Source organism: Pseudomonas sp. PDM03 (assembly GCF_014852385.1).
Classification (GTDB): Bacteria; Pseudomonadota; Gammaproteobacteria; order Pseudomonadales; family Pseudomonadaceae; genus Aquipseudomonas; species Aquipseudomonas migulae.
The window spans coordinates 1-230686 of the sequence record NZ_JACVBM010000006.1 but is presented as its reverse complement, the minus strand read 5'-3'; the positions used below and the strand labels follow the sequence as shown (position 1 = coordinate 230686).

Sequence of the window (230686 nt, the reverse complement as noted above, 5' to 3'; positions counted from 1 at the left end):
AGCTTCAACCGGGTTGAGTGCCGCTGGCGCGAAGACTTTGATCCCCGACGTGGCGATGCGGAACGTGTGCAGTCCCGGCAGCGTCGGCTGGCCACGCATCTTCATGATTTCCATCTTGCGCACCATGGAGTTGCGCTGAACGCTCTGGCGCAGCCAGATCAGGCCATCGGCCACGGTGAAAATCGGGTTGGTGTCGGTTTCGGTGAAATACTCGCCAATCAGGAAGGTGGTGGCCTGCCAGGTGGTCATTAACATGCCCAGTTGTTGAACGAACTGCGGCAGGTTGTTGTTCGGGTTGTCCTGAGTCTGGCTCGCCAGCACCACAGAGCGGAAGGAATCGACGAACACCAGCGCCGGGGAGTGCGCCTCGACTTCGCTGACGATGCGCCGCAGCACTTCGTCCAGATTCCCGGCGAGGGTGTCGTCGGCCAGGTTGATGTAGCGGATCGACTGGTTGATCGCTTCGCTGTCGAAAAAGTCGAATTGCTGCTGATAACGCAGCATCTTCAGCGGCGGCTCACCGAGCACTGTAAAGAACAGCGCCGGACGCTCGGGCGTCGCCAGGGCAAACATCATCTGATGCGCGAGGGTGGTTTTGCCGCAGCCCGGGGGGCCGGCGATCAGGTTGAACGAAAACTCCGGCAAACCTCCGCCCAGCACCTCGTCCAGTCCTGGCACACCGGTGGCCAGGCGGTTGATAGTCACTTTGGTGCTCATGGCGAATTTTCCTGCGAAGGGGTGTCGCTCAAAGAAGGTTCCCACACGCCACGAAGCAAACGTGCGGTGAGCGAGGGCCCGATCAGCGTGGTCAGTAGCTCGTAAAAGGTTGTCAGCAACACTTCACCGAAAAACAACGCATCGGCTTCGCTTTGCTCAACGAGTACGGACTTGAGGGCGGTCATATCCGGGAAGGCCTGCACACTGTCATAAGTGCCGGCCAGATGTGGATGGTTGGAGACGCACAGATGAAGGCTGCGGCGATAAAGTGCGGCAACCCCTTGCTGGCCGATGATGGGCGAGAGGGCCGCATCCATGGCCTGCAATATTGACGCGATTGCTTCTGCGACGGTTGTAATGTCAGCGTTGGGGCCAAAGCGGTGCGTCAGAGAAGATACGATCTGACGGCTCTCTTCGCTAAGCGTGGACATGGCTAACTGATATCTGAAGGACTGGCTTTGATGGTACACCCGACGGGAGTCGGGGAGGGATTTGTGTCGGATGCAGGTTTGCTGGGAAACGGGCAAAAAAAGCCCGCGGGAGGGCGGGCAAACCGTAGTTTCTTGAATGAGCGAGCGCACTGTACCGAGTACTGTCGCGGGTCGGGGTGAAGAAAAATTCATCTGCGCAGTGCACTTTGGTCGCTCGCTCATCGCTCATCGCTCATCGCTCCTGCGCCAGTAGCCGTGGTTGAAACGGGTGACTGGACTCAAGGCAAATGATCGGCCGCAAAGTCCGCCTCCGACCGTGCCCGCAAACGCCCCTTGCGACACGCTTGCTGGAAGCGTTCGAAGTCGCGGTCATTCTGTTCGGTATAGGTTTTCGCATACTTGAACAGCGCATCGGCCAGCGCATCGCTTTTGCCGATATAACCGCTGATCTGCGCGGCATGCCCGGACGATTTGGCGTGCGCACGGGCGAGGGCGCGGCCGCAGATTCGGCCGTAGGCGGCAAAGGCTTCGGCGTCGAAGGTTTCCAGTTCGGCGGAGATTTTCATGTCGCGCAACTGACGCACGTAAAAATGGCGACCGTTGGGGCCGGTGGTCCAGCCGAGGAACAGATCACTGGCGGACTGCATCAGCCGTTGACCATCGACCACGCGCTGACCGTTATGCCGAACGCGAGACTTGGCCTTCACGTAGTCGGCGAGCACCGACCGCCGTGCTTCCTTGAATTGCAGGAACAACGGGAACTCTTGCTCGTCAGTCAGCAGCGCCACCAGGCAGCGCGTGCCGACACTGCCGACACCGCCCACTTTGAACGCCAGGTCCTGAACATTGAAGCGCGACAACAACCCGCGCCGGTCGGCTTGCAGGGTCGTCCGATATTCGCTCATGAACGTCTCGTAGAGCGGTTGCCAGTCCGCGAGTCGCAGCCAGTCATCGTCGGCATCCAGCAGCGTGGTGTTTTTGTGCAGATGAAAAATTTCCGGCAGGTCATCGCGAATGATCAGGCGGCCTGCGGCGTCACGCTCACTGATTTTCGGCAACAGTTCGGCATGGGTACGGCGTTCGGCTTTGGCGATGGCGCGCTCCACATGCTCCAGCGTGGCTTTACTCGCCTGTTGCCGCAGGTCTTCGTAATTGATGGACTCGTACCAGTTCTCCAACGCGCTTTGCTCCGCGCATTCGAGCATCGTTTGCTGATACGCGGCGACCATTTCGCGGCAGACTTTTTCTTCCACGGTTTCGCCATGGCGCAGGTCACGGGCGGCCACCATGAAACTCGCCACCAGACGTTTGACATCCCACTCCCAGGGGCCGGGATGGGCCTCATCGAAGTCATTGACGCTGAACAGCAGGTTGCGCTCTGGGGTGGCGAAACCGCCGAAGTTCATCAAGTGACTGTCACCACAAATCGTCGACACCAGACCCATGTTCGCCGTGCCGGCCAGGTCGTGAGCCTGCAACAGCGCGTTGCCGCGATAAAAGGTGAACGGCGACACCAGCATGCGACCGTAGCGTAACTCGACCAGAGAATTGACCCGTCCCTCACTGGAGCGCTTGATCAACGGCAGCGGGTCACGATTGGTTTTTCCGGTGGCCGCTTGAGCACTGCGAGGGCAGTTTTTTCGAGCGTCCTTGCCTTGCTTCAAGCGGTCTTTGAGGGTGGTCATGGCGACTCTGCGTTGTGGGCTTGTGCGGATTGAGTGTAGGAGGGCCATGAAACTTCGTTCATAGAAAAAAAACGCGGAAAGTGTATGAATCGTGGCCTCACGCAAGCGAAACTCGCCGAACTTGCCCGACTGACGCGTCGCAAAGTCATTGCTGTGGAGAAGGGCGCTCTTTCGGTGAGCATGCTTGCTTACTGAAGGGCGGTAATTCGCCTTGGCCGAGGCTTCTTGGTTACGGGTTCACGCTGTCGTTGCTGGTGTGCGTTGTTGGGGCTGCAACGACTGTCCACGGCGCTGGAAGACCTGGAGTACGACACGTTGATGTAGTCTCGTTGGCGATTCTACTGGCACAAAAAAGGCACTGGGAAAACCACCAGGAACCTTTTTCTGAGCCAGGGCATTACGTCGACTGAGAGTGGTGGGAGCTCAACAAAAAACACGACCAGTATGAGTAGACGTCCGGATCGTGGTACTGTTTTAACAGCCGGCTGATACCGAAATGTTTTAGAAAAACAATAGGTAGAGCGCAGGGCTTTATTGTAAAGTATCGTCTAATTTAATAGTTGTTAAAAAAATAACAGTGGTCGCACTGCAGCAAAGGATGTCGTCATGCTGGTTGTCTTTGTGGAAGAAATGGTGGAAGTTTGTGATTGATTTTAAAGTTAAGCCAGTCATGAATTCGAAGTGCCTGATTTTAGCCGGCTCTTTCGCTCTGGTCACTTGTTTTGTATTATTGCTTTGTTCATTGTTGTATCCGATATGGGAAACAAATGATGATGTTGCAATGTCGATGATCGCTCATGGTTACGGCATAGCATCCAGTGGTTCTCCACCGACCCTTATGTTTTCAAACGTTTTGTGGGGGTACTTTGTACGATTTATTCCGGAAGTTAATGGTGTATTAGGTTATTCCATTGCTACCATGGGGACTCTGGTTGTAGTTGGGGCATTTATTGTTAATGGACTGTTCCGGCTTGGCGTGAGTTACTTGGGTTGTTTGTCTGTCTTGATACTTTTGCTTGCACGCCCAACACTTTTTCCTCAATTCACCATTAACTCTGGTTTTTTGATGGTGGCCGCCTTTGTCTGCTGGCATTTGTATGAGAGGGAACGTGATTTTCGAATGTTGGTGTACGGCTGTGTTCTAGCCTTTTTTAGCTATATGATTAGAAATCATGAATTTTTGCTGGTGCTTCTCGTTGCATGGCCGCTACTTCGCTGGAAAAAAATACTTTTACTAAAACAGGCGAAAATTTCTTTTGTTGTTCTCGCTTTGGCGGTGGCAGTAGCAGCCTTCATCGACCACCGAGCCTATCAGGGCGACGAATGGGGAGCATTCAGTGAGCTTAACCCCGCGCGCGCCCCTTTTACGGATTTTGGTGCTGCAGAAAACCTTAAACAGCGGCAGGATATTCTATCGCACCATGGTTACAGTTCTAATGATGTAAGCCTGATAGAAAACTGGTTTTTTGTGGATTCAGTTGTTGCAAAGCCGCAAGTATTACAGGCAATGCTGGACGAGTTGGGCGCCGTGCCGACTCAGGACATTGCACTGGGTAACGGTTGGCTAGGAATCCAGGTCTTGTGGCATCCTGTGCTCTTGGTTTCTGTATTGGCTGCGTTATCGTTGCTATTAATCAGGCCTAGTTGGCGATTGGCGGTAAGTTGGGGTTTGTGTGTTTCTGCGATGTTTGCATTTGGGTTGTTGGGACGCCCTGGGATCTTGCGGGTATATGTTCCACTTGTCGGCTTGCTGTTAATTGCTCCGTTTTTTACTGTGATGGCTTCGGGGTGGCGCAAGAAGTTGAGTGTCGCTATCCCGCTTGTGGCTGCGTTGATTACGGTGGTAAATTTATATCCGGAAGTTGAAGGCTCAAAAAATAGAATAGTAGCAGCCAGTGAGTCTTTTCACGACTTCCCTGATTATCCAATAGTTGTATGGGGTGTTGGCGTGCCCTTTGAAGCTATTTATCCTGTAATGGGCGCTGCAACGACGGCGATGCAGTATCAGTTTTACGGTCTTGGCGTTTCTACGCTTGCGCCTTTTTCAGTCGCTTTTTCAGAGGCTGCAGGAGGCCGAGGGATGGTTGATAAACTCCTGGATAAGGCTGGAGTGCCCGTGATCTCAAGTGAAAAGATGCTTGAGTATCTTGATATTTATTGCGGTGAGCATCATGGCGGTGTTTTGAAATATTTAAGCACACAACAGTTCGGTCCTTATGTACTGAATAGGGTCCGATGCGAAATCCTGAAGTAGTCGTGGGTCATGTACTCATCAAATCGTTTGCTATGGCGCACCGCGTATGGAGGTGTGGCGTTTTAGGTGGTTGGCCGAATCGAATGGAGAGCGCCCAGGTAAAAAAGCCGTAAAAATTCAATTTTCCGAGGATTTACGGTTTTTTTTCAGCGACAACGCGTGATCAAGGCGTTGCTATAGCCAACCATTGTGACTGATGGCGATGTGGGGGGTAGAGTTGCAGCGAATGCGCGATCCTGAAGAGGCGCTGCTCATTTCGTCAGGCTGCCTGGCGACTGATCAACGAGCGAAGCTCAACCATGCGGACACAAAAAAGGCACTTGCGATAATCGCCAAGTGCCTTTTTTGTCTAGCTTGTTTGGTGGGCCGGGGTAATTTGAAACAAGTCGGTATCTATCTGTTTTTTCTGGTTAATAATTTATTGGTCAACTTGCTTGGAATACCAGTTGGAACGCTGCGTGGTCTGGATTCCGATGGACGGTGCTTTTTGAGCTCCGCCCCATAAATGAATCGGGATCGAATCTATCAAGCAAATGGTCGCGCTGTTGATTGATGCCCCTGCGCGTACGATGTCCCCACTCGCCGCACGTACAGGGGCTCCTAGCAAACGATAGCGTCAATAATTGCTGTGCTGGTTAAGCCGACTCTCGAAGTATTGCGCAGTCTCTTTGTCGGTGCAGTACAGGTAGCAACCCTTCATCCCCCGTGTCATCAGGGTTCGGTATGTATTTTTGATGATCACGTCTGTTTCATTTTTCGCGAGGGTAGGTTGCTCTTTCATCATTTTTTTCCAGCCGCGAATCGATTTATCGTGCTTGTCGCGCTCATCCGGGGATGTCACTACCTTACCGTCACGTACGACTAGGTCTGGCCCGATGATCACCCCGATGTAGTCGACTTCCAAACCCTGGCAGGTATGAATGCAGCCAACCTGCTCGATGGAGTTCTCAGCGATGATCCATAGGCTGCCATCCTGATCCAGGTTCCATTGGCGTTTGTAGTCACCAATGACGATATCAGCTGCGGTGGGGTCTTTCTTGCTCAACCAAGGCCAGCAATAGCCCGCGACCACACGAGCCTTGTTTCCATGGTTTTTCTCGTCAATGGCGTCATGCAGCGCCTGCGGTGAGTCGAATACCTTGAACTCGTACTCCGAGGTGTTGAGCGTCGGATTTGCTGTCGAGCGAATGCCAAGCACGTCATCCAGCCATGCCATGTAACCGTCAGAACCACTGCAGCGAAACTGTGAAGACAGCACATATTCCTCGACCACAGCACCCTTGGCTTTGGCAAAGGCGCGTATTGCCTGCTTGCTGCCAATGTCGCTCAGGGTCACACGCTGGTCTTCATCGATGAAGAAAATTGAGCATTTCGCTGATTCAATCAGCTCCTTGATCTGGTTTTCGCCAAGGTTCCCATAAAGCCCGCTTTTCTCATTCAGCCGGTGAGCTTCGTCCACGATAAGCGCATCGAATGTGTTGGGCTCAGTGTCGATGAACGCCCCAGAGCCTGAAAAGAAATTCGAGAAATGGCTGCGTTTTATGGTGCCAACCAGTTTGCTTTCGTAGACCTTGCGTGGGGCGGCATTCTTCGAGACATATTTGCTTAACAGCCTCAATTCTGTGAGCCTCACCAGTAAATTGATAGCCAGAACAGTTTTCCCGGTGCCCGGGCCCCCCTCAATGATCAGCACCTTTGGTGCCTGGTCCGAGGCTTCGCTTGCTGCCGCAAGCGCTGATTCAAAAATTGCTTTTTGATCGTCAATCAATACGAACTCTGGCTTGCCTGTCATCAGCCCTTCGAGGGCTTCGGCTAGCGCTTTGGACGGACGGATTTTCCCATCGGACAGTTCGTAAAGAACCTCTTTGTTGTCGCCGTGAGCAATATGCTTTTTCAGGAAGCTTCTGAGTTTGGTGAGCTCGTCCGGCCCTTTCAGGAACAGTGGGGCTTTGCTGATGTGGGGCTCGTAGTGCGCTGAGTCGATGATGCCGTCGCTGACGTAGTTATGAAGGTAGGCACACGGACGGATCTCGATGCTTTTGTCATACACCGCTTCGTTGAAGCCCTCCAGCAGCGCGGCGTATGACCATACCTGATAGGACGGGTGAATGGTCTCAACGAGGCCGCCACCCAATGCCGTTTTGACGATGGCATCCTTGGTAGTGGCGGTGGCCTTGCTCCATTGCTTCAATTCGATCAAGACGGCTTTTTTTGCCTGATTTTCGTCGCGACCGGTGAGCAGAAAATCGATTCGCTTCGACGACTGCGGAATGTGCAACTCAATGGCCAGGCCCGCGTCGCTCGGCAGGCCTTCATCCCTAAGGACCTTGGCCATGTACGTTAGCGATCCTTGCCACGACCTGATTTCCGACCTGCCAACGGTCTTGCCGGTGGCTTCCTTGTAATGCCTGAGGATCACGTCCTCGATGTCATCGTTATCGTTGTCTTTTAGAAATTGCTGTTTGGTCGCAGCGTAAACGATCACGGGTTGTCCTTAGATTCGGGTTGATCAGAGTCGGTCGTACTTTTTGCTGTTGCTTCTGGCTTTATCCACGGGATATTTCTGGCCGTTCGAGGCAAGTTTCCGTGTCACCGCTTCGTTGAGGTCAATGCCGAGTACGCTGCTCAGGCGAACCAGGTACATCAATACGTCCGCCAATTCGTCCTCAACGGCCTGGCCCATTTCCGGGTTTTTTGCGGCGGAGAGCGAATCGGCATCGCTCAGCCACTGGAAAATCTCGCACAGCTCTCCTACCTCGCCAGTGAGAGCCAGAATGAGATTTTTGGGGGAGTGGAACTGTTGCCAGTCGCGATCATCTGCGAAACGCTGAAGGGATGCGGCAAGCTTCACTACGTCAACCAGTGGCGCGGATGAGCTGTCTGAGTCACTCACGGGGCTATCTCTTGGGTATCAATGGGGGCAAAAAATGTGTAGGAAATCCGGCCTTGGATTGTAAGAGTTTTCGTTGTTTGCGCGGGGTTTTTTGTGTTTTTCTCTCACGCGCTGTCTGCTGGCCGAATTGCTTGCCAGCGTTCGCTATATCCTTTGAGCATGGCGAAGTGGGCCGGCTACAAACAGGTCTTCCAGTGCCTGTCGGCGGGCGTGCCCCAGCGGTGATCTGAGGCTTTCCATCCGAAGAACCGAAATCTGGTGTGCTTCGCTGTCTGCTTGAGATAGCTTGGGCGAGCAGGTGAATAAATCCAAAGGTCAGCACCTTAAACCGAGGCTCGCAAACCAATCATCCAGAGTCAAAGCCCGTGACGTTGTTAAGTTAGCTAGGCGTTGGGGTGATTCCGCTTGATTTCGCTCCACTTTTAATTCTGCTTGATGGATTTTTAGTGCTTTTTCCTGCTGTGCTTTTTTTGACTTTAGCTTTACCAGCAGCCGTGGTTTTCTTTTGAAGCTTCTTTGTTGCTACCTTCTGAGCAGCCTTAACACGGTATGCTGCAGATTCAGGGATGTGCAGGAGTTTAATCCCGTATCCGTATGAAGTTATAGTTTTGCCGCAATTTTGAAGCGTCACTTTGCTAAAGAATGGGATGTCTAGACTAGAGGAGTTCTCACCATCAATTATTGCGTATACGATATCGTTTCCTTTAGCTTCAAATTTCTCTGGTAGCGCAGGGAAGCCTTGTTTTGCTAGCTGCTTATTTACATCCTTAACGAACTCAGATTCACGAACTAAAAGCGTAGAAGCAACTAAGCCTTGAGCAAACAAGTGACTAAGATTGGAAGAGCCTCGCCCTCTCTTTACGTGGATGAATTCCCCTCTTTCGCCACCGCCTTGCTTCTTATAAATATCACAGACCTCAATTTTGTCATAGCTGCCGCCAAATCTAATTAGCTGCCGATCAAGCATCGCATGAGTGGAAGACGCCTGAGCGCACACGTACTCATTGTATTCTCCTTCACCGGAGTGATCGTACTCCACAAAAGGAACAGCAAAGATTTTCTTGTCAAGATCAGAGTAGTACCTTTCAACAGATGCTTGGAAAGAGTCTTCTACGCCAAACCAGCTGCCGGCATGCAAGATAAATAACTTCGCCTTATGCTTTATCTCAGCATAAATGCACTTGAAGGCACTAAATTTTGCCGGTGCCCGGCCATCAGTGTGAATCATATAGATATCACGACGTTTAACAGTATCTAGCGTCGCGTCACTTCGAAAAGTGTCGAGAAATTTTTCAAGATACAGAATCTCCTGTATATCCGTGCCCTCGGCTTCTGCCCGATAGGAAAACCCAGCCACATTACTCCAGTCGACAATATCGGGGATTGCAAGCCACATATTATGCTTTTCGGAAGATATCAGCGCGCTCCAAAGCTGCGCCTCTAGCTCTTCAATAACATCTTTGTCCTTCACAGGAAGTAAATTTTCGACCCAAGAGAACTCACTATTATGGCCATCGACACTTCGGGTCAAGTAGTCCTTAGAAGCAGACCGATCTAGCACCGTCGTAAAAAACATTTTTAGCCCTGCTAGTTCCGCAGGAACTGAAGCCTTAAATGAGTCAATTCCAGCGATTAATGGCCCAAGAACATCAGAGTATTCAGGCTTTGTAAATCCTACCAATCCCCTCAGCAGATCCTGTTCAGCATTAATCATGTAGTCAGAGACTGAGGACGCCTTTATAGTTTGTGTTCGGCTTATTCTTGGGGATGCATCAAAAGTCTGCCGATCAATTGAGGAAATTCTGTCTGGCGAAACGCTATTTAGCACAACCCTTATGCCAAACCTATCTTCTATCAACCGCGGCTCAATCATGTGCCGCCCATGTCCAAAGGCGACCGCGAACTGTCTTGAATTATGAGTCACTATGAGAAGAGCAGACACGCTTTTATTTGTCCAGCTCTTAGTCTTTACGCTCTCATTTAACCCCTGGGCGATGAATGAGAGCCAATCAGGTGTAGTTTCAAGTATTGGTTTCCGAATGAAGAGAGTACCGTAAATCCCTTCGGGGCCCAGGAGGTGTTTTTCCGTCTGAATTTTCTGGGGTTTACCGCCTGATCCTATTGGGCTTGCAATTACGTCTTTATCGTCCCACAGGACTCCATTGTTTTCTTTCAGCAAATAGACGTTTAGCGGTATCTTTTTCCCGTTCCCTTTTACGCTCATCGCTCCTCCTAAGCGCAGCGATAGTCGCTGCTTGGCTAATACATGCTCAAAGTGGCCCATTGCCATCCACTGCAGAGTACCCCAGGCCTCTACCGTTTGCTAATGAGTCCAAAAGCCGAACAGGACTGCTGAAAGCGTCTTTTCAGCACGGCGCCACGTGAAATCTGAGTCCGGTAACCTCTACCGAGATTAAAGATTTCAATCTCAGGCGCGTACTTTTCTACCGTCAAATCCACGTCCGACTTTTTCAACAGAATCGGCCGTTTTTTGACCTTCGTCTACCGGTTGAACTGCCAGGGTTTTCCTAAGCGATGAGTGAGTAATTGCATGGTCAGCAAATAGTAATAGCGCGTCGATTCAGTGTGCTGGTTTAGGTGGTGATTCAAAAACCACGCAAGATGCTTTCTCTGCCAAGTCCATGGATTGTCGCGTTGCCAACGCTCAGAGATTGCTGTTTGGATCGTCTTCGCCTGACGAAGGTGGCGTTGGCGTGTGGTATGCGACCCGGTCAGGACGCCTGACAGGAACAGTTCCATATCGAATGGCTTGCTCATGCTCGACTACCGATGTAAGCCGATACCACGTCAACACGACCGTGCCCTAGCTCATAGCTGATTTGCATTCGGGCCTCCTGATCGAGGCGTCGCTCGAGTTGATAGCAATGGCCATCGTTGATAGGCGCGGGATGCAGGGTGATTTGCTCATAGCGTTCGCATGCAAAGGCCGCCCGTAATTCATGAAAGCCTTTGAGGTTGTGCTTATGGAGGATCTCCCGTGCGGGGCGGACGATTCCCTGCAAGAAATCGAGGTAGCGTTCGTTCGGTGCAAGTAGGTTGCGGCTACCGTCGGGCGAGACCTTTTCGGCAAACCTCAGGGCGTCACGAATATGATCATCTACCGTAATCCAACGAGGTGCTGACGCGCCTGAACGGCCACCTTTGGTGCCGTCCTGAATGTTGATCCTGCCTAGATCGTTAGCCTCACGGCTTAACCGTGGAAGGTCAGCCAAGATGGCCTCACGTAAGCGCATGCCGGTGGCTCGCGCTAACTGAGCGATGGCCGCGGCGCGTGACTGCTGGTGTTCGCAAAGCACCTCTACGATCCGCTTCACCTGTTCGCGGTCTTGGCCTTGCGGCACTGAATGACGAATACTGGTGCGCCGCATTCCCAGCGCCTTACTTGGACTTGGCACTTTCACATATTGATCACCGCGAAGCGCAGCCATGGTCCGATTCACACTGGACAACCGGTTTTGTGCAGTTGCGATGGCCAACTCACCTCGTTCAACTTGTTGGCGCAGATGTCCGGCGTAGTCCATCAAGGTCTGCCGATTAATCTGCCGCGCATCGTTAAACCCCGGGCCATCCTCCGACCGACACCAGCGCACAAAAGCCTGCCAACGCTCACTGTGCGCCTTGACGGTCCCGTAATGGCCGCCGTCAAACAGATCGCGCAATGCCTGCGGCCCGGCATAGCTCAGTTGTCGGCCATAGCCAAAATTGCGGCCACCTCGTTTGCCCACCAGTGCCATGATCGAACTCCTCTCGAAGCTAAAACTTTTAAAACTTTCCCCACGCCATCCCGCCAAGAATGTTGAGTGTTATCAGGGATCAAGGCCCCTGCGACCAGTGAGGGTTGTCCACTAACGCGGGACTGGCGGCTCTTTACGACCGGGAGCTTGGGCATCTCATGATCTGGCCTCCTGAGCACTCCCGAAGAAGTGGGCGGGTGGAGGCTGCACTGGCTGACGAGACCAAGCGCCGCGAGATCCTGAGTCGGGTGAAGGCAGTGAGGTGATGACCGGGGCATGCCTGACTGTCAGTCAGGTGCAGTCCACTCCTTGGGCTGCGGCACCATCATCTGCATCGCTGTTGCGGGTGACTTCGGTGTTTGTCACGCCGATTGTCACGAGGGGAAATGCCGCAATGCCTTGTACGAGGTGGGCTGCAGCAGTGGTAGGAGCGCCCGTCTCTTTCCAGAAGAAAGAGACGGGCGAAGGTTGGCGCAAGATTCGGCCAAGCGGATAGGTTGCTGCAGGGCAGCGAAGTAGGAAGTGTCTTCTGGCGCACGAGGGCCATGATCTGAAGTAGGCATCCATCACCGGGGAGGTGACCGGGCGAGCTGCCGGACGCTAATCGCCTTATGGGGGGAACCACCGCGGGAGCGGCGTGACCTTCAAGGTTCGGGCCACCTGGGTTGCTGTCATCGACAGCGCTTGCACGGCCAGTTCTACGCCTGTGGATAAACCCGGTCAAGGTTCTAAATTCATCGCCACTTTGGACTTGAAGAACGGTTATCCACCGGTGGAACTCCGTGGTAAATCCTGGACAACGTGGTCGCTTTTAGCTCTTCAAAGTAAGGTCCATCCAAACAGGGCGGCTTTGCAGCCCCGTTTGGATGGACCCGCGCTTAGTAGCGGATAAGCGAGGCTGCTTGCCCCGAATCTTGAACGTTCAGTTGTTGCTGCAGTTCTTGCGCCTGTACAGCGCTAGCGAATCGGCACCACGTTCTTGTCTCTGACTTGGCCGTACGCTGAGGCGAGCAGGCTGCCGGTGGCGGCTTTCTGGATGTACTCACTCCACCAGGCCATCATCGGGCGCCGGCGCTCGATGTAGTCGGCTCGGTTGTAGGCGCTACGCACCTCATCCTTATCGACGTGCGCCAGTGCGACCTCAATGAGTTCCGGGTCCCAGCCATGTTCATTCAAGATAGTACTGGCTATCGAGCGCATGCCGTGGCTGACCAAGCGATCCTGGAAGCCCATGCGTTTCAACGCCATGTTGGCCGTTTGGCTATTGGCGTGGGTACGTGGATTTCTGTCTGCCGGGAAGACGTATTCGCGATGGCCGCTGTGAGTTTTCAGTGACTCCAGCAGTGCGACAGCGTGATCACTCAACGGGATGCTGTGTGGACGGCGCTTCTTCATCCGCTCCGGTGGGATATTCCAGACACGCCTTTCAAAGTCGATGTCCGCCCAGCGGGTAGTCGCCGCCTCGGCGGGGCGAGTCATCGTGTGCAACTGCCATTCGATCAGGCAGCGGGTGGTGCGTTTGATGCTGGCATTCGCGATCTCCAGCATAAGCTCGGGGAGCTCTTCGGGTGGAAGCGCGGCCATGTTCTCTTTCTTGGGCTTCTTGAATACTGCCCTGATACCGCTGAGCGGGTTGGCGAAGATCAAGCCGGAATTTACGCCGTAGGTCATGATCTCGTTTAGCCGCTGGCTAAGACGCTTGACCGTCTCCAGGCTGCCTTTCGCTTCGATAGGGCGAAGTAATCCAATCACCATCGGCGCGGTGATTTTCACCAGTGGTGTCGTTTTCAAGTCGGGGAGCACATGCAGCGTGAGCGACCGCCAGATGTCCTCGGCGTAGGCCGGGGTGACCGAGTCTTTCTTGAGCTCGAACCAGGCGGTGGCCACGTTCTCGAAGGTGTGTTCAGTTTCTGCGCGCTTGGCTTCATTCAGCGTATTGCGCTGCACCTTCGGATCAATGCCCTGTGCGAGCAGCTCGCGCGCATCGACTGCCATCTTTCGTGCATTCGCCAGTGACAGTTCGGGGTAGGTCCCGAAGCCGATGTTGATGCGCTTTTTGGTCACCGGTTCGCGGTAGTTGAAATTCCACAGCAACGAGCCGTTGCTGCGTACGCGGAGTTGCAAACCGTCACCGTCGGTGAGGACGTAATCCTTGGACGCGGGTTTGACTCCCTTGAGCTGTCGATCGGAGAGGCGGAGATTTTGAGCAGGCATGAGATTGTCCTCAGGCGCTGATTCGGTATTCCAAAGATTAGCACCGGATGAGCTGGAATACTGTCTGGAATACCCGAATGGCTGGAACTCAAAAACTCTCAAAAGACCGAAAAAGCGCTGGAGGCCGCGGATTTACTGGATCACAGGCACAAAAAAAGACGTCCGTGGACGTCTTTTTTTGATCATTTGGTGGAGCCGGGGGGATTTGAACCCCCGTCCGCCAGTACTCCGCTGTCGGTACTACATGCGTAGCCGTGTCTATTAAGTTAACCCTCAGCGACCCGACGGGCAGGGTGCTTTGGGCGAGTTGTGTAAGTTTTAGCCGCTTCGTCCACAACGTACTGCACGGCGATTCTGTTCTATATGACAATCACTTTGGGTTTACAGACATCCCCTGATGATTGCTGGACCCGAAGGTACCAGAAGGGAAGGGCTAAGGCTGCTTACGCAGCGAGAGCGTATTCCCCGTAGGTTTCGTCATTGGCAACTATAAGAAGTTGCAACAGTGGATTTACGAGTTCTGTTACCAACTCGGCATGCACCTAAAGTTTCGCGACCGGCGTCGAATCCTAAACGGCCCCGTGCCTGTTGCTCTGTGAATCAAAGTGAGCAGCAAGCCTGCGCAGTGTACGCCAACGTGGCTCAGAAGGCCACCCGATGCTTGGCGCGAGTGATCATGGGTTGGGATCTTTGCTCAGTTTGCCAGCGACAATCCCTGGGTGGCCTCGGTGACGCATTTTTTGTCGTCCCCGGCCGCTTTTGAAGCTTCGGCGCTGGCCAGCAGTCTTTTGATCTCCATTGTGGTGTTGTCGGCGCTCGCCGGCAGTGAATTCACTTTGGCTTTGAGCTGTTGCAGCTTGCTCGTACACAGGTCGTTGTCCGCTGCAAATACGGGAGAAGCCAACAGTGCAGCAGACATGAGCAAACCAGCGATCGCGGTACGTTTCATGGGTATTTCCTTGTACGGGTAGTCTCGGTGCTGCCATAGGGGCGGGGGCTCGGCCGAGGTCGAAAAACAAGCCACGATTGATCGGCCCTACTTAAAAGACTACGACGTTGTGCAGGAATTCGTTTTTCCCCAAGCGCTATGGAAAAAAAGGTTCATGCAGGACCAAACCCCAGAGGCAACAAAACCCGCATTTGGCGGGTTTTGGTTTGTTTCGCATTGGGTGGAGCCATCCTGAGCGCTCCCTGGCCTGTTGCTCTGTGGATCTTGATGAGCAACAAGCCTGCGAGTTGAACGCCAGGAAAGCCCACCCGAAGGTTGGCATTGTGCCGGGTTACTTCCCGCCTTTGTTCGCGTCCTTGATTTGCTTGATCGTTTGTTCTGTCTCGGCGATGCAATCGTCAGTCCCTTCCTTGGTGCCTTTTGCCTGATCGGCTTTGGCTTGCTTGACGCTGTCCATTACCTGGTCAGCGATTTCCGGAGGAGTCTGGGCCTTGGCATTTTCGATGGTTTTAATGTTGACCGCACAGAGGTCTTCGGCGGCAAACGAGGGGGACGCCATCAGCGAGACAGTAACGAACAGACCTAACAGTACAGAACGTTTCATGAGTATCTCCTTGAACTGAGGGCTCAGGTGTTTACCGGCCATCAGAACGGGCTGCCGAGGTTGGGTAAGGCCCGGCAATGTCCGGGCTTAACCAGTGGACTACGACGTTTCGTCAGGGTTCTATTTTTCTTCAGATGCCCCTCGGCTGTGTGACCCGATCCACCAGATAGACCAGCCCGTGGTAGTCAATTCCGCCATGTTGCGTCAGACCGATCTCACAGGTGCGGCTGGTCGAAATCCCCTCGCTGCACTGTTGCACCGCGTCCTTGAGCGTACGCAGCGAATGGGCGTTCAGCTCCGGCGTGGTGAAGCCCTTGTCGCCGGCAAATCCACAGCAGTGAATGCCTTCGGGGATGACCACGTTTTTGCTGCACTTGCGCGCCAGATCAATCAGCGCCTGGCTTTCCCCGAGGTGCTGGGTACTGCACGTGACATGCACGGCGATGGGCGCTTCCTGCGGTGTGAAGTCGAGACGATCCATCAAATGCGTACGGATGAAACGCACCGGGTCGTACAGGTCCAGTCGAACATCCCCCAGGTCCTGAACCAGTCGCAAGGTGCAGGGGCTGGTGTCGCAGTAGATCGGATCGAGCCCGCCACGGCTGGCGTGCAGTAGTGCGCCAATCAGTTCCTGGCGCTTGTGTTCGGCCTGTTCGGCGTAGCCCTTGGAGGCAAACGGCTGGCCGCAGCAGAGGTTGTCCTGGTTGTCCGGAAAGACTACCTGGTAACCGGCTTTTTCCAGCAGACCACGGGTTTTGTCGTACAGCGACATTTGCTCTTTATCACCGGCCGCCGGGCCCATGACCCGTGAGACACAAGCCGCCAGGTACACCACACGAGGGCGCTCGTCCGACACGATCGGGCTGAAGCGAATGGCCTTTTCTGGCTGCGGCATGGCGTTGGTCCATTGTGGGACCTGGCCTTTGGACAACTTCGTCAGCGTTGCCGAAAGCTTCGCCAGGCGTGGCGCCCCCAGCAGCATCCGCGCGCCATTGGCCACATGCAGGGTGAAGCGGGCGCCTTGCAGCGCGGTGGCGAAATTGCCTTCCAGCCAATTGGCGGTTTTCGTATGCGTCGCCTTACGGCTGCGAAGCTTTTTCACCAGCTCGCCTGTGTTGATTCCTACAGGGCAACGCTGTGCGCACAACCCGGTGGCGGCGCAGGTGTCGATGCCCTGGTATTCGTAAGCGGCTTCGAGTTCCGTAGTGTCCACGCCGGCGCGTTTTTTTGCCTGAATGTCTCGCCAGATCACGATGCGCTGGCGCGGGCTCAGGGTCAGGCCTTTCGACGGGCAGACCGGCTCACAAAAACCGCACTCGATGCACTTATCCACAATCTCGTCGGCGGCCGGCAACGGCTTCAGGTGTTTGAGGTGAATCTGCGGATCGTCACTGAGCACCACGTCCGGGTTGAGAATGCCGTTGGGGTCGAGCAGGCGTTTGAGCTGCCACATCAACTGGTAGGCATCGCTGCCCCATTCCAGCTCCACGAACGGCGCCATGTTGCGACCGGTGCCGTGCTCGGCTTTCAGCGAGCCGCCGAATTCCACCGCGACCAGCTGCGCCACGTCGTCCATGAACGCCTGATAGCGTGCGACTTCTTCCGGGTTGTTGAAGCCTTGGGTGAAGACGAAGTGCAGATTACCTTCCAGCGCGTGTCCGAAAAGGATCGCTTCGTCGTAGTGATGCTTGTCGAACAACTCGATCAAACGATTCACGCCGATGGCCAGTTGTTCTACCGGGAAGGTCACGTCTTCGATGATCACCGTGGTGCCGGTTTTGCGCACCGCGCCGACGGCGGGGAAGGTGTCCTTGCGAATGGCCCAGAGGCGGGCGTTCTCGATTGGGTCTTCGGTGAAGTCGACCTGCTTTTCCACTGGAAACGAAGTCAGCGACGCCATGATGTGCGCCAGTTGCTCGTGCAGCAACGTCGACGACGCAGCGCGAGATTCGATCAGCAGCGCGCAGGCGTTATTCGACAGGTGCTGTACGAAATCCGGCATGCCGGGTTTGTTCTGCACTGAACGCAGACTGCGACGGTCGAGCAGTTCCACGGCCGACACCGGTTGGCTTTTCAGCACGGTGACGGCGTTGCAGCAGGTCTCCACATCCGGGAACACGATCAGCGCCGACGCCTTGTTCGGGTGGTCGATCACCGTGTCGTAGGTCACGGCACTGATGAACCCCAGGGTGCCTTCGGAACCCACCAGCAAGTGGCTCAAGATATCTACAGGCTCGTCGTAATCCACCAGGGCGTTGAGTGACAGGCCGGTGGTATTTTTCAGACGGTATTTGTGGCGGATTTTTGCGGCCAATTCGGAATTGGCGCGGGTCTCGCGGCCCAGTGTCGCTAAACGTTCAAGCAACGCTACGTGGCTCTCACGAAACGCCGCGACACTCGCCGCATCTTCGGTGTCGAGACGGCTGCCGTCGGCGAGCACCAGGCGAATCCCGGCCAGCGTGTGATAGGTATTTTGCGCCGTGCCGCAGCACATGCCGCTGGCGTTATTGGCGACGATACCGCCGATTTTGCAGGCGTTGATCGAGGCCGGGTCGGGACCGATCTTGCGTCCGAACGGCGCCAGCCAAGCGTTGGCCTGCGCGCCGATGACGCCCGGTTGCAGACGGATTTGCGTGCCGTGGCCGCGGATCTCGCGCCCATTCCAGTTATCCCCAAGCACGATCAGCACCGAATCGCTGATGGCCTGGCCGGACAGGCTGGTGCCGGCGGCGCGGAAGGTCACCGGAACCTGATCCCGTTGCGCCAGTTTCAGCAGCGCCACCACTTCATCTTCAGACTCGACGCGGATCACCAGTTGCGGAATCAACCGGTAGAAACTGGCATCGGTGCCGAACGCCAATGTCGACAGCGGGTCGTCGAACCGCCGTTCTTGAGGTATCAGTTGCTGCGCATCTCGCAGGAAAGTCGCCGGTAGAGTCATTGGTCCTCCAGGATCAAAACCACCAGGTCTTTCGGGCCGTGGGCACCGTAAGCCAGGACTTGTTCGATGTCGGCCGTTTTCGATGGGCCGGACACTAACAGCGCGTTGGTCGGCATGCCGTGAGCCCAGTTGAACTCCTGCTGCACCTGATAGAAGTTGTCACGGATTTCACTGGCCTTGAGCAGGGCGAAATGTACGGGTGGCACCAGGCTCATCAAGCGCGGTTCTTCCCGCGTCGGCCAGAGAATCAGACTACCTGTGGCGGCGATTGCGCCGAGGGTGGTGGTCAGACTGGCCGGTGTGTCATTGAACAGCTCGGATTTCCATTCTTCCACCGGACGGTCGTAGGCCTGTAGCGTCGGCAAGCCAGGATTTTTCGCCCAGTGCTGAGTGACACGTTGACCGTGCGGCGTCGTCGGCGCGATCAACAGGCTCGGCAACTGACGATCCTGCAGCAACTGAGCAAGCAACGAAGGCCAGGCTTCGCCGGACGTCAGATGGATTTCCGTGTGCACCGCTTCCATCAGTTTGCGCAGCTGCGGAATGCGTTGTTCGGGGGCGTAGGTGTACGGCGCTGTCACCAGTTCGACGTCGAACTCGTCAGGCACGGGCGTGGTGCCGGTCAGACTTTTCCGTAACTTGGCGAGGATGTTTTGCTTGGCGCTCATCAGCGGTCTCCCTGTTTGGCCAGATGCTCGCGGGCCATGTCGTGCAGTGAGCGGGCAGCCGGTTTCGGGGCGCTGTGGTTTTGCGTCCAGGGGCCGACGTTGCTCGGTGCGAGGGCGCGCAGACGCGTGGCGACAAAGCCGAACAGTCGATACAGCGTCGGCGAGCTGTTGAGTTTCGCCCAGGCATTCCAGATAAAACGCTCCTTGCGCGAATACTTGCTGCCCTGGCCGCGCATCACTTGATGCGGGCTGTCCGGGGCTTTGACGTTCTCTTCCCGCAGGCGACGCAGTAGGGAAGGGATAGGAATTTTTACCGGACAGACTTCGCCGCAAGCACCACACAACGACGACGCACTCGGATGATCCGGAACATTCGCCAGGCCGACCATGTGCGGCGTGATGATTTTTCCGATAGGCCCAGGGTAAACCTCCCCATAGGCGTGGCCGCCGATTCGAGTGTAGACCGGGCAATGATTCATACAGGCGCCGCAGCGAATGCAGTTCAGGGTCTGGCGCAATTCACTGTCGGCAAAGGCCTGGCTGCGACCGTTGTCCAGCAGCACAAGGTGCACTTCCTGCGGGCCATCGAGTTCGTCGGCCTTGCGTGGGCCGGAGATCATGTTGACGTAGGTGGTGATCGGCTGGCCGAGGGCCGAGCGGGTCAACAGTGACACCAGCGGCACCACGTCACGCAGGTTTTCCACGACTTTTTCGATGCCGGTGACCGCGATGTGTACCGGCGGCACCGTGGTGGTCATGCGCCCGTTGCCTTCGTTTTCCACCAGCAGCAAGGTGCCGGTTTCGGCCACGGCGAAGTTGACGCCGGAGACGCCGATGTCCGCTTCGAAGAATTTCTGCCGCAAGACTTTGCGACCGATTTGAATGAGTTGGTCAACGTCCTTGGTGTATTCCACGCCAAGTTTGTCATGGAACAAGGACGCGACCTGACCGGCATTCTTGTGGATCGCCGGCATAATAATGTGTGAAGGCTTCTCGTGGTCGAGCTGGACGATGTACTCGCCCATGTCCGATTCCAGGCATTCAATGCCCCGTTCAGCGAGGAAATGGTTCATCTCCATTTCTTCGCTGACCATCGATTTGCCCTTGATCACTTGCCGCCCCTCGTGAGCGCGGATGATCGAGAGGACGATGCCATTGGCTTCGTCCACCGTTTCCGCCCAGTGCACTGTCACACCGTTGCGGGTCAGGTTCTGTTCAAGTTGCTCGAGCAGGTCGGGCAACTTCGATAACGCACGGGCGCGGACAGCATTGCCCAGCGCTCGCAAATGTTCTCTTTCATGGGCATCGCTGAAGGACGCTGCCCGTTTTGTCATCAGAGAATCCATCGCAGTGCGAAAGTTGTTTCGCAGTTGCTTGTCACCCAACGCCTTGTGCGCACGGGTGCGGAAATCTTCTTCTACGGCAACCGTAGGAATAATCGCGGAAGCGTTCATTGAACACCTCCGGTGCGCTGCCAAAGGAAACTGGCCAGGTGTTGGCCGCGCAACGCTTCCTTCTGTTTCTCCAGCGAGCCATTGATGTTCATCAGGCAACCGCAATCGGCACTGAGTACCTTGTGCGCACCGGATTCCTTCAACGACCGGGTCTTGTCAGCCACCATCGCGCCGGAAATGTCTGGCATACGGACGCTGAAAGTCCCACCGAAGCCACAGCATTCACTTTCATGGCTGTGCTCGACTCGCTCCACATTCCCCAACTGCGCCAACAACTCGCGGCCGTGCAAGTGGGTGTTCATCTCACGACGTGCCGAACACGATGTGTGCAACGCCACTTTGACCGGTTCGCCGCTGTCCTTGAGCTGCACCTTGCAGACAAACAACAGAAACTCGGCCAGCTCATACGTCCGGGCCGCCAGGGCCTGAACCTGTTTCAACGTTTGCGGCTCGTCCTTGAACAAGTCGGCATAGTGCTCGCGCAGCATGCCGGCGCACGATCCCGACGGCACCACCACCGGATAATCTCCGGCGAACAGCGCCAGTTGCGCACGCGCCACGGTCCGGGCCTGGTCGGTGTAACCGGAGGTGTAGGCCGGTTGTCCGCAGCAGCTTTGCCCTTGCGGGTACTCGACACGAATGCCTTCGCGTTCCAGCAGGTGAATCGCATCCATCCCGGCTTCCGGGTAGAACAGATCAACCACGCAGGTCCCGAACAGGTAGACCCGTGCCGGTTTTTCGCTGGGATATTGCCGAGGCTTGGGCAGTGGCGGGGCGACGCGGGTCGCGTTCGGCACGGCGTTGTAAAAAAGCTCGCTCATCAGGCGTGTCTCCGGGTGGTCCCGGTTATCCGTCCGCTGAGGCTGCTGAATATAGAGAGAGATTCTTTCAGCAGCCTTACAGACCGGGTTGTGAATAGCTGACGCCGGAATCGTGGTCCGGCGTCGGTTTTTGCGTTTTTTCTTGTAGTACTTAGTGCACCAGCATGCCGGTGAACCAGTAGGCCTGAGCCAAGGTGATCAGGCCGACGATGGTTGCGAAGAACAGGCTGTGCTTGAGGGTGAAACGGAACAGGTCCGATTCCTTGCCGACCAGACCGGTCGCGGCGCAGGCCACGGCGATCGATTGTGGCGAGATCATCTTGCCGGTCACGCCGCCGCTGGTGTTTGCCGCCACCAACAAGGTGTCGTTGACGCCGATCTGGTGCGCGGTGGTCGCTTGCAACGAGCTGAACAGCGCGTTGGACGAGGTGTCGGAACCGGTCAGGAACACACCCAGCCAGCCAAGGAACGGCGAGAAGAACGGGAACGCCGCGCCGGTGCCTGCCAATACCAGCGCCATGGTCGACGACATGCCCGAGTAGTTGGTGACGAAGGCAAACGCCAACACCATGCCGATGGACAGGATCGGCCAGCGCAGCTCGTAGAACGTCTCTCTAAAAGTGGTCAGACCAGTTTTTACGTTGATCTTCAACACCAGCATCGAGATCAGTGCGGAGAAGAAAATCGCCGTGCCGGTCGCGGAAATCGGATCGAGTTTGAACACGGCCGGGATGGCGGTCGGAGCGGTCACGATTGGTGCGACCTTGATCACCATTTGGTCCAGGTGCGGAATGGCGAAGTTGAACACCCAGCTGTACATCGAGCCGCCGGCGGCGAACATCGCCTTGAACGGCTTCAGGGTCCAGATGGTGACCAGCACGGTGAGGATCAGGAATGGCGACCAGGCTTTGAAAATTTCACCGAGGCTGTAAGGCGAGGCCACGGTTGTGCGCGGCTGGCCGAAACCGCCGGCGCTGGCGGTCACAACGGAGGCCGAAACGGCGCCGACGATGTGTTGGCCTGCGGCGCGTTTCGGCTGCCAGACTTTCAGGAACAGCGTCAGGGAAATCAGGCTGGCCAGGGCCGAGGTGATGTCCGGCAGTTCCGGGCCGATGAAGTTCGACGTGAAGTATTGGGTGATGGCGAAGCTCAAACCGGCCACCAGTGCTGCTGGCCAGGTTTCCCGCACGCCGCGCAGGCCGTCCATCATGAACACCAGCCAGAACGGGACGAACAGCGACAGCAGCGGCAGTTGGCGACCGGTCATGGCGCCGATCTTGAACGCGTCGATACCGGTCACTTGCCCGGCCACGATGATCGGAATCCCCAAAGCGCCGAAGGCCACTGGCGCGGTATTGGCGATCAGGCACAGGCCTGCGGCGTACAGCGGGTTGAAGCCGAGTCCTACAAGGAGGGCGGCGGTAATCGCTACCGGTGCGCCGAAACCGGCTGCACCTTCAAGGAATGCACCGAAGCAGAAGCCGATCAGCAGCACCTGCAAACGCTGGTCGTCGGTGATCGACAGGACGGAGCTGCGAATCACCTCGAACTGACCACTCTTGACCGTCAGTTTGTAGAGGAACACGGCGGCGACGATGATCCACGCAATCGGCCACAGGCCGTAGGCGAAGCCATACCCGGCGGCGGCGAATGCCATATCGACCGGCATCTGGAACGCGAAGATGGCCACCGCAATGGACAAGGCCAGCGTGATGCTGCCGGCCACGTGCCCTTTGAGTCGGAACACGGCCAACGCCAGGAAGAAAAACACGATGGGGATAACGGCTGCGAGCGCGGAAAAGCCGAGGCTGCCGAGCGGGGTATAGAGCTGTTGCCAGGTTTGCATATGGGGTGGCCCCTAATTGTTGTTGGTCAGGCACTGATCAGCGTTCTTGGATAATTGGTAATACCAATTTACAATCGCTGTTCGCTAGGGTAAAAGCCTTGTAGGCGGCGTGTCAATTTGCCGCCCTAAAACTTTTGTCGAACAAGCGCTGTGGCGCCTGTTTGAGCCGGTCGTACAAATGCCGTCTGGTAGGTGCTGGCAAAGCGCCGATAGGCCAGAATAGAGAGCCCGGCGAGCCGTCGGGATCGTGGAGAATTGAGTTATGGGGTTTGATCAAATTCGTCAGCGCCGTTTGTCTGACGATATTGTCGAGCAGCTCGAGGGGATGATCCTCGAGGGCACGCTCAAGGCTGGTGAGCGCTTGCCGGCCGAGCGCGCATTGGCCGAGCAGTTCGGCGTGTCACGCCCTTCGTTGCGCGAAGCGATTCAGAAGCTGGCGGCCAAGGGCTTGCTGGTCAGCCGCCAGGGTGGCGGCAACTATGTGGTGGAGTCACTGGGCACGACCTTCAGTGATCCGCTGCTTCATCTGCTTGAAAGCAACCCTGAGGCCCAGCGCGATCTGCTGGAGTTTCGCCATACCCTGGAAGCGTCCTGCGCCTATTACGCAGCAATGCGGGCGACAGATGTCGATCGCGAGCGGCTGACCGCGGCCTTCAATGAATTGCAGGACTGCTACACCCGTCACGATGAAGTGAGTCGGGCGGAAGAGGGGGCGGCGGACGCGAAGTTTCACTTGGCAATCGCCGAAGCCAGTCACAACGCGGTGTTGCTGCACACCATTCGCGGGCTGTTCGATCTGCTCAAACGCAACGTGGTGACCAACATTGGCGGCATGTACAAACAGCGCACGGAAACCCGCGACATGCTGATCACGCAGCATCGGGAGTTGTACATGGCGATTGTCGAGGGAAGGGCGGAGCAGGCGCGGGAAGTTTCCAGTCGACACATTCTGTATGTACAGGAGGTGCTGGAAGAGGTGCGTCAGGAAGTGCAGCGCGTGGCCCGGGCGGAGCGGCGCAAGGGGATGTAGTCATGAAACATTCGCGGGCAAGCCTCGCTCCTACAGGATCGCGTGATCTGTAGGAGCGAGGCTTGCCCGCGAAGAGGGCCTCAAGGCGAAAAATTACTCTTCCTTGCCCTTGTTGCGCACCGCTCGCTGCAACTCGCGACCGGCGTCGCGTTCGCGTTCGGTATCACGCTTGTCGTATTCCTTCTTGCCCTTGCCCAGAGCGATCTCGCACTTGACCATGTGCTTGCTCCAGTACCAGGACAGGCATACGCAGGCGTAACCCTTTTGCTGCACGGCGGCGGCCAGCTTTTCCAGCTCGCGGCGGTTGAGCAGCAATTTGCGGGTGCGCGTCGGATCGGCGATGACGTGCGTGCTGGCGGTCGTCAGGGGCGTAATGTGGCTGCCGAGCAGCCAGGCTTCGCCATCCTTGAGCAGCACGTAACTGTCGACCAGTTGCAGCTTGCTTGCCCGCAGACTTTTTACTTCCCAGCCGGCCAGGACCAGACCAGCCTCGAACCGATGTTCGATGAAGTAATCGTGTCGCGCCTTTTTATTCTGCGCGATGGTCCCTGTTGGGTGTTTCTTCTGTTTAGCCATAGGGGCGGCATTATAGGGAGTTGCACGCGAGTCGGCTACGGTGATGCTGCGTGCTTGAGCAGGTTGATTGAATCCCGGACAATGCGCCCTCTTTTTTCAATGCTTGGACGTGGTAACGATGTCGACTGACAAGGTTTCTGTCCACGGCAGTTGGGCTAGCCGCTGGGTCTTCATACTCGCCGCGACCGGTTCGGCCGTGGGCCTGGGTAGCATCTGGAAGTTCCCGTACATGGTCGGGGTCTACGGCGGCGGTGCCTTTGTATTGATGTTCCTGGCCTGTATCGCACTGATCGGCGTACCGGTCATGCTGGCTGAAACCCTGATCGGCCGGCGCGCCCGGCAAAGTCCGGCCAATGCCTTGAAGGCGCTGGCGCTGGAGGCCGGGCATTCGGGCAAGTGGTCCTGGGGCGCATTCGCCGGGATGATCACGGCGTTGCTGATCCTGTCTTTCTATAGCGTCGTCGGTGGTTGGTCGCTGGATTACATCATCGACATGGGGCGCGGCGACTTTCAGGGGGTAACGCCGGATCAGGTCGGTGCGTACTTTGGCAAGGTGATCGCCGATCCATGGCGCCTGACACTTTGGCATACGATTTTTATGCTGTTGTCCGCCGTCGTCATCGCCAGGGGCGTAGTCGCCGGCCTTGAACGCAGCCTGCGCATCATGATGCCGCTGCTCTTCGTGATGATTCTGGTGCTGCTGGGTTACAGCATGACCACAGGCCATTTCATGGAGGGCGTGCATTTCATGTTCGACTTCCATCCGGAAAAAGTCCTCGACGGCTTGCTGCCGGCCATGGGGCACGCGTTCTTTTCTCTGAGCGTAGGCGTTGGTTCGATCATGATTTATGGCGCCTACATGCCGAAACACTCGTCGATCTCCGGCACCGTGGTTGGTGTCGCGCTGCTCGATACCTTTGTTTCGCTGGTCGCGGGCCTGGCATTGTTTCCGATTGTGTTCGCTGCCGGCCTGAATCCGAGCGAGGGCCCTGGCCTGATGTTCGTCAGCCTGCCATTTGCCTTTGGCAACGTAGCGTTTGGCCAGTTGATGGGGGTAGTGTTCTTCGTCCTGGTCGCGATTGCAGCCTGGAGTTCGGCGATTTCATTGCTCGAACCGATGGTGGCTTACCTGGTTGAGCGCACTAAAGTCAGCCGCGCGTGGGTGACTTTCTGGCTGGCGTTCACCTGCTGGTTCGTCGGTCTGGGCACGGTGTTTTCCTTCAATATCTGGAAGGAAGCCAAGTTTTTCGTGAACGAAGGCGGGATGTTCCATCTCTATCAGTGGGGTGCGGCCGGCGGTCTGGATTTCTTTGGTGTGATCGATTTCTTTACCTCGCGGATCATGTTGCCACTCGGTGGTTTGTGTTTCGTGGTGTTTGCAGGATGGGTGATGGGGCGTGAAGCGGTGCGCGACGAGTTGTCGATCCGCAACCCCATGCTGTTCAATCTGTCCCTGTTTTTGATGCGCTATGTGGCGCCCATCGGCATTCTTGTAGTGTTTGCCGCCCAGCTGTGGAAGTGACGCTGACATGACGACACACATTCAACGTTCGGCTCTGCTGCCGTACCCGGCACAAGCGTTGTATGACCTGGTCAATGACGTGGCACGTTACCCGGAGTTTTTGCCGTGGTGCTCGTCGGCCGAAGTCCTGGAAAACTCCCCCGAGTACATGCGCGCGAGCGTTGGCGTGGCCAAGGGTGGCCTCAGTCAGCATTTCGTGACGCGTAACACTCTGGTCCCCGGGCAATCGATCGAGATGAATCTCGAGGAAGGCCCATTCACGCAGTTGCATGGCATTTGGGTGTTCAAGGCGTTGACCGACAAGGCCTGCAAGATCAGCCTGGACCTGTCGTTCGATTACGCCGGGCCGATTGTTCGCGCGACCCTGGGGCCATTGTTCAATCAGGCGGCCAATACGCTGGTGGATGCGTTCTGCCAGCGCGCCAAACAGATACATGGTTAAGCCCGTGATCGAAATCGAGGTGGTGTATGCCGCCGTTGATCGTCAGGTGCTTCGCTGTGTGACGGTGCCCGCAGACACAACAGTGCGCGCAGCGCTGCTTGATTCGGGAATAGGCGAAGCGTTTCCAGAGCTGGATCTGGGCGAATGCCCTGTCGGGATTTTCGGCAAGGTGATTGCCGATCCGGATACACACCAGGTTCGGGCGGGGGATCGTATCGAGATCTATCGGCCTTTGCTGGCCGATCCGAAAGAGGTTCGCCGGTTGCGCGCAGCCAAGGCTGCCGAGGCAAAAGCCCGAAATCAGTGACCTGGTTAAATGCCAGACAATAAAAAACCCGGACATTCCGGGTTTTTTATTGCGTCGCAAATTATTGCGGCGAAGTTTCCAGCGGTTCTGGCGTCGGGACTGGAACGGTTTCTACGCCGTCCACGTCCTTCTGGATCTGATCCAGCAACGAACCTGGCTTGACCGGTTTTTCCGGTTTCGGCTTCTCGGCGTTTTCAACAGGTGCGGTCACATTAGTGCCACTGTCCTTGCCGAGAATGGCTTCGTCCCGGCTCACGCCTGGCATGAAATCACCAGAGAGGCTGACAAGTTGGTCATTTGGGTTGAAGATAACGCTAATGCGTTCCTGTTGGCGTTCACCGCCACCGGGTTGCAGGCTGTACAGATAATCCCAGCGATCGGCATGGAACGTGTCGGTCAACAGGGGGTTGCCCATGATAAACCGTACTTGCTTACGGGTCATTCCCGGGCGTAACTGGTTTATCATGTCCTGCGTGACGACATTGCCCTGCTGGATGTCGATTTTGTAAACCCCGGGGAATGAACAACCGGCGAGTGCGAGCAGTCCCACAAAGGTGAAACTGGTTAGCAAGAGCTTGGTGTTTTGCATCGGTGGGCGACTTCCACTATCTTGGCTGGGACAACGTAAACGCCGATCATACCCGCATTAAGAGAAGCTGCGAAGCAGCATCGCGAGAAAGCTGACCATGGTTGAAAATAGCGAACTACGCAAAGCCGGTCTCAAAGTGACCCTTCCACGGGTCAAAATTCTGCAAATGCTCGATTCCGCCGCGCAACGCCACATGAGTGCCGAGGATGTTTACAAGGCGCTGATGGAGGCTGGTGAGGACGTCGGTCTGGCCACGGTTTACCGTGTACTGACTCAGTTCGAGGCAGCTGGCCTTGTGGTGCGGCACAACTTCGACGGAGGCCATGCGGTCTTCGAGCTGGATGACGGCAAGCATCACGACCATATGGTCAACGTCGAAACCAGCGAAGTGATCGAATTCTTCGACGAAGAAATCGAGCGCCTGCAGAAAGCCATCGTCGACAAGTACGGTTTCGAGATGGTCGATCACAATCTGGTGCTGTACGTGCGCAAGAAAAAGTAAGCATGTCGCGCGAATTTCACATTCGCGAAACGAACGAAGGCGACCCCAGGGTCGCCTTCGTGCTGTCTGCCGTTCTTAAATCTTTGCGGTAACGACCATTTTTTTCGCGTGCGCCAGGGATTCCTTGGTGAGGTCGATGCCGCCCAGCATCCGCGCGACTTCTTCAACGCGATCATTCTTGCTCAGCTTGGAGACGGCCGTGTGGGTCGCCTCTTCGCCACGCACCTTGTGCACAAATAGATGCTGATGCCCTTGCGCCGCCACTTGCGGCAAGTGAGTCACTGTCAGCACCTGTCCGCGCTCACCGAGGCGACGCAGTAACTGGCCGACAATTTCGGCCGTCGGGCCGCCGATGCCGACGTCCACTTCGTCGAATACCAGGGTTGGCACCCGTGAGGTCTGTGCGGTGATCACCTGAATCGCCAGGCTGATCCGCGACAGCTCACCACCCGAGGCTACTTTGGCCAAAGCTTTCAAGGGCTGGCCGGGGTTGGCGCTGACCAGCAGTTCTACCTGTTCGAGCCCGTTAGGCAGCAGCTCATCGCTGCTGTTGGGGCGCAACTCGATGGTGAAGCGGCCGCCGGGCATGCCCAGTCGCTGGATTTCCTGCTCCACGGCGCTGGCCAGGCTGCTGGAGGCTTGGTGGCGCAAATCGCTCAGTTCGCGAGCCTTCTCCTGATAATGGCGGGCATAAGAGGCCAGTTCATCGCTCAGGCGCTCGATGGATTCATCATTGGCATTGAGGGTTTCAATTTCATCCAGCAAGCGCTGCTGCATCTCGGCGACCTCGGTCGGCTGGATGCGGTGCTTGCGCGCCATGGTGTAGATCGCATCGAGGCGTTCTTCCAGGTACTGCAAGCGCGCCGGGTCGGCATCGAAGTTATCGAGGAAGCGATTCAGTTCGCCCACGGCCTCTTCAACCTGGATCTGCGCACTGGTCAGCAAGCTGCTGGCTTCGCCCAGCGCGCCGATCGAGTTGTTCACGCTCGACAGGCGGTTGAGGCTGGCGGTCAGGGCGTTCAGGACATTGCCTGAATCACTTTCGCTGCATTGTTCGACCACTTGCCGGCAGATGCCCAGCAGGGTTTCGGCGTTGGTCAGGTTCTTGTGTTCCTGCTCCAGCTGCTCCAGCTCGTTGTCACCGAGGCCGAGATTTTCCAGCTCTTCGAGTTGATAGCTGAGCAGTTGATGGCGGGCGCGTTGTTCGTCGCCGGAGTTGGAGAGGCGCTCCAGTTCCTGGCGAGTCTGGCGCCAGCGTTGGGCGGCCAATTGCACCTGGCGGGCAAGGTCGGTGGCGCCGGCGTATTCGTCGAGCAGGCGGCGGTGGGTGTCGGTCTTGAGCAGGGATTGGTGCTCATGCTGGCTGTGGATATCGATCAACAACTCGCCCAAGGCCTTGAGATCGCCGAGCGGGCAGGGCGTGCCATTGATATAGCCGCGGGAGCGCCCTTCAGCGGTGATCACCCGGCGCAAGATGCACGGGCCGTCGCTTTCAAGGTCGCGCTCGGCCAGCCAGGCACTGGCTTCGGGAATATCGACCAGGTCGAAGGTGGCCAGGATGTCGGCCTTGTCGGCGCCCGGGCGGACCACGCCACTGTCGGCGCGATCGCCCAGGGTCAGGCCGAGGGCGTCGAGCATGATCGACTTGCCTGCGCCGGTTTCCCCTGTGATCACACTCATCCCGCGATCGAGTTCGAGATCGAGATGTTCAACGATGGCGTAATTGTGTACGGACAGGTGCACCAGCATAAAGGCCGCTCCCAGGCTTTAGGTCTGGTTATTTATACAGTGTTTTATTTGCGGCTGACAATGCCCTCTCTTAGCTCGATTTGATTGATCCGACGAAATCGTTAGCGCATCGGGAAATGACAATGCAGCTGTTTTTTGTAGGGTTAATCACAACAAACCCCTTGAAGCTGATTTTTGCGGCCCCATATAGCTGGGCAGAAGCGCGAGTTGAGCTCGCGGACGATATTGAAAGGAGAAATCTATGGCTGACGAACAGACAGTGGATACGCAAAATCAAGAAGCCAACCAGGGCTCCGCGGCTTCGGGTGAAGACCTCGCGGCTCGTGTACAAGTGCTCGAAGAGCAACTGGCAGGCGCGCAGGATCAGGCTTTGCGTGTTGCCGCCGATCTGCAGAACGTCCGCCGTCGCGCCGAGCAGGATGTTGAAAAGGCTCACAAATTCGCTCTGGAAAAATTTGCCGGTGATCTGCTGCCGATCATCGACAGCCTTGAGCGTGGTCTCGAGTTGTCCAACCCGGACGATGAAAGCATCCGCCCAATGCGCGAAGGCATCGAGCTGACCTTGAAAATGTTCCAGGACACCCTGAAGCGTTATCAGCTGGAAGCGATCGATCCGCATGGCGAACCGTTCAACGCCGTTCTTCATCAGGCAATGGCCATGCAGGAAAGCGCTGACGTCGAGCCGAACAGCGTGCTCAAGGTGTTCCAGAAGGGCTATCAGCTCAATGGTCGTCTGCTGCGCCCGGCCATGGTCGTGGTCAGCAAGGCACCGGCACCGGTTTCGCCTTCGATTGACGAGCAGGCTTGAAATTAGCCGCAAGGCCCCCATTTAGAAGTCAAGCGTTTAAGTGCTACCGCAGTTAGCCACCACTGCTGCGGCAACCAAATCCAAAGTTTCGGGAGAGTGAACATGGGCAAAATTATCGGTATCGACCTGGGGACTACCAACTCCTGCGTCTCCGTGCTTGAAAACGGCGTAGCCAAAGTTATTGAAAACGCTGAAGGCGCGCGTACCACGCCGTCGATCATCGCTTACGCCAACGACGGCGAAATCCTCGTTGGTCAGTCGGCCAAGCGTCAGGCTGTGACCAATCCGCACAACACCCTGTATGCGGTGAAGCGTCTGATCGGTCGTAAGTTCGACGAAGAAGTCGTACAGAAAGACATCAAGATGGTCCCTTACAAAATCGCCAAGGCTGACAACGGCGACGCTTGGGTTGAAGTGAACGGCCAGAAAATGTCGCCGCCACAGATCTCGGCTGAAATTCTGAAGAAAATGAAGAAGACCGCCGAAGACTACCTCGGCGAGCCAGTGACCGAAGCGGTGATCACCGTTCCGGCCTACTTCAACGACAGCCAGCGCCAGGCGACCAAAGACGCCGGCCGCATCGCGGGTCTGGACGTTAAACGTATCATCAACGAACCAACCGCAGCCGCTCTGGCTTACGGTATGGACAAGGCGAAAGGCGATCACACCGTGATCGTTTACGACTTGGGCGGCGGTACTTTCGACGTTTCCGTGATCGAAATCGCTGAAGTCGATGGCGAGCACCAGTTCGAAGTATTGGCCACCAACGGTGACACGTTCCTGGGCGGTGAAGACTTTGACATTCGTCTGATCGACTACCTCGTCGACGAATTCAAGAAAGAAAGCGGCATGAACCTCAAAGGTGATCCGCTGGCCATGCAGCGCCTGAAAGAAGCCGCTGAGAAAGCCAAGATCGAACTGTCTTCGAGCATGTCGACCGACGTGAACCTGCCGTACATCACTGCAGACGCCACCGGTCCTAAGCACTTGAACGTGAAAATCTCCCGCGCCAAGCTGGAAGCGCTGGTTGAAGACCTGGTTCAACGCACCATCGAACCTTGCCGTATCGCTCTGAAAGACTCCGGCATCGAAGTTGGCTCGATCAACGACGTGATCCTGGTAGGCGGTCAGACCCGTATGCCACTGGTTCAGAAGCTGGTGACCGAGTTCTTCGGTAAAGAAGCACGTAAAGACGTGAACCCGGACGAAGCTGTTGCCATGGGTGCTGCTATCCAGGGCGCCGTATTGGCCGGTGACGTGAAAGACGTTCTGCTGCTGGACGTCAGCCCGCTGACCCTGGGTATCGAAACCATGGGTGGCGTGATGACCGCGCTGATCGAGAAAAACACCACGATTCCTACCAAGAAATCGCAAGTGTTCTCGACTGCCGACGACAACCAGGGCGCCGTGACCATCCACGTGCTGCAAGGCGAGCGTAAGCAAGCCGCCCAGAACAAGTCCCTGGGCAAGTTCGACCTGGCCGAGATTCCACCAGCACCACGTGGCGTGCCACAAATCGAAGTGACCTTCGACATCGACGCCAACGGCATCCTGCACGTAGGCGCCAAAGACAAGGCCACCGGCAAGGCTCAATCGATCGTGATCAAGGCAAACTCCGGTTTGTCCGATGAAGAGATCGAGAAAATGATTCGCGATGCTGAAGCGAACTCCGAGGAAGACCGCAAGTTCGAAGAGCTGGCCACTGCCCGCAACCAGGGCGATGCACTGGTTCACTCGACTCGCAAAATGGTCACTGAGGCAGGCGATAAAGTGACTGCTGAAGAGAAGACTGCAATCGAAGCTGCTGTTGTTGCTCTGGAAGCCGCTGTTAAAGGCGACGACAAAGCTGCAATCGAAGCCAAGGTTGAAGAGCTGTCGAAAGTCTCCGCTCCAGTGGCGCAGAAGATGTACGCCGAACAGGCTCAGCCTGCTGAAGGCGCAGCACCGCACGACGAAAAAGCTGAAAAAGCCGACGACGTTGTCGATGCCGAGTTCGAAGAAGTCAAAGACCACAAGTAAGTTGTTGGTCGCCCGGTTGACTGCCTTTAGGCGGTGACTGGTAGGATGTCGCCGCGCGGGAGCCTGCTCCCGCGTTGGCGTGTCTGGAGTACACGAATTTTTACAGCATGCGACAACGCTCGTGTGCTGGCGGTATGGCCGGGAATGCTCCTGCTTTTCGAGCCGAAAGTACCGCAATGAATCAAAGACCAGGATCGTTGAATTGACGTGAGTTGGGTCCGGGCCTGTATTGGGGCTCAACGAGTTCGGCAGGGCTCAGGAGAGGTTTGCCGAACGTCCTTAAGAGTGCAAAGACTTATGGCAAAGCGTGACTATTACGAAGTATTGGGTGTTGAGCGTGGCACAAGCGAAGCGGACCTGAAAAAGGCCTACCGTCGCTTGGCGATGAAGCACCACCCGGACCGTAATCCCGATGACAAAGCGTCGGAAGAGATGTTCAAGGAGGCCAACGAGGCCTACGAAGTGCTGTCCGATTCCAGCAAGCGCGCGGCGTACGACCAATACGGTCATGCCGGTGTCGACCCAAGCATGGGCGGCGGCGGTGCCGGGTTTGGCGGTCAGAACTTCTCCGACATCTTTGGCGATGTCTTCAGTGACTTCTTCGGCGGCGGTCGCGGCGGTGCTCGTGGCGGCGCTCAGCGCGGCAGCGACCTGCGTTACACCCTGGAACTGAATCTGGAAGAAGCGGTACGCGGTACCACCGTGAATATCCGCGTTCCGACACTGGTCAACTGCAAGCCGTGCGATGGCTCGGGTGCCAAGAAAGGCTCTTCGCCAGTCACTTGCCCGACGTGCGGCGGTATCGGTCAGGTCCGCATGCAGCAAGGTTTCTTCTCGGTGCAGCAGACCTGCCCGCGCTGCCATGGCCAGGGCAAGATCATTTCCGACCCGTGCAACTCCTGCAACGGTGACGGTCGCGTTGAAGAGTACAAAACCCTTTCCGTGAAAGTGCCGGCCGGTGTCGACACCGGTGACCGCATTCGCCTGTCCGGCGAAGGCGAGGCGGGCGCTCAGGGTGGTCCGACGGGCGATCTCTACGTGGTGATCAACGTGCGCGAGCACGCGATCTTCCAGCGTGACGGCAAGCACTTGTTCTGCGAAGTGCCGATCAGTTTCGTCGATGCGGCGCTGGGTGGCGAGCTGGAGATTCCGACCCTTGATGGTCGGGTCAAGCTGAAGATCCCTGAGGGGACTCAGACCGGCAAGCAGTTCCGTGTTCGCGGCAAAGGCGTTGCGCCTGTGCGTGGCGGCGGTGCCGGTGACCTGATGTGCCGTGTTGCGGTGGAAACCCCGGTCAATCTGGGCCGTCGTCAGCGCGAATTGCTGGAAGAGTTCCGCAGCTCCCTGGCAGACGACAACAGCCATTCGCCGAAAACCACCGGTTGGTTCGAAGGCGTGAAGCGCTTCTTCGGCGATCTGTAAGGAGTGAGCATGCGACGTATAGCTGTGATGGGCGCCGCTGGCCGCATGGGCAAGATCCTGGTTGAAGCGGTGCAGCAACGTGCACCGCTGACCGGTCTGACAGCCGCCATCGTGCGCCCCGGCAGCACGCTGATTGGCGTGGATGCGGGCGAGCTGGCTTCGCTGGGGCGTATCGGTGTGCCGCTGTCCGGTAATCTGGATGCGGTCGCGGATGAATTCGATGTGTTGATCGATTTCACGCTGCCGGAAGTCATGCTGAAAAACCTGGCGTTCTGCCGCAAGGCGGGCAAAGCCATGGTCATCGGCACGACGGGGCTCGATGCTGCGCAGAAGCAGTTGCTGGCTGAGGCGGGCAAGGACATTCCTATCGTGTTCGCGGCCAACTTCAGTGTTGGTGTGAACCTGTCGCTGAAGCTGCTCGACATGGCTGCGCGCGTGCTGGGTGATGATGCAGACATCGAAATCATCGAAGCTCATCATCGGCACAAGATCGATGCGCCTTCCGGCACCGCCCTGCGTATGGGGGAGGTGATTGCCGGTGCGCTGGATCGTGACCTGCAGAAGGTCGCGGTCTACGGGCGTGAAGGTCACACCGGTGTGCGCGAGCGTGAAACGATCGGTTTTGCCACTGTGCGCGGCGGTGATGTGGTCGGTGATCACACCGTGCTGTTCGCCTGTGAGGGCGAGCGCCTGGAAATCACGCATAAAGCGTCCAGTCGCATGACCTTCGCCAAGGGCGCTGTACGTGCGGCGTTGTGGCTGGACAGTCGTGAGCCTGGCCTCTACGACATGCAAGACGTGCTCGACCTGCGTTAAGATGCAGCCGAAACCGGGTTCCAACATTACGTTTGGGCCCGGTTTTATTACGCCAAGCGACGTCCTGTCGCATTCTCCGGCCTTTAGGGCTCATTGGCGGTAGACCAAAAAAGCCTTTTTCTGTAAGCTACAGCTTTAGTGTGTCCACTAAAAGCGCGCAGAATAATTCAGTGAAGAAGCGGGGTGACGTGTCCATACGTCACTCCGCTTTTTTACAACCTGCGATCGCCCTTTCAGGCTTTATTTACGGGAGGTCTTCTTGACTAAGCCAGCCATACTCGCCCTTGCTGATGGCAGCATTTTTCGCGGCGAAGCCATTGGAGCCGACGGTCAAACCGTTGGTGAGGTGGTGTTTAACACCGCAATGACCGGCTATCAGGAAATCCTTACCGATCCTTCCTACGCCCAACAGATCGTTACCCTGACTTACCCGCACATCGGCAACACCGGCACCACGCCGGAAGACGCCGAGTCCGACCGCGTCTGGTCCGCTGGCCTGGTCATCCGTGACCTGCCGCTGGTTGCGAGCAACTGGCGTAACACGATGTCCCTGTCCGACTACCTGAAAGCCAACAACGTTGTGGCAATCGCCGGTATCGACACCCGCCGCCTGACGCGCATCCTGCGTGAAAAAGGCGCGCAGAACGGCTGCATCATGGCCGGTGACAACATTTCCGAAGAAGCTGCCATCGCCGCGGCTCAAGGCTTCCCTGGCCTCAAAGGCATGGACCTGGCGAAAGTCGTCAGCACCAAGGAAACCTACGAGTGGCGCTCGACTGTCTGGGAGTTGAAGACCGACAGCCACGCGACCGTCGACGCTTCCGAGCTGCCGTACCACGTGGTTGCCTACGACTACGGCGTCAAGCTCAACATCCTGCGCATGCTGGTCGAGCGCGGTTGCCGTGTGACTGTGGTGCCGGCGCAAACGCCTGCTGCTGACGTGCTGGCGATGAAGCCGGACGGCGTGTTCCTGTCCAACGGCCCTGGCGACCCGGAGCCTTGCGACTACGCGATCCAGGCGATCAAGGACGTGCTGGAAACCGAGATTCCGGTATTCGGCATCTGCCTCGGTCACCAACTGCTGGCCCTGGCCTCCGGCGCCAAGACCCTGAAAATGGGTCACGGCCACCACGGTGCCAACCACCCGGTCCAGGATCTGGACAGCGGCGTGGTGATGATCACCAGCCAGAACCACGGTTTTGCGGTAGACGAAGCGACCCTGCCAGCCAACGTTCGTGCGATTCACAAATCGCTGTTCGACGGCACCCTGCAAGGCATCGAGCGTACCGACAAGAGCGCCTTCAGCTTCCAGGGTCACCCGGAAGCCAGCCCTGGCCCGAACGACGTAGCGCCATTGTTCGATCGCTTCATCAACGAAATGGCCAAGCGACGCTGATCGCTCGCCTTGATGCAGCAAAGCTTGAGGGCGGTCCCGACATCGGCGGCCCCCTCAAGGCTTCAAAGATTGAACAAGACGGCTTGCCGACTGACCTGCGGATTTGAGTGACAAACCCATGCCAAAACGTACAGACATTAAAAGCATCCTGATTCTCGGCGCTGGCCCGATCGTTATCGGCCAGGCCTGCGAATTCGACTACTCCGGCGCCCAGGCCTGCAAAGCCCTGCGCGAAGAGGGTTACCGCGTCATCCTGGTGAACTCCAACCCCGCGACCATCATGACCGACCCGGACATGGCCGACGCCACCTACATCGAACCGATCAAATGGCAGACCGTTGCCAAGATCATCGAGAAAGAGCGTCCGGACGCGCTGCTGCCAACCATGGGCGGCCAGACCGCTCTGAACTGCGCACTGGACCTGGAGCGCGAAGGCGTTCTGGAGAAGTTCGGCGTAGAGATGATCGGCGCCAACGCTGACACCATCGACAAGGCTGAAGACCGTTCGCGCTTCGACAAGGCGATGAAGTCCATCGGCCTGGACTGCCCGCGTTCGGGTATCGCCCACAGCATGGAAGAGGCCAACGCCGTTCTTGAGCGCCTGGGCTTCCCGTGCATCATCCGTCCGTCCTTCACCATGGGCGGCACCGGCGGCGGTATCGCTTACAACCGTGAAGAGTTCGAAGAAATCTGCGCCCGTGGTCTGGACCTGTCTCCGACCAAAGAGCTGCTGATCGACGAATCCCTGATCGGCTGGAAAGAATACGAGATGGAGGTTGTCCGCGATAAGAAGGACAACTGCATCATCGTCTGCTCCATTGAAAACTTTGACCCGATGGGCGTGCACACCGGTGACTCGATCACTGTTGCGCCGGCACAGACCCTGACGGACAAGGAATACCAGATCATGCGTAACGCCTCCCTGGCGGTACTGCGCGAGATCGGCGTGGAAACCGGCGGCTCCAACGTTCAGTTCGGCATCTGCCCGGACACTGGCCGCATGGTCGTCATCGAGATGAACCCGCGGGTATCCCGTTCCTCGGCCCTGGCCTCGAAAGCCACCGGTTTCCCGATTGCGCGTATCGCTGCCAAGTTGGCGATCGGCTATACCCTGGACGAACTGCAGAACGAAATCACCGGGGGCGCTACTCCGGCGTCGTTCGAGCCGTCGATCGACTACGTCGTCACCAAGCTGCCGCGTTTCGCCTTCGAGAAATTCCCGAAAGCCGACGCACGCCTGACCACTCAAATGAAGTCGGTCGGTGAAGTCATGGCCATCGGCCGGACCTTCCAGGAATCCCTGCAGAAAGCCCTGCGCGGCCTGGAAGTGGGCGTTTGCGGCCTGGACGAGAAGCTCGACCTGGGCAACCCGGAAAGCATGAGCATCCTCAAGCGCGAACTGACCGTGCCGGGCGCCGAGCGCATCTGGTACGTGGCTGACGCCTTCCGCGCCGGCCTGTCGGTCGAAGACATCTTCGGCATGAACATGATCGACCCGTGGTTCCTGGTACAGATCGAAGATCTGATCAAGGAAGAAGAGAAGGTCAAGACCCTGGGTCTGGCCAGCATCGACCGCGACTTGATGTTCAAGCTCAAGCGCAAAGGCTTCTCGGACATGCGTCTGGCCAAGCTGCTGGGCGTGACCGAAAAAGCTTTGCGTCGTCACCGTCACAAGCTGGAGATCTTCCCGGTCTACAAGCGCGTTGACACCTGCGCTGCCGAGTTCGCCACCGACACCGCCTACATGTACTCGACTTACGAGGAAGAGTGCGAAGCCGCGCCGTCGGGCCGCGACAAGATCATGATCCTCGGCGGCGGTCCAAACCGTATCGGCCAGGGCATCGAGTTCGACTACTGCTGCGTACACGCGGCACTGGCCCTGCGCGAAGACGGTTACGAGACCATCATGGTCAACTGCAACCCGGAAACCGTTTCCACCGACTACGACACCTCCGATCGCCTGTACTTCGAACCAGTAACCCTGGAAGACGTGCTGGAAATCTGCCGGGTCGAGAAGCCGAAAGGCGTAATCGTCCAGTACGGCGGCCAGACTCCACTGAAACTGGCTCGTGCCCTGGAAGAAGCTGGCGTGCCGATTATCGGCACCAGCCCTGACGCCATCGACCGTGCCGAAGACCGTGAGCGCTTCCAGCAAATGGTTGAGCGTCTGAACCTGCGTCAGCCGCCAAACGCCACCGTGCGCAGCGAAGACGAAGCGATTCGTGCCGCGGCCAAGATCGGCTACCCGCTGGTAGTGCGTCCGTCCTACGTACTGGGCGGCCGTGCGATGGAAATCGTCTACGAAGAAGAAGAACTCAAGCGCTACCTGCGTGACGCAGTGAAAGTGTCCAACGACAGCCCGGTGCTGCTCGACCACTTCCTCAACTGCGCCATCGAAATGGACGTGGATGCGGTCTGCGACGGCACCGACGTGGTGATCGGCGCGATCATGCAGCACATCGAGCAGGCCGGTGTTCACTCCGGTGACTCCGCATGCTCCCTGCCGCCGTACTCGCTGCCTGCGCACATCCAGGACGAGATGCGCGAACAGGTCAAGAAAATGGCCCTGGAGCTGGGCGTTGTCGGTCTGATGAACGTTCAGTTGGCTCTGCAAGGCGAAGACATCTACGTCATCGAAGTCAACCCGCGCGCTTCCCGTACCGTACCGTTCGTGTCGAAGTGCATCGGTGTTTCCCTGGCGATGATCGCGGCACGCGTCATGGCCGGTAAAACCCTGAAAGAAATCGGCTTCACCAAAGAAATCATCCCGAACTTCTACAGTGTGAAAGAGGCAGTCTTCCCGTTCGCCAAATTCCCTGGCGTGGACCCGATCCTGGGCCCAGAGATGAAATCCACCGGTGAAGTGATGGGCGTGGGCGACACCTTCGGCGAAGCGTTCGCCAAGGCTCAGATGGGCGCCAGCGAAGTGCTGCCGACCGGCGGTACTGCGTTCATCAGCGTGCGTGACGACGACAAGCCACTGGTTGCAGGCGTGGCCCGTGATCTGATCAACTTGGGCTTCGAAGTGGTTGCCACTGCCGGTACTGCCAAGCTGATCGAAGCCGCAGGCCTGAAAGTGCGCCGTGTGAACAAGGTGACTGAAGGTCGTCCGCACGTGGTCGACATGATCAAGAATGACGAAGTCACCCTGATCATCAACACCACCGAAGGTCGCCAGTCGATTGCTGACTCGTACTCCATTCGTCGTAATGCCTTGCAGCACAAGATCTACTGCACCACCACCATTGCTGCTGGCGAAGCCATCTGCGAAGCGCTGAAGTTCGGTCCCGAGAAGACCGTACGCCGCTTGCAGGATCTACACGCAGGATTGAAGGCATGATCAAGTACCCTATGACCGTCCAGGGCGCGAAAGCCCTGGAAGAAGAACACGCTCACCTGACCAAGGTCGTCCGTCCGAAGCTCAGCCAGGACATCGGTACGGCCCGGGAATTGGGTGACTTGAAGGAAAACGCCGAATACCACGCTGCTCGCGAGCAGCAAGGTATGGTCGAGGCGCGGATTCGTGACATCGAAGGCCGGATTCAGAATCAGGTCATCATCGACGTCACGAGCATTCCTCATACCGGTAAAGTGATTTTCGGCACCACCGTTGAAATCGCCAACGTCGAGACGGATGAGCGCGTCACTTACCACATCGTGGGTGAGGACGAGGCTGACTTCAAACTCGGCAAGATTTCGGTAGGTTCGCCATTGGCCCGTGCCTTGATTGCCAAGGAAGAGGGTGATGTGGTTGCCGTGAAAACGCCGGGTGGCGTTATCGAGTACGAGATTGTCGAAGTCCGCCACATCTGAAAGAAGGCGCCCGCTGCGTGCGGGCGCCATGCTTTGGCAGTTGACTCAGATGTTGTGGGTCGGCGGCTTGTGGTTGTTACACATCGGTCTGCTGCCGGTGCTGGGCCAAATTGGTCTGGCGCCGCTGCTGATCGAAGAAATTGCAGGCATGCTGAATGCGCTGATGGTGGGTTTCGCCTCGGCGTGTGTAATTTTTCAGGCTTTGGTGCTGGTTCAGGCCGAGGGCCTTGGCAGTCTATGGCGCGATATTCGCGGGCAACTGCTGATGATGGCGCTGTATGCGTGTGCGATGTTTTTCGCGGTGCGTATCGGCTGGCCGGATGCGGTGCGTTGGCAGGTGTTCAGTCATCTTGTTCTGGGCTTTTCCGGGCTGGTGCTGGTCTTGCAGCCGGTACCGGGATGGAGCGGCAGGGTGCGCGAAGCACACCCTTGACCCTTGCCATCACTTGAAGCGATGGACGTTCGACAGCTGCTTGTTGACGCTGAAGTTCTTGCGGTAAATCAGTGCCATCTTGCCGATGACTTGAACCAGATCCGCTTTGCCGACCTTGCAGAGTTCTGCAATGGACGCCAGGCGCGATTCGCGATCGAGGATGTTGAGCTTGATCTTGATCAGCTCGTGATCCGCCAAAGCGCGTTCAAGTTCGGCTAGCACACCTTCAGTCAGACCGTTGTCAGCCACAATCAAAACTGGTTTCAGGTGGTGGCCAATGGATTTGTACTGTTTCTTCTGCTCTTGAGTGAGCGGCATAATCTGACCCTTTCGTCTGGATTCTGTAAAATGGCGGCCATTTTACCCGAGGGTTCGTGGATCCGCCCAACTAATCACGACCCTTATCATCGAGGTGCCCAATGGCGCGTTCCAAGACAAGCCTTGGTTGGCTGAAAAGACATGTCAACGATCCCTATGTGAAGCAGGCGCAGAAGGATGGTTACCGCTCGCGTGCGAGTTACAAGCTTCTGGAGGTCCAGGAGAAATACAAGCTGATCCGTCCGGGTATGAGCGTTGTCGACCTGGGCGCGGCGCCCGGCGGCTGGTCGCAGGTCACCAGTCGGCTGATCGGTGGTCAGGGGCGTCTGATCGCCTCGGACATCCTGGAAATGGACAGCATTCCGGACGTGACTTTCATCCAGGGTGACTTCACCGAGGACAAAGTGCTCGCTCAGATCCTTGAGGCCGTCGGTAATTCGCAGGTGGACCTTGTGATTTCCGATATGGCCCCCAATATGAGTGGTACGCCTGAAGTGGACATGCCAAAAGCCATGTTTCTATGTGAGCTGGCTCTTGATCTGGCTGCCCGGATACTCAAGCCGGGTGGTAATTTCGTGATCAAGGTGTTTCAGGGCGAAGGGTTTGATGCTTACGTGAAGGACGCTCGTCAGAAATTCGACAAGGTCCAGATGATCAAGCCGGACTCTTCCCGTGGCAGTTCCCGCGAGCAATACATGCTGGCTTGGGGCTACCGCGGTCGTAGTGAGTAAATCGAGGTTTTTTTGCGGGGCGATAGGTTTTTCGTATTTCGCCTTGTGGGAATTAGCGAATATTGTGTAGGAAGTGTTTCACAAAGGGTTACAGACGGCGCCTGCCAGTGTTGTAGGTAATGTAGTAAGTTAGGCCGGTGAATATCATGCGAAGCGCGCGCCATTAGCGGCGCTTGCTTCAGAGGGTAGTTAATTGAACGATATGGCAAAGAATCTGATCCTGTGGTTGATCATCGCGGCTGTCCTGGTGACAGTGATGAACAACTTCTCCAGCCCTAACGAGCCGCAGACCCTCAACTATTCCGACTTCATCCAGCAGGTCAAGGATGGCAAGGTCGAGCGCGTAGCCGTTGATGGCTATGTGATTACCGGTAAGCGCAACGATGGCGACAGCTTCAAGACCATTCGTCCTGCAATCCAGGACAACGGTCTGATCGGCGATCTCGTGGACAACCACGTGGTAGTCGAAGGCAAGCAGCCTGAGCAGCAAAGCATCTGGACTCAACTGCTGGTCGCGAGCTTCCCGATCCTGGTGATCATCGCCGTGTTCATGTTCTTCATGCGGCAGATGCAGGGCGGTGCCGGAGGCAAGGGCGGGCCGATGAGCTTCGGCAAGAGCAAGGCGCGCCTGCTCTCCGAAGATCAGGTGAAAACCACCCTGGCTGACGTTGCCGGTTGCGACGAAGCCAAGGAAGAAGTCGGCGAGCTGGTCGAGTTCCTCCGCGATCCGGGCAAGTTCCAGCGTCTGGGCGGCCGCATTCCTCGCGGCGTGCTGATGGTCGGTCCTCCAGGTACCGGTAAAACCTTGCTGGCCAAGGCAATTGCCGGTGAAGCCAAGGTGCCGTTCTTCACCATTTCCGGCTCCGACTTTGTCGAAATGTTCGTCGGTGTCGGTGCCAGCCGTGTTCGCGACATGTTCGAGCAAGCCAAAAAACACGCGCCATGCATCATCTTCATCGATGAAATCGACGCCGTCGGTCGCCACCGTGGCGCCGGCATGGGCGGTGGTCACGATGAGCGTGAGCAGACTCTCAACCAGTTGCTGGTAGAGATGGACGGCTTCGAAATGAATGACGGCATCATCGTCATCGCTGCAACCAACCGTCCGGACGTACTGGACCCTGCGTTGCTGCGTCCGGGCCGTTTTGACCGTCAGGTTGTGGTCGGGCTGCCGGATATCCGCGGTCGCGAGCAAATTCTCAAGGTCCACATGCGCAAAGTGCCAATGGGTGACGACGTCGCTCCGGCCGTGATCGCTCGTGGTACGCCTGGTTTCTCCGGTGCCGACCTTGCCAACCTGGTAAACGAGGCGTCGCTGTTCGCTGCCCGTACCGGCAAGCGCATTGTCGAGATGAAAGAATTCGAACTGGCGAAAGACAAGATCATGATGGGCGCCGAGCGCAAATCCATGGTCATGTCCGAGAAAGAGAAGCAGAACACCGCCTATCACGAAGCAGGCCATGCCATTGTTGGTCGCGTCGTGCCTGAGCATGACCCAGTCTACAAAGTGTCGATCATCCCGCGCGGTCGTGCGCTGGGTGTGACCATGTTCCTGCCGGAAGAAGATCGCTACAGCCTGTCCAAGCGCGCGTTGATCAGCCAGATCTGCTCGCTGTACGGCGGCCGTATCGCTGAAGAGATGACTTTGGGCTTTGACGGTGTCACCACCGGTGCATCCAACGACATCATGCGTGCCAGTCAGATTGCACGGAACATGGTGACCAAGTGGGGTCTGTCGGAGAAACTCGGTCCATTGATGTACGCCGAAGAAGAGGGCGAAGTGTTCCTCGGTCGTGGCGGCGGTGGTCAGAGTGCAAGCTTCTCCGGTGAGACAGCCAAACTGATCGACTCCGAAGTGCGCAGCATCATTGACCAGTGCTACGGCACGGCCAAACAGATCCTCACGGATAACCGTGACAAGCTCGACGCCATGGCTGATGCCCTGATGAAGTACGAAACGATCGATGCCGATCAGATCGACGACATCATGGCGGGTCGTACGCCTCGCGAACCTCGCGACTGGTCGGGCGGCACCGGTACCTCCGGAACGCCTCCGGTGGTACAGGATGAGCGCCCGGAAACACCGATCGGCGGTCCGGCTGCTGACGTTTAAGGTTTGAAATGACTTCTGTTCAGTCCTCGACCCGGTTGCCTTGCGGCAACCGGGTTCTTGATTTGGCCCAGACGCATGTCATGGGCATTCTCAATGTCACCCCTGATTCCTTTTCCGATGGCGGCCAATACAGCCAGCTCGATGCGGCCTTGCGCCACGCCGAGGCCATGGTGCTGGCCGGCGCGACGCTGATTGATGTCGGTGGTGAGTCGACCCGGCCCGGTGCCAGGGCGGTTTCGCCGCTCGAAGAACTGGAGCGTGTAGCGCCGATCGTCGAGCGCATCAATCGCGAGCTGGATGTGATTATCTCGGTCGATACCTCCACGCCAGCGGTCATGCGTGAAGCGGCGCGGCTGGGTGCGGGTTTGATCAATGACGTCCGCTCGTTGCGTCGAGAGGGCGCTCTGGATGCGGCCGCCGCCACTGGCCTGCCGGTCTGTCTGATGCATATGCTCGGTGAGCCGGGCGACATGCAGGACAATCCGCATTATCAGGATGTCACCCGAGAGGTCGGCGAGTTTCTTGTCGAGCGCATGGCGCAGTGTGCGTCAGTCGGAATTCCGGCTGAACGGATCATCCTGGATCCGGGTTTCGGCTTCGCCAAAACCTTGCAGCACAACCTGAGCTTGTTCAAACATATGGAAGTCCTGCATGCCTTGGGGCGGCCCCTGTTGGTCGGGGTTTCGCGAAAGAGCATGATAGGTCAGGCCTTGAATCGCCCCGTCGGTGAACGACTGCATGGCGGTTTGGCACTCGCGGCGCTGGCTTCATTCAAGGGGGCGCGTATATTGCGCGTCCATGATGTGGCCGAAACCGTCGATGTGGTGCGGATGATCGCCGCAGTGGAATCAGCCGAATAAGAATGATGGAGCACTTATGACTAAGAAATATTTTGGCACCGACGGTATTCGTGGTCGGGTCGGCGTGTACCCGATTACCCCTGAATTCATGCTCAAGCTCGGCTGGGCTGCGGGCATGGCGTTCCGCAAAATGGGCGCCTGCAAAGTGTTGGTAGGCAAGGACACCCGGATCTCCGGATACATGTTCGAATCGGCGCTCGAGGCCGGGCTGACTTCGGCGGGTGCCGACGTGATGCTCCTGGGCCCGATGCCGACGCCGGCCATCGCCTACCTGACGCGTACGTTCCATGCCGAAGCTGGCATCGTGATCAGTGCCTCGCACAATCCTCACGATGACAACGGCATCAAGTTTTTCTCCGGCAAGGGCACCAAGCTGCCGGATGAAGTCGAGCATATGATCGAAGAGTTGCTCGACACCCCGATGACCGTGGTTGAGTCGAGCAAGATCGGCAAAGTGTCGCGAATCAACGATGCTTCGGGCCGTTATATCGAATTCTGCAAGAGCAGCGTACCGACCGGCACCAGCTTTACGGGCCTGAAGATCGTGATCGATTGCGCTCACGGTGCGACCTACAAAGTAGCGCCGAGTGTGTTCCGCGAGTTGGGTGCCGAAGTTGTCGTGCTTTCAGCGCAGCCAAACGGCCTGAACATCAATGACAACTGCGGTTCGACCCATATGGGGCAGTTGCAGGCTGCCGTTCTTGCCGAACATGCTGATCTCGGTATCGCGTTCGATGGTGATGGCGACCGGGTCCTGATGGTCGATCACACGGGTGCTGTTGTCGATGGTGACGAGCTGCTGTTCATCATCGCCCGCGACTTGCATGAGCGTGATCTGCTGAAAGGCGGTGTGGTCGGAACATTGATGAGTAACCTGGGGCTGGAGCTGGCCCTGGCAGATCTGTCGATTCCGTTTGTGCGTGCCAACGTCGGTGACCGTTATGTGATCGCGGATCTGCTGGAGCGCAATTGGCTGGTCGGTGGTGAGAACTCGGGTCATATCGTCTGCTTCAATCACACCACCACCGGTGATGCGATCATTGCAGCGTTGCAGGTGCTGATGGCCTTGCAGACTCGCTCCGAAGGACTGGCTCAAGCCCGTCAGTCGCTGCGCAAGTGTCCTCAGGTGCTGATCAACGTGCGTTTCGGTGGCGGTGCGAGCCCGCTGGATCATCCGTCGGTCAAAGAGGCCAGCGAGCGCGTTACCAAGGCCATGGCCGGGCGTGGGCGCGTGCTGTTGCGCAAGTCCGGCACCGAGCCGTTGGTGCGTGTCATGGTCGAAGGCGAGGACGAAACACAGGTTCGCGGCTACGCCGAAGAGCTGGCAAAACTGGTTACTGAAGTTTCTGCCTGAATTCGGCTTGCCAGCCATGATTGTGTTGGGTAACATCTGCGCCCACTTTGACCGACGAGGTACAGCATGCGTCGCCCTATGGTAGCTGGTAACTGGAAGATGCACGGTACCCGCGCCAGCGTCGCTGAGCTGATCAACGGCCTGAGTCATTTGGCCTTGCCGAGCGGTGTTGATGTCGCGGTATTCCCGCCTTTCCTGCATATCAATCAAGTGATTGAGGGTTTGAAAGGCAAGTCGATTTCGGTCGGCGCGCAGAACTCTGCAGTGGAATCCATGCAAGGTGCTTTGACCGGCGAAGTTGCACCGAGTCAGTTGGTGGATGCAGGTTGTACCTTCGTACTTGTCGGGCATTCCGAGCGCCGCCAAATGGGCGAGCAGGACGGAATGCTGATTCGCAAGTTCGCAGCGGCACAGGCATGTGGCTTGATTCCAGTGTTGTGTATAGGGGAGACCCTGGAGCAGCGCGAAGCTGGAAAAACTCTTGAGGTTGTCGGGCATCAGCTTGGCAGTATCATTGAGGAGCTGGGTGTTGGTGCTTTTGCAAATGCAGTCATTGCTTACGAGCCGGTCTGGGCCATTGGCACCGGGCTGACTGCTTCGCCGCAACAGGCGCAGGATGTGCACGCAGCCATTCGCGCTCAGTTGGCGGCAGAGAATTCTGAGGTCGCACAAGGTGTGCGGCTTCTATACGGCGGCAGCGTGAAGGCGGCCAATGCGGTCGAACTGTTCGGCATGCCGGATATCGATGGGGGGCTCATTGGTGGAGCTTCCCTGAATGCAGATGAGTTCGGTGCGATTATTCGCGCCGCGGGAAACTGAAAAAATGCTGGAAACAGTCGTAGTCGTTTTTCATCTGCTGGGTGCATTGGGCGTAGTTGCTCTGGTATTGCTGCAGCAGGGTAAGGGTGCGGATGCTGGCGCGTCTTTCGGAGCAGGTGCTTCAAATACTGTGTTCGGAAGCCAAGGTTCCTCTACCTTTCTTAGTAAGTTTACTGCTATACTTGCCGCCGGTTTCTTCATAACCAGCTTAGGGTTAGGTTACTTTGCTAAAGAGAAGGCTCACCAGCTGACTCAAGTAGGTTTGCCAAATCCAGCAGTGTTGGAAGTTCCAAAGCAACAACCGGCTTCTGATGATGTGCCGGTGCTTCAAGAGCAAAAGTCGGCTACTCCAGCGACTGACGTACCTCCAGCTCAAGAGCAAAAGTAAGAAGGGTTTCAAACGTAGTATTGCCGAGGTGGTGGAATTGGTAGACACGCAACCTTGAGGTGGTTGTGCCCATAGGGTGTAGGGGTTCGAGTCCCCTTCTCGGTACCAATTATCAGGAGAGCCCGCTGTTGCGGGCTTTCTTGTAGGTGGAAGGTTACATTGACCCTGTCAGGGATCGGTCGTATACTTCCGCCCCAGCTTTGTCGCGGGGTGGAGCAGTCTGGTAGCTCGTCGGGCTCATAACCCGAAGGTCGTCGGTTCAAATCCGGCCCCCGCAACCAGTTTAAGGAGCCCCTTTTAAGGGGCTTTTTGTTAGCTGGACACTTTCTACGCCGCTGTTCGACGGCGTTTCAAGGATGGGCGTTTCGCCCATTTTTTTATTTTGCATAGCATGCACATACATGCACGAGGGGGTTCAGGTGTCGAGCAAGCTAGAAGAGTTGCAGGCCTTGCTGGCCCCGGTGGTCGTGGCCCTAGGCTATGAATGCTGGGGTATTGAGTTTTCGGCTCAAGGTCGCCACTCAATGTTGCGCGTTTATATTGATAAGGAAGGCGGCGTGCTGGTGGACGATTGTGCCATCGTCAGCCGTCAGATCAGCGGTGTCCTGGATGTTGAAGATCCAATCGCCGTTGAGTACACCCTTGAAGTTTCCTCGCCTGGCATGGAACGCCCACTGTTCACTATTGAGCAGTTTGCAAAATTTGCCGGTGAACAAGTGAAGATCAGGTTGCGCTCGCCTTTTGAAGGACGACGCAACTTTCAGGGCCTTCTGCGCGGTGTAGAAGAGCAGGACGTCGTGGTGCAGGTAGAAGACCACGAGTTTCTGTTGCCGATCGATATGATCGACAAGGCCAACATTATTCCCAGTTTTGACTGAGACGCGGATCCCGCGGATCCAATGGCTTGCGAAAGGCGAGGCGTACGATGAGCAAAGAAGTACTGCTGGTTGTTGAGTCGGTATCCAATGAAAAGGGCGTACCGGCAAACGTAATTTTTGAAGCGCTGGAGCTGGCTCTGGCCACTGCTACCAAAAAGCGTTTCGAGGACGAAGTCGATCTGCGTGTGGAAATCAATCGCCACACCGGTGCTTACGAGACCTTCCGTCGCTGGACGGTTGTCGAAGAAGCAGACCTGGACGATCCGGCCATCGAAACCTGGCCGAGCAAGGTTGCCGAAACGCATCCTGGTGCCCAGGTTGGTGATGTAGTCGAAGAAAAAATCGAATCCATCGAGTTCGGCCGCATTGCTGCACAGACTGCCAAGCAAGTCATCGTGCAGAAAGTTCGCGAAGCCGAGCGCGCTCAGGTCGTTGACGCCTATCGCGAGCGCCTGGGGGAAATCATCTCCGGCACCGTGAAGAAAGTGACCCGCGACAATGTGATCGTCGACCTGGGCAACAACGCTGAAGCGTTGCTGGCTCGTGAAGACATCATCTCTCGCGAAACCTTCCGGGTTGGCGTGCGTCTGCGTGCGCTGCTCAAGGAAATCCGCACCGAGAACCGCGGCCCGCAGCTGATCCTGTCGCGTACCGCGCCGGAAATGCTGATCGAGTTGTTCCGCATCGAAGTGCCGGAAATCGCTGAAGGCCTGATCGAAGTAATGGCTGCCTCCCGTGACCCGGGTTCGCGCGCCAAGATCGCGGTCCGCTCCAAGGACAAACGCATCGACCCGCAGGGCGCTTGCATCGGTATGCGCGGTTCGCGCGTCCAGGCAGTGTCGGGTGAGTTGGGCGGTGAGCGTGTTGATATCGTCCTGTGGGACGACAACCCGGCTCAGTTCGTAATCAACGCCATGTCCCCGGCTGAGGTTGCGGCAATTATCGTTGACGAAGATGCCCATGCAATGGACATCGCCGTTGGCGCAGACAATCTGGCTCAGGCCATCGGTCGCGGTGGTCAGAACGTGCGTCTGGCTAGCCAGTTGACTGGCTGGACCCTGAACGTGATGACCGAATCGGACATCCAGGCTAAGCAGCAAGCAGAAACCGGCGACATCCTGCGCAACTTCATCGACGAGCTGGAAGTCGACGAAGACCTGGCACAGGTGCTGGTAGATGAAGGCTTCACCAGCCTGGAAGAGATTGCCTACGTACCGTTGGAAGAAATGCTCAACATCGACGGCTTTGACGAAGAAACCGTCAACGAGCTTCGCGCTCGTGCCAAGGATCGTTTGTTGACCAAAGCCATCGCTACTGAGGAAAAGCTGGCAGACGCCCATCCGGCCGAAGACCTGCTCTCGCTTGAGGGTATGGACAAGGATTTGGCGATGGAACTGGCGGTGCGCGGCGTAATTACCCGCGAAGACCTGGCCGAGCAGTCTATTGACGACCTGCTCGACATCGACGGCATTGACGATGATCGTGCCGGCAAGTTGATCATGGCCGCCCGAGCCCACTGGTTCGAGTAATTAGGCGCGGCCTGAGGAGAGAAGTGCATGACGCAAGTCACGGTGAAACAACTGGCCGATGAGGTCAAAACACCGGTAGAGCGCCTGTTGCAGCAGATGCGTGAGGCAGGTCTGCCGCACACCGCCGCCGAAGAACATGTGACTGACAGTGAGAAGCAATCTTTGCTGACTCACTTGAAAAGCAGCCACAAGGCGAAAGTGGAAGAACCACGCAAGATCACACTGCAGCGTAAAACCACCAGCACCCTGCGTGTTGCTGGCAGCAAAAGCATCAGTGTTGAAGTCCGTAAAAAGAAGGTTTTCGTACAACGCAGCCCGGAAGAAATCGAAGCCGAGCGCAAACGCGAACTGGATGAACGTCGCGCAGTAGAAAATGCTGCTCGTCAGAAGGCTGAAGAAGAAGCCAAGCGTCGCGCCGAAGAAGAAGCGCGTCGCCAGCCTGCTGCTGCGCAAACCGCTACCAACGACGCTGTTGCAGCGCCGGTTGCCGTTGCCGAGCCAGTGCGTGAAAGCGCTCCGGTTATTGCAGCTGCTCCAGCTCCGTCTGCTGATGTTCGCAACAAGCAGAACGAACAGCGCCGTCCGGACAAACCACGTGCCGACGATAACAATCGTCGTGGCAGTGGCGATGGCGAGCGCAAAAACGCTCCGCATCGTGCTTCGGTTAAAGAGAAAGCGCCTGCTCCACGTGTTGCGCCACGTACTACCGACGAAGAAAGCGATGGCTTCCGTCGTGGTGGTCGCGGTAAGGCCAAGCTGAAGAAACGCAACGCTCACGGTTTCCAGAGCCCAACCGGCCCTGTAGTGCGCGAAGTGAAGATCGGCGAGACCATCACTGTTGGCGATCTTGCCCAGCAGATGTCGGTCAAGGCTGCTGAAATCATCAAGTTCATGTTCAAACTGGGTACCCCAGCGACCATCAACCAGGTACTGGATCAGGAAACTGCCCAACTGGTTGCCGAAGAGCTGGGCCACAAAGTGACCCTGGTCAGCGACACCGCCCTGGAAGATTCCCTGGCCGAGTCCCTGAAGTTTGAAGGTGAAGCGTTCTCCCGTGCTCCGGTCGTGACCGTAATGGGCCACGTTGACCACGGTAAGACCTCGCTGCTCGACTACATCCGTCGTGCCAAGGTTGCTGCTGGCGAAGCCGGCGGTATCACCCAGCACATCGGCGCGTACCACGTTGAAACCGAACGCGGCATGGTCACCTTCCTCGACACCCCTGGTCACGCCGCGTTTACCGCCATGCGTGCTCGTGGTGCCAAGGCGACCGACATCGTGATCCTGGTGGTTGCAGCGGACGACGGCGTGATGCCGCAGACCGTTGAAGCCGTTCAGCACGCCAAGGCTGCCGGTGTTCCGCTGGTTGTAGCTGTGAACAAAATCGACAAGCCGGGCGCCGATCTCGATCGCATCCGTAGCGAACTGTCGGTTCACGGCGTGACTTCGGAAGAGTGGGGCGGCGACACCCCGTTCGTATCGGTTTCGGCGAAAGTCGGTACTGGCGTGGACGAGTTGCTCGAAGCTGTTCTGCTGCAAGCTGAAGTTCTCGAACTGAAAGCAACTCCGTCGGCTCCGGGTCGTGGCGTTGTGGTTGAATCGCGTCTCGACAAAGGTCGTGGCCCGGTTGCTACCGTTCTGGTTCAAGACGGTACCCTGCGCCAAGGCGACATGGTCCTGGTCGGTTCGAACTATGGCCGTGTACGTGCCATGCTCGACGAGAACGGCAAGCCAATCAAAGAAGCCGGTCCTTCCATCCCTGTCGAGATCCTCGGCCTGGACGGTACGCCGGATGCTGGCGACGAGATGAGCGTGGTTGCCGACGAGAAGAAAGCCCGTGAAGTGGCTCTGTTCCGTCAAGGCAAGTTCCGCGAAGTCAAGCTGGCCCGTGCTCACGCCGGCAAGCTTGAAAACATCTTCGAGAACATGGGTCAGGAAGAGAAGAAGACGCTCAACATCGTCCTCAAATCCGACGTCCGTGGTTCGCTGGAAGCGTTGAACGGTGCCTTGAATGGCCTGGGTAACGACGAAGTGCAAGTGCGTGTTGTCGGTGGCGGTGTCGGTGGTATCACCGAGTCCGACGCCAACCTGGCACTGGCCTCCAACGCTGTACTGTTCGGCTTCAACGTGCGTGCCGATGCCGGCGCTCGCAAGATCGTCGAGCAGGAAGGTCTGGATATGCGTTACTACAACGTGATCTACGACATCATCGAAGACGTCAAGAAAGCCCTGACCGGTATGCTCGGCAGTGATGTTCGCGAGAACATCCTGGGTGTGGCCGAAGTGCGTGACGTGTTCCGTTCGCCGAAGTTTGGCGCGATCGCCGGTTGCATGGTTATCGAAGGTGTTGTTCACCGTAACCGTCCAATCCGTGTACTGCGTGAAGACATCGTTATCTTCGAAGGCGAGCTGGAATCCCTGCGCCGCTTCAAGGATGACGCTTCCGAAGTACGTGCCGGCATGGAATGCGGTATCGGCGTGAAGAGCTACAACGACGTCAAAGTCGGTGACAAGATCGAAGTCTTCGAGAAGGTTCAGGTTGCTCGCAGCCTCTAACTCGCGCACTTCAAGGGCCACGATGGGCCGCTGCATGCAAATGCGCGGCACAGCGTCAGGACTCTAAACGCAACGCCCGGTCTGGCTTTTGTCAGGCCGGGCGTTTGCCGCTTTCAGACCCCACGGGTTTCACCGTGAGGCAGTAACAGGTAACAAGACATGGCAAAAGAATATAGCCGTACCCAGCGTATCGGCGATCAGATGCAGCGTGAGCTGGCACAGCTGATCCGTCGTGAAGTCAAAGATCCGCGCGTAGGCCTGGTCACCATTACCGCTGTTGAAGTCAGTCGTGACGTCGGTCACGCCAAGATTTTCATCACCGTGATGGGCCAGGACAGCGCCGAAGATATCGCGCAAAGCATCAAGGTGCTCAACTCCGCCGCCGGTTTCCTGCGTATGCAGTTGGCCCGCGAAATGAAGTTGCGCAGCGTTCCGCAGTTGCACTTCCACTACGACGAAAGCGTCGTGCGTGGTGCGCATCTGTCGGCCCTGATCGAGCGTGCGGTGGCTGAAGACAATCAGCACCCGGTTGCGGCAGAAGTCGAAGACACCAAGGAGTAATCGGTGGCTCAGGTCAAACGTATCCGTCGTAACGTCAGCGGCATTATCCTGCTCGACAAACCGCTGGGGTTCACCTCCAACGCAGCGTTGCAGAAGGTTCGCTGGTTGCTGAACGCCGAGAAGGCCGGGCACACCGGCAGTCTTGATCCGCTGGCCACCGGCGTGTTGCCGTTGTGCTTCGGTGAGGCCACCAAGTTCTCGCAATACCTGCTCGATTCCGACAAGGGTTATGAAACCCTGGCGCAACTGGGCAAAACCACCACCACGGCGGATGCCGAAGGTGAAGTTTTGCTGGAGCGCCCGGTGACCGTTGGTCGATCCGATGTCGAAGCGGTACTGCCGAAATTTCGTGGGCAAATCAGTCAGATACCGCCGATGTACTCGGCGCTCAAGCGTGATGGCCAGCCGCTGTACAAGCTGGCACGTGCAGGCGAAGTAGTGGAGCGCGAACCGCGTTCTGTTACTATTGCGCGCTTGGAATTGCTGGCCTTTGAAGGTGATACTGCGCGGCTTGCGGTGGATTGCAGCAAAGGCACCTATATCCGCACCCTGGTGGAGGATATCGGTGAGCAACTCGGTTGTGGCGCTTACGTTGCTGAATTGCGACGTACCCAGGCCGGGCCTTTCACGCTGGCGCAGACTGTCACGCTTGAAGAGCTGGAAGCGGTACATGCCGAAGGCGGCAACGAAGCGGTCGACCGCTTCCTGATGCCATCGGACAGCGGCCTGCTGGATTGGCCACTGCTGCAGTTCTCGGAAGCGAGCGCGTTCTACTGGCTCAACGGCCAGCCGGTTCGTGCCCCGGATGCTCCGAAGTTCGGCATGGTACGGGTACAGGATCACAATGGTCGCTTCATCGGTATCGGTGAAGTGAGCGAAGACGGGCGCATCGCGCCGCGTCGACTGATTCGGTCAGAATGACCGGACGAGGGTGGCTGTTAACAGGCACGGTCACTACTCATTTTTAGATACAGGGATTTGTCCCTGGCCTGTTGAAACTGTTTCTTTGAAACAGTTTCCTGATAAAAGGATTGCCTCATGGCTCTCGACGTTCAAGAAAAAGCTCAAATCGTAGCTGACTACCAGCAAGCTGTTGGTGACACTGGTTCGCCAGAAGTGCAAGTTGCACTGCTGACCCACAACATCAACAAGCTGCAAGGTCACTTCAAGGCCAACGGTAAAGATCACCACTCCCGTCGTGGTCTGATCCGCATGGTAAACCAGCGTCGTAAGCTGCTGGACTACCTGAAAGGCAAGGATCTGGGTCGTTATCAGACTCTGATCGGTCGCCTGGGTCTGCGTCGCTAATAAGCGATTGCGCTAGAGGTTGGTTGTCTGCCGTGCATCAGTGGGTTTCCCGCGGGTGCATGGCAGGCTCCCAGCCTCAAGTTTTATCTGGATACACCGTTTTACCCTGGACAGGCGTTGGGCCGATTCCCGGCATTGCCCAAGAATTTCGCAAGAAGACAAGTTCCCCAAGAGCCACAAAAGAAGGTAGGACACCGTGAACCCGGTAATCAAAAAATTCCAGTTCGGTCAGTCGACCGTTACCCTCGAGACTGGCCGTATCGCCCGTCAGGCCTCCGGCGCAGTATTGGTCACCGTTGACGATGACGTCAGCGTATTGGTGACCGTAGTCGGTGCCAAGCAAGCCGATCCAGGCAAGGGCTTCTTCCCTCTGTCCGTTCACTACCAGGAAAAGACTTACGCTGCCGGTAAGATCCCTGGCGGTTTTTTCAAGCGCGAAGGCCGTCCTTCCGAGAAAGAAACCCTGACTTCCCGATTGATCGACCGTCCGATCCGTCCGCTGTTCCCGGAAGGCTTCATGAACGAAGTGCAGGTAGTCTGCACCGTCGTTTCCACCAGCAAGAAGACCGATCCGGACATCGCTGCGATGATCGGTACCTCGGCTGCGCTGGCCATCTCCGGCATTCCTTTCGATGGCCCGATCGGCGCTGCCCGCGTTGCGTTCCACGAAAGCACCGGCTACCTGCTGAACCCGACTTACGAACAACTGAAAGCATCGAGCCTGGACATGGTCGTTGCCGGTACTTCGGAAGCCGTTCTGATGGTTGAATCGGAAGCCAAAGAGCTGACCGAAGACCAGATGCTGGGCGCGGTACTGTTTGCTCACGACGAGTTCCAGGTGGTGATCAACGCCGTCAAGGAACTGGCCGCCGAAGCTGCCAAGCCGACCTGGACCTGGGCTCCACAACCAGAAGCCACTGCTCTGCTGGGCGCTATCCGTGCCGAGTTCGGCGACGCGATCTCCCAGGCTTACACCATCACCATCAAGGCCGACCGTTACGCTCGCCTGGGTGAGCTGAAGGACCAGGTTGTTGCCAAGCTGTCCGGTGAAGAAGGCCAGCCTTCTTCCAGCGAAGTCAAAGCTGCTTTCGGCGAAATCGAATACCGCACCGTTCGCGAAAACATCGTTAACGGCAAGCCACGTATCGACGGCCGCGACACCAAGACCGTACGTCCTTTGAACATCGAAGTCGGTGTTCTGCCAAAGACCCACGGTTCGGCTCTGTTCACCCGTGGCGAAACCCAGGCTCTGGTCGTTGCAACACTGGGCACCGCCCGTGACGCACAACTGCTGGACACCCTGGAAGGCGAGAAAAAAGACCCGTTCATGCTGCACTACAACTTCCCTCCGTTCTCGGTAGGTGAGTGTGGTCGCATGGGTGGCGCTGGTCGTCGCGAAATCGGTCACGGCCGTCTGGCCCGTCGTTCGGTTCAGGCCATGCTGCCTGCTGCTGACGTGTTCCCGTACACCATCCGTGTTGTATCGGAAATCACCGAGTCCAACGGTTCGAGCTCCATGGCTTCGGTCTGCGGCGCTTCCCTGGCCCTGATGGACGCTGGCGTTCCGATGAAGGCACCAGTTGCCGGTATCGCGATGGGTCTGGTTAAAGAAGGCGAGAAATTCGCTGTCCTGACCGACATCCTGGGTGACGAAGACCACCTCGGCGACATGGACTTCAAAGTAGCCGGTACCGCCAAAGGTGTTACCGCGCTGCAGATGGACATCAAGATCAAAGGCATCACCGAAGAAATCATGGAGATCGCTCTGGGCCAAGCCCTGGAAGCGCGCCTGAACATCCTCGGTCAGATGAACCAGATCATTGGCCAGTCGCGTACCGAACTGTCGGAAAACGCTCCGACCATGATCGCGATGAAAATCGACACCGACAAAATCCGTGATGTCATCGGTAAAGGCGGCGCGACCATTCGTGCGATCTGTGAAGAGACCAAGGCTTCGATCGACATCGAAGACGACGGCTCGATCAAGATCTTCGGCGAAACCAAGGAAGCGGCTGAAGCAGCACGTCAGCGCGTTCTGGGCATCACCGCAGAAGCTGAAATCGGCAAGATCTATGTCGGTAAAGTTGAGCGCATCGTCGACTTCGGCGCATTCGTCAACATCCTGCCGGGCAAGGACGGTCTGGTTCACATCTCGATGCTGAGCGATGCTCGCGTTGAGAAAGTGACCGACATCCTGAAAGAAGGCCAGGAAGTGGAAGTGCTGGTACTGGACGTGGACAACCGCGGCCGTATCAAGCTGTCCATCAAAGACGTAGCAGCAGCCAAGGCTTCGGGCGTTTAATCACTCCCCACGCCTGACCGCTTCAACGTTATAAAAAATGCCCCGCAGTGAAAACTGCGGGGCATTTTTTTGCCTGCGAAAACTGGAAACGGTTTGTGGATTTGCCCGCTTCCAATCTCGATGCTAGGTTTAGCTCACCGCCCGTGTAGCTCAGCCGGTAGAGCAGCGCACTCGTAACGCGAAGGTCGCAGGTTCGATTCCTGTCTCGGGCACCATCCCCTGTTATTTCACCTTGCTTCTCAGATCATCCACGGCGCGTTTCAGCTGATCCAGTTGGCTGTCCTGATTGCTGACGTCCCGCTTGAGGCTGGACAGGTCACTGGAACTCGCGCTGGAACTCGACCCGGCGCTACGCTTCAAGTCTTCCACCTGACTGGCGAGCCTTTTCAAGTCGTTGTCCTGTGCGCTGACGGTGCGCTTGAGGTCGCTCACTTCGCTGGAGCTGGAGCTTGAACTGGAGTTCGAGCCGCTGCTGCGCTTGAGATCGTCCATTTGGCTGGCGAGCTTTTTCAGGCCGTTGTCCTGTTCACTGACCGTGCGCTTGAGGTCGCTCACTTCGCTGGAACTGGCGCTTGAGCCGGAATTCGAGCTGCTGCTGCGCTTGAGATCGTCCACCGCTTTGGCGAGGTTTTTCAGGCCGTTGTCCTGTTCACTGACAGAACGCTTGAGGTCGCTCACTTCGCTGGAACTGGCGCTTGAACCGGAGTTCGAGCTGCTGTTGCGCTTGAGTTCGTCCACTGCTTTGGCGAGGTTTCTCAGGCCGGTTTCCTGTTCACTGAGCGTGCGCTTGAGGTTGGCCACTTCGCTGGAACTGGAGCTGGAACTCGAACCACTGTTGCGTTTGAACTCCTCCAATTGCTTGGTGAGTTCTTTCAGGTCCTTGTCCTGTTCGGTGGCTGTGCGTTTGAGGTTGGTTATCTCACTGGCACTCGAACTGGAGCTTGTTCCGTTGTTGCGCTTGAGTTCCTCAATGAGACGAGCCTGCGCTTCGAGGAGATTCTTGAGTTCCTTGATGTCATCCGTGTTGGTTTTAGCGGTGCGTTGCAGTGTTTCCACACCCTCGACACTGAGATTGCTCCTGACCATGACGTCTTTACCATACAGTCTGTGAAAGACGAGGAAGCTGTCGGTGGAGGAAGGGTTGTCTGAGGCGAACTCCAGACCGGCTTGGGCCGTATTGGCCATTGCCATGTTGCCAAGAAAAAGGGCGGCCATGCCTGTTGCCAACAGGGTAGACGGAAGCTTCTTGAAAATGCGCATCACCTGAGTTCCTTGTGAAGTGCCTAGATGGCACATCGCTATGACTTTGCTTTTTGAAGGTTGTTCCTGTGTGGCGAGGGAAAATTTTCAGAAAAACCGCTCGGCATTTTTTTTGTAGATTTGATGTAAAAGTCCATATAAATCGTCTTCCAAACGTCCTATATTCGGACATTGCACGAGCATCACCCTGCAGTTTTCAAATGATCCACGAATGGTTCTGAAGGCCAGACAAACCGGGCTTCACACGGTTTTTTGCGTCAGAGAGATCCTTGATGATCCAGATCCATCTTCCATTCCCCCGATCAGCGAGAACGAAATGACCGTTAAAGAATTGACCCAGGAAGCCAGGCACGAAGAAGCGCTGAAGAAGTACGTGCTTGAGTCGCCCCAGCTAGCCGAAGAGATCAAGGACTTGCCAGCCGACGATCAGAAAGACCAGATTCAATGGGCGTTCGAGGATGAAGCAGAAGCCCAGGGCCTGCAGCCGTGGGAGCTGACGCTCAAGTACACCTCGACCCCGGAAGAGTTTGAAGCGGCGCGACTAGTGCTGCACAAAGAGGCGGCCGAGGTATTGGGCGTCGAGTGGGAAGAGTACTGCGAGATGAATAATCTGGTGGTCTGACCCATGTAGGAGCCGGCTTGCTGGCGAAGGCGGCGTAACGGGTAAACCGCGTCGCCTGGATCGCCAGCAAGCCGGCTCCTACAGTTTCATGTCGTTCAGGAAATTTCAGAGGCTTAAACGCATCGACAGATCGACAGCCTTCACGTCCTTGGTCATCGCACCAATCGAAATGTAATCCACCCCGGTTTCCGCGATCGGCAGCAGCGTGCTTTCGTTGATGCCGCCGCTGGCTTCCAGTTTTGCCTTGCCGCCATTCAGGCGCACGGCCTCGCGCATGTCATCCAGGCTCAACTCGTCGAGCATGATGATGTCGGCACCCGCCGCAAGCGCTTCCTTCAGCTCTGCCAGGCTTTCCACTTCGATCTCCACCGGTTTGCCCGGGGCGATCTTGTGCGCGGCGTTGATCGCTTCAGGGATGCCGCCGCTGGCAGCAATGTGGTTTTCCTTGATCAGGAAGGCGTCGTACAGGCCGATGCGGTGGTTGTGGCAGCCGCCGCAGGTCACGGCATACTTTTGCGCCAGGCGCAGCCCCGGCAGGGTTTTGCGGGTGTCGAGCAGCTTCACCTGCGTCTCGGCGACGAAATCCGCCAGGTATTGCGCACGAGTGGCCACGCCGGAAAGCAATTGCAGGAAGTTCAGCGCACTGCGTTCGCCTGTGAGCAGGGAGCGGGCAGGGCCTTCGAGGTGGAACAGCACTTGATTGGGCTTCACCCGTTCGCCATCGGCCACCTGCCAATGCACGGCAACCCGTGGGTCCAGTTGCCGGAAAACCGCGTCAACCCAAGCGGTGCCGGCGATGACCGCGGCGTCGCGCGTGATGATGGTGGCTTTGGCCAGGCGTTCGGCCGGGATCAGCTGCGCGGTGATGTCGCCGCTGCCGATGTCTTCGCGCAACGCACGGCGTACGTTGGCTTCGATTTCGGCGGTCAGATCGGCGAGACGTAGATTCGGCATAACGGACTCCACAAACAAAGTGGCTCGATTATAGGGCCATGGCGCGGGGCAACCCAAGGCGCGCGAGACCTTCCAGTCGTTCTGAAACCTGCATTTGGTCGAATCTCTTGAGCCTGTGAGGTTCAGCAGCGGTCCTTTGCAGGCGTCTATTTCAAAGAGAAACACAGAGTCTGCTGGCATACGGGACATCTTTTGCAAGATAATGCGCCTTGCATTTGACGTCATGTCTTTGACGTGTCTTTGGTTCGCTGATTATTGAATGACCGCGGGCGGGCATTGTCTTCTGTTGCGCACGGCTGTGAGGCTGGCGTACTCGATCTTTCCAACCGAACCGAAGCATCACCGTTTCAGGAGGCCAGGATGCACAACGACGGGAATGTAGTGCCTTTGCACAAGGCAACTACCGATCAGGCGAGTCACTCGCCGCTCGCCCGCCTGCCTGTGATTCTGCTTCAGGTTCGCGACAAGGCCGCTCAACAGCTCCGGCATGCTCTGCAGGAGCTGTTCGATAACGCCGACGACACGCTGTTCGAAATGGCTGACCGGGCCCGCAATGACGTCGAGCAGAACATCTTTTTTGAAGCCATGCGCGATTTGCGCCTCAAGCGCAAAAATATCGAGCGGGCGTTTCTCGAGCAGTTCTTCGAAGCGTTTGTCGGTCTCGCAGGCAGTATTCAGACGGTCTTGCCGCCGGCATTGACCCTCGATATTCAGGCGCAACAGTCCGGTGATGAGCTGGAACGTCGCGTGGCAGTGGAGGCCATGGTCAATAAAGTGCTGAACCGCGACGGTTTTGCGCTTGATCAATTGACCGCCCGGCTCAGCACGTTGCTGGGCAAGCAGCTGGTGACTACGCGCAATCCCCTGGGCCCGGCGATGCTCTGTGAGTATTTCATGCAGGCCGGGCGCAACCTGGGGGTCGAGATCAAGGTCAAGTTGATCATCCTCAAGCTTTTCGAGCGTTATGTGCTCAGTGATGCCGATCAGCTCTACACCGAAGCCAATCAGATATTGATCGCCACCGGCATATTGCCCGACCTGAAGCCGGCCCCGAATCGGCGTGCCATTGATCGTGCGCAGGCCAGTGTTCGTGCCGAGCCCGACGAGGCTGGCAACCGTTGGGACAGCACGCCAATCGATGACAGCGTGCAGGAAGTGTTCGCGGCATTGCAGGAGTTGCTGCTCCACGTGCGTGGCAGTGTCGCGCCAACGCTGGAAACCAGTGCTCAGACGCAACCGATATCCACCCGCGACCTGCTGCGGCTGCTCTCGCACTTGCAGCAGTACGTGCCGGCTCTGGCGGTCCAGGACGAATTCGACCTGCGAAACCAGCTTGAGCAACTGCTGACCCGGGTCAGCGTCAAAAGCGGCAAGTCGCGTGTGGTCGGCGTCGCTGACGAAGATGTGATCAACCTGATCGCCATGCTCTTCGAATGCATCCTCGATGACCGCAATCTGCCGGATTCTCTCAAGGCGCTGATCGGGCGCTTGCAGATCCCGATGCTGAAAGTGGCGGTGATCGACAAGAGTTTCTTCAGCCGCAGCAGTCACCCGGCCCGCCGTCTGCTCAACGAAATCGCCGCCGCGGCCCTGGGCTGGGGCGAGTGCGATGACCACGAGCGCGACAGCCTGTACCTGCGCATCGAGCAAGTGGTGCAGCGTTTGTTGAACGACTTTGTCGACGATCCGGCGATCTTCTCCGAATTGCTCGCGGATTTTCTGGCGTTCACCAGCGACGAGCGTCGTCGCAGCGATTTGTTGGAGCAGCGTACCCGCGACGCCGAAGAGGGCCGCGCCAAAACCGAACTGGCCCGGCAACGCCTCGAGCTGGCGTTGAATCAGGCGTTGTTGGGCAAAGTGCTGCCGCAACGGGTGGTGGCGTTTGTTCAGGACGCCTGGAGCCAGGTGCTGCTGCTGACCTGCCTCAAGCACGGCGATCAGTCCGCCGAGTGGCATGCGGATGTGCAAACCATGGAGCAATTGATCTGGAGCGTGCAGCGCCATGACGACGCTGACGCAAGCCTGCGCCTGTTGGCACTGGTGCCGGGGTTGCTCAAGTCCTTGCGCGACGGGTTGAGCAGTTCGGCGTTCGATCCGTTCGCCACAGGAGAGTTTTTCAGCGAGCTGGAAGGCTTGCACGTTCAACTGTTCGAACGAGCGGACCTGGCACCGGCCGCCACCCGTCCAGCCGATGCGCCGCTGATGGTTGAAGTGCGCGAAGAAATCGTGCTGCTCACCGCCGACGAAGGGCCAGTCGAAACGGCCTCGGTGCGCTTGCCGGCGGATGATCCGGGCCTGCTTCAAGTCGATCAGTTGCACGCGGGTTGCTGGGTCGAGTTTCAGGAAGACGAGGAAAACACCCTGCGCTGCAAGCTCGCCGCGATCATCGAAGCCACGGGCAAGTACATTTTCGTCAACCGCACCGGCATGAAAGTGCTGGAGCGCAGCCGTACCGGGCTGGCACTGGATTTCCGTCGTGGCGCGGTGCGTACCCTCGACGACACCTTGCTGTTCGATCGGGCCCTGGAGTCGGTGGTCGGCAACCTGCGGCGGCTCAATCGCGGCAAGTGATCGCGCGCCGAGGGTCTATCGCGGCATACTGGGCACCAACACAGTCGTCGTTGAAGGAACCTGTATGCAGTTGGACCCCGCGAGCGGTTGGTGTCAGGGCGTGAACGTTTGCCCTTCACCCAACTTCAATGCGCGCCCCACGGGCGAAATTTCCCTGCTGGTGATCCACAACATCAGTCTGCCGCCGGCGCAGTTTGCCACCGGCAAGGTGCAGGAATTTTTCCAGAACCGGCTGGATGTCACAGAGCATCCCTACTTTGAAGGGATCGCTGACCTACGGGTGTCTGCGCATTTTCTGATTGAGCGTGACGGCACCGTCACTCAGTTTGTCTCTTGTCTTGAACGCGCCTGGCATGCCGGTGTGTCGTGTTTCGACGGCCGGGAAACCTGTAACGATTTTTCCGTGGGCATCGAGCTTGAAGGCACGGATGATCTGCCGTTCACCGATGCTCAATATGACGCGCTGACGGCCCTGACCTTGCAACTGCAAAGCGCTTTTACGGGCATCACCGCGCAGCGCATCTGCGGGCATAGCGACATCGCGCCGGGGCGCAAGACGGATCCCGGACCTGCGTTCGACTGGGCGCGTTATCGCGCGGCCCTGGCTAAAGAGGAACCACAATGAGTTTTCTGGTGTTGCTGTTGGCGGTCTGGATCGAGAAGTTCTCGGCCCTGCGCCATCGGGTTCAACGTGATGGCGGTTGGGTGGCCGAGTTGCACAAGCTTGAAGCCAACCCGCGTCTGGTCAATCGTCCGTGGTTGATTTTGCTGGTTCTGGTGCTGCTGCCGGTGGCATTGCTGGGGTTGCTGCTGGTGGTGCTGGAGCCGGTCGCTTACGGTCTGTTGGCGCTGCCGGTGCATTTGCTGGTGGTGATTTATAGCCTGGGGCGCGGTGATCTGCTGGCCGATCTCGGACCGTTTCGCGATGCCTGGCGCCGGGAAGACCTGCAAGCTGCCGCTCATGTAGCGAAACGTGACCTGGACATTTGTGCCGAAAACGGCGAGCAACTGCTGGAGCGGGTTGAGGGGCATCTGCTCTGGGAGGCGTACCATAGTTTTTTTGCGGTGATTTTCTGGTATTTCCTGCTGGGCCCGGTGGCGGCGCTGAGCTATCGACTGCTGGCCCTCGCCGAAGAACACGGGCAGAACCCGGCCGTCGTCGAGCGCGCCGCACAACTGCGTCACGCCTTCGATTGGGTACCGGTGCGTCTGTTGGCGGCGAGTTTTGCGCTGGTCGGCAATTTTGTCGCCGTCAGTCGGGTGATGCTGAGCGAACTGCTGAACTGGAACATCAGCGCCGCCCAATTGATCGAGAAGATCGGGCTGGTGGCCGGTGAAATTCCTGCGCCAGTGGTCGGGCCCGATGGCATCAACAGCCTCGACCGGATCTGGGAGTTGCTGCTGCGTGCGGCAGTGCTCTGGTACGCCGGTTTCGCGCTGTGGACAGTCTTCCCCTAAACACCACACCCTTGTAGGAGCCGGCTTGCTGGCGATAGCATCGACGCGGTGTTCCTGAGACACCGAGGTGCAACCATCGCCAGCAAGCCGGCTCCTACACGGGCGTTAGCGGCAAGGCGATTTGTGCCGTTAACCTTAAGTTACAAAACCTCCCGTCGATTTAAGCTATACAGAGGTAGCACTCAATAGTGGCTATCTGCTGCTTGTCTGTGCCTGCCAATAAAAATAAGAAACCCAAGGGAGACTTCCAGTGAAGAGCTTGCTCTATCCCGCCGTCGCGCTAATGAATCGCCTGAGCTTCGGCATGAAGTTCAGCCTGATCAGCGTTCTGTTCCTGGTGCCCATGCTGGTGACCAACTTTTATCTGGTGCGTGATTCCTATCGCGAATTCCAGGGCACCCGGGTGGAACTGCAGAGCCTCGACCTGCTGGGCAGCAGCCTGACGCTTAGACGCGACCTGGAAACCCTGAACAACCTGGTACAGATTAACGTCATCCTTGGCCAGTCCGGCAAGGCCGGCAATCTCGAATCCCAGATCACATCCCTGGAGCAAAACGTTCTGGCCCGCCTGCAAGGGCTGACAGCGATGACCACCGATCCGGAACTGATCACCGTTTTCGATGGCAAGCGCGACGAGATGATCAGCGCGTTCAAGGCCCAGCAAACGGAAAACTCCCTGCAAAGTAAAAGTGCGCTGATCAGCAAGTTGCTCGGCAATGCACAGATTTTCAGCCAGATCATCGCCAGTCAGGCGGGTTTGAGCCGTGACAATCAGAGCGACATGCGTCAGCTCACCGAACTCATCACCAATGTCACACCGCCCGTCACCCAGACGTTGGGCGATGGTCGCGCCATGGGCTCTTACTCGTTGGGGCAAGGGTTTCTCAATTCGTCTTCGAGCACCCGTTTCGATGAATTGCTGGTGCAGATTGAAAAGCTGCAGGCCGAGTACGGTCTGAAGTTGCAGGATGCGCTGGGGTCGAGCAAGGCGGCACGTGAAACCCTGGCGGCGCAGGCCGAGAGCAGCAAGGCGTCGCTGAAAAAGGCCAGTGAACTGTTCGAAGAGCAGGTGGTGATGGCTGACACCCTCGATGCGCCGTGGCTGGCCTTCTACGATCAGGTCAGCGGCCTGATGGACCAGACTTACCAACTCAACGAAGCCACCCTGAAATTCCTCGACACCCAATTGCAACAACGACTGAGCCAGAACCGCACGCACATGGTCTTGCAGGCCGTGGCGCTGTCGGTGGTGTTTGTGCTGATTTTTTACCTCTACGGTGGCTTCTACGCCTCGACCCGCACCACCCTCAAGCGCCTTGGTGCGATGATGGACAAGGTTGCGGCCGGCGACATGACCGTGACCTTCAACGCCAACAGCCGTGATGAACTGGGCGAGTTGGGCGAGGTGTTCAACGGCACGGTGAAGAAAATCCATGACTTGATCGAGCGTGTCGGCCAAACGGTCGGGGAAGTCGAGCGTCAGGCCGGTCAGGTCGAGAACGTGTCCGCCCAGAGCAACCAGGCTGTCGCGGGGCAACGCACGCAGATCGAACAGGTCGCCACGGCGATGAACCAAATGTCGGCCACCTCATTGGAGGTGGCCCGCAGTGCCGCCGCGGCGGTCAGCAGCGCTCACAGTGTCAACGACGAAACCATCAGCGGTCGCGGGTTGGTGGAGTCTCAGCAGGGCAGCATCGCTGCGCTGGCCAGCGAGATCGATCAGTCAGTGCTGGTGATCAATCAACTGGCCAGCGACAGCCAGTCCATCAGCCGCGTGCTGGAAGTGATCAAAAGCATCGCCGAACAGACCAACCTGCTGGCGCTCAACGCCGCTATCGAAGCAGCGAGGGCGGGGGAGCAGGGGCGTGGTTTTGCGGTGGTGGCGGACGAGGTCCGGACCCTGGCCAAACGCACCCAGCAATCGACCGAAGAAATCGAACAGATGATCGCCAAGCTGCACAGCGGTGTCGGCGCCGCGGTGAAGGCCATGGGCACCAGTCATCAAATGGCCAACGGCACGGTGGGGCAGTCGGAAAAGGTCCAGCAGGCGCTGGAAAACATCCTTGGCGCTGTCGGCATGATCGTCGATCAGAACCAGCAGATTGCGGCCGCCGTAGAGCAGCAGACCGCCGTGGCCCACGACATTGACCAGAACATCGTCGAGATCAACCGGGCTGGCGAACGCACCGCCGAAGGTGCGCACCAGACCGAGGACGCCAGCCGGGCGTTGTCGGCGCAGGTGGTGGAGCTCAAGCAGTTGATCAGCGCGTTCCGGGTCTGAAGAACCGCATAACCCTGTAGGAGTGAGCCTGCTCGCGATGGCGCAGGTACATTCACCCTTCAGGGTGTCTACCAGACCGCTATCGCGAGCAAGCTTGCTCCTACAGGTTTTCGCGTTGTCTGTAGTACTTGTTCCTTCCACAAGTAGGCGGTGTCCGATTTCCCTACAGAGTCTGGTTTTTGGTCTTCAATGAGGGATGATCCACAACCCTGACCTACTCTGAGGAGGCTCGGTTATGTCCTTCGCTACAACTGGAATCCAGGGCCATTGTGCTCATTGCGGATGCTCACTCCTGCTCGAACCCTGGCAACTCAACGCCATTGCCATCCATGAAGCCTTCGCCTGTTCCCACTGTCACAAAGCCTTGCAACTGAGCGACCCGAAACAGATCAGGCGCATCAAATCCCTCGACTCACTCGCGATGCTACGTGCGAGTACGTTGGTGATGGTCTGCACCGCGTTGCTGGTGGCGTTGGTGATGGAATGGGTGGGGATGCTCAGCGTGGTCGAGCAGCTGAATTTTTCGTTGATCGCGATTCTGGTCTACTTCGCGGTTATCCGGTTCGCCCGTCACCGACAACACATGACGCTGATTCTGGAAGCTGCCAAGGCTCACGCCGACTGATTACCAGTTGAACAACTCACACGCATTGGCCGTGCTCGCGGCGGCCAACTGCTCGGGTTTGATCGCCATGATGTCAGCCAGTGCCGAACAGATCGCCGGCAAATGCGCCGGGCTGTTGCGTTGACCGGGAAACATGGCGGGGGCCATGTCCGGTGAGTCGGTTTCCAGCACCACAGACTCCAACGGCAGCTCGGCGAGCACCCGGTGCATGCGCAAGGCCTGCGGCCAGGTCGCCGCGCCGCCGAGGCCCAGTTTGAAGCCGAGCTTGATGTACTCGCGGGCCTCTTCCTTGCTGCCGGCGAAGGCGTGAATAATCCCTGCGCGTTTCAACTTGAAGCGCTTGAGCGTGGCAATCACCGCCGCATGGCTGCGTCGCACGTGAATCAAAGCCGGCAGATTGAAGTCCGCCGCCAATTGCAGTTGCGCGTCGAACAACGTCTGCTGGCGTTCGCGGTCGAGGGTTTCGATGAAGTAATCCAGGCCGATCTCGCCCACCGCGCACAGCTGTCGGTGACCGGCCAGGCGGGTCAGCCACTCGGCGAGTTCGCGTAGGTCCTCAGGCCGATGCTCGTCCAGATACACCGGGTGCAAACCGAACGCCGCGTGCAGATCGGGATCGCTTTGCACCAGATCCCAGACCCGCTGCCAATTGGCCTGATAAACCCCCAGCACCACCATCCGCCGCACGCCGAGGGCGCGGCTCTCGGCGAGCAGCGCCTGACGATCCTCGTCGAAGTCCGGAAAATCCAGATGAGTGTGGCTGTCGATCAGCTCCACGGTTCAGTCCTGGCGAATACGCTGCTTGAAGGTCCGCGCAATGGCTTGCACACCGGGCTGGTAGTCGGACAGCTCGATGGCGGCGAGGGCCAGTTCCAGCGCTTTGTCGGCGATCAACTGGTGTTGCTGGGCCATGGCGTTGACCGGCAGCGGCAGAAAATCCAGCAACTGCGTGTCGCCGAATGTACCGAGGCGCAGCGGGCGGTTTTTCAACGGGAAGTCGTGCAAGGCGTCGAACACACCCTGGAGCAGCACGTAGGAAGTGGTCACCAGCGCGTCCGGCAAATGCCCCAGGCGCTGAAGCATTTCTTCCATCAGTTGCTTGCCGTACTCACGGCTGAACGATTCGCCGTGTTCGATCAGGATCTCGCCTTTGAACCCGGTCAGCGCTTCCTTGAAACCGGCGGCCCGCTCCTGGCTGATGCTCAGTTCGGGGCGCGCGCCGATCAGGGCGATCTGCTTGGGCAACGGATCGAGCAGGCTGCGCGTCAGTTGCAGGCTGGCTTCACGATCATCACTGATCACCGAGCAGAAGTGCTCGGGCTCCATGACCCGGTCGATGGCGATGATCGGAATGCCTTTGGCTTGCAACTGGCGGTAACTGTCGTCGCCGGACGGCAGGCAACTGGCGACGATCAACGCGTCGCAGCGTCGGGCGCGGAACAGTTGCAGCAGTTGCCGTTCGCTGTCCGGCGCATCGTCGGAACTGGCGATCAGCAACTGATAACCGCGGGCCCGGGCACCTTGCTCCAGCAGCTTGGCGATACGTGCGTAACTGGGGTTTTCCAGGTCCGGCAGAATGAAACCCAGCGTGCGGGTGTGCCGACTGCGCAGCCCGGCCGCTTGCGGATTGGGCGTGAAGCCATGTTCTTCAACAACCGCGCGCACGCGCTCGACGGTGGCACTGCTGATGCGTTGCTGTTCCGCCTTGCCGTTGATGACATAACTGGCGGTGGTCACGGACACACCGGCCAGTTGGGCGATATCACTGAGTTTCAACTCGGGATTTCCTTGTTTTTCGGCCGATACTTTCGCCAATCCTACCCGATTCAGGCAGGGGACTATTGTCGCAACATATCCGACAAGTTGGACTTCAAGGATGGGACATTATCGAGTAACGTGCCAATCATTCTAGATTAAACGTTTCAGCAAGCGTATTTTCTACGCATCAGGTGCACTTGGCCGGTTCTGCCGCGAAACCGCCAAAAGTGATGATTAAGCGCCTAAGCTGACTCATTCAAAACAATACCTGGCACCTCAAGGTGCCAAAAAGGAGAAAGCATGCTCGAGCTCACTCTAGAGCAGATTTCCATGGGCCAGTCGGCCGTGGACAAGTCCGCAGCACTGCATTTGTTGGCGCAGCATCTGGTCAACGACGGCCTGGTCGCCGACGGTTATCTCGCCGGTTTGCAGGCGCGTGAAGCCCAGGGCTCAACCTTTCTCGGTCAAGGTATTGCCATCCCCCACGGTACGCCGGAAACCCGCGACCAGGTGTTTTCCACTGGCGTGCGGCTGATGCAGTTTCCCGAAGGCGTGGATTGGGGCGACGGTCAGATCGTCTACCTGGCGATCGGCATTGCGGCCAAATCCGATGAACATTTGCGCCTGTTGCAATTGCTGACCCGCGCCCTCGGCGAAACCGATCTGGGCCAGGCCCTGCGTCGCGCCAGTTCTGCCGAAGCCTTGCTGAAACTGCTGCAAGGCGCGCCGCAAGAACTGGCGCTGGATGCGCAGATGATCGGCCTCGGGGTGTCGGCCGATGACTTCGAAGAACTGGTCTGGCGCGGTGCCCGTTTGCTGCGTCAGGCGGATTGTGTGAGCAATGGTTTTACTGCGGTTTTGCAGCAAGTCGACGCGTTGCCGCTGGGCGACGGTTTGTGGTGGTTGCACAGCGAGCAAACGGTGAAGCGTCCGGGCCTGGCGTTTGTCACGCCGGACAAACCGATGCGCTACCTCGGCCAGCCGCTCAGCGGTCTGTTCTGTCTGGCCAGCCTGGGCGAGGCGCACCAGGCGTTGCTCGAACGCCTTTGCGCGTTGCTGATCGAAGGCCGTGGCCATGAACTGGGACGCGCCACCAGCAGCCGCAAAGTCCTCGAAGTGCTCGGCGGTGAACTGCCGGCGGACTGGCCGAGCGCACGCATTGCGCTGGCCAATGCCCACGGTTTGCATGCGCGCCCGGCGAAGATCCTCGCGCAACTGGCGAAGAGTTTTGAAGGCGAAATTCGTGTGCGCATCGTCGATGGCCAAGACAGTGCGGTGTCGGTGAAAAGCTTGAGCAAACTGCTCAGCCTCGGTGCCCGTCGCGGTCAGGTGCTGGAATTCATCGCCGAGCCGAGCATCGCCGCCGATGCCTTGCCGGCGTTGTTGGCGGCAATCGAAGAGGGGCTGGGTGAAGAGGTCGAGCCTTTGCCTGCCGTGAGCCCGCAGCGCGAAGTGATCACCGAGGTGGCCGAAGTGCTGTTCGCCCCGGCGTCCGGCAGCCTGGTTCAAGCCATCCCCGCCGCACCGGGCATCGCCATCGGTCCGGCGCATATTCAAGTGCTGCAAACCATCGAATACCCGCTACGCGGTGAGTCCGCCGCCATTGAGCGTGAGCGTCTTAAACAAGCGTTGGCGCACGTGCGTCACGACATCGAAGGCTTGATCGAGCGCAGCAAGTCCAAAGCCATTCGCGAAATCTTCATCACCCATCAGGAAATGCTCGACGACCCGGAACTGACCGATGAAGTCGAGACGCGCCTCAAGCAGGGCGAAAGCGCCGAAGCGGCGTGGATGGCGGTGATCGAAGCGGCGGCGAAACAACAGGAATCGCTGCAGGATGCATTGCTTGCCGAGCGTGCGGCGGACTTGCGCGATATCGGCCGTCGCGTGTTGGCGCAACTGAGCGGCGTCGAAACCCCGAGCGAACCCGATCAACCGTACATTCTGGTGATGGACGAAGTCGGTCCTTCCGACGTGGCACGTCTCGATCCGACCCGAGTCGCCGGCATTCTCACCGCCCGTGGCGGCGCCACCGCGCACAGTGCCATCGTCGCCCGTGCGCTGGGTATTCCGGCATTGGTCGGCGCAGGTGCGGCGGTGTTGCTGCTGGCGCCGGGCACGCCGTTGCTGCTCGATGGCCAGCGCGGTCGCCTGCACGTGGACGCCGATGCGGCGACCTTGCAGCGCGCCACCGAAGAGCGCGACACCCGCGAGCAACGCTTGAAAGCCGCGGCAGAACAACGTCATCAACCGGCGCTGACCACCGACGGCCATGCGGTCGAAGTGTTCGCCAACATCGGCGAAAGCGCGGGCGTCACCAGCGCGGTGGAGCAGGGGGCCGAAGGCATTGGTCTGCTGCGCACCGAACTGATTTTCATGGCCCACTCGCAGGCGCCGGATGAGGCAACTCAGGAAGTCGAATACCGCCGCGTGCTCGATGGCCTCGCCGGTCGACCACTGGTGGTGCGCACCCTCGACGTTGGCGGCGACAAGCCGTTGCCGTATTGGCCGATTGCGAAAGAAGAAAACCCGTTCCTCGGCGTGCGCGGTATTCGCTTGACCTTGCAGCGTCCGCACATCATGGAAGCGCAATTGCGCGCCCTGTTGCGTGCCGCTGACAACCGCCCGCTGCGCATCATGTTCCCTATGGTCGGCAGCGTTGACGAGTGGCGTCAGGCGCGGGACATGACCGAGCGTTTGCGCCTGGAAATCCCCGTGGCGGACCTGCAACTGGGGATCATGATCGAAGTGCCATCGGCCGCACTGCTGGCGCCGGTGCTGGCCAAAGAGGTCGATTTCTTCAGCGTCGGCACCAACGATCTCACGCAATACACCCTGGCCATCGACCGTGGTCATCCGACCTTGTCGGCCCAGGCTGACGGCTTGCACCCGGCGGTGCTGCAACTGATCGACATCACCGTGCGCGCGGCCCATGCCCATGGCAAATGGGTCGGTGTGTGCGGTGAACTGGCGGCCGATCCGCTGGCGGTGCCGGTGCTGGTCGGCCTCGGTGTAGACGAGTTGAGCGTCTCGGGCCGCAGCATTGCCGAGGTCAAGGCGCGCATCCGCGAACTCAGCCTGACCCAGACTCAAACCCTTGCCCAACAGGCGTTGGCCGTGGGCAGCGCCAATGAAGTGCGCGCATTAGTGGAGGCCCTGTAATGGCCAAGATCCTGACCCTGACACTCAACCCGGCGCTGGACCTGACGGTTCAGTTGCCGCGCCTTGAGCCCGGCCAGGTCAATCGCAGCGACAAGATGCACACCCACGCCGCCGGTAAAGGCGTGAACGTGGCGCAGGTGCTGGCAGACCTCGGGCATTCGCTCACCGTCAGCGGCTTTCTCGGCGAGGACAACCTTCAGGCGTTCGAAACCCTGTTCGCCAAGCGCGGTTTTGTCGACGCGTTTATCCGCGTTCCCGGTGAGACCCGCAGCAACCTCAAACTGGCGGAAAGCGACGGGCGCATCACCGACATCAACGGTCCCGGACCCAAGGTCAGTGAAGCGGCGCAGCAGGCGTTGCTCGATCGACTGGATCAGATTGCCCCGGGGCATGACGCGGTGGTCGTGGCCGGCAGCCTGCCGCAAGGCGTCAGTCCTGAATGGTTGCAGGCGTTGGTACAGCGCTTGAAAAACCTCGGCTTGAACGTCGCGCTCGATACCAGTGGCGAAGCATTGCGGGCGGCGCTCAAGGCCGGTCCGTGGCTGATCAAACCGAACACCGAAGAGCTGGCCGAAGTGCTCGGCTGCGAGGTTGTTTCGGTTGCGGCTCAAGCCGAAGCCGCGATCCGTTTGCATGCCCAAGGCATCGAGCACGTGGTGATTTCCCACGGTGCCGACGGTGTGAACTGGTTCAGTGTCGGCTCGGCGCTGCACGCCACTCCGCCCAAGGTCAGCGTTGCCAGCACCGTGGGCGCAGGGGATTCGTTGCTGGCCGGCATGCTTCACGGTTTGCTTAAGCCCGATACGCCGGAACAGACCCTGCGCACCGCCACGGCGATTGCGGCGATGGCGGTCACGCAGATCGGTTTCGGTATCGGCGATGCGGCGCAGTTGGCGCGGCTCGAACAGGGTGTGCGCGTGCGCCCCCTGACAGAACAATAAGAGGGTTTGTCATGAAGTTAGCCATCGTTACGGCTTGCCCCAACGGCATGGTCACCAGCGTGCTGTGCGCCCGTTTGCTCGATGCCGCGGCGCAGCGTCAGGGCTGGAGCACCAGTGTCGAAGTGGTGGATGTGGCGCACCCGGAACGCCAGTTGTCGGCGGCCACGATCGAGGCCGCCGAGTGGGTGTTGCTGGTCACCAGCGCGCCGGTGGATATGTCGCGATTCGTCGGTAAGCGTGTGTTCCAAAGCACCCCGGCACACGCCCTGCAAGATGTTGAAGCGGTGCTGCGACGCGGTGCCGAAGAAGCGCAGGTTTACGCCGCAGCCGAAGCCACCGTCGAACCTGCAGCCGTTACCAAAAGCGCCCCGCGCCTGGTCGCGATCACCGCGTGCCCGACCGGCGTTGCTCATACTTTCATGGCCGCTGAAGCCTTGCAGCAGGCTGCCAAGCGATTGGGCTATGACCTGCAGATCGAAACCCAGGGCTCGGTCGGTGCACGCAATCCGTTGAGCGCCGCCGCGATTGCCGACGCGGACGTGGTGCTGCTGGCCTGCGATATCGAAGTCGCGACCGAGCGTTTTGCCGGCAAGAAAATCTACCGTTGCGGCACGGGCATCGCCTTGAAGCAAGCCGAAGCGACGCTGAACAAAGCGCTGGCAGAAGGCAAGCAGGAAAGCGCCGCGACCGGGGCCAAAGGCCCGGCCAAACAAGAGAAGACCGGCATCTACAAACACCTGCTGACCGGCGTGTCGTTCATGTTGCCGATGGTGGTGGCGGGCGGTCTGATGATTGCCTTGTCGTTCGTGTTCGGCATCACCGCGTTCAAGGAAGAAGGCACGCTCGCCGCCGCGCTGATGCAGATCGGCGGCGAGACCGCGTTCAAGCTGATGGTGCCGCTGCTGGCGGGCTACATCGCCTACTCGATTGCCGACCGTCCGGGCCTGGCGCCGGGGATGATTGGCGGCTTGCTGGCGAGCACGTTGGGTGCCGGTTTCATCGGCGGGATCATTGCCGGTTTCATCGCCGGTTACGCGGCGCAGGCGATCAACCGTTACGCGCGATTGCCGCAAAGCCTTGAAGCGTTGAAACCGATCCTGATCATCCCGTTGCTGGCGAGTCTGTTCACCGGGTTGGTGATGATCTATGTGGTCGGCAAACCGGTGGCCGGGATGCTCACCGGGCTCACGCATTTCCTCGACAGCATGGGCACCACCAACGCGATTCTGCTCGGCGTGTTGTTGGGCGGGATGATGTGCGTCGACTTGGGCGGGCCGATCAACAAGGCCGCTTATGCATTCTCGGTGGGGCTGTTGGCGTCCCAGAGTTACGCGCCGATGGCCGCGACCATGGCCGCCGGGATGGTGCCGCCGATTGGCCTGGGCATTGCCACGTTCATTGCGCGGCGCAAGTTTGCCCAGACTGAACGCGAGGCCGGTAAAGCAGCGTTGGTGCTGGGGCTGTGTTTCATCTCCGAAGGCGCGATTCCGTTTGCCGCCAAGGACCCGCTGCGGGTGATCCCGGCGAGCATTGCCGGTGGTGCGCTGACCGGTGCGCTGTCGATGTACTTCGGCTGCAAACTGATGGCGCCGCACGGTGGATTGTTCGTGTTGGCGATTCCGAATGCGATCAACCATGCGTTGTTGTATTTGCTGGCGATTGTCGCGGGGAGTTTGCTGACGGCGGTGGTTTATGCGGTGGTCAAGCGACCTGAGGTTGTCGAGTTGGCAATAGAACCCGTCAACGCATAATCCACCCTTGTAGGAGCCGGCTTGCTGGCGATATCGGTTTTGAAATCGCCATCGCCGGCAAGCCGGCTCCTACAGGTGTGAGTCGATCACAAAATGGATGAACGACACGGACCTGTAGGAGCAAGCTTGCTCGCGATGGGGCCGGCGGCAACACCGCTAAATCGTGGTTTTGTACTCATTCTCCCGCTGCGACGCCCGCGCCTGAACCACATCCAGCACTGCACAACCTTCACGCATGAGCAGATGCACGGCGCGGGTGACCCGCGTCAGGTCACAGTCGGAAATGTTTTTCAGATTCAGGCTGGTCAGCGTGTCTGCCAAATCGCGAACCACGGTGAAGCGATGCATGGCGCAGGCTGTGAGTTCACTGAGTTCTTTGTGGGTGTTGACGAAGAGCACCGGTGTTTCGGCGTCGTAGGTATCGATGGGGAGGTAACGCGGCATGACTTGGAACATAGGTGTAACTCCAAATAGAGCTACCACCGTTCGCGGCCAAGCGAAAAAGGTGGCAGCTGTGTGCGGGTTGGCCGACCGGCACACCCAACCCCGGCACACCCTGAGGTGTCCCGCGCACAGCTGCCATAACACGACATCCAGACATGAAAATGCCTAAACAATGACGCTGATGCGTTTGGTGTGGTCGACCGGCCAAGGTCGTTCGCGGTGTTTTCCGCGAGCACGAACTATGGAGTCGATCCCGAAACGCGGCAACAAGATACGTTGTAGGAAACGTCTTGAAAAGTTGTGTGCCTCACGACGATCATTTTCACCCGTATGGGAAAACGACGCAGGCCTTGTAGGAGCCGGCTTGCTGGCGATGGCCGTTTTGAAATCGCTATCGCCAGCAAGCCGGCTCCTACAAGGTCGAGTCGATTACAAAATGCGTGAACGACACGGACCTGTAGGAGCAAGCTTGCTCGCGATGGGGCCGGCGGCCACACCGCTAAATCGTGGTTTTGTACTCATTCTCCCGCTGCGACGCCCGCGCCTGAACCACATCCAGCACAACACCGCCCTCACGCATGGCCAAACAAAGAAGGTGGCAGCTGTACGCGGGTTGGCCGACCGGGCACAGGAACCGGCACACCCGAAGGTGTCCCACGTACAACTGCCATAAAATACTCAAGCGGGGGATGCCGAAGGTTCACATATAGCTGCTGAGATACAGCATTAGCTTCCTGCGTAACTGAATCATTGCGAGATGCTCTATTGCCGTGATCTGCCTGGCAGTTAGAAGATGGCTCGCCATGGCATCCTCTTCTTCATGCCAAGCCATTATCGGCATCAGGACATCCGTGGTAACGGTCGGGGGCAAATCGGTTTCGAATACAGCCAGGTCGCTGGCTTCTTCTCTTCCGTAAATCTGAAACTTCAAATCATATTTCATTGTTCAACCTTCCTGGTTCTGTTTGCTGGCTTTGTCTGTGCTCGGTATTCGAGTTGAAACTACTTGGATCGCTCAGATGCTGGCGTTAGGACTATTCCCAATTGCGGTGTTGAAATTTCCTATTCTTTGATAGGACTTGGAGCCGCGATGTTGCCCCCCCACAAGGGGAAGCTGTGGCGTTGATGATTTTTGTGTCATGCCCGGTTCACACGGCCATGCTTTAGTTTTCCTTTTTCAGGGAGAACACCATGAGCGAATTCAACCTCGGTCGCCGTCGTGTCATGCAAGCGGTCGGCGCCGGGATTCTGCTTCCCGGTCTTGCGCCTGCGGTGATTGCCTCGGTCAAGGATCGGCCGCAGCTCACCGACGGCGTGCAGTCCGGCGACGTGCTGGGTGACCGGGCGATGGTCTGGAGCCGCAGCGATCGTGCGGCGCGGATGGTGGTGGAATGGGACACCCGTAGCCTGTTCACCAACCCTCGGCGTTTTGTTTCGCCGCTGGCTGATGCCCGCAGCGATTTCACCGCGCGGGTCGAGCTCACCGGTCTGCCCGCCGACCAGGCGATTTTCTATCGCGTGCATTTCGAAGACGCCCAGAGCGGCGTCACCAGCGAACCCTGGTTTGGCCACTTGCGCAGCGTGCCGCAAACCCGGCGCGACATCCGTTTCGTCTGGAGCGGCGATACCGTTGGCCAGGGCTTCGGCATCAACCCGGACATCGGTGGCATGCGCATCTACGAAGCGATGCGTTTGCGCCTCCCGGACTTCTTTATCCACAGCGGCGACACCATCTACGCCGACGGCCCGGTGCCGGCAAAGCTTGTGACTGAAAGTGGCCGCATGTGGCGCAACATCACCAGCGACGCCAAGAGCAAAGTCGCCGAAACCCTCGACGAGTATCGCGGCAATTACCGCTACAACCTGATGGATGAAAACGTCCGTCGATTCAACGCCGAAGTGCCGCAGATCTGGCAGTGGGACGACCACGAAGTGGTCAATAACTGGTCGCCGGGCAAGCAACTGGATGAGCGTTACCAGAGCAAGGATATCCACAGCCTGGTAGGCCGCGCACGTCAGGCGTGGCTGGAATATGCGCCGATGCGTTTGCAGAGCGCGGATAACGGCGGGCGGATCTATCGCAAGCTCGGTTATGGGCCGATGCTGGATGTGTTTGTGCTCGATATGCGCAGTTATCGCGAGGCCAATGATGACAACCTCGGTGCAGCCAAACCCTTTCTCGGGCGTGAACAGCTGGACTGGCTCAAGCGTGAATTGAAAGCCTCCAGCGCCCAGTGGAAAGTCATTGCCGCCGACATGCCGATCGGCCTCGGCGTGCCCGACGGCGAAGTCAGCCCCGGTGTGGCGCGCTGGGAAGCGGTGGCCAACGGTGATCCGGGCGCGGCCCAGGGGCGTGAGCTGGAAATCGCCGAACTGCTTGGTTTTCTGCGGGCGCAACAGGTGCGCAATTTCGTGTTCCTGACGGCGGATGTGCATTACTGCGCGGCGCATCACTACCATCCGGATCGTGCGGCGTTTCAGGACTTTGAACCGTTTTGGGAGTTTGTTGCCGGACCGTTGAACGCGGGGAGCTTCGGGCCTAATCCGCTGGATAAAACCTTCGGGCCTGAAGTGGTATTCGAGAAGGCGCCGCCGGCGCAGAACATGTCGCCGTTTGCCGGGTTTCAGTTTTTTGGCGAGGTGAATATTGAGGGGGCGACGGGGGAGATGAGTGTGGTACTGCGGGATCTGGATGGGGTCAGTGTGTTTGAGCAGAAGTTGCAGCCGGTGTGAGAAAGAACAGGAATTACTGACTTGAGTACCGTGTCGGCTTATAGCCAATAAATATAGTTATCTGTCATTTCTTACAGGTGTTTTTTGATGGGTTTTATTTAGGCTGAATCAAAACCAATCGAGTAACAGCTGATGAAATATATGAATGGACAACCAGGGTCAGTATGGAAGACCGTTGTATCTTTACTCTTCTGTGCGCTTGCGCTCACAGCTTGCCAAAAAACCAATGAAACTAATGAAACCAATGCAGGTATATGTAATGGGGATTGGGGATTGGGGATTAGTCGCCGGTTATGTCTGTGATATCGGTTTTCCGGGAAATGAAAAGAACTGCTTTATTTTCGCGAAGGATGTAGATCGTGACGGTGCATACAGAAGCGCTACGAGCGACGTCTGTATTCTTGATTTTCAGACGGATCAAGAAGCTATTGACTGCAACAAGATGTGCCGGGATCACGACTGTTCTAAAGTTCGATGCCCAGCGGCTCAGGACGCCGAACGTCTTGATAAGCGGCTCAATATCAAATAACGGTCAACAAGCAGTGACCAATCGACGTCACCTTGAACTTATGTTGAGCGCCTGCCCTGACGCCACATTGTAATGTGACGTCAGGTGATTCATTACCCCGCTCAATAAACGTCGCGGCGGTAGCGGCCTTGCTCGATCAAGCGCTCGACTGCCTCAGCCCCGAGCACTTCGTTGAGCACCTGATCCACCCCTGAAGCCATTCCCTGCAAGCTGCCGCAGATGTAAATGACGGCACCGTCATCCAGCCATTGCTTGAGCAAGCCGGCGGATTCACGCAGGCGATCCTGCACGTAGATTTTCTCGGCCTGATCTCGCGAAAACGCCAGGTCCAGACGCTCGATGTCCCCTGAAATCAACCACTCTTCAAGTTCGTCGCGGCACAGGTAGTCGTGCTCGCGGTTGCGCTCGCCAAACAACAGCCAGTGACGTTGCTGCCCATCGGCGATCCGCGCCTTGAGCAAACTGCGCAGCCCGGCCAGGCCGGTGCCGTTGCCCAGCAGGATCATCGGCAGCGGTTCGACCGGCAGATGGAAACCGCTGTTGCGGCGCACCCGCAGGCTGATGGTGCTGCCTACCGGCGCGTGTTCGGTCAGCCATCCGGAGCCGATACCCAGGCTGCCGTCGGGGTGCAGTTCCTGGCGCACGATCAGTTCCAGCACACCGTCGGCGGCAATCGAGGCGATGGAGTATTCGCGCATGGCCAACGGCACCAAAGCATCCACCAGCGCTTGCGCGTGCAAGCCGACAAGGTGCGTGCGGTTCTCGGGCAATTGGCGAGTCGCGAGTGCTTGTTCCAGCGCTTGCGACAGGCCATCGAGTATCACCGAGGCGCGACCGTCGATCCCAAGGCCATCGAGGAAATGCTCGATCGCCCACGGGCAGTTACGCGGCAACACTTCCACCAGATCACCGGCCAGCCAGCTACTGGTGGTTGGCGCGCTGAGGCCCAGCAGGTACACCGGCGAGCCGCTGCTGTCCGGGTTCATCACGTCGCGGCGGCTCAGCGTCCAGTTGTCGTAGCTCGGCGCTTGCCAGGTGTCCACGGGGGCTTGTCCAGTCAGCAGACCAAGTTGCTGCTGCCAGTGACGCAAGGCGTAAGGGTCGCCGCAGTCGACTTCCACCGGCGCGAACAAATGCTTGCCGCCGTGCTCGCCGAGCCAGGCATGCAAGCGTCGGGCGAAACCGCAGAAGTGTTGATACTGCCGGTCACCCAATCCAAGCACCGCATAATTCAGGCTCTCCAGGCTCAATGCCCGGCCCAGCACTTTGCGTTCGAAACCACGGGCGCTGTCCGGCGCTTCGCCGTCGCCGAAGGTGCTGACGACGAACAGCGCGTTGCCGGAGTTCCGCAGGTCATGCTCGCTGACGCTGGCCAGTGGCTGAACCTTTACCGGCAGGCCTGCTGCCTGCAGTTGGCCAGCGGTCTGCCACGCCAGTTGTTCGGCAAACCCGCTTTGGCTGGCGAAGCCGATCAGCCACGCCGGAGTATCGCTTTCCGGTTGTTCGAGGCCTTTGCGGGCGTCCTTGATCTGCTTTTTCTTGCGTCGACGATCGAGGTACAGCAACCAGCCCGTGACGAAAAACAGCGGCATGGTCAGCGCGCTGAGCGTCAGGACGATCCGCCCGACAATCCCGAAGTAACTGCCGACGTGCAGCGCGTAGATGCTCGTCAGCAATTGCGCCTTGAAGCTTTTGTCGCTGTAGCGGTCATGGCGTTTGACGACGCCGGTGGCCGGATCGAGGGTGATCTGGTTCAGCGCGCGGTCGTGGGGCGAGGTGGTCAACAGGTAGAACACCGTCGCGGGTTGCCCGGCCACGGGCGGCATACGAATGTTGTAGGCACTCAATGCCGGGCCGGCAGCGCTGTAAATGCTGCTCCACATCGATGCGTAATCGGCCGTCGGTGCCGGGCCTTCCGGTGCCGGGCCACGATTGCGAACGCGTTCATTCTGCGGCGCATCGGACAGCAATCGGGTCAGGCCCTTGTTGTACCACTCATAGGACCAGGACAACCCGGTCAGCGCTGCCAACAGATAAAACACCAGGCACCAGGTGCCGGCCACCGAGTGCAAATCCCAGTTGAAGCTGCGGCCTGTTTTCTTCCAGTCGAGGGTCAGCCAGGCGCGCCAGTTTTTCCATTGGCGCGGCCAGCGCAGGTACAGGCCGGACAGGCAGAAGAACAGCAGAATCAGCGTGCACGCGCCGGTGATCTGCCGACCGGTATCGCCCATGGCGAGGAAGCGGTGCAGTTTCAGCATCAGGTCGAAGAAACCCTGGCCGGTGGCGTCGCCCATGAACTCGGCGGTGTACGGGTCGAAGTAGCGCATCTCCCCGCGACGCTCACCCGGTGGCGGGGTGAAGTTCACCCGTGCGGCGTTACCGCTGTCGGTGTCGACCCAGAGCATCGAGACTTTCTTGCCCGATGCACCCTCGATTTTTTCCACCAGTTCAGCGGGCGGCAGCACACCGGCGACCTGTTTCTCGACTTGCAACACCGACGGGTTGAGTGCGCGCAGGATTTCATCCTCAAACGACACTATCGCCCCGGTGATGCCCATGAGGGCCAGGACCAGCCCGGCACTGATACCGAAAAACCAGTGCAACTGGAACAGGGTTTTCTTCAACACGTCACTCGCCTTGTTCGTTCGAAATTGTCATCACGGCGCGCATTATGCCGTGGGTTGTCCGTACACAAACTTTTTACGCACAAAAGCCCCGTTCAATTGCGTGAACGGGGCCTGTCCCTGATTCCAGCCTTCATCTGCACACCTGTAGGAGCACAGCTTGCTGGCGATGGCGGTGTGTCAGACAACATAAATGCTGTCTATGCCGATGCCTTCGCGAGCAAGCTTTGCTCCTACAGGGTTGTGGTGTGGTCAAAAGTGGAAGTTGGCGCTCAGCAGGGCGGTACGGCCGGCCGCTACGTGGGCGTAGTGGGTCTGCAGTATCTGGTCGAAGTAACGCTTGTCGGTCAGGTTCTGCACGTTGAGTTGCAGGTCGACGTTTTTGGTCAGACGGTAGCTGGCCATCGCGTCGTAACGCCAGTAGGACGGGATCTCCACCGAGTTGGCGATGTTGCCGAACTGCGAGTCAACAAAAGTGGCACCCGCACCCACGGTAAGCTTGTCCGGCACCACGTCGTAAGTCGACCACAGGGTGAAGTTGTTCCGCGGGGTGCTCGGCATGTGGTTGCCTTCATCGGCGGCGAGGGTGGTTTTGACCACTTCGCTTTCCATGTAGGTGTAGCCGCCGAAGACTCTCCAGTTGCGGGTCAGCTTACCGGTGTACGTCAGCTCGAGGCCGTTGACGGTTTGCTCGCCGTCCAGCACTTGCGAGGTGGCACCATCCGGATCGTTCATCCGTGCGTTGGTTTTCTCGGTGCGGAACAGTGCAGCGGTTAGCGACAGGTCGTCACCGAAGAAGTCCCATTTGGTGCCGATCTCGTAGTTGCGGTTCTTTTCCGGGTCCAGATCGGTGTTGTTCGCCGCCAGATCCAGGCCACCGTTGCCGCTGGTTTCACCGGACGGGTTGCTGGAGGTGGAGTAGGCCGCGTAGATGCTGCCGTTAGGCAACGGGTTGTAGACCACGCCGATCTGGTAGTTGACCAGGTCGCTGGTGTTCTCGCGGGAGAAGTCGTTCGCCGGCGCTGTGCTGCTGGCGTTGGCGTGGCCGCTGGATTCGACCTGGTAGTTGTCATAACGCAGGCCCAGGTTCAGGGACCATTGATCGTTGAACTTCAGCGTGTCGAACACGTAGGCCGCGGCGGTCTTGGTGTCGGTATCGGTGAACGCGGCGCTGTCGGTGATCTTGCCGTTCCAGGTATCCCCAGGCGTCGGGTTGTACAGACTGGTGCAGTCGCCGGAGCGGAAGAGTGCAGTGTTGCACGTCGTGCCGCTGGCGGCCGAAGTCAGGATGTAAGGGCGGTTGTGGGTGTCTTGATAAGAGAACTCAATACCGGTGACCAGGCTGTGTGCGATGGTGCCAGTGTCGAACTTGGCGCTCAGGTCGGTCTGGTTGATCCAGCCGCTGGACGTCGAATTACGGCTCTTGGCGCCACGGTACACACTGCCCTTGGCGACGTTGCCCTTGCTGTCGTCCGGGTTGGTGACGATGTAGTCCAGCGTCGAACGGGACATGCGGAAGCTGTTGGACACGGTCAGGTCTTCATTCAGATCGTGCTCGATCTTGAAGGTGCCGCTGTCATTGGTGGTTTCGCGGAAGTCGCGGCTGGTGACGCCGTAGAAGTTGTCGCGATCGACATGCACCGGTTTGTCGACGTTGTACTTGCTGCGAGCCGGGTTCAGGGTCAGCGGAATGCCGTAGTCCGGCATGTCGTCGGTTTCAACGTGGTAGTAACCGAGGGTCATGCGGGTATCGGTGCCCAGGCCGAAGGCGAACGTCGGCGCGACACCCCAGCGGCTGACGTCCACGGTGTCACGACCGGCGACATTGGCTTCGTGTTTCATCAGGTTCAGGCGGAAGGCCGAGGTATCGGTCATCTGCTGGTTCAGGTCGAGTGTGGTGCGCTTGGTCTGATCCGAGCCCCAGGTGAAGCCGCCATTGTAGAAACTGCCCAGTTTGGCGGTCTTGCTCACCAGGTTCAGGCTGCCACCGGTGGAGCCGGCGCCGGTGTAGGCCGACCCCGGGCCTTTGCTGACTTCGATCGATTCTACGTTGAAGATTTCGCGGCTCTGGGACGCCGGGTCGCGCATGCCGTCGACGAACGTGTCGCTTTCAGCGCTGAAGCCACGAATGATCGGACGGTCGCCCGCCGGGTTACCGCCTTCGCCAGCACCGAAGGTGATGCCGGGTGTCGTGCGCAAGGCGTCGACCAGGCTGGTAGCGCCTGTGTCGCGGATCACCTGCTGCGGAATCACGGTGACACTTTTCGGTGTTTCACGCAGCGGTGCGGTGTATTTCTTGTTGGCCGAGGTATCGGTCTTGTAGGAGGTATCGTCCTGCGCCTCGCCGTTGATGGCAGTGGCGTCCAGGGAAATCGCATTGTTCGGCGCTTTTTCGGTCTTTTCAGCCGCGAAAACCATATGCCCCGCAGAGCCGGCGGTGATTGCTACGCCAATCGCAGAAGCGAGCAAACGCGGTGAATTGACAGGTAATTGTGGTTGTTGGCGTGACATGTGAATTCCCCTCCCCAAGGATTTGAGGCCGCGGAATATAGGGTAGACGCGTCTATGTATCAATTGCGAAACGTTTCTATTCGCACTGAATTTACATTCTTTACAATTTACCCTTACGGTTTTTGCTGTTTCATTCGTCATGGGGGTTTTACAGTGTCAATAAGAATCAATACCATTGGCGCCCCTTTGCCTTCAGGTGGTCCTCATGCTGCTGCACATACCCGGCTTGTTCACTAAAGAAGAAGTGCAGCGCATCCGCGAGGCTCTGGAACAGGCGGATTGGGCCGACGGCAAGATCACCGCCGGCTACCAGTCGGCCAAGGCCAAACACAACCTGCAACTGCCGGAAGGTCATCCGCTGGCCAAGGAAGTCGGCGCGGCGATGCTGGAACGGTTGTGGAAAAATCCGCAGTTCATGTCAGCGGCGTTACCGCACAAGGTCTTTCCTCCGTTGCTGAACTGTTACACAGCGGGCGGCAGTTTCGACTTTCATATCGACAACGCCGTGCGCCAGCCCAAAGGCAGCATCGAGCGCGTGCGTACGGATTTGTCGGCGACCCTGTTCTTCAGTGAACCGGACGACTACGACGGCGGCGAACTGGAAATCCAGGACACCTACGGCACCCAGCGCGTGAAGTTGCCGGCCGGCGACATGGTCTTGTATCCCGGCACCAGTCTGCACAAGGTCAATGCCGTCACGCGTGGTACACGGTTCGCCTCATTCTTCTGGACCCAAAGCCTGGTCCGCGAAGACAGCCAGCGCGCCTTGCTGTTCGAGATGGACGGTGCGATCCAGCAACTGACGCAGGACATGCCCGACCACCCTTCACTGATCCGCCTGACCGGCACGTATCACAACCTGTTGCGTCGCTGGGTCGAGGTATGAGTTTTCAACTGCGCCGCGAAGAAGTGCTCGACGGCGATCACCTCAAAACCATGCTTGAGGAAAGTCCTGCGCGTGCTGCTCAGGCAATCCTGATCGCTGCCCGCGAAGGCGTGCTAGACGCGCAAGCCTTGCTCGGCCAGATCCTGCTGGACGGACAGGGCATCGCGCTGGATCAACCGCTGGCGCTGCGCTGGTTCGAGATAGCCGCTCAGCGCGGGCACCTGATGGCGCGCAACATGCTCGGTCGCTGTCATGAACATGGCTGGGGTTGTGCGGCAGATGCTTCGGTTGCAGCGCAGCATTATCGCGTCGGCGCTGAAGCCGGACTGGATTGGGCGATGTACAACTACGCCAACCTGCTGGCGACCGGGCGCGGGGTGATCGAGGATCAGCTACAAGCGCTGAACCTATATCGCCGCGCTGCGGAGCTGGGCCATGCGAAGTCGATGAACCTGCTTGGGCGTTACCTGGAGGAAGGACGGATTTGCCCCGCGGATCTGCAAGGCGCACGCGAGTGGTATCGACGCTCGGCCGATGCCGGGGATTTTCGTGGGCAGTTCAGTCATGGCGCGGTTTTGGTGGAGCAGGGCAGGCTTGACGAAGGAATGGCCTGGTTGCGCCAGGCGATGGTCAACGGCAATCAGCGGTTCCTGCGGGTCAGTGTCCAACGCTTGCGCGAAGCGTCCGACCCTGCGCTCAAGTGTTTGGCTGAGGAATATGCCCATCACGAACAAACACTGTTCGGTCGAGCCTGAAAGACGCTTCATATAAACATGAAGTAGGTTGTTTTGCAGGTTTGTATTCTTTTCTTATATATGCCCCTCAGGGTTTCTTTGACAGCACTTTTATAAGTGGATTAGTCTTTTGTTCGGCGCAGTTAAATTGGATTTGACCGTGCGCCGTTACGATCTGCTTTAAATTATTTAAATATATTCATGCCTATAGTTAATAGAGTAGTTATGAGCAATGACACATTGTGGGAGAACTCTTTACGGGGGGCGAACTACGAGAAGATTACCGAGTTTGCAACCGAAGTTCCAAAGATCCTGTCCGATGCGTCCAGCGCGGATGCGGATAATGTGACGCGTGAAGCCGGTTTGTTACTGACAAAAAAACAGATCATTGATCTGCGCAAGTACGAAGCTGCAGGCTTGGCCCTTCCTTATACCTTGAAGGATGTCACCGACTATCTGCGTTTCGGTGCAGGGCAGGATGGCGGTGCCGGTCTCAGGGCCGCCGACTTCCTGAAGACGTTTACCGATACCCGTGATCACGCCAGGCGCTGGTCACCGTTACGCGAACGCATCATGATCACCGGGACCGAACTGAAGCTGTTTGGCGCAAGCATGCAGCGCTACGGTGAAGACATGGAAGAGGTCTACCTCGATCTGAAGTCCGGTCCATTGCTTGAAAAGTACAATGTCAAAACACTGGAGCAACTGAAAAAGTTGCAACTTGAACTGGGCGATAAATTTCCCGGTATAGAACTTGATGCGGATACGATTCCAGACATGAAGTTTTATCTGGGTAAAATATTCGACAGGGTTACATCCAATCTGGTGAGTGTTCGGGGTATAAAAACCGATCTGGACAAGTTTGGTTATGACCTGAGTGAAAAAGTGCTTCCAGGTATCAAGTTACGAGTGGCATTGATTCAAACCAATTCCTATCCAGCGGAAGTCAAGAAACTCGATGGAGTTATCGCCCGTCGTGCCGAAGAGATTCTGGAAAAGAATACCCAATACCAGGCGTTGGTCGACAAAGCGTTGGGTTCGGCAGCCGGGTTGAATCTTTTCGGCTTGGGAATGGCTATTTACTACGGTGTCGAAGCGGAGGCGGTACGAGCCGTACGCAAGGAACTGAACGCGGCGCAGGACAAAGACATTGAAGTCCTGAGAAACATGAACCAGACACTCGGTTCGTTGAAACGTGTCGAACAGGACCTGCAAAACCTGAGGGTCATCGCCGTCGATGCTGAACTGGCCACGCAGAATCTCATGCACGTCTGGAATGTGATGCATCGGTACGTCGATGAATCGTCGACCGCCATGTTGGGCATCACCGATGCGCTGACTTTGAGGCGCTTCATGTCGTCATTCCGAGAGGTCGTCGGCCCTTGGGCGAAAATCCACAATGATGCGGACCTCTTGATCGAAGTGTTCAAGGAAGCGGATCGGGAATACAACCAGGACCAAGGAAGGGCGGTACCCAGAATGACAACTTTTTCCATCAAGCAGAACTACCCGGAGCCGAATCTTCAGGTTCTGAAGGACAGCCATCACGCGATGCGTGACGATGCTGTCGCGGCCGAAGCCCTTTTTATCCGGCTCAATTACTTGCCGGGTGTATTCGATCGCTTCCAAAGATTGCTCGGCGATGTCGGTGCCGCAGCCCGGGATCTGCGTGAATCGAGCCTCAACAGCAAGATGGACCTTGAGTCCAAGGTCCGTAAGTTAGTGGCGCTTGAAAAGGAATTGACCGGTGCTGTTGAGGGTTCTGAGGAGTTCGACGAGATTGAAGAGGATCTCATTGCGGCATTGAAAAAAATGCTCGCCATCACGCGCAGCGAGGCGAGCAAAGTGAGTGTTCGCTTGGCCAACATCAGCGACGGGTATGACCGGCGCACCACATTGGGCTACATCGCTGGCCTGGAAAAAGACCAACTCGATGCCAAAGAGTCCAAACAAGCGTTGGGCGAGACTCAGGTCAAGCTTCAACGTGAGCTCAAGGTTTTGTCCGAGGCAATCAGCGCTATCGAAAAAGCCGGTATCGAGAAAATCGGCAAAGAGATTGCCTTGACCATCGATAAGCTCAAAGAGCTGGGCATGGCACCACCGCAAGCTCAGATCGTGATGTTTGCGATCGACGAACTGAAGAAAGCCATGGCCGATATCAATGCAGGCATCACGTTCGTCAACATGATTCATGAAAGCAACAAGCTTCAGGACAGGGTCAATGAGCTTGGCCGCAAGATTGCGCTCAAAGACCGGGATATTGATCAGTCGGTGGGCAAGATCGAGTTTATCCACTTGATTCATGCGCTGGAGGACCAACGCCAGCGTTACGTGGGCGAGTACAAGCTGGCTGTTGCTGCATTCAAGCAATTCCTGACGGTCATGGAGGGCAACACGGCGGGTGATGTCGCGACGCGCAGTGCCAGGGCCATAAAAGAAGCGAACCAGTTCATTGGTTTTCTGACGCCGGTTTCACTGCCGTAACGCCAGCATTCACTGATGGCAGGGGTGGCTTTCATCGAGCATCGCTACCCCTGCCGGATAGTGATCAGCGACGGTTTCCCACGCTGGCCTTCGTCAGTGTCATCAGGTTATTTGCCATGTATGAATTTTTGCTTGCGAAGACGCATTTCGTTGCGTTGAAAAAATACTTCGATTTCCTCCGCGCACTTCCCGCCACGCTGGATCAACTGAAAGGCCATTCGGACAACTTGCAGCGTCAGGGGCATGTGCCGACGACAGGGCCTGATGCCGAGCGTCTTAAAGTGCTGGCTTCATTCAGCACCGGTTATCTGGAACGGCTTGAGGCTGATATTTCGGCGCTGGGTAAGGTGTGTGATGAGAACTTGCACCACATCGAGGTGTTTGCCGTGGAGTGCCGAATACTGGCCAAACTGTCGCACAAGCAAGGCCGCTCTTTCAGTATCAGCTCCGTGAACTACAAATTATTCAGCCTGTCCCGATCGCAGTGGTGGATCTGGTTTCCTCCCAAGGATGTCGCTGACCTGGCTTTCGAGCTTTCTCTGCGCCTGGGTCGTACCAGGTCTGCACTGTTGGACTTCAAGGCTGTGCCGCAGGAATTGCACAATGATATCCAGAACGTGTTCGAGCGGTTTTTCCGCTCATTGACCTTGAAATCCTGTGAGTGTCACTCGCGCTATTCCCGACTTGAAGCCTGGTACGTGGATGGCGGATCAGGTCTGCCCGGGCTGAGTGGCGCTGCCGGTCCAGGCCTTTCTGTGCAGGCGCGTCAGGCCCGGGCGAACGAGCATCTGCGTGAACTGTTCGCGATCAAGACAGATGCCTGCTCGGCGATTCACAATCTGAGCGACTTCCTCTATGCAATGCAGCACTTTCTGACGGTAGCAGAGCTTGAATTACGTAACGTCAGGCCGACTATTAAACTCTCGCAATTGAACTGCGCTCTGGCGCAGGTCGAGCATGTGCTGGAAGAGGTCAAGTCGATGGCTGAACAAATGCGGTACTGGTCCCGGGCATAAAAAAAGGTCCATGACATGTCATGGACCTTCTGTTGTTACTGCAAGCGGTATTACACGTAGAACGATTTCAGCGGCGGGAAGCCATTGAACTCGACGGCGCTGTAGCTGGTGGTGTACGCGCCGGTCGACAGCCAGTACAAACGATCACCGATCGCCAGGTTCAGCGGCAAACCGTACTTGTAGTTTTCGTACATGATGTCGGCGCTGTCGCAGGTCGGGCCGGCGATAACCACTTCTTCCACTTCGCCTTTCTTTTCGGTCCAGATCGGGAACTTGATGGCTTCGTCCATGGTTTCGATCAGGCCGGAGAACTTGCCCACATCCGTGTACACCCAGCGCTCGACGGCGGTGCGGGATTTGCGTGCAACCAACACCACTTCACTGACCAGGATGCCGGCGTTGGCGATCAACGAACGGCCCGGCTCCAGGATGATTTCCGGCAGATCGTCACCGAAGTCTTCCTTGAGGAAACGGATGATTTCTTCAGCGTAGGTTTCCAGGCTGTTGGTGCGGGTGATGTAGTTGGCCGGGAAGCCGCCGCCCATGTTGATCAGCTTCAGGTGGATGCCGTCTTCTTCTTTCAGGCGCTCGAAGATCACTTTGACCTTGGCGATCGCTGCGTCCCAGACGCTGATGTCGCGCTGTTGCGAACCGACGTGGAACGAGATGCCGTAAGGCACCAGGCCCAGGTCGCGAGCGAGGATCAGCAGGTCCATGGCCATGTCGGTCTGGCAGCCGAATTTGCGCGACAGAGGCCAATCGGCAGTGGTCGAACCTTCGGTGAGGATGCGCACGTAGACTTTCGAACCCGGTGCAGCCTTGGCGATGTTGCGCAGGTCGGCTTCGGAGTCGGTGGCATACAGACGTACGCCCTTCTCGTAGAAGTAGCGGATGTCCTTGGATTTCTTGATGGTGTTGCCGTAGCTGATGCGATCCGGGCCGACACCCTGGTTCATCACTTTATCGAGCTCGTAGATCGAGGCGATGTCGAAGTTCGAGCCTTTCTCTTTGAGCAGGTCGATGATTTCGACGGCCGGGTTGGCCTTGACGGCGTAGTAGACCTTGGCGAATTCGAAACCGGCGCGCAGGTCGTCATAGGCCTGGCTGATCATCGCGGTGTCGATAACCACGAACGGGGTTTCTTGTTTGTCGGCGAAAGCCTTCATTTTCTGAAAGGTATCGCGCGCGAAATAGTCTTCGACGTTGATCGACATGCTGGGAACTCCTACTGGCAAACTAGATTAATCAATGGGTGCAAATGAACGTCCTCCGTATCCCCACTTTGGTTCGCCTACTTCCCAAGGCATGTCGCCGAAAGCAAAAAGGCCATGGGAAGCGGTGCTTTCCCTTGGCCTTGCTGTCTCGTCGTCAGTACTTGAGCCGGATGGATCGTTTCCAGCATGGACGTTCGGCGCGAACTTTAGGGCGTGAGGGGCTTGAGATCAACAAAAAATGTCGCGTTTTTGCACGCTTCCGTCGTGCGGTCCTGGACAGCTACTGATGTAACCGACCTGCATGACAGTGTGATGTTCCCGTTGGAGGTAGATTTGAGGGGGGGCAGGCGGGATTTGTGTTGCCTCAATCGCTAGCAGGCTAGCTCCCACAGGGGATTTGTGTTGTTGCACAGATTGCATGCACACCACGGATCCAATGTGGGAGCTAGCCTGCTAGCGATGGCGTCGGTCAGGCCAGCGCCGTCTCTGCGGGCGAAACGATGCTGGTCTTGCCCCCACGGGACTTGCCAGAGCTCAAGTACTCGGCAATCGATTCCTGCGTCACTTCCCCAAGGAACACCCGTTCGGCATCCATCACCGGCAACCACGAACGATTGAACTCGTACATCCGCGACAACAGGATGCGCAAATGCTCGTCGTACGCTGCCGTGGCATTGAACTCACGCAGGTACTGCGCGCAAGCCCCGGTCTGACGGTGCAGGTCGCGACGTCGTACATAGCCGAGCGCCTTGTTCTCACCGTCCGTGACCACGACATAACGCCGGTCATGTTCATCCATCAACTCCAGGGCCTCGGCCACTGGCGTTTCCGGGCTCACCGACGGCGCGTTGTCCGCCGCGTCTTCGGCCTTCACCAGCAACAGACGCTTGAGCGTGCTGTCCTGGCCGACGAAGTTGCTGACAAAGTCGTCCGCCGGGTGCGCCAGCAACGTGTCGGGGTGATCGATCTGCAACAGCTTGCCGGCGCGGAAGATCGCAATCTTGTCGCCGAGCTTGATCGCTTCGTCGATGTCGTGGCTGACCATGATCACGGTCTTGTTCAGCGCCCGTTGCATCTCGAAGAACTCGTTCTGGATCATCTCGCGGTTGATCGGGTCGACCGCGCCGAACGGTTCATCCATCAACAGCAACGGTGCATCCGCCGCCAGTGCGCGAATCACGCCGATCCGTTGCTGCTGACCACCGGACAATTCTCGCGGATAACGATTCAAATACTGCTTGGGCTCAAGTTTGATCATGCTCATCAACTCGCGGGCGCGGTCGTGGCACTTCTGTTTGTCCCAGCCCAGCAGGCGCGGAACGATGGTGATGTTTTCCTCGATGGTCATGTTCGGGAACAGGCCGATCTGCTGGATCACGTAACCGATGTTGCGACGCAGGGTCACTTCGTCGAGACCGGTGGTGTCTTCACCGTTGATCAGGATCTTGCCCGAGGTTGGCTTGATCAGGCGGTTGATCATCTTCAGCGTGGTGCTTTTGCCGCAGCCCGATGGCCCGAGGAACACACAGATTTCGCCTTCATTGACGGTCAGGCTGACCGAGTCCACGGCTTTCACGTCTTTGCCGTTGCTTTGGAAGGTCTTGCTGAGGTTTTGAAGTTCGATCATTTGAGCAGTCCTTTTGGAGTCAGCGTGCGTTGCAGCCATTGCAGAAGCAGGTCGGCGAAGATGGCCAGGAGACTGACCAACACGGCGCCGACGATCAGCATCGACATGTCGCTGCGGCTGATGGAAGCGAGAATGAGGACACCGAGGCCACCGGCGCCAATGGTCGCGGCGATGGTCATGACACCGATGTTCATGACCACCGCGGTGCGTACGCCGGCCAGAATCACCGGCACGGCGATGGGCAGTTCGACCATGCGCAGGCGCTGGCCGAAGGTCATGCCGATGCCGCGTGCGGCTTCGCGAATGCCCGGTTCGACGTTGGTCAGGGCGAGGTAGGTGTTACGCATGATCGGCAGCAACGAGTACAGAAACACTGCCGTAATCGCCGGCATCGGCCCCAGGCCCTGGCCGAATTTGGAGTAGAACGGCAGCAGCAGACCGAACAGTGCAATTGACGGTACGGTCAGCAGCACCGTGGCGCTGGCTTGCAAGGGGCCGGCGAGCGTCGGGAAACGCGTCATCAGAATGCCCAGCGGCACGCCGACCAGAATCGCCAGGGTCACCGCAATGCCGACCAACGTTATGTGCTGCCAGGTCAGATGCAGCACCTGCGGCCAGTCAAGATGGGAAAAGGCGTTGAGAAATTCCATGACTTTTCCTCCTTAGTTGATGGGGTGTTGGCGCAGGAAATCGGCGGCAACGGATGAAGGGCTTTCGTGATCGACATCGACCCGCGCGTTGAGCTGGCGCATGGTTTCGTCATCGAACAGTTCGGCCAGCGGCTTGATCTCGTCCGCCAGTTTCGGATGGGCATCGAGGTAAACCTGACGCACCACCGGCGCGGCGGTGTAGTCCGGGAAGTAATGCTTGTCGTCTTCAAGCAGTTTCAACTTGAAGGCGTTCAAGCGACCGTCGGTGGTGTAGACCAGACCGGCAAACACCTGGCCATTGCGCAGGGCGGTGTAGACCAGGCCTGCATCCATCTGGCGGATGTTTTTGCGCGTCAGGTTCATGCTGTAGAGGTCGACCATGCCGTCCAGACCGTCGGAGCGGTTGGCGAACTCGGTGTCCAGCGCGACCAGGTGACTGGTCTTCGCCTCAGCCTGCATCACCGTGTTCAGCTCGCTGATGGTGTTGATCTGCGGGTAGGCCTTCGCGGTTTTTTCCGGCAGGGCCAGGGCGTAGGTGTTGCTGAACTTCGACGGGGTCAGCCAGACCAGGCCTTTTTTCGCGTCGAGTTCTTTCACCTTGGCGTAGGACTGGGCGCTGTCGAGTTTTTCAGTGACATGGTTGTAGGCCACCAGCGACACGCCGGTGTATTCCCACATCAGGTCCAGTTGGCCACTTTCGTGGGCGCTGCGAGCTAGGTTGCTGCCCAGACCGCCAGTCACCTGGGTGTCGTAACCCTTGGTGCGCAGGTACTGGGAGGTGATTTCCGCGAGCAGGGTTTGTTCGGTGAACACCCGGGCGCCGATGCGGATCACCGGTTTTTCAGCGGCTTGGGCGATTCCCGAGAACAGCAGAACGCAGCCTAGTAAAAAGCTTGATGTCTTCATGATTATTCCTTTGCCGAGGCTTAAGACGGGCGCAAGCCGCGTTCGAGCCAGAGGCGGCTGGCGAGTGTCACCAGGCCGTCGAGCAGCAAGGCCAGCAGGGCGGTGCAGGCCGCGCCCAGCAGCAGTTGCGGCTGATTGTTCAGGGCGATGCCGGGGAAAATCAGGCTGCCCAGACTGTTGGCGCCAATCAGGAACGCCAGCGGTGCGGTACCGACGTTGATCGCCAGCGCTACGCGCACACCGCCGATGATGATCGGCACGGCGTTCGGCAATTCGACTCGCCACAGCACTTGAGTCGGCGTCATGCCGATGCCGACGGCCGCTTCCTTGAGGGAACCCTGGACATTTTTCAGGCCTTCATAGGTGTTGCGCACGATCGGCAACAGCGAGGCGAGGAACAGGGCGAAGATCGCGGGGCCGCTGCCGATGCCCAGAATCCCCAGGGCAATGGCCAGTACGGCAAGTGGCGGCACGGTGTTGCCGATGTTGAAGATCTGCATGAAGCGTTCGGCGCGTCCCACCATGGTCGGACGGCTGAGGAAGATACCGGCGGGTATGCCCACAACAAGGGCGGCCAGCATGGAGACGAGGACGAGAATCAGATGAGCTTGCAGGTAAAACAACAAATCGTCGCGGTACTGTTCGATCGTGTTGATGCCAATCCAGTGGACCAGCAGGGCCAGAAGGGCGACGACAACCGCACCTCCTGTCAGCCCTTTGCCATAGCGAATAGCCACAGGCGGACTCCTTTTTTCTTTGTCGGCGAACGCAGCTTCGTGTGGCAATGCCAGTCCTGGCTGCCGAAGTAAGCGTTCGCGAGAAGCAGCGCGTTCTATGCCCGCGGAGGGACATGAATCGAGCCATAAGCGCAGCCTCGTCAGGCTAACTTGCTGATTTTTCAGCCCCTGGGACGAGTGCCGTAACAGGGGAGTGGACGCCTCCACCTTTTAAAAGGTTCCATAATTAGCAGCAGATAGCCACCCTTGATGACCGAACACGCCCCCGCTCGATGCCATAACGCAACCCTGTAGGAGCCGGCTTGCCGGCGATGGAATCACCTCGGTGTATCTGACAGACCGAGGTGTGGCCATCGCCAGCAAGCCGGCTCCTACAGGTTGCATTTTTGCTGCTCCTCTCCGGGCGGGCGGTGGTCCGTGGCGGTCGGTTTGCGCTATACTCGCCGCCCTTTTTTGAATCACCGCCAGGCGATTTCCCATGACCAAACAGGCCGCCGAAGTCGCGAAACGCCGCACTTTCGCCATTATTTCCCACCCCGATGCCGGTAAAACCACCATCACCGAGAAGCTCTTGCTGATGGGCAAGGCGATTGCGGTTGCCGGCACGGTGAAGTCTCGCAAGTCCGACCGCCATGCCACCTCCGACTGGATGGAAATGGAAAAGCAGCGGGGTATCTCGATTACCACGTCGGTCATGCAGTTCCCGTATCGCGATCACATGATCAACCTGCTCGATACCCCGGGCCACGAAGACTTCTCCGAAGATACCTACCGCACCCTGACGGCGGTGGACTCGGCATTGATGGTCCTCGACGGCGGTAAGGGTGTAGAGCCACGGACCATCGCGTTGATGGACGTCTGCCGTCTGCGTGACACGCCGATTGTCAGCTTCATCAACAAACTCGACCGTGACATCCGCGACCCGATCGAACTGCTCGACGAAATCGAAGCGGTCCTGAAGATCAAGGCCGCGCCGATCACCTGGCCGATCGGTTGCTACCGCGATTTCAAAGGCGTTTATCACCTCGCCGACGACTACATCATCGTGTACACCGCCGGTCACGGCCACGAGCGCACCGATGTGAAAATCATCGAAAAGCTCGACTCCGATGAAGCCCGCGCGCACTTGGGCGACGAGTACGATCGCTTCGTTGATCAACTGGAACTGGTTCAGGGCGCCTGCCACGAATTCAACCAGCAGGAATTCCTCGACGGCCAACTGACCCCGGTGTTCTTCGGTACCGCACTGGGCAACTTCGGTGTCGATCACGTGCTCGACGCCGTGGTCAACTGGGCACCGAAACCGCTGGCCCGTGTCGCCAACGAGCGCACCGTGGAGCCGGTCGAAGAGAAATTCAGCGGCTTCGTGTTCAAGATCCAGGCGAACATGGACCCGAAACACCGCGACCGTATCGCCTTCATGCGCATTTGCTCCGGCAAGTACGAAAAAGGCATGAAGATGCGCCACGTGCGCACTGGCAAGGACGTGCGGATCGGCGATGCCCTGACGTTCTTCTCCTCCGAGCGTGAGCAACTGGAAGAAGCGTTTGCCGGCGACATCATCGGCCTGCACAACCACGGCACCATCCAGATCGGCGACACCTTCACCGAAGGCGAAGTCCTGGGCTTCACCGGTATCCCGCACTTCGCCCCGGAACTGTTCCGTCGCGTGCGTCTGCGTGATCCGCTGAAATCCAAGCAACTGCGCCAAGGCTTGCAGCAGTTGGCGGAAGAAGGCGCGACCCAGGTGTTCTTCCCTGAGCGCAGCAACGACATCATCCTCGGCGCCGTCGGTGTGCTGCAGTTCGACGTGGTCGCCAGCCGCTTGAAAGAGGAATACAAGGTTGAGTGCTCCTACGAGCCGATCACCGTGTACTCCGCGCGCTGGATCGATTGCGACGATAAGAAGAAGTTCGAGGAGTTCCGGGTCAAGGCCGTGGAAAACCTCGCGGTCGACGGCGGTGGTCACCTGACCTACCTGGCGCCGACCCGCGTCAACCTGGCGTTGATGGAAGAGCGCTGGCCGGACGTGAAATTCCGTGCGACGCGTGAGCACCACTAAGCGCTGAGCTGCAAAACCAAAAGCCCCGGTTGCGAAAGCACCGGGGTTTTTTAATGCCCGACACAAATCCCCCCCTGTAGGAACCAGCTTGCTGGCGATGGACCAGAGAACGCCGCGTTAATCCTGACAGCGCGCGTTATCGTTAACGACCATCGCCAGCAAGCTGGCTCCTACAGTGAGTGATTACGATTCGAGATAGCGGTTATTTCAAACCAATCTCCCCACCCACGGCATTTCCGGTCCTTCATTAGGGTCCTATTCAGGTGAACGCGGCCAATCGGAACTAAATTTCAATGAGGGCCGTCAGGCTCCCACGCATTACCCGCGAAGGATGGAATCAGCCATGAACATTTTTCAACGCATTGTGTTGTTGCTGAAGGTTTTGGTAATGCTGTCGGTCGGCATGTCGGCGGCAGCGTGGGCTGAATGCCCGGATCATGATGAGCAGGCGTCGAGCGGGCAGTTGACGCACACTGGCATGATGATCGCCAAGTCCGAATCAGAGCCCGGTGATCAGGGGCAGGGTGGCAGCGAGGGTGATGATGACTCGACCACTGACGAGCCTGACAGTGATGAGGAAGAAGGGACGTAACCAAGAGGCAAAATAAAACCCCTTCGACCCGATTGACGCGCAATCGAACCAGAAGAGGTTTTTGAACAGAACACCTATCCCTTGTAGGAGCGAGCCTGCTCGCGATGGAGTATCAGTAACAGCCGTGTTGGCTGACACTCCATCGCGGGCAGGCTCCCTCCTACAGGTTTTTCAGCCCACTGTTACGCCGCGCCGTCGAGGAATTGCTCGGCGTAGTGGCAAGCCACCTGGCGGTTATCGAGAGGGCGCAGGGCTGGCTCTTCGGTTTTGCAACGGTCGGTCGCGTACGGGCAACGCTTGTGGAAAGCGCAGCCCGACGGCGGGTTCAACGGGTTGGGCAACTCGCCGACGATCTTGATCTTCGGCTTGTTCGGGTCCGGGTGAATGGTCGGTGTGGCCGACAGCAACGCCTGGGTGTACGGGTGCAGCGGACGCTCGTAGATGTCGTTCTTCGGGCCCATTTCCACCGGGCGACCGAGGTACATCACCATCACGTCATCGGCAACGTGTTGAACCACGGCCAGGTTGTGCGAGATGAACACGTAGGCGGTGTTGAACTCTTGCTGCAGGTCCATGAACAGGTTCAACACCTGCGCCTGGATCGACACGTCCAGCGCCGAGGTCGGTTCGTCCGCCACCAGCACTTTAGGCTGCAGCATCATGGCGCGAGCGAGGGCGATCCGCTGGCGCTGACCGCCGGAGAACATGTGCGGATAGCGCTGGTAATGCTCAGGGCGCAAACCCACCTGCTTCATCATCGCCTGCACTTTCTCGCGACGCTCGGCTGCGCTGAGGCTGGTGTTGATCAGCAGCGGCTCGGCGAGTTGATCACCGACTTTCTGCCGAGGGTTCAACGAGGCGTACGGGCTCTGGAACACCATCTGCACGTCTTTGCGCAGTTGTTTGCGTTGAGCCTTGTCAGCCCCGGCGACTTCCTGCCCGGCGATTTTCAAGGAGCCGGAAGACGGCTCTTCGATCAGCGTCAGGGCGCGGGCCAGGGTGGATTTGCCGCAACCGGATTCGCCCACGACAGCGAGGGTCTTGCCGGCTTCCAGTTCGAACGACACACCGTTCAGGGCGCGTACGGTCGCATGGCCCTTGAACAGGCCGCGGGACACTTCGTAGTGACGGGTGAGGTCGCGGGCGGTAAGTACGACGGCCATTACGCCACCTCCTGGTTCAGCGGGTAGAAGCAGCGGGCGAGGCTGTTGCTTTTCGGGTCAAGGGCCGGACGCTGCGCACGGCAGGTGTCCTGCACATACGGGCAGCGCGGCGACAGCAGGCAGCCTTGCGGACGGTCGTAACGACCGGGAACGATGCCCGGCAATGTCGACAGGCGTGAGGCGCCGAGGCTGTGTTCCGGAATCGCCTTGAGCAGCGCTTCGCTGTACGGGTGCGCCGGAATGTCGAACAGTTGTGGCACATGACCGACTTCTACGGCCTGGCCGGCGTACATCACGCACACACGCTGGGCGGTTTCGGCCACGACCGCGAGGTCGTGAGTGATCAGTACCAGGCCCATGTTCTGCTCTTTCTGCAACGCCAGCAGCAGGTCCATGATCTGCGCCTGAATCGTCACGTCCAGTGCGGTGGTCGGCTCGTCGGCGATCAGCAGTTTCGGCTCGCCGGCAATCGCCATGGCGATCGCAACACGCTGGCTCATACCGCCCGACAGTTGATGCGGGTAGGCGTCCATACGGCTGGCGGCGCCCGGGATTTCCACTTTTTCCAACAGTTCGATGGCGCGTTTGCGCGCTTGCTTGCCGGACATTTTCAGGTGCAGGCGCAGCACTTCTTCGATCTGGAAACCGACGGTGTAGCTCGGGTTCAGCGCGGTCATCGGGTCCTGGAAGACCATGGCCAGGTCTTTGCCGACGATTTGTCGACGTTGACGGTTGCTGAGCTTGAGCATGTTCTTGCCGTCGAAATTCAGGGCGTCGGCGGTGACGATCCCCGGATGTTCGATCAGGCCCATCAGCGCCATCATGGTCACGGACTTACCCGAACCCGACTCGCCAACGATGGCCAGCACTTCGCCCTTGTCCACGGAAATGTCGAGCCCGTCGACCACCGGAACGGCGTTCTTGTCGCCGAAGCGAACGTTGAGATTCTTGATTTCTAACAGTGACATTTGAATCTCCTCAGGCGGCGTTCTTGAGTTTCGGGTCCAGCGCATCGCGCAGGCCGTCGCCCATCAAGTTGATTGCCAGCACGCTGAGCAAAATGGTCAAACCAGGCAGGCTTACTACCCACCAGGCGCGTTCGATGTAGTCGCGAGCCGAAGCCAGCATGGTGCCCCACTCAGGGGTTGGCGGTTGTACGCCAAGGCCGAGGAAGCCAAGGGCTGCGGCATCGAGAATCGCCGAGGAGAAACTCAGAGTGGCCTGAACGATCAGCGGCGCCATGCAGTTGGGCAGCACGGTGACGAACATCAGGCGCGGCAGACCGGCACCGGCCAGGCGCGCGGCGGTCACGTAGTCGCGGTTCAGCTCGCCCATCACCGCAGCACGGGTCAGACGAACATAGGACGGCAACGAAACCACGGCGATGGCAATGATGGTGTTGATCAGGCCAGGGCCGAGGATGGCGACAATCGCCACGGCCAGCAGCAGCGAGGGCAGGGCCAGCATGATGTCCATCAGACGCATGATGGTCGGGCCAAGGATGCGCGGGAAGAAGCCGGCGAACAGACCGAGCAGGATGCCCGGGATCAGCGACATCACCACCGACGACAAGCCGATCAGCAGGGACAGGCGCGAACCGTTGATCAGACGCGACAGCAGGTCGCGGCCCAGTTCATCGGTGCCGAGCAGGAACTGGATTTGCCCACCTTCCAGCCAGGACGGCGGGGTCAGCAGGAAGTCACGGTATTGCTCGCTCGGGTTATGTGGCGAGACCCACGGCGCGAAGATCGCGCAGAAGATCACCAGCAACATGAACATCAGGCCGGCGACGGCGCCTTTGTTCTTGGAGAACGCTTGCCAGAACTCTTTGTACGGGGACGGGTACAGCAGGCTTTGATCGACTGTTACCGCTTGATTTGCAGTTGAAGCTGGAGTGGTCATGGTCATGATCTCAGCGCTGGTGACGGATGCGTGGGTTGGCGAAGCCGTAGAGGATGTCCACGATGAAGTTCACCAGAATCACCAGGCAGGCGATTAACAGGATGCCGTTTTGCACCACGGGATAATCCCGTGCGCCAATGGCTTCGATCAGCCATTTGCCGATGCCGGGCCACGAGAAAATGGTTTCGGTCAGGACCGCACCGGCCAGCAATGTGCCGACTTGCAGGCCGACCACGGTCAGTACCGGAATCAGTGCGTTGCGCAGGCCGTGCACGAACACTACGCGCGACGGCGACAGGCCTTTGGCCTTGGCGGTCCGGATGTAGTCTTCGCGCAGCACTTCGAGCATCGAAGAACGGGTCATCCGCGCAATCACCGCCAGCGGGATAGTGCCGAGCACGATGGCCGGCAGGATCAGGTGATGCAGGGCATCGAGGAACGCACCGACGTCATCGGCCAGCAGCGTGTCGATGAGCATGAAGCCGGTGCGCGGCTCGATGTCATAGAGCAGGTCGATCCGCCCGGACACCGGGGTCCAGCCCAGGGACACCGAGAAGAACATGATCAGGATCAGGCCCCACCAGAAGATCGGCATCGAATATCCCGCCAGGGAGATGCCCATCACCCCATGGTCGAACAGGGATCCTCGCTTGAGTGCCGCGATCACCCCGGCCAGAAGGCCCAGGATGCCGGCGAACAACAGGGCGGCCATGGACAGTTCCAGGGTCGCGGGGAATAGAGAGCTGAACTCGCTCCACACGCTTTCACGGGTACGCAGGGATTCGCCGAGATCGCCGTGAGCCAGTTTGCCGATGTAATCCAGGTATTGGGCATACAGCGGTTTGTTCAGACCTAGGCGTTCCATTGCCTGAGCATGCATTTCGGGGTCGACTCGTCGTTCGCCCATCATTACTTCCACGGGGTCGCCTGGAATCATGCGAATCAACGCGAAAGTCAGCAAGGTGATGCCGAAGAACGTGGGGATCAATAACCCCAATCGGCGGGCAATAAAACTAAACATCTTCTGGTGTACCTCATCAGCCGGTTAGGCGTGCCTGGTGTCCCTGGAGTCAGGGACACCGGGAGTTTTCTTATCTACTTCACCTGGGTGGTGGCGAAGTTATTAGTGGTGAGGGGGCTAATGTGATAACCCTCTACGTTGTTGCGCATTGCGGTGAACATTCTAGTGTGCGCCATGCTGATCCATGGCTGGTCCTGGTTAAAAATAACCTGGGCCTGCTCGTACAGCGCTGCCCGCTCGGCCGGATCGGTTTTTTCGCGAGCCTGGTCGATCAGCGCCTGGAACTTGTCATTGCACCAACGTGCGTAGTTTTCGCCGTTCTTCGCGGCTTCGCAACTGAGCATAGGCGTCAGGAAGTTATCCGGGTCGCCGTTATCGCCCGCCCATCCGGCGGAAACCATGTCGTGTTCGCCGTTTTTCGCGCGTTTGAGCATTTCGCCCCATTCCATCACGCGAATGTCGATCTTGATCCCGACCTTGGCCAGGTCAGCCTGCATCATCTGCGCGCCGAGCATCGGGTTCGGGTTGGTCGGGCCGCCACCGTTGCGGGTGAACAGGGTGAACGTGGTGCCTTCCGGTACGCCGGCTTCCTTGAGCAGGGCGCGGGCCTTGTCCAGGTCACGGGCCGGGTTTTTCAGGCTGTGGTTGTAGCCCAGCAGCGTGTCCGGGAACGGGTTGACCGCCACTGTCGCATTGCCTTTACCAAACAGCGCGTTGACATAAGCCTCTTTGTCGAAGGCAATGTCGATGGCTTTGCGCACACGCACGTCGCTCATGTACTTGTGCGTGGTGTTCATGGCGATGTACGAAACGGTCATCGCGTTCAGTTCATCGACGCTCAGTTTGGCGTCTTTCTTGATGCTCGGGATGTCATCCGGCTTCGGGTACAGCGCGACCTGGCACTCGTTGGCCTTGAGCTTTTGCAGACGCACGTTGTTGTCAGTGGCGATGGCCAGGATCAACGAGTCAGCCGGCGGCTTGCCACGGAAGTAGTCCGGGTTGGCCTTGAAGCGAACCTGAGCGTCCTTGGCGTAACGCTGGAAAACGAACGGGCCGGTGCCGACCGGTTTGTTATTGAGTTCGCCGGTCTTGTTCGTCTTGAGCAGCTGGTCGGCGTACTCGGCAGGGTAAATCGAGGAGAACGCCATGGCGATGTCGGCCAGGAACGGCGCTTCGCGACGGGTCAGGGTGAATTTGACCGTGTTGTCGTCAACTTTCTCGACGCTTTTCAGCAGTTCCTTGAAGCCCATGCTTTCAAAGTACGGGAAGCCCACGCTCGACAGTTTGTGCCACGGGTGATTCGGGTCCAGCTGCCGCTGGAAGCTCCAGACCACGTCGTCGGCGTTCATGTCGCGGGTCGGTTTGAAGTATTCGGTGGTGTGAAACTTGACGCCTTTGCGCAGGTGGAACGTGTAGGTCAGGCCGTCTTCGCTGATGTCCCAGGACTCGGCCAGTGCCGGAATCACTTCGGTGGTACCGGGCTTGAAGTCCGCCAGGCGGTTGAAGATGGTTTCGGCCACCGCATCGGCTGTGACTGCAGTCGTGTATTGAACCATGTCGAAGCCTTCCGGACTGGCTTCGGTGCAAACCACCAAGGGTTTGGCCGAGACGCCAACGGCAACACTCAGCAACGCGGCAGCGATGGCCGCACGTAGGGGAAGCATTTTCATCAAGAGCCCTCTGCAATCAGTTAAGGACAAAAGCCGAACGGTAGATTCGTCACTGAATCAGCCGTTCGGCGGGTGCATTACAGAACGTTGAACGGGATGGTGGTCACGAGACGGAACTCGTTGATGTTGCCGTCAGCCTGGTTTTCGCTGGCGCGATGCGTGGTGTAAGTCGCACGAATAGCGGTGGCTTTGAGCGGGCCGCTTTGTACGGCGTACGACGCACCGATACCGTATTCATAGTGGTGTTCGCCATCCTGGGCCTGGATGCCGTCGTAGCCTTTGTCTACAACACCGCCGTTGCCGTTGTAGTGAGTGCCATCAATGCCCCAGCCGCGGGCCTGGTAGATGTTGAACTTCAGGCCTGGCACGCCGTATTCAGCCATGTTCAGGCCGTAGGCGATCTGGAAGGATTTCTCGTTCGGGCCGTTGAAGTCCGACAGCAGGGAGTTGGCCAGGTAGATGCCGTTGGTTTCGTGCAGGTAGTCGAAGTACTCGTTACCGTTCACTTCCTGGTAGGAGAAGGTCAGGGAGTGAGCCTGGTGAGTCAGGCCGAACGACAGGGAATAGGTGTCGTTGTCGATGTCGCCGATCAGGGCTTTACCTTCGTCCTGGGTTTTGTAGTAGTTCAGGCCGGTGGTCAGGCTCAGCACCGAGCTGTCGCCCAGTACGTGGGACGCGCCGACGTAGTACTGGTTCCAGATGTCTTCGGCCTGGGTTGCCCAGAGGCTGGTGGTCAGGCTGGCGAACGGCGTGTAGGTGATACCGCCGGTGTAGATGTGATCGGATTCAACGATACCGTTGGCGTATTCGGTGCGGAATTTACGCTGGCTTTGTTCGGTACGCGGGGAGTTGCGGTCGAAGGTGCCGAGGTCGAAGGTCAGGTTTTCCAGCTCTTCGCTGTGCAGCGTCACGCCTTCGAAGCTCGAAGGCAGTGGGCGGTTACCGATGACATCCACTTGCGGGCTGCTGAAGTTCTGGCGACCGGCCGTCAGCGTGGTGTTGGAGAAACGGGCCTTGACGTTGGCCAGGCCCAGTTTGCTCCACTGGTCTACGGCATCGCCACCTTCTTCGGTCAGCGTACGGTTATACCCCGCCTTTGCACGATCACCCGGTGCACCACCGAAGCGAGAGGCCAGGTCTTCGCGATCACGATTCAAGGCGATGGCATTGTAGGCCGCGACCTCAGTGCTGAAACCGACAGTGCCTTCGGTAAAGCCCGAGTTGTACTTGATGATGGTGCCCTGGACCCAGTTGATACGGCGGTCTGTGTCGGTCAACACGCCACTTTTGTTGTACTGGAACTTGGCGCCGCGCTTCAGTTGCTCATTCGCATACCAGTTACGCGTGGAACCGGTGACCGATTGCCCTTCGACAAAGCCGGTGGCTTCGCTTTGGGCGCTCTTTTCCTTGACGGTGACCGGTGTGAAAGCCTGGCTCTGGGACTCAGCGTAGGCCGTGGCGGTAACGCTGCTGATGGCCAGGGCCAATAACGCGGTGCTGCTCAGTTTCATGGGTGAAGCTCCTTTCTTTCTTTCTTTTTTTTTAATGCCGGTCTTTTTTGGTGATCCGGCTATTGGTTTTGGAACTCATACAAGGCTTCGCAAACGTTTGCTGTCGGCCTGATCGGCAAATAACGGCAATACGCTTGCGTGAGGGCGGAATCCGCCCCCAGCGTTTTTTTGGCTAATCGGTTATTTGTCGATACTGACGCCCGAGAACACGTTGCGGCCGAAAGGACTTACCTTGAATCCTTCGACTTTGGCGCTTAACGGCTGGTTGACCGTCGAGTGGGCGACAGGCGTGATCGGCACTTGCTGCTTGAGCAACTGCTGAGCCTGTTTGTAAAGCACGGTGCGCTGGTCACGGTCGGTGACGACCTTGGCCTGCTTGATCAGCTTGTCGTAAGCCGGATCACACCATTGGGAGTAGTTGTTGCCGCCAATGGCGTCGCAGCTGTAAAGCGTGCCCAGCCAGTTGTCCGGGTCCCCATTGTCACCGGTCCAGCCAATCAGGCTGATGTCGTGCTCGCCATTCTTGGTGCGCTTGATGTACTCGCCCCATTCGTAGCTGACGATCTTCACTTTGAGACCGATCTTCGCCCAGTCAGCCTGGAGCATCTCGGCCATCAACTTGGCGTTGGGGTTGTAGGGACGCTGAACCGGCATCGCCCACAGGGTAATTTCGGTGCCTTCTTTCACGCCGGCAGCCTTGAGCAATTCCTTGGCTTTGTCCGGGTTGTAGGCGGCGTCTTTAATGGTCTCGTCGTAGGACCATTGGGTCGGCGGCATGGCGTTTTGCGCCAGTTGACCGGCGCCTTGGTAAACGGCGTTGAGAATGCTTTGTTTGTTCACCGCCATGTCCAGCGCCTGGCGCACTTCGAGCTGGTCGAATGGCTTGTGGCGCACGTTGTAGGCGATGTAACCAAGGTTGAAGCCAGGCTTTTCGATGAGCTTGAGATTCGCGTCGTTCTTCAGCGCTTCGACATCGGCAGGGCGTGGGTGCAGGGTGATCTGGCACTCGTTGGCCTTGAGTTTCTGCACCCGTACCGACGCGTCGGTGTTGATGGCGAAAATCAGGTTGTCGAGCTTGACCCGGCTCGGGTCCCAGTACTGCTTGTTGCCGCTGTAACGGATGTTGGAGTCTTTCTGGTAGCTCTTGAACACGAACGGCCCGGTGCCGATCGGCTTCTGGTTGATGTCGCTCGGCTTGCCTTCGGCCAGCAGCTTGTCGGCGTATTCGGCGGACAGGATGGCAGCGAAGCTCATGGCGATGTTCTGGATGAACGCGGCGTCCACGCTGTTGAGCGTCATGACCACGGTCAGCGGCCCGGTCTTTTCGACCTTGGCGATGTTCTTGTTCAGGCTCATCCCGTTGAAATACGGGAACTCGGTTGGATAAGCCTTACGGAAAGGTTGCTGCGGATCGAGCATGCGATTGAAGGTGAACAGCACGTCATCGGCGTTGAAATCACGGCTCGGTGTGAAGTACTTGGTCGTATGAAATTTCACCCCTTCGCGCAAGTGAAAGGTGTACTTGAGGCCGTCTTCGGAAATATCCCAGCTCTTTGCCAGGCCTGGTACGACGTTGGTGGCGCCTTTTTCGAATTCTGCCAATCGGTTGTACAACGGCTCGGCGGCGTCGTTATCGGTCGCGGTCGTGTACTGCGCGGTGTCGAAGCCAGCCGGGCTGCCTTCGGAGCAGAACACCAGGCTGTTGTTGGCGGCCTGGCTGATGGAAGTGGCGGCCAGCAGGCCGGTGCCCAGCAATGCGGATAAAACCAAGGTATGGCGCATGACGCTCCCTTTTCTCTTTCGCTAAGTGTTTTCAATGCGCCGCTGTCCCGTCCGGGGACGTGGAGGCGTCACTGATCTCAAGCCATGATGTGCAGCAAAAACCGAGAACCCACGCGTGCACTGGTCAGAACCCGACGGTAAGAGCCGCGAGTCTGGCAGTAAATGCGTAGAGTCCTAAAGACTCGTAGGAAAGGGCAACGCGTCCGACGCCGCAGCTGTAATGCTCAGCGGAATAGGATGTAGGTTGTTTCCTGCTTTCTCGGTAGAAAAAGCAACGGCGACGTCAAAAACGTCGCCGTTGCCAAATCTTATTTGCTGACGCTAACGCCGTAGAAGGAGTTCAAGCCGAATGGGCTGATCTTGAAATCCTGCACTTCGTTGCGCATGGGTTGGAACACCGTCGAGTGAGCGATAGGTGTCATCGGAACAGCGTCTTTGAGGACGTGTTGCGCCTGCTTGTACAGTTCGGTGCGCTTGCCCTGGTCGGTCGTGCGCTTGGCTTCTTTGACGATGCCGTCGAACTTCTTGTCGCACCACTTGGAGAAGTTGTTGCCTTGCAGCGAGTCGCAGCCGAACAGCACGTTCAGCCAGTTGTCCGGGTCACCGTTGTCGCCGCTCCAGCCAATCAGCATCGCGCCGTTTTCGCCACCTTTGGAGCGCTTGATGTACTCGCCCCACTCGTAGCTCTGGATTTTGGCCTTGATACCGATCTTCGCCCAGTCGGACTGCAGCATTTCTGCCATCAGCTTGGCGTTCGGGTTGTACGGACGCTGCACCGGCATTGCCCATAGAACGATTTCGGTGCCTTCCTTCACACCGGCTTCCTTGAGCAGCTCCTTGGCTTTCTCAGGGTTGTACGGAGCATCCACGATGGTGGTGTCGTAAGACCACTGGGTCGGCGGCATGGCGTTGACGGCCTTTTGACCTGCACCCTGGTAAACCGAGTCGATGATCTGTTGTTTGTTGACGGCCATGTCCAGTGCCTGACGCACTTTCAGTTGGGCCATCGGGTTCGGCTTGTCGTCACCCTTGATCTTGTCCATCACGTTGTAGGCGATGTAACCCAGGTTGAAACCAGCCTGGTCAGGCACCTTCAGGGTTTTGTCTTCTTTCAGCGCCTTCAGGTCGGCCGGACGCGGGAACAGAGTGATCTGGCACTCGCCCTTTTTCAGCTTCTGGATACGCACCGACGGGTCGGTGGTGATGGCGAAGATCAGGTTATCGATCTTGACGTCGTCAGGCTTCCAGTAGTCCTTGTTCCCGGTGTAGCGGATGTTGGAGTCTTTCTGGTAGCTCTTGAACACGAACGGACCAGTGCCGACCGGCTTCTGGTTGATGTCGGCGGCTTTGCCTTCCTTGAGCAGCTGGGCTGCGTACTCGGCGGACTGCACCGAGGCGAAGCTCATGGCCATGTTCTGGATGAACGCGGCATCTACTTCTTTGAGGGTGAACTTGACGGTGTGGTCGTCGACTTTATCGATCTTGGTGATGTTGGTGTCCATCCCCATGTCGGTGAAGTACGGGAATTCGGTCGGGTACGCCTTACGGAACGGATCATCCTTGTTAATCATGCGATTAAAGGTGAACAGCACGTCGTCGGCGTTGAACTCGCGAGTCGGCTTGAAGTACGGGGTAGTGTGGAACTTGACGCCTTCACGCAGGTGGAAGGTGTAAGTCAGGCCATCATCGGAGATGTCCCACTTGGTCGCCAGACCAGGAATAACGGCGGTGCCGCCGCGCTCGAACTGAGTCAGACGGTTGAACATGGTTTCGGCAGAGGCGTCGAAGTCGGTTCCGGTGGTGTACTGACCAGGATCAAAACCGGCCGGGCTCCCTTCGGAGCAGAACACCAGGTTAGTCGCCGCTTGGGCGAAAGGTGCGGCAGCTAACAAGCTGGCGCCGACTAAAAACGGAATGACCGCGTGTTTAAGCATGGTGGCCTCATGATTTGTTGTCATTTTTGAATTTGAGGACGACCTCGTGAGTCGTGCCTGCGGATACTTATGCAGGGGCCATACCCAATGCAAGATGTTGAATGGCCACAAGCCTTAAACAGTGGCACGAACGTACCTTAATGTCGCATATGTATAAATTGACGCGCATTTGACCGTTTGCGTGTAGTTTTTTCGGTGCAAACCACGCACTGACGGAGGGCAACCGGGGCGCTGGGCGCACCCGGTTGGCGCGCGGTGTTACTTATTTATACCCACACCATAGAAGGGTGTGAGGCCGAACGGGCTGATCTTGAAGTCGGTGACTTCCTTGCGCAGCGGCTGGAACACCGTCGAGTTGGCGATAGGTGTGATAGGCACCTGTTGCTTAAGGATTTGTTGGGCCTGTTGATACAGTTTCACCCGCTGCTGTTTGTCCGTGGACACCTTGGCTTGCTGGACGAGTTTGTCGTAGGCCGGGTCGCACCACTTGGCGTAGTTGCTGCCCTTCACGGCCGCGCAGCTGTAGAGCACGCCGAGCCAGTTGTCCGGGTCGCCGTTGTCGCCGGTCCAGCCGTAGATCATCGCGTCGTGTTCGCCGTTCTTCGCGCGCTTGATGTACTCGCCCCATTCATAGCTGACGATGTTGGCCTTGATGCCGACCTTCTCCCAATCCTGCTGGATCATCTGTGCCGACATCCGCGCATTGGGGTTGGAGGCACGCTGCACGGTCATGGCCCACAAATTAATGGTGGTACCGGGTGCAACCCCTGCTTCTTTCAGTAGCGCCCGGGCTTTTGTCGGGTCGTAGGAAGCGTCCTTGATGCTCGGGTCGTAAGACCATTGCGCCGGTGGCAAGGCGTTTTGCGCCAGTTGCCCGGCACTCTGGTAGACAGCCTTGATGATCGCCGGTTTGTCGATCGCCATGTCCAGGGCCTGACGCACCTTGAGCTGGTCCAGTGGCGGGTGTGTCACGTTGTAGGCCAGGAAGCCGAGGTTGAACCCGGCCTGCTTGAGCACGCGCAGGTTCGGGTCTTTCTCCATCACCTCGATGTCGGCCGGGCGCGGGTAACCGCTGACCTGGCACTCGCCGGTCTTGAGTTTCTGCAAGCGCACAGCGGCGTCCGGGGTGATCGAGAACACCAGGTTGTCGATTTTCACATCCTCGGGTTTCCAGTACGCCTTGTTGGCGACGTAGCGGATCTGCGAGTCCTTTTGATAGCGCTTGAACACGAACGGGCCGGTGCCGACGGGTTTCTGGTTGATGTCGGCTGCCTTGCCTTCCTTTAACAATTGCGCGCCGTACTCGGCGGATTGCACCGAAGCGAAACTCATCGCCAGGTTCTGGATGAAGGCGGCGTCGATGTTGTTCAGGCTGAAGCGCACGGTGTGCTCGTCGATTTTGTCGACGCTCTTGATCGTTTTGTTCAGGTCCATATCGGTGAAGTACGGGGACTCGGCGGGATAGGCCTTGCGGAACGCATTTTCCGGGTCGAGCAGGCGCTGGAAGGTGAACAGCACGTCGTCGGCGTTGAAGTCGCGGGTCGGGGTGAAATAGTCGGTGGTGTGGAATTTCACGCCGTCGCGCAGGTGGAAGGTGTAGGTGAGGCCGTCTTTTGACACGTCCCAGTTTGTCGCCAGCCCGGGTTCGACTTCGGTGCCGCCGCGTTTGAATTGGGTGAGGCGGTTGAAGACGGTTTCGGCGGAGGCGTCGAAGTCGGTGCCGCTGGTGTATTGGCTGGGGTCGAAGCCGGCGGGGCTGGCTTCGGAGCAGTAGACCAGGGTGGTGGTGGCTTGGGCCAGTGGGGCTGTGGTGATCAGGGCTAGGGCGAGCAGGAGTGGTTTGACGGTGGTTCTTTCCATGGAGTCCCCGGGGGATTGGGTCGCTGTGTTTTCCTCAGGGTAGCGTTGGAGGCGGGGTTGGCGGAAATATCCGTTTGTGAGGGGGACCCCTCTATCTCGGTATATTCAGGCTGGTTGCCTGTTGTGTGCACATTCAAAATGTAGGAGCCGGCTTGCTGGCGATGGCGGCCTGGTAGCCGACCATTTTTTTGGGGTGTACATATCCATTCCTGTGGTAACGGCCACTTACGGTTTCGCCCTTACGGCGACTCACTTTTGCAGACGCCCAAAAGTAAGCAAAACGCTTCGCCCCAGCGTCCGGCCCCTCGCTTAGGCTCGGCGTTCCCTCGCTCCGGTCCTGCTCCGTGGGCCCGCCGCCATCGGCCATCCATGGCCGGGGGCGGCTAGCCCGGCATCCATGCCGGGCTGCCCACTGCGCAGAACCTCCACTCGGCCTCCCGAAGGGGCGGGCAGATCAAAATCAAAAGCTGCAGGCGAGCTAACGCTCGGCCTGATGAGTGGTGAGAAGCGGGTGTACGCCGACCTGCTTTTGTAGGAGCCGGCTTGCCGGCGATGGCGGCCTGTCAGCCGACCCGATTTCGCGGATGTAATACGCCCTTTGTAGGAGCCGGCTTGCCGGCGATAGCGTCCTGTCAGCCGATCTGATTTCGCGGATGTACCACGCCCTTTGTAGGAGCCGGCTTGCTGGCGATGGCGGCCTGTCAGCCGACTTGCTTTCGCGGATGTACCCGAACTTTTGTAGGAGCCGGCTTGCCGGCGATGGCGGCCTGTCAGCCGACCTGATTTTGCGGATGTAATACGCCCTTTGTAGGAGCCGGCTTGCTGGCGAAAGATTCCGGATTTTACGGTGCTGCTACGGCCGCCATCGTCGGAACGCCGCCCGCAGCAAGCCGGCTCCTACAGGATCGGGTGGCGTCGATTTTCCCGGGCCATAAAAAAACGGCGATCACTCCGGTGATCGCCGTTTCTGTGTACGGGTTATCGAATCAAGGCATCAACACTTCAATCGACCCGTCCGCCGTCATGCTGACCTGGCTGGTGCCGGCTTCAACTTCCGGCGTAACCGGCGCGGCATCCATGCTGGCCGCTTTCATCATCATCGGCCCACGCATGTACGGTTGTGGATAACCGTTGCTGTTCAGGTTCAGGTTGACGATTTTGTAACCCTTGCCGCCCAGCGCGTCGGTGGCCAGTTGTGCACGGGCCTTGAAGGCGGTCACGGCGTCTTTGAGCAGGGCGTCTTCACTGGCCTTGCGGGTTGGTGTGGCGATGGCGAAGTCCATGCCGCCCATTTTCAGGTCGGTGAGCAGTTCGCCGGTCAGTTTCGACAGGGCGGCGAAGTCGGAGCTTTCCAGGCGCAGTTCGGCGCGCTCGCGCCAGCCAGTGATTTTCTGGCCCTTGGTGTCGTAGATCGGGTAGCTGTTGCGGCTGCCCTGGCGCAGGGTGATGTCTTTGACTTGCTTGGCCTGGGCCAGCGCTTTGTTCATGGTGGTGCTGACGTCGGCCGCGAGTTTGGCCGGGTCGGTGTTTTGTTCTTCGGTGTAGAGGGTCACGATCATCAGGTCGCGGGCAACTTCCTGACTGACTTCGGCGCGCAGGGAAATCTGGTTGTAATGCAGCTCGTCGGCGGCCAGGGCCGGGAGGCTGGCGACGGTGCCAACGCTGAGGGCGAGTAGGGCGGCGCTGCGGCGGAAAGTGTGCATGAAAACTCCTTGGACGATGCGCAGGGGTTAGGTCCGAGCCTGCGTGAAACCATCAGACTCTAGCTTCAATGATCCGGTTCGCACAGTTACAACTTCTATACAGATGGTTGCCCGCGAAGGCGGCCTTATAGACGCAGCTGATATTCCTGCCATGTGGCCGTTTGCCGCACTTTTGCCTGTCAGCCCCCGTGCTTGGTTATACTCCGTGCGATCCGCCTGGAGCGCTCATCAGGAGAGCTCATGCTCGCCCCCGTTCAAATCACTTCCGCAACTCGTCAGAATCTCTGGCGGCTGACGTTCATCCGCACATTGGTGTTGGCCGCTCAGGCCGGTTCCGTGGGCCTGGCCTACTGGCTCGACTTACTGCCGCTGCCTTGGTTCCAACTGGCCGCGACCCTCGGTTGCTCCATGTTGCTGTGCGCATTCACGGCGATTCGGCTGCGCACCTCATGGCCCGTCACCGAGCTCGAATACGCCGTGCAACTGGCCTGCGACCTGTTTATCCACAGCGCCTTGCTGTATTTCTCCGGCGGCTCGACCAACCCCTTCGTCTCTTATTACCTGGTGCCGCTGACCATCGCCGCCGTGACGCTGCCATGGCGTTATTCGGTGATTCTGTCGGGCATCGCCCTGGCGATGTACACCTTGTTGCTGGCGGGTTTCTATCCGCTGCAAACCTTCCCGATTGCCCGGGAAAACCTGCAGGTCTACGGGATGTGGCTGAGCTTCGCCCTGGCTGCTGCGGTGATTACCTTCTTCGCCGCGCGCATGGCCGAAGAGCTGCGCCGGCAGGAGGAGCTGCGGGCCATCCGTCGCGAAGAAGGCTTGCGTGATCAGCAATTGCTGGCCGTCGCGACCGAGGCCGCCGGTGCCGCCCATGAACTGGGCACGCCGCTGGCGACCATGAGCGTGCTGCTCAAGGAAATGCGTCAGGACCATCACGATCCGATGTTGCAGGACGACCTCAGCGTGCTGCAGGATCAGGTCAAACTCTGCAAAGAAACCTTGCAGCAACTGGTGCGCGCCGCCGAGGCCAATCGCCGCTTGGCGGTGGAGATGCAGGACGTCACTGATTGGCTCGACGAAGCGCTGAACCGCTGGCACCTGATGCGCCCGGAAGCCAGTTACCGCTTCCAGCGCCTGGGCCAAGGCACCGTGCCGCGCATGGCGCCGCCGCCAGACTTGACCCAGGCGCTGCTGAATTTGTTGAACAACGCCGCTGATGCGTGCCCCGAAGGGCTGCAAGTGACGCTGGACTGGAATGCCGAGGACTTGACCATCAGCATTCGCGACCACGGCGCCGGTGTGCCGCTGGCCATTGCCGAACAGATCGGCAAACCGTTTTTTACCACCAAGGGCAAAGGTTTCGGCCTGGGCCTGTTTTTGAGCAAGGCCAGCGTGACACGCGCCGGCGGCTCAGTGAAACTCTACAGTCATGAGGAAGGCGGTACGCTCACCGAGCTGCGCCTGCCCCGTGTCGCCCGAGGAGACGAACATGAGTGAAGAGATCCAAGTCGAAGGCGAAGAACTGCCGCATTTGCTGCTGGTAGATGACGACGCCACGTTCACCCGCGTGATGGCGCGCGCCATGGCTCGCCGTGGTTTTCGCGTCAGCACCGCCGGCTCCGCCGAAGAAGGCCTGACCATCGCCCAGGCCGATATCCCGGATTACGCCGCGCTGGACCTGAAAATGGACGGCGATTCCGGCCTGGTGTTGCTGCCAAAACTGCTCGAACTCGACCCGGAGATGCGCGTGGTGATCCTCACCGGTTACTCGAGCATTGCCACCGCTGTCGAAGCGATCAAGCGCGGTGCCTGCAACTACCTGTGCAAACCGGCGGATGCCGATGATGTCCTTGCTGCGCTGCTCTCCGAGCACGCCGACCTCGACTCCCTGGTGCCGGAAAACCCGATGTCGGTGGACCGCTTGCAGTGGGAACACATCCAGCGCGTGTTGACCGAACACGAAGGCAACATCTCCGCCACTGCCCGCGCCCTGGGCATGCACCGCCGTACGCTGCAGCGCAAACTGCAAAAGCGTCCCGTTCGTCGCTGAACCTGCGCTGAACGAATGCCGGCCGCGCCTCGCGACAAACCGAGCCGATCATCTATGATCGGTTCGTGCGTGTTCTTTTCTTTATCGAGCCTTTTCCATGAATCAGAACGCTGAATATTCCGCGGTCAACGATGCCGTGCGCGGGCAGTTTTTTCGCAAAGTCTGGGCGATGATCACGCCTTATTGGCAAAGCGAAGAGAAGGTCAAGGCCTGGACACTACTGATCGCGGTGATCGCGTTGTCGTTGATCAGCGTGGGGCTCTCGGTGTGGTTCAACACCTGGTACAAGGATTTTTACAACGCTCTGCAGAAGAAGGACGAAGCCGCGTTCTGGCAGCTGATTCTGTACTTCTGCGGGATTGCGGCGGTGGCGATCATCGGTGCTGTGTACCGACTCTATCTGACCCAGATGCTGACCATTCGCTGGCGTGCCTGGCTTACGGAAAAGCATTTCGCCCGCTGGCTCGGCAACAAGAATTACTACCAGCTGGAGCAGGGCGGTTACACCGATAACCCGGACCAGCGGATTTCCGAAGACCTCAACAACTTCACCTCCAATACCCTGGAACTGGGCATCGGTTTGCTGCGCAACATTGTCAGCCTGGTGTCGTTCTCGATCATTCTGTGGGGCGTGTCGGGCAGTATCGAAGTGTTCGGTTTCACCATCCCCGGCTACATGTTCTGGTGTGTGCTGGTGTATGCCGTGATCGGTAGCTGGCTGACGCATCTGATCGGTCGTCGCTTGATCGGCCTGAACAACCAACAACAACGCTTTGAAGCCGACCTGCGTTTCTCCATGGTACGGATTCGCGAAAATGCCGAGAGCATCGCGCTGTACAACGGCGAACCCAATGAAAACCGTCGCTTGAGCAACCGCTTCGGGCTGGTCTGGCACAACTTCTGGGACATCATGAAGGTGTCCAAGCGTCTGACGTTCTTTACCGCAGGTTATCAACAGGCCGCCATCATCTTTCCGTTCATGGTCGCTGCCCCACGTTATTTCGCTGGCAAGATCGAACTCGGTGATCTGATGCAAATCAGTTCGGCGTTCGGCAATGTGCAGGAGAGCTTCAGCTGGTTTATCAGCGCGTACCAGAACCTCGCCGCATGGCGCGCCACCTGTGATCGTCTGCTGAGTTTCCGTCAGGCCATGACCGACAACGAAGAGCGCGCGCCGGCCATCGACGTACAGAATCAGGGTAATGGGTTGAAGATTCACAACCTGGGCCTCGATCTGGCGGACGGTCGACATTTGTTGACCAATGCCGACATGACCGTGGAGGAGGGCGAGCGCGTGATGCTCAGCGGCCGTTCCGGCAGCGGCAAGTCCACGTTGCTGCGAGCAATGGGGCATTTGTGGCCAACAGGCCATGGCAGCATTCGTCTGCCGACGGCGCGCTATTTGTTCCTGCCGCAAAAGCCTTATCTGCCGATTGGCACACTGCGCGAGGTGTTGAGTTATCCACAGCCTGGCGAGACCTATTCGCAGGAACGCTACGTTCACGTGCTGGAAACCTGTCGTTTGCCGCACCTGGTTTCGCGCCTGGATGAAGCGAATCACTGGCAACGCATGCTTTCGCCGGGCGAACAGCAACGTCTGGCCTTTGCCCGTGCGTTGCTTTATGCGCCGCAATGGCTGTACATGGACGAAGCGACTTCGGCGATGGATGAAGAGGATGAAGCTTCGCTGTATCAGGCGTTGATCGATGAGATTCCGGGGCTCAGCATTGTCAGCGTCGGGCATCGCAGCAGCCTGAAACGCTTCCATCCACGGCATGTGCGCATCGACAATGGCTATCTGGTGGACCAGACCGTAACCGCATAATCACCACAATCCCTGTAGGAGCAAGCTTGCTCGCGATGGCCCTGATGTGGTTTTCCTGAAGAACCGCGTTATCGTTCTTCGCGGGCAAGCCTCGCTCCTACAGGGGTGGTGGTGATCGTACAACCGCGTTGAGCTATGATGCGGTTTCAGCCGAATTTTTCGAGACAGACGTTCACCATGGAAAACCCGATCGACGCACCACGCCTCCCTCGCAAGCGCCGCAGCCTCGCACAGGAATTGGTGACGGTGCTGTCCGAGCAGATCCGCGATGGTCACCTCAAGCGCGGCGACAAATTGCCCACCGAGTCGGCGATCATGGATGCCCATGGCGTCAGCCGCACCGTGGTGCGCGAGGCGATTTCCCGTTTGCAGGCGGCCGGGCAGGTGGAAACCCGCCACGGCATCGGCACCTTCGTGCTCGATACGCCGAGCCCGAGCGGTTTCCGTATCGACCCGGCGACGGTGGTGACGCTGCGTGATGTGCTGGCGATTCTGGAGCTGCGTATCAGCCTCGAAGTGGAATCCGCGGGGCTTGCTGCGCAACGCCGCAGCCCTGAACAGTTGGCGTTGATGCGCGCCGCCCTGGACGCCTTGAACGAAAGCGCGGCCCACGCCAGCGATGCGGTGGCCTCGGACTTCCAGTTCCACCTGCAAATCGCGCTGTCGACCGGCAACCGCTACTTCACCGACATCATGACCCACCTGGGCACCAGCATCATTCCGCGTACGCGCCTGAACTCGGCACGCCTGGCCCATGACGACCAACAGCACTACATGAGTCGCCTGAGCCGTGAGCACGAAGAGATTTACGATGCGATCGCACGCCAGGATTCCGATGCGGCGCGGGCGGCGATGCGCTTGCATCTGACGAACAGCCGCGAGCGGTTGCGTCATGCGCATGAAGAGGCTGAGGCGCAGCGGGGATAATATTTCAACCCGGGTTCCGGGTTGCCCGAGAGACCGCTATCGCCAGCAAGCCGGCTCCTACAGGAACGGTGTCGTACGCAAATTTTGTGTACGACGAAGAACCTGTAGGAGCCGGCTTGCTGGCGATGGGGTCAGTGGCCGTTACACCACAGCGTCAGCCAGCACGAAGAATCGAACGATCCACCCTCACCGCCAACCGACCTGCACCGGGCTTGGCATCGAACACCACATCCCCATGCTTACCCACCACCGCTTTGGCAATGGCCTTGCCATCAGCCAGCAATTCCAGTGGCGCACCCTTCAGCGAATCGCCCGAAGCCAATTCCAGTTTCAGTTTGATAGTCATCATCGATCTCCTTATCAGGCCACGTTGCCAGTCGGGTTGTAGTCCTTGAGCAGCAGGTAAGTGCTCCAGCCCCACCAGTCATCGACGGTGGCGGTGTCATTCAGGTTATTGACGTCCTTGCGCCGCAACACCTTGTTGCCCTCGACCTTGAAAAGCGGCGAGAAATTGCCCGTCGGGTTCAGTACCGCTTGCAGATCAGGCAGTTTTTTCAATGCCGCGAAACTGCCGGGCGACGGGGCGATGCCGCTGAGGTACGTCGCGAAAATTTCATCCGCCGACACCTGGACCGCTAGATTGACCTGGACGCGATTGGCGCTGTCGATTGCATCGAAGTAGCGCTTGTCGCCATAAGCGTGCCATTGAACGCCGTCACCGTTGCGCACATTGAGGCCGAACTTGCTGTCTTCGTCGTGCATGAAGCGGGTAATCAACGAGCCCAGATCACTCGGCGTGACCACCGCTGCCAACTGTTTGCGCGGCACCCGCAGGTGACCGGCGGAAAACAGGTCCGTCAGGTAGTGATCGGCGAAAGCGTTCATCGCGTAAGCCAGTTCCAGCGACGCGTCATCGCCACTGTTGTGGGCGATTACCGCTTGTTGCAATGCCGCCGTATGCCCGGCGATGTAGGCCAGCAGTGCCCACTCGGCGAAGTGGTCAGCGTTGTTGGCGGCCAGTTTCAGGTAGCGGCCCAATGGATACAGGGCCGAGACGAAACTGCCGCCGCCGGTGATTTTGTTCCACTCTTCCGACAACGTATCACCCAGTGCGTCATACGCCTCGTGGGGCTGTTTGCCGTCCTTTATCGCCTGTTTAACCGCAGCGATTTCCTTCTGCATGACGCCGAGGATCAGCTTCGCTTCGGCATTTGACGCCGGCAGCACCGCCAGGGAATTGAAGGCCTCGTTAAAGCGCTGGATCCGGTCTGCAGCGGTTGCGCCTTCGCTGACCGGTTTGTCCGGGATTCCATAGAAATCACCGCCCAGTGCAACAACCTGCCCATACGTCAGGGCCAGGCCGTTAGGCAGATGCAACTCGACCTGCGAGGCCGTTATCGCCGGTGCATCCTTGACGAAACGCAGCAGCGTGTTATCGCCGATGGCGGTGTGTTCACCACCCTCGAACCTCAGCTGTGGCTTGCCTTTCAAGGCGTTGCCGGATGCAGGGGCGGATGGCTGGTGGGAGTCGGTTCGGTGCTCGTCGAGGCGCAGGACCAGATGGTCATTACCCTTGATGGCGATGCCGTTCTCGGTGAACAGATCATCCAGGCCAGCAATGACCTGTTTTGGTTTTTCCTGAGTTTTTGTGTGTAGACCTGACATTTCTATCTCCTTGATATGTCGTTGGTATGTTTCAAAATAACTGTATGCATATACAGTTGTTCAGAGCATAGAGGAGATCTTTCCTACGTCAAGAAAATACTTTTCCGACGCATAAATTTTGGGTGCGGCGATGAAATGCAGTTGACGGTTGTTTTTTAAGTTGTACGATGACCTACAACTTCGGCGCAGGCTGAACGGTTTTCTCACACACACACAAACAAACGTTGCTACCCAGGGTGTTCGAATAATGAATCCACAAGAACTGAAGTCCATCCTCTCTTCCGGTCTGTTGTCTTTCCCGGTTACCGATTTCAATGCTCAGGGCGACTTCAATCGCGCGGGCTACATCAAGCGTCTCGAATGGCTGGCCCCGTACGGCGCCTCGGCTTTGTTCGCCGCAGGCGGCACCGGTGAGTTCTTCTCCCTGGCGGCCAGCGAATATTCGGAAATCATCAAGACTGCCGTCGACACCTGCGAAACCAGCGTGCCGATTCTCGCCGGCGTTGGCGGTTCGACCCGTCAAGCCATCGAATACGCACAGGAAGCCGAGCGTCTGGGCGCCAAAGGCCTGTTGCTGCTGCCTCACTACCTGACCGAAGCCAGCCAGGACGGCGTTGCCGCCCACGTTGAAGCCGTGTGCAAATCGGTGAAGATCGGCGTGGTGGTTTACAACCGTAACGTCTGCCGCCTGACCGCGCCGCTGCTGGAACGCCTGGCCGAGCGCTGCCCGAACCTGATCGGCTACAAGGATGGCCTGGGCGATATCGAGCTGATGGTGTCGATCCGTCGCCGCCTCGGCGATCGCTTCAGCTACCTGGGTGGTTTGCCGACCGCCGAAGTCTACGCCGCTGCCTACAAGGCCTTGGGCGTACCGGTTTACTCCTCGGCGGTGTTCAACTTCATCCCGAAAACCGCGATGGATTTCTACCACGCCATCGCTCGCGAAGATCACGCCACCGTCGGCAAGATCATCGACGACTTCTTCCTGCCGTACCTGGACATCCGTAACCGCAAATCCGGTTACGCGGTGAGCATCGTCAAGGCGGGTGCGAAAATTGCCGGCTATGACGCAGGTCCTGTGCGTGCGCCGCTGACCGATCTGCTGCCAGAAGAGTACGAAGCTCTGGCCGCGCTGATCGACAAGCAAGGTGCGCAGTAACACACCCGATTAAACAAGGCCGCTGAGCAATCAGCGGCCTTTTGCGTGAGGAGATTGTTGTGGCTGATACAAAGCGTTTCGATAACTACATCAACGGTGAATGGGTTGCCGGCAGTGAATACTGCGCCAACATCAACCCGTCCGAACTGACCGACACCATCGGTGAATACGCCAAGGCTGATCTGGCCCAGGTCCACGCCGCCATCGACGCCGCTCGCGCTGCGTTCCCGGCCTGGTCGACCTCGGGCATTCAAGCCCGCCACGACTCGCTGGATAAAGTCGGTACTGAAATCCTCGCTCGCCGCGAAGAGCTCGGCACCTTGCTGGCTCGGGAAGAGGGCAAGACCCTGCCTGAAGCCATCGGCGAAGTGACCCGCGCCGGTAACATCTTCAAGTTCTTCGCCGGTGAAACCCTGCGTCTGTCCGGCGACTACTTGCCGTCGGTACGTCCGGGCGTCAATGTCGAAGTCACTCGCGAAGCCTTGGGCGTGGTTGGCCTGATCACCCCGTGGAACTTCCCGATCGCCATCCCTGCGTGGAAAATCGCCCCGGCCCTGGCCTACGGCAACTGCGTCGTGCTGAAACCGGCGGATCTGGTGCCGGGTTGCGCCTGGGCGCTGGCTGAAATCATCTCCCGCGCAGGCTTCCCGGCCGGCGTGTTCAACCTGGTGATGGGCAGCGGTCGCGTGGTTGGCGATGCAATGGTTCAGAGCCCGAAAGTCGATGGCATCAGCTTCACCGGTTCCGTCGGTGTCGGTCGTCAGATCGCCGTCAGCTGCGTGTCGCGCCAGGCCAAGGTTCAGCTGGAAATGGGCGGCAAGAACCCGCAGATCATTCTCGACGACGCTGACCTCAAGCAAGCGGTCGAACTGTCGGTACAGAGCGCGTTCTACTCCACCGGCCAGCGTTGCACCGCTTCCAGCCGCTTCATCGTCACTGCCGGCATCCACGACAAGTTCGTCGAAGCGATGGCCGAGCGCATGAAGTCGATCAAGGTTGGCCACGCGCTGAAAACCGGCACCGACATCGGTCCGGTGGTCTCGCAAGCTCAGCTTGAACAGGACATGAAGTACATCGACATCGGCCAGTCCGAAGGTGCACGTCTGGTCAGCGGCGGCGGTCTGGTGACCTGTGACACCGAAGGTTACTACCTCGCGCCTACGCTGTTTGCCGACAGCGAAGCTGCGATGCGCATCAGCCGCGAAGAGATCTTCGGCCCGGTGGCCAACATCGTTCGCGTGGCGGATTACGACGCAGCACTGGCCATGGCCAACGACACCGAATTCGGTCTGTCGGCGGGCATCGCCACCACGTCGCTGAAGTACGCCAACCACTTCAAACGCCACTCCCAGGCCGGGATGGTGATGGTCAACCTGCCGACGGCGGGCGTGGATTACCACGTTCCATTCGGTGGGCGTAAAGGTTCATCCTATGGTTCCCGCGAGCAAGGTCGCTACGCGCAAGAGTTCTACACGGTTGTGAAGACCAGCTACATCGGTTCCTGATTTACGCAATACCTGTAGGAGCCGGCTTGCTGGCGATCGCATCACCACGGTGTAAATGACACACCGAGGTGCCTGCATCGCCAGCAATCGAGCGTCGACCGGCCGTTCCTACAGAACATCGTTATTACCCGCATAAAAATAATCAGTGGGAGTACATCTACATGCAAGCGACCAAGCCGACCCACGTCCGCTATTTGATTTTGCTCATGCTTTTTCTGGTGACCACGATCAACTACGCCGACCGGGCAACCATCGCAATCGCGGGCTCCAGCCTGCAAAAAGACCTCGGCATCGACGCGGTCACCCTCGGTTACATCTTCTCCGCATTCGGTTGGGCCTACGTGGCCGGGCAAATTCCCGGTGGCTGGCTGCTGGACCGTTTCGGCTCGAAAAAAATCTATGCGCTGAGCATTTTCACCTGGTCATTGTTCACCGTGCTCCAGGGCTATGTCGGCGAGTTCGGCATGTCCACGGCGGTGGTTGCGCTGTTCATGCTGCGCTTCCTGGTGGGCCTGGCCGAAGCGCCATCCTTCCCCGGTAACGCACGCATCGTGGCCGCCTGGTTCCCGACCGCAGAACGCGGCACCGCCTCGGCGATCTTCAACTCGGCGCAATACTTTGCCACCGTGTTGTTCGCGCCGCTGATGGGCTGGATCGTCTACAGCTTCGGCTGGCAGCACGTGTTTATCGTGATGGGCGTGATCGGCATCATCTTCTCGGGCATCTGGCTGAAGGTGATCTACAGCCCGCGCCAGCACCCGATGATCAACGACGCCGAGTTCAAGCACATCGCCGACAACGGCGGCATGGTCGATATGGACCAGGACAAAGGCAAAGGCAAAAAAAGCGACGGTCCGAAGTGGGACTACATCCGCCAGTTGCTGACCAACCGCATGATGCTCGGCGTGTACCTGGGCCAATACTGCATCAACGGCATCACCTACTTCTTCCTGACCTGGTTCCCGGTGTACCTGGTGCAAGAACGCGGCATGACCATCCTCAAGGCTGGTTTCATCGCCTCGTTGCCGGCGATCTGCGGTTTCATCGGTGGTGTGCTCGGCGGGGTGATTTCCGACTACCTGCTGCGCAAGGGCCATTCCCTGACCTTCGCTCGCAAGGCGCCGATCATCGCGGGCTTGCTGGTTTCCAGCAGCATCGTGGCTTGCAACTATGTCGATGTTGAATGGATGGTCGTCGGCTTCATGGCCTTGGCTTTCTTCGGCAAAGGCGTGGGTGCGCTGGGTTGGGCCGTGGTGTCCGACACCTCGCCAAAACAGATCGCCGGTCTCAGCGGTGGCCTGTTCAACACCTTCGGCAACATCGCGTCGATTACCACGCCGATCGTCATCGGCTACATCATCAGCTCCACCGGTTCGTTCAAATGGGCGCTGGTGTTTGTCGGTTGCAACGCACTGGTTGCAGTGTTCAGCTACCTGGTGATCGTTGGCCCGATCAAACGTGTAGTGCTCAAAGAGCCACCGGTCAGCGGCCCTGAAACAAACAACAAATTGTCACAAGCGCATTCCTGAGGAGCGGCGTCATGCAGTTGATTGAACATTCCGACTCGCCGCGCTACATCCGCCTGCACGAGCGAGACAACGTCGTGATCGTGGTCAACGATCAGGGCGTGCCGGCGGGCACCGAGTTTCCCGATGGCCTGGTCACCGTGGACTTCGTGCCGCAGAGCCACAAGGTCACCCTGGAGGACATTCCCGAGGGTGGCCAGGTGATTCGTTACGGCCAGACCATTGGCTACGCGTTGCAGCCGATTCCGCGCGGCAGTTGGGTCAAGGAAGATCAACTGCGCATGCCCACCGCGCCACCGCTGGACAGCTTGCCGCTGTCCACCGAAGTGCCGGCGGCGCAGGCACCGCTGGAAGGCTTTACGTTCGAGGGGTATCGCAACGCCGACGGCACCGTCGGCACGCGCAACATTCTCGGGATTACCACCACGGTGCAGTGTGTGACCGGCGTTCTGGATCATGCGGTCAAGCGCATCAAGGACGAGTTGCTGCCCAAGTATCAGAACGTCGATGACGTGGTCGCGTTGACTCACAGCTACGGCTGCGGCGTGGCAATCACCGCGACGGATGCGTACATCCCGATCCGCACCGTGCGCAACCTGGCGCGCAACCCGAACCTGGGTGGCGAAGCGCTGGTGATCAGTCTGGGCTGCGAGAAATTGCAGGCCGGGCAGGTGATGCACGAGAACGACAGCTCGGTGGATTTGAGCGATCCGTGGCTGTATCGCTTGCAGGATTCGAGTCACGGTTTCACCGAAATGATCGAGCAGATCATGGCCCTGGCCGAGACCCGTTTGAAGAAGCTCGATCAACGTCGCCGGGAAACCGTGCCGGCGTCCGAGCTGATTCTCGGCATGCAGTGTGGTGGCAGCGATGCGTTCTCCGGCATCACCGCCAACCCGGCGCTGGGTTACGCCTCTGACCTGTTGCTGCGCGCCGGTGCGACGGTGATGTTTTCCGAAGTCACCGAAGTGCGCGACGCGATTTACCTGCTGACGTCCCGCGCCGAAACCGAGGAAGTCGCTCAGGAACTGGTGCGGGAAATGGACTGGTACGACCGTTACCTGGCCAAGGGCGAAGCGGATCGCAGCGCCAACACCACGCCGGGCAACAAGAAGGGCGGGTTGTCGAACATTGTCGAGAAATCCCTTGGGTCGATCGTCAAATCCGGCAGCAGTGCGATCAATGGCGTGCTGGGCCCTGGCGAGCGCTTCAAGCGCAAAGGTCTGATTTTTTGCGCGACTCCGGCCAGTGACTTTGTCTGCGGGACGTTGCAACTGGCGGCCGGGATGAACCTGCACGTGTTCACCACCGGGCGTGGCACGCCGTATGGCCTGGCGATGGCGCCGGTGGTGAAGGTATCGACCCGGACCGAACTGGCGCAGCGCTGGCCGGACCTGATCGACATCGATGCCGGACGGATTGCGACCGGACGAGCGTCGATCGAAGATCTCGGGTGGGAGTTGTTTCACTACTACCTGGACGTGGCCAGCGGGAAGAAACAGACGTGGTCGGAGCGGCACAAGCTGCATAACGACATTACCCTGTTCAACCCGGCGCCGATCACGTAAGACCGCGTCATCGTTCTTCGCGGGCAGCCTCGCTCCTACAGGTCCGGTGATCTTCTGTAGGAGCGAGGCTTGCCCGCGAAGGCTTTCTACCAGACGCCAACGCCCTGGGTGGCTTATCATTAGCCCCCTAACGACGCCCACCCAAGGTGACCCCCGGCATGCTGGCTATCTTCCTCGAAACCCTGAACATCACCGCGCCGGTGTTTGCCATGCTGTTTCTGGGCGTGCTGCTCAAGCGCATCAACTGGATCAACGACAACTTCATCCACACTGCGTCGGCTCTGGTGTTCAACGTCACCATGCCGGCGTTGCTGTTTCTGGGCATCCTGCATGCCGACTTGCACGCCGCGCTGCAACCGTCGCTGCTGATCTATTTTTCGATTGCCACGCTGGTCAGCTTCGCCATCGCCTGGGGCTGGGCGATCTGGAAGTGCCCGCGTGAAGACCGCGGGATTTACACCCAGGGTGCGTTTCGCGGCAACAACGGCGTTATCGGCCTCGCGCTGGCAGCGAGCATGTACGGCGATTACGGCATTTCCCTCGGCGCGATTCTCGCGGCACTGGTGATCCTGTTTTACAACACGCTGTCGACCATTGTGCTGGCGGTGTACAGCCCGGTGATCAAGTCCGACCCGTGGAGTATCTGCAAAAGCGTGATGAACAACCCGCTGATCATCAGCGTGTTTGCGGCGGCGCCGTTTGCGTATTTCAATATTGCCTTGCCGGGCTGGCTGGAGAAGTCCGGGCAGTACCTGGCGCAAACCACGTTGCCCTTGGCGTTGATCTGCATCGGCGGCACGCTGTCGCTGGCGGCGATGCGCAAAAGCGGCAACATGGCACTCAGCTCCAGCCTGGTGAAGATGATCGGCCTGCCGGTGCTGGCGACGCTGGGCGCATGGCTCTGGGGTTTTCGCGGGGCGGAGTTGGGGATTCTGTTCCTGTACTTCGGCAGCCCGACCGCGGCGGCCAGTTTTGTCATGGCGCGTCAGGCCGATGGCAATCATGAACTGGCGGCGGCGATCATTGTGATCACCACGCTGATGGCGGCGGTGACCACCAATATCGGGATCTTTTTGTTGCAGTGGGGTGGGTGGATCTAGCTTCAGGATTTAGAGTGTTTTACAGGGCCTCATCGCGAGCAGGCTCGCTCCTACATTTGGAATGCGTTCCCCTGTGGGAGTGAGCCTGCTCGCGATGGCGGTAGATGAGCCACTACAGCATTCGAAGACTTACTCCGGCTTCTGATAGCTATCGATCACTTCCTGCGCCGCCCGAAACGCATCGATCGCCGCCGGCACACCGGCATACACCGCGCAATGCAGCAGTGCTTCGCGAATCTCCTCCACGGTGCAACCGTTGTTCAGCGCGCCGCGCACGTGGCCTTTCAATTCCTGCGGGCACTTCAACGCGGTCAGCGCGGCGAGGGTGATCAGGCTGCGGGTTTTCAGTGGCAACCCTTCGCGACTCCACACGCTGCCCCAGGCGTGTTCATTGACGAAATCCTGCAACGGCTGGGTGAACTCGGTGGCATTGCCCAATGCGCGATCGACGAACGCGTCGCCCATCACTTGGCGGCGGACTTCAACGCCGGTTTTTTTATTGTCGGTCATGGCAATTCCTTCTTGTGGTGTTGGCGACGCCAGGCGCGCAGCGACGTGAACAGCAAAAACGCCAACAGCGCCGGCAGGACGAAAAACAGCATCAGATGTTCAAGCTTGCCGGCCAGCGGCATGCCGGTGGTGAACGACACCACGTGCAGACCGTAAGCCAGGTACAAACCCAAAAACAGCAGACCTTCGGCGCGGGTCACCCGGTAGCCGGAATAGAACACCGGCAGGCACAGCGCTGCGACGCCGAGCATCACCGGCAAGTCGAAATCCAGCGCGTTGGGCGAGACCGACAGCGGCGACGGCGCGATCAGTGCGGTAACACCCAGCACGCCCAACAGGTTGAACAGGTTGCTGCCGATCACGTTGCCTACGGCGATGTCGCGCTGGCCACGCAATGCCGCGATCAACGAGGTCGCCAGTTCCGGCAACGAAGTGCTGACGGCGACGATGGTCAGGCCGATGATCCGTTCCGACAGCCCCAGATCCGTGGCGACCGACACCGCGGCGCCCAGCAGCAAATGCCCGGCGTAGATCAGCATCGCCAGGCCGGCGACGATCATCAGCAGGCTGCTGAACCACGGAACTTCAGGGCCTTCATGCGGGCTCGTTTGTGGGCGCGCCGAATGCCGCGACTGGCGCAGCAGCAGGCCCAGATACACCATCAGCGCCGCCAATAGCAGGACGCCGTCGACCCGGGTCAGTTCTTCATTCCATGCCAGGACGAACACCAGCAGGCTGGCGCCGATCATCAATGGAATATCCAGGCGCACCAGTTGCCGTGAGACCCGCAGCGGGATGATCAGCGCCGAAAGCCCGAGGGTGACGAGGATGTTGAAGATGCTGCTGCCGATCACGCTGCCGACGGCGATGTCGGCGTTCTGCGCCAGCGTGGCTTGCAGGCTGACGGCCATCTGCGGTGCGCTGCTGCCGAGGGCGACGATGGTCAGGCCGATGATCAACGGTCGAACGTGCAGTCGCGCGGCCACGCGCACGGCGGCGCGCACCATCAGTTCGGCACCGGCGATCAGTAGAACCAGGCCGCTGAGCAGTTCAATCACGCTGAGCAGGGGTAAGTCGGCAAGTCCGAAAATGGTCGGGGCTCCGTGAGTCAGTCGAGGGCTTGCACGCGAACCCGTGCGGTGCCGCTTTTGATCATGCCCAGTTGCTCGGCGGCTTCGTGAGACAAGTCGATCAGGCGCCCGCGAGTGTGCGGCCCGCGATCATTGATGCGGACCACACAGGATTTGTCGTTTTTCAGATTGGTGACCTTCACCCGCGTACCAAAGGGTAGTTGGCGGTGGGCAGCGGTCATGGAATTTTTGTCGAAACGTTCACCGCTGGCGGTGCGTTTGCCCTGGTGTTTGGCGCCGTAGTAGGACGCCACGCCTGTCTGGTCGTAACCGTGAGGATCGACGGCATCGGTGCTGGCGCAACCGGCCAGTAAAGACAACAGGGCGCAGGCCCCCAGTAGACGTTTCATAAACGGTTTCCCAAAAGCAAATGTGGGAGCGAGACCGGCTTGCCGGCGATGGTGTGTCAGCTGCATTGATGCCGACTGATACACCATCGCCGGCAAGCCGGTCTCGCTCCCACAGGGGGTAGAGCCAGGCTTGAATACTGGCTCCATGCTCATCAGCCTTCGAGCTTGCTTTTCAGCAGTTCGTTGACCTGTTGCGGGTTGGCCTTGCCTTTGGAGGCTTTCATGGCCTGGCCGACGAAGAAGCCGAACATCTTGCCGCGTTTGGCTTCGTCTGCCGCGCGGTATTGTTCGACTTGCTCGGCGTTGGCCGCGAGCATTTCGTCCAGCACTGCCGAGATCGCGCCGGTGTCGGTCACTTGCTTCAAGCCGCGCTTGTCGATGATCTCGTCCGCGCTGCCTTCGCCATTGGCCATCGCTTCAAACACCACTTTGGCGATCTTGCCGGAGATGGTGTTGTCCTTGATGCGCAGCAGCATGCCGCCCAGTTGCTCGGCCGAAACCGGCGACTGATCGATGTCCAGGCCTTGTTTGTTCAACAGGCTGCCCAGTTCAACCATGACCCAGTTGGCCGCCAGTTTGGCGTCGCCGCCAATGCTCGCGACTTTCTCGAAGTAATCGGCTTGCTCGCGGCTGGTGGCCAGGACGCTGGCGTCGTAGACCGACAGACCGAACTGCTCCTGGAAACGCTCGCGTTTCTGCGGTGGCAATTCCGGCAGGGTGGCGCGCACGTCGTCGAGGAACGAGTTCTCGATGACCACCGGCAGCAGGTCCGGATCGGGGAAGTAACGGTAGTCGTTGGCTTCCTCTTTGCTGCGCATCGGACGGGTTTCGTCCTTGTTCGGGTCGTACAGGCGAGTCTGCTGGATCACCTTGCCGCCGTCTTCGATCAGTTCGATCTGACGCTGCACTTCGGTGTTGATCGCCTTCTCGATGAAGCGGAACGAGTTGACGTTCTTGATCTCGCAACGCGTGCCGAACTCGGCCTGGCCTTTCGGACGGATCGACACGTTGCAGTCGCAACGCAGCGAACCTTCGGCCATGTTGCCGTCGCAGATGCCCAGGTAGCGCACCAGCGCGTGGACAGCCTTGACGTAAGCCACGGCTTCCTTGGCGCTGCGCATGTCCGGCTCGGAAACGATTTCCAGCAGCGGCGTGCCGGCGCGGTTCAGGTCGATGCCGGTGGCACCGTTGAACTCTTCGTGCAGGCTTTTACCGGCGTCTTCTTCCAGGTGCGCGCGGGTGATGCCAACGCGTTTGACCGTACCGTCTTCAAGGGCGATGTCCAGGTGGCCCTTGCCGACAATCGGCAATTCCATCTGGCTGATCTGGTAGCCCTTGGGCAGGTCCGGGTAGAAATAGTTTTTGCGGGCGAACACGTTGTGCTGGCCGATCTCGGCATCGATAGCGAGGCCGAACATCACCGCCATGCGCACCGCTTCCTGGTTCAGCACCGGCAAGACGCCAGGCATGCCGAGGTCAACCAGGCTGGCCTGGGTGTTCGGCTCGGAACCGAAAGTGGTGGAGCTACCGGAAAAGATTTTCGACCGGGTGGTGAGCTGGGTATGAATCTCCAGCCCGATCACGACTTCCCATTGCATGTGTTTCTCCTCAGAAGCCGGTTGGGGTGCGGGTGTGCCAGTCAGTGTTCAACTGATACTGATGGGCAACGTTCAACAGGCGACCTTCCTGGAAATACGGGGCGAGCAGTTGCACGCCGACCGGCAGGCCATCGACGAAACCGGCGGGCATGGACAAGCCCGGCAGGCCGGCGAGGTTGGCGGTGATGGTGTAGACGTCTTCCAGATAGGCAGCGACCGGGTCGCTGCTCTTGGCGCCAAGCTTCCAGGCCGGGTTCGGCGTGGTTGGGCCGAGGATGATGTCGACTTCATTGAAAGCCGCCATGAAGTCGTTCTTCACCAGGCGACGAATCTTCTGCGCCTTCAGGTAGTAGGCGTCGTAGTAACCGGCCGACAGCGCGTAGGCGCCGACCATGATCCGGCGCTGCACTTCTGCACCGAAACCTTCGCCACGGGAACGCTTGTACAGGTCTTCCAGGTTTTTCGGGTCTTCGCAGCGATAGCCGAAACGCACGCCGTCGAAACGCGACAGGTTGGAAGACGCTTCTGCCGGGGCGATCACGTAGTACGCAGGAATCGCGTGCTGCATGTTCGGCAGGCTGATTTCCTTGATCACGGCACCGAGCTTTTCCAGCTCCTTGATGCTGTTCTGGATCAGCTCGGCGATACGCGGGTCGAGACCGGCGCTGAAGTATTCCTTCGGCACACCGATGCGCAGGCCTTTCAGCGAATCGTTGAGGCTGGCGCTGTAATCCGGCACGGGCTCGTCGATGCTGGTGGAGTCATTGCTGTCGAAACCGGCCATGCCTTGCAGCAGGATCGCGCAGTCTTCGGCGGTGCGCGCCAACGGGCCGCCCTGATCGAGGCTGGACGCGTAAGCGATCATGCCCCAGCGCGAAACGCGACCGTAGGTCGGTTTCAGGCCGGTGAGGTTGGTGAACGCGGCCGGCTGGCGGATCGAGCCGCCGGTGTCGGTGGCGGTCGCGGCTGGCAACAGACGAGCGGCAACGGCCGCCGCCGAACCACCGGACGAACCGCCCGGCACGTGTTCCAGGTTCCACGGGTTTTTCACCGCGCCGTAGTAGCTCGACTCGTTGGCCGAACCCATGGCGAATTCGTCCATGTTGGTCTTGCCCAGGGTCACCGCGCCGGCGGCTGCCAGTTTGGCGACGACGGTGGCGTCATACGGTGCCTTGAAGTTGTCGAGCATCTTCGAGCCGCAGCTGGTGCGCACGCCCTGGGTGCAGAACAGGTCTTTATGGGCGATCGGCGCGCCGAGCAGGGCGCCGCTCTCACCATTGGCGCGGCGTGCGTCAGCAGCTTTCGCCTGCTGGAGCGCCAGGTCTTCGGTGAGGCTGATGAAACTGTTGAGCTGTGGATCGAGCTGGGCGATGCGCGCCAGCAGGACTTTGGTCAGCTCTTCGGAAGAAAACTTTTTATCGGCGAGTCCGCGGGCGATCTCGGCCAGAGTCAATTGATGCATTGCAGGCTCTTTCCCTTTAGTCGATGACTTTCGGAACCAGGTACAGGCCGTTTTCGACCGCTGGTGCGATGGACTGATAGGCCTCGCGATGATTGGTCTCGGTCACGACGTCTGCACGCAGGCGCTGGCTGGCTTCCAGTGGGTGGGCGAGCGGTTCGATACCGTCGGTATTGACCGCCTGCATTTCGTCGACCAGTCCCAGAATGCTGTTCAGGGCCGAAGTGATGTGTGGAAGATCGGCATCATTGAGGCCCAGACAGGCCAGATGAGCGATTTTTTCCACGTCGGAGCGTTCAAGCGTCATGGGATTCTCCAGTGGAAGGAAAACAGAACGGATGCTATCCGTGTGTTAGATTGTCGGAACACTACCGCATTTCTACGGTCATAAGGCCGCGATTGTGGGGGTTGGTGCACAGAAAAGCGGCCAATTTAACATATTGGCGCCTTGCCCAAAATCCCTGTCGTTGTTAGAGTTTGCCGCACTTTTTTACCCACGCGTTGCCTAGGGTCCCTTTCCCATGTTCAAGAAACTGCGTGGCATGTTTTCCAGCGATCTTTCCATTGACCTGGGCACTGCCAACACCCTTATTTACGTGCGCGAGCGCGGAATCGTCCTGAATGAGCCATCGGTTGTGGCTATTCGGACACACGGTAACCAGAAAAGTGTCGTTGCTGTCGGCACCGAGGCCAAGCGCATGCTCGGCCGTACGCCGGGCAACATTGCCGCCATTCGTCCGATGAAGGATGGCGTCATTGCCGACTTCAGCGTCTGCGAAAAGATGCTGCAATACTTTATCAACAAGGTTCACGAAAACAGCTTCCTGCAGCCTAGCCCTCGTGTGCTGATCTGCGTTCCGTGCAAATCCACTCAGGTTGAGCGTCGTGCCATCCGTGAATCGGCCCTTGGTGCCGGCGCACGTGAAGTGTTCCTGATCGAAGAGCCGATGGCGGCTGCGATCGGTGCCGGCCTGCCGGTTGAAGAAGCACGCGGTTCCATGGTGGTCGATATCGGTGGTGGTACCACTGAAATCGCACTGATCTCCCTGAACGGTGTGGTTTACGCCGAATCCGTACGGGTTGGCGGCGACCGCTTCGACGAAGCGATCATCACCTACGTGCGTCGCAACTACGGCAGCCTGATCGGCGAATCCACCGCCGAGCGCATCAAACAGGAAATCGGTACTGCCTACCCGGGCGGCGAAGTTCGCGAAGTCGACGTTCGCGGCCGTAACCTGGCCGAAGGCGTTCCACGCGCATTCACCCTGAACTCCAATGAAGTGCTGGAAGCTCTGCAAGAGTCCCTGGCCACTATCGTTCAGGCTGTTAAAAGCGCACTGGAGCAATCGCCTCCGGAGCTGGCTTCCGACATCGCCGAGCGTGGCCTGGTACTGACCGGTGGTGGCGCCTTGCTGCGTGACCTCGACAAGTTGCTGGCCCAGGAAACCGGTCTGCCGGTGATCGTTGCCGAAGACCCGCTGACCTGCGTTGCTCGCGGCGGTGGCCGCGCATTGGAAATGATGGATAAACACACCATGGATCTGCTGTCGAGCGAGTGATCGCCCGATGCAACTATGCTGTTGAGCGCGCAGGCGGCACTTTGCAGTGCTGCCTGTTTGCGTTTACCTTCTGTCAGTCTGTATCCAGGCCGGTCTGCCGTATGAATAAAGAAAACATTTGCCTGGGAGGAGCGGCTTATTAAACCGCTTTTCACCAAAGGGCCTTCACTGGGCGTGCGCTTGTTGGTGCTGGTCGTGCTATCGGTCGCGCTGATGGTGGTCGATGCCCGCTTCACACTGCTCAAGCCAGTGCGTAGCCAGATGTCGCTGGTGCTGATGCAGTCTTACTGGATCACCGACCTGCCGCAGCGGCTATGGCAAGGTGTGGCCAGCCAGTTTGGCAGCCGTACCGAGCTGGTCGCCGAAAACGAAAAACTCAAGACCGAAAACCTGCTGCTGCAGGGGCGCATGCAAAAGCTTGCCGCCCTCACCGAGCAGAACGTTCGGCTGCGCGAGTTGCTCAATTCCTCCGCGCTGGTCAACGAGAAGGTCGAAGTGGCCGAGTTGATCGGCATGGACCCCAACCCCTTCACCCATCGCATCATCATCAATAAAGGTGAGCGCGACGGTGTGGTCCTCGGTCAGCCGGTGCTCGATGCCCGTGGCCTGATGGGCCAGGTGGTCGAGTTGATGCCGTACACCTCCCGTGTGCTGTTGCTCACCGACACCACCCACAGCATCCCGGTGCAAGTGAACCGTAACGGACTGCGAGCGATTGCCAGCGGCACCGGCAACCCGGAGCGTCTGGAACTGCGTCACGTGGCCGACACGGCGGATATCAAGGAAGGCGACTTGCTGGTCAGCTCCGGTCTCGGCCAGCGATTCCCGGCGGGTTACCCGGTGGCGACGGTCAAGGAAGTGATTCACGATTCCGGCCAGCCATTTGCCATTGTCCGCGCCGTGCCGACCGCTGCCTTGAACCGTAGCCGTTACCTGTTGCTGGTGTTCAGCGATACGCGTACACCGGAAGAGCGTGCAAACGACGCCGCTCAGGCTCAGGAAAACCTCGATGCGCAAGGCGGCGGGCCAATCATTCCCGCCACCGTGCCGAAACCTGCTGCGGTGATTGCACCTGCTGCCGCCGCCGCCGTTCCAGCGCCTGCACCTGCTGCGACCCCGGCCAAGCCTGCTGCCACAACCCCGGTCAAACCCGCTGCCGCACATCCTGCCGCCGCCAAGCCGCCCGCGACTGCACCCGCCGCCAAACCACCGGCGACGCAACCCGCTGTCGTGAAGCCCGCTGCCAAACCGCCTGTCTCTGCACCGGCTACCACTGGGGGAAGAGAATAATGGTCGGTGCTACCGCCTCCCGAAACGGCTGGATGATCTGGCTGACGTTCGCCATCGGCATGTTGCTCAGCGTTTCGCCACTGCCGCAATTCATGGAAATCCTTCGCCCGCTGTGGCTCGCCTTGCTGCTGGCGTTCTGGGCATTGGCCCTGCCGCAGAAAGTCGGCATGGTCACCGCGTGGTGCCTGGGCCTGGCCGAAGATGTGCTTTACGGCACGCTGCTGGGCCAGAACGCGTTGATCCTGACGCTCATCACGTTCCTGGTGCTGTCGCTGCAACAGCGGCTGCGGATGTTCCCGATGTGGCAACAGAGCCTGGTGATCCTGGTGATCTTCGGCCTCGCGCAGCTTGTTCAGCTGTGGCTCAGCGCCCTGACCGGCAATCGTCAGCCAACGCTGGCGCTGGTCTTGCCGGCACTGGTCAGCGCGTTGCTCTGGCCGTGGATCAGCTTCGGTTTGCGCGGTCTGCGTCGACGTTACAAAATTAACTGATTCGGTCAGGCATTTGCCCACACCATGACAAGGGAGATGTCTTGATGAAACAGCTATTCCTCGCCTCAGGCTCGCCGCGTCGGCGTGAGCTGCTTACGCAGATCGGCGTGCCGTTCTCCGCCATCAGCGCGGACATCGATGAAACCCCTTTGAATCATGAATCGCCGTCGGCCTATGTCGAGCGCCTTGCGCGCGGCAAGGCTGAAGCCGGGCGTGGCGCGGTCGTGTCCGACGCCGATTTTTGCGTGTTGGGCGCTGATACTGCCGTAGTGCTCAACGGCAAAATTCTCGGCAAACCGGTGGACGAAGCCGACGCGTGCGCCATGCTTATGATGTTGGCAGGACAAGAACATGAAGTGCTGACCGCCATTGCCGTGCTTGACGGTGAGCGCTGCGAGTCTCGTGTTGTGCGCAGCCTGGTGCGTTTTCGCCCCATCGATCTCGATGAAGCGAAGGCCTACTGGGCTAGCGGCGAACCTCGGGACAAGGCGGGTGGCTATGGCATTCAAGGACTGGGCGCGGTGTTTGTCGCCGGGCTCAATGGCAGCTACTCGGCGGTGGTCGGACTGCCGCTGTGCGAAACCGCTGAGCTGCTTGGCCATTTCGGCATACCCTGTTGGCAAACCCTTAACGCGCGCTGAGCGTCGTACTGACAAGATGCGGCCATTATCGTGAACATGCCTGAACGAGACCCTGCCATGAGTGAAGAGATCCTGATCAACATCACGCCGATGGAATCGCGCGTGGCGGTGGTTGAAAACGGTGTCCTGCAAGAGGTCCACGTCGAACGCACGCAAAAACGCGGTATCGTCGGCAACATCTATAAAGGCAAAGTCGTGCGGGTGTTGCCGGGCATGCAGGCGGCGTTCGTCGACATCGGTCTGGACCGCGCTGCGTTCATTCATGCCTCGGAAATTTCCCTGCGCGAAGGCCCTGCGGTCGAAAGCATCAGCGCGCTGGTTCATGAAGGCCAAAGCCTGGTCGTGCAAGTCACCAAGGACCCGATCGGTTCCAAAGGCGCACGCCTGACCACACAACTTTCAATACCTTCGCGTTATCTGGTGTACATGCCGCGTACCGCGCATGTCGGCATTTCCCTGAAGATCGAAGACGAAGCCGAGCGCGAGCGCCTCAAGCAAGTGGTCACCGATTGCGTGGCCACGGAAGGTATCAAGGAAGCCGGTGGTTTCATCCTGCGTACCGCCGCCGAAGGCGCCGGGGCCGATGAGATCCTCATGGACATCCGCTACCTGCGCCGGCTCTGGGATCAGATCAACGAGCAGATCAAAACCATCAGCGCGCCGAGCGTGATCTACGAAGACCTTGGCCTGGCACTGCGCACCTTGCGCGACCTGGTCAGCCCGAAGATCGAGAAGATCCGCATCGACTCCCGGGAAACCTTCCAGAAAACCACGCAGTTCGTGGCCGAACTGATGCCGGAAATCGCTGATCGCCTGGAGCATTATCCGGGCGAGCGGCCGATCTTCGACCTGTACGGCGTCGAAGACGAAATCCAGAAAGCCCTCGAACGCAAAGTTCCGCTGAAGTCCGGCGGTTACCTGGTGGTGGATCCGGCGGAAGCCATGAGTACCATCGACGTCAACACCGGGGCGTTCGTCGGTCATCGCAACCTTGAAGAAACCATCTTCAAGACCAACCTCGAAGCCGCGACTGCCATCGCTCGCCAGCTACGTCTGCGCAACCTGGGCGGGATCATCATCATCGACTTCATCGACATGGAAGACGAAGAGCATCAGCGTCAGGTGCTGCGCACGCTGGAGAAACAACTGGAGCGCGACCACGCCAAGACCAACATTATCGGCATCACCGAGTTGGGCCTGGTGCAGATGACCCGCAAGCGCACCCGCGAAAGTCTCGAACAAGTACTGTGCGAGCCGTGCAACAGTTGCCAGGGGCGCGGCAAGCTCAAGACACCGGAAACGGTCTGCTACGAAATTTTCCGCGAAATCCTCCGTGAGGCTCGCGCCTATCAAGCGGAAGGCTATCGTGTATTGGCGAATCAGAAAGTCGTCGACCGCTTGCTCGATGAAGAGTCGGGCAACGTCGCCGAGCTGGAAGGATTTATCGGACGCACCATTCGGTTCCAGGTGGAAACCATGTATTCCCAGGAACAATACGACGTGGTGCTGCTCTGAATCGCTGTGTTTCAACCCAACTAGAACAGCTGGCCTCAGCTTTTTGCAGTAATTTTGCCATGGGAGCCAACTGACATGGACCGTCTGACACGCATTTTGGCCGCACTGACCCGCTGGGGTCTGGGCCTGTGCGCGTTGGCTTTGGTGATGATGGCGCTTTACGTCAGTCTCGGTCGCGAGCTGGCGCCGCTGGTGGCCGAGTATCGGGCCGAAGTCGAAACCAAAGCCGGCGCAGCCCTGGGCATGCCGCTGCATATCGGTGAGCTGGAAGGTAACTGGAGCGGCTTCGCGCCGATTCTGCTGGCTCACGACGTGATGGTCGGCGAGGGCGCCAATGCCCTGCGTCTGGATCAGGTGCGCGCGGTGCCGGACCTCTGGGCCAGCCTGGCGGCCCGTGAACTGCGCATCGCTCATCTGGAACTCAACGGTCTGAAGATCAGCCTCAAGGAAGGCGAGGATGGTCATTGGGCGCTGGAAGGCTTGCCAGTGCAGCAGGATCAGCCGCTGGATCCGGAACAACTGCTCAATCGCATGCAGATGGTCCAGCAGTTGTCGGTGCTCGACAGCCAAGTGACCTTGCAGCCACTGGATCACCCGCCGCTGACCTTGACCTACGTTGGCCTGAATCTGAAAACCGGCGTCTCCCGGCAACGACTCGATGCACGGCTGACCCTGCCCGACGGCCAGCCGGTCGCCATGAGCGTGCGCACCCGCATTCACGCCAGCCAGTGGCAGGACGGTGCAGCGGATGCGTACCTGAGCCTGCCGCAAAGCGACTGGTCGAAATGGCTGCCCGAGCGTGTGACCCAGCAATGGAACTTCTCCGAAATCAAGGCCGGTGGCGAACTCTGGGTCAACTGGGACAAGGGCGCTCTGCAAAGCGCCGCGATCCGCTTGAACGCGCCGCAACTCAAGGGCGCCTACGCCGAGCGCAAGCCGATCCAGATCAACAACCTGGCGCTCAACAGTTATTTCCAGCGCAGTGCCGAAGGCTTTCTGGTGACGGTGGACTCGCTGTCCATGAACTTCGGTGAGACCCGCTGGGAATCGCACCTGCAACTCAAACAGAGCCTGGCCACCGACACGACCGAAGAGCTCTGGCATCTGCAAGCCGACCGCCTCGACCTCACCCCGCTGACTCCGCTGCTGAATGCCTTGGGGCCATTGCCCGAAGGCCTCGCCACCGCCGTCGAACGGCTCAAGGTGACGGGTGGTTTGCGTAACGTGCTGGTCGACATCCGGCCCAACGCCACCGACGACGGCAAGGTCAGTTTTGCCGCCAACCTCGACCGGGTCGGCTTTGATGCCTATCACGGCGCCCCGGCAGCAAGGAATGTCAGCGGCAGCATCAGTGGTGATCTGGGTCACGGCGAACTGCGCATGGACAGCAAGGATTTTTCCCTGCACCTGGACCCGATTTTCGCCAAGCCATGGCAATACATTCAGGCCAACGCCCGTTTGACCTGGAAGCTCGACAAAGAAGGTTTCACCCTGATCGCGCCGTACCTGAAGGTGCTGGGCGAAGAGGGCAAGATTGCCGGCGACTTCCTGATCCGCCTGCATTTCGATCACACCCAGGAAGACTACATGGACCTGCGGGTCGGCCTGGTGGAGGGCGATGGCAAGTACACCGCCAAGTACCTGCCCGAAGTGCTCAGCCCGGCGCTGGACGAATGGTTGCGTACCGCAATTCTCAAGGGCGCGGTGGACCAGGGCTTCTTCCAGTATCAGGGCTCGCTGAACCATGGCGCCGCCGACACCGCGCGCAGCATCAGCCTGTTCTTCAAGGTTCACGATGCCGAGCTGGCGTTCCAGCCGGGCTGGCCGCATGTCAGCAAGGTCACTGGCGACGTGTTCATCGAAGACAGTGGCGTGCGGATTCTGGCCAGCAAAGGCCAGTTGCTCGACACACAAGTCAGCGATATTTACGTCAATATTCCCCACGCGCCCGCCGGGCAAAACCCTCACCTGTTGCTCGATGGCGCTTTCGCTGGCGGGTTGGGCGATGGCCTGAAAATTCTCCAGGAAGCGCCGATCGGCACCGCCGCCACCTTCGCCGGATGGGAAGGCGAGGGCGAGCTGAAGGGCAAGCTGAAACTGGATATTCCGCTGGCCAAAGGTGAACAGCCGAATATCCTCGTCGACTTCAAGACAGCCAAGGCGCGCTTGAAACTGGCCGAGCCAGTCCTTGAACTGACTCAGTTGAAGGGCGATTTCCGCTTTGACAGCACCAAAGGCTTGAGTGGGCAGAACATCACCGCTCGTGCCTTTGACAAACCCGTCACCGCACAGATTTTCGCCGATGGCAGTCCAGGCGACATCAAGACGCGCGTCACTGCTTCCGGCCAGGTCGAGGTCAAAAAGCTGACTGACTGGCTGAGTGTCACGCAGCCGTTGCCGGTCTCTGGTTTGATCCCGTATCAGTTGCAACTGAACCTGGATGGCGCAGACAGCCAGTTGATGGTCAATTCCAGCCTCAAAGGCGTGGCCGTCGATTTGCCGGCGCCGTTCGGCATGGCGGCCGATGTGGGGCGCGACACGACGTTCCGCATGACCCTGCAAGGGCCGGAACGGCGTTACTGGGTCAAGTACGGCGAATTGGCCAGCTTCACGTTTGCAGCGCCGGCCGGCAGTTTTGCCGACGGTCGCGGTGAATTGTTCCTCGGTGGTGGCGATGCCGTATTGCCAGGCGGCAAAGGCCTGCGGGTGCGCGGCGTGCTGTCGGAGCTGGATGTCGGCCCGTGGAAGGATCTGGTGGACAAGTATGCTGGCCAGGATCCGGGCGGCAGCGCCAAGCAGTTGCTCAGCGGCGCGGATTTCAAGGTCGGCAAGCTCAGCGGCATCGGTACCACGCTTGATCAGGCCTCGGTGCAGTTGAACCGCAAGCCGAGTGCATGGGCCCTGCAACTCGACAGCCAACAGGTCAAGGGCACCGCCGGTATCCCCGATGCGAAAGGCGCACCGATTGCGATCAATCTGCAATACGTGCGTTTGCCGGCACCGGACCCAACGGTTTTGGCCGATGAAAATTCGCCGGATCCATTAGCCTCCGTGGATCCGACGAAGATCCCGGCGCTGGATATCACCATCAATCAGCTGTTCCAGGGGCAGGATCTGGTCGGGGGCTGGTCGCTGAAAGTGCGTCCGACCGCCAAAGGTATCGCGCTCAATACGTTGGATCTGGGCCTCAAGGGCCTTCTGTTGCAGGGCAGCGGCGGTTGGGAAGGCGCGCCTGGTGCTTCCACCAGTTGGTACAAGGGCCGGGTCAGCGGCAAGAATCTGGCGGATGTGCTGAAAGGCTGGGGCTTTGCGCCCAGTGTCACCAGCGAAGAGTTTCATATGGATGTCGACGGTCGCTGGCCCGGTTCACCGGCCTGGCTGGCCACCAAGCGTTTCTCCGGGACGCTTGATGCGTCGCTGAATAAAGGCCAGTTCGTTGAGGTCGAGGGTGGCGCTCAGGCGTTGCGGGTATTTGGCCTGCTCAACTTCAACTCCATCGGCCGGCGCTTGCGGCTGGACTTCTCCGATCTGTTTGGCAAAGGCTTGAGTTACGACCGGGTCAAAGGCTTGCTGGTCGGGACCAATGGCGTTTACGTGACCCGTGAGCCGATTCTGCTGACCGGTCCGTCGAGCAATGTCGAGCTCAATGGCACGCTGGACCTGGTGGGTGATCAGATCGATGCGAAACTGCTGGTGACCTTGCCGGTTACCAACAACCTGCCGATTGCCGCGCTGATTGTCGGTGCACCGGCCATCGGTGGGGCACTGTTCCTGATCGACAAGCTGATCGGTGACCGCGTGGCACGTTTCGCCAGCGTGAAGTACACCGTCAAAGGCCCGTGGAAAGAGCCGAAAATCACCTTCGACAAACCTTTTTGACGCGCTTTTTCAGAACCCACACGCCGGGCCTATGGAGTAGCATGGACGCCTGTCTATTCAGGAGCGCGCCATGTCTGTAGCGGTGATTCAAATGGTCAGCCAGAGCGACGTGCTGGCCAATCTGGCCCAGGCCCGTCGGCTGCTCGAACAAGCGGCCGGCGGGGGCGCAAAGCTTGCCGTGCTGCCGGAAAACTTCGCCGCCATGGGCCGACGCGACATCGCTGATATCGGTCGCGCCGAAGCGTTGGGCGAAGGTCCGATCCTGCCCTGGTTGAAACAGACCGCCCGCGACCTCAAGTTATGGATAGTGGCCGGCACATTGCCGTTGCCGCCGGCGGATCAGCCGACGGCGAAAGTGCATGCCTGCTCGCTGCTGGTCAATGATCAGGGCGAAACGGTGGCACGCTACGACAAGCTGCACTTGTTCGACGTGGACGTGGCGGACAACCGTGGGCGTTATCGTGAGTCCGATGACTATGCTTATGGCAGTGGCGTGGTGGTCGTGGACACGCCCGTCGGTCGAGTCGGCCTGACGGTGTGTTACGACCTGCGCTTCCCGGAGCTGTACAGCGAGTTACGCGCTGCCGGGGCGGAGTTGATTACCGCGCCGTCGGCCTTTACTGCGGTGACCGGCGCGGCGCATTGGGATGTACTGATTCGTGCGCGGGCCATTGAGACCCAGTGTTACGTGCTCGCGGCTGCCCAGGGTGGAACGCATCCGGGGCCGCGAGAAACCTGGGGCCATGCCGCAATTGTCGACCCGTGGGGTCGAGTGCTGGCGCAACAGGATCAAGGCGAGGCCGTGCTGCTGGCCGAACGCGATAGCAGCGAACAGGCGTCCATCCGGGCGCGGATGCCGGTGTCCAGTCACCGGCGCTTTTTCTCGCAGGGCGCCCGGCGACCTGCCTCAGAACGATGAATTTAAGGCGTAAAGCATATGAGCGAGTTGTTGTCCTCAGTCAGTGAACACCTCCTGGCGCCCGGCGGCGTTACCATCGAAAGCCTGCAAGGTGTGCTCGGCGATCTGGCCGGCCCGGGCATCGATGCCGCCGACCTGTATTTCCAGGGGCAGATTTCCGAGTCCTGGGCGCTGGAAGACGGCATCGTCAAGGAAGGTAGTTTCAACCTTGACCAGGGCGTTGGTGTGCGCGCGCAATCGGGTGAGAAAACCGGTTTTGCCTACAGCAATGCCATTACCCTCGAAGCCCTTGGCGCTGCGGCCCGTGCTGCGCGCTCGATCTCCCGCGCCGGGCAGAACGGCACGGTGCAGGCCTTCACCACTCAGGACGTCGCCCAGTTGTACGGGCCGGACAACCCGCTGGAAGTGATGACCCGCGCCGAGAAAGTCGAATTGCTCAAGCGTATCGACGTCGCCACCCGCGCTCTCGACCCGCGTATCCAGCAAGTCACGGTGAGCATGGCCGGCGTCTGGGAGCGCATTCTTGTCGCTTCGACCGATGGCAGCCTGGCGGCGGATGTACGGCCGTTGGTGCGCTTCAACGTCAGTGTAATCGTTGAGCAGAACGGTCGCCGCGAGCGCGGCGGCCATGGCGGCGGCGGGCGTACCGATTACCGTTATTTCCTCAGCGACGACCGCGCCATGGGCTACGCCCGTGAAGCGTTGCGTCAGGCGCTGGTCAACCTCGAAGCCATTCCGGCGCCGGCCGGTACGTTGCCGGTGGTGTTGGGTTCGGGCTGGTCCGGCGTGTTGCTGCACGAAGCGGTCGGTCACGGTCTGGAAGGCGATTTCAACCGCAAGGGCAGCTCCGCTTACAGTGGTCGTATGGGCGAGATGGTTGCGTCCAAGCTCTGCACCATCGTCGATGACGGCACGCTGGCCGGTCGTCGCGGTTCGTTGAGCGTCGACGACGAAGGCACCCCGACCGAGTGCACCACGCTGATCGAAAACGGCGTACTCAAAGGCTACATGCAGGACAAGCTCAACGCGCGCCTGATGGGCGTCGCCCGCACCGGCAACGGTCGCCGTGAGTCCTACGCGCACCTGCCAATGCCACGCATGACCAATACCTACATGCTGGCGGGCGAAAGTGATCCGGCGGAAATCATCGCCTCGGTGAAGCGCGGCATCTACTGCGCCAACCTTGGCGGCGGTCAGGTGGACATCACCAGCGGCAAGTTTGTGTTCTCCACCAGCGAGGCGTACCTGATCGAAGACGGCAAGATTACGGCGCCGGTCAAAGGCGCAACGTTGATCGGCAACGGGCCTGAAGCGATGAGCAAGGTGTCGATGGTCGGTAATGACCTGGCGCTGGACAGCGGCGTGGGCACGTGCGGCAAGGATGGGCAGTCGGTGCCGGTGGGTGTCGGCCAGCCAACGCTGAAAATCGATGCGATCACTGTGGGTGGTACAGGATCGTAAGGGATGGAGCTTCGGGTGAGCCGCGTGGCGACTCACCCGAGAAGAGATTCAACGCAGACCGCGTTGAGTCTCGTCCAGCTCACGGATGTACTTGAAGATTTTACGGCTCGATGCCGGTGGCTTGTTGGTCGCCAGTTCGTGCTGGGCCTGACGGATCAGGGAGCGCAACTGCTGACGATCAGCCTCCGGGTAGTCGAGCACGAACTTCTCCAGGACTGCATCGTCGCCCGCGATCAAGCGATCGCGCCAGCGTTCCAGGCCATGGAAACGTTCGTTGTACTGCCGGGTGGAGGCATCGAGTTGATCGAGCAAAGTCAGAATGGCGTCAGTGTCCTGATCGCGCATCAATTTGCCGATGAACATAAGGTGCCGTTTACGCGCGATATTCGCGGTGTGCTTGGGCGCATCGCCCAGAGCCCGGCGCAGAGCGTCGGTCAACGGGAGTTTTGCCAGCAAGTCAGGCTTGAGCGTTGTAAGGCGTTCGCCGAGGTCAACCAGAGCATTCAGCTCGCGTTTAACCTGGGATTTGCTTTTTTCTCCCGTATCGAGGGAGTCGTCGTAAGAATCAACCATGGTGGCCGTCCGCAAAGAAACGCCGCCATGATAACCAGTCGGGGGCCGCTTGTCCGGCCCGGTCGCTCGAAGGCCTTTACCGAAAGCAGAATTTGAGTGGAGAACAGCATGAGTGCAGTTGAAAGCGTCGGCCCACAAGCGTTGCCGGCACTGCAAGAACAAGTCGAGCAGATCATCGCTGAAGCCAAGCGTCAGGGCGCCAGTGCCTGTGAAGTGGCGGTGTCCCTGGAGCAGGGCCTGTCCACATCAGTGCGTCAGCGCGAGGTCGAAACCGTCGAATTCAACCGCGATCAGGGCTTTGGCATCACCTTGTACGTCGGGCAGCGCAAGGGCTCGGCCAGCACGTCGGCCAGCGGTCCTGAAGCGATTCGTGAAACCGTCGCTGCGGCGCTGGCCATCGCTAAACACACCTCCGAAGACGAAGCTGCCGGCCTGGCGGATGCCGCGCTGATGGCCAAGGATCTGCAGGATTTCGACCTGTTCCATCAGTGGGACATCACACCGGAACAAGCCATCGAGATGGCCCTGAGCTGTGAAGCTGCGGCATTTGCCACCGACAGCCGGATCAAGAACGCCGACGGCACCACCCTCAGCACGCATCAGGGCTGCCGCGTTTACGGCAACAGCCACGGTTTTGTCGGCGGATATGCATCGACTCGTCATAGCTTGAGCTGCGTCATGATCGCCGAAGCCGACGGCCAGATGCAGCGTGATTACTGGTACGACGTCAATCGCCAGGGCAACTTGCTGGCCGACCCGGCGAGCATCGGCCAGCGTGCCGCACAGCGGGCGGCGAGCCGACTGGGCGCGCGTCCGGTGCCGACCTGTGAAGTACCGGTATTGTTTTCCGCTGAGCTGGCCGGTGGCTTGTTCGGCAGTTTCCTTTCGGCGATTTCCGGCGGCAGTCTGTATCGCAAATCGTCGTTCCTTGAAGGGACCTTGGGTCAGAAGCTGTTCCCGGAATGGCTGACCATCGATGAGCGTCCGCATTTGATGCGTGCAATGGGCAGCTCGGCGTTTGACGGCGATGGCCTGGCGACCTACGCCAAACCGTTCGTCGAAAAAGGCGAGTTGGTGTCCTACATCCTCGGCACCTATTCCGGTCGTAAACTCGGCATGCCGAGCACGGCCAACGCCGGCGGCGTGCACAACCTGTTCGTCACCCATGGCGATGAAGATCAGGCGGCGTTGCTGCGCCGCATGGGCCGTGGCTTGCTGGTCACCGAGCTGATGGGCCAGGGCCTGAACATGGTCACGGGCGATTACTCCCGTGGCGCGGCGGGTTACTGGGTCGAGAACGGCGAAATCCAGTTTGCCGTCCAGGAAGTGACCATCGCCGGCAACATGCGCGACATGTTCAAGCAGATCGTTGCGGTGGGTAACGACCTGGAATTGCGCAGCAACATTCGCACAGGTTCGGTGCTGATCGAGCGAATGACAGTCGCAGGCAGCTAACCCGCGACCGCTACACAAAAGGCGCGCCACCCAATGGGTGGCGCGCCTTTTTTTGTGCCCGCATAACACACCTGTAGGAGCCGGCTTGCTGGCGATTGCGGTCAATCAGTCGACATCGATGTTGAATGCCAGGTCGCAATCGCCAGCAAGCCGGCTCCTACAAGGGACCATGCTCGGGCTTGTGTTGGTTCTCATTATCATCTAATAATAAATCTCATTACCGAATGAGCCCCGGATCATGAGTTCTGCCTTGCACGAGCAGCCTTACCTCGAAAGCTGGCGCTGGATGAGTCGCCAGATCCGTTGCGGGATGGACCCTGACGAGCCGCGCCTGATCGAACACTACCTGGCCGAAGGCCGGTATCTGGCGTGTTGCACGGCGACTTCACCCTGGACCATCGCCGAAACCTCTTTCCGTCTGCTGCTCGACACCGCCGCCGACGTCGCGCTGCCCTGGCACTGGCGAACCTATTGCCTGGACCAGGCGTGGCGCCCGCTGCGCGAACTCGAACGCCTCTCTCTGTGCAAGTGCCGCCTCAAGCGCTGGCAAAGCTACACCTGGCAACTGGCGACCTGCGAGTTGCAGCCTTCGATTCCTCTCATAGAACTGGTGCAAGGATTTTCTGATGACCAAGACACGTATTGAGCGCGACAGCATGGGCGAGCTCCAAGTCCCGGTGGACGCCCTCTACGGCGCACAGACCCAGCGTGCGGTGAATAACTTCCCGATCAGCGGCAAGCCGATGCCCGTGCAGTTCATCCGTGCGCTGATCCTGGCCAAGGCCGCCGCCGCCCGCGCCAACGTCGAACTCAAGCAGATCAGCGAATCCCAGGGCAATGCCATCGTCGAAGCGGCGTTGGGTTTGCTCAAGGACGACTTCATGCAGCACTTCCCGGTGGATATCTTCCAGACCGGTTCAGGCACCAGTTCCAACATGAACGCCAACGAAGTGATTGCCACGCTGGCGAGCCGACTGCTTGGCGAGCCGGTGAACCCCAACGATCACGTCAACTGCGGGCAGAGCAGCAACGACATCATCCCGACCACCATCCACGTCAGCGCTGCGCTGGCATTGCATGAGCAATTGCTGCCGGCATTGGTGCGCTTGGTGCAGGTGATCGAGCAAAAGGCTGAAGAGGTTCACCACCACGTCAAAACCGGTCGCACTCACTTGATGGATGCGATGCCGGTGCGCATGAGCCAGGTGCTCAACGGTTGGGCGCAACAGCTGAAAGCCAACATCGGCCATCTGCAGGATCTGCTGCCGAGCCTGCAATCCCTGGCTCAGGGGGGCACGGCAGTGGGCACCGGTATCAATGCGCACCCTGAATTTGCCGGACTTTTCAGCCAGCAGCTGAGCAAGTTGACTCAGGTGCAATTCACGCCGGGCACCGATCTGTTTGCACTGATCGGCTCTCAGGACACCGCCGTTGCGGTCTCCGGGCAGCTGAAAACCACCGCTGTCTCGCTGATGAAAATCGCCAACGACCTGCGCTGGATGAACTCCGGCCCGCTGGCCGGCCTCGGTGAAATCGAACTCGAAGCCTTGCAACCGGGCTCGTCGATCATGCCCGGCAAGGTCAACCCGGTGATCCCGGAAGCCACCGCGATGGTCGCCGCCCAGGTGATCGGCAATGACACGGTGATCACCATCGCCGGGCAGTCGGGCAATTTCGAGCTGAACGTGATGCTGCCGATCATCGCTCAGAACCTGTTGAGCAGCATCGAATTGCTGGCCAACTCCAGCCATCTCTTGGGTGAAAAGGCTATCGCCAGTTTCAAGGTCAACGAAGCCAGGCTCAAGGAAGCGCTGTCGCGCAACCCGATTCTGGTCACGGCACTGAACCCGATCATTGGTTACCAAAAAGCTGCGGAGATCGCCAAGAAGGCTTATCAGCAAGGCCGGCCGGTGATCGATGTCGCTCTGGAGCACACCGAACTGTCGCGCAGCCAACTGGAAGAGTTGCTCAATCCGGAAAAGCTCACCGCAGGCGGCGTGTAATCACCGCAACCGCTTTGGAGGCTCACCATGGAGCACTGGAAACGCACGATCGAAAGGGCAAACCGTTGTTTCATGCTGGGCGAATACGTCGATGCCCGCGAGGCTTACTTGCAGGCATTGGCCCTGGCCCAGGTGTTGTTCGAGCGCTGGGCGGATGCCGACGAAGCGGTGGCGGCCTGTGTCATTTCCCATCACAACCTCGCGGACCTGCATTTGCGTCTGAACCAGCCGGAGGAGAGCGCCGAATACCTGTGCGCCATCCACCAGCGCTTGTTGAAGACCATGCAGGACCCGCGACTGGCGCCGGCATTGCGTGAAGCCGCACTGCGTCAGAGCAGCAAAACCTACGTCGAACTGCTGAATTTCATCAGCGAGCATGGCGAATACCCACGCACTCATCGTTTGCTGCACATCGATGCCGCGTCGCCTCCTGCGTCTCTACATCACGGAGTCCACTGAAATGGCTTTTAGCTTGCCTGCCTTGCCGTACGCCTACGATGCCCTGGAACCGCACATCGATGCGCAGACCATGGAAATCCACTACACCAAGCATCACCAGACTTACATCAATAACCTCAACGCCGCTGTCGAAGGCACCGAGTTCGCCGAGTGGCCGGTGGAAAAACTGGTGGCAGCTGTCCAGCAACTACCGGAAAAGCTCCGCGCAGCGGTGATCAATCAGGGCGGGGGTCACGCCAACCACTCGCTGTTCTGGGAAGTGATGGTGCCCAACGGCGGCGGTCAGCCAGACGGTGAATTGGCCAAGGCCATCGAAGACCAGTTGGGCGGCCTCGACCGTTTCAAGGAGGCCTTCACCAAAGCCGCGCTGACCCGTTTCGGCAGTGGCTGGGCCTGGCTGAGTGTGACGCCGCAAAAGACGCTGGTCGTTGAAAGCAGCGGCAATCAGGACAGTCCCTTGATGAACGGCAATACGCCGATTCTGGGGCTGGATGTCTGGGAGCATGCTTATTACCTGCGGTATCAAAACCGCCGCCCGGAATACATCAACGCTTTTTACAACGTGATCAATTGGCCCGAAGTCGCTGCGCGCTATCAGGCTGTACTGGTTTAAGTCTTCTATAAAAACAATCCTGGGCGGACTATGGGCACTGAAACGCTGGCGACCGGAAGTGGACGAATGTTTCGTTACGCGTTTGGGTCGCTGTTACTGCTGGCGGGCATGAGCCTGTTGGTTGCGCATGGGCTCGCGTGGCTGGACCTTGAGCCGAAACTGCTGCGTGCGTTGCAGGGCGGGGCCATTTGCGCCTTGGGCACGGCTTTGGGCGCGGTGCCGGTGCTGGTGATTCGACGCATGCCCCAGGCGGTCAGCGATACGTTGCTCGGCTTCGGTGCCGGGGTGATGCTCGCGGCGACGGCGTTTTCGCTGATCGTGCCAGGCATTGCCGCCGCTGAAAGCCTGGGGCTGACACCTTGGGCGGCCAGCGGTCTGATCAGTTTCGGCATCATGCTTGGCGCGTTCGGGCTGTATCTGGTGGATCGAAAGGTCTCAGGTGCTTCGCCGGAAATGCTCGTCGGCACACTGGAGCGGCCGGTCATTCCGCCACGGATCTGGTTGTTCGTGTTTGCCATCATTGCCCACAACATTCCCGAAGGCATGGCGGTCGGTGTCTCGGCGGGTGGCGGCATGCCTGACGCCGACAGCCTGGCCATGGGCATCGCCTTACAGGATGTGCCGGAAGGATTGGTCATTGCGTTGGTGTTGGCCGGGGCAGGGATGTCGCGGGTCAAGGCGTTCCTGATCGGGGCGGCATCAGGCTTGGTGGAGCCGGTCTTCGCACTGTTGTGCGCCTGGCTGGTGAGTCTGGCCGAATTGCTGTTGCCGTTGGGCCTGGCGCTCGCGGCCGGGGCCATGTTGCTGGTGGTCACGCACGAAGTCATCCCCGAGTCGCGCCGCCATGGTCACGACAAGCTGGCCAGCCTTGGGCTGCTGATCGGGTTTTGTTTGATGATGGTGATGGATACAGCGCTCGCCTAGGCGAGCGTTATTCGCCTTCGTCGAAGAAGTTGTTGATCAACGCCACCAACGCATCCAGCGCTTCCTGTTCCTGCTCGCCTTCCGTGCTCAGGTGGATTGTGGTGCCCTTGCCGGCCGCGAGCATCATCATTGCCATGATGCTTTTGCCGTCGACCGTGGATTCCGGCGTGCGTCCAACCCTGATCGTGCAATCCTTGAACTGACCAGCGACACCAACGAATTTGGCGGAAGCACGGGCATGCAGACCCAGCTTGTTGATGATTTCGATTTCCAGAGCAGGCATCGCGATGTGAATCCTTTAGCTGAGGTCGCGGTGGCGGACCTGGACGTTCTTCAGGGTTTTTTGCAGGGCCTGACCCAGACGTTCGGTCAGATAGACGGAGCGGTGATGCCCGCCGGTGCAGCCGATGGCAATGGTGACATAAGCGCGGTTGCTGGCGGCAAAGCGGGGCAGCCATTTGAGCAGGTACGTGGAAATGTCCTGGAACATCTCTTCGACGTCCGGCTGGGCGGCCAGGTACGTGGCAACCGGCTCATCAAGCCCGGACTGATCGCGTAGCTCGGGTTTCCAATAGGGGTTCGGCAGGCAGCGCACGTCGAACACCAGGTCGGCGTCCACCGGCATGCCGCGCTTGAATCCGAACGACTCCACCAAAAACGCAGTACCGGGTTCCGGCTGGTTCAGCAGGCGTAACTTGATGGTGTCGCGCAGCTGGTACAGGTTCAGGTTGGTGGTGATGACCTTGAGATCGGCGAGGTCGGCAATCGGCCCGAGCAGGCTGGTTTCGTCGTTGATCGCCTCGGCCAGCGAGCGGTTGGCGCTGCTCAGCGGGTGACGACGGCGAGTTTCCGAAAAACGCTTCAGCAAGGTTTCTTCGTCGGCGTCCAGGTACAGGACGTCGCACTGGATATGCCGGCTGCGAACTTCTTCGAGCAGTTCCGGAAACCGGCTCAGGTGACTCGGCAGGTTGCGCGCATCAATAGAGACGGCAACCAGCGGCTGTGGCAGTTCGGTGTGGACCAGCGCGCGTTCGGCCAGTTCCGGCAACAACCCGGCGGGCAGGTTGTCGATGCAGTAATAGCCGTTGTCCTCGAGAACATCGAGCGCGGTGCTTTTACCTGAGCCGGAACGGCCACTGACGATGATCAAGCGCATGATTAGTGCCCGTTTTGCTCGTCCAGGACAACCTGATACAAGGCTTCATTGCTCGGGGCGCTACGCAGGCGATCGCGGACTTCCTTGCGATCGAGCATGCTGGCGATCTGGCGGAGCAATTCAAGGTGCGCATCGGTAGCGGCTTCGGGGACCAGCAAGACGAACAGCAGGTCAACCGGAGCACCGTCGATGGCGTCGAAATCGATGGGGGCGTCCAGGTGCATCAAGGCGCTGATGGGCGAGGTGCAACCTTTCAGCCGGCAGTGAGGGATAGCGATGCCGTTGCCAAAACCGGTCGAGCCGAGTTTTTCACGGGCAATCAACGCCTCGAAGACATCTTGCATCTCCAGATCCGGCACTTCCCGGGCGATCAGGTTGGCAATTTGCTCGAGGGCTTTCTTTTTGCTGCCGCCCGGCACGTTCACGAGGGAACGGCCGGGGGTCAGGATGCTTTCAAGTCGGATCATGGGTTGGGAGTGTTAACGACCGGTCGCGCCCTGGAGGAGGCTCTGGGTCTTTTCCTTATGCTTTTTGAGTTGTTTATCCAGCTTGTCGGTCAATGCGTCGATCGCCGCGTACATATCGGTATGTTCCGCGTTGGCGACCACTTCATTGCCGGGAATATGCAGCGTGGCTTCGATTTTCTGCTTCAGCTTTTCGACCGTCATCGTGACCTGCACGTTGGTGATCTTGTCGAAATGCCTCTCTAACCGTTCGAGTTTTTCGCCGATGTAGGTGCGAAGAGGTTCGGTCACTTCCAGTTGGTGTCCACTGATGTTGACTTGCATACAGCTTCTCCTTCGTTGCCAGTGCATAAAGCGGTAGACCAGATGATCTACCACTGGAACGCTGTGGCGTGGCTCTACATCAACCGCTTGCGTTCGCTCGAAGGCGCGATCCCGAGGGATTCGCGGTACTTGGCGACGGTGCGGCGAGCCACCTGAATGCCTTGTGCCTCCAGTAAACCAGCGATCTTGCTGTCACTCAACGGCTTTTTCTGATTTTCCGCGGCAACCAGTTTTTTGATGATCGCGCGGATCGCCGTGGACGAGCATTCACCGCCTTCGGAGGTGCTGACGTGACTGGAGAAAAAGTATTTCAGCTCATATATGCCCCGGGGGGTATGCATGAATTTTTGTGTGGTTACGCGGGAAATCGTCGACTCATGCATGCCCACCGCTTCGGCGATGTCATGCAGCACCAGCGGTTTCATCGCTTCGTCGCCGTATTCCAGAAAACCGCGCTGATGCTCGACGATCTGGGTGGCAACTTTCATCAGGGTTTCGTTGCGGCTTTGCAGGCTCTTGATGAACCAGCGGGCCTCTTGCAACTGATTGCGCATGAAGGTGTTGTCGGCACTGGTATCGGCGCGGCGCACAAAACCGGCGTATTGGGCGTTGACCCGCAGCCGTGGCACCGATTCCTGGTTCAGCTCGACCAGCCAGCGCTCGTTGTCCTTGCGCACGATCACGTCGGGGACGACGTACTCGGCTTCGCTGGATTCGATCTGCGAGCCAGGGCGCGGGTTGAGGCTCTGAACCAGTTCGATCACCTGGCGCAGTTCATCTTCCTTGAGCTTCATGCGGCGCATCAGCTGGCTGTAGTCGCGGCTGCCGAGCAGGTCGATGTAATCGGTGACCAGGCGCTTGGCCTCGGCCAGCCAAGGTGTCTTGGCAGGGAGTTGGCGCAATTGCAGCAGCAGGCATTCACCCAGGTTGCGGGCGCCGATGCCGGCGGGTTCGAATTGCTGGATGCGATGCAGGACGGCTTCGATCTCGTCCAGTTCGATGTCGAGTTCCGGATCGAAGGCTTCGAGGATTTCCTCAAGGGTTTCGTCCAGGTAGCCCTGATTGTTGATGCAATCGATCAGGGTCACGGCGATCAGGCGATCGGTGTCGGACATCGGCGCCAGGTTCAGTTGCCACAGCAGGTGGCTTTGCAGGCTCTCACCGGCGGATGTACGGGTCGTGAAATCCCACTCGTCGTCATCGTTGCTCGGCAGGCTGCTGGCGCTGGTCTGGTAGACGTCTTCCCAGGCGGTGTCGACGGGCAGTTCGTTGGGAATGCGCTCGTTCCAGTCACCTTCCTCGAGGTTGTCCACCGTCGGGGCGGTTTCCTGATAGGAGGGTTCTGAAACGTCGGCGTTGGGTTGCTGTTCGGCTTTGTCGGCCAAGGGGTCGGCGTTATCGAAGTCGTCGCCTTCTTCCTGGCGTTCGAGCATCGGATTGGACTCCAGGGCCTCCTGGATTTCCTGTTGCAGGTCCAGGGTCGACAATTGGAGCAGGCGGATGGCCTGTTGCAGCTGCGGTGTCATCGTCAGCTGCTGGCCCATTCTCAAGACTAGCGATGGTTTCATGGCAGGGGCTAAACACCTTATTCGCCGGCGCACATGCGCCATCCACTACAGGGCGCCGAAGCGCCAAACATAAGCAAATTATATGCCCGAAACCGTAGCGTTTGCCTAGAGCGCTGTAACAATAAAAAAGTATTGATTTTTTATCGAGACAAGCGCTCGGGCAGCCAGCCAGACACCTCTGTGCTTACAGGCGGAACTCATGGCCCAGATAGACTTCTTTCACGAGGTCGTTGGCCAGGATGGTGGCCGAATCACCTTCGGCGATCAGTTGGCCATCGTTGACGATGTAGGCGGTTTCGCAGATATCCAGCGTCTCACGGACGTTGTGGTCGGTGATCAGCACGCCAATGCCCTTGGCCTTGAGGTGGTAGATGATCTGCTTGATGTCGCCCACCGAAATCGGGTCCACGCCGGCGAACGGTTCGTCGAGGAGGATGAATTTCGGGTTGGTGGCCAGTGCCCGGGCGATTTCCACGCGGCGGCGCTCGCCACCGGACAGGCTCATGCCGAGGCTGTCGCGGATGTGGCTGATGTGGAATTCCTGCAGCAGGCTTTCCAGTTCCTTGCGGCGATCGGCCTTGTCGAGTTCCTTGCGGGTCTCGAGGATCGCCATGATGTTGTCGGCGACCGAGAGTTTGCGGAAGATCGACGCTTCTTGCGGAAGATAGCCGATACCTGCCTTTGCACGACCGTGCATCGGCTGGTGGCTGACGTCCAGATCATCGATCAGTACGCGACCCTGATCCGCCTGAACCAGGCCGACAATCATGTAGAAACAGGTGGTTTTACCGGCGCCGTTAGGGCCAAGCAGGCCGACGATCTGACCGCTGTCGATAGACAGGCTGACGTCGCGCACGACCTGACGGCTCTTGTAGCTCTTGGCCAAATGCTGAGCTTTCAGAGTTGCCATTACTGGGCCTTTTGCTCGTCGGTTTTCTTTTTCGGCTGGATAACCATGTCGATACGCGGACGCGACTCGGTCACATTGGTGCCCGTGGCACGGCCTGCGCTGGCAAGCTTTTTGTTGGTGTCGTAGACGATTTTCTCGCCTTGGGTGACGTTGCCGTCTTTATCGACAACTTTGGCGCGATCGATCAGCACGACGCGGTCTTGCGAGGCGTGGTACTGGATGGTGACGCCCCAGCCCTGAACCGGCTTGGTGTCGCCCGCCGTTTGCAGTTGTTCGAAATAGGCAAGGTTGCCCACCGAAGTCACCACGTCGATGTCGCCCGCAGGGGTGCGGGTCATGGTTACAGTATTGCCTTTAACGATCATCGAACCTTGGGTGATGATCACGTCGCCTTTATAGGTGGCAATACCGTTCTTGTCGTCCAGTTGGGCGTCGTCGGCCTGGATGCGGATCGGCTGCTGTTGATCGTTCGGCAGAGCCCAGGCGCTCACGCTTCCCAGTGCTGCGCTCAGACCGAGCAAAATAGGGAGAGTTTTAACGAGCCTCATACTGTCCTCTTACGTTCGATAGCAGGTGTATCCTGCTTTCTTTCAAATACGCTTTCATTCCCTTGCCAGTCGATACACCGCCAGCGCCGTCGATTCTAACGGGTTGCTCGGTCTGCGCATATTGCTGTTGCGGGAACACGGTCATACGGGTGGTGGTAATCAGGGTCTTGCGGTTTTTCTCGTCGAAACGCGTGATGCGCACCGAGTCGATCAGTTCGACCTGGGTGCCGTCCGGGTTGACCTCGCCGTGTTCGCTCTGGACGTGCCAAGGGAACTGGGTGCCGCGGAACAGGTTCAGGTCCGGGTTGGTCAGCAGCGTCACTTCGGTCGCCTTCAGGTGTTCAACCTTGTCGGACGTCATTTCGTATTGCAGTTTGCCATCCGGCAGGAACTGGACGCTGTGCGCGTTGATCGCGTAGTAGTCGATTTCGCTTTCATCGACCTTTGCCACAGGCTTGTCGAGGAAGCGCTCCGGGCTGATGTTCCAGTAGCCGACCGCAGCAAATATCGCTGCGATGCAACCGAACATCAGGATGTTGCGAAATTTCTTGCTCAGCATAGTTGGCTCACAGGTACGCGGCGTTGGCCGCATCGAGGCGGCCCTGGGCGCGCAGGATCAATTCGCAGAATTCGCGAGCGGCACCCTCGCCACCACGGGCCTGGGTGATGCCGTGGGCGTGTTCACGCACGAAGCTGGCGGCATTGGCCACCGCCATGCCCAGGCCAACGCGGCGGATCACCGGCAGGTCTGGCAGGTCGTCGCCGAGGTAGGCGACTTGTTCATAGCTTAGATTGAGCTGTGCGAGAAGCTCGTCAAGCACCACCAGTTTATCTTCACGGCCCTGATAAAGGTGGGGAATACCGAGGTTCTTCGCCCGTCGCTCGACCACCGGGGTCTTGCGGCCGCTGATGATAGCCGTCTGCACGCCCGCTGCCATCAACATCTTGATGCCATGGCCGTCGAGTGTATTGAATGTCTTGAATTCGCTGCCGTCTTCAAGGAAGTACAGGCGTCCGTCGGTCAGGACGCCGTCAACGTCGAATACCGCCAGTTTGATCTGTTTGCCGCGTTGCAGCAGGTCCGTGCTCATTACATTACTCCCGCGCGCAGCAAGTCGTGCATGTTCAAGGCGCCGACCGGGCGGTCTTCGCTATCGACCACGACCAGCGCGTTGATTTTATGGTCTTCCATGATTTTCAGGGCCTCGGCCGCGAGCATCTCGGCGCGGGCGGTCTTGCCGTGAGCGGTCATGACCTGGTCGATCGTCGCGCTGTGGATGTCGATGCTGCGATCCAGGGTGCGGCGCAAATCGCCGTCGGTGAAGATCCCGGCGAGTTTGCCGTCGGCTTCCAGGATCACGGTCATACCCAGACCCTTGCGGGTCATTTCCATCAGCGCGTCCTTGAGCAGGGTGCCGCGCTGGACTTGCGGCAGCTCCTGCCCGGCGTGCATGACGTTTTCCACTTTCAACAGCAGGCGTCGGCCCAGCGCGCCACCAGGGTGGGAAAAGGCGAAGTCTTCAGCAGTAAAGCCGCGGGCTTCCAGCAGCGCAACGGCCAGGGCGTCGCCCATGACCAGCGCCGCAGTGGTCGACGATGTCGGCGCCAGGTTCAACGGGCAGGCTTCATGCTCGACGTGCGCGTTGAGGTTGACCTCGGCGGCCTTGGCCAGCGGTGAGTCGGGGTTGCCGGTCACGCTGATCAGTTTGATGCCCAGGCGCTTGATCAGCGGCAGCAGGGTCACGATTTCGTTGGTGGAACCGGAGTTCGACAGGGCCAGGATGATGTCGTCGCGGGTGATCATGCCCATGTCGCCGTGACTGGCTTCGGCCGGGTGCACGAAGAATGCCGTGGTGCCGGTGCTGGCCAGGGTGGCCGCGATCTTGTTGCCGATGTGCCCTGATTTGCCCATGCCGACCACGACTACGCGGCCTTTGCTGGCCAGAATCATCTCGCAAGCGCGTACGAAATCTGCGTCGATGTGGGGCAGCAAGCCTTCTACGGCTTCCAGTTCGAGGCGGATGGTGCGTTGTGCTGATTGAATCAGGTCGCTGGATTGGCTCATGTCAGAAATCGTATAGCCTGATGAAAAGGCGGCGATTATAGCGGTAATGATCGAAACCCTCACGCAAGTTCGTCGCGCTTTGTCATTCCCTGTTACCGAAACCCTCCGAGTGAATGCTTTTTGCCTGTCATGTTGCTGAACATGGCCCGGCTTGGCGCTTGGGCGCTTGGCCTTTGCAGTGATATAGTTCGCCGCCAGTTCGGCCTGCCCGGGAGGTATGTGCTTTCGTCAGAAAGTCAGGCGTCCGAGTGAGAGGCTGCATCGCAAGGAGTTTAGATGAGTGCCGATAACGCCTACGCGGTCGAGCTGAAGGGACTGACCTTCAAGCGCGGTTCGCGCAGCATTTTCAATAACGTCGATATCCGTATTCCACGCGGCAAGGTCACCGGCATCATGGGGCCTTCCGGGTGTGGCAAGACCACATTGCTGCGTTTGATGGGCGCACAGCTGCGTCCCACCAAGGGCGAAGTCTGGGTCAACGGTCAAAACCTGCCGAAGCTGTCGCGCAGCGATTTGTTCGACGCTCGCAAGCACATGGGCGTGCTGTTTCAGAGCGGCGCACTGTTTACCGATCTCGATGTGTTCGAGAACGTCGCCTTTCCGCTTCGCGTTCATACCGAGCTTCCGGAAGAAATGATCCGGGACATCGTCCTGCTCAAATTGCAGGCCGTGGGCCTGCGTGGCGCCATCGACCTGATGCCCGAGGAACTGTCCGGCGGCATGAAGCGTCGTGTGGCGCTGGCCCGGGCAATTGCTCTCGATCCGCAGATTCTCATGTATGACGAACCCTTCGTCGGTCAGGACCCGATCGCCATGGGCGTCCTGGTGCGCTTGATCCGCCTGCTCAACGACGCGCTGGGCATCACCAGTATCGTGGTCTCCCACGATCTGGCCGAGACGGCGAGCATCGCCGACTACATCTATGTGGTGGGCGAAGGTCAGGTGTTGGGGCAGGGCACGCCCGAGGAGCTGATGAACTCGCAGGAGCCGCGAATTCGCCAATTCATGACCGGCGAACCCGACGGCCCGGTGGCGTACCACTTTCCAGCGACGGATTACCGCGCAGATCTTCTGGGGAAGCGTTGATGCGCAAGATTTCACTATTGGAGCGCGTGCGCCGGTTCGGCCACTCAGGCATCGATGTGCTGGCGGTGTTCGGTCGTTCGACGATCTTCCTGTTTCATGCCTTGCTCGGCCGTGGCGGTATCGGCGGCGGGTTCGGGCTGCTGATCAAGCAATTGCATTCGGTGGGCGTGATGTCCCTGGTGATCATCGTGGTCTCCGGGGTGTTCATCGGCATGGTGCTGGCGCTGCAGGGGTTCAACATCCTGTCCAGCTATGGTTCGGAGCAGGCGGTCGGGCAGATGGTTGCGCTGACGTTGCTGCGTGAACTGGGCCCCGTGGTCACGGCGTTGTTGTTCGCCGGGCGCGCCGGTTCGGCCCTGACGGCTGAAATCGGCAACATGAAGTCCACCGAGCAGTTGTCCAGTCTGGAAATGATTGGTGTCGACCCGCTCAAGTACATCATTGCCCCGCGCCTGTGGGCCGGCTTCATTTCCCTGCCGGTGCTGGCGATGATTTTCAGCGTGGTGGGTATCTGGGGCGGTTCGTGGGTGGCCGTCGACTGGCTGGGTGTCTATGAAGGTTCCTACTGGTCGAACATGCAAAACAGCGTGACCTTTGCCGACGATGTGCTGAACGGCATCATCAAAAGCATTGTCTTCGCTTTTGTCGTGACCTGGATCGCCGTATTCCAAGGCTATGACTGCGAGCCCACATCCGAGGGGATCAGTCGTGCCACTACCAAGACCGTTGTGTACGCCTCGTTGGCGGTACTCGGCCTGGACTTTATTCTGACCGCCTTGATGTTTGGAGATTTCTGATGCAAAACCGCACCCTGGAAATCGGTGTCGGCCTTTTCTTGCTGGCTGGCATCCTGGCTTTGCTGTTGCTGGCGTTGCGGGTGAGTGGCCTGTCCCCGAGCGCAACCAACGATACTTATAAACTTTATGCGTATTTCGACAATATCGCCGGTTTGACGGTCAGAGCTAAAGTGACCATGGCCGGTGTGACCATCGGCAAGGTCACGGCGATCGATCTGGACCGCGACAGTTTCACCGGTCGAGTGACGATGCAGCTGGAAAAGCGCGTAGATAACCTGCCGAATGACTCCACTGCATCTATCCTGACTGCTGGCCTGTTGGGCGAGAAGTACATCGGTATCAGCGTGGGCGGCGAAGAAGCCCTGCTCAAGGATGGTGGAACCATCCATGACACCCAGTCATCGCTGGTGCTCGAGGACCTGATCGGTAAATTCCTGCTCAATACCGTTAGCAAAGACGCCAAATGAGGAGCTTTTGAATGATCTCTACCTTGCGACGTGGCCTGTTGGTATTACTCGCGGCCCTGCCGTTGATGGCTAACGCCGTGGCGGCGCCTTCCGCGCACGAACTGGTACAAGACACCACGACCCGGTTGCTGGCGGATCTGTCGGCCAACAAAGAGAAGTACAAACAGGACCCGCAGGACTTTTACACGGCGCTGAACACCATCGTCGGGCCTGTGGTGGATGCCGAGGGCATCTCCAAGAGCATCATGACGGTCAAATATTCGCGCAAGGCCACGCCGGCGCAAATGAAGACCTTTGAAGAGAACTTCAAGAAAGGCCTGTTCCAGTTCTATGGCAACGCCTTGCTCGAGTACAACAACCAGGGCATCGTCGTCGACCCTGCCAAGGATGAGTCGGGAGACCGCACCAGCGTTGGCATGACGGTCAAAGGCAGCAACGGCGCGATCTATCCTGTGTCCTACACGCTCGAGAAGATCAACGGCGAGTGGAAGCTGCGTAACGTGATCATCAACGGTATCAACATCGGCAAGCTGTTCCGCGACCAATTCGCCGATGCGATGCAGCGCAATGGCAACGACCTGGACAAGACCATCAATGGTTGGGCCGGTGAAGTCGCCAAGGCCAAGGAAGCCAGCCAGAAGCAATCCACCGAGCAGCAGACCCAATGAGTGTATCGGCCATTCGCATGAACGAATCCGGTGAACTGATGCTCAGCGGCATGCTGGACTACCTCACCGGCCCGGGCCTGCGCAAGCAGGGCCAGGCGCTGATCAAGGCCAGCAAGTCCCCGGCACTGGTGGTGGACTGTTCGGCGGTGTTGAAATCCAGCAGCGTCGGCTTGTCGTTGCTGCTGTGTTTCATGCGGGATGCGCACGAGGCCGGCAAGACGCTGAGCATCCGCGCGATGCCCGAAGACATGCGCGAAATCGCTCAGGTCAGCGAAATGACCGAGCTGTTGGCGCATCCCTAACCGCATCGACAGAGAAGCCCCCCGTCAGAGTCCTGCTTCGCGGGGTTCGCAGGCGCGGGGCTTTTTTGTATGATGTCCGACCCGCGCGCACAGGGCGCCGATTGAGGTTGAGCATGCAGGCCGTAGAAGTGAAGAGCTTCCTTGAAGGAAAGCTGCCAAACACGCAGGTGGAAGTTGAAGGTGAAGGCTGCAATTTTCAGCTGAATGTGATTAGCGATGAACTGGCGGCGTTGAGCCCGGTGAAGCGTCAGCAGCAGGTCTATGCCCATTTGAACCCATGGATCACCGATGGCAGCATCCATGCGGTCACTATGAAATTTTTCAGCAGCGCGGCCTGGGCCGAGCGCACCTGAGCCCAAGGGCGTCGAGATTCTTATGGATAAATTGATTATTACCGGTGGCGCTCGTCTTGATGGCGAGATCCGCATTTCCGGGGCAAAGAACTCTGCCCTGCCGATCCTGGCTGCAACTTTGCTGTGCGATGGCCCGGTTACCGTTGCCAACTTGCCGCACCTGCACGACATCACCACCATGATCGAGCTGTTCGGTCGCATGGGTATCGAGCCGGTGATCGACGAGAAACTCAGCGTCGAAATCGACCCGCGCACCATCAAGACCCTGATCGCTCCGTACGAACTGGTTAAAACCATGCGTGCGTCGATCCTGGTACTGGGCCCGATGGTTGCCCGTTTCGGTGAAGCCGAAGTCGCACTGCCTGGCGGTTGCGCCATCGGCTCGCGTCCGGTGGACCTGCACATCCGTGGTCTTGAAGCCATGGGCGCGGTCATCGACGTCGAAGGCGGCTACATCAAGGCCAAGGCGCCTGAAGGCGGCCTGCGTGGCGCGCACTTCTTCTTCGACACCGTCAGTGTGACCGGTACCGAAAACATCATGATGGCCGCTGCCCTGGCCAAGGGCCGCAGCGTGCTGGCCAACGCCGCGCGCGAACCTGAAGTCGTCGACCTGGCGAACTTCCTGATCGCCATGGGTGCCAAGATCACTGGCGCCGGCACCGACACCATCACCATCGATGGCGTCGAGCGTCTGCACACCACCACTTACAAAGTGATGCCTGACCGCATCGAAACCGGCACCTACCTGGTTGCCGCCGCCGTGACCGGTGGTCGTGTGAAGGTCAAGGACACCGATCCGACCATCCTCGAAGCCGTCCTGGAGAAACTCCGTGAGTCGGGTGCCGAAATCACCTGCGGCGAAGACTGGATCGAGCTGAACATGCACGGCAAGCGGCCGAAAGCCGTCAACGTGCGCACCGCTCCGTACCCGGCGTTCCCGACCGACATGCAGGCGCAGTTCATCTCGCTCAACGCCATTGCCGAAGGCACCGGTGCCGTGATCGAGACGATCTTCGAAAACCGCTTCATGCACGTTTACGAACTGCACCGCATGGGCGCCAAGATCCAGGTCGAAGGCAACACCGCCATTGTCACCGGTACCGAGAAGCTGAAAGGCGCGCCAGTCATGGCCACCGACCTGCGTGCTTCGGCCAGCCTGGTGATCTCGGCGCTGATCGCTGAAGGCGACACCCTGATCGACCGCATCTACCACATCGACCGTGGTTATGAGTGCATCGAAGAGAAACTGCAGATGCTCGGCGCCAAGATCCGCCGCGTACCGGGCTAGTTTTTTGCTGCATGGGCATAAGGATGTGCCCGTTGAATTCGTTTCAAGTCGAGGGCTTCTTTTTTTATTGAGAGAGCCCACGATGTGTGTCCGGCGCCATTTGCGACCGGGCATCAGTAGCCTGATAAGGACTGACGTTTCCCATGTTGACCATCGCACTGTCCAAGGGCCGCATCCTTGACGACACCCTGCCGCTTCTGGCTGAAGCGGGCATCGTGCCGACCGAGAATCCGGACAAGAGCCGCAAGCTGATCATCCCCACGACCCAGGAAGATGTACGCCTGCTGATCGTGCGCGCCACCGATGTGCCGACCTATGTCGAGCATGGTGCCGCTGACCTGGGCGTCGCCGGTAAAGATGTGCTGATGGAATATGGCGGCCAGGGCTTGTACGAGCCACTGGACCTGCGCATTGCCCTCTGCAAGCTGATGACCGCTGGCCGTGTCGGCGATGTCGAGCCCAAGGGCCGTTTGCGGGTGGCGACCAAGTTCGTCAACGTTGCCAAGCGTTACTACGCCGAACAGGGCCGTCAGGTCGACATCATCAAGCTATACGGCTCGATGGAGCTGGCGCCGCTGATCGGTCTGGCGGACAAGATCATCGACGTGGTCGACACCGGCAACACCCTGCGCGCCAATGGCCTGGAACCCCAGGATTTCATTGCCGACATCAGCTCCCGGCTGATCGTCAACAAAGCTTCGATGAAAATGCAGCACGCCCGTATCCAGGCGTTGATCGACACCCTGCGCAAGGCAGTGGAGTCTCGACACCGCGGCTGATTCACCTGCGCGACTTTGAGTCGCGCCCGTCTATCCGCCTCATAGCCAGAATCTCAGGTGCCCAAGCGGAAACGACTGCTAAGTTAGGGCGCCTGAGTTTTTGCCATTCCTATGAGGCTCTCGCTATGACCGCACCGACTGCAATTCGCCGACTCAACGCTGCTGATCCGGATTTCGCACATCATCTGGATCATCTGCTGAGCTGGGAAAGTGTGTCTGACGACTCGGTCAATCAGCGGGTGCTGGACATCATCAAGGCCGTGCGCGAGCGTGGCGATGCGGCGCTGGTGGAATTCACCCAGAAGTTCGACGGCCTGGAAGTCGCCTCGATGGCCGACCTGATCCTGCCGCGCGAGCGCCTGGAACTGGCGCTGACCCGAATCACCGTGCCGCAGCGCGAAGCGCTGGAAAAAGCCGCGGCCCGTGTGCGCAGCTACCACGAAAAGCAGAAACAGGATTCCTGGAGCTACACCGAGGCCGATGGCACCGTGCTGGGCCAGAAGGTCACGCCGCTGGATCGCGCCGGTCTTTATGTCCCGGGCGGTAAAGCGTCGTACCCGTCGTCCGTGCTGATGAATGCGATTCCGGCCAAAGTGGCGGGCGTGACCGAAGTGGTCATGGTAGTGCCGACCCCACGTGGTGAAATCAACGAGCTGGTATTGGCCGCTGCGTGCATCGCTGGCGTCGATCGTGTGTTCACCATCGGTGGCGCCCAAGCCGTTGCCGCGTTGGCGTACGGCACCGAAAGCGTGCCGAAGGTCGACAAGGTGGTCGGCCCGGGCAATATCTATGTCGCCACCGCCAAGCGTCACGTGTTCGGCCAGGTCGGCATTGACATGATCGCCGGCCCGTCGGAAATCCTCGTTGTGTGCGACGGCCAGACCGATCCGGACTGGATCGCCATGGACCTGTTCTCCCAGGCTGAGCACGACGAAGACGCCCAGGCGATTCTGGTCAGCCCGGACGCCGCATTCCTCGACAAGGTTGCCGCCAGCATCGCCAAACTGCTGCCGACCATGGAGCGCGCCGAGATCATCGAAACCTCGATCAATGGTCGTGGGGCGCTGATCCAGGTTCGCGATATGGAACAAGCCATCGAAGTGGCCAACCGCATCGCACCGGAGCACCTGGAGTTGTCGGTCGCCGATCCACAAGCGTGGTTGCCGCAGATCCGTCACGCCGGCGCAATCTTCATGGGCCGTCACACCTCCGAAGCCTTGGGCGACTACTGCGCCGGCCCGAACCACGTGCTGCCGACCTCCGGCACTGCTCGTTTCTCGTCGCCGCTGGGCGTGTACGACTTCCAGAAACGCTCGTCGATCATCTTCTGCTCCGAGCAGGGTGCGTCGGAACTGGGCAAGACCGCTTCCGTGCTGGCCCGTGGCGAGTCGCTGACCGCCCACGCCCGCAGTGCCGAATACCGCATCATCGACGACAAGCAGGGGAACTGAGATGAGTAAATTCTGGAGCCCGTTCGTCAAGAACCTGGTGCCTTACGTGCCGGGCGAACAACCGAAACTGGCGAAACTGGTGAAGCTCAACACCAACGAAAACCCATACGGCCCATCGCCAAAAGCCCTGGCGGCGATGCAGACCGAGCTCAACGACAACCTGCGTTTGTACCCGGACCCGAATAGCGACCTGTTGAAAAACGCAGTCGCCAAGTACTACGGCGTGCAAAGCAATCAGGTGTTCCTCGGCAATGGTTCCGATGAAGTCCTGGCGCACATCTTTCACGGTTTGCTGCAACACGATCAGCCGGTGCTGTTCCCGGACATCAGCTACAGCTTTTACCCGGTCTACTGCGGGTTGTACGGCATCACGTTCGACGCGGTGCCGCTGGACGAACAGTTCCAGATCAACCCGGCGGATTACGCCAAGCCAAACGGCGGGATCATCTTCCCGAACCCGAACGCGCCGACCGGTTGCCTGCTGGCGCTGGACGCGGTTGAGCAAATCCTCAAGGCCAGCCCGGATTCGGTGGTCGTGGTGGATGAGGCTTACATCGACTTTGGTGGCGAGACGGCGATCAGCCTGGTGGACCGTTATCCGAATTTGCTGGTGACTCAGACCTTGTCCAAGTCCCGTTCTCTGGCTGGCCTGCGGGTCGGTCTGGCGGTGGGGCATCCGGACCTGATCGAGGCGCTGGAGCGGATCAAGAACAGCTTCAACTCTTACCCGCTGGACCGCCTGGCGAACGTCGGTGCAGCCGCCGCGTTCGAAGACCGCGAGTACTTCGACAAGACCTGCGGGTTGGTCATCGAGAATCGCGAGAAGGTCGTTGCACAACTGCAAGCCAAGGGCTTTGAAGTGCTGCCGTCAGCGGCGAACTTCATCTTCGCCCGGCATCCACAGCACGATGCGGCGGGGCTGGCAGCGAAGTTGCGCGAGCAAGGCGTGATCGTCCGACACTTCAAGCAGGAGCGCATTGCGCAGTTCCTGCGGATTTCGATTGGCACACCTGAACAGAATCAGGCACTGATCGACGGCCTCGGCGACCTGTAAATCGCTATCGCTGGCAAGCCAACTCCTACAGTGAACTGTGTCGTACACAACTCCTGTGATCGACATAAACCCTGTAGGAGCTGGCTTGCCGGCGAAAGGCTCACCACAGAACCAATGCCTTACTCGTGATGCGGCTCGCCCAGAAACGTCAGCGAACTGAACAATCCCCGACTGCTCACGTCAGCGTTGTCCTTAACCGGCAGTTCCATCTGCGCAGCAATCACATTCAGCCCTTCATTACGCACCAACACCTGCGCCCGTCCCTGCGCATCGGTCTCGGTGCTCAACGTATTCGGCGCGTTGCGGTAATCGCCTGTCAGCTTCACCCCCGCCACCGGCTTGCCATCCAGTAGCACCCGCACCGGCAACGACTTGCCCGGCCCGACCGTCAGCGGATCGACCTCCGGCAAAATCAGCAATTTCATCTGATCAAGCGACGGCAATTTCGCCCCCGGTTGGTAGATCGCCAGGCTGTACTTGAACGTCTGGATCGACTCGATTGCGCCCGGTACTTTGCTGCGCCCTTCGTTGACCCACTTCTTGTCGGCAGTTTGCGACCACAGGCCATTGTTCAGCGCTACGACCATGACGGCCGGTGGTTTCAGCGGTTGCAGGCGGGCGTGGTCGGCGAGCCGTTGCACGGTTACCGGGATCATTTTGCCGTTGACGTCATACGCCCAGGCGCCGCTGATCTTTTGCGGTTTAAAGGCATTGTCCTCGGCGCCGTGGCCGTAAACCACTTCGATGTTGCCACGGCGTTGTTCGGTCCATAGACCATGGGCCGAGGCTTCAGTGGCGAAGAGCAGACCGAGCACGGCCAAGGGGTTGAGAAGGTGCATGGTGACGTCCTTTTACAGATTGAGTGTCAGGCTGACGGTGAAATTGCGCGGCTCGCCGGGATTGACCCAGTAGTTGCTGTAAGAGCGCTCGAAGTATTTCTCGTCGAAAAGGTTGTTCAGGTTCAGGCCCACAGTGACGTTGTCGCTGGCCTTGTAATGGGCCAGCAGGTCGACGGTTTGGTAAGCCGGCAGTTCGAAGTCAGCGCCGGCTTCACCCGAGCGATCGCCGACATAGGTGAATACTGCGCCGAGGTCTGAACCGCGCAGACGGCCTTCCTGAAATTCATAAACTCCCAGCAGACTGCCGCTGCGCCTGGCTACGCCGAGGATGCGGCTGCCGGTAGGAATGACCTTGTCGCCCTTGGTGACTTCGGCGTCGATGTAGGCAAACGCGCCGATCACCCGCACGGCGTCGCTCACTTGCCCGGCGACTTGCAGATCAAAGCCCTGGCTGCGCGCCTTGCCCATGGCGCGACTGGTATCGGTGCCGGGGTCTAGGGCCAGCACGTTTTCCTTGTCGATTCGAAAAGCGGCGAGGGTGCTGCTCAGGCGGTTGTCGAATAGCTCGGTCTTGATCCCGACTTCATAGCCGACCCCTTCTTCCGGGTCGAAGGATTTGCCGGTGGCGTCCAGGCCGTTGTTCGGTTTGAACGAGGTGGAGGCGTTGGCGAACACGCCGACTTCAGGCGTCAGTTGATAGAGCAGACCGGCCCGTTGAGTCAGCGCATCGTGCCTCTGGCGACTGGTCGCAATGCGCGTGTGATCGTCGATGCTTTGCTGGAAATGTTCGATGCGCGCACCGAGCATGCCGCGTAGTTTGTCGGAAAAGACAATCTGGTCCTGCACGTTCAGCGCCTGGCTTTCGACATGCTCGAAAAAGTCTGTGCCTGAGCGGGCACCGTTGGGTTTCGGTTGGCCGTAGACCGGCTGATAGATGTCGATGGCGTAGCCACCGCCGGCAATCGTGGTCACCCGTTCGTTCTTGCGGTAGTTCTCGTATTCGCTGCCGATCAGCAGTTCGTGCTGCCAGCCACCGAGGTCGAACAGACCCCGCAATTCGAGCTGGGTAATGCTGTCGTGCCAATCGTTGTCGCGCTCGCGGTAGCGGCGATTGACCGTGTGGCCGTTGGCATTCAATGGCCGCGCCTCGGAGGCGAACCCCCAGAGTTTGCCTTCCTTGTAATGGCTGGCCAGGCGCAGCTTCCAAGCGTCGTTGAGCTGATGTTCGAGGGCGGCTTGCAGGCTGTTGTTGTGGTTGTCGATGTCGCCGTCATTGGGTTCGCCGAGGAAGGTCGAGCGCGAGACGCCGCTCCACTTGTTGTTCGGGGCGACGATGCCACGGTCGAACGTCGAACTGTGACGGACGAATTCGCTTTCCACCAGCAAATGGGTGTCCGTGTTCAGCTGCCAGCTGAAGGAGGGCGCGACGAACACACGGCGGCTCTCAACGTGATCGCGAAAACTGTGGTTGTCCTCGACGGCCAGGTTAACGCGGGATAGCACATGGCCGTCGTCGTCCAGCGGCGTGTTGATGTCCAGCGCGGTGCGATAGCGGTCCTGACTGCCGGCGCTGGTCTGCAGCGTGGTGAAGGCCTCGGGTTGCGGTTTCTTGGTGACGATGTTTACCGTACCGCCTGGATCACCACGGCCATAGAGACTGGCTGCCGGACCTTTGAGCACTTCGATGCGCTCGATGTTCGCCACGTCCGGTGTGCTCGGGTAACCCCGGTTGGCGCTGAAGCCGTCCTTATAGAACTCGGAGGTGGTGAAGCCACGCACGCTGTATTCATAGAGCGTCAGGCCACCGAAATTGTTCTGCTTCGACACGCCGCCGGCAAAGTCCAATGCGCGCTCGACGCTATTACTGCCGAGGTCCTTGAGCACGCTGGCGGGAATCACGCTGATGGATTGCGGAATGTCGCGAAGGGCAGTGTCGGTTTTGGTCGCGCTGGAGGAGCGGGTGGCGCGGTAGCCTTTGACCGGGCCAGTGGGGGATTCGTAGTCGGAGGTGACGCTGATGGCGTCCAGTTCGAGCGGGCTTGAGTCTTCGGCGAAGACCGGATCTGCGAGCAGGCCAAAGGTGAGCCCCGCCACAGAAACCATTGTTCGAGACGACATGTTATGTTGTTCCAATATTAATATTGAAACAATATAACATGTCTAATGAGAATGTATGCTGTTAGCCCGAATGCCTCGGGCCAGCGCTTACTGCTCTTCTTTTTCCTTCACTGGCGCCGGTGGCGGGCGCAAGCCGATTTCAGCGGTGAGCTTCAGCTCCTTGCCGTTGCGCATCACCTGAACCGTGACTTTGTCGGTCGGTTTGATCCGCGCGACCTGGTTCATCGAGCGGCGACCATCACCGGCCGGTTCGCCGTCGATGGTGAGAATCACGTCGCCCAATTGCAGGCCGGCCTTCTGCGCCGGACCGTCACGGAAAATCCCCGCGACCACAATGCCCGGACGTCCCGACAGGCCATACGACTCCGCCAGCTCCTGGCTCAACGGCTGCACTTCGATACCGAGCCAGCCGCGAATCACCTGGCCGTGTTCGATGATCGACTTCATCACTTCCATCGCCAGTTTGACCGGGATCGCGAAACCGATGCCTTGCGAACCGCCGGACTTGGAGAAGATCGCCGTGTTGATCCCGGTCAGGTTGCCATTGGCATCCACCAGCGCACCGCCGGAGTTGCCGGGATTGATCGCTGCGTCGGTCTGGATGAAGTCTTCGTAGTTGTTCAGGCCCAGCTGGTTACGGCCGGTGGCGCTGATGATGCCCATGGTCACGGTCTGGCCGACGCCGAACGGGTTGCCGATGGCCAGTGCGACGTCGCCGATGCGGATGTTGTCGGAGCGGCCGACGGTGATCGACGGCAGGTTTTTCAGATCGATCTTCAGGACCGCAAGGTCGGTTTCCGGGTCGCTGCCGATGACGCGGGCCAGGGTTTCACGCCCGTCCTTCAACGCGACGACAATCTGGTCGGCGCCGCTGGTCACGTGGTTGTTGGTCAGCAGGTAGCCTTCCGGGCTCATGATCACGCCGGAGCCGAGGCTCGATTCCATGCGTTTCTGCTTGGGCGCGTTGTCGCCGAAGAAGCGACGGAACTGCGGGTCTTCGAACAGCGGATGGTTCGGCTTGTTGATGACTTTGGTGGTGTACAGGTTCACCACCGACGGCGCAGCGGTGGTGACGGCGTCGGCATAGGACACCGGACCTTGCTGCATGGTGGTGGTTTGCGGGGCTTGTTGCAGGTTGACGTCGAGGCTTGGAAGCCCGACCCACTGCGGGTAACGCTGGATGATCAATAGAGCGATAAGCACGCCGGCCAACAGCGGCCAGCCGGAAAAACGCAGCGCCTTGAGCATTAAGCACGTCCTGAGAGGTTGCAGGCGGTTAGAGACCGCCCATAATGTCGCGCATTATACGAGGCCGCGCGCGCCTCTGAACGGGATATTTAGGAGTCTTTTATGGCCGTCGCCCTGAGCACCCTGGTCGAAGAAGCCGACCGTTATCTGAACAGTGCAAAGATTGCCGATTATTGCCCCAACGGGTTACAGGTCGAAGGCCGACCGCAGGTGATGCGCATCGTCAGTGGCGTCACGGCCAGTCAGGCGTTGCTGGATGCAGCGGTTGAAGCGCAGGCCGATCTGGTGCTGGTGCATCACGGTTACTTCTGGAAGGGCGAGAACCCGTGCATCACCGGCATGAAGCAGCGTCGGTTGAAAACCCTGCTCAAGCACGACATCAGCCTGCTGTCCTATCACTTGCCGCTGGACCTGCACCCGGAAGTCGGTAACAACGTGCAACTCGCCCGTCAGTTGGACATCACCGTCGAAGGGCCGCTGGATCCGGATAACCTCAAGATTGTCGGTCTGGTCGGCTCGTTGAACGAACCGGTGACGCCGCGTGATTTCGCTCGCCGCGTGCAGGAAGTCATGGGCCGCGAGCCGCTGCTGATTGAGGGCAGCGAGATGATTCGTCGGGTCGGCTGGTGCACCGGTGGCGGCCAGGGGTATATCGATCAGGCGGTCTTGGCGGGCGTCGATCTGTACCTCAGCGGTGAGGCGTCCGAGCAAACCTTCCACAGCGCCCGGGAAAACGACATCAGTTTCATCGCCGCCGGTCACCACGCCACCGAGCGTTATGGTGTGCAGGCGCTGGGGGATTACCTGGCGCGACGGTTTGCGCTGGAGCACATCTTCATCGATTGCCCGAATCCGATTTGATTTTCACACAGCTCCTACAAGGTCCCTGGGCCCAAACGAGGGGGTATATTCATATACCCTTTCGATCTAGCTCGCGTCCTGATTAGAAGAGGTCGCTGTGCTAGGATTCCCCGCTCGAACACGGCCCGCTGGCCGTCCATAAGATCGTTTTCGTGAGTAGCCATGGTCGACAAACTGACGCATCTGAAACAGCTGGAGGCCGAAAGCATCCACATCATCCGCGAGGTCGCCGCCGAGTTCGATAACCCGGTGATGCTGTACTCCGTCGGTAAAGATTCCGCCGTGATGCTGCACCTTGCACGCAAGGCATTCTTCCCGGGCAAATTGCCGTTCCCGGTGATGCACGTCGACACCCGGTGGAAGTTCAAGGAAATGTACGAATTCCGCGACCGCATGGTCGAAGAACTCGGCCTGGACCTGCTGGTGCACGTGAACCCCGATGGCGTGGCCCAGGGCATCAACCCGCTGACCCACGGTAGCGCCAAGCATACCGACATCATGAAAACCGAGGGCCTGAAACAGGCGCTCGACAAGTACGGTTTCGACGCCGCTTTCGGTGGCGCTCGCCGCGACGAAGAGAAGTCCCGCGCCAAAGAGCGCGTGTATTCCTTCCGCGACACCAAGCACCGCTGGGACCCGAAAAACCAGCGTCCAGAGCTGTGGAACGTCTACAACGGCAACGTCAACAAGGGCGAATCGATCCGCGTTTTCCCATTGTCGAACTGGACCGAACTGGACATCTGGCAGTACATCTATCTCGAAGGCATCCCGATTGTGCCGCTGTATTTCGCCGCCGAGCGCGACGTCATCGAGATGAATGGCACCTGGATCATGATCGACGACGAACGCCTGCTCAATCACCTGAGCGACGAAGACAAGGCGCGCATCGTCAAGAAGAAAGTCCGTTTCCGTACACTGGGTGACTACCCGCTGACCGGTGCGGTCGAGTCCGAGGCCACCAGCCTGACCGACATCATTCAGGAAATGCTCCTGACGCGAACTTCCGAACGCCAGGGCCGGGTCATCGATCACGATGGCGCAGGCTCGATGGAAGAAAAGAAACGTCAGGGTTATTTCTAAGGGGTTGTCATGTCGCACGCATCTGATTTGATCAGCGAGGACATCCTCGCCTACCTGGGCCAGCACGAACGCAAGGAAATGCTGCGCTTTCTGACCTGTGGCAACGTCGACGACGGCAAGAGCACCCTGATCGGGCGCCTGCTGCACGACTCCAAGATGATCTACGAAGATCACCTGGAAGCCATTACCCGCGACTCGAAAAAAGTCGGCACCACCGGCGAAGACATCGACCTGGCATTGCTGGTCGACGGCCTGCAGGCCGAGCGTGAGCAGGGCATCACCATCGATGTCGCTTACCGCTACTTCTCCACCGCCAAGCGCAAATTCATCATCGCCGACACCCCCGGCCATGAGCAGTACACCCGCAACATGGCCACCGGTGCATCCACCTGTGACCTGGCGATCATCCTGGTCGACGCCCGCTACGGCGTGCAGACCCAGACCCGTCGCCACAGCTTCATCGCCTCGTTGCTGGGCATCAAGCACATCGTGGTCGCCATCAACAAGATGGACCTCAATGGCTTCGACGAAAGCGTGTTCGAGTCGATCAAGGCCGATTACCTGAAGTTCGCCGAAGGCATCGCGTTCAAGCCGACCACCATGGCCTTCGTGCCGATGTCGGCGCTGAAGGGCGACAACGTGGTGAACAAGTCCGAGCGCTCGCCGTGGTACACCGGCCAGTCGCTGATGGAAATTCTCGAAACCGTCGAAATCGCCAGCGACCGCAACTACACCGACCTGCGTTTCCCGGTGCAGTACGTCAACCGTCCGAACCTGAACTTCCGTGGTTTCGCCGGCACCCTGGCCAGCGGCGTCGTGCACAAGGGCGATGAAGTCGTTGTGCTGCCGTCGGGCAAGAGCAGCCGTGTGAAATCCATCGTCACCTTCGAAGGTGAGCTGGAGCATGCCGGTCCGGGTCAAGCGGTGACGCTGACCATGGAAGACGAGATCGACATCTCTCGCGGCGACTTGCTGGTGCACGCCGACAACCTGCCGCAAGTGACTGACGCCTTCGACGCCATGCTGGTGTGGATGGCCGAAGAACCGATGCTGCCGGGCAAGAAATACGACATCAAGCGCGCTACGACGTACGTGCCGGGCTCGATCACCAGCATCGTCAACCGCGTTGACGTGAACACCCTGGAAGAAGGTCCTGCCAGCGCGTTGCAGTTGAACGAGATCGGTCGCGTCAAGATCAGCCTCGACGCCGCCATCGCGCTGGACGGTTACGCGAGCAACCGCACCACCGGTTCGTTCATCGTCATCGACCGTTTGACCAACGGCACTGTTGCCGCCGGCATGATCATCGCTCAGCCGTTGGCGCATGGCAGCAGCACGCACCACGGCAAACTGGCGCACGTTGCCACCGAAGAACGCGCTCAGCGTTTCGGCCAACAGCCGGCCACCGTGTTGTTCAGCGGCTTGTCGGGCGCGGGCAAAAGCACTCTGGCGTATGCGGTTGAACGCAAGTTATTCGACCTGGGCCGTGCGGTGTTTGTGCTCGATGGCCAGAACCTGCGTCACGACCTGAACAAAGGTCTGCCACAGGATCGCGCCGGGCGTACTGAGAACTGGCGTCGTGCCGCGCACGTTGCGCGTCAGTTCAACGAAGCCGGTCTGCTGACCCTCGCTGCGTTTGTTGCGCCGAGTGCAGAAGGGCGTGAGCAGGCCAAGGACCTGATCGGCAAGGAGCGTCTGCTGACGGTCTACGTCCAGGCCTCGCCGACGGTCTGTGCCGAGCGTGATCCGCAAGGTTTGTACGCAGCGGCCGGGGATAACATTCCGGGCGATTCCTTCCCGTACGACGTGCCGCTGGACGCCGACCTCGTGGTCGACACCCAGTCGCTGTCGCTGGAAGAAAGCGTCAAGCAAGTGCTGGATCTGCTGCGCAAGCATGGCGCGATCTAAGCGTTAGCTGCTCATGAAAAACCCGCCGATGAGTGATCATCGGCGGGTTTTTTTGTGGGGCAACTCGGTCAACTGTGGGAGCTAGCCTGCTAGCGATTGCGGTGATTCAGGCAATAAATCTGCTGAATGTGAACCCGCTATCGCCAGCAGGCTGGCTCCCACAGTAGGTCAGTGTTTATCGGGATACTCGCGATGCATCTGCGTCAACAACGCATCCTTGTCTAACCAAAGCTGATTGATCCACCCCTGAAACTGCAACCGATACTCCCCATCCTGGTCGTAGTTCTTGCCAATAAACTGCGGCGGAATCTTCAACTCCTGAAAGTGCACCACAACATCTTCAACGTTCCCGCAGAGCAGATCCCAATACCCCGGACGCCCACCCGGATAGTGAATCGTCACGTTGACGATCGACTCCAGCTGCTCACCCATGGCGTCCAGCACAAACGCAATGCCACCAGCCTTGGGTTTGAGCAAATACTTGAACGGGGATTTCTGCTGCGCATGCTTGCCTTCGGTGAAGCGCGTGCCTTCGACGAAATTGAAAATCCCCACCGGGTTATCACGAAACTTCTCACAGGTCTTGCGCGTGGTTTCCAGGTCTTTGCCTTTCTTCTCCGGGTGCTTTTCCAGGTAAGCCTTGGAATAGCGCTTCATGAACGGAAAGCCCAGCGTCCACCAGGCCAGGCCAATCACCGGCACCCAGATCAGCTCTTGCTTGAGAAAGAACTTCAGCGGCTGGATACGACGGTTGAGCACGTACTGCAACACCATGATGTCGACCCAGCTCTGGTGGTTGCTGGTGATCAGGTACGAGTGCTGATAGTCCAGCCCTTCAAGGCCGCTGAGGTGCCAGCGGGTGCGGCGGACCAGGTTCATCCAGGCCTTGTTGTTGCTGATCCAGGCTTCATGGGTATGGTTCATCAGCCAGCGCGTGAAACGCTGGGTGAGGGCGAACGGCAACACCTTGAAAATCGCCACGCAGAACAGAAACGAGCAGAGCAGAATCGTATTCAGTGCCAGCAACAACGATGCAATCACGCCGCGTGCGGCGGCAGGCAGGAAATCCAGCATTTAAACATCCAGAGGTCGGTTGGCAGCTTGAATCGCGGTCAACGCGATGGTGTACACGATGTCGTCGACTTGCGCGCCACGCGGCAGGTCGTTCACCGGTTTGCGCAGGCCTTGCAGCATCGGGCCGAGGCTGACGCAGTCGGCGCTGCGCTGCACGGCTTTGTGCGTGGTGTTGCCGGTATTCAGGTCGGGGAACACGAACACCGTGGCGCGGCCGGCGACCTGACTGTTCGGCGCCAGTTGCCGGGCAACGGTTTCGTTGGCGGCGGCGTCGTACTGCAACGGGCCGTCGATCAGCAGCGAATGTTGTTGTTCGTGGGCGAGCAACGTCGCCTCGCGGACCTTCTCGACCTCTTCGCCGCTGGCCGATTCACCGCTGGAGTAGCTGATCATCGCCACGCGCGGCGTAATGCCGAACGCTGCTGCCGAGTCCGCACTTTGCAGGGCGATCTCGGCCAGTTCCGTGGCGCTCGGGTGCGGGTTCATCACGCAGTCGCCGTAGACCAGCACCTCTTCGGGAAACAGCATGAAGAACACCGACGACACCAAGGTGCAGCCTGGCGCGGTCTTGATCAATTGCAAGGCCGGGCGGATGGTGTTGGCGGTGGAGTGAATGACGCCGGACACCAGACCGTCGACTTCATCCAGCGCCAGCATCATCGTGCCGATCACCACGGTGTCTTCCAGTTGCTGCTCGGCCATCGGCGCGTTGAGGCTTTTGGTCTTGCGCAGCGCAACCATCGGCTCGACGTAACGTTCGCGAATCAGGTCCGGATCGAGAATCTCCAGGCCTGGCGGCAGCTCGATATCGTGGGCACGCGCCACGGCTTCGACATCCGCCGGTTTCGCCAGCAACACGCAACGGGCAATGCCGCGCGCCTGGCAGATCGCCGCGGCTTGCACGGTCAGCGGCTCACTGCCTTCGGGTAGCACGATGCGCTTGTTGGCGGCCTGGGCGCGCTGGATCAATTGATAACGGAACACCGCAGGCGACAGGCGCATTTCCCGTGGCGTGCCGCAACGCTGGTGCAGCCAGTTGGCGTCGAGGTGGCTGGCGACGAAGTCGGTGATGATCTCCGCACGCTCGCGGTCGTCGATCGGGATTTCCTTGTTCAAACCGTTCAGCTGGTTCGCGGTGTCGTAGGAGCCGGTGCTCACCGACAACACCGGCAAACCGGCCTGCAAGGCGCCACGGCACAGGTCCATGATGCGCGGGTCGGGCAGGGTGTCGCTGGTCAGCAGCAGGCCGGCCAGCGGCACGCCGTTCATGGCGGCGAGGCTGACGGCGAGGATGATGTCGTCGCGATCGCCAGGCGTCACCACCAGCACGCCGGGCTTGAGCAGCTCCACGGTGTTGCGCATGGTGCGTGCACAAATGATGATTTTGGTCATGCGCCGGGTTTCGTAGTCGCCGGCATTGAGGATTTGCGCGCCCATCAGATCGGCCACGTCGCGGGTGCGCGGCGCGTTCAGTTCCGGCTGGTACGGGATGCAGCCGAGCAAGCGGAAATCACCGCTGCGCAGCAACGGCGAATGCTCCTTGAGGCGCGAGGCGAAGGCCTCCATGCTCTCGTCGGTCCTGACCTTGTTGAGGATCACGCCGAGGACTTTCGGGTCTTTCGGCCCGCCGAACAATTGCGCCTGCAACTCCACGCGACCGGAGAGCTCGGTCAGCACTTCGTTTTCCGGTGCCGAAACCAGAATCACGTCGGCGTCCAGACTCTTGGCCAAATGCAGATTGACCCGCGCGGCGTAACTGGCGCTGCGGGTCGGGACCATGCCTTCGACGATCAGCACGTCCTTGCCGATGGCCGCTTGCTGATAGAGCGTGATGATTTCTTCGAGCAACTCATCGAGCTGGCCGTCGCCGAGCATGCGCTCGACGTGCGCCAGGCCCAGCGGTTGCGGCGGTTTCAAACCGTGGGTTCGCGCCACCAGTTCGGTGGAGCGCTCCGGCCCGGTATCACCCGGATGCGGCTGGGCAATCGGTTTGAAAAAGCCGACTTTGAGGCCGGCCCGCTCTAGGGTGCGCACCAGCCCGAGGCTGATGGAGGTCAGACCCACACCAAAATCGGTGGGCGCGATAAAAAAAGTTTGCATGCGGATTCTCTGGAGGTGCATGGCAAAGGCGATCATCTATAGCTGACGATCTACCGAAATTCAGTCGCCAAGGTTATCGCTAACCGAGCCTTGTGCGCACCACCCGCAATCAAAGGGCTGACCTATTTTTTCATGACGCAGCAGTGGGTCCATGACCCAGGCGCGCGATTGCCACGGCGGTTGGTGGCGCAGGTGCTGCGTGTGGCCACAGGACAGCTCGGCCACCCAATGCCCGTCCTCGTCCTGATGAAAACCTGTGACCGTCGAGCCTGGCGCCGCATTCCGTCTGTCCGGGTTGTGTTCGCTTTCGGACGATTGCTTCGCTAAACTTGGCCTTTCTAAATTCTTATGCAAAAGGTCTCGCCCCATGCTGATCGCCGCCAATAAGGCTGTCTCCATCGACTATACCCTGACCAACGACGCTGGTGAGGTCATCGACAGCTCCGCCGGCGGCGCGCCGCTGGTCTACCTGCAAGGCGCAGGTAACATCATTCCGGGCCTGGAAAAGGCTCTGGAAGGCAAAGCAGTCGGCGACGAGCTGACCGTGGCCGTTGAACCTGAAGACGCTTACGGCGAATACGCTGCCGAACTGGTCAGCACCCTGAGCCGCAGCATGTTCGAAGGCGTCGACGAGCTGGAAGTGGGCATGCAGTTCCACGCTTCCGCGCCGGACGGCCAAATGCAGATCGTGACCATTCGCGATCTGGACGGCGACGATGTCACTGTCGACGGTAACCACCCGTTGGCCGGTCAGCGCCTGAACTTCCAGGTCAAGATCATCGCCATCCGTGACGCCAGCCAGGAAGAAATCGCTCATGGTCACGTCCATGGCGAAGGTGGCCATCACCACTGATTTTCTGCGCTAAGCTCAGAGAACTGGAGAGGCGCCCGAGGGCGCCTTTTTAGTCCGCGGCTGTCCCCGATGACACCGCTAAGTGGCTGTTTCGAGAAGAACACGGGAATCTGGAGTACGTCATGAGTGCTTTTCACGACCTTAAATTGACAGCCCTGGATGGTCAGGAGCTTCCGCTGGCGCCCTTCAAGGGGAACGTCGTGCTGGTGGTCAACGTTGCCTCCAAATGTGGCTTGACCCCACAGTACGCGGCGCTGGAAAACCTCTATCAACAGTACAAAGGCAAGGGTTTCAGCGTGCTGGGCCTGCCGTGTAACCAGTTTGCCGGACAGGAACCAGGTACCGAGAAAGAGATCCAGGAGTTCTGCAGCCTCAACTATGGCGTGACCTTTCCGTTGTCCAGCAAGCTGGAAGTCAACGGTCATGAGCGTCATCAGTTGTACCGCCTGCTGGCGGGCGAGGGGGCTGAATTCCCGGGTGATATCACCTGGAATTTCGAAAAATTCCTGCTCGGCAAGGATGGTCGCGTACTGGCGCGGTTCTCGCCGCGTACGGCGCCGGATGATCCCACTGTCATTCAGGCAATCGAAAAAGCCCTGAGCTGAAATCCCCCCTCTGTAGGAGCCGGCTTGCTGGCGATCCAGGCGACGCGGTATGTCAGGAATACCGCGTCGCCTGGATCGCCAGCAAGCCGGCTCCTACAGTTCCGTGTGACTTTTGTATCTTAATCACTGCAATGAATAGTGCTGTTCATCGCGTTGCACTCTCCATATTATCGCCGTCATAAAGTCTATTCCCGTGGAGCGTCCCATGCCTGTCAAAGCCCTGTTCAAACCGTTCCACCTCGGCACCCTCGAACTGCCGACCCGTGTCGTCATGGCGCCGATGACCCGCTCGTTTTCGCCGGGTGGCGTACCCAATTCCAAAGTGATCGAGTACTACCGTCGTCGCGCCGCTGCAGGCGTGGGCTTGATCATCACCGAAGGCACCACCGTCGGCCACAAGGCCTCCAACGGCTACCCGAACGTGCCGCATTTCTACGGTGAAGCCGCGCTGGCCGGCTGGAAGAAAGTCGTCGACGCGGTGCATGCCGAAGGCGGCAAGATCGTTCCGCAGCTTTGGCATGTCGGCAGCGTGCGTCGCATTGGCACCGAGCCTGACGCCAGCGTGCCGGGATACGGTCCGTCGGAAAAACTGAAGGATGGTCAGGTCGTGGTTCACGGCATGACTAAACAGGATATCCAGGACGTGATCGCCTCGTTCGCTCAAGCCGCCAAAGACGCGCAAAGCATCGGCATGGACGGCGTGGAAATCCACGGCGCCCATGGCTACCTGGTGGACCAGTTCTTCTGGGAAGGCAGCAATCAGCGCACCGATGAATACGGTGGCAGCCTGGCGAACCGTTCGCGTTTTGCCATCGAACTGATTCAGGCGGTGCGTGCGGCAGTCGGTGAAGGCTTCCCGATCATTTTCCGTTTCTCTCAGTGGAAGCAGCAGGATTACACCGCGCGTCTGGTGCAAACACCGGAGGCCTTGGGTGAGTTCCTCAAGCCGTTGTCCGACGCAGGCGTGGATATTTTCCACTGCTCGACGCGCCGTTTCTGGGAGCCGGAGTTCGACGGTTCCGAGCTGAACCTGGCAGGCTGGACGCGCAAACTGACCGGCAAGCCGACCATCACCGTGGGCAGCGTCGGCCTGGATGGCGAGTTCCTGCAATTCATGGTCAACACTGACAAGATCGCGCAGCCGGCCAGCCTGGAAAAACTGCTGGAGCGTTTGAACAACGACGAGTTCGATCTGGTAGCGGTGGGGCGTGCGCTGCTGGTGGACCCGGACTGGGCGCAGAAAGTGCGTGACGGTCGTGAGGGAGATATCCTGCCGTTCAGCCGTGAGGCGTTGATGACGCTGGTTTAAGCGGCGACTGGAAAGGCCTCTTCGCGGGCAAGTCGGATCGCCGCACCGCTCGCTCCTACAGGATATACGATCGTTCTGATCGACTCGAATCTGTAGGAGCGAGCGGTGCGGCGATCCGACTTGCCCGCGAAGCTTTTAAGGCAACAAAGCCACATCAGGCAAAACCTGTTCCTGCGAACAAGCCCCCCGCAACTGCCCCTCGAACTGCTCGATAATCGCTGCCCAACCCTGCCGACTCGCATGTTGGCGCGCATTGAGCCTTACGCATCGCAAGGTTTCGCGCTTCTCCAGCAGCCACACCGCGGCATCGCTGAACGCTTCCTCATCCCCCGGCATCGCCAGCACGCCGTTGTAACCATGGCGAATATGCTGCGCCGCCGCAGCCTGATCGTAGGCCACCACGCCCAACCCTGACGCGAGTGCCTCAAGCACCACATTGCCGAACGTTTCGGTCATGCTCGGAAACAAAAACACATCCCCTGACGCATAGTGGCTGGCCAGGGCCTCGCCGCGCTGAGTGCCACAGAAAATCGCTTCGGGCAGTTCCTGTTCCAGAGCCCCTCGTTGCGGACCGTCACCGACGATGATCAGCTTTAGGATTCGCTGTGGATAAGTCGCTTTCAACGTGTCGAAACAACGCTTGAGCAAACCAAGGTTTTTCTCCGGTGCCAGGCGTCCTACGTGGATGACTGCGATGTCCTTCTCGCCCAGGCCCCATTGCTCACGCAACGATTGCAGCCGTTTGGTCGGGTGGAACAACTGACTGTCGACCCCGCGGGACAGCAATGCCAGCCGCTCGAAATTCCGGCGCTCCAGCTCCAGCCGCTGGCTGACACTCGGCACCAGCGTCAGGGTCGAGCGATTGTGAAACCAGCGCAGGTAGTGGGTCAGCAGGCGCGTGAGCAATCCGAGCCCGTACTGATTGGAGTACTGCTGGAAGTTGGTGTGAAAACCGCTGACCACCGAAATTCCCAGGCGTCGTGCTGCGCGCAACGCGGACAAGCCCAGCGGTCCTTCCGTGGCGATGTACAGCACGTCCGGGCGCTGGCGCTTCCAGCGTCGGAGCAGCTTGTGCATCGACGACTGACCCCATTGCAAACCCGGATACCCCGGCAGCGGCCAGCCCCGGCACAGCAGCAATTCATCGTCGCTGCCCAGCTGCTGATCGCAACCCTGGCGTGGTCGCACCAGTTCAACCTGATGCCCGCGCGCGCGCAAACCGTCGCACAAGCGGCCAAGGGTATTGGCCACGCCGTTGATTTCGGGAGGGAAGGTTTCGGTGATCAGGGTGATATGCAGAGCTGTCGTCATGACCTCAGTGTCGGCTGAGGCCATGTCGTCGTTGTGGCGTTTTGATGATGGATTTGTGACCGCGCGAGCATTGAATGTCATTTGGCCGGGCGACTGAGGATGGGCGTGGGCTAGCGTCGCGTCCACAAAACGTTAACTCGTTCGAGCGTTTGCTGAGGCAAAAAACCATGAAAAGGGTGACGCTTCCCCCCATTGCAGATTAATATGACAGCCTTAAAAATTGTGTAGTGATATTGCTGTGCGTCTATGTGCTCGTTCTACTTCACAATTACATTTCTCAATGAAGATTCACCGTCGCCAGGGAACAGTGCGTTGAAAAAAGTCGCGATACTTCAATCCAACTACATCCCTTGGAAAGGGTATTTTGACATGATCGCATCAGTGGATGAGTTCATTCTCTATGATGACATGCAATATACCCGGCGTGATTGGCGAAATCGTAATCAGATTAAAACCCCGCAAGGTGTTCAATGGTTGACCGTGCCAGTTTTAGTGAAAGGAAAATATCATCAGAAGATCAGGGAAACTGAGATAGATGGTGTTGACTGGGCCGCTTCACATTGGAAGTCTCTGGTTCAAAATTACAGTCGCGCTCCGCACTTTAATGAAATTGCAAAATGGCTTGAGCCGCTTTATCTGAATGAAAGTTATACTCATATTTCAGACCTTAATCAGCGATTTATTCAGGCTATTTGCGATTACCTGGAAATCAAGACAGTTATTAGTCGTTCATCGGATTATGAGTTGGTCGACGGTAAGACGGAACGCCTTGCCAATCTTTGTGCACAGGCTGGGGGGAGCGAGTACGTCTCCGGGCCATCTGCCAAGGACTACGTTGATGAAGCTGTATTTGAAGCGATGAATATAAAGTTAACCTGGTTCGATTACTCAGGTTATCCGGAGTATTCGCAGTTATGGGGCGAGTTTACCCATGGTGTCACGATCCTTGACCTGCTTTTTAATTGTGGAAAAGACGCTCATCGCCAAATGAGGCATGTTGCTCCATGAAGCTCTCAATCGTAGCCACTCTTTATCAGTCAGCCTCTTACATAGAGGAGTTTCATTCGCGCGTGAGTGCTGTCGCGATGACGCTTGCAGGGGATGATTATGAGATCCTGCTGGTGAATGATGGATCTCCCGATAACAGTCTTGATATCGCCATCTCGCTCACTGAACGAGACCATCATGTCGTACTTATCGATCTCTCGCGTAATTTCGGCCATCATAAGGCCATGATGACGGGGCTCTCCCACGCAAAAGGCGAAAAAATATTCCTGATTGACAGCGATCTGGAAGAAGAGCCGGAGTGCTTGCTCAGCTTTGACCAGCAAATCAATCAGACCGCCTGTGATGTTGTTTACGGAGTGCAGGAGCAGCGCAAAGGCGGCTGGTTTGAGCGATGGAGCGGCCGGTGGTTCTATCGTTTCTTTCAAGCCCTGACTGGACTCGCCCTGCCAGAGAATATTGTTACTGCAAGATTAATGACTCGTCGCTACGTGGACGCTTTACTGCGCCATAAGGAACGAGAGGTATTTATTGCCGGTCTTTGGCATATTACCGGGTTTGAGCAGCAGCCGCAGACGGTCAAAAAGAGCAATACCAGTCAGACGACTTATACACTCAGAAGAAAAATGTCTATATTGGTGAATTCGGTAACATCGTTCAGCAATGCGCCATTGATTGGTATTTTTTATATAGGCGTGTCTATTTCGTTTTTCGCACTACTTTATATTCTATATTTGACAGCGCACTGGATGTTTCTCGCAAAGCCAATGAGCGGCTGGACGTCGGTCATGGCCTCTATCTGGCTACTTGGCGGCATGATAATTTCGTTTATCGGTGTCGTGGGGATCTATCTCTCCAAGATATTTTCCGAGTCAAAACAGCGCCCCTACACTATCGTGAGGCAGATTTATGCACAGCGACAAAACTGAGCTCCTTGATGAAGTAGCGAGCTATTACTCGAGCAAGCTTGCACTGCATGGCGAGACACCGAATGGGGTGGACTGGAATGGTGAACAGGGCCAGGCGCTGCGTTTCGAGCAACTCTGCAAAGTAATCGATGGCCCGCAGGACTGTACTGTCAATGATCTGGGATGTGGCTACGGTGCGCTGGTTGACTACTTAAATAACAAGCCTCAGAAATTTTCATATCTTGGTATAGATGTTTCAAAAGAGATGATTCAGGCTGCCGAACAGCGTTACGCAAAACTGTCCGGTATTCGATTCATTGCCGGGTCCGAGCCCGACTCTGTCGCTGACTATGGCGTCGCCAGTGGTATTTTTAATGTTCGCCTGGGTCGTTCAGACGACGAGTGGCTGAGCTATCTTGAAAAAACACTGGATGTTCTGGATCGCACAAGTCGTCTGGGGTTCTCTTTTAATTGCCTCACCTCCTACTCTGACGAAGATAAGAAGCGAGATGATCTGTACTACGCCGATCCTTGCCTGTTATTTGATATATGCAAACGGCGTTACTCTCGTCATGTAGCCCTTCTGCACGATTATGGGTTGTACGAATTCACTATTCTTGTAAGGAAAATGTGATGAAAAAAAAATTAGTGATTTTCGGCTCTGGCGATATTGCGCAGCTGGCCCACTTTTATTTTAGTACAGACTCCGCTTATGAGATTGTTGCTTTCACTGTGGACGGTAGTTATATCGAGGCGCCTACTTTCTGTGGTCTACCAGTCGTTGCATTCGAAGACGTAGCCGAGCACTACCCAACGCACAGTCACGAGCTGTTTATTGCCCTGAGCTACTCGAAGCTCAATGCAGTGCGCAAAGAAAAATATCTTGCAGCCAAGGCGCTCGGCTACACGCTTGCCAGTTACATAAGCAGTCATGCCACGGTGCTCAATGAAGGCCGGATTGGCGACAATTGTTTTATTCTTGAAGACAATACCATTCAGCCATTCGTTAATATTGGCAATAATATTACTTTGTGGAGCGGTAACCATATTGGTCACCACTCTACGATTCAGGATCATACGTTTATCGCATCCCATGTAGTGATTTCTGGTGGTGTGCATATCGGCGAGCAGTGTTTTATCGGGGTCAATGCGACGCTTCGTGATCATATAACGGTCGAGGACAAGTGCGTCGTTGGTGCAGGTGCACTGCTGTTGGCAAACGCTGAACAGGAGGGTGTATTTATCGGCACGGCGACTGAGCGCTCTAAAGTTCCCAGCAGCAAGCTGAGAAAACTATGAAGTCGACATGGAAAAAGCTCGGGCAATTATTTTTTGTCGAGGGTGATGCGCGTCATCCAAAGTTATTATCTCATGCCGCCAACCCGTTACCGGTACATCTGCACGATGATGTCTTTCGGGTATTTTTCAGTGGTCGGGATTCTGATAACCGCTCCTCCGTTGGGGCTGTGGATATCGATATTGAAAAACGAAAAGTCATCAAAGAACACCCTTCACCTTTCATGGAGCACGGACCGAAAGGCAGTTTTTACGCTGATGGTATAAGCATTGGTAACTGCTACACGGTGGATGGCGTGCAATACATGCTTTTCATGGGGTGGCAGGCGCCAATCGATCAGCATTGGAGGGGGGATGTCGGCAGGTTAGTTGTCAATGCGGATACTACGCTGAAGCTTGATAGCAAAAATCCGTTCATGAGCGCTGATAAAGACGATCCTATAAGCCTTTCTTACCCGTGGGTGCGTGAAGACGGAAACGGCGGATATGACATGTGGTATGGATCGACCCGTACTTGGGATTCGGGTAACGGAGAAATGGTTCATGTGATCAACTCGGCGCATTCCCTTGATGGCGAAAACTGGAAGCGTAACGGCTTGGCAATCCCCTTCGAACTTGGAGTCGCTCAAGCGTTTTCGCGCCCAACCGTCGCAAAAAACCATCTGGGTGGATTGGAGATGTGGTTCTCCTATCGCAGCGGAGCCGGGGAAACCTATCGTATCGGCTACGCAACCACTGACGAAGGCAAGCAATGGCGATTGGCGCTGGAGGAAGCCGCTATCGATGTTTCATCGGAAGGCTGGGATAGCGAGATGATCGAATACCCGTTTGTGTTTGATCATAAGGGAAGTCGGTACATGCTTTATAACGGTAATGGCTATGGTAAAACCGGCTTCGGCCTGGCTGTGCTGGAGAGAGGCTGATGGCTCGTATATTCGATTATGTGTATATATTTGCAACCATCCTGCTGACCGTCTATGGGCAACTTATTCTTAAATGGCGAATCTCTCACTACGGTGCATTCCCCTCTGACACAACTCAAAAAATTAAATTTCTTTTTTTGCTGTTTTTGGATCCGGCGATTGTTTCAGGGTTCGCAGCGGGGTTTTTAGCATCGTTAGCCTGGATGGCGGCGATGACCAAGTTTGATCTTAGTCACGCCTATCCATTTATGAGCTTGAACTTCGTTGTCGTTTTGCTTTTAAGTGGTTGGATTCTAAGTGAGCCAATGACACTCCAGAAATCAATGGGCGTTGGCCTGATTATTCTGGGCACAGTTATTGCCGCGCGTGGATAACAACGAAAAGCAAGTACCTAACGAAGTTTGGCGGTGAGGTTTTCTACTCCACGCTCTCGCACCCAGAATAATGTCGCGCCGGCCACTGCCGCCGGCATCATCAGGATATTGACCACCGGAATCAGCAGCACCAGGTAAACACTGCCGCCGAAACTCATGCTCTGCCAGCGCTTCTCACGCAGCCAGGCGAGCATCTCGTTCCAGCCCAGCTTGTGGTTGTCCGCCGGGTAGTCGATGTACTGGATCGCCATCATCCATACGCCGAACAGTAGCCACAGCGGCGCGGCGATGATGTTCACCACCGGGATGAACGAGAGGATGAACAGCCCGATCGCCCGCGGCAGGAAGTAACCGAGTTTGCGCATTTCCCGGGAGAGGGTGCGCGGGATCATGGCGATCAGTTCACCCCAGCTGAAAGCCGGGAAGTCGTCGGTGCCGCGCACCACCACTTCGACTTTCTCCGCGAGAAAACCGTTGAACGGCGCAGCGATGACGTTGGCGAGCATGGTGAAGGTGAAGAACACCATCAACACCACCAGCACCACGAAAATCGGCCAGAGAATATAACTGAGAAAACTCAACCAGTCGGGCAGGGACGGCATCAGTGTATCGACCCACAGACTGAATTGATGGCCGGCCAGATAAATCAATCCGACGAACAGCACCAGATTGATTGCCAGCGGCAGCAACACGAATAAACGCAGGCTGGGGCTCAGGACCAGTTTGAGGCCTTCGCGCAGGTATTGCGGGCCGGACAGAACAGGGGCGGGCATATCGTGCTCCGAGCAGAGGGGAAACGCGCCGACCTTACCGGCTTTGCCTTACGGGCGAAAGCGCGGTCGCAGCATCGACATCAACTGTAACAAAGGCGCCTATATATAGGCGGTAGCCGGATAGAGACCGCCTATGAGCTGGATTGTTAAACCGTATTTCCTTAATCTTCGCCCCCTCGATACGCTGCACCCAATCTTTTTACAGGACTGTCGAGTTCAAGCCTTCCCCAAGTGCTTTCAACGGTCCTTTTTTATTCCCGCCGGCAATCCGGCGTTCCGCGCCAGGTATTCCGGGCCGGTCAACAGGAGCAGGTTATGTCTGAAGTCCGTCATTCGCGAGTGATTATTCTCGGTTCCGGCCCTGCCGGTTACAGCGCCGCGGTGTATGCCGCCCGTGCCAACCTCAAGCCACTGCTGATCACCGGCATGCAGGCCGGCGGTCAACTGACCACCACCACCGAAGTCGACAACTGGCCGGGCGATGTCCACGGCCTGACCGGCCCGGCGTTGATGGAGCGGATGCGTGAGCACGCCGAGCGCTTTGAAACCGAGATCGTTTTCGATCACATCAATGCCGTGGACTTCGCCGCCAAGCCTTACACCCTGACCGGCGACAGCGCGACTTACACCTGCGACGCCCTGATCATCGCCACCGGCGCCAGCGCTCGCTACCTGGGCCTGCCATCGGAAGAAGCGTTCATGGGCAAAGGCGTTTCGGCCTGCGCGACCTGCGACGGTTTCTTCTACCGCAACAAGCCAGTGGCCGTGGTCGGTGGCGGTAACACCGCTGTCGAAGAAGCCTTGTACCTGGCCAACATCGCCAGCACCGTGACCCTGATCCACCGTCGCGAAACCTTCCGCGCCGAGAAGATCCTGATCGACAAGCTCAATGCTCGCGTTGCCGAAGGCAAGATCATCCTGAAGTTGAACTCGAACCTGGACGAAGTCCTGGGCGACAACATGGGCGTGACCGGTGCTCGCCTGAAGAACAACGACGGCAGCTTCGACGAGCTGAAAGTCGACGGCGTGTTCATCGCTATTGGCCACACCCCGAACACTTCGCTGTTCGAAGGTCAGCTGACGTTGAAAGACGGCTACCTGGTGGTGCACGGCGGCCGTGAAGGCAATGCGACCGCGACCAACGTTGAAGGCATCTTTGCTGCCGGTGACGTGGCTGACCACGTTTACCGTCAAGCGATCACCTCGGCCGGCGCCGGCTGCATGGCGGCACTGGACACCGAGCGTTACCTCGACGGTCTGCAGAACGCTTCGTTCTGATTCTGTTGAAATGAAAAAACCGGCTTCGGCCGGTTTTTTTGTGCCGCTCATTTTGCTGTCCTGTAGGAGCCGGCTTGCTGGCGATGTAGGCGGCGCGGTGTTCCTGTAAAACCGCGTCGTCTGCATCGCCAGCAAGCCGGCTCCTACAAGGATCAGGTCAGCTTTTTCAGGCACGCCTCCAGGATGTCGAGGCCTTCTTCCAGCACCGCCGCCTCCGTGGTCAACGGCGCCAGCAGCCGGATGATGTGCCGCGACTTGCCGCTAGGCATCAGCAGCAACCCCGCTTCACGGGCCAGGGCCAACAGTTGTGTCAGCTGCGCCGGGGCGGGTGTGCCGTCGGCGTTGGCCAGTTCGATGCCGCGCATGGCGCCGACACCGGTCAGGCGTCCGAGATAAGGGGAAACCTTGTTGGCGCACCAGGCTTCGTAGCGGCTGACGATCGCTTCTTCCTGCTGCGAACCCCAAGCGTGCAGGTTGGCATCGGTCATTTCATCCAGCGTCGCCAACGCAGCGGCGCAGGCGATCGGATTGCCCGAATAAGTGCCGCCCAGTCCGCCCTTGGGCAAGGTGTCGAGCAGCGACTTGCGTCCGACCACAGCCCCCAGCGGCACGCCGCCGGCAATGCTTTTGGCCAGTAGGATCAGGTCCGGCTCGATGCCCAGTCGCGAGAACGCAAACCGCTGGCCGGTGCGGCCGAAGCCGGACTGAATTTCATCGGCGATCAGCAGGATGTTCTTTTCATCACAGAACTTGCGCAAGGCCTGAGCGAACTCGACATCCATCGCCAGGAAACCGGCTTCACCCTGCACAGGCTCGACGATAAAGCACGCCACGTCGTCGACATCGATCTCGACGCTGAACAGCCGATCCATCGCCTTCAACGCTTCGGCGCAGGTCACGCCGTTGTCCTTGCTCGGGTAGGGCAAGTGGAACACCGGACCAGGCAACACGCCGACCTTCTGTTTGTAGGGCGCGACTTTGCCATTGAGGTTGAGGGTGGCGAGGGTGCGACCGTGGAAGGCGCCGTCGAAAGCGATGACGGCCGTGCGACCGGTCGCGCCCCGAACGATCTTCAGGGCGTTTTCCGCCGCTTCCGCGCCGCTGTTGGTGAGCATGCCGCTGACCGGATAGTCCACCGGGATGAACGCGGCCAGACGCTCCATGAGTTCGAGGTAAGGCACGTGCGGGGCGGCGTTGAACGCGTAGTGCGTCAACCGGGTGGCTTGTTCGCGGATGGCCTCGACGATGCGCGGGTGGCAATGGCCTAGGTTCAATACGCCGATGCCACCGACAAAGTCGATGTAGCGTTTGCCCTCGGTGTCCCAGACCTCGGCGTTTTTGCCGTGGCTGAGCGTGACAGGGTGCACGATGTTGATCGACCGGCTGATGGTTTCGCTGCTCATGGATGACCGACTCTGAAGAAGGGAGGCTCTTCTTTTATCTAAGCCGCGAGCAGTGGTGCCGGGCAAACGAAATAAAGTTGCCGGGTCAATCTTAAAAGTCGGGATGTGGTTTGAGCGTTGTGCAAATTTTTTCGAAACAACGCAAAACCATTGTAGGAGCCGGCTTGCTGGCGATGGGGCCCTTAAGTCTTGCATCGACATTGAGGACGCCATCGCCAGCAAGCCGGCTCCTACAGTGGGAGGTGTTGCTCAGAAATCAGCGGCGGGTCAGGGGTTGCTGGGTGAACTTCACACCGGCCAATCCATGGGCAATCAACGCGCGGATGTTGCCATGATCGCTGCCGTCAGGCGTGGCCACGACGGAGCGGTAATGCTCGCCGAATGCCAACAGCGCTTCTTCATCGCTCAACCCTTCCAGCAGCGCCAGGCCCAGGGTCTTGCACGAACCTTCGTTTTGCCCGGCGGCGTTTTCCACGCCACCGTTGTTGAACGCCTGTGGCTGGTAGTCATAACCGGCGGCGATGAAGGCCAGGGTGTCGGCAAAAACGTGTTCGCCGCTCTTGAGGCTGGCGCGCAGGGTGCTCAAATCACTCATTGGGTTTTCCTTTGGCGAACGCCGCTTGTTGCTCGGCGCTGGCTTCTTGCTGATATTGGGCTTTCCACTCGGCGTACGGCATGCCGTAGACGACTTCACGGGCGTCGTCGAGGCTGACCTCGATCTGACGTTCGTCAGCCGCGGCCTTGTACCATTTGGACAGGCAGTTGCGGCAGAAACCCGAGAGGTTCATCAGATCGATGTTCTGCACATCCTTGCGGCTGTCCAGGTGCGCGACCAGCCGGCGGAAGGCGGCGGCTTCAAGTTCGAGGCGTTGTTGGTCAGTCATGATGGGCTCTGTGCTGTTCAGTCGTGCGCGAGATAATAAAAGTCTGGCGAGCAATGCGCCAGACGCGGTCAGCGGCTCGCGGCCAGGGTGATCGACACCGACTCGGCGAAACGCAGGGCGTGGGGCTTGTCGACTTCGACCTCGGCGTACAGCACCGACTCATTGGCCATGACCAGATCGAGAATTTCCTGGGTCAGGCGTTCGAGCAGGGCAAAGCGATTGCCTTCCACGTGAGCGATGATCGCTTTGGTGATGGTTCGGTAATTCAGCGCGTGATCGATGTCGTTGTCACGCACCGCTTCCTGGGCTGCATACAGGATCGTCAGGTTGATCAGCACGTCCTGCTTGTTGAGGATTTCATCCTCGTTGATCCCGATGAACGTCCGCAGGCACAGGTCCTTGACCCGGATGCGTGCCATTCCTGGTTGAAGTTGTGGCATTGCTACTTGCTCCGTCCAATCAATTGCAGGAACTCCTGACGGGTGTTGCTCGACTCGCGGAAGGCGCCGAGCATCACCGAGGTGTTCATGGTCGAATTCTGTTTCTCGACGCCGCGCATCATCATGCACATGTGCTGTGCCTCGATGACCACAGCGACACCGGCGGCACCGGTCACTTGTTGCACCGCGTCGGCGATCTGCCGGGTGAGGTTTTCCTGGATTTGCAGGCGACGCGCAAACATGTCCACCAGCCGCGCAATCTTCGACAGGCCCAGCACTTTACCCGTTGGAATATAAGCCACATGCGCCTTGCCGATGAAGGGCAGCAGGTGATGTTCACAGAGTGAGTACAGCTCGATGTTGTCGACAATGATCATTTCATCGTTGTCGGAGGCGAACAACGCGCCGTTGACGATTTCTTCGACACATTGCTCGTAACCATGACACAGGTACTGCATGGCTTTGGCTGCGCGCGCCGGTGTATCGAGCAGGCCTTCGCGGTCGGGGTTTTCACCGAGGCCGATGAGGATCTCGCGGTAGTTCTGGGACAGGGCGTTCTGGGGCCGGGATAACGTCATGAAATATCCTCGCGGGGCAACTTACTTGAGGTGCCGTCCGCCGTTGACGGTCAGGGTCGTGCCGGTGACATAAGGGTTGTCGAGCAAATAACGCAGGCTTTGGTAGATCACTTCGCTACCGGGTTCGATACCCAATGCGGATTTGGCCAGAGCCTTGGCGCGGTACGCCGCGTCGTCGTCAGGGTTGAACAGTAGCAGGGCGGGGGCGATGCCGTTGACCTTGATGTCAGGCGCGTACTTCGCCGCGAAGGACAGGGTCAGGCTGTCGAGCCCGGCTTTGCTGGCGCAGTAGCCGATGTGCTTGCTGCTGCCCTTGCGCGTGACATCATCGCTGATGTGCACGATGTCTGCCGGGGTCGAGCGTTGCAACAAGTCGGCACAGTGCAGGTTGATCAGGTAGGGCGCCAGCATGTGCACGCTGAACATGCGGGTAAAGGCTGCGGCGTCGGTGTCCGGCGTTTCGGCCAGCCATTCGGATGCGTTGTGGATGATCGCCCGCAGGCAGTCGGTGTGGGTTTTCAGTTCGCTGATGAAGGCGAGAATCCCGGTCTCGCTGGAAAAGTCAGCGAGGATTGCCGTCGCCCCCAGATCACGCAATGCCTGTACGCCGGGGCGTTCAGTGCGATAGCTGAAGATCAGCGCATGGCCGTCTTCGAGCAATCGCTGCGCGCAGTGCAGGCCGACACGCTGGCCGGCACCGGTGATGAGGATCGGGGCGGATGAAGAGGTCATGAACGGCTCGCGTCGCGGTAAGAGCAAAACTATACCAGCGCAACGCGGCGTTCACCTATGACCTGTAGGAGCAGCCGGTCGACGCTCGAGTGCTCGCGATGGTCGTGAGCGATAACACTGGGGGCCTGATACCCCGCGGCGCTTGGGCGTCCATCGCGAGCAGGCTCGCTCCTACATAGGTCTCATCGGTTTTGAGGGGAGGGTTCAACAGGTAATCGGCGTGTCGGCGCGCTGTTCAACCAACCCGCCAACAAACGGGTCGACAGCGGAATAAAGAAATAGACCATCAACGGCGTCAGACACAGCGTGCTGATGAATACCCGAGGCAGCAGGCTCATTTCGCCGAGCAACGGCCCCAGTACGAAGTTGAACAGCAACGACACCGGGAAGAACGCCAACCAGATTGCCACGGCCTGTTTCCAGCGCGGTGGGCGTTGGCCGACAGCGCCGAACCAGCCTTCGATGCCGCTCACGCGATGTTCTGTCTTATGCGCAAACAAGTCGCTGCCGCGCGCGAGCCAGGCGGTACGCGAGGCCGAATGCTCCCAGGCGTGCATGGTCTGCGCGTTGGCGAAGCGGAAAATGATCTGGAATTCGTCATCGTCGGGCGGCGGGGCGAGCACGCCTGAGCCGAGATAACCCTGGAAGTCGGTGGCCAGTTGTTCGCCTTCGTGCAACCAGGCCATCAGGTCCTGATAACGCCCATCGGCGACGCGGCGCGCAACCATCAGCGTGACGGGGGAGGTAGACATTTTGTATCTCCGTATGACAATCGCGTTACTCCGGATAGGAGTTTCGCCAGGCGCAGCGCCGGGGTGGTGGGCTGCGTCTTGGAACAAGCAAGGATCAGTCCGGATTCTACAGGTTATGGCCGCGACAATCGTCGTTCATCAATGTATTGAATGGTGATGGGGCAAGAGAGGTAGAATGGGATCCAATTTATGCGCGGACGTTGACTGCCCTATGCCTGTCTTGACTGAAAATGTCGCTGGTTTGCCGCGTGCTCTTTCCATAGAAAAGGAAGAACTGTTTCCGATCCGTGAAGTGTCACGGCTGACGGGCGTCAATCCGGTCACCTTGCGGGCGTGGGAGCGACGTTATGGTCTGATTCAGCCAATGCGCACCGAAAGCGGGCATCGCTTGTACGCAATGACCGATATCGAGCGGGTCCGCAGCATCCTGGGCTGGATCGAACGTGGCGTCGCCGTCAGCAAGGTCGGCAAGATACTGGCCAAGACTGCCCCGCTTCAAGCGTTGTCGCACATCATCCCCAACGAACTGGTGCAGGCTGACTACGCGCAGTGGCAGGAACAAGTCAAAGCGGCGGTGAGCGTGTTCGATGAGGTGCAACTGGAGCAGGTCTATGGGCAGATCTTTTCCAGTTACCCCCTGACCGTGGCGTTTCAGGACATTCTGATGCCACTCTGGAAGCAATTTCTGCAACGTCAGGAAGTGTTCGGCCAGGCCAGCGAGTGGCTATTCCTGGACGGTTTTTTGCGTTCCCGGGTGTTACAGCGGCTGCTGCTGGTGCGCGTCATGCAGCCACGGCGCGTGATTGTCTGTCCCCTGAACGATCAATGTCGCGAACTCGAACTGTTGGTCACGGCGTTGTTTTTGAGCAGTGTCGATTCGGCCATTCAATTGCTGGCGGTTGGTCAGCCCTTTGATGAACTGGCGCTGGTCTGCGAAAGGGTCAAGCCCCAGGCGTTGGTGCTGTTTTCCAATCACGCGCCCACCAGCGATTTGCCGCGACGTTTGAATCGTCTGGCGATGAGCCTGGATTGCCAGTTGATGCTGGCCGGTGACGCGTCGGAACTGTCGCAGGAGAGCCTGGACGGATCGTCCATTGGCTGCCTGGGTAACGAAGGAGTGGTGATGCGTCAGCGCCTGAAACAGTTCCTGGCAGGCAACCTGGATACCTGAATCACAGATGCAGGGTCGGGTGGGTCAGTCGATGCTGCTGAAGGATGTACTGGCGAAGGCGCTCGGTTTCATCCTTGTCGCTCTGACTCAACTGATAGGCAAAGAAGCCGTTCTCGGTTTCTCTCTCGAAGGTGCCGCGCAACGCGATACGTTCGTAGCCTGACGGGCTGAACCACAACGCGAAATGCTTGGGCGGTTTGGTCTTGTTGCGAACTTCCAGCAAAACCCCTTTGAACGACACTTCATGCACCCACATCGTGCCGGGATGGCCGGCGGCATTTTCCAGGGCAACCGGTTCTTCGAGGAGCAGGCGCCATGGCCGGACCAACGGTCCGTCTTCATAAATGCTGGGGACGCCGAGGCGTAAATGCAGCGCGTGAAATTCGTCTTCCACCAGATGCAGCGGGAAGGTCATTTGCTGATTTTCGAAGTTGGCCTGGATCGTGACTTGCTCATGAGCAGCAAGGCGCGTGAGCAGGTCACGGATTTGCGAACCACCATTTACAAGCAGACTCGACGTCGCATCCCGCACATTGAGTTGCGGGTTGTGTTGCATGGTCTGGATAAAATCCAGCTCATCCTGGGTCAGGAGTGCGTCGCGCTGCATGATGGGCTCGAAAGGAAAAGTAACAAAGTCATCGGTGATTGTAGTTAATGACAATCAATTCTCGGTTTTGTTTGCGCCGTTCGTCGGTTTGAGCGCGGCGAGCTCGGCCTGAAGCTCTGCCACTTGCGCTTCAAGCTGCGCTACCCGCTGCTGCGCCTTGACCTGCACGGTGACGTCCTTTTGCACGCCGACAAAATACGTCTGACCGTCACTCGGGTTTTTCACCGTAGAAAGCGACAGCTCATTCCAGAAGGGCGTGCCGTCCTTGCGGTAGTTGCGCAGGATTTCCCGGCAGGAGCCGCCACTGCTCAACGCATTGCGAATCAAGGGCAGCGCTTCCTGGTCGCGGTCACCTGATTGCAGAAAGCGGCAATCCTGGTAGAGGATTTCTTCGCTGGTGTAACCGGTCAACCGTTCGAACGCCGGGTTGACGTAAATCAGGATGTTGTCGTGTTCACCTTCTTTTTCGGCAATCACGATGCCGTCGTTGGACGCGTCAATCACCATTTGCAGCAGTTGTGCGTTGATCATCGGAGAATCCTTTCCAGATTGATTGAGCGCAGCATTCTAAAAGAACTCTAGCGGCCTTCAATGCTTAATGAGAGCTAATCGCAGCTTTTTTGCTGTGGCTGTTAATATCCCTCATCTTTTTACTCAGCTTCAGGATCAGATTGATGAAAGTCGCCATCTTTTCGGGCTCGGTGTACGGCACGGCTGAAGAAGTCGCTCGCCACGCTGCGAATATTTTGAAAACCGCGGGCTTCGAAACCTTTCACAACCTGCGCGCCAGCCTTGCCGATGTACAGGCGTTTGGCCCGCAAGCCTTTCTGGCAGTGACTTCGACCACGGGCATGGGCGAACTGCCGGACAACCTGCAACCGTTGTATTTCGCCATTCGTGACCAATTGCCGGCCGCCTGGCGTGGTTTGCCGGGCGCGGTGATCGGCCTGGGCGATGCGAGCTACGGCGATACGTTCTGCGGTGGCGGTGAGCTGATGCGCGAGCTGTTCGGCGAACTGGGCATCCGCGAAGTGCTGCCGATGCTGCGCCTGGATGCCAGCGAAAGCGTCACCCCGGAAACCGATGCCGAACCCTGGCTGGCGGAACTCGTCACCGCTCTGCGCGGCTGACTGGCCATTCGCGAAGCAAGGCAAGCCAGGATTGTGCCGATTCGGGGCTGCGGAACCGGTTCGATGCCCCCTTGTTGGCGGCGGTACTTTGACATGGATCCAAGCTGTCTGGCGCAGTGACTCGCTAGGTCATCAAGCTGGCTGCCAATGCAACTACATGAACCCCGGGGGCTGACTAGACTGCTAAACGTGAGCAAAACAATAAGAACAGGAGTTCCTTGTCGTGAGCGTAGCCCCCGTCCAATCGCCCCACAGTGTCAAAGACCAGGTCAGTGCCGCCGAGTGGCAGACCCGCGTCGATCTGGCCGCCTGTTATCGTCTGGTCGCCCTGCATGGTTGGGATGATCTGATCTTCACGCACATTTCCGCCAAGGTGCCAGGCACTGAAGATTTCCTGATCAACCCGTTCGGGTTGATGTTCCACGAGATTACCGCGTCGAGCCTGGTCAAAGTCGATCAGGCCGGCAACAAGCTGATGGACAGCCCTTACGAGATCAACCCGGCGGGCTACACCATCCACAGCGCCGTGCACGAAGTGCGGCACGATGTCGTCTGTGTATTGCACACGCACACGGCGGCAGGCGTTGCGGTGTCGGCGCAGAAGCAAGGCGTTTTGCCGATCAGCCAACAGTCGCTGTTTGTTCTGTCGAGCCTGGCGTATCACGCCTATGAAGGCGTTGCGCTGAACCACGAAGAGAAGGCGCGGCTGCAGGCCGACCTCGGTGAAAACAATTTCCTGATGCTGCACAACCACGGGTTGCTGACCTGCGGCGGCACCATCGCTGACACGTTCCTGATGATGTTCACCTTCCAGCGCGCCTGCGAAATCCAGGTGCTGGCGCAGAACGGTGGTGCGGAACTCATCGCCATCGAACCGCAGATTCTGGCGGGCGCCAAGGCGATGATCGCCGGCGTCACCAAAAGTGCACAAGGGATGGGCGGCGCGCTGGCCTGGCCGGCGCTGCTGCGCAAACTCGATAAACAAGACGCGGGATATAAACTCTGATGCCTCTCGCCGAGATCCCCCTGTGTGTCTGGCGCAAGCGCAGCCAGACGTTCGTCTTTCGTGATCAGACGGTGAGTTACTGGACGGCGGGGCAGGGTGAGCCGCTGCTGCTCATTCATGGCTTCCCGACCGCCAGTTGGGACTGGCATTACCTGTGGCAGCCGCTGGCCCAGCGTTATCGGGTGATTGCCTGCGACATGCTCGGTTTCGGCGATTCAGCCAAACCGGTGGATCATGAATACAGCCTGCTGGAGCAGGCCGATCTGCAACAGGCGTTGCTGGAGCATTTGAACGTCGAGCAACCGGTGCACGTGCTCGCCCACGATTATGGCGACAGCGTGGCTCAGGAACTGTTGGCCCGGCATTACGAGGAGCGCATTCATCTCGCCAGTTGCGTGTTTCTCAATGGGGGGCTGTTTCCTGAAACCCATCGTCCGGTACTGATGCAAAAACTGTTGCTCAGCCCGTTAGGCTGGATGATCGGCCGCGCGTTTTCCCGTGATGCGCTGGTGAAGAGTTTTCGCCAGATTTTCGGACCGCAGAGCCGTCCTACTGAGAGTGAGATGGATGATTTCTGGAGCCTGATCGACAGCAATCACGGGCCACGGATCATGCACAAGCTGATTGCCTACATCCCCGAACGTCGGGTTCAGCGCGAGCGTTGGGTGAGTGCCATGCAGCGCGGTGAAGTGCCGTTGCGGGTGATCGATGGCGAGGTCGATCCGATCTCCGGCGGGCACATGGTCGAGCGCTATCGGGAGCTGATCCCGAACCCGGACACGGTCCTGCTGCCCGGCATCGGTCATTACCCGCAAACCGAGGCACCGGCTCAGGTGCTCAAGCATTATCTGGCATTTCGCGACCGGCTGATTTCAACGCCGCTGAAAGTGGCCTGTTCGTAGACATCACCGCAACCTTGTAGGAGCCGGCTTGCCGGCGATGGCGTCCTTGAGGCTTGTGGTGCCTGTCGGATTGCTATCGCCAGCAAGCCGGCTCCTACAGTGTTTTTGTGGTGTTTGATGAGTTTGGGGCGCCCCGGTCCTGTAGGAGCCGGCTTGCTGGCGATGGGCCGTGACTCGGTCCATGCGCTCATCATCCCCCCGCCTTATCGAGCACCATTCAGCCTACCCCGTGTTCATTGTGACCGGCAGCGCCTTGCCTGAGACTCGGACTTATTGTCCCTCGGCCTGCTGGAGTCCCCCTAATGAATGAGCCTGTGCGCTTCGAAGATAAAGTCGTGATCATCACCGGAGCCGGTGGTGGCCTGGGCCGCGCTCATGCGCTGTTGTTCGCGAAACAGGGCGCCAAGGTGCTGGTCAACGATCTCGGTGGCTCGGCGCAAGGTGAAGGTGCAAACGCTTCGGCAGCAGACCGTGTAGTAGCGGAAATCCGTGAGGCCGGCGGCATTGCCGAGGCCAACCATGACTCCGTCACCGACGGCGACAAAATCGTCCAGAACGCCCTCGACGTTTTCGGCCGGGTCGACGTAGTGGTCAACAACGCCGGGATCCTGCGGGACAAGACTTTCCACAAAATGGACGATGCCGATTGGGACCTGGTCTATCGCGTCCACGTCGAAGGCGCCTACAAAGTCACCCGCGCCGCCTGGCCTCATATGCGCGAGCAAAATTACGGTCGGGTCATCTTCACCGCATCCACCTCGGGCATCTACGGCAACTTCGGCCAGTCCAACTACGGCATGGCCAAACTCGGCCTCTACGGCCTGACCCGTACCCTGGCCATCGAAGGCCGCAAAAACAACATCCTGGTCAACGCCATCGCGCCTACCGGCGGCACCCGCATGACCGAAGGCCTGATCCCGCCGCAAGTGTTCGAACAACTCAAGCCGGAACTGGTCAGCCCGCTGGTGGTGTACCTCGCCAGCGAAAACTGCCAGGAAACCTCGGGGCTGTTTGAGGTCGGTGGCGGCTGGATGGGCAAGGTGCGTTGGGAGCGCAGCCTCGGGGCCGGGTTCGATCCACGTGTCGGGTTTTCACCGGAAGATGTGGCGGCGCACTGGCAGCAGATCTGCGACTTCGAAGGCGCAGCGCATCCGAAGGACAACATCGAAGCACTGAAGGAAATGATGGGCAATTTGCAGAAGTATTCCCTCTGATTCCTTCGCCTCGCGCAGGGCTCGCCTGAGTCCTGCCTCCCCAAAACCATCGCCCATAAAAAAGGCCGCTGCAAACGCAGCGGCCAAAGTAAGACGTTGGATCAAGGAGCTACAAATCAACGTCAGTGAACACGGGGCGATGAGTCGAAACCTTCGACACATCTGAAATCTGTCGCCAATGGCGCGGACTGATCACACGCCATCGCTGTGTGCTGTCAGGCTGTTGCCGTGAAAGCCCGACAAGAATAAGCGCTTGAGTCCAAAGGAAAAATAGCGATTCCAGACATGCAGTATTGCAGCCTGGGCAACAGTCTCGCGCTCATGCATCCGGCTGATGAACCTCCATCCACTTCATCCATACCTCGCGCAACTCCCCGCGCTGCAAGGCCATTCATCCTTTAGAGCTACACAACGAATACCTCCTTGGTGCGCTTATCGCTCCCGACCTGCGGCAGTAGGGTGTGGCCTTCTGTCACTCACCGGGGAAGACGCATGACAAAAACAACAATGCGCGCCATCTTCACGCCGCAGGCGCTGGCCGCTGCGGTTGCCTTGGGTTGCTGTGCCCAGGCGCAGGCCGTTTCATTCAACATTGGCGAAATCGAGGGGACATTCGACTCCTCGCTGTCCGTCGGCGCGAGTTGGGGCATGCGCGATGCCGATAAATCGCTGGTGGGCATCGTCAACGGCGGGACCGGCCAGGCGTCGACCGGTGACGACGGGCGTCTGAACTTCAAGAAGGGCGAAACCTACTCCAAGATTTTCAAGGGTATTCACGACCTCGAACTGAAGTACGGCGACACCGGCGTGTTCGTCCGTGGCAAGTATTGGTACGACTTCGAACTTAAGGACGAAGACCGCGAGTTCAAGCCGATCAGCGATCACAATCGCAAGGAGGGTTCCAAGTCTGCCGGCGCGCAGATCCTCGATGCGTTCGTCTATCACAACTATTCCATCGCCGATCTGCCGGGCACCCTGCGCGCGGGTAAACAGGTGGTCAGTTGGGGCGAAAGTACCTTCATCGGCAACTCGATCAACAGCATCAACCCGGTCGACGTTTCAGCGTTCCGTCGTCCTGGCGCGGAAATCAAGGAAGGCCTGATTCCGGTGAACATGCTGTTCGCCTCCCAGGGCCTGACCGACAAACTTACCGTGGAAGGTTTCTATCAACTGGAGTGGGACCAGACCGTTCTCGACAACTGCGGCACCTTCTTCGGCGGGGACGTGGCGGCAGATGGCTGCAACACGGGATACACCGTCGCCAGCCCGGCGATTGCACCGTTGCAACCGATTGCTGCCGCATTCGGCCAAGGTTTCCAGGTCAGCAAAGAAGGGGTGATTGTGCCCCGTGGCGGCGACCGCGACGCCCGTGACTCCGGGCAATGGGGCACGGCGTTGCGCTGGTTGGGCGATGACACCGAGTACGGCCTGTACTTCATGAACTACCACAGCCGCACGCCGAATGTCGGCACCACCACTGCCGGGGCGGGGACGCTGGCACGGATTCCGGCCATCGTTTCTACCGCGAACGCCATCGCACCCGGCACCGGTTCGGCCTTGGCCCAGAGCGTGATGCTCGGTCGCGGCCAGTACTATCTCGAATACCCGGAAGACATCCGCCTCTACGGCGCGAGTTTCTCCACCACCTTGCCGACCGGCACCGCATGGACCGGCGAGATCAGCTATCGCCCCAACGCACCGGTGCAGGTCAACAGCACCGACCTGACACTGGCCTTGCTCAACCCGATTGCCGGCGGCGCGGCCTCGCCTATCGCCACCCGGCCAGGCGCGGACAACAAAGGCTATCGCCGCAAGGAAGTGACGCAGATCCAGAGCACCCTGACGCACTTCATCGATCAGATCGCGGGTGCGGACCGTTTGACCCTGGTGGGTGAGGCGGCCGTTGTTCACGTCGGTGGGCTGGAAGACAAAAGCAAGCTGCGTTACGGCCGCGACTCGGTCTACGGACAGTACGGTTTCCGCGGTGATACCGACGGTTTCGTCACCTCGACGTCCTGGGGCTACCGCGCCCGCGCGATCCTTGATTACAACAACGTCATCGCCGGGATCAATTTCAAACCCAACCTGTCGTGGTCCCATGACGTCGCCGGTTACGGCCCCAACGGGCTGTTCAACGAAGGCGCCAAGGCCATCAGCGTCGGCGTCGATGCGGACTATCGCAACACCTACACCGCGAGCTTGAGTTACACCGATTTCTTCGGCGGTGACTACAACACCCTGGAAGATCGCGACTTCCTGGCGCTGAGCTTTGGCGTGAACTTCTGATCTGGCTGAGAAGGATGATTTCAATGCGCAAAATGATTCTGCAATGCAGCGTTCTGGCCCTGAGCCTGTTGGCCGTTGATGTAATGGCCGCGGTGTCGCCGGAAGAAGCCAATAAACTCGGCACCAGCCTGACGCCGTTGGGCGCCGAGAAGGCCGGCAATGCCGATGGTTCGATTCCGGCCTGGACCGGCGGCATCTCGAAAAATGCCGGCGCGGTGGACAGCAAAGGGTTCCTTGCCGACCCGTTCGCCAATGAAAAACCGCTGTTTACCATCACGGCGGCAACCGTCGACAAGTACAAGGACAAACTCTCCGACGGCCAGATCGCGATGTTCAAGCGCTACCCGGAGACCTACAAGATCCCGGTCTACCCGACCCACCGTACAGTGGCCTTGCCAGCGGACATCTACGAGTCGGCCAAGCGCAGCGCGCTGAATGTAACGCCGATCAACGACGGCAATGGCCTGGCCAATTTCACCGGCAATCGCTACTACGCGTTTCCGATTCCGAAGAACGGCGTCGAAGTGATCTGGAACCACGTCACCCGTTATCACGGCGGTAATTTACGTCGCACCATCACCCAGGCCACGCCGCAGTCCAATGGCGATTTCACGGTGATCCGCTTCAAGGATGAAGTCGCAGTGCCCTCGCTGCTGGGGGACTTGAAACCCGGCAGCGATGACAACGTGCTCAGCTACTTCAAGCAGGAAGTCACGGCGCCGGCGCGGTTGGCGGGCAACGTGTTGCTGGTTCACGAGACCCTCGACCAGGTCAAGGAACCGCGCAAGGCCTGGATCTACAACGCCGGCCAGCGTCGCGTGCGACGTGCACCGCAGGTGGCCTATGACGGCGTCGGCACGTCGTCCGACGGGTTGCGCACCACCGACAACTTCGACATGTTTTCCGGCGCACCGGATCGCTACGACTGGAAGCTGATCGGCAAGAAGGAAATGTACATCCCTTACAACAGCTACAAGCTCGACTCGCCCAACCTCAAGTACACCGATGTGATCAAGGCCGGGCATATCAATCAGGACCTGACACGCTACGAGCTGCACCGGGTCTGGGAGGTTGTCGCCACGGTCAAGCCCAATGAACGGCACGTGTACGCCAAGCGTCACATGTACATCGACGAAGACAGCTGGCAGGTGGCACTGGCCGATCACTATGACGGTCGCGGTCAGCTGTGGCGTGTGGCCGAAGGTCATGCCCAGTTCTACTACGATCACCAGGTGCCGGCCTACACCGTTGAAGCGCTGTACGACTTGATCGCCGGCCGCTACATCGCACTGGGGATGAAGAACGAGGAGAAGCGCAGCTTCGAATTCGGCATCGATGCCAAAGCAGGTGACTACACGCCAGCAGCACTGCGGAGTACAGGGGTGAGGTAATCATTCCTACAGGCTCTACAGAAAAAGGTGACTTCGCGGTCACCTTTTTTATAGGTGTCGATAAGTGTGTTGAATACTTCTTCAACAAGCCGTGTAGAGAGGGCTAGGGTGGCGCCACAATTATAAAAAGGCGCACCACTATGACCGCCATGACCCCGTGTCTGGACCGTCCTGGACTTCTGCCCCGTTTGTCTTCCCATCACCAGTCTCGCGAGCGGCTGATCGAGCCGTTACTGGCTTCGACCGCACGCGTGAAATTGCTCTGTGCGCCGGCGGGCAGTGGCAAGAGTGCGCTGCTGATCGAATGCCTGTTGCAGGCACCGGAGCAGTGTCGGGTCTGTTGGTTGCCGTTGGCGGGTGAGCCGATGGAGGCTGTCGATTTTCGGCAGCGGCTGGCCCACGCGTTGGGATTGGCCGCGGCGGACGAATCCGCATTGCTGTCATCGCTGGCTCAATGGCAGACGCCGACCTGGCTGTGCCTCGACGACTATTGCCGCACGCCCAACCCGGAGCTGGACCTGCTGCTCGACCGGTTGCTGGCCATCAGCAGCCCGATGATTACCTGGTGGCTCAGCGGTCGCCGCCGCCCGCAATGCAATTGGCCACGCTTGTTGCTCGCGGATGAGCTGTACGACTGCGAGCGCGCCACGCTGGCCTTCACTCAAACGGAAATTGCCCGACTGCTGCATCACCTGGAGCCGGAGCAAGCGGCGAAACGTGCCGGCAGGATCATCGAACTCAGCGGTGGCTGGTGCGCAGGTGTGCGGATAGCGCTGCTGCAAAAATGCGACTGGTCGCGCAACGAGTCGCTGCACGGTCGGCCGGACACCCTGCACGATTACCTCGAACACGAATTGTTCGGCATGCTGACCCCGGAGCTCGCGGAAGCCTGGCGGGTGCTGGCCCACTTGCAGCGATTCAATGCACGGTTGTGCGACCACCTGTTCGGTGCAGGCGAGGGCGCCCAATGCCTGAACACGTTGCAGGCGTTGGGCTGCTTCATCGAGCCCTGGCAGGACTCGACCGACTGGCTGCAGATTTTCACCCCCCTCACGCAATTGATGCGCGAAGAGCAATGGCCGGAAGGGCGTTCCTGGCATCGCCGCGCTTGTCAGTGGTTCGCCGCCGAACTGGACTGGAAAGCTGCGTTTGAACAAGCCTTGCTGGCCGAAGAGTTCGAGGTCGCGGTCAGCCTGTTGCAGCATTTCAGTTTCGAGCACCTGTTCGAAGAGCAGACCGTGGTGCTGTTGTTGCGTCTGCATGAACACAAAGGCGACGAGCTGATGCTTGGCTCGCCGCAACTGGTGGGGCTGATCACCGCGGCGTTGCTGTTTGCCGGGCGGTTCGAGCAGGCGGGTGAGTGCATCGGGCATTTGTCACGCTTCGCCCCTCAGCCGTCGGCGTTTCATCAACGGCAGCTGATGGCGCGTTGGCAGGCGATGCAGGGTTGGCTCCTGCATTTGCAGGGGCGCATGGAGCCTTCGCGCGCGCATTTGCTTGAGGCACTCGACGAACTCGACCCCTCGCTCTGGACGGCTCGGCTGATGTGCCTGTCAGCGCTGACCCAGCAAGCCTTGCTCAGGGGCGAGCTCGACGTGGCGCAGGCGACCAACCGTGAGGCGTTGTGCCTGGCGCGTGCGCAAGGTTCGCTGGTGTTCGAGGGGCTGCTGGAACTCGATCATGCGCAATTGCTCGAGCAGCGTGGAGCGTCCGGCCGGGCTGAAACCCTGCTGGCCAACATGCATGGCTTGCTCGTCCAGCAGCAACCGCTGGCCCAACCGCTGCTGGGGCGGATTGCCTTGCAGCGCGGACGTTTGAGCTTGTGTCAGGGACGAGAGGCGCAGGCGGCCGCGTACTTCGAGAGCGGCCTGCAAATCTGCCTGCGCAGCCAGGACAAACGCGTGCTTTACGGTTTCCTCGGCCTCGCGCAATTGGCCGCCAATCGCCAGGACTACGCCCAGGCTTTTGTCCTGCTGCGTGACGCCGAACGATTGATGCAACAGCGGCGGATACCAGACACGGTCTACCGCAGTGTTCTGCTGCAATACAGCTGCCATTTCTGGCTACAGCAGGGCCGTCAGGATTTGGCCCATGAAGCCCTGACCCGGGTGCTGCGCCACTATCACGGCGTCCATGCTCGTCAGGCGCCACCGGCGACGCTGGAGCTGATTCCCGGCCTTGAATACCTGCTGGTGCTGACCGAAGTGTATCGAGGGCAGGCGCCAAACCCCCTGGTGCAGCTCGAGGCTCAGTTGCACTGGGCGCGCCAACGGGGAATGGCGGGGCTGCAAGCGCAATTGCACCTGGCGCTGGCAGAAGTGGCCTGGCTGACGGGCGACACGCCTGCCGCCCGCCAGGCGATGCAGGAAGGTTTGGCACTGGTCGAGCGCTGCAATCTTCAACAGGCCCTGCGCGATCTGCAATTGCGCCAGCCACGCTTGCTGGAGGCGATCGGGCGTACCGAGTCGGGTAACCCTGCTGAACCGCTGGCTTCGGTCCAGAACCGCTTGAGTCAGCGTGAAATAGAAGTGCTTGAGTTAGTCGCTCTGGGTAACTCCAATCAACAGATAGCTGATCAGTTGTTCATATCGTTACATACCGTTAAAACCCATGCACGGCGGATCAATGGGAAGTTGGGTGTAGAGCGAAGGACTCAGGCTGTGGCCAAAGCCAAAGTTCTGGGGATTGTTGTTTGAAGTGTTCGGTATGTTTACGTCTGCATACAAGTTGCGGGGTGTACTAAGTTAATTGAGTTGTTTGTAAAGTGGGCGTCGGCCCGTCAATCAGTGTTTATCTTTTTTGAATGTGTTTTGGCCGACTTCCATTATTAGTAAGGATGCTATTTGTGAGTAATAAGTTGCTGGAAGAAGTAAGTAAGAAACTGGCTGAGGTGTTCGGTCATATGGGGTATGCCATTAATGTCGATGAGACCTACCTGAATTCGGTCGTGATCAACGACGAGGGCAAGCAGGTCGTTGATTACTCTGAGAGTTTGAGCTGGGCTATCATGGAAAAAGTGCAGGCGGATGAGTTGCCGAAGTTCAATACTGTTTATGCAGGTATCTTTTCCAAACGGTGGACTTTTGATAAGGCTGATCGAGTTGCCGATTTGGACGCCGACGATCTTAGTAATGCAGGTCGTGTTGTGGTCGAGTCCTACCGGGAAGCAATTAAACGTAACAGTAGGCTGCCAGCTTAATTAACCAGTGACAACGGATGGCTCATATCCCATTCGCCAACTAACGGCCCGCGTCGCCGCCAGCAATCGCTGCGCCGCCGGGCCGTTTTCGTCGGCGTGAAACAGTGACGCCGGGCCAACGATGGTCATGACGGCCACCACATTTCCCACCGCGTTGAACACCGGGGCCGACAACGCATCGACGCCGGGCATCAACAAACCATGCACATGGTGCAGGCCGCGCTCGCGGATCTGTTCACACAAGGTCACATAAGCCTGATCGTCCGCCAGCGTATGGGAATTGCTTGCCAGCACTTCCTGCTCGCGCAAATCCACCGTTTCACGCTTGGGCAGATAAGCGCCAAACACCAATCCCGTGGATGAACTGAGCAACGGCAACACAGAGCCCAATTGCGTCACCACGGTCACCGCGCGCACCGCCGGTTCGATATGCACCACGGTTGCGCCCTGATTGCCCCACACCGCCAAAAAACACGTTTCATTCAATTCATCGCGCAGTTCGGCCAGGGGCAGGGCGGCGACTTTCAGCACGTCCATACTGTTAAGTGCGGCCAACCCCACGCGCAGCGCTTCGCGGCCCAGGCCGTAATGGTTGGTGGCGGTGTTCTGTTCGGCAAAACCGCTGGCGATCAACGCCTGTAGATAGCGGTGAACCTTGCTTGCCGGCATCTGCACATGCTCGGCCAGGCGCGACAGTGAAGTCGATGGCGACAACTCGGCCAGTGCCTTGAGGATGTCGGTGCCGACCTCGGCCGAGCGGACTTTCTGTTTGTCGTTGTTGCGCGGCGTTTCCATGGAGGCAGTCTGATCCCGGGACGAATGGGCGTCTTTATAGCTTGACGGTCAATACCAATCAAATTACGTTATGCGTAATTGAATTACGATAAAAATAACCCAGGCGTGCCGAGACCTCTGCAACAGAGCGACAGGCCATTGCCTACTCCCTGTTCAGGAGGCTCCATGAACCTCGATTCAACGGCGCCCGCGCTGGCTTATCAGTCCGGTTTCGGCAATGAGTTCAGCAGTGAAGCGTTGCCCGGCGCATTGCCCGTCGGCCAGAACTCCCCGCAAAAAGCCCCATACGGCCTCTACACCGAACTGTTCTCCGGCACCGCGTTCACCATGGTTCGCGCCGAAGCGCGGCGGACCTGGATGTACCGCATTCAGCCGTCGGCCAATCACCCGGCGTTCGTCAAACTGGATCGGCAACTGGCCGGCGGACCGTTGGGTGAAGTGACCCCCAATCGCCTGCGCTGGAACCCGTTGGACATCCCGACCGAGCCCACCGATTTCATTGACGGGCTGGTGAGCATGGCTGCCAATTCGGCGGCGGAAAAACCGGCCGGAATCAGCATTTACCATTACCGTGCCAACCGCTCCATGGAGCGCGTGTTCTTCAACGCGGATGGCGAACTGCTGGTGGTGCCGGAACTGGGCCGTCTGCGCATTGCCACCGAACTGGGCGTGCTGGAACTTGAGCCGCTGGAAATCGCCGTGCTGCCACGTGGTCTGAAGTTTCGCGTCGAACTGCTCGACCCGCAGGCGCGTGGCTACATTGCGGAAAACCACGGCGCGCCATTGCGCCTGCCGGACCTCGGACCGATCGGCAGCAACGGTCTGGCCAATCCACGGGACTTCCTGACCCCGGTCGCTCATTACGAAAATCTCAAGCAGCCGACCACCCTGGTGCAGAAATTCCTCGGTCAGTTGTGGGGTTGCGAGCTCGATCATTCACCGCTGAACGTGGTCGCCTGGCACGGTAATAACGTGCCGTACAAATATGACCTGCGCCGTTTCAACACCATTGGCACGGTCAGCTTCGATCATCCGGATCCTTCGATTTTCACCGTCCTGACTTCGCCGACCAGCGTCCATGGCCTGGCCAATCTCGACTTCGTGATCTTCCCGCCACGCTGGATGGTCGCCGAAAAAACCTTCCGTCCACCGTGGTTCCACCGCAACCTGATGAACGAGTTCATGGGCCTGATCAAGGGCGAGTACGACGCCAAGGCCGAAGGCTTCGTGCCCGGCGGTGCGTCGCTGCATAGCTGCATGAGCGCCCACGGCCCGGACGGCGAAACCTGCACCAAGGCAATCAACGCGCAGCTTGCACCCGCGAAAATCGACAACACCATGGCCTTCATGTTCGAGACCAGCCAGGTGCTGCGCCCGAGTCGCTTCGCCCTCGACTGCCCACAATTGCAACCCCACTACGACGCCTGCTGGGCCACGCTGCCCGCTACTTTCGACCCGACCCGGAGATAACCCATGACTCAGACTTCCATCACTCGTAGCTGGGTTGCCTCCGCCAACGGCCATGTCGACTTCCCCCTGCAAAACCTGCCGCTGGGCGTGTTCAGCGTGAAGGGTTCTGCGCCGCGCAGTGGCGTGGCGATTGGCGAACACATCTTTGATCTGCAAGCGGCACTCGACGCCGGCCTGTTCGACGGTGCTGCAAAAGCGGCGGTCGAAGCCACCCGTGGCGGTCAGCTCAATGCGTTTTTCGAACTCGGCCGCGAGGCTCGTGTTGCCCTGCGTGAGCGCTTGATCGAACTGTTCAAGGAAGGCAGCACCCTGCACGGCAAGATCGAAGCCCAAGGTGCAAAACTGCTGCCGCTGGCGGCGAACTGCGAGATGCACCTGCCGGCAAAAATCAACGATTACACCGACTTCTACGTCGGCATCGAGCACGCGCAAAACGTCGGCAAACTGTTCCGTCCCGACAACCCGCTGCTGCCGAACTACAAGTACGTGCCGATCGGTTACCACGGCCGCGCATCGACCATTCGCCCGTCCGGCACCGACGTTCGCCGGCCGAAAGGCCAGACCCTGCCGGCCGGTCAGACCGAACCGACCTTCGGCCCGTGTGCACGGCTGGACTACGAACTGGAACTGGGCATCTGGATCGGCCAGGGCAACGACATGGGCGACACGATTGCCATCGGCGACGCCGCCGATCACATCGCCGGTTTCTGCCTGCTCAACGACTGGTCGGCGCGGGATATCCAGGCGTGGGAATACCAGCCTCTGGGGCCATTCCTGTCGAAGAGTTTCATTACCAGCATCTCGCCATGGGTGGTGACGGCCGAAGCGCTGGAGCCGTTCCGTCGTGCGCAACCGGCGCGTCCGGAAGGCGATCCGCAGCCGCTGCCTTACCTGTTCGACAAACGTGACCAGGCTGCGGGTGCCTTCGACATCGAACTGGAAGTGCTGCTGCTGACCGAAGGCATGCGCGAGCAGAACCTGCCGGCCCATCGCCTGACCCTGAGCAACACCCGACACATGTACTGGACCGTGGCGCAAATGGTTGCGCACCACAGCGTCAACGGCTGCCAGTTGCAGGCCGGCGATCTGTTCGGCTCGGGCACTTTGTCGGGGCCGGAAAACGGTCAGTTCGGCAGCCTGCTGGAAATCACCGAGGGCGGTAAAAAGCCGATCGAACTGGCCTCCGGCGAAGTGCGTAAATTCCTTGAGGACGGCGACGAAATTATCCTGCGCGCTCGTTGCAGCCGCGACGGTTTTGCCTCCATCGGTTTCGGCGAATGCCGCGGCAAAGTGCTGCCGGCGCGTTAAGAGGAACGGGTCATGGAACTCTATACCTACTACCGTTCGACCTCGTCTTACCGGGTGCGTATCGCATTGGCGTTGAAGGGCCTGGATTACCGGGCGCTGCCGATCAACCTGATCGCGCCGCCGGGTGGTGAGCATCGCCAGCCAGCGTACCTGGCGATCAATCCGCAAGGCCGGGTGCCGGCCTTGCGCACCGACGAAGGCGAGTTGCTGATCCAGTCACCAGCCATCATCGAGTACCTGGAGGAGCGTTATCCACAGGTGCCGCTGCTGTCCAAAGACCTCGCCGCTCGTGCGCATGAGCGCGGTGTGGCGGCGGTGATTGGCTGCGACGTGCATCCGCTGCACAACGTCAGCGTGCTCAACAGGCTGCGGCAGTTGGGCCACGACGAACCGCAGGTGGTCGAGTGGATCGGGCACTGGATCAGCCAAGGGCTGGCGACGGTGGAACAGTTGATTGGTGATGAAGGTTATTGCTTCGGCGCTGAACCGGGGCTGGCGGATGTGTACCTGATTCCGCAGCTGTACGCGGCTGAACGTTTCAACATTTCGCTGGAGGCGTACCCACGGATTCGTCGAGTGGCGACGCTGGCCGCGACGCATCCAGCGTTCATGAAAGCGCACCCGGCCAAACAGCCAGACACTCCTTGAAAACACCACACCGCCCCCTGTAGGAGCAAGCTTGCTCGCGATGAACGATGACGCGGTGTTCCTGACTGACCGCGGCGTATCAATCGCCAGCAAGCCGGCGCCTACAGGTTCAAATACCGCACAATTCCCTGTAGGAGCGAAGCTTGCTCGCGAAGAACGATAACGCGGTGTTCCTGATGGGCCGCGGCGTTTGAATCGCCAGCAAGCCGGCGCCTGCAGGTTCAGTGGACGATTGAGTTGGGGGGCAGGTGGCCGAGTCGTTCGGTCAGGCGGATCCGCTGGATCGGGTCGTCGCTGAGCAGCAGCGCATGCTCCAGATCGAAACGCTCGGCGTTCGGGCAGTCCAGCCGCTGGTAAAGGCTGGCCCGGGCCAGGTAGTCGGAGGCGCTGGCGTTGCCCAGTTCCAGTACGCGTTCGGCGTCGATCAACGCGCCAATGTAGTCATCGTGGGAAAGGTGCAACTGGCGCAGGTTGCGTGATAACCGCTGGAGCATTTGCACCGGCTCGGCCGTCAGCAAATGTTCGGCGCTGAGTTTCATGTTCGGGCCGTACTGGCGTTGCAGCAGTTCCCGGCAATCGTTGGGGTACAACCGTCGACCGCCGCAAGGGTCCAGCAGGTGATCGGCCCCCGGAACCCGCAGCAGGAAATGCCCAGGGAAGTTGACCCCGACCAAGGGGATTTCCAGGCCTCTGGCCAGTTCCAGTGCAATCAGGCCCAGGGCCAATGGCTGGCCACGCCGGCGCTCCAGCACTTTGTCGAGCAAGGCCACTTGCGGTCGCAATGGCGTGAAATCGTCCTGGGCGTATCCCAGATCATTCAGGCGTCGCAACAGCGGCTGGGCCAGTTCGCTGACCGGCAACATCGGCAAGCCATAACTGACGCGCTGTTGCAGATCCTTGAAATTCGCCAGTACCGCCTGCGGATCCACCTCTTTATCGTGCTCGACGGCAATCCACAGCGCCGCTTCGAACAGCGCGGGCGGTGATCGTTGCAGGCAGTCGAAAAAGCGTTGGCGGGGCGTCATCAAAATCTCCGGGACATGCCTCGTTTTAGCCTCCCCTGCGGCATTCGTCCAGTGCCGCGCAGGTTATGTCCGAAAGCCTGAATGGCGGCGCCGCTTATTCCGGTGCGCTTCTGCAAATTTTGGGCGCAAGCCTATACTGGCGACTACAAGAAGTGATTCGGGAGCCCTTACGATGTTCGCTCTCATGCAAAGCACTCGCCTTGAATCGCTGCATCTGAGCGTCGACTCGGTTACCGGGTTGAAGGCGGTCATTGCTATTCATAACAGCCGTCTGGGGCCTGCCCTGGGCGGGTGTCGTTACCTTGCCTATCCAAGCGACGAGTCCGCGGTCGAGGATGCCATTCGTCTGGCTCAAGGCATGAGTTACAAGGCGGCACTGGCCGGCCTGGCTCAGGGTGGCGGCGTGGCGGTGATTGTTCGACCGGTCCATGTGGAAAACCGCGCCGCGCTGTTCGAAGCGTTCGGGCGCTGCATCAATCAGCTCGACGGGCGCTACATCACGGCCATCGACAGCGGTACCTCAGTGGCGGACATGGATTGCATCGCCCAACAGACCCAGCATGTCACCAGCACCACTTCGGCGGGCGACCCGGCGCCTCACGCGGCGATGGGCGTATTCACCGGCATTCGTGCCACCGCCATGGCTCGCCTGGGCAGCGACAACCTCGAAGGCCTGCGCGTGGCCATTCAAGGCCTGGGCAATGTCGGTTATGCCTTGGCCGAGCAGTTACACGCCGCCGGTGCCGAACTGCTGGTCAGCGACATCGATCACGGCAAGGTGCAACTGGCGATGGAGCAACTCGGCGCTCACCCGATTGCCAACGAGGCGTTGCTCAGCACGCCTTGCGATATTCTCGCGCCGTGCGGCCTCGGCGGTGTGCTCAACAGCAACACCGTTACGCAACTGCGATGCTCGGCGGTGGCCGGTTCGGCGAATAACCAACTGACTCATCTGGATGTCGCGGATCAACTGGAACGGCGAGGCATTCTTTATGCGCCGGATTATGTGATCAATGCCGGCGGGCTGATCTACGTGTCGCTCAAACATCGTGGCGAAGAACTGACGACCATCACCGCGCACTTGTCGAAAATCAGCTCACGGCTGACCGAAGTGTTCGCCCATGCCCAAGCTGAGAAACGTTCCCCCGCCCGGGTGGCGGACGAGTTGGCGGAGAAAGTCTTGTACCGGTGAAGGCTCGCCGCGTCCTTCACCTCGCTGGCAAATTCTAAAGACCTGACTACGCTGCAAGCGGGATGGCGCAACGCCACCCGCCCGGTTGATGAGGGCCTGCCAGCGTCTGGGGCAATCATGACTGGCGCACTGCTTTTTCGTGATTTCAAGGAGCGAATCATGTCTTCCAGTTCATCTCTCACCTGCAATTTCACGATCAACTCCAGCCTTGATATTGGCGTGTCGTTTGTCAGCGACGACAACGGCGCCAATTACGGCGGGCAGATCACTATCTTCACCCCCGGCACCGCAGGTCCGGTGAGCACCGGTTTATGGGACAACGACGGCAACGTCTTCTTCACCCTCTACCAGTCTGAAAACCCGGCCATCAACTGCGTTATCAATTCGGGATCGACGCCCGGTACCTGGGACCCCTACGTGGAGGTCGCCCAGCAAAATGGCCTGATCTGCACCATCACCGGCCCGGTGCAGCAACCCGGTGAAAACACGTTTGGTTATACCCTCAATGTCGCGCAGGGCACGGGCGTTGGTCAGGGCGCCGTTACGGGTCAAGCAGCAGGATCGCCGGCGCCGCAACACGTTGCGCGAATGATGCTTCCAGCAGGCGGCAAAGAGGCGTGGACGCTGATCATGCAGGGCAATACCCCGGTGCCCGACGAAATCAGTGTTGGCTCTCCGGTTGTCATGGCATGGGCGCGGTTTGACGACGGGACGCGGGTCGCCGGCGGTGTCTACAAATCGGCCACCCCGACGGACTACAACGTCAAGTTCATGTGGGTGCTGGACGCCAACGGTAATCAGTACCCCGGTTGGCCCATCGATGTCAGCGATCACGAGGACTTCCTCAACAATGGCTACCTGTTTTCACTGACGCCTGACAGTGAAGAGGTCTACCTGCTGAACGTCGTTGAACGGCCATGGGTGAAATCATGAAGACTAAATATACCTTCTCCATCAGCCTGTTCGACGCGAGCGCCAACCCGAACGGGTTGCAGGTTTGGCAGAGCGGCACGTTGACGCTCGACACCGTTTCGATGACGGGGGCATTGGCGCTTCCGGGTTTTTACCAGGATCCGATCCCGTACGAGGGCAGCACCGTATCGCCGGCAACGTCGGCAGGCACGACCATCGAGGCTTCGGGCAAAAGTGCCGAGGCACAGATGACCTTCACGGTGACCTATGACTTTGATGGTTTCCTTTACAACGGTAGCTATGTCGGCGGATTGATCAGCGTGCTCGACTACGCCGCGCAAGAGACGTATCTCTACGTCATCCAGGGGCTTTCCTCACAGTCGCCATCGGGTGCGTCAGTGCGTGGAGGCTCGACAGCTGCCGACAAGCGAACGCCGCGAACGGTTTGAGCCGCTTTTTTCGCAGGCATGAAAAAGGCCCTGAGTCATTCGACTCAGGGCCTGTTCAATTCGGCTGTTGCTTACTTCGGCGTCTTGGCAGCTTTGGCTGGCTTGGTCGGCTCAGCTGTTTCTGTCACTTCAACCTGTTCCGCGACTTCAACAGGCGCGCTCAACAGCTCGGACAACGCGTCCGGCTGACTCTTGAACGCCTTGGCGAACACATCGCGATTCTTCGCCATGTAGATCCCGGCTTCTTCCACTTGCTGCTCGGTCAGGGACGGAACGGCTTTTTGCAACACTTCAGCCAGCAATTCGGCCAGTTCGAGCATTTTGTCATGACGGTCAGCTTCGGCTTTATCCATGAACAAGCGCTCCAGATCTCGGCTGCTGCGGTATACCACTTCGACGGCCATTCACCACCTCACATGCCTTCACGATAGTTGTCTGTTTCGACCACTGTGTTTTTATACAGCGAAAAGGATAAGCGAATCCCTGCGCTTTGGGTAGTGGCTTTTTAATGTAGACCGAATTTGGTGTTTGTCAGGGGAACAGTGGCGCGTCCATCGCGAGCAAGCTTGCTCCTACAGATTCAGCGAAGGCTCGCAAGGGTGCGACCAAACGCCACGGAGCGCGTTTTAGAGCACCTCGCCATCATGTTGCAGGCGTTACTGGCCTTTTTTCTGCATGCAGAACAACCGTCACGTCCAACCTGCATCATCCGCTCGAACCGAGCTAAGGAAGAATCATCGTGAAAATCAACTGGGCCGAGAACCTGCGGCAGAACGTGCACCAACTGGCCGAATCCCTGGGCAATCTGTTCGTCGAGACCTTCCACTACCTGGCGTTGTTCGCCATCGGTGCGGTGACCGCGTGGGCGGCGGTGATGGAGTTTCTGGGGATGATCGAAGCGGGGCACATCAAGATCGATGACATCTTGCTGCTGTTCATCTACCTCGAATTGGGCGCAATGGTCGGGATTTACTTCAAGACCAATCACATGCCGGTGCGTTTCCTGATCTACGTGGCGATCACCGCGCTGACGCGTTTGTTGATCTCCAACGTCTCGCACCACAATCCGCCGGACCTGGGCATCATTTACCTGTGCGGCGGGATTCTGCTGCTGGCGTTTGCGATTCTGGTGGTGCGTTACGCCTCGTCGCAATTCCCTTCGGTGAAGATCGAACACCCGCAACGCAAGACCGGTGCGGGTTCCGGTGAGCATCCCGAAGTGGAGAAGGGCGAGATTTAAAGCCGCATGGCGGGGCGCGGGTGGGCTTTGGTCGATGGCGGCGGCGGGGTGCGATTGTCGCTGTCGGTCATGGCTTCGAGGATGGTCATTGCGCTGTGACCCTGCTCGATGGCGATGCCGAATTGAATACTTTGCACCAGGCGTTTGAGGCGCTTGGGGTCATTGCGTTGTTCGGCGCTGATCATTCGCTTGGCCACGACGCGGCCGCTGTTGGAGAGGGTCAGCATGATGCTGCCGTCCAGCCCCTGAATGCTCAGGTTGATCTGGTAATCCGGTGCAAAGGCATCGGTGATGAGCTGAAAAGGGTTGTCCATGATGCGTCACCGCCTGATTGAACGTGCAGTAGTTGACCGGCCATGATCGGGTTGGTTCGCAACACCGGACCATCGGCCTGTCGCTCGCTGAGGTTTTCAAACATCCTTTTTGCCTCGTCAGGGATGTAGCAAGGGGCATGCCGGAAAGATTGTCGAACAATGTAGGAGCGAGCTTGCTCGCGATGTTCGTCAACGATAACGCGTGTTTACCGGGTAAACGTGGCGCTCTCGAGACCATCGCGAGCAGGCTCGCTCCTACAAGAACGTTGCCCGTTTCAGGGCATGAATGAGTAGATGATCGCAGACAGTGCAATCAGACCGATCAGCACCACAAACACGTTCGACACCTGGCCCGAATACTGGCGCAAAGCCGGCACGCGGCGGATGGCGTACATCGGCATCAGGAACAACAGGCACGCAATGATCGGCCCGCCGAGGGTTTCGATCATGCCGAGGATGCTCGGGTTGAAAGTGGCCACGGCCCAGCAGCTGATGATCATGAACAGCGCAGTGATGCGGTTCAGCCAGCTCGCCGACATCACCCGGCCACGGCCACGCAGGCTTTTCACGATCAGGCCCTGAAAGCCTTCGCTGGCGCCGATGTAGTGGCCGAGGAAGGATTTGGTGATCGCCACCAGCGCAATCAGCGGCGCGGCGTAGGCAATGACCGGGGTCTGGAAGTGGTTGGCCAGGTACGACAGGATCGAGATGTTCTGTGCCTTCGCCGCCGCCAGATCAGCCGGGGACAGCGCCAACACGCAGCTGAAACAGAAGAACATCACGGTCACCACCATCATCCCGTGGGCAATGGCGAGGATGCCGCTGCTCTTGCGCTCGGCCTGCTCGCCGTACCGCTGCTTCTGATCGACAGCGAAGGCGGAGATGATCGGCGAATGGTTGAACGAAAACACCATTACCGGGATCGCCAGCCACAGCGTTTTGAAGAACAGCGGCATCGGCATGCCTTCACCGGCGGTGGCGAAGAACGCGCCGTTCCAATTCGGAATCAGACTGATACCGAGCAGCAGCAACGCCGCGACGAACGGGTAAACCAGCACGCTCATGCATTTGACGATGACGCCCTGGCCGCAGCGCACAATCGCCATCAAACCAAGGATCAGCCCCAGCGACAGCACCGCCCGAGGTGGCGGGGCGATGTGCAACTGGTGCTCCATGAAACTGCTGAGGGTGTTGGTCAGCGCCACGCTGTACACCAGCAGAATCGGGAAGATCGCGAAAAAATACAGCAGCGTGATCAGCTTGCCGGCACCGATGCCGAAGTGTTCTTCCACCACTTCGGTGATGTCCCCGGAGCGTCCCGACAGCACGAAGCGAGTCAGGCCGCGGTGGGCAAAGAAGGTCATCGGAAACGCCAGCACCGCCAGGATCAGCAGCGGCCAGAAACCACCCACGCCGGCGTTGATCGGCAGGAACAGCGTGCCGGCGCCAATCGCCGTGCCGTAGAGGCCGAGCATCCAGGTGGTGTCGTGTTTACTCCAGCCCTTGTGGGCTGTTTCTGTATTGCGTGTCAGGTCTACAGCAGGATTATCGGCAGCAGGTGTACGTACATCGGTCATCGTTATTGGCCTCGTTATTATTCTTGCTCGGGCTCACGTGTTGCGGACGGTCGGGAATGCTCCTCAGCACTCCACCCAGCTGACAGCCAGGCCGCCCCGTGAAGTCTCTTTGTATTTGTCGTGCATGTCGGCGCCGGTGTCGCGCATGGTGCGGATCACCCGGTCCAGGGAAATGAAATGTTTGCCGTCGCCGCGCAGGGCCATTTGCGTGGCGTTGATCGCCTTCACTGCGGCGATGGCGTTGCGTTCGATACACGGCACTTGCACCAGGCCGCCGACCGGGTCGCAGGTCAGGCCCAGGTTGTGTTCCAGGCCGATTTCGGCGGCGTTTTCCAGTTGCTCGGGCGTGGCGCCCAGTACGTCGGCCAAACCGGCGGCGGCCATGGCGCACGCCGAACCGACTTCGCCCTGACAGCCGACTTCGGCGCCGGAGATCGAGGCGTTTTTCTTGCAGAGAATGCCTACGGCTGCGGCGCCCAAAAAGAACGCAACGACGTCATCGTCCGACGCGTCCGGGTTGAATTTCATGTAGTAGTGCAGGACGGCGGGAATGATCCCGGCCGCGCCGTTGGTAGGCGCGGTGACCATTCGTCCGCCGGCGGCGTTTTCTTCGTTCACGGCGAGGGCAAACAGGTTCACCCATTCCATCGCCGACAGCGTCGAAGTGATGACGTTCGGCTTGCCAATTTCCAACAGGCTGCGGTGCAATTTCGCTGCGCGGCGCGGAACATTCAGACCGCCGGGCAAGATGCCTTCGTGGCGCAAACCCTGCTCGACGCACTCGCGCATCACCGACCAGATGTGCAGCAAGCCCTGACGGATTTCGGCTTCGCTGCGCCAGGCCCGTTCGTTGGCCATCATCAACTCGGAAACTCGCAGGCCATGCTGATTGCAGAGCTTGAGCAATTCGGCGGCGCTGGAAAAATCATACGGCAGCACCACGTCGCTGGTCGGCGCGATGCCGGACTCGGCTTCGGCGGCTTCGATGATGAAACCGCCGCCGATCGAGTAGTACGTCTGCTCTGACAATTCGCCGGTGTCGCCGAAGGCTGTCAGCGACATGGCGTTGGGGTGGTAGGGCAGGCTCTCGTCGAGCAGCAGGAGATCGCTTTGCCAGTTGAAGTCGATGGTGGTTTTACCGGCCAGACTCAGTTCGCCGGTCTCGAGCAGTGTTTTGATGCGGCTGTCGATGCTGGTCGGGTCGATGCTGTCCGGCCATTCGCCCATCAGGCCCATGACGCAAGCGCGGTCGGTGGCGTGGCCGACGCCGGTGGCGGAAAGGGAGCCGTACAGGCGGATTTCCACTCGGCGTACGGCGTCCAGCAAATGCTGGTCAATCAGTGCCTGGGCAAAGGTCGCGGCGGCGCGCATCGGGCCGACGGTGTGAGAACTGGACGGACCGATGCCGACTTTGAAAAGATCAAAAACACTGATAGCCATGCTAAAGCCTATACAAGCAATGGAAGAGAAATCGCTGCCATTTTTGTAGGACAAGCGCAATGTCGGCGATACTGCCTACCTCGGTCCTACGTGACCAACGAAACTTCCTAAGACAGCCTTTAGCAGGACTAAACAATGAGTCGCCAATTGCATGCCCAGACTTACGTCTGGCTGCACGTGTTTTCCTGTGCCGCACGGCACTTGTCATTCACCCGCTGCGCCGAAGAACTGCACATCACGCCGGGGGCGGTCAGTCAGCAGATCCGACAATTGGAAGAACGGCTGGGGTTTCGACTGTTCCACCGGCGTGCCCGGGGCGTGGAGTTGAGCGCGCAAGGCCAGCGACTGGCCATTACGGTCAACGAGGCTTACGGCAGCATCGACGCGGAATTGCGACGACTGGATGCGGGAATGATCAGCGGAATTCTGCGGGTACGGTCGATTCCATCGTTCCTGAGCAAATGGCTGACCCCGCGTCTACCGCGCTTGCAGCAGCGTTTTCCAGACATTCAGTTGCGCCTGGTGGCCGAGGACAGCAGCGTGCCGCTGCACGAAGGCGACTTTGACCTGGCCATTGATCTGAACGACGGCAGCTACCCTGGCTTGTTATCCACAACCTTGCTTGACGAACAGATCTTCCCGGTCTGTGCGCCGAGCCTGTTGCGTGGGCGGCCGCCGTTGCATGGCCCGGCAGACCTGTCGCACTTTCCGCTGTTGCACGACATTACGGCCTGGCGCGGCAGTTACGAGTACGCGGAGTGGGAGTTCTATCTCAACGCCATCGGCTTCGAAGGCGCGGACGTGCGGCGCGGGCACACGTTCAATCGCAATCACCTGACCATCGAAGCGGCGATTGCCGGCATGGGCGTGGCGATTGCGCGGCGAACGCTGTTGAACGATGAGCTGGAGCGCGGGACGTTGATTGTGCCGTTCGGTCTGGCGGTGCCCAATCACAAACGTTACGTGTTGCTGTATGCGCCGGGGGCGCTGAGCCATCCGGGCGTGCGCGCGGTGCATGACTGGCTGGTAGAGGAGGCGGGTATTTTTCGCAGCCTGCACCCGCTGGCGGAGCGGCAGATGTGAGTAATTATGACAAAGAAGTGAAGCGACCCAACTCCCGACCTTAACAGCGCTTTTGCTCCTTGTCCGGCTTTTTTTGCGTATGAAAATTTATCTTTTTTCAGGGGTTGAATTGTTCGGCGTACAGACCGATTGTGTAACCAAGAGGTCACGGTGATGACGCCCAAGGGCCAGCCGAAGGGCCTCTCGCGAGCTAGCTGAAATAAGGGATGAACTATGCAAATCCAAGTCAACAGCGATAACCATATTCAAAGCAGCATCCGACTGGAGGAGTGGGTACGTACTACCATTGAGAGCACGCTCGAACGTTATGAAGAGGACCTGACACGCGTCGAGGTCCATCTGCGGGACGAGAACGGCGACAAGCCCGGTCCCCATGATTTGCGCTGCCAGCTGGAAGCGCGGCCAAAAGGCCACCAACCGATTTCTGTCACCCATAAAGCCGAAAACCTGGAACTGGCGATCGACGGTGCGGCTGAAAAACTCGAACATGCACTGGAACATCTGTTCGGCAAACTGCGGGGCAAACCACGTGCCGCTGTGGTGCCGTTCGAGAGGCGTGCAGCCGATGCGCTGCTGGAAGACGAGTTTCTCGAGAATGAACAGGCTGCACAAAACGGCTGACGCCTGATTTAACGTCCCAACAAAAAACGGGCCTGCATTGCAGGCCCGTTGTTGTTTGTGCCGATCGCTGGCCCCTGTGGGAGCGAGCCTGCTCGCGATGGTCGTTAACGATAACGCTGGCTGTCTGGATAAACGCGTTGTTCTGTAGTCCATCGCGAGCAGGCTCGCTCCCACAGTGGAGAGCGGCTTCAGATCAGAACGCTACCGACGTCTGCACATACACCGTCCGCGGTTCCGACGTACTTGCCCTTGTTGTTGTCATCGAACGAGCGTGTGAAGTACTGGTGGTTGAAGATGTTTTTCACCCCCACCGCCACATTCAAATCCGACAACTTCGGCCCGAAGTCATACGCCGCGCGGCTGCTGAACAGCATGTAGCCAGGAATCGTACCCGTGCTGCCGTCGGCACTTTCTTTCGACGTATTGGCATTGTCTGCAAACTGGTCGCTCTGATAGCTGCTGTCCAGGTTCAACTTCCACGCGCCTTCGGTGTAACCGACGCCCACGGTGCCCTTGTGTTTCGAGGAGAACGGCACACGATTGCCCTTGTTCGGCCCGTCTTCGCGGATGCTCGCGTCGACATAGGCGTACGTGGCGTAGACATCGAAACCGGCCAGTGCCGGGCTCACATCATCAAGTGCGTAGTTGACGCTGGTTTCGATGCCCTGATGGCGAGTCTCGCCCCGAGCGATCACCGAATCGTTGGTCTGATTACTTTCGTACTGATTGTCGAAGTTGATCAGGAACGCGCCGATTTCCGCGCGTAACGCACCGTTGTCGTAACGGGTGCCCAGTTCCCAGGTGCGCGCCTTTTCCGGTTTGACTTCGCCGCTGGTCACGCGATTTGGCATCTGGCTGTATTGCACGCTGCCGAACGAGCCTTCGGTGTTGGCGTAGAGGTTCCAGCTGTCGGTCAGGTGATAGAGCACGTTCAGCGCCGGCAGGGCGGTGTTGTAGTCGCCCTTGTACTTCTCGTTTGTCAGGTTGTTGGTCTGTTGCGATTCGATCATTTCGTAGCGGATGCCCGGCGTCACTGTCCATTTGCCGATGTCGATCCGGTCATCGACGAAGAACGCGTTGGCCTCGGTGCCGCCGCGTGTATCACGGTCGTTGCGGCTGTTGGTGGTCGGGTATTGGTTGCTGGCAATCGGCGTGCGATAGCGCAGTTCGTGGCCGGCCTCGTTGATGTAGCGATAGCCGACACCGACTTCATGGCTGGTCGGGCCGACATCAAAGCCTTGGGCGAAGCGGGTTTCCAGGCCTCGTACCCAGTACTCGCGTGGTGACAGCGACAGGAACGTGCCCTGATCCAGATAGCCGCTGCGCAGGGTTTTGGTGAAGAAGGTGTTGGCGGTGAATTCGCGGCGATCTTCCTGATAGCGATAGCCGAAGTTGAACATCGTCCGGCGGCCCCAGAACTGATCTTTCGGGCGGCTCGACTGGTACGGGTCGGCATCGTAATCGGCGACGTTCAGGCCCCCGGGCATGTCGGCCTTGCCTTCGTAATACTGGGCCATGGCGTTGAAGCTGTTGGCGTCGTCGAGCTGGTATTTACCTTTGAGAATCAGGTCATCGATCTCGGTGTCGCTGTGTTCACGCCAGTCGCCACCGCGTGTGCCGGAATACAACAACGCGCCGCCCAGGCCATTGTCGCCAGTGCCGCCGGCCAGCAGGTTGCCGGTGGTCTTGAAACCGTCGTGGCTGGAGGAGGGGCTGGTTTCGGTCTGGAAACCGCCTTTCACCGTGGGCTCGTGGGGAATAGCGCGGGTCACGAAATTGACCACGCCGCCGACGTTTTGCGGGCCGTAACGCACCGCGCCGCCGCCGCGCACCACGTCGACCGCGTCCATGTTGCCCATGCTGATCGGCGCGAACGACAACTGTGGCTGACCGTAAGGCGCGAAGGGCACCGGGATGCCATCCATCAACACCGTCGAGCGCGACGCCAGACGCGGATTGAGACCACGAATGCCGAAGTTCAGCGCCATGTCATGGCTGCCGGTGCCATTGTTGTCCGGCGCGTTGACGCCGGGGATGCGGTTGAGCACGTCCCTGGCCTGGGTTGCGCCCTGGCGTTCGAATTCCTCGCGACGGATCACGTCACGCGCGCCGGGATGCTCGAAGACGTTGATTTGCTGCGCATCGCCGAGCCAGTCGCCGACCACTTTGGACGTGTCCAGCTCCAGCGCAGCATTGCCCACCGGTTGCAGGCTGAACGCATTGTTGCCTTCGGCTCGGGCCTGCAGGCCGGTGCCTTCGAGCAAGGCGTTCAAGCCCTGTTCGGCGGTGTAGTTGCCCTCCAGGCCACGACTCTGCACACCGTTGGTGACTTGCGAGCCAAACGAAATCAACACGCCAGCTTCACGGCCGAACTGGTTGAGGGCGTTTTCCAGCGACGATGGCGCGATGTGGTACGGCTTGGCATCGTTTGCGTGGACGAGTGGCAGCGCGCCGAAGCTCAGGCTGGCGCCCAGCAAGAGTTGGCGCAAGGTGCGGGCCAGCGGGGTGAGGCGGGTGGGGTGCATGGAGGACGATCCTGAGAAGGTGGAATCAAGGTGGCTTTCCTTCTCTGTCACGCCAGATCTGAAAAACGGCTCACGTTTTAAGAATATTTTTTTATGACCCTGTAGGAGTGAGACCGGCTTGCCGGCGATAGCGGTGGATCAGTCAATACAAGTGTCTACAGATCCACCGCTATCGCGAGCGGGCTCGCTCCCACAGGGGGTTGTGTTTCAGGCCTTGGCCTCGACTGTTACCCAATACCGCGTAAAGCGCTTCACCTTCACCGGCAAACTGATTTCCAGCAGATCGAGAATCCGCTCGCTGTCGTCCAGTGGATAAGTCCCGGATATCAACAAGTCCGCAACTTTCGCATCGCAATTGAGCTGCCCGCGACGATAGCGGCCAAGTTCCTCAAGGAAATCTCCGAGGCGCATGTGCGCAGCCACCAGCATGCCGTCCGCCCAGGCGCCGCTGTTGGCGTCCAGAGGCACAGGGTTGCCGATTCCGCGAGCATCAAAACTCAATTGCCGGGCGCTTTGCAGTAACCAGGGAGAACCGCCATCAGGCGTCAATTCAACACGGCCTTCAAACACCGCGACCTGAGTGCGATCCGCAAATTGCCGAACGTTCAGGCGCGCCCCTTCGGTTTTCAACACGCCTTGTGCCGTGCGCACTTGAAACGCTTTGGACGTTGTCAGCAGCATCTCGCCTTCAAGCAAACGGATCAGCCGTTGCTGACCCTCGACCTGCACATCCGCCGAACTCGCGGTGTTGAGTTGCAATTGGCTGCCGTCTGCGAGCGCGATCTTGCGTCGCTGGCCAATGGGGCTGCGGTAGTCGGCCAGCAACGGTGGCAGCAAGTTGCGCTCGCGCATGCCCCAGGTGACGGCCGAACCTGCACCGAGAATCAGCAACAACTTCAGCGCCTGACGCCGGCTGCTGGACGTCGGTGCATTCAGGGCCGCATGCGCCAGCGGCGAAGACAACCCGCGCAGGCGCTGGTTGACCCGCTGAATATGCTCCCACGCCCGTTGATGCTCGCTGTGCGCATCGAGCCATTGTTGCCAGGCGTTTTGCTGGCGCGGGCTCAACGGCCCTTGCTGCATTTTCATCAACCACTGCACCGCCTGCTCGGCGACTTGCGGTGAAAAATCCGGGGAGCCGTTCATAGGGCGAAGTAGCAGCGCATCGCCGCTTTATTCAGGTGCCGCTTGACCGTGGCGATGGAAATCCCCAGCTCGGCGGCGATTTGTGGATACGTCAGGCCATCGACCTGGGCCAACAGAAATGCGCGCTTGACCAGGCGCGGCAAACCGTCGAGCAATTGGTCCAGTTCGATCAGGGTTTGCAGGATGATCGCCCGTTCCTCTTCCGACGGTGCAACCCTTTCCGGCATCTGCGCCAAGGCGTCGAGGTAGGCGCGCTCCAGATCCTGACGGCGGTAATGGTTGAACAGCACGCGTTTGGCGAGGGTGGTGAGGAACGCTCGCGGCTCGATGATCTGCGGTGCGTCCCGCGCGGTCAGCACCCGCATGAACGTGTCCTGGGCCAGATCTGCCGCGCTGTCCGGGCAGCCGAGCTTGCGCCGCAACCAACCGGTGAGCCAGTTGTGATGGGCGTGATAAAGGACTTCGACGGTGTGGGCTGGCTGCAACGGTAACTCCGAGCGCGGTTTAATGCGTTAGAGAACAAGAATTGTTCGCATTGTAGAGGCGCGAACCCGCTCCGGCAATCGGCGCTGATCGTATCTCTTTTGCGTATGAGAATATTTATCATTAATATTGCCTCCCTGGCCTGGTGATTTTCCCCAGGCCTCACCGGTTTCAAGGTCGAAACATGAAAGTAATCCCCGTGTCCTACCGATTGGCCGTCACCTCCCGGGTGCTGGCTGCCGTGCTGGGCGGCTACATCGTTGCGGCGCTGGCCAGTGTCAGCCTGACGCTGTGGGTGCCCATGGCCCGCGCCGATGCTGTGGTGACCGGGATGATGACCTCGTTTCTGGCCTACCTCGGCGCGGTGATCTGGTGCTTCGCTTGCCGCAGCGCATGGCGGGCCTGGTTCGGGTTGATCGTGCCAAGCCTGGTGCTGGCGGCGATTTCGGGCCTCGCGTACTGGATGGGCCGCTCATGAAAGAGGGCTTTCGTCAGGCCATGGCCTGGTTGCACACCTGGGCCGGGTTGATCTTCGGCTGGTTGCTGTTTGCGATTTTCCTCACCGGCACACTCGCGTATTTCAAGGATGAGATCAGCCACTGGATGCAGCCGGAAATCCCTGCGCGTTCGGTCACTTCCGAAGCCAGCCTGACCGTGGCGCAAAACTACCTTCAGCAACACGCCCCGGGAGCCTCGCGCTGGCTCATCGACCTGCCCGATGCCCGCGAACCCGGCCTGTCGGTGCGCTGGCAGCAGACCCCGGCCAAACGTGGCGAACGCGGCCAGTTCAAAGAAAAACTCCTCGACCCGCAAACCGGCGCCGAAGTGCAGGGTCGGGCAACCACCGGCGGCGAGTTTTTCTACCGCTTCCACTTTCAGCTGCAAATGCCTTATCCGTGGGGCCGCTGGTTGTCGACCGTCGCCGCCATGGTGATGTTCGTCGCGCTGATCAGCGGGATCATCACCCACAAGAAAATCTTCAAGGACTTCTTCACCTTCCGCCCGCGCAAGGGCCAGCGTTCCTGGCTCGACGGGCACAACGCGGTGGGCGTGCTGGTGCTGCCGTTTCACCTGATGATCACCTACAGCAGCCTGGTTATTTTCATGTCGATGGTGATGCCGGCGAGCATTCTTGCCGCGTACAACGGTGATGCGCGGGCGTTTTACGATGAGGTGTTCCCGGCTTCCACTGCACCGGAACGTGCGGACAAACCGGCGCAGTTGGCGCCGCTGGCACCGCTGCTGGAAAAGGCGCGCGAGCAGTGGTCGGGCGGGCGCGTCGGGCGGCTGACGGTGAACAATCCGGGCGATGCGAATGCCTCGGTGGTGCTCGTGCGTGATGGCGCCGACCGTGTGGTCCACGACTTCGGCAGCGCGGTGACCTTCAACGGCGTGACCGGGCAATTGCTCGGCACGACTCCTGAGCAATCGCTGCCGAGGGCGATTGCCGGCAGTTTCTATGGTTTGCACATGGGCCATTTCGCCGGCCCGGTGCTGCGCTGGTTGTACTTCATTTGCGGGTTGGCCGGCACGGCGATGATCGGCACCGGGCTGGTGATCTGGCTCGGCAAGCGTCAGCTCAAACACGCGAAAAGTGCGGTGATGCCGTTCGAATTGCGACTGGTGGAAGTGCTGAACATTGCCAGCATGTCCGGGTTGATGGTGGCAGTGGCGGCGTTCTTTTGGGCCAATCGGGTGTTGCCGGTCGACATGGCCGGACGTGCGGATTGGGAAGTGAACAGCTTCTTCATCGTCTGGGGTTTGAGTGTGCTGCATGCCATGGTCCGCCGGGGTCGCACGGCGTGGATCGAGCAATTGGCACTGGTGGCATTGCTGTTTGGCGCGATGCCGCTGCTGAACGCCATGACCACGCCGGATCACTTGGGCGTGACGTTGGCCCGGGGCGATTGGACGATGGCCGGTTTCGATCTGACGTGCCTGGGCAGCGGTGTGTTTTTCGCCTGGGCTGCGTGGAAAATGCGGCGTTCGGGACAGGCCAGGATCGTCATCCGGCAGCGTGCACAACCGATCACCCTTGAGCGAGAGGCGAACTGAATGTTGCTGTCGCTGTTGCTCTGTTACGGCGGTTTCACCGCACTGTGTTTATCGATGGACCGGCATCACGCCGAGCTGTTGGGCGGCAAACCGACGGCCCGTCGTCGCCGGTTGTTGAAACTGGGTGGCTGGCTGTTACTGGTCTTGTCACTGTGGGCGGCGGTGTCTTCGACTGGCTGGGGACTTGGCCTGGTGGAATGGTGTGCGGTGTTGATGCTCAGCGCGTTGTTGCTGGTGCTGTTGATGCCGTATCGCCCGCGCCTGGCGCTGTCGATGGCTGCTTTGAGCCTGCTCGTCAGCCCCGTTGCCGCGTTTGCGCAGTACTGACCCGATGATGACTAGCCCTCCCGATTCCCATGACGAAGAGCCTCGCGGAGCACGTGCGCATTTCCTGCAGGTGTTCCTGTCCCAGCGTTCGCAGATGGAAGCGCTGGTGAACCGTCGCGTCGGGTGCCGGGCAACGGCGGCGGATCTGGTGCAGGATTTGTTTTTGCGTTTCTGGCGCCGGCCGCTGGTGCAGGTCGAAGAGCTCAGCACCTACCTGTTGCGTTGCGCCGGCAACATTGCCATCGACCACTTGCGCAGCGAAGGTACACGGGTGCGGGTCACTGAAGGTTGGCAACCGGATCAACCGGACAGCCACGGCAGCGAGCCGCAAGCCGCGCTGGAAGCCGGCAACGATTTGCGTCATGTCGAAGCGGCGTTGCGTGCGTTGCCCGAGCGCACGCGGCAGATCTTTTTGCTCAATCGCATCCATGGCCGTAAATACGCCGAGATCGCTAAGGCCATGGGTTTGTCCCAAAGCGCCGTGGAAAAACATATGATGCGCGCCCTCGAAGCCTGCAAGGCCAGCCTGCGGGACCCCGAACCGCGTACGCCAGGGAAAGCACTGTGAATCACATCGAACGTGTCATCCCGACACCCGCTCAGGAACAGGCCGCTTTCGCCTGGCTGAGTCTGTTGCATGACCAGCCGAGCAGCGGCGACCAGGCCACCTTCAGCCATTGGCTGCAGGCCGACCCCGCGCATGCCGAGGCCTATGCCCAGGCGCAGGTGGTGTGGGAATTAAGCGAAGGCCCGGCGCGGACGCTGGCCAACGAAGACGCGTTTGCCTTGCAGGGTTACCTCAACGCGATAAATCGCTCGCGGCGCAGCAGCGTTCGGCGCTGGTCTGGAGCGCTGGCAATGGCGGCGTGCCTGTTGTTGATGGTCAGCCTCGGTTCAGGCTGGCAACCGATGCGCTGGGTGGATGATCTGGGCGCTGACTATGTGTCGGCACCGGGGGAAGTTCGCACCGTTACGCTGGCGGATCAATCGCAGGTCACGCTGGATGCCGACAGCGCCATCGCGGTGGATTTCAGTCGCGGTGAGCGTCACGTGCAGTTGCGTCGTGGCGCTGGTTTTTTCAGCGTGACGCACACCGGCGAACCGTTTGTGGTTGAGGCAGAGAAGGGCCAGGCGCGGGTGCTGGGGACGCAGTTTGAAGTCCGTTTGCAACCTCACGGCGCGCAAGTGACGGTGTTGTCCGGCCGGGTCGGCGTGACGGCGGACAAGCATGCCGAGCAGCAGATTCTGACTGCCGGCCAGCAAGTGGCTTACCGCGAAGGGACGGCGGAAAAACTGCATGCGGTGGACAGCGAAGCGCAGCTGGCATGGCGTCAGGGCTGGCTCAATTACTACAAGGCGCCACTGGCCGACGTGGTACAGGATTTGCGGCGTTACTACCCGGGGCGGATTGTGCTGCTCAACGATGAGCTGGCGGCGCGGCGGGTCAGTGGCAGTTTTCCGAGCAAGAATCCGCAGGCGGTGTTGAGTTCGTTGCAGGGGGTGATGGGGTTTGAGCAGCAGGCTGTGGGGCATTTGATTATTTTGCGTTGAGGCGTCCGGCCTCATCGCCGGCAAGCCAGCTCCTACAGTTGAAATGCATTCCCCTGTAGGAGCCGGCTTGCCGGCGATGGCGTCCTATCAAACAACACATCCCCCCAAATAAAAATATTTTCAAAATGATGGTGAGGTAAACCCAAGCCCCATCCGTGTAGTGACTGAAACTGCGAGTCATTCGCATCCGTAGCGGTTCTACACAGGTCATGAGCAATGAAGTCCAGGGCAAAATCGGGTTCGGTCAAACAGTGGTTGGGTGCTTCGGCGCTGAGCATTTCGGCATTGGCATTGCTGCCATTGAGCGTGGCATTGGCCGCTGAAGCGGGCACGACGCAGCAGCGCACGCAGTTCAGCTTCGCGATGGCCGCCAAACCGCTGCCCCAGGCCCTGAGCGACTTCAGCCGGATCACCGGCATCAGCGTGGTCTACACCGATGAAGCGCCGTACGGCATGACCGCGCCAGCGGTCAGCGGGCAGATGAGCGCCGAACAGGCGATCCAGCGTTTGCTCAGCGGTTCGGGTTTGACCTTCCGTCGCACCGATGCGCACACCATGGCGCTGGAACCGCAGCCCACCGAAGGCGCCTTGAACCTCGGCGCCACCACCATCACCTCGGTGATGGATCAATCCATGAGCTACCAGCCGCCGCCGACCAGTTCGGTGATGCGCTCCTCGGCCTTGCTCCAGGAAATCCCCCAGACCGTCAACGTCATCCCGGCCCAGGTCATTCGCGATCAGGCGCCGCGCAACCTCGACGACGCGCTGGCCAACGTCAGCGGCATCACCCAGGGCAATACGCTGGGCAGCACCCAGGATTCGGTGATGACCCGAGGCTTCGGCGACAACCGCAACGGCTCGATCATGCGCGACGGCATGCCGGTGGTGCAGGGCCGTGGCCTCAACGCCACAGTCGATCGGGTCGAAGTGCTCAAGGGCCCGGCCTCGTTGCTCTACGGCATCCAGGACCCGGGCGGCGTGGTCAACATGGTCAGCAAGAAACCTGAGCTGGAACAGTACAACGCGTTGACCGTGCGTGGCTCGACGTACGGTGACGGCAAAAACGGCAGCGGCGGCAGCTTCGACAGCACAGGCGCGCTCGGTGATTCCGGGTTGGCTTACCGCATGGTGCTCGACCACGAAGACGAAGATTACTGGCGCAACTTCGGCACCCACCGCGAGACGCTGGTGGCGCCGTCCCTGGCCTGGTTCGGTGAAAGCACCAAGCTGTTGTTCGCCTACGAACACCGTGAATTCCTCACCCCGTTCGACCGTGGCACGCTGATCGACCCACGTGACAATCATCCGCTGGACATCTCCCGCGAGCGTCGCCTGGACGAGCCGTTCAACAACATGGAAGGGCGCTCGGACCTCTATCACTTCGAGGCCGACCACGAGCTCAACGACAACTGGAAAGCGCACTTTGGCTACAGCTGGAACCGTGAAACCTACGACGCCAGCCAAGTACGCGTTACCGCCATCGACACCAAAAAAGGCACGCTGACCCGCAGCATGGACGGCACGCAAAACGCGATCAGCACCGACCGCTTCACCACGGCCAGCCTCGAAGGCAAAGTGAATGCGCTGGGCATGCAACATGACCTGGTGTTCGGCGTCGATGACGAGTACCGCAAGATCTACCGCGAAGACCTGATCCGCCAGAAAAGCCTGACCACTTTCAGTTACCTCAACCCGGTCTATGGCCGTGAAGTCGCCGGCTCCACCGTCAGCCCGGCGGACAGCGCGCAGACCGATCTGCTGCGCAGCGATTCGCTGTTTCTGCAGGACTCGATCCACCTCACCGACCAGTGGATTCTGGTGGCCGGCGGCCGTTTCCAGGAGTACGACCAGTACGCCGGCAAAGGCGTGCCGTTCAAGGCCAACACCGACAGCAACGGCCAGAAATGGGTGCCGCGTGCCGGCCTTGTCTACAAGTACACCGACGCGTTGTCGTTCTACGGCAGCTACACCGAATCGTTCAAACCGAACTCGACCATCGCCCCGTTGAGCGGCAGCAGCACCGTGCTCGACGGCAGCATCGCGCCGGAAGAAGCCAAGTCCTGGGAAGTCGGCGCCAAGCTGGATATTCCGGGGCGTGTGACGGGTAACGTCGCCCTGTTCGACATCAAGAAACGCAACGTGCTGGTGGCCAATGCCGAAGGTCCGGTGACCCTTTACAGCGCCGCCGGCGAAGTGCGTTCCCGGGGGCTGGAAGTAGACCTGAGCGGTCAGCTCAGCGATCGCTGGAGCATGATCGGCAGCTATGCCTACACCGATGCCGAAGTCACCGAAGACCCGGACTACAAAGGCAAAAAACTGCAAAACGTGGCGAAGAACACCGGCTCGCTGTCGGCGGTCTATGACTTCGGCACCATTGTTGGTGGCGATCAATTGCGGGTCGGCGCGGGCGCGCGGTATGTCGGTGAGCGGGCGGGTAACGCGGTGAACGATTTTGATCTGCCGAGCTACACCGTGGCCGATGCATTCGCCACCTACGACACCAAGGTCGAGGGGCAGAAGGTCAAGTTCCAGCTCAACGTGAAGAACCTGTTTGACCGCACTTACTACACGTCGGCGGCGAGCCGGTTCTTTGTGTCGATGGGGGATTCGCGGCAGGTTTCGTTGTCCAGCACTTTGGAGTTCTGACGGTAAACTGCGTCATCGTTCATCGCCGGCAAGCCAGCTCCTACAGGAATCGTGTCGAGCCCAATTTTCGCGATCAACACACATCCCTGTAGGAGCTGGCTTGCCGGCGATGGCGTCCTTTGGATCAGCGCAAAAACGCCTGCCGATACTCGCCAGGCGTCCCACCGAGAACCTGCCGAAACCGATTGGTGAAATGACTGGCACTGGCAAACCCGCACGCCAATGCGATCTCCCCCAACGGCTGCGATGTCGAACGCAACAACTCCCGCGCCCGACTCAGTCGCCTTGCCAGCACATACTGATGCGGCGGCAAGCCAAAGCTCTCCCGGAACATCCGCGCAAAGTGATACTCCGACAGCGCACACAACCCCGCCAACTGCCCGAGGCTGATGGCTTCGGCCAACTGATTGTCGATGAACTCGACCAGTTGCCGCCGCTGGTGCGCCGCCAATCCGCCCTTGAGTCGCAAGCCGTCGCGCATCCCGACCTGGCCGAGCAACACGTGGCTGAGCATTTCATGGGCCAGGCTGCTGGTCAGCAGGCGTTCGCCGGGTTCATTCCAGTTGAGCGTGAGCATCTGGTGAAAGCGCCGGGCTTGCTGCGGGTCGTCGAGAAAAGTCCCTTCGCGCAACTGCAATTCGCGAGGTTCGCGGTCCAGCAGCGTGACGCAACCGAGGGCGAATTGTTCAGGGCTGAAATACAGATGTGCCAGGCGAATATCGCCGTTGATCACCCAGCCTGACTGATGGTCGGCCGGCAGAATGCACAGTTTGTCCGGACCGCCCTTGGTGCCGGGCTGGTCGCGGCGAAAGGTGCCGGTGCCGCCCGCGATGTAACAGGACAAGGTGTGATGGCTCGGCGCTTCGTAGTCCTGGGCGTCGTGATGGTTGCTCCACAAGGCTGCAGCCATGCCGTCACCGAGCTCGGCGCTGTGCTCGAGGCGAGCATTGGGCGAGCGGTTGAGGGCTTGAAAGACTTGCAAGGTTTCCAGTGCGGGCATGAGCGGTTCTCTCCAACGCCTTGCATCCTACTCCGTAGACGTTGGCCTGCCAGCCTCTGCACCGACAAAAGCGCAAGTTTATGCAAGTGCGAAAAAGCTTGGCGCAGGACACTGGGCACCTATTGAGGAGCCTTCGCCATGAACCTTTCGCTGTATTTGCTGACCGTGCTGATCTGGGGCACCACCTGGATTGCCTTGAAATGGCAACTGGGCGTGGTGGCCATTCCGGTGTCGATCGTCTATCGCTTCGGCCTCGCCGCGCTGGTGCTGTTCGTGATGCTGTTGCTCAGCCGCAAGCTGCAAGTGATGAACCGTCGCGGACATCTGATCTGCCTGGCGCAGGGCCTGTGCCTGTTTTGCATCAACTTCATGTGCTTCCTGACGGCCAGCCAATGGATCCCCAGTGGCTTGGTAGCCGTGGTGTTTTCCACTGCCACGCTGTGGAATGCCCTGAATGCGCGGGTGTTCTTCGGCCAGAAAATCGCTCGCAACGTCCTGTTGGGTGGCGCGCTCGGTTTGTTCGGGCTGGGTTTGCTGTTCTGGCCGGAGCTGGCCGGCCACACCGCCAGCCCGGAAACCTTGCTGGGCCTGGGCCTGGCCTTGTTGGGCACGCTGTGCTTCTCGGCGGGCAACATGCTGTCGAGCCTGCAACAGAAGGCCGGGCTCAAGCCGCTGACCACCAATGCCTGGGGCATGGCCTATGGCGCGGCGATGTTGTCGGTGTGGTGCCTGGTCAAAGGCATTCCGTTCGAGATGGAATGGAATGCGCGTTACATCGGCTCGTTGCTGTACCTGGTCATTCCGGGGTCGGTAATCGGCTTCACCGCCTACCTGACGCTGGTCGGGCGCATGGGCCCGGAGCGTGCAGCCTATTGCACGGTGCTGTTCCCGGTGGTGGCGCTCAACGTCTCGGCGTTTGCCGAAGGCTACCAATGGACCGCGCCGGCGCTGATGGGCCTGGTGTTGGTGATGCTGGGCAACGTGCTGGTGTTTCGCAAACCCAAGGCACCGATGGTGCAGGGGAGCGGCAAGCTGGCTTGAAGATGTTGCGGATCGAGTGCGTGTGCACTCAGCGCTCGATCCGGATGGCCACATAGATCATTAACGGCATGATGAAATCAACGATATGTCGGGCCCAGTCTTTATAGTTCCATTGTTGTGACTCATCCATGTTGAACCATTCGACACCCACCACCTGAAAACACACGTAGTAGATGAATATGGCAATCAATAAGCCAATCAGTGCATATTTTTTTGCCTCATGAAACTTTTTGGCGCTGGTGTTTATATTCTTGAATAGTTGGTAAGTGCCCATCATGCAAAAGGCGGTGAAGAGGACTTCGAGTGTAATGATCAGCCAGTAAATCCTGTGATGGGCCATGGGGGAGGTAATGGCGCGATAACCGTATTTCTCGCCCTCGCGCGTGGTGTCCATGCTGAGGACGTGTGCGATGTATTCGTAGTTGGTAGGGTAGTCGGTGAAGTTGCTAAACAACATTAAAAAACCAAAGAAGCTTATAAATAGCATCAATGTGGCTTTGCTGATTCTGATTGTTTGATCGGACGTAAGATGGTTCAAGGTAATAGTTCTCCAGAACGGGTTCCCGTCAGGGCGGGTAAGTAAGGAGAGTCTATAGCGAAGTGTATTTGTTGAGGGGTGGACTAAATTACAAGTTGTGTATTTGTTGTTTTGTTACGTGTGAGGTTTAGTTGTAAACGGGCAGGCGCTTTAATCGCCTGCCCGTTTTTTTTCAGCCTTTCCAGACTTGCGGGTTCACCAGGTCCTGCGGTCGTTCACCCAACAAGGCGCTGCGCAGGTTGGCCAAGGCGCGATTGGCCATCGCTTCACGGGTTTCATGGGTGGCGGAGCCGATGTGCGGCAAAGTCACTGCGTTTTTCAGTTGGAACAGCGGCGATTCGGCCAGCGGTTCTTTCTCGTAGACATCCAGCCCGGCGCCACGGATCTGGTTGTTTTGCAGCGCTTCGATCAGCGCGGGCTCGTCCACCACCGGGCCGCGTGCGATGTTGATCAGAATCGCGTCCGACTTCATCAGCGCCAGTTCACGGCGGCTGATCAGGTGTTTGGTCTTTTCGCTGAGCGGCACCACCAGGCAAACGAAATCGGCTTCAGCCAGCAACTCATCGAGGCTGCGGAACTGCGCACCGAGCTGTTGCTCAAGTGCCGTTTTGCGGCTGTTGCCACTGTAGATAATCGGCATGTTGAAACCGAGCCGACCGCGCCGGGCGATGGCGGCGCCGATGTTACCCATGCCGACGATGCCCAGGGTCTTGCCATAGACATCGGTGCCGAACAGCGGGGCGCCGACGGTGGCTTGCCATTGACCGGCCTTGGTCCAGGCATCGAGTTCGGCGACGCGGCGGGCGCTGCTCATGATCAGGGCGAAGGCCAGGTCGGCGGTGCTTTCGGTCAGCACATCCGGCGTGTTGGTCAGCATGATCCCGCGTTCGTTGAAGTACGCGACGTCGTAGTTGTCGTAGCCCACCGAGACGCTGGACACCACTTCCAGGCTGCTCGCGTTCTCCAGTTGTGCGCGACCGAGCTTGCGACCCACGCCAATCAAACCGTGGGCATGGGGCAGGGCCTCGTTGAATTGGGCGTTGATGTCGCCTTTTTTCGGGTCAGGCACGATGACGTCGAAATCCTGCTGGAGGCGTTCGATCATGGCGGGAGTGACGCGGCTGAAAGCGAGGACGGTCTTTTTCATGGGAGGCGGGCTCGTCGGGCGTGGAGAATGCCAAGCACGCTAACATTCTTCCGCGCTTTTGTGCGAGTGCCCGGATGGTTCGGATGCACGCATTTCCCCTGTTGGATGGGTGATGCGCAAAAGGCACTTCGTACGCAAATTTGTAGGAGCCGGCTTGCTGGCGATCCAGGCACCTCGGTCCGCCTGATGCACCGCGTCGCATGGATCGCCAGCAAGCCGGCTCCTACAGGTGATGGGTGATGCGCAAATGGCACTTCGTACGCGAATTTGTAGGAGCCGGCTTGCTGGCGATCCAGGCACCTCGGTTCGTCTGATGCACCGCGTCGCATGGATCGCCAGCAAGCCGGCTCCTACAGGTGATGGGTGATGCGCAAAAGGTACTTCGTACGCAAATTTGTAGGAGCCGGCTTGCTGGCGATCCAGGCACCTCGGTCCGTCTGATGCACCGCGTCGTATGGATCGCCAGCAAGCCGGCTCCTACAGGTGATGGGTGATGCGCAAAAGGTACTTCGTACACGAATTTGTAGGAGCTGGCTTGCTGGCGATCCAGGCACCTCGGTCCGTCTGATGCACCGCGTCGTATGGATCGCCAGCAAGCCGGCTCCTACAGATTGGGGGGGCCTAATCCTGCGGGTCGATGTTGTCCAGCGCACGGTTGACGGCCAGTTCGCCGAGCATGATGACTTGTTGAATGCCCAGCAGGGTGTTGCGGTGGGGACCGTCGAGAAATCCGGCGAGGTCGCTGGCCATGACGCTGGCGGAGGCGAGGGATTCGCTGGCGTGGACCAAGAGGGTTTCGGTGTTGATGTCGGGGACGACGGTGAATAGATGGCTGGGGGTGTGAGGCGGGATCAAGGCTTTCAGGGTGAATGAGTTTTGGGGGGAGGTGATATCCGCATCTGGCGGATTGGGTGACGGTTTTTTCATGGCGTATTCCTCTTGCTTGATGGAGCCGCCATTTTTCGTTTCCAGACGAATGTATGGTCAGCCCATCTCCTGCAACCACGAGCGATGAGCGGTAAAGCGTGCTTGCGCTAATGTATCCGGGCTCATGGTCGGCAGTGTTGCCGCCTGGCCCTTGATGAGTAGTCGCTCCTGCCTGTC

General features: G+C 58.8%; 206 protein-coding genes, 3 tRNA genes, 1 other RNA gene and 4 pseudogenes (1 of these 214 cut by a window edge). 121 read left to right on the top strand and 93 right to left on the bottom strand.

Annotation, left to right across the window (positions count from 1 at the left end; translation table 11 throughout):
• The 3 genes from IB254_RS12260 to IB254_RS12250 all read right to left on the bottom strand — a co-directional run.
• Window positions 1-717, bottom strand: partial view of an ATPase domain-containing protein gene (locus tag IB254_RS12260; RefSeq protein ID WP_192417444.1) — the beginning only. It extends 744 nt beyond the left edge of the window; only the first 717 of its 1461 coding nucleotides appear in the window; it begins with the start codon at window positions 715-717; its stop codon lies beyond the left edge, outside the window.
• A complete protein-coding gene (locus tag IB254_RS12255) occupies window positions 714-1148 on the bottom strand; it encodes a hypothetical protein (protein WP_225602327.1) in 435 nt (144 codons plus the stop codon). Before IB254_RS12255 ends, IB254_RS12260 begins: the two co-directional genes overlap by 4 nt.
• A 278-nt stretch (window positions 1149-1426) precedes the next feature.
• Complete coding sequence (locus tag IB254_RS12250) at window positions 1427-2833, bottom strand: DUF2252 domain-containing protein (RefSeq protein WP_192417443.1); 1407 nt, start codon at window positions 2831-2833, stop codon at window positions 1427-1429.
• An 84-nt stretch (window positions 2834-2917) separates the two neighbouring features.
• Here IB254_RS12250 and IB254_RS12245 point away from each other — a divergent pair.
• The 4 genes and pseudogenes from IB254_RS12245 to IB254_RS12235 form a co-directional block, all read left to right on the top strand.
• Window positions 2918-3025 (top strand): annotated as a pseudogene (locus IB254_RS12245) (transcriptional regulator); the annotation flags it as partial.
• A gap of 23 nt (window positions 3026-3048) precedes the next feature.
• A pseudogene (locus IB254_RS29495) lies at window positions 3049-3157 on the top strand (hypothetical protein); the annotation flags it as partial.
• Window positions 3158-3476: 319 nt separating this feature from the next.
• Window positions 3477-5087, top strand: coding sequence for a hypothetical protein (locus IB254_RS12240; RefSeq protein WP_192417442.1), 1611 nt, complete (start codon window positions 3477-3479; stop codon window positions 5085-5087).
• A 226-nt stretch (window positions 5088-5313) separates the two neighbouring features.
• Window positions 5314-5592 carry a hypothetical protein gene (locus tag IB254_RS12235; protein WP_192417441.1) on the top strand — a complete coding sequence of 93 codons (279 nt, stop codon included), beginning with the start codon at window positions 5314-5316 and terminating at the stop codon, window positions 5590-5592.
• A gap of 111 nt (window positions 5593-5703) precedes the next feature.
• Here the strand turns inward: IB254_RS12235 and IB254_RS12230 are convergent, their stop codons facing one another.
• From IB254_RS12230 to IB254_RS12165, 14 genes are all read right to left on the bottom strand, one after another.
• A complete protein-coding gene (locus IB254_RS12230) occupies window positions 5704-7572 on the bottom strand; it encodes a DUF2075 domain-containing protein (RefSeq protein WP_084379053.1) in 1869 nt (622 codons plus the stop codon).
• A 24-nt stretch (window positions 7573-7596) separates the two neighbouring features.
• Window positions 7597-7980, bottom strand: coding sequence for a nucleotide pyrophosphohydrolase (locus IB254_RS12225; RefSeq protein ID WP_084379054.1), 384 nt, complete (start codon window positions 7978-7980; stop codon window positions 7597-7599).
• 379 nt (window positions 7981-8359) lie between these two features.
• Window positions 8360-10204, bottom strand: coding sequence for a DUF6119 family protein (locus tag IB254_RS12220; RefSeq protein ID WP_192417440.1), 1845 nt, complete (start codon window positions 10202-10204; stop codon window positions 8360-8362).
• Between the two features lie 278 nt (window positions 10205-10482).
• Complete coding sequence (locus IB254_RS12215; protein WP_192417439.1) at window positions 10483-10758, bottom strand: hypothetical protein; 276 nt, start codon at window positions 10756-10758, stop codon at window positions 10483-10485.
• Window positions 10755-11735 carry an integrase domain-containing protein gene (locus IB254_RS12210; protein WP_084379057.1) on the bottom strand — a complete coding sequence of 327 codons (981 nt, stop codon included), beginning with the start codon at window positions 11733-11735 and terminating at the stop codon, window positions 10755-10757. The genes IB254_RS12215 and IB254_RS12210 overlap by 4 nt, the downstream gene beginning before the upstream one ends.
• A 957-nt stretch (window positions 11736-12692) precedes the next feature.
• Window positions 12693-13949, bottom strand: coding sequence for an integrase domain-containing protein (locus IB254_RS12205; protein WP_192417438.1), 1257 nt, complete (start codon window positions 13947-13949; stop codon window positions 12693-12695).
• 187 nt (window positions 13950-14136) lie between these two features.
• Window positions 14137-14530: a transfer-messenger RNA gene (ssrA, locus tag IB254_RS12200) on the bottom strand.
• Window positions 14531-14643: 113 nt separating this feature from the next.
• Window positions 14644-14898: a hypothetical protein gene (locus tag IB254_RS12195; protein WP_192417437.1), complete on the bottom strand. Its 255-nt coding sequence runs from the start codon at window positions 14896-14898 to the stop codon at window positions 14644-14646.
• A gap of 331 nt (window positions 14899-15229) precedes the next feature.
• Window positions 15230-15502: a hypothetical protein gene (locus IB254_RS12190; RefSeq protein ID WP_192417436.1), complete on the bottom strand. Its 273-nt coding sequence runs from the start codon at window positions 15500-15502 to the stop codon at window positions 15230-15232.
• 130 nt (window positions 15503-15632) lie between these two features.
• A complete protein-coding gene (locus IB254_RS12185; RefSeq protein WP_192417435.1) occupies window positions 15633-18443 on the bottom strand; it encodes an FAD-binding and (Fe-S)-binding domain-containing protein in 2811 nt (936 codons plus the stop codon).
• Entirely contained in the window at window positions 18440-19111 is a 672-nt protein-coding gene (locus tag IB254_RS12180) for a LutC/YkgG family protein (RefSeq protein ID WP_192417434.1), read from the bottom strand. The genes IB254_RS12185 and IB254_RS12180 overlap by 4 nt, the downstream gene beginning before the upstream one ends.
• Window positions 19111-20565, bottom strand: coding sequence for a LutB/LldF family L-lactate oxidation iron-sulfur protein (locus IB254_RS12175; protein WP_008029808.1), 1455 nt, complete (start codon window positions 20563-20565; stop codon window positions 19111-19113). The genes IB254_RS12180 and IB254_RS12175 overlap by 1 nt, the downstream gene beginning before the upstream one ends.
• Entirely contained in the window at window positions 20562-21386 is an 825-nt protein-coding gene (locus IB254_RS12170) for a (Fe-S)-binding protein (RefSeq protein ID WP_192417433.1), read from the bottom strand. Before IB254_RS12170 ends, IB254_RS12175 begins: the two co-directional genes overlap by 4 nt.
• Window positions 21387-21537: 151 nt before the next feature.
• On the bottom strand, window positions 21538-23232 hold the full coding sequence (locus tag IB254_RS12165; protein WP_192417432.1) for a lactate permease LctP family transporter: 1695 nt from the start codon (window positions 23230-23232) through the stop codon (window positions 21538-21540).
• Between the two features lie 262 nt (window positions 23233-23494).
• Here IB254_RS12165 and IB254_RS12160 point away from each other — a divergent pair, with 262 nt between their 5' ends.
• Window positions 23495-24262: a GntR family transcriptional regulator gene (locus IB254_RS12160; protein WP_192417431.1), complete on the top strand. Its 768-nt coding sequence runs from the start codon at window positions 23495-23497 to the stop codon at window positions 24260-24262.
• 93 nt (window positions 24263-24355) lie between these two features.
• Here IB254_RS12160 and smpB read toward each other — a convergent pair whose 3' ends face one another.
• Window positions 24356-24838, bottom strand: a complete 483-nt coding sequence (gene smpB, locus IB254_RS12155) for an SsrA-binding protein SmpB (protein ID WP_008029800.1) — start codon at window positions 24836-24838, stop codon at window positions 24356-24358.
• A 118-nt stretch (window positions 24839-24956) separates the two neighbouring features.
• On the opposite strand from smpB, the gene IB254_RS12150 reads away from it, so the two are divergent.
• The 3 genes from IB254_RS12150 to IB254_RS12140 are packed head-to-tail and all read left to right on the top strand — an operon-like array spanning window position 24957 to window position 27109.
• Window positions 24957-26360, top strand: coding sequence for a sodium-dependent transporter (locus tag IB254_RS12150; protein WP_192417430.1), 1404 nt, complete (start codon window positions 24957-24959; stop codon window positions 26358-26360).
• A gap of 7 nt (window positions 26361-26367) precedes the next feature.
• Window positions 26368-26802 carry a type II toxin-antitoxin system RatA family toxin gene (locus IB254_RS12145; protein ID WP_008029796.1) on the top strand — a complete coding sequence of 145 codons (435 nt, stop codon included), beginning with the start codon at window positions 26368-26370 and terminating at the stop codon, window positions 26800-26802.
• Entirely contained in the window at window positions 26795-27109 is a 315-nt protein-coding gene (locus tag IB254_RS12140; protein ID WP_192417429.1) for an RnfH family protein, read from the top strand. The genes IB254_RS12145 and IB254_RS12140 overlap by 8 nt, the downstream gene beginning before the upstream one ends.
• A 61-nt stretch (window positions 27110-27170) precedes the next feature.
• On the opposite strand, the gene IB254_RS12135 is transcribed toward IB254_RS12140, so the two are convergent.
• Window positions 27171-27698 carry an outer membrane protein assembly factor BamE gene (locus IB254_RS12135; RefSeq protein ID WP_008029791.1) on the bottom strand — a complete coding sequence of 176 codons (528 nt, stop codon included), beginning with the start codon at window positions 27696-27698 and terminating at the stop codon, window positions 27171-27173.
• A 97-nt stretch (window positions 27699-27795) separates the two neighbouring features.
• Between IB254_RS12135 and fur the strand changes: the two genes are divergently transcribed.
• Window positions 27796-28200, top strand: a complete 405-nt coding sequence (gene fur / locus IB254_RS12130; protein WP_064679800.1) for a ferric iron uptake transcriptional regulator — start codon at window positions 27796-27798, stop codon at window positions 28198-28200.
• Between the two features lie 75 nt (window positions 28201-28275).
• Here fur and recN read toward each other — a convergent pair whose 3' ends face one another.
• A complete protein-coding gene (gene recN, locus IB254_RS12125) occupies window positions 28276-29949 on the bottom strand; it encodes a DNA repair protein RecN (protein WP_007942901.1) in 1674 nt (557 codons plus the stop codon).
• 241 nt (window positions 29950-30190) lie between these two features.
• Between recN and grpE the strand changes: the two genes are divergently transcribed.
• The 8 genes from grpE (at window position 30191) to IB254_RS12085 (ending at window position 40656) form a co-directional block, all read left to right on the top strand.
• The gene (grpE, locus tag IB254_RS12120) at window positions 30191-30757 is read left to right on the top strand and encodes a nucleotide exchange factor GrpE (protein ID WP_008029789.1); all 567 of its coding nucleotides are present in this window, start codon (window positions 30191-30193) and stop codon (window positions 30755-30757) included.
• 102 nt (window positions 30758-30859) lie between these two features.
• On the top strand, window positions 30860-32776 hold the full coding sequence (gene dnaK / locus IB254_RS12115) for a molecular chaperone DnaK (RefSeq protein WP_008029786.1): 1917 nt from the start codon (window positions 30860-30862) through the stop codon (window positions 32774-32776).
• Window positions 32777-33073: 297 nt separating this feature from the next.
• On the top strand, window positions 33074-34198 hold the full coding sequence (dnaJ, locus tag IB254_RS12110) for a molecular chaperone DnaJ (protein WP_008029785.1): 1125 nt from the start codon (window positions 33074-33076) through the stop codon (window positions 34196-34198).
• Between the two features lie 9 nt (window positions 34199-34207).
• Entirely contained in the window at window positions 34208-35014 is an 807-nt protein-coding gene (gene dapB, locus IB254_RS12105; protein WP_192417428.1) for a 4-hydroxy-tetrahydrodipicolinate reductase, read from the top strand.
• 259 nt (window positions 35015-35273) lie between these two features.
• The gene (carA, locus tag IB254_RS12100) at window positions 35274-36410 is read left to right on the top strand and encodes a glutamine-hydrolyzing carbamoyl-phosphate synthase small subunit (protein ID WP_192417427.1); all 1137 of its coding nucleotides are present in this window, start codon (window positions 35274-35276) and stop codon (window positions 36408-36410) included.
• A gap of 118 nt (window positions 36411-36528) precedes the next feature.
• Entirely contained in the window at window positions 36529-39750 is a 3222-nt protein-coding gene (carB, locus tag IB254_RS12095) for a carbamoyl-phosphate synthase large subunit (RefSeq protein WP_008029777.1), read from the top strand.
• Window positions 39747-40223, top strand: coding sequence for a transcription elongation factor GreA (greA, locus tag IB254_RS12090; RefSeq protein WP_008029775.1), 477 nt, complete (start codon window positions 39747-39749; stop codon window positions 40221-40223). The genes carB and greA overlap by 4 nt, the downstream gene beginning before the upstream one ends.
• A gap of 28 nt (window positions 40224-40251) precedes the next feature.
• Complete coding sequence (locus IB254_RS12085; protein WP_192417426.1) at window positions 40252-40656, top strand: MFS transporter; 405 nt, start codon at window positions 40252-40254, stop codon at window positions 40654-40656.
• Window positions 40657-40665: 9 nt separating this feature from the next.
• Here IB254_RS12085 and IB254_RS12080 read toward each other — a convergent pair whose 3' ends face one another.
• Window positions 40666-40974: a YhbY family RNA-binding protein gene (locus IB254_RS12080; RefSeq protein ID WP_007942889.1), complete on the bottom strand. Its 309-nt coding sequence runs from the start codon at window positions 40972-40974 to the stop codon at window positions 40666-40668.
• Between the two features lie 101 nt (window positions 40975-41075).
• Here IB254_RS12080 and rlmE point away from each other — a divergent pair, with 101 nt between their 5' ends.
• From rlmE to IB254_RS12000, 16 genes are all read left to right on the top strand, one after another.
• Window positions 41076-41705, top strand: coding sequence for a 23S rRNA (uridine(2552)-2'-O)-methyltransferase RlmE (gene rlmE, locus IB254_RS12075; RefSeq protein ID WP_192227691.1), 630 nt, complete (start codon window positions 41076-41078; stop codon window positions 41703-41705).
• Window positions 41706-41907: 202 nt separating this feature from the next.
• Entirely contained in the window at window positions 41908-43818 is a 1911-nt protein-coding gene (gene ftsH, locus IB254_RS12070) for an ATP-dependent zinc metalloprotease FtsH (protein WP_032828773.1), read from the top strand.
• An 8-nt stretch (window positions 43819-43826) separates the two neighbouring features.
• Window positions 43827-44678 carry a dihydropteroate synthase gene (folP, locus tag IB254_RS12065; protein WP_192227692.1) on the top strand — a complete coding sequence of 284 codons (852 nt, stop codon included), beginning with the start codon at window positions 43827-43829 and terminating at the stop codon, window positions 44676-44678.
• Window positions 44679-44694: 16 nt separating this feature from the next.
• Window positions 44695-46032 carry a phosphoglucosamine mutase gene (gene glmM, locus IB254_RS12060; protein ID WP_192417425.1) on the top strand — a complete coding sequence of 446 codons (1338 nt, stop codon included), beginning with the start codon at window positions 44695-44697 and terminating at the stop codon, window positions 46030-46032.
• A gap of 66 nt (window positions 46033-46098) precedes the next feature.
• The gene (tpiA, locus tag IB254_RS12055; RefSeq protein WP_192417424.1) at window positions 46099-46851 is read left to right on the top strand and encodes a triose-phosphate isomerase; all 753 of its coding nucleotides are present in this window, start codon (window positions 46099-46101) and stop codon (window positions 46849-46851) included.
• Window positions 46852-46855: 4 nt separating this feature from the next.
• Window positions 46856-47239: a preprotein translocase subunit SecG gene (gene secG / locus IB254_RS12050; protein ID WP_017336473.1), complete on the top strand. Its 384-nt coding sequence runs from the start codon at window positions 46856-46858 to the stop codon at window positions 47237-47239.
• A 22-nt stretch (window positions 47240-47261) separates the two neighbouring features.
• Window positions 47262-47347: transfer RNA gene (locus tag IB254_RS12045), tRNA-Leu, on the top strand.
• A 96-nt stretch (window positions 47348-47443) separates the two neighbouring features.
• Window positions 47444-47520, top strand: a tRNA-Met gene (locus tag IB254_RS12040).
• 138 nt (window positions 47521-47658) lie between these two features.
• Entirely contained in the window at window positions 47659-48117 is a 459-nt protein-coding gene (gene rimP / locus IB254_RS12035; RefSeq protein ID WP_032828556.1) for a ribosome maturation factor RimP, read from the top strand.
• Between the two features lie 47 nt (window positions 48118-48164).
• Window positions 48165-49646, top strand: a complete 1482-nt coding sequence (gene nusA, locus IB254_RS12030; protein ID WP_008024459.1) for a transcription termination factor NusA — start codon at window positions 48165-48167, stop codon at window positions 49644-49646.
• A gap of 27 nt (window positions 49647-49673) precedes the next feature.
• Window positions 49674-52202 (top strand): translation initiation factor IF-2, encoded by a 2529-nt coding sequence (gene infB, locus IB254_RS12025; RefSeq protein ID WP_192417423.1) that lies wholly within the window; start codon window positions 49674-49676, stop codon window positions 52200-52202.
• Between the two features lie 159 nt (window positions 52203-52361).
• Window positions 52362-52763, top strand: coding sequence for a 30S ribosome-binding factor RbfA (rbfA, locus tag IB254_RS12020; RefSeq protein ID WP_008024456.1), 402 nt, complete (start codon window positions 52362-52364; stop codon window positions 52761-52763).
• A 3-nt stretch (window positions 52764-52766) separates the two neighbouring features.
• Window positions 52767-53684 carry a tRNA pseudouridine(55) synthase TruB gene (gene truB / locus IB254_RS12015; protein ID WP_192227694.1) on the top strand — a complete coding sequence of 306 codons (918 nt, stop codon included), beginning with the start codon at window positions 52767-52769 and terminating at the stop codon, window positions 53682-53684.
• A 117-nt stretch (window positions 53685-53801) separates the two neighbouring features.
• On the top strand, window positions 53802-54071 hold the full coding sequence (gene rpsO / locus IB254_RS12010; RefSeq protein ID WP_003177875.1) for a 30S ribosomal protein S15: 270 nt from the start codon (window positions 53802-53804) through the stop codon (window positions 54069-54071).
• 196 nt (window positions 54072-54267) lie between these two features.
• Window positions 54268-56373, top strand: a complete 2106-nt coding sequence (gene pnp, locus IB254_RS12005) for a polyribonucleotide nucleotidyltransferase (RefSeq protein ID WP_008024453.1) — start codon at window positions 54268-54270, stop codon at window positions 56371-56373.
• Between the two features lie 139 nt (window positions 56374-56512).
• Window positions 56513-56588: transfer RNA gene (locus IB254_RS12000), tRNA-Thr, on the top strand.
• A 7-nt stretch (window positions 56589-56595) separates the two neighbouring features.
• Here IB254_RS12000 and IB254_RS11995 read toward each other — a convergent pair.
• Window positions 56596-57633 (bottom strand): hypothetical protein, encoded by a 1038-nt coding sequence (locus IB254_RS11995; protein WP_192417422.1) that lies wholly within the window; start codon window positions 57631-57633, stop codon window positions 56596-56598.
• Between the two features lie 316 nt (window positions 57634-57949).
• Between IB254_RS11995 and IB254_RS11990 the strand changes: the two genes are divergently transcribed.
• Window positions 57950-58255 (top strand): DUF6388 family protein, encoded by a 306-nt coding sequence (locus IB254_RS11990; RefSeq protein WP_192417421.1) that lies wholly within the window; start codon window positions 57950-57952, stop codon window positions 58253-58255.
• A gap of 105 nt (window positions 58256-58360) precedes the next feature.
• Here IB254_RS11990 and nadC read toward each other — a convergent pair whose 3' ends face one another.
• Window positions 58361-59209, bottom strand: coding sequence for a carboxylating nicotinate-nucleotide diphosphorylase (gene nadC / locus IB254_RS11985; protein WP_008024450.1), 849 nt, complete (start codon window positions 59207-59209; stop codon window positions 58361-58363).
• A 360-nt stretch (window positions 59210-59569) separates the two neighbouring features.
• On the opposite strand from nadC, the gene IB254_RS11980 reads away from it, so the two are divergent.
• The 5 genes from IB254_RS11980 to IB254_RS11960 all read left to right on the top strand — a co-directional run bounded on the left by IB254_RS11980 (window position 59570) and on the right by IB254_RS11960 (window position 66144).
• Window positions 59570-61780, top strand: a complete 2211-nt coding sequence (locus IB254_RS11980; RefSeq protein ID WP_192417420.1) for a DUF1631 domain-containing protein — start codon at window positions 59570-59572, stop codon at window positions 61778-61780.
• Window positions 61781-61844: 64 nt separating this feature from the next.
• Window positions 61845-62405 carry a 1,6-anhydro-N-acetylmuramyl-L-alanine amidase AmpD gene (ampD, locus tag IB254_RS11975; protein WP_008024447.1) on the top strand — a complete coding sequence of 187 codons (561 nt, stop codon included), beginning with the start codon at window positions 61845-61847 and terminating at the stop codon, window positions 62403-62405.
• Complete coding sequence (ampE, locus tag IB254_RS11970; RefSeq protein WP_192417419.1) at window positions 62402-63238, top strand: regulatory signaling modulator protein AmpE; 837 nt, start codon at window positions 62402-62404, stop codon at window positions 63236-63238. Before ampD ends, ampE begins: the two co-directional genes overlap by 4 nt.
• 250 nt (window positions 63239-63488) lie before the next feature.
• On the top strand, window positions 63489-65519 hold the full coding sequence (locus IB254_RS11965; protein ID WP_192417418.1) for a methyl-accepting chemotaxis protein: 2031 nt from the start codon (window positions 63489-63491) through the stop codon (window positions 65517-65519).
• 235 nt (window positions 65520-65754) lie between these two features.
• On the top strand, window positions 65755-66144 hold the full coding sequence (locus IB254_RS11960; RefSeq protein WP_192417417.1) for a hypothetical protein: 390 nt from the start codon (window positions 65755-65757) through the stop codon (window positions 66142-66144).
• Here the strand turns inward: IB254_RS11960 and IB254_RS11955 are convergent, their stop codons facing one another.
• Together IB254_RS11955 and cra are read right to left on the bottom strand one after the other, a co-directional pair.
• Window positions 66145-66921 (bottom strand): TatD family hydrolase, encoded by a 777-nt coding sequence (locus IB254_RS11955; protein WP_192417416.1) that lies wholly within the window; start codon window positions 66919-66921, stop codon window positions 66145-66147.
• Window positions 66922-66924: 3 nt separating this feature from the next.
• Entirely contained in the window at window positions 66925-67920 is a 996-nt protein-coding gene (cra, locus tag IB254_RS11950; protein ID WP_192417415.1) for a catabolite repressor/activator, read from the bottom strand.
• A gap of 282 nt (window positions 67921-68202) precedes the next feature.
• On the opposite strand from cra, the gene ptsP reads away from it, so the two are divergent.
• From ptsP to IB254_RS11935, 3 genes are read left to right on the top strand one after another with little or no spacing between them, the layout of a single operon-like run.
• On the top strand, window positions 68203-71064 hold the full coding sequence (ptsP, locus tag IB254_RS11945; RefSeq protein ID WP_192417414.1) for a phosphoenolpyruvate--protein phosphotransferase: 2862 nt from the start codon (window positions 68203-68205) through the stop codon (window positions 71062-71064).
• A complete protein-coding gene (gene pfkB / locus IB254_RS11940; RefSeq protein ID WP_192417413.1) occupies window positions 71064-72005 on the top strand; it encodes a 1-phosphofructokinase in 942 nt (313 codons plus the stop codon). The genes ptsP and pfkB overlap by 1 nt, the downstream gene beginning before the upstream one ends.
• Before the next feature lie 11 nt (window positions 72006-72016).
• Window positions 72017-73756 carry a PTS fructose-like transporter subunit IIB gene (locus IB254_RS11935; protein WP_192417412.1) on the top strand — a complete coding sequence of 580 codons (1740 nt, stop codon included), beginning with the start codon at window positions 72017-72019 and terminating at the stop codon, window positions 73754-73756.
• 156 nt (window positions 73757-73912) lie between these two features.
• On the opposite strand, the gene IB254_RS11930 is transcribed toward IB254_RS11935, so the two are convergent.
• On the bottom strand, window positions 73913-74212 hold the full coding sequence (locus IB254_RS11930; protein WP_192417411.1) for a hypothetical protein: 300 nt from the start codon (window positions 74210-74212) through the stop codon (window positions 73913-73915).
• Window positions 74213-74900: 688 nt separating this feature from the next.
• A complete protein-coding gene (locus IB254_RS11925; protein WP_192417410.1) occupies window positions 74901-75143 on the bottom strand; it encodes a hypothetical protein in 243 nt (80 codons plus the stop codon).
• Between the two features lie 248 nt (window positions 75144-75391).
• On the opposite strand from IB254_RS11925, the gene IB254_RS11920 reads away from it, so the two are divergent.
• The gene (locus IB254_RS11920; RefSeq protein WP_192417409.1) at window positions 75392-76933 is read left to right on the top strand and encodes an alkaline phosphatase D family protein; all 1542 of its coding nucleotides are present in this window, start codon (window positions 75392-75394) and stop codon (window positions 76931-76933) included.
• Between the two features lie 145 nt (window positions 76934-77078).
• Window positions 77079-77462: a hypothetical protein gene (locus IB254_RS11915; protein ID WP_192417408.1), complete on the top strand. Its 384-nt coding sequence runs from the start codon at window positions 77079-77081 to the stop codon at window positions 77460-77462.
• A gap of 101 nt (window positions 77463-77563) precedes the next feature.
• Here the strand turns inward: IB254_RS11915 and IB254_RS11910 are convergent, their stop codons facing one another.
• Window positions 77564-80089, bottom strand: coding sequence for a PepSY domain-containing protein (locus IB254_RS11910; RefSeq protein WP_192417407.1), 2526 nt, complete (start codon window positions 80087-80089; stop codon window positions 77564-77566).
• Between the two features lie 249 nt (window positions 80090-80338).
• Window positions 80339-82597, bottom strand: a complete 2259-nt coding sequence (locus tag IB254_RS11905) for a TonB-dependent receptor (protein ID WP_192417406.1) — start codon at window positions 82595-82597, stop codon at window positions 80339-80341.
• Between the two features lie 205 nt (window positions 82598-82802).
• Between IB254_RS11905 and IB254_RS11900 the strand changes: the two genes are divergently transcribed.
• The 4 genes from IB254_RS11900 (at window position 82803) to IB254_RS11885 (ending at window position 87717) form a co-directional block, all read left to right on the top strand.
• On the top strand, window positions 82803-83483 hold the full coding sequence (locus IB254_RS11900; protein WP_008024424.1) for a Fe2+-dependent dioxygenase: 681 nt from the start codon (window positions 82803-82805) through the stop codon (window positions 83481-83483).
• The gene (locus IB254_RS11895) at window positions 83480-84238 is read left to right on the top strand and encodes a tetratricopeptide repeat protein (protein WP_192417405.1); all 759 of its coding nucleotides are present in this window, start codon (window positions 83480-83482) and stop codon (window positions 84236-84238) included. Before IB254_RS11900 ends, IB254_RS11895 begins: the two co-directional genes overlap by 4 nt.
• Window positions 84239-84442: 204 nt before the next feature.
• Entirely contained in the window at window positions 84443-86701 is a 2259-nt protein-coding gene (locus IB254_RS11890) for an alpha-xenorhabdolysin family binary toxin subunit A (protein ID WP_192417404.1), read from the top strand.
• A gap of 116 nt (window positions 86702-86817) precedes the next feature.
• The gene (locus IB254_RS11885; RefSeq protein ID WP_192417403.1) at window positions 86818-87717 is read left to right on the top strand and encodes a hypothetical protein; all 900 of its coding nucleotides are present in this window, start codon (window positions 86818-86820) and stop codon (window positions 87715-87717) included.
• A gap of 50 nt (window positions 87718-87767) precedes the next feature.
• On the opposite strand, the gene IB254_RS11880 is transcribed toward IB254_RS11885, so the two are convergent.
• The 5 genes from IB254_RS11880 to IB254_RS11860 form a co-directional block, all read right to left on the bottom strand.
• On the bottom strand, window positions 87768-88931 hold the full coding sequence (locus IB254_RS11880) for a type III PLP-dependent enzyme (protein ID WP_008024420.1): 1164 nt from the start codon (window positions 88929-88931) through the stop codon (window positions 87768-87770).
• Between the two features lie 469 nt (window positions 88932-89400).
• Complete coding sequence (locus IB254_RS11875; protein WP_192417402.1) at window positions 89401-90558, bottom strand: betaine/proline/choline family ABC transporter ATP-binding protein; 1158 nt, start codon at window positions 90556-90558, stop codon at window positions 89401-89403.
• Window positions 90555-91208, bottom strand: a complete 654-nt coding sequence (locus IB254_RS11870) for an ABC transporter permease (RefSeq protein ID WP_192417401.1) — start codon at window positions 91206-91208, stop codon at window positions 90555-90557. The genes IB254_RS11875 and IB254_RS11870 overlap by 4 nt, the downstream gene beginning before the upstream one ends.
• Before the next feature lie 12 nt (window positions 91209-91220).
• The gene (locus IB254_RS11865; protein ID WP_192417400.1) at window positions 91221-92114 is read right to left on the bottom strand and encodes a glycine betaine ABC transporter substrate-binding protein; all 894 of its coding nucleotides are present in this window, start codon (window positions 92112-92114) and stop codon (window positions 91221-91223) included.
• A gap of 20 nt (window positions 92115-92134) precedes the next feature.
• Complete coding sequence (locus IB254_RS11860) at window positions 92135-92851, bottom strand: ABC transporter permease (RefSeq protein ID WP_192417399.1); 717 nt, start codon at window positions 92849-92851, stop codon at window positions 92135-92137.
• A 478-nt stretch (window positions 92852-93329) separates the two neighbouring features.
• Between IB254_RS11860 and IB254_RS11855 the strand changes: the two genes are divergently transcribed.
• Window positions 93330-94913, top strand: coding sequence for a peptide chain release factor 3 (locus tag IB254_RS11855; protein ID WP_008024413.1), 1584 nt, complete (start codon window positions 93330-93332; stop codon window positions 94911-94913).
• A gap of 343 nt (window positions 94914-95256) precedes the next feature.
• On the top strand, window positions 95257-95505 hold the full coding sequence (locus IB254_RS11850) for a hypothetical protein (protein WP_192417398.1): 249 nt from the start codon (window positions 95257-95259) through the stop codon (window positions 95503-95505).
• 182 nt (window positions 95506-95687) lie between these two features.
• On the opposite strand, the gene IB254_RS11845 is transcribed toward IB254_RS11850, so the two are convergent.
• From IB254_RS11845 to IB254_RS11800, 10 genes are all read right to left on the bottom strand, one after another.
• Window positions 95688-96668, bottom strand: a complete 981-nt coding sequence (locus tag IB254_RS11845; RefSeq protein WP_008024408.1) for a peptide ABC transporter ATP-binding protein — start codon at window positions 96666-96668, stop codon at window positions 95688-95690.
• The gene (locus IB254_RS11840; protein ID WP_192417397.1) at window positions 96668-97636 is read right to left on the bottom strand and encodes an ABC transporter ATP-binding protein; all 969 of its coding nucleotides are present in this window, start codon (window positions 97634-97636) and stop codon (window positions 96668-96670) included. Before IB254_RS11840 ends, IB254_RS11845 begins: the two co-directional genes overlap by 1 nt.
• A 10-nt stretch (window positions 97637-97646) precedes the next feature.
• Entirely contained in the window at window positions 97647-98570 is a 924-nt protein-coding gene (locus IB254_RS11835) for an ABC transporter permease subunit (RefSeq protein ID WP_192227718.1), read from the bottom strand.
• 10 nt (window positions 98571-98580) lie between these two features.
• Window positions 98581-99591: an ABC transporter permease subunit gene (locus IB254_RS11830; RefSeq protein WP_008024401.1), complete on the bottom strand. Its 1011-nt coding sequence runs from the start codon at window positions 99589-99591 to the stop codon at window positions 98581-98583.
• Between the two features lie 74 nt (window positions 99592-99665).
• Window positions 99666-101261 (bottom strand): ABC transporter substrate-binding protein, encoded by a 1596-nt coding sequence (locus IB254_RS11825; protein WP_192417396.1) that lies wholly within the window; start codon window positions 101259-101261, stop codon window positions 99666-99668.
• Between the two features lie 77 nt (window positions 101262-101338).
• Window positions 101339-102772 carry an OprD family porin gene (locus tag IB254_RS11820; protein WP_192417395.1) on the bottom strand — a complete coding sequence of 478 codons (1434 nt, stop codon included), beginning with the start codon at window positions 102770-102772 and terminating at the stop codon, window positions 101339-101341.
• Between the two features lie 180 nt (window positions 102773-102952).
• Entirely contained in the window at window positions 102953-104554 is a 1602-nt protein-coding gene (locus IB254_RS11815) for an ABC transporter substrate-binding protein (RefSeq protein ID WP_192417394.1), read from the bottom strand.
• A 308-nt stretch (window positions 104555-104862) separates the two neighbouring features.
• Window positions 104863-106488 carry an ABC transporter substrate-binding protein gene (locus IB254_RS11810; RefSeq protein WP_008036270.1) on the bottom strand — a complete coding sequence of 542 codons (1626 nt, stop codon included), beginning with the start codon at window positions 106486-106488 and terminating at the stop codon, window positions 104863-104865.
• Between the two features lie 258 nt (window positions 106489-106746).
• Entirely contained in the window at window positions 106747-108348 is a 1602-nt protein-coding gene (locus IB254_RS11805) for an ABC transporter substrate-binding protein (RefSeq protein WP_192417393.1), read from the bottom strand.
• 986 nt (window positions 108349-109334) lie between these two features.
• Window positions 109335-110051 (bottom strand): SIMPL domain-containing protein, encoded by a 717-nt coding sequence (locus IB254_RS11800; RefSeq protein WP_192417392.1) that lies wholly within the window; start codon window positions 110049-110051, stop codon window positions 109335-109337.
• Window positions 110052-110291: 240 nt separating this feature from the next.
• Here IB254_RS11800 and IB254_RS11795 point away from each other — a divergent pair, with 240 nt between their 5' ends.
• The 4 genes from IB254_RS11795 (at window position 110292) to IB254_RS11780 (ending at window position 114859) form a co-directional block, all read left to right on the top strand.
• Window positions 110292-111554: an ATP-binding protein gene (locus IB254_RS11795; protein WP_192417391.1), complete on the top strand. Its 1263-nt coding sequence runs from the start codon at window positions 110292-110294 to the stop codon at window positions 111552-111554.
• The gene (locus IB254_RS11790) at window positions 111547-112107 is read left to right on the top strand and encodes a response regulator transcription factor (RefSeq protein WP_008026845.1); all 561 of its coding nucleotides are present in this window, start codon (window positions 111547-111549) and stop codon (window positions 112105-112107) included. Before IB254_RS11795 ends, IB254_RS11790 begins: the two co-directional genes overlap by 8 nt.
• A gap of 97 nt (window positions 112108-112204) precedes the next feature.
• The gene (locus tag IB254_RS11785; RefSeq protein ID WP_192417390.1) at window positions 112205-113932 is read left to right on the top strand and encodes an ABC transporter ATP-binding protein/permease; all 1728 of its coding nucleotides are present in this window, start codon (window positions 112205-112207) and stop codon (window positions 113930-113932) included.
• Between the two features lie 177 nt (window positions 113933-114109).
• A complete protein-coding gene (locus IB254_RS11780) occupies window positions 114110-114859 on the top strand; it encodes a FadR/GntR family transcriptional regulator (protein WP_031318393.1) in 750 nt (249 codons plus the stop codon).
• A 154-nt stretch (window positions 114860-115013) separates the two neighbouring features.
• Here IB254_RS11780 and IB254_RS11775 read toward each other — a convergent pair whose 3' ends face one another.
• A complete protein-coding gene (locus IB254_RS11775) occupies window positions 115014-115205 on the bottom strand; it encodes a hypothetical protein (RefSeq protein WP_192227722.1) in 192 nt (63 codons plus the stop codon).
• 14 nt (window positions 115206-115219) lie between these two features.
• Complete coding sequence (locus IB254_RS11770) at window positions 115220-116524, bottom strand: phospholipase (RefSeq protein WP_192417389.1); 1305 nt, start codon at window positions 116522-116524, stop codon at window positions 115220-115222.
• Between the two features lie 247 nt (window positions 116525-116771).
• Here IB254_RS11770 and kdgD point away from each other — a divergent pair, with 247 nt between their 5' ends.
• The 5 genes from kdgD (at window position 116772) to IB254_RS11745 (ending at window position 123382) form a co-directional block, all read left to right on the top strand.
• Window positions 116772-117683: a 5-dehydro-4-deoxyglucarate dehydratase gene (kdgD, locus tag IB254_RS11765; protein ID WP_192417388.1), complete on the top strand. Its 912-nt coding sequence runs from the start codon at window positions 116772-116774 to the stop codon at window positions 117681-117683.
• Between the two features lie 59 nt (window positions 117684-117742).
• Window positions 117743-119188 carry an aldehyde dehydrogenase family protein gene (locus IB254_RS11760; protein WP_008026857.1) on the top strand — a complete coding sequence of 482 codons (1446 nt, stop codon included), beginning with the start codon at window positions 117743-117745 and terminating at the stop codon, window positions 119186-119188.
• Between the two features lie 161 nt (window positions 119189-119349).
• Complete coding sequence (locus tag IB254_RS11755; protein ID WP_008026859.1) at window positions 119350-120717, top strand: MFS transporter; 1368 nt, start codon at window positions 119350-119352, stop codon at window positions 120715-120717.
• 11 nt (window positions 120718-120728) lie between these two features.
• Entirely contained in the window at window positions 120729-122282 is a 1554-nt protein-coding gene (garD, locus tag IB254_RS11750) for a galactarate dehydratase (protein WP_192417387.1), read from the top strand.
• 158 nt (window positions 122283-122440) lie between these two features.
• Window positions 122441-123382, top strand: a complete 942-nt coding sequence (locus tag IB254_RS11745) for an AEC family transporter (protein WP_008026863.1) — start codon at window positions 122441-122443, stop codon at window positions 123380-123382.
• A 129-nt stretch (window positions 123383-123511) separates the two neighbouring features.
• On the opposite strand, the gene IB254_RS11740 is transcribed toward IB254_RS11745, so the two are convergent.
• The 6 genes from IB254_RS11740 to gatC all read right to left on the bottom strand — a co-directional run bounded on the left by IB254_RS11740 (window position 123512) and on the right by gatC (window position 128736).
• On the bottom strand, window positions 123512-123892 hold the full coding sequence (locus IB254_RS11740; protein ID WP_008026864.1) for a carboxymuconolactone decarboxylase family protein: 381 nt from the start codon (window positions 123890-123892) through the stop codon (window positions 123512-123514).
• Window positions 123889-124950: a calcium/sodium antiporter gene (locus IB254_RS11735; protein ID WP_008037426.1), complete on the bottom strand. Its 1062-nt coding sequence runs from the start codon at window positions 124948-124950 to the stop codon at window positions 123889-123891. The genes IB254_RS11740 and IB254_RS11735 overlap by 4 nt, the downstream gene beginning before the upstream one ends.
• Before the next feature lie 50 nt (window positions 124951-125000).
• Entirely contained in the window at window positions 125001-125372 is a 372-nt protein-coding gene (locus IB254_RS11730) for a septal ring lytic transglycosylase RlpA family protein (protein WP_008026869.1), read from the bottom strand.
• A 152-nt stretch (window positions 125373-125524) separates the two neighbouring features.
• Window positions 125525-126970 carry an Asp-tRNA(Asn)/Glu-tRNA(Gln) amidotransferase subunit GatB gene (gene gatB / locus IB254_RS11725; RefSeq protein WP_008026871.1) on the bottom strand — a complete coding sequence of 482 codons (1446 nt, stop codon included), beginning with the start codon at window positions 126968-126970 and terminating at the stop codon, window positions 125525-125527.
• 10 nt (window positions 126971-126980) lie between these two features.
• The gene (gene gatA / locus IB254_RS11720; protein ID WP_008026874.1) at window positions 126981-128432 is read right to left on the bottom strand and encodes an Asp-tRNA(Asn)/Glu-tRNA(Gln) amidotransferase subunit GatA; all 1452 of its coding nucleotides are present in this window, start codon (window positions 128430-128432) and stop codon (window positions 126981-126983) included.
• Between the two features lie 16 nt (window positions 128433-128448).
• Window positions 128449-128736 carry an Asp-tRNA(Asn)/Glu-tRNA(Gln) amidotransferase subunit GatC gene (gatC, locus tag IB254_RS11715; protein WP_008026876.1) on the bottom strand — a complete coding sequence of 96 codons (288 nt, stop codon included), beginning with the start codon at window positions 128734-128736 and terminating at the stop codon, window positions 128449-128451.
• Window positions 128737-128950: 214 nt separating this feature from the next.
• Between gatC and mreB the strand changes: the two genes are divergently transcribed.
• The 8 genes from mreB (at window position 128951) to tldD (ending at window position 140184) form a co-directional block, all read left to right on the top strand.
• Window positions 128951-129988: a rod shape-determining protein MreB gene (mreB, locus tag IB254_RS11710; protein WP_002555108.1), complete on the top strand. Its 1038-nt coding sequence runs from the start codon at window positions 128951-128953 to the stop codon at window positions 129986-129988.
• 186 nt (window positions 129989-130174) lie between these two features.
• On the top strand, window positions 130175-131278 hold the full coding sequence (mreC, locus tag IB254_RS11705) for a rod shape-determining protein MreC (RefSeq protein ID WP_412548221.1): 1104 nt from the start codon (window positions 130175-130177) through the stop codon (window positions 131276-131278).
• Complete coding sequence (mreD, locus tag IB254_RS11700) at window positions 131278-131769, top strand: rod shape-determining protein MreD (protein WP_008037410.1); 492 nt, start codon at window positions 131278-131280, stop codon at window positions 131767-131769. Before mreC ends, mreD begins: the two co-directional genes overlap by 1 nt.
• Before the next feature lie 44 nt (window positions 131770-131813).
• The gene (locus IB254_RS11695; protein WP_192417386.1) at window positions 131814-132410 is read left to right on the top strand and encodes a Maf family protein; all 597 of its coding nucleotides are present in this window, start codon (window positions 131814-131816) and stop codon (window positions 132408-132410) included.
• A gap of 57 nt (window positions 132411-132467) precedes the next feature.
• Window positions 132468-133925 (top strand): ribonuclease G, encoded by a 1458-nt coding sequence (rng, locus tag IB254_RS11690; RefSeq protein ID WP_008037406.1) that lies wholly within the window; start codon window positions 132468-132470, stop codon window positions 133923-133925.
• Window positions 133926-134000: 75 nt separating this feature from the next.
• Window positions 134001-137804 (top strand): YhdP family protein, encoded by a 3804-nt coding sequence (locus IB254_RS11685; protein WP_192417385.1) that lies wholly within the window; start codon window positions 134001-134003, stop codon window positions 137802-137804.
• Between the two features lie 70 nt (window positions 137805-137874).
• Window positions 137875-138723 carry a carbon-nitrogen hydrolase family protein gene (locus IB254_RS11680; RefSeq protein ID WP_192417384.1) on the top strand — a complete coding sequence of 283 codons (849 nt, stop codon included), beginning with the start codon at window positions 137875-137877 and terminating at the stop codon, window positions 138721-138723.
• An 18-nt stretch (window positions 138724-138741) separates the two neighbouring features.
• Window positions 138742-140184: a metalloprotease TldD gene (tldD, locus tag IB254_RS11675; RefSeq protein ID WP_008037402.1), complete on the top strand. Its 1443-nt coding sequence runs from the start codon at window positions 138742-138744 to the stop codon at window positions 140182-140184.
• 48 nt (window positions 140185-140232) lie between these two features.
• Here the strand turns inward: tldD and yjgA are convergent, their stop codons facing one another.
• Entirely contained in the window at window positions 140233-140757 is a 525-nt protein-coding gene (gene yjgA / locus IB254_RS11670) for a ribosome biogenesis factor YjgA (RefSeq protein WP_192417383.1), read from the bottom strand.
• A 108-nt stretch (window positions 140758-140865) separates the two neighbouring features.
• On the opposite strand from yjgA, the gene pmbA reads away from it, so the two are divergent.
• The 6 genes from pmbA (at window position 140866) to IB254_RS11640 (ending at window position 146211) form a co-directional block, all read left to right on the top strand.
• A complete protein-coding gene (gene pmbA / locus IB254_RS11665; protein WP_192417382.1) occupies window positions 140866-142212 on the top strand; it encodes a metalloprotease PmbA in 1347 nt (448 codons plus the stop codon).
• Between the two features lie 238 nt (window positions 142213-142450).
• Window positions 142451-142858 carry a FagA protein gene (locus IB254_RS11660; RefSeq protein WP_192417381.1) on the top strand — a complete coding sequence of 136 codons (408 nt, stop codon included), beginning with the start codon at window positions 142451-142453 and terminating at the stop codon, window positions 142856-142858.
• Window positions 142839-144215: a class II fumarate hydratase gene (locus IB254_RS11655; protein ID WP_192227730.1), complete on the top strand. Its 1377-nt coding sequence runs from the start codon at window positions 142839-142841 to the stop codon at window positions 144213-144215. Before IB254_RS11660 ends, IB254_RS11655 begins: the two co-directional genes overlap by 20 nt.
• 27 nt (window positions 144216-144242) lie before the next feature.
• Window positions 144243-144674, top strand: a complete 432-nt coding sequence (locus tag IB254_RS11650; RefSeq protein ID WP_192417380.1) for a hypothetical protein — start codon at window positions 144243-144245, stop codon at window positions 144672-144674.
• A gap of 1 nt (window position 144675) precedes the next feature.
• A complete protein-coding gene (locus IB254_RS11645) occupies window positions 144676-145287 on the top strand; it encodes a superoxide dismutase (RefSeq protein ID WP_192417379.1) in 612 nt (203 codons plus the stop codon).
• 30 nt (window positions 145288-145317) lie between these two features.
• Entirely contained in the window at window positions 145318-146211 is an 894-nt protein-coding gene (locus IB254_RS11640; protein ID WP_192417378.1) for a ZIP family metal transporter, read from the top strand.
• Window positions 146212-146218: 7 nt separating this feature from the next.
• Here IB254_RS11640 and IB254_RS11635 read toward each other — a convergent pair whose 3' ends face one another.
• From IB254_RS11635 to IB254_RS11590, 10 genes are all read right to left on the bottom strand, one after another.
• Window positions 146219-146494: an HPr family phosphocarrier protein gene (locus tag IB254_RS11635; protein ID WP_192417377.1), complete on the bottom strand. Its 276-nt coding sequence runs from the start codon at window positions 146492-146494 to the stop codon at window positions 146219-146221.
• 15 nt (window positions 146495-146509) lie between these two features.
• On the bottom strand, window positions 146510-147367 hold the full coding sequence (gene rapZ, locus IB254_RS11630; protein ID WP_008037390.1) for an RNase adapter RapZ: 858 nt from the start codon (window positions 147365-147367) through the stop codon (window positions 146510-146512).
• 2 nt (window positions 147368-147369) lie between these two features.
• Window positions 147370-147834 carry a PTS IIA-like nitrogen regulatory protein PtsN gene (ptsN, locus tag IB254_RS11625; protein ID WP_008026914.1) on the bottom strand — a complete coding sequence of 155 codons (465 nt, stop codon included), beginning with the start codon at window positions 147832-147834 and terminating at the stop codon, window positions 147370-147372.
• 12 nt (window positions 147835-147846) lie between these two features.
• The gene (gene hpf, locus IB254_RS11620) at window positions 147847-148155 is read right to left on the bottom strand and encodes a ribosome hibernation-promoting factor, HPF/YfiA family (RefSeq protein WP_007941242.1); all 309 of its coding nucleotides are present in this window, start codon (window positions 148153-148155) and stop codon (window positions 147847-147849) included.
• A gap of 74 nt (window positions 148156-148229) precedes the next feature.
• Complete coding sequence (locus IB254_RS11615) at window positions 148230-149723, bottom strand: RNA polymerase factor sigma-54 (RefSeq protein ID WP_032828652.1); 1494 nt, start codon at window positions 149721-149723, stop codon at window positions 148230-148232.
• A 184-nt stretch (window positions 149724-149907) separates the two neighbouring features.
• Window positions 149908-150633 (bottom strand): LPS export ABC transporter ATP-binding protein, encoded by a 726-nt coding sequence (gene lptB / locus IB254_RS11610; protein ID WP_008026918.1) that lies wholly within the window; start codon window positions 150631-150633, stop codon window positions 149908-149910.
• Window positions 150633-151181: a lipopolysaccharide transport periplasmic protein LptA gene (gene lptA / locus IB254_RS11605; protein ID WP_192417376.1), complete on the bottom strand. Its 549-nt coding sequence runs from the start codon at window positions 151179-151181 to the stop codon at window positions 150633-150635. Before lptA ends, lptB begins: the two co-directional genes overlap by 1 nt.
• Window positions 151168-151740, bottom strand: coding sequence for an LPS export ABC transporter periplasmic protein LptC (gene lptC / locus IB254_RS11600; protein WP_008026921.1), 573 nt, complete (start codon window positions 151738-151740; stop codon window positions 151168-151170). The genes lptA and lptC overlap by 14 nt, the downstream gene beginning before the upstream one ends.
• Window positions 151741-151747: 7 nt before the next feature.
• Window positions 151748-152272 carry a KdsC family phosphatase gene (locus tag IB254_RS11595; RefSeq protein WP_192417375.1) on the bottom strand — a complete coding sequence of 175 codons (525 nt, stop codon included), beginning with the start codon at window positions 152270-152272 and terminating at the stop codon, window positions 151748-151750.
• Entirely contained in the window at window positions 152272-153246 is a 975-nt protein-coding gene (locus tag IB254_RS11590) for a KpsF/GutQ family sugar-phosphate isomerase (protein ID WP_192417374.1), read from the bottom strand. Before IB254_RS11590 ends, IB254_RS11595 begins: the two co-directional genes overlap by 1 nt.
• A gap of 276 nt (window positions 153247-153522) precedes the next feature.
• Between IB254_RS11590 and IB254_RS11585 the strand changes: the two genes are divergently transcribed.
• The 10 genes from IB254_RS11585 (at window position 153523) to hisC (ending at window position 161491) form a co-directional block, all read left to right on the top strand.
• Complete coding sequence (locus tag IB254_RS11585; protein WP_008026926.1) at window positions 153523-154332, top strand: ATP-binding cassette domain-containing protein; 810 nt, start codon at window positions 153523-153525, stop codon at window positions 154330-154332.
• Window positions 154332-155129: a lipid asymmetry maintenance ABC transporter permease subunit MlaE gene (gene mlaE, locus IB254_RS11580; protein WP_008026928.1), complete on the top strand. Its 798-nt coding sequence runs from the start codon at window positions 154332-154334 to the stop codon at window positions 155127-155129. Before IB254_RS11585 ends, mlaE begins: the two co-directional genes overlap by 1 nt.
• Window positions 155129-155596 (top strand): outer membrane lipid asymmetry maintenance protein MlaD, encoded by a 468-nt coding sequence (gene mlaD / locus IB254_RS11575; RefSeq protein ID WP_008026930.1) that lies wholly within the window; start codon window positions 155129-155131, stop codon window positions 155594-155596. The genes mlaE and mlaD overlap by 1 nt, the downstream gene beginning before the upstream one ends.
• An 11-nt stretch (window positions 155597-155607) precedes the next feature.
• A complete protein-coding gene (locus IB254_RS11570; protein ID WP_192417373.1) occupies window positions 155608-156264 on the top strand; it encodes a phospholipid-binding protein MlaC in 657 nt (218 codons plus the stop codon).
• Complete coding sequence (locus tag IB254_RS11565; RefSeq protein ID WP_192417372.1) at window positions 156261-156566, top strand: lipid asymmetry maintenance protein MlaB; 306 nt, start codon at window positions 156261-156263, stop codon at window positions 156564-156566. The genes IB254_RS11570 and IB254_RS11565 overlap by 4 nt, the downstream gene beginning before the upstream one ends.
• 113 nt (window positions 156567-156679) lie before the next feature.
• A complete protein-coding gene (locus tag IB254_RS11560) occupies window positions 156680-156919 on the top strand; it encodes a BolA family protein (RefSeq protein ID WP_150710210.1) in 240 nt (79 codons plus the stop codon).
• 22 nt (window positions 156920-156941) lie between these two features.
• Complete coding sequence (gene murA / locus IB254_RS11555; protein ID WP_017336551.1) at window positions 156942-158207, top strand: UDP-N-acetylglucosamine 1-carboxyvinyltransferase; 1266 nt, start codon at window positions 156942-156944, stop codon at window positions 158205-158207.
• A gap of 143 nt (window positions 158208-158350) precedes the next feature.
• On the top strand, window positions 158351-158986 hold the full coding sequence (gene hisG, locus IB254_RS11550; RefSeq protein ID WP_008026940.1) for an ATP phosphoribosyltransferase: 636 nt from the start codon (window positions 158351-158353) through the stop codon (window positions 158984-158986).
• 125 nt (window positions 158987-159111) lie between these two features.
• A complete protein-coding gene (gene hisD, locus IB254_RS11545; protein WP_192227734.1) occupies window positions 159112-160437 on the top strand; it encodes a histidinol dehydrogenase in 1326 nt (441 codons plus the stop codon).
• Between the two features lies 1 nt (window position 160438).
• On the top strand, window positions 160439-161491 hold the full coding sequence (gene hisC / locus IB254_RS11540; RefSeq protein WP_008037367.1) for a histidinol-phosphate transaminase: 1053 nt from the start codon (window positions 160439-160441) through the stop codon (window positions 161489-161491).
• Between the two features lie 119 nt (window positions 161492-161610).
• Here hisC and IB254_RS11535 read toward each other — a convergent pair whose 3' ends face one another.
• The 3 genes from IB254_RS11535 to algW form a co-directional block, all read right to left on the bottom strand.
• Window positions 161611-162330 carry a DUF4198 domain-containing protein gene (locus IB254_RS11535; protein ID WP_192417371.1) on the bottom strand — a complete coding sequence of 240 codons (720 nt, stop codon included), beginning with the start codon at window positions 162328-162330 and terminating at the stop codon, window positions 161611-161613.
• A 12-nt stretch (window positions 162331-162342) separates the two neighbouring features.
• Window positions 162343-164448, bottom strand: coding sequence for a TonB-dependent siderophore receptor (locus IB254_RS11530; protein WP_192417370.1), 2106 nt, complete (start codon window positions 164446-164448; stop codon window positions 162343-162345).
• An 87-nt stretch (window positions 164449-164535) separates the two neighbouring features.
• Window positions 164536-165696 (bottom strand): Do family serine endopeptidase AlgW, encoded by a 1161-nt coding sequence (algW, locus tag IB254_RS11525; protein WP_008026944.1) that lies wholly within the window; start codon window positions 165694-165696, stop codon window positions 164536-164538.
• A gap of 102 nt (window positions 165697-165798) precedes the next feature.
• Between algW and IB254_RS11520 the strand changes: the two genes are divergently transcribed.
• The 3 genes from IB254_RS11520 to cysN all read left to right on the top strand — a co-directional run bounded on the left by IB254_RS11520 (window position 165799) and on the right by cysN (window position 169545).
• Complete coding sequence (locus tag IB254_RS11520) at window positions 165799-166557, top strand: Nif3-like dinuclear metal center hexameric protein (RefSeq protein WP_008037366.1); 759 nt, start codon at window positions 165799-165801, stop codon at window positions 166555-166557.
• A gap of 162 nt (window positions 166558-166719) precedes the next feature.
• Entirely contained in the window at window positions 166720-167637 is a 918-nt protein-coding gene (cysD, locus tag IB254_RS11515) for a sulfate adenylyltransferase subunit CysD (RefSeq protein ID WP_008026947.1), read from the top strand.
• A gap of 9 nt (window positions 167638-167646) precedes the next feature.
• Window positions 167647-169545, top strand: coding sequence for a sulfate adenylyltransferase subunit CysN (gene cysN, locus IB254_RS11510; RefSeq protein ID WP_192417369.1), 1899 nt, complete (start codon window positions 167647-167649; stop codon window positions 169543-169545).
• A 168-nt stretch (window positions 169546-169713) separates the two neighbouring features.
• On the opposite strand, the gene IB254_RS11505 is transcribed toward cysN, so the two are convergent.
• From IB254_RS11505 to IB254_RS11495, 3 genes are read right to left on the bottom strand one after another with little or no spacing between them, the layout of a single operon-like run.
• Window positions 169714-170619 (bottom strand): acyltransferase, encoded by a 906-nt coding sequence (locus IB254_RS11505; protein WP_192417368.1) that lies wholly within the window; start codon window positions 170617-170619, stop codon window positions 169714-169716.
• Window positions 170620-172719 (bottom strand): phosphate acetyltransferase, encoded by a 2100-nt coding sequence (gene pta / locus IB254_RS11500; protein ID WP_192417367.1) that lies wholly within the window; start codon window positions 172717-172719, stop codon window positions 170620-170622.
• 60 nt (window positions 172720-172779) lie between these two features.
• Complete coding sequence (locus IB254_RS11495; protein WP_192417366.1) at window positions 172780-173118, bottom strand: DUF3565 domain-containing protein; 339 nt, start codon at window positions 173116-173118, stop codon at window positions 172780-172782.
• On the opposite strand from IB254_RS11495, the gene IB254_RS11490 reads away from it, so the two are divergent.
• The 3 genes from IB254_RS11490 (at window position 173087) to IB254_RS11480 (ending at window position 175486) form a co-directional block, all read left to right on the top strand.
• Window positions 173087-173572: an FKBP-type peptidyl-prolyl cis-trans isomerase gene (locus IB254_RS11490; protein ID WP_008026954.1), complete on the top strand. Its 486-nt coding sequence runs from the start codon at window positions 173087-173089 to the stop codon at window positions 173570-173572. The two genes, IB254_RS11495 and IB254_RS11490, sit on opposite strands and share 32 nt — an antisense overlap.
• 122 nt (window positions 173573-173694) lie before the next feature.
• A complete protein-coding gene (locus IB254_RS11485; protein WP_008026956.1) occupies window positions 173695-174177 on the top strand; it encodes a glutathione peroxidase in 483 nt (160 codons plus the stop codon).
• A 205-nt stretch (window positions 174178-174382) separates the two neighbouring features.
• Window positions 174383-175486: an NADH:flavin oxidoreductase gene (locus tag IB254_RS11480; protein WP_192417365.1), complete on the top strand. Its 1104-nt coding sequence runs from the start codon at window positions 174383-174385 to the stop codon at window positions 175484-175486.
• A gap of 135 nt (window positions 175487-175621) precedes the next feature.
• On the opposite strand, the gene IB254_RS11475 is transcribed toward IB254_RS11480, so the two are convergent.
• Entirely contained in the window at window positions 175622-176821 is a 1200-nt protein-coding gene (locus tag IB254_RS11475; RefSeq protein ID WP_192417364.1) for a glycosyltransferase family 4 protein, read from the bottom strand.
• 288 nt (window positions 176822-177109) lie between these two features.
• On the opposite strand from IB254_RS11475, the gene IB254_RS11470 reads away from it, so the two are divergent.
• Genes IB254_RS11470 through IB254_RS11445 form a run of 6 tightly spaced genes read left to right on the top strand, consistent with a single transcriptional unit; the run spans window position 177110 to window position 181303 of the window.
• Window positions 177110-177805 (top strand): WbqC family protein, encoded by a 696-nt coding sequence (locus tag IB254_RS11470; RefSeq protein ID WP_192417363.1) that lies wholly within the window; start codon window positions 177110-177112, stop codon window positions 177803-177805.
• Window positions 177802-178731 carry a glycosyltransferase family 2 protein gene (locus tag IB254_RS11465; protein WP_008037356.1) on the top strand — a complete coding sequence of 310 codons (930 nt, stop codon included), beginning with the start codon at window positions 177802-177804 and terminating at the stop codon, window positions 178729-178731. Before IB254_RS11470 ends, IB254_RS11465 begins: the two co-directional genes overlap by 4 nt.
• Window positions 178712-179344, top strand: coding sequence for a class I SAM-dependent methyltransferase (locus tag IB254_RS11460; protein ID WP_192417362.1), 633 nt, complete (start codon window positions 178712-178714; stop codon window positions 179342-179344). Before IB254_RS11465 ends, IB254_RS11460 begins: the two co-directional genes overlap by 20 nt.
• On the top strand, window positions 179344-180009 hold the full coding sequence (locus IB254_RS11455) for an acetyltransferase (RefSeq protein ID WP_008037353.1): 666 nt from the start codon (window positions 179344-179346) through the stop codon (window positions 180007-180009). The genes IB254_RS11460 and IB254_RS11455 overlap by 1 nt, the downstream gene beginning before the upstream one ends.
• Window positions 180006-180929 carry a hypothetical protein gene (locus IB254_RS11450; protein ID WP_192417361.1) on the top strand — a complete coding sequence of 308 codons (924 nt, stop codon included), beginning with the start codon at window positions 180006-180008 and terminating at the stop codon, window positions 180927-180929. The genes IB254_RS11455 and IB254_RS11450 overlap by 4 nt, the downstream gene beginning before the upstream one ends.
• Window positions 180929-181303: an EamA family transporter gene (locus IB254_RS11445; RefSeq protein ID WP_192227743.1), complete on the top strand. Its 375-nt coding sequence runs from the start codon at window positions 180929-180931 to the stop codon at window positions 181301-181303. The genes IB254_RS11450 and IB254_RS11445 overlap by 1 nt, the downstream gene beginning before the upstream one ends.
• Window positions 181304-181320: 17 nt before the next feature.
• Here IB254_RS11445 and cysZ read toward each other — a convergent pair whose 3' ends face one another.
• Window positions 181321-182076: a sulfate transporter CysZ gene (gene cysZ, locus IB254_RS11440; RefSeq protein ID WP_192417360.1), complete on the bottom strand. Its 756-nt coding sequence runs from the start codon at window positions 182074-182076 to the stop codon at window positions 181321-181323.
• A 315-nt stretch (window positions 182077-182391) separates the two neighbouring features.
• Here cysZ and trxB point away from each other — a divergent pair, with 315 nt between their 5' ends.
• Window positions 182392-183354, top strand: coding sequence for a thioredoxin-disulfide reductase (gene trxB / locus IB254_RS11435; protein ID WP_008026963.1), 963 nt, complete (start codon window positions 182392-182394; stop codon window positions 183352-183354).
• A gap of 152 nt (window positions 183355-183506) precedes the next feature.
• Here trxB and IB254_RS11430 read toward each other — a convergent pair whose 3' ends face one another.
• The 7 genes from IB254_RS11430 to IB254_RS11400 form a co-directional block, all read right to left on the bottom strand.
• Window positions 183507-184757 carry an aspartate aminotransferase family protein gene (locus IB254_RS11430; protein ID WP_192417359.1) on the bottom strand — a complete coding sequence of 417 codons (1251 nt, stop codon included), beginning with the start codon at window positions 184755-184757 and terminating at the stop codon, window positions 183507-183509.
• 256 nt (window positions 184758-185013) lie between these two features.
• Window positions 185014-185352 carry a HopJ type III effector protein gene (locus IB254_RS11425; RefSeq protein WP_192417358.1) on the bottom strand — a complete coding sequence of 113 codons (339 nt, stop codon included), beginning with the start codon at window positions 185350-185352 and terminating at the stop codon, window positions 185014-185016.
• Entirely contained in the window at window positions 185345-185641 is a 297-nt protein-coding gene (locus tag IB254_RS11420; RefSeq protein ID WP_008026968.1) for a DUF1244 domain-containing protein, read from the bottom strand. Before IB254_RS11420 ends, IB254_RS11425 begins: the two co-directional genes overlap by 8 nt.
• A 68-nt stretch (window positions 185642-185709) precedes the next feature.
• On the bottom strand, window positions 185710-186081 hold the full coding sequence (folX, locus tag IB254_RS11415; RefSeq protein WP_008026970.1) for a dihydroneopterin triphosphate 2'-epimerase: 372 nt from the start codon (window positions 186079-186081) through the stop codon (window positions 185710-185712).
• Between the two features lie 2 nt (window positions 186082-186083).
• On the bottom strand, window positions 186084-186659 hold the full coding sequence (gene folE / locus IB254_RS11410; RefSeq protein ID WP_008026971.1) for a GTP cyclohydrolase I FolE: 576 nt from the start codon (window positions 186657-186659) through the stop codon (window positions 186084-186086).
• Between the two features lie 21 nt (window positions 186660-186680).
• Window positions 186681-187391 (bottom strand): dihydromonapterin reductase, encoded by a 711-nt coding sequence (gene folM / locus IB254_RS11405; RefSeq protein WP_192417357.1) that lies wholly within the window; start codon window positions 187389-187391, stop codon window positions 186681-186683.
• Window positions 187392-187573: 182 nt separating this feature from the next.
• Window positions 187574-188143, bottom strand: coding sequence for an antibiotic biosynthesis monooxygenase (locus tag IB254_RS11400; protein ID WP_192417356.1), 570 nt, complete (start codon window positions 188141-188143; stop codon window positions 187574-187576).
• Between the two features lie 211 nt (window positions 188144-188354).
• Here IB254_RS11400 and IB254_RS11395 point away from each other — a divergent pair, with 211 nt between their 5' ends.
• Window positions 188355-189314: a MerR family transcriptional regulator gene (locus IB254_RS11395; protein WP_192417355.1), complete on the top strand. Its 960-nt coding sequence runs from the start codon at window positions 188355-188357 to the stop codon at window positions 189312-189314.
• Window position 189315: 1 nt separating this feature from the next.
• Here the strand turns inward: IB254_RS11395 and IB254_RS11390 are convergent, their stop codons facing one another.
• Both IB254_RS11390 and IB254_RS11385 read right to left on the bottom strand, forming a co-directional pair.
• Entirely contained in the window at window positions 189316-189921 is a 606-nt protein-coding gene (locus IB254_RS11390) for a hypothetical protein (protein WP_192227748.1), read from the bottom strand.
• Between the two features lie 54 nt (window positions 189922-189975).
• A complete protein-coding gene (locus IB254_RS11385) occupies window positions 189976-190452 on the bottom strand; it encodes a PAS domain-containing protein (RefSeq protein ID WP_008037334.1) in 477 nt (158 codons plus the stop codon).
• A 143-nt stretch (window positions 190453-190595) separates the two neighbouring features.
• Between IB254_RS11385 and IB254_RS11380 the strand changes: the two genes are divergently transcribed.
• The 8 genes from IB254_RS11380 (at window position 190596) to IB254_RS11345 (ending at window position 201049) form a co-directional block, all read left to right on the top strand.
• On the top strand, window positions 190596-191051 hold the full coding sequence (locus IB254_RS11380; protein ID WP_192417354.1) for a flavodoxin: 456 nt from the start codon (window positions 190596-190598) through the stop codon (window positions 191049-191051).
• A gap of 223 nt (window positions 191052-191274) precedes the next feature.
• Window positions 191275-192057 carry a class II aldolase/adducin family protein gene (locus tag IB254_RS11375; RefSeq protein WP_008026984.1) on the top strand — a complete coding sequence of 261 codons (783 nt, stop codon included), beginning with the start codon at window positions 191275-191277 and terminating at the stop codon, window positions 192055-192057.
• The gene (locus tag IB254_RS11370; protein ID WP_192417353.1) at window positions 192057-192959 is read left to right on the top strand and encodes an alpha/beta fold hydrolase; all 903 of its coding nucleotides are present in this window, start codon (window positions 192057-192059) and stop codon (window positions 192957-192959) included. Before IB254_RS11375 ends, IB254_RS11370 begins: the two co-directional genes overlap by 1 nt.
• 302 nt (window positions 192960-193261) lie before the next feature.
• Window positions 193262-194173, top strand: a complete 912-nt coding sequence (locus tag IB254_RS11365) for an SDR family oxidoreductase (RefSeq protein WP_192417352.1) — start codon at window positions 193262-193264, stop codon at window positions 194171-194173.
• 492 nt (window positions 194174-194665) lie between these two features.
• Entirely contained in the window at window positions 194666-196459 is a 1794-nt protein-coding gene (locus IB254_RS11360) for a DUF1302 domain-containing protein (RefSeq protein WP_192417351.1), read from the top strand.
• Between the two features lie 23 nt (window positions 196460-196482).
• Window positions 196483-197850, top strand: coding sequence for a DUF1329 domain-containing protein (locus IB254_RS11355; RefSeq protein ID WP_192417350.1), 1368 nt, complete (start codon window positions 196483-196485; stop codon window positions 197848-197850).
• 140 nt (window positions 197851-197990) lie between these two features.
• Window positions 197991-200546 carry a LuxR C-terminal-related transcriptional regulator gene (locus tag IB254_RS11350; protein ID WP_192417349.1) on the top strand — a complete coding sequence of 852 codons (2556 nt, stop codon included), beginning with the start codon at window positions 197991-197993 and terminating at the stop codon, window positions 200544-200546.
• Between the two features lie 140 nt (window positions 200547-200686).
• Window positions 200687-201049: a hypothetical protein gene (locus IB254_RS11345; protein ID WP_225602326.1), complete on the top strand. Its 363-nt coding sequence runs from the start codon at window positions 200687-200689 to the stop codon at window positions 201047-201049.
• On the opposite strand, the gene IB254_RS11340 is transcribed toward IB254_RS11345, so the two are convergent.
• Complete coding sequence (locus tag IB254_RS11340) at window positions 201050-201844, bottom strand: IclR family transcriptional regulator (protein ID WP_192417347.1); 795 nt, start codon at window positions 201842-201844, stop codon at window positions 201050-201052.
• A 165-nt stretch (window positions 201845-202009) separates the two neighbouring features.
• Between IB254_RS11340 and hmgA the strand changes: the two genes are divergently transcribed.
• Genes hmgA through maiA form a run of 3 tightly spaced genes read left to right on the top strand, consistent with a single transcriptional unit; the run spans window position 202010 to window position 205270 of the window.
• Entirely contained in the window at window positions 202010-203314 is a 1305-nt protein-coding gene (hmgA, locus tag IB254_RS11335) for a homogentisate 1,2-dioxygenase (RefSeq protein WP_192417346.1), read from the top strand.
• Window positions 203315-203317: 3 nt separating this feature from the next.
• A complete protein-coding gene (fahA, locus tag IB254_RS11330; protein WP_192417345.1) occupies window positions 203318-204622 on the top strand; it encodes a fumarylacetoacetase in 1305 nt (434 codons plus the stop codon).
• Between the two features lie 12 nt (window positions 204623-204634).
• Window positions 204635-205270 (top strand): maleylacetoacetate isomerase, encoded by a 636-nt coding sequence (gene maiA, locus IB254_RS11325; protein ID WP_192417344.1) that lies wholly within the window; start codon window positions 204635-204637, stop codon window positions 205268-205270.
• A 221-nt stretch (window positions 205271-205491) separates the two neighbouring features.
• Here the strand turns inward: maiA and IB254_RS11320 are convergent, their stop codons facing one another.
• Window positions 205492-206295 carry a SirB1 family protein gene (locus tag IB254_RS11320; protein ID WP_008025317.1) on the bottom strand — a complete coding sequence of 268 codons (804 nt, stop codon included), beginning with the start codon at window positions 206293-206295 and terminating at the stop codon, window positions 205492-205494.
• A gap of 172 nt (window positions 206296-206467) precedes the next feature.
• Here IB254_RS11320 and IB254_RS11315 point away from each other — a divergent pair, with 172 nt between their 5' ends.
• From IB254_RS11315 to IB254_RS11305, 3 genes are all read left to right on the top strand, one after another.
• Window positions 206468-207487 carry a Glu/Leu/Phe/Val dehydrogenase family protein gene (locus tag IB254_RS11315; protein ID WP_008025318.1) on the top strand — a complete coding sequence of 340 codons (1020 nt, stop codon included), beginning with the start codon at window positions 206468-206470 and terminating at the stop codon, window positions 207485-207487.
• Window positions 207488-207604: 117 nt separating this feature from the next.
• Window positions 207605-208420 (top strand): hypothetical protein, encoded by an 816-nt coding sequence (locus IB254_RS11310; RefSeq protein WP_225602325.1) that lies wholly within the window; start codon window positions 207605-207607, stop codon window positions 208418-208420.
• Window positions 208405-208848: a hypothetical protein gene (locus IB254_RS11305; protein ID WP_225602324.1), complete on the top strand. Its 444-nt coding sequence runs from the start codon at window positions 208405-208407 to the stop codon at window positions 208846-208848. Before IB254_RS11310 ends, IB254_RS11305 begins: the two co-directional genes overlap by 16 nt.
• A gap of 164 nt (window positions 208849-209012) precedes the next feature.
• Here the strand turns inward: IB254_RS11305 and IB254_RS11300 are convergent.
• Window positions 209013-209252: pseudogene (locus tag IB254_RS11300) on the bottom strand (YebG family protein); the annotation flags it as partial.
• Window positions 209253-209587: 335 nt separating this feature from the next.
• Here IB254_RS11300 and IB254_RS11295 point away from each other — a divergent pair.
• Window positions 209588-210088 carry a phosphate-starvation-inducible protein PsiE gene (locus IB254_RS11295; RefSeq protein WP_192417342.1) on the top strand — a complete coding sequence of 167 codons (501 nt, stop codon included), beginning with the start codon at window positions 209588-209590 and terminating at the stop codon, window positions 210086-210088.
• On the opposite strand, the gene IB254_RS11290 is transcribed toward IB254_RS11295, so the two are convergent.
• The 3 genes from IB254_RS11290 to IB254_RS11280 form a co-directional block, all read right to left on the bottom strand.
• Complete coding sequence (locus IB254_RS11290; RefSeq protein ID WP_192417341.1) at window positions 210085-210402, bottom strand: DUF3509 domain-containing protein; 318 nt, start codon at window positions 210400-210402, stop codon at window positions 210085-210087. The genes IB254_RS11295 and IB254_RS11290 overlap by 4 nt on opposite strands.
• A 275-nt stretch (window positions 210403-210677) precedes the next feature.
• Window positions 210678-211979 carry an HAAAP family serine/threonine permease gene (locus IB254_RS11285; RefSeq protein WP_192417340.1) on the bottom strand — a complete coding sequence of 434 codons (1302 nt, stop codon included), beginning with the start codon at window positions 211977-211979 and terminating at the stop codon, window positions 210678-210680.
• A 63-nt stretch (window positions 211980-212042) separates the two neighbouring features.
• The gene (locus tag IB254_RS11280) at window positions 212043-213419 is read right to left on the bottom strand and encodes an L-serine ammonia-lyase (protein WP_192417339.1); all 1377 of its coding nucleotides are present in this window, start codon (window positions 213417-213419) and stop codon (window positions 212043-212045) included.
• Window positions 213420-213554: 135 nt separating this feature from the next.
• Between IB254_RS11280 and IB254_RS11275 the strand changes: the two genes are divergently transcribed.
• Both IB254_RS11275 and IB254_RS11270 read left to right on the top strand, forming a co-directional pair.
• Window positions 213555-214502, top strand: coding sequence for a LysR substrate-binding domain-containing protein (locus tag IB254_RS11275; protein ID WP_008041817.1), 948 nt, complete (start codon window positions 213555-213557; stop codon window positions 214500-214502).
• Between the two features lie 213 nt (window positions 214503-214715).
• Window positions 214716-215123 carry an HPF/RaiA family ribosome-associated protein gene (locus IB254_RS11270; RefSeq protein WP_008025327.1) on the top strand — a complete coding sequence of 136 codons (408 nt, stop codon included), beginning with the start codon at window positions 214716-214718 and terminating at the stop codon, window positions 215121-215123.
• A 193-nt stretch (window positions 215124-215316) separates the two neighbouring features.
• Here the strand turns inward: IB254_RS11270 and fecA are convergent.
• From fecA to IB254_RS11255, 3 genes and pseudogenes are all read right to left on the bottom strand, one after another.
• Window positions 215317-217648 (bottom strand): annotated as a pseudogene (fecA, locus tag IB254_RS11265) (TonB-dependent Fe(3+) dicitrate receptor FecA).
• A 207-nt stretch (window positions 217649-217855) separates the two neighbouring features.
• The gene (locus tag IB254_RS11260; RefSeq protein ID WP_192417338.1) at window positions 217856-218794 is read right to left on the bottom strand and encodes a FecR domain-containing protein; all 939 of its coding nucleotides are present in this window, start codon (window positions 218792-218794) and stop codon (window positions 217856-217858) included.
• Complete coding sequence (locus IB254_RS11255; RefSeq protein ID WP_192417337.1) at window positions 218791-219279, bottom strand: sigma-70 family RNA polymerase sigma factor; 489 nt, start codon at window positions 219277-219279, stop codon at window positions 218791-218793. Before IB254_RS11255 ends, IB254_RS11260 begins: the two co-directional genes overlap by 4 nt.
• Window positions 219280-219461: 182 nt before the next feature.
• On the opposite strand from IB254_RS11255, the gene IB254_RS11250 reads away from it, so the two are divergent.
• From IB254_RS11250 to IB254_RS11225, 6 genes are all read left to right on the top strand, one after another.
• Window positions 219462-219755, top strand: a complete 294-nt coding sequence (locus IB254_RS11250) for a DUF3649 domain-containing protein (protein ID WP_192417336.1) — start codon at window positions 219462-219464, stop codon at window positions 219753-219755.
• Entirely contained in the window at window positions 219752-221332 is a 1581-nt protein-coding gene (locus tag IB254_RS11245) for a PepSY-associated TM helix domain-containing protein (RefSeq protein WP_192417335.1), read from the top strand. The genes IB254_RS11250 and IB254_RS11245 overlap by 4 nt, the downstream gene beginning before the upstream one ends.
• Window positions 221333-221659: a DUF3325 domain-containing protein gene (locus IB254_RS11240; RefSeq protein ID WP_119922357.1), complete on the top strand. Its 327-nt coding sequence runs from the start codon at window positions 221333-221335 to the stop codon at window positions 221657-221659.
• Between the two features lie 4 nt (window positions 221660-221663).
• Window positions 221664-222227: an RNA polymerase sigma factor gene (locus IB254_RS11235; protein ID WP_192417334.1), complete on the top strand. Its 564-nt coding sequence runs from the start codon at window positions 221664-221666 to the stop codon at window positions 222225-222227.
• Window positions 222224-223210: a FecR family protein gene (locus IB254_RS11230; RefSeq protein ID WP_192417333.1), complete on the top strand. Its 987-nt coding sequence runs from the start codon at window positions 222224-222226 to the stop codon at window positions 223208-223210. Before IB254_RS11235 ends, IB254_RS11230 begins: the two co-directional genes overlap by 4 nt.
• Window positions 223211-223426: 216 nt before the next feature.
• Window positions 223427-225856: a TonB-dependent siderophore receptor gene (locus IB254_RS11225; protein WP_192417332.1), complete on the top strand. Its 2430-nt coding sequence runs from the start codon at window positions 223427-223429 to the stop codon at window positions 225854-225856.
• Between the two features lie 124 nt (window positions 225857-225980).
• On the opposite strand, the gene IB254_RS11220 is transcribed toward IB254_RS11225, so the two are convergent.
• Window positions 225981-226856 (bottom strand): helix-turn-helix domain-containing protein, encoded by an 876-nt coding sequence (locus IB254_RS11220; protein WP_192417331.1) that lies wholly within the window; start codon window positions 226854-226856, stop codon window positions 225981-225983.
• Between the two features lie 138 nt (window positions 226857-226994).
• On the opposite strand from IB254_RS11220, the gene IB254_RS11215 reads away from it, so the two are divergent.
• Complete coding sequence (locus IB254_RS11215) at window positions 226995-227897, top strand: DMT family transporter (RefSeq protein WP_008025338.1); 903 nt, start codon at window positions 226995-226997, stop codon at window positions 227895-227897.
• A 28-nt stretch (window positions 227898-227925) separates the two neighbouring features.
• Here the strand turns inward: IB254_RS11215 and IB254_RS11210 are convergent, their stop codons facing one another.
• From IB254_RS11210 to IB254_RS11200, 3 genes are all read right to left on the bottom strand, one after another.
• A complete protein-coding gene (locus IB254_RS11210; protein ID WP_192417330.1) occupies window positions 227926-228435 on the bottom strand; it encodes a DUF2165 family protein in 510 nt (169 codons plus the stop codon).
• A 172-nt stretch (window positions 228436-228607) separates the two neighbouring features.
• Window positions 228608-229582, bottom strand: a complete 975-nt coding sequence (locus IB254_RS11205; protein ID WP_192417329.1) for a 2-hydroxyacid dehydrogenase — start codon at window positions 229580-229582, stop codon at window positions 228608-228610.
• 621 nt (window positions 229583-230203) lie between these two features.
• Window positions 230204-230509, bottom strand: a complete 306-nt coding sequence (locus IB254_RS11200) for a DUF6124 family protein (RefSeq protein WP_192417328.1) — start codon at window positions 230507-230509, stop codon at window positions 230204-230206.
• Between the last annotated feature and the right edge of the window lie 177 nt (window positions 230510-230686).

What these genes read in the sequence shown, in the direction of transcription:
- IB254_RS12255 (WP_225602327.1), bottom strand. Translation starts at nt 1,148, where the DNA reads ATGTCCACGCTTAGCGAAGAGAGCCGTCAGATCGTATCTTCTCTGACG.
- IB254_RS12250 (WP_192417443.1), bottom strand. Translation starts at nt 2,833, where the DNA reads ATGACCACCCTCAAAGACCGCTTGAAGCAAGGCAAGGACGCTCGAAAA.
- IB254_RS12235 (WP_192417441.1), top strand. Translation starts at nt 5,314, where the DNA reads ATGCGCGATCCTGAAGAGGCGCTGCTCATTTCGTCAGGCTGCCTGGCG.
- IB254_RS12220 (WP_192417440.1), bottom strand. Translation starts at nt 10,204, where the DNA reads ATGAGCGTAAAAGGGAACGGGAAAAAGATACCGCTAAACGTCTATTTG.
- IB254_RS12215 (WP_192417439.1), bottom strand. Translation starts at nt 10,758, where the DNA reads ATGAGCAAGCCATTCGATATGGAACTGTTCCTGTCAGGCGTCCTGACC.
- IB254_RS12210 (WP_084379057.1), bottom strand. Translation starts at nt 11,735, where the DNA reads ATGGCACTGGTGGGCAAACGAGGTGGCCGCAATTTTGGCTATGGCCGA.
- IB254_RS12205 (WP_192417438.1), bottom strand. Translation starts at nt 13,949, where the DNA reads ATGCCTGCTCAAAATCTCCGCCTCTCCGATCGACAGCTCAAGGGAGTC.
- IB254_RS12195 (WP_192417437.1), bottom strand. Translation starts at nt 14,898, where the DNA reads ATGAAACGTACCGCGATCGCTGGTTTGCTCATGTCTGCTGCACTGTTG.
- IB254_RS12190 (WP_192417436.1), bottom strand. Translation starts at nt 15,502, where the DNA reads ATGAAACGTTCTGTACTGTTAGGTCTGTTCGTTACTGTCTCGCTGATG.
- IB254_RS12185 (WP_192417435.1), bottom strand. Translation starts at nt 18,443, where the DNA reads ATGACTCTACCGGCGACTTTCCTGCGAGATGCGCAGCAACTGATACCT.
- IB254_RS12180 (WP_192417434.1), bottom strand. Translation starts at nt 19,111, where the DNA reads ATGAGCGCCAAGCAAAACATCCTCGCCAAGTTACGGAAAAGTCTGACC.
- IB254_RS12175 (WP_008029808.1), bottom strand. Translation starts at nt 20,565, where the DNA reads ATGAACGCTTCCGCGATTATTCCTACGGTTGCCGTAGAAGAAGATTTC.
- IB254_RS12170 (WP_192417433.1), bottom strand. Translation starts at nt 21,386, where the DNA reads ATGAGCGAGCTTTTTTACAACGCCGTGCCGAACGCGACCCGCGTCGCC.
- IB254_RS12165 (WP_192417432.1), bottom strand. Translation starts at nt 23,232, where the DNA reads ATGCAAACCTGGCAACAGCTCTATACCCCGCTCGGCAGCCTCGGCTTT.
- IB254_RS12160 (WP_192417431.1), top strand. Translation starts at nt 23,495, where the DNA reads ATGGGGTTTGATCAAATTCGTCAGCGCCGTTTGTCTGACGATATTGTC.
- smpB (WP_008029800.1), bottom strand. Translation starts at nt 24,838, where the DNA reads ATGGCTAAACAGAAGAAACACCCAACAGGGACCATCGCGCAGAATAAA.
- IB254_RS12150 (WP_192417430.1), top strand. Translation starts at nt 24,957, where the DNA reads ATGTCGACTGACAAGGTTTCTGTCCACGGCAGTTGGGCTAGCCGCTGG.
- IB254_RS12145 (WP_008029796.1), top strand. Translation starts at nt 26,368, where the DNA reads ATGACGACACACATTCAACGTTCGGCTCTGCTGCCGTACCCGGCACAA.
- IB254_RS12140 (WP_192417429.1), top strand. Translation starts at nt 26,795, where the DNA reads ATGGTTAAGCCCGTGATCGAAATCGAGGTGGTGTATGCCGCCGTTGAT.
- IB254_RS12135 (WP_008029791.1), bottom strand. Translation starts at nt 27,698, where the DNA reads ATGCAAAACACCAAGCTCTTGCTAACCAGTTTCACCTTTGTGGGACTG.
- fur (WP_064679800.1), top strand. Translation starts at nt 27,796, where the DNA reads ATGGTTGAAAATAGCGAACTACGCAAAGCCGGTCTCAAAGTGACCCTT.
- recN (WP_007942901.1), bottom strand. Translation starts at nt 29,949, where the DNA reads ATGCTGGTGCACCTGTCCGTACACAATTACGCCATCGTTGAACATCTC.
- grpE (WP_008029789.1), top strand. Translation starts at nt 30,191, where the DNA reads ATGGCTGACGAACAGACAGTGGATACGCAAAATCAAGAAGCCAACCAG.
- dnaK (WP_008029786.1), top strand. Translation starts at nt 30,860, where the DNA reads ATGGGCAAAATTATCGGTATCGACCTGGGGACTACCAACTCCTGCGTC.
- dnaJ (WP_008029785.1), top strand. Translation starts at nt 33,074, where the DNA reads ATGGCAAAGCGTGACTATTACGAAGTATTGGGTGTTGAGCGTGGCACA.
- dapB (WP_192417428.1), top strand. Translation starts at nt 34,208, where the DNA reads ATGCGACGTATAGCTGTGATGGGCGCCGCTGGCCGCATGGGCAAGATC.
- carB (WP_008029777.1), top strand. Translation starts at nt 36,529, where the DNA reads ATGCCAAAACGTACAGACATTAAAAGCATCCTGATTCTCGGCGCTGGC.
- greA (WP_008029775.1), top strand. Translation starts at nt 39,747, where the DNA reads ATGATCAAGTACCCTATGACCGTCCAGGGCGCGAAAGCCCTGGAAGAA.
- IB254_RS12085 (WP_192417426.1), top strand. Translation starts at nt 40,252, where the DNA reads ATGCTTTGGCAGTTGACTCAGATGTTGTGGGTCGGCGGCTTGTGGTTG.
- IB254_RS12080 (WP_007942889.1), bottom strand. Translation starts at nt 40,974, where the DNA reads ATGCCGCTCACTCAAGAGCAGAAGAAACAGTACAAATCCATTGGCCAC.
- rlmE (WP_192227691.1), top strand. Translation starts at nt 41,076, where the DNA reads ATGGCGCGTTCCAAGACAAGCCTTGGTTGGCTGAAAAGACATGTCAAC.
- ftsH (WP_032828773.1), top strand. Translation starts at nt 41,908, where the DNA reads ATGGCAAAGAATCTGATCCTGTGGTTGATCATCGCGGCTGTCCTGGTG.
- folP (WP_192227692.1), top strand. Translation starts at nt 43,827, where the DNA reads ATGACTTCTGTTCAGTCCTCGACCCGGTTGCCTTGCGGCAACCGGGTT.
- glmM (WP_192417425.1), top strand. Translation starts at nt 44,695, where the DNA reads ATGACTAAGAAATATTTTGGCACCGACGGTATTCGTGGTCGGGTCGGC.
- tpiA (WP_192417424.1), top strand. Translation starts at nt 46,099, where the DNA reads ATGCGTCGCCCTATGGTAGCTGGTAACTGGAAGATGCACGGTACCCGC.
- secG (WP_017336473.1), top strand. Translation starts at nt 46,856, where the DNA reads ATGCTGGAAACAGTCGTAGTCGTTTTTCATCTGCTGGGTGCATTGGGC.
- nusA (WP_008024459.1), top strand. Translation starts at nt 48,165, where the DNA reads ATGAGCAAAGAAGTACTGCTGGTTGTTGAGTCGGTATCCAATGAAAAG.
- infB (WP_192417423.1), top strand. Translation starts at nt 49,674, where the DNA reads ATGACGCAAGTCACGGTGAAACAACTGGCCGATGAGGTCAAAACACCG.
- rbfA (WP_008024456.1), top strand. Translation starts at nt 52,362, where the DNA reads ATGGCAAAAGAATATAGCCGTACCCAGCGTATCGGCGATCAGATGCAG.
- rpsO (WP_003177875.1), top strand. Translation starts at nt 53,802, where the DNA reads ATGGCTCTCGACGTTCAAGAAAAAGCTCAAATCGTAGCTGACTACCAG.
- IB254_RS11995 (WP_192417422.1), bottom strand. Translation starts at nt 57,633, where the DNA reads ATGCGCATTTTCAAGAAGCTTCCGTCTACCCTGTTGGCAACAGGCATG.
- IB254_RS11990 (WP_192417421.1), top strand. Translation starts at nt 57,950, where the DNA reads ATGACCGTTAAAGAATTGACCCAGGAAGCCAGGCACGAAGAAGCGCTG.
- nadC (WP_008024450.1), bottom strand. Translation starts at nt 59,209, where the DNA reads ATGCCGAATCTACGTCTCGCCGATCTGACCGCCGAAATCGAAGCCAAC.
- IB254_RS11980 (WP_192417420.1), top strand. Translation starts at nt 59,570, where the DNA reads ATGCACAACGACGGGAATGTAGTGCCTTTGCACAAGGCAACTACCGAT.
- ampD (WP_008024447.1), top strand. Translation starts at nt 61,845, where the DNA reads ATGCAGTTGGACCCCGCGAGCGGTTGGTGTCAGGGCGTGAACGTTTGC.
- ampE (WP_192417419.1), top strand. Translation starts at nt 62,402, where the DNA reads ATGAGTTTTCTGGTGTTGCTGTTGGCGGTCTGGATCGAGAAGTTCTCG.
- IB254_RS11960 (WP_192417417.1), top strand. Translation starts at nt 65,755, where the DNA reads ATGTCCTTCGCTACAACTGGAATCCAGGGCCATTGTGCTCATTGCGGA.
- ptsP (WP_192417414.1), top strand. Translation starts at nt 68,203, where the DNA reads ATGCTCGAGCTCACTCTAGAGCAGATTTCCATGGGCCAGTCGGCCGTG.
- pfkB (WP_192417413.1), top strand. Translation starts at nt 71,064, where the DNA reads ATGGCCAAGATCCTGACCCTGACACTCAACCCGGCGCTGGACCTGACG.
- IB254_RS11935 (WP_192417412.1), top strand. Translation starts at nt 72,017, where the DNA reads ATGAAGTTAGCCATCGTTACGGCTTGCCCCAACGGCATGGTCACCAGC.
- IB254_RS11930 (WP_192417411.1), bottom strand. Translation starts at nt 74,212, where the DNA reads ATGTTCCAAGTCATGCCGCGTTACCTCCCCATCGATACCTACGACGCC.
- IB254_RS11925 (WP_192417410.1), bottom strand. Translation starts at nt 75,143, where the DNA reads ATGAAATATGATTTGAAGTTTCAGATTTACGGAAGAGAAGAAGCCAGC.
- IB254_RS11920 (WP_192417409.1), top strand. Translation starts at nt 75,392, where the DNA reads ATGAGCGAATTCAACCTCGGTCGCCGTCGTGTCATGCAAGCGGTCGGC.
- IB254_RS11915 (WP_192417408.1), top strand. Translation starts at nt 77,079, where the DNA reads ATGGACAACCAGGGTCAGTATGGAAGACCGTTGTATCTTTACTCTTCT.
- IB254_RS11905 (WP_192417406.1), bottom strand. Translation starts at nt 82,597, where the DNA reads ATGTCACGCCAACAACCACAATTACCTGTCAATTCACCGCGTTTGCTC.
- IB254_RS11900 (WP_008024424.1), top strand. Translation starts at nt 82,803, where the DNA reads ATGCTGCTGCACATACCCGGCTTGTTCACTAAAGAAGAAGTGCAGCGC.
- IB254_RS11895 (WP_192417405.1), top strand. Translation starts at nt 83,480, where the DNA reads ATGAGTTTTCAACTGCGCCGCGAAGAAGTGCTCGACGGCGATCACCTC.
- IB254_RS11890 (WP_192417404.1), top strand. Translation starts at nt 84,443, where the DNA reads ATGAGCAATGACACATTGTGGGAGAACTCTTTACGGGGGGCGAACTAC.
- IB254_RS11885 (WP_192417403.1), top strand. Translation starts at nt 86,818, where the DNA reads ATGTATGAATTTTTGCTTGCGAAGACGCATTTCGTTGCGTTGAAAAAA.
- IB254_RS11880 (WP_008024420.1), bottom strand. Translation starts at nt 88,931, where the DNA reads ATGTCGATCAACGTCGAAGACTATTTCGCGCGCGATACCTTTCAGAAA.
- IB254_RS11875 (WP_192417402.1), bottom strand. Translation starts at nt 90,558, where the DNA reads ATGATCGAACTTCAAAACCTCAGCAAGACCTTCCAAAGCAACGGCAAA.
- IB254_RS11870 (WP_192417401.1), bottom strand. Translation starts at nt 91,208, where the DNA reads ATGGAATTTCTCAACGCCTTTTCCCATCTTGACTGGCCGCAGGTGCTG.
- IB254_RS11865 (WP_192417400.1), bottom strand. Translation starts at nt 92,114, where the DNA reads ATGAAGACATCAAGCTTTTTACTAGGCTGCGTTCTGCTGTTCTCGGGA.
- IB254_RS11855 (WP_008024413.1), top strand. Translation starts at nt 93,330, where the DNA reads ATGACCAAACAGGCCGCCGAAGTCGCGAAACGCCGCACTTTCGCCATT.
- IB254_RS11850 (WP_192417398.1), top strand. Translation starts at nt 95,257, where the DNA reads ATGAACATTTTTCAACGCATTGTGTTGTTGCTGAAGGTTTTGGTAATG.
- IB254_RS11845 (WP_008024408.1), bottom strand. Translation starts at nt 96,668, where the DNA reads ATGGCCGTCGTACTTACCGCCCGCGACCTCACCCGTCACTACGAAGTG.
- IB254_RS11840 (WP_192417397.1), bottom strand. Translation starts at nt 97,636, where the DNA reads ATGTCACTGTTAGAAATCAAGAATCTCAACGTTCGCTTCGGCGACAAG.
- IB254_RS11835 (WP_192227718.1), bottom strand. Translation starts at nt 98,570, where the DNA reads ATGACCACTCCAGCTTCAACTGCAAATCAAGCGGTAACAGTCGATCAA.
- IB254_RS11830 (WP_008024401.1), bottom strand. Translation starts at nt 99,591, where the DNA reads ATGTTTAGTTTTATTGCCCGCCGATTGGGGTTATTGATCCCCACGTTC.
- IB254_RS11825 (WP_192417396.1), bottom strand. Translation starts at nt 101,261, where the DNA reads ATGAAAATGCTTCCCCTACGTGCGGCCATCGCTGCCGCGTTGCTGAGT.
- IB254_RS11820 (WP_192417395.1), bottom strand. Translation starts at nt 102,772, where the DNA reads ATGAAACTGAGCAGCACCGCGTTATTGGCCCTGGCCATCAGCAGCGTT.
- IB254_RS11815 (WP_192417394.1), bottom strand. Translation starts at nt 104,554, where the DNA reads ATGCGCCATACCTTGGTTTTATCCGCATTGCTGGGCACCGGCCTGCTG.
- IB254_RS11810 (WP_008036270.1), bottom strand. Translation starts at nt 106,488, where the DNA reads ATGCTTAAACACGCGGTCATTCCGTTTTTAGTCGGCGCCAGCTTGTTA.
- IB254_RS11805 (WP_192417393.1), bottom strand. Translation starts at nt 108,348, where the DNA reads ATGGAAAGAACCACCGTCAAACCACTCCTGCTCGCCCTAGCCCTGATC.
- IB254_RS11800 (WP_192417392.1), bottom strand. Translation starts at nt 110,051, where the DNA reads ATGCACACTTTCCGCCGCAGCGCCGCCCTACTCGCCCTCAGCGTTGGC.
- IB254_RS11795 (WP_192417391.1), top strand. Translation starts at nt 110,292, where the DNA reads ATGCTCGCCCCCGTTCAAATCACTTCCGCAACTCGTCAGAATCTCTGG.
- IB254_RS11790 (WP_008026845.1), top strand. Translation starts at nt 111,547, where the DNA reads ATGAGTGAAGAGATCCAAGTCGAAGGCGAAGAACTGCCGCATTTGCTG.
- IB254_RS11785 (WP_192417390.1), top strand. Translation starts at nt 112,205, where the DNA reads ATGAATCAGAACGCTGAATATTCCGCGGTCAACGATGCCGTGCGCGGG.
- IB254_RS11780 (WP_031318393.1), top strand. Translation starts at nt 114,110, where the DNA reads ATGGAAAACCCGATCGACGCACCACGCCTCCCTCGCAAGCGCCGCAGC.
- IB254_RS11775 (WP_192227722.1), bottom strand. Translation starts at nt 115,205, where the DNA reads ATGACTATCAAACTGAAACTGGAATTGGCTTCGGGCGATTCGCTGAAG.
- IB254_RS11770 (WP_192417389.1), bottom strand. Translation starts at nt 116,524, where the DNA reads ATGTCAGGTCTACACACAAAAACTCAGGAAAAACCAAAACAGGTCATT.
- kdgD (WP_192417388.1), top strand. Translation starts at nt 116,772, where the DNA reads ATGAATCCACAAGAACTGAAGTCCATCCTCTCTTCCGGTCTGTTGTCT.
- IB254_RS11755 (WP_008026859.1), top strand. Translation starts at nt 119,350, where the DNA reads ATGCAAGCGACCAAGCCGACCCACGTCCGCTATTTGATTTTGCTCATG.
- garD (WP_192417387.1), top strand. Translation starts at nt 120,729, where the DNA reads ATGCAGTTGATTGAACATTCCGACTCGCCGCGCTACATCCGCCTGCAC.
- IB254_RS11745 (WP_008026863.1), top strand. Translation starts at nt 122,441, where the DNA reads ATGCTGGCTATCTTCCTCGAAACCCTGAACATCACCGCGCCGGTGTTT.
- IB254_RS11740 (WP_008026864.1), bottom strand. Translation starts at nt 123,892, where the DNA reads ATGACCGACAATAAAAAAACCGGCGTTGAAGTCCGCCGCCAAGTGATG.
- IB254_RS11730 (WP_008026869.1), bottom strand. Translation starts at nt 125,372, where the DNA reads ATGAAACGTCTACTGGGGGCCTGCGCCCTGTTGTCTTTACTGGCCGGT.
- gatB (WP_008026871.1), bottom strand. Translation starts at nt 126,970, where the DNA reads ATGCAATGGGAAGTCGTGATCGGGCTGGAGATTCATACCCAGCTCACC.
- gatA (WP_008026874.1), bottom strand. Translation starts at nt 128,432, where the DNA reads ATGCATCAATTGACTCTGGCCGAGATCGCCCGCGGACTCGCCGATAAA.
- gatC (WP_008026876.1), bottom strand. Translation starts at nt 128,736, where the DNA reads ATGACGCTTGAACGCTCCGACGTGGAAAAAATCGCTCATCTGGCCTGT.
- mreB (WP_002555108.1), top strand. Translation starts at nt 128,951, where the DNA reads ATGTTCAAGAAACTGCGTGGCATGTTTTCCAGCGATCTTTCCATTGAC.
- mreD (WP_008037410.1), top strand. Translation starts at nt 131,278, where the DNA reads ATGGTCGGTGCTACCGCCTCCCGAAACGGCTGGATGATCTGGCTGACG.
- IB254_RS11695 (WP_192417386.1), top strand. Translation starts at nt 131,814, where the DNA reads ATGAAACAGCTATTCCTCGCCTCAGGCTCGCCGCGTCGGCGTGAGCTG.
- rng (WP_008037406.1), top strand. Translation starts at nt 132,468, where the DNA reads ATGAGTGAAGAGATCCTGATCAACATCACGCCGATGGAATCGCGCGTG.
- IB254_RS11685 (WP_192417385.1), top strand. Translation starts at nt 134,001, where the DNA reads ATGGACCGTCTGACACGCATTTTGGCCGCACTGACCCGCTGGGGTCTG.
- IB254_RS11680 (WP_192417384.1), top strand. Translation starts at nt 137,875, where the DNA reads ATGTCTGTAGCGGTGATTCAAATGGTCAGCCAGAGCGACGTGCTGGCC.
- tldD (WP_008037402.1), top strand. Translation starts at nt 138,742, where the DNA reads ATGAGCGAGTTGTTGTCCTCAGTCAGTGAACACCTCCTGGCGCCCGGC.
- yjgA (WP_192417383.1), bottom strand. Translation starts at nt 140,757, where the DNA reads ATGGTTGATTCTTACGACGACTCCCTCGATACGGGAGAAAAAAGCAAA.
- pmbA (WP_192417382.1), top strand. Translation starts at nt 140,866, where the DNA reads ATGAGTGCAGTTGAAAGCGTCGGCCCACAAGCGTTGCCGGCACTGCAA.
- IB254_RS11660 (WP_192417381.1), top strand. Translation starts at nt 142,451, where the DNA reads ATGAGTTCTGCCTTGCACGAGCAGCCTTACCTCGAAAGCTGGCGCTGG.
- IB254_RS11655 (WP_192227730.1), top strand. Translation starts at nt 142,839, where the DNA reads ATGACCAAGACACGTATTGAGCGCGACAGCATGGGCGAGCTCCAAGTC.
- IB254_RS11650 (WP_192417380.1), top strand. Translation starts at nt 144,243, where the DNA reads ATGGAGCACTGGAAACGCACGATCGAAAGGGCAAACCGTTGTTTCATG.
- IB254_RS11645 (WP_192417379.1), top strand. Translation starts at nt 144,676, where the DNA reads ATGGCTTTTAGCTTGCCTGCCTTGCCGTACGCCTACGATGCCCTGGAA.
- IB254_RS11640 (WP_192417378.1), top strand. Translation starts at nt 145,318, where the DNA reads ATGGGCACTGAAACGCTGGCGACCGGAAGTGGACGAATGTTTCGTTAC.
- IB254_RS11635 (WP_192417377.1), bottom strand. Translation starts at nt 146,494, where the DNA reads ATGCCTGCTCTGGAAATCGAAATCATCAACAAGCTGGGTCTGCATGCC.
- rapZ (WP_008037390.1), bottom strand. Translation starts at nt 147,367, where the DNA reads ATGCGCTTGATCATCGTCAGTGGCCGTTCCGGCTCAGGTAAAAGCACC.
- ptsN (WP_008026914.1), bottom strand. Translation starts at nt 147,834, where the DNA reads ATGATCCGACTTGAAAGCATCCTGACCCCCGGCCGTTCCCTCGTGAAC.
- hpf (WP_007941242.1), bottom strand. Translation starts at nt 148,155, where the DNA reads ATGCAAGTCAACATCAGTGGACACCAACTGGAAGTGACCGAACCTCTT.
- IB254_RS11615 (WP_032828652.1), bottom strand. Translation starts at nt 149,723, where the DNA reads ATGAAACCATCGCTAGTCTTGAGAATGGGCCAGCAGCTGACGATGACA.
- lptB (WP_008026918.1), bottom strand. Translation starts at nt 150,633, where the DNA reads ATGGCAACTCTGAAAGCTCAGCATTTGGCCAAGAGCTACAAGAGCCGT.
- lptA (WP_192417376.1), bottom strand. Translation starts at nt 151,181, where the DNA reads ATGAGGCTCGTTAAAACTCTCCCTATTTTGCTCGGTCTGAGCGCAGCA.
- lptC (WP_008026921.1), bottom strand. Translation starts at nt 151,740, where the DNA reads ATGCTGAGCAAGAAATTTCGCAACATCCTGATGTTCGGTTGCATCGCA.
- IB254_RS11595 (WP_192417375.1), bottom strand. Translation starts at nt 152,272, where the DNA reads ATGAGCACGGACCTGCTGCAACGCGGCAAACAGATCAAACTGGCGGTA.
- IB254_RS11590 (WP_192417374.1), bottom strand. Translation starts at nt 153,246, where the DNA reads ATGAGCCAATCCAGCGACCTGATTCAATCAGCACAACGCACCATCCGC.
- IB254_RS11585 (WP_008026926.1), top strand. Translation starts at nt 153,523, where the DNA reads ATGAGTGCCGATAACGCCTACGCGGTCGAGCTGAAGGGACTGACCTTC.
- mlaE (WP_008026928.1), top strand. Translation starts at nt 154,332, where the DNA reads ATGCGCAAGATTTCACTATTGGAGCGCGTGCGCCGGTTCGGCCACTCA.
- mlaD (WP_008026930.1), top strand. Translation starts at nt 155,129, where the DNA reads ATGCAAAACCGCACCCTGGAAATCGGTGTCGGCCTTTTCTTGCTGGCT.
- IB254_RS11570 (WP_192417373.1), top strand. Translation starts at nt 155,608, where the DNA reads ATGATCTCTACCTTGCGACGTGGCCTGTTGGTATTACTCGCGGCCCTG.
- IB254_RS11565 (WP_192417372.1), top strand. Translation starts at nt 156,261, where the DNA reads ATGAGTGTATCGGCCATTCGCATGAACGAATCCGGTGAACTGATGCTC.
- IB254_RS11560 (WP_150710210.1), top strand. Translation starts at nt 156,680, where the DNA reads ATGCAGGCCGTAGAAGTGAAGAGCTTCCTTGAAGGAAAGCTGCCAAAC.
- murA (WP_017336551.1), top strand. Translation starts at nt 156,942, where the DNA reads ATGGATAAATTGATTATTACCGGTGGCGCTCGTCTTGATGGCGAGATC.
- hisG (WP_008026940.1), top strand. Translation starts at nt 158,351, where the DNA reads ATGTTGACCATCGCACTGTCCAAGGGCCGCATCCTTGACGACACCCTG.
- hisD (WP_192227734.1), top strand. Translation starts at nt 159,112, where the DNA reads ATGACCGCACCGACTGCAATTCGCCGACTCAACGCTGCTGATCCGGAT.
- hisC (WP_008037367.1), top strand. Translation starts at nt 160,439, where the DNA reads ATGAGTAAATTCTGGAGCCCGTTCGTCAAGAACCTGGTGCCTTACGTG.
- IB254_RS11535 (WP_192417371.1), bottom strand. Translation starts at nt 162,330, where the DNA reads ATGCACCTTCTCAACCCCTTGGCCGTGCTCGGTCTGCTCTTCGCCACT.
- IB254_RS11530 (WP_192417370.1), bottom strand. Translation starts at nt 164,448, where the DNA reads ATGTCGTCTCGAACAATGGTTTCTGTGGCGGGGCTCACCTTTGGCCTG.
- algW (WP_008026944.1), bottom strand. Translation starts at nt 165,696, where the DNA reads ATGCTCAAGGCGCTGCGTTTTTCCGGCTGGCCGCTGTTGGCCGGCGTG.
- IB254_RS11520 (WP_008037366.1), top strand. Translation starts at nt 165,799, where the DNA reads ATGGCCGTCGCCCTGAGCACCCTGGTCGAAGAAGCCGACCGTTATCTG.
- cysD (WP_008026947.1), top strand. Translation starts at nt 166,720, where the DNA reads ATGGTCGACAAACTGACGCATCTGAAACAGCTGGAGGCCGAAAGCATC.
- cysN (WP_192417369.1), top strand. Translation starts at nt 167,647, where the DNA reads ATGTCGCACGCATCTGATTTGATCAGCGAGGACATCCTCGCCTACCTG.
- IB254_RS11505 (WP_192417368.1), bottom strand. Translation starts at nt 170,619, where the DNA reads ATGCTGGATTTCCTGCCTGCCGCCGCACGCGGCGTGATTGCATCGTTG.
- pta (WP_192417367.1), bottom strand. Translation starts at nt 172,719, where the DNA reads ATGCAAACTTTTTTTATCGCGCCCACCGATTTTGGTGTGGGTCTGACC.
- IB254_RS11490 (WP_008026954.1), top strand. Translation starts at nt 173,087, where the DNA reads ATGCTGATCGCCGCCAATAAGGCTGTCTCCATCGACTATACCCTGACC.
- IB254_RS11495 (WP_192417366.1), bottom strand. Translation starts at nt 173,118, where the DNA reads ATGGAGACAGCCTTATTGGCGGCGATCAGCATGGGGCGAGACCTTTTG.
- IB254_RS11485 (WP_008026956.1), top strand. Translation starts at nt 173,695, where the DNA reads ATGAGTGCTTTTCACGACCTTAAATTGACAGCCCTGGATGGTCAGGAG.
- IB254_RS11480 (WP_192417365.1), top strand. Translation starts at nt 174,383, where the DNA reads ATGCCTGTCAAAGCCCTGTTCAAACCGTTCCACCTCGGCACCCTCGAA.
- IB254_RS11475 (WP_192417364.1), bottom strand. Translation starts at nt 176,821, where the DNA reads ATGGCCTCAGCCGACACTGAGGTCATGACGACAGCTCTGCATATCACC.
- IB254_RS11465 (WP_008037356.1), top strand. Translation starts at nt 177,802, where the DNA reads ATGAAGCTCTCAATCGTAGCCACTCTTTATCAGTCAGCCTCTTACATA.
- IB254_RS11460 (WP_192417362.1), top strand. Translation starts at nt 178,712, where the DNA reads ATGCACAGCGACAAAACTGAGCTCCTTGATGAAGTAGCGAGCTATTAC.
- IB254_RS11455 (WP_008037353.1), top strand. Translation starts at nt 179,344, where the DNA reads ATGAAAAAAAAATTAGTGATTTTCGGCTCTGGCGATATTGCGCAGCTG.
- IB254_RS11450 (WP_192417361.1), top strand. Translation starts at nt 180,006, where the DNA reads ATGAAGTCGACATGGAAAAAGCTCGGGCAATTATTTTTTGTCGAGGGT.
- IB254_RS11445 (WP_192227743.1), top strand. Translation starts at nt 180,929, where the DNA reads ATGGCTCGTATATTCGATTATGTGTATATATTTGCAACCATCCTGCTG.
- cysZ (WP_192417360.1), bottom strand. Translation starts at nt 182,076, where the DNA reads ATGCCCGCCCCTGTTCTGTCCGGCCCGCAATACCTGCGCGAAGGCCTC.
- trxB (WP_008026963.1), top strand. Translation starts at nt 182,392, where the DNA reads ATGTCTGAAGTCCGTCATTCGCGAGTGATTATTCTCGGTTCCGGCCCT.
- IB254_RS11430 (WP_192417359.1), bottom strand. Translation starts at nt 184,757, where the DNA reads ATGAGCAGCGAAACCATCAGCCGGTCGATCAACATCGTGCACCCTGTC.
- IB254_RS11425 (WP_192417358.1), bottom strand. Translation starts at nt 185,352, where the DNA reads ATGAGTGATTTGAGCACCCTGCGCGCCAGCCTCAAGAGCGGCGAACAC.
- IB254_RS11420 (WP_008026968.1), bottom strand. Translation starts at nt 185,641, where the DNA reads ATGACTGACCAACAACGCCTCGAACTTGAAGCCGCCGCCTTCCGCCGG.
- folX (WP_008026970.1), bottom strand. Translation starts at nt 186,081, where the DNA reads ATGCCACAACTTCAACCAGGAATGGCACGCATCCGGGTCAAGGACCTG.
- folE (WP_008026971.1), bottom strand. Translation starts at nt 186,659, where the DNA reads ATGACGTTATCCCGGCCCCAGAACGCCCTGTCCCAGAACTACCGCGAG.
- folM (WP_192417357.1), bottom strand. Translation starts at nt 187,391, where the DNA reads ATGACCTCTTCATCCGCCCCGATCCTCATCACCGGTGCCGGCCAGCGT.
- IB254_RS11400 (WP_192417356.1), bottom strand. Translation starts at nt 188,143, where the DNA reads ATGTCTACCTCCCCCGTCACGCTGATGGTTGCGCGCCGCGTCGCCGAT.
- IB254_RS11395 (WP_192417355.1), top strand. Translation starts at nt 188,355, where the DNA reads ATGCCTGTCTTGACTGAAAATGTCGCTGGTTTGCCGCGTGCTCTTTCC.
- IB254_RS11390 (WP_192227748.1), bottom strand. Translation starts at nt 189,921, where the DNA reads ATGCAGCGCGACGCACTCCTGACCCAGGATGAGCTGGATTTTATCCAG.
- IB254_RS11385 (WP_008037334.1), bottom strand. Translation starts at nt 190,452, where the DNA reads ATGATCAACGCACAACTGCTGCAAATGGTGATTGACGCGTCCAACGAC.
- IB254_RS11380 (WP_192417354.1), top strand. Translation starts at nt 190,596, where the DNA reads ATGAAAGTCGCCATCTTTTCGGGCTCGGTGTACGGCACGGCTGAAGAA.
- IB254_RS11370 (WP_192417353.1), top strand. Translation starts at nt 192,057, where the DNA reads ATGCCTCTCGCCGAGATCCCCCTGTGTGTCTGGCGCAAGCGCAGCCAG.
- IB254_RS11365 (WP_192417352.1), top strand. Translation starts at nt 193,262, where the DNA reads ATGAATGAGCCTGTGCGCTTCGAAGATAAAGTCGTGATCATCACCGGA.
- IB254_RS11360 (WP_192417351.1), top strand. Translation starts at nt 194,666, where the DNA reads ATGACAAAAACAACAATGCGCGCCATCTTCACGCCGCAGGCGCTGGCC.
- IB254_RS11355 (WP_192417350.1), top strand. Translation starts at nt 196,483, where the DNA reads ATGCGCAAAATGATTCTGCAATGCAGCGTTCTGGCCCTGAGCCTGTTG.
- IB254_RS11350 (WP_192417349.1), top strand. Translation starts at nt 197,991, where the DNA reads ATGACCGCCATGACCCCGTGTCTGGACCGTCCTGGACTTCTGCCCCGT.
- IB254_RS11345 (WP_225602326.1), top strand. Translation starts at nt 200,687, where the DNA reads ATGCTATTTGTGAGTAATAAGTTGCTGGAAGAAGTAAGTAAGAAACTG.
- IB254_RS11340 (WP_192417347.1), bottom strand. Translation starts at nt 201,844, where the DNA reads ATGGAAACGCCGCGCAACAACGACAAACAGAAAGTCCGCTCGGCCGAG.
- hmgA (WP_192417346.1), top strand. Translation starts at nt 202,010, where the DNA reads ATGAACCTCGATTCAACGGCGCCCGCGCTGGCTTATCAGTCCGGTTTC.
- fahA (WP_192417345.1), top strand. Translation starts at nt 203,318, where the DNA reads ATGACTCAGACTTCCATCACTCGTAGCTGGGTTGCCTCCGCCAACGGC.
- maiA (WP_192417344.1), top strand. Translation starts at nt 204,635, where the DNA reads ATGGAACTCTATACCTACTACCGTTCGACCTCGTCTTACCGGGTGCGT.
- IB254_RS11320 (WP_008025317.1), bottom strand. Translation starts at nt 206,295, where the DNA reads ATGACGCCCCGCCAACGCTTTTTCGACTGCCTGCAACGATCACCGCCC.
- IB254_RS11315 (WP_008025318.1), top strand. Translation starts at nt 206,468, where the DNA reads ATGTTCGCTCTCATGCAAAGCACTCGCCTTGAATCGCTGCATCTGAGC.
- IB254_RS11310 (WP_225602325.1), top strand. Translation starts at nt 207,605, where the DNA reads ATGACTGGCGCACTGCTTTTTCGTGATTTCAAGGAGCGAATCATGTCT.
- IB254_RS11305 (WP_225602324.1), top strand. Translation starts at nt 208,405, where the DNA reads ATGGGTGAAATCATGAAGACTAAATATACCTTCTCCATCAGCCTGTTC.
- IB254_RS11290 (WP_192417341.1), bottom strand. Translation starts at nt 210,402, where the DNA reads ATGGACAACCCTTTTCAGCTCATCACCGATGCCTTTGCACCGGATTAC.
- IB254_RS11285 (WP_192417340.1), bottom strand. Translation starts at nt 211,979, where the DNA reads ATGACCGATGTACGTACACCTGCTGCCGATAATCCTGCTGTAGACCTG.
- IB254_RS11280 (WP_192417339.1), bottom strand. Translation starts at nt 213,419, where the DNA reads ATGGCTATCAGTGTTTTTGATCTTTTCAAAGTCGGCATCGGTCCGTCC.
- IB254_RS11275 (WP_008041817.1), top strand. Translation starts at nt 213,555, where the DNA reads ATGAGTCGCCAATTGCATGCCCAGACTTACGTCTGGCTGCACGTGTTT.
- IB254_RS11270 (WP_008025327.1), top strand. Translation starts at nt 214,716, where the DNA reads ATGCAAATCCAAGTCAACAGCGATAACCATATTCAAAGCAGCATCCGA.
- IB254_RS11260 (WP_192417338.1), bottom strand. Translation starts at nt 218,794, where the DNA reads ATGAACGGCTCCCCGGATTTTTCACCGCAAGTCGCCGAGCAGGCGGTG.
- IB254_RS11250 (WP_192417336.1), top strand. Translation starts at nt 219,462, where the DNA reads ATGAAAGTAATCCCCGTGTCCTACCGATTGGCCGTCACCTCCCGGGTG.
- IB254_RS11245 (WP_192417335.1), top strand. Translation starts at nt 219,752, where the DNA reads ATGAAAGAGGGCTTTCGTCAGGCCATGGCCTGGTTGCACACCTGGGCC.
- IB254_RS11240 (WP_119922357.1), top strand. Translation starts at nt 221,333, where the DNA reads ATGTTGCTGTCGCTGTTGCTCTGTTACGGCGGTTTCACCGCACTGTGT.
- IB254_RS11235 (WP_192417334.1), top strand. Translation starts at nt 221,664, where the DNA reads ATGATGACTAGCCCTCCCGATTCCCATGACGAAGAGCCTCGCGGAGCA.
- IB254_RS11225 (WP_192417332.1), top strand. Translation starts at nt 223,427, where the DNA reads ATGAAGTCCAGGGCAAAATCGGGTTCGGTCAAACAGTGGTTGGGTGCT.
- IB254_RS11220 (WP_192417331.1), bottom strand. Translation starts at nt 226,856, where the DNA reads ATGCCCGCACTGGAAACCTTGCAAGTCTTTCAAGCCCTCAACCGCTCG.
- IB254_RS11215 (WP_008025338.1), top strand. Translation starts at nt 226,995, where the DNA reads ATGAACCTTTCGCTGTATTTGCTGACCGTGCTGATCTGGGGCACCACC.
- IB254_RS11205 (WP_192417329.1), bottom strand. Translation starts at nt 229,582, where the DNA reads ATGAAAAAGACCGTCCTCGCTTTCAGCCGCGTCACTCCCGCCATGATC.
- IB254_RS11200 (WP_192417328.1), bottom strand. Translation starts at nt 230,509, where the DNA reads ATGAAAAAACCGTCACCCAATCCGCCAGATGCGGATATCACCTCCCCC.